At 56.4% G+C, this 181193-nt stretch carries 180 protein-coding genes, 1 tRNA gene and 12 pseudogenes (1 of these 193 cut by a window edge); 85 read left to right on the forward strand and 108 right to left on the reverse strand.

Features of this window, described 5'->3' with window-relative positions; all coding sequences use genetic code 11:
- From malZ to phoB, 5 genes are all read right to left on the reverse strand, one after another.
- Positions 1–898, reverse strand: partial view of a maltodextrin glucosidase gene (gene malZ / locus CSK29544_RS20520; RefSeq protein ID WP_029039070.1) — the beginning only. The gene continues 920 nt to the left of window position 1, outside the view; the window shows 898 of its 1818 coding nt (coding positions 1–898); the start codon lies at positions 896–898; its stop codon lies beyond the left edge, outside the window.
- Positions 899–1066: 168 nt separating this feature from the next.
- Entirely contained in the window at positions 1067–2434 is a 1368-nt protein-coding gene (gene proY, locus CSK29544_RS20525) for a proline-specific permease ProY (protein ID WP_007791389.1), read from the reverse strand.
- A gap of 70 nt (positions 2435–2504) precedes the next feature.
- Positions 2505–3824 carry a branched-chain amino acid transporter carrier protein BrnQ gene (gene brnQ, locus CSK29544_RS20530; RefSeq protein ID WP_007902236.1) on the reverse strand — a complete coding sequence of 440 codons (1320 nt, stop codon included), beginning with the start codon at positions 3822–3824 and terminating at the stop codon, positions 2505–2507.
- Between the two features lie 398 nt (positions 3825–4222).
- Complete coding sequence (gene phoR, locus CSK29544_RS20535) at positions 4223–5536, reverse strand: phosphate regulon sensor histidine kinase PhoR (RefSeq protein ID WP_007902237.1); 1314 nt, start codon at positions 5534–5536, stop codon at positions 4223–4225.
- 22 nt (positions 5537–5558) lie between these two features.
- Entirely contained in the window at positions 5559–6248 is a 690-nt protein-coding gene (phoB, locus tag CSK29544_RS20540; protein WP_004387771.1) for a phosphate response regulator transcription factor PhoB, read from the reverse strand.
- Positions 6249–6446: 198 nt separating this feature from the next.
- Between phoB and sbcD the strand changes: the two genes are divergently transcribed.
- Together sbcD and sbcC are read left to right on the forward strand one after the other, a co-directional pair.
- Positions 6447–7661, forward strand: coding sequence for an exonuclease subunit SbcD (gene sbcD, locus CSK29544_RS20545; RefSeq protein ID WP_007902239.1), 1215 nt, complete (start codon positions 6447–6449; stop codon positions 7659–7661).
- Positions 7658–10807: an exonuclease subunit SbcC gene (gene sbcC, locus CSK29544_RS20550; protein ID WP_007902241.1), complete on the forward strand. Its 3150-nt coding sequence runs from the start codon at positions 7658–7660 to the stop codon at positions 10805–10807. The genes sbcD and sbcC overlap by 4 nt, the downstream gene beginning before the upstream one ends.
- A gap of 38 nt (positions 10808–10845) precedes the next feature.
- Here the strand turns inward: sbcC and mak are convergent, their stop codons facing one another.
- Positions 10846–11757 (reverse strand): fructokinase, encoded by a 912-nt coding sequence (mak, locus tag CSK29544_RS20555; protein WP_007902243.1) that lies wholly within the window; start codon positions 11755–11757, stop codon positions 10846–10848.
- A gap of 126 nt (positions 11758–11883) precedes the next feature.
- Here mak and rdgC point away from each other — a divergent pair, with 126 nt between their 5' ends.
- A complete protein-coding gene (rdgC, locus tag CSK29544_RS20560) occupies positions 11884–12795 on the forward strand; it encodes a recombination-associated protein RdgC (RefSeq protein WP_032976422.1) in 912 nt (303 codons plus the stop codon).
- Positions 12796–12828: 33 nt separating this feature from the next.
- Here the strand turns inward: rdgC and ppnP are convergent, their stop codons facing one another.
- The 4 genes from ppnP to aroL form a co-directional block, all read right to left on the reverse strand.
- Positions 12829–13113, reverse strand: coding sequence for a pyrimidine/purine nucleoside phosphorylase (gene ppnP, locus CSK29544_RS20565; RefSeq protein ID WP_007902259.1), 285 nt, complete (start codon positions 13111–13113; stop codon positions 12829–12831).
- Positions 13114–13196: 83 nt separating this feature from the next.
- Complete coding sequence (locus tag CSK29544_RS20570) at positions 13197–13874, reverse strand: AroM family protein (RefSeq protein WP_007865143.1); 678 nt, start codon at positions 13872–13874, stop codon at positions 13197–13199.
- A 259-nt stretch (positions 13875–14133) separates the two neighbouring features.
- Positions 14134–14325 (reverse strand): protein YaiA, encoded by a 192-nt coding sequence (yaiA, locus tag CSK29544_RS20575; RefSeq protein ID WP_004386841.1) that lies wholly within the window; start codon positions 14323–14325, stop codon positions 14134–14136.
- 52 nt (positions 14326–14377) lie between these two features.
- Positions 14378–14902 carry a shikimate kinase AroL gene (gene aroL, locus CSK29544_RS20580; protein ID WP_007902263.1) on the reverse strand — a complete coding sequence of 175 codons (525 nt, stop codon included), beginning with the start codon at positions 14900–14902 and terminating at the stop codon, positions 14378–14380.
- A gap of 361 nt (positions 14903–15263) precedes the next feature.
- Here aroL and CSK29544_RS20585 point away from each other — a divergent pair, with 361 nt between their 5' ends.
- Complete coding sequence (locus CSK29544_RS20585; protein WP_029039069.1) at positions 15264–16040, forward strand: DUF2076 domain-containing protein; 777 nt, start codon at positions 15264–15266, stop codon at positions 16038–16040.
- Here CSK29544_RS20585 and CSK29544_RS20590 read toward each other — a convergent pair.
- From CSK29544_RS20590 to CSK29544_RS20600, 3 genes are read right to left on the reverse strand one after another with little or no spacing between them, the layout of a single operon-like run.
- Positions 16037–16492 carry a YaiI/YqxD family protein gene (locus tag CSK29544_RS20590; RefSeq protein ID WP_007865124.1) on the reverse strand — a complete coding sequence of 152 codons (456 nt, stop codon included), beginning with the start codon at positions 16490–16492 and terminating at the stop codon, positions 16037–16039. The two genes, CSK29544_RS20585 and CSK29544_RS20590, sit on opposite strands and share 4 nt — an antisense overlap.
- Positions 16492–16947 (reverse strand): DUF421 domain-containing protein, encoded by a 456-nt coding sequence (locus CSK29544_RS20595; protein WP_004386845.1) that lies wholly within the window; start codon positions 16945–16947, stop codon positions 16492–16494. The genes CSK29544_RS20590 and CSK29544_RS20595 overlap by 1 nt, the downstream gene beginning before the upstream one ends.
- Before the next feature lie 9 nt (positions 16948–16956).
- Positions 16957–17472 (reverse strand): hypothetical protein, encoded by a 516-nt coding sequence (locus CSK29544_RS20600; protein ID WP_007865122.1) that lies wholly within the window; start codon positions 17470–17472, stop codon positions 16957–16959.
- A 111-nt stretch (positions 17473–17583) separates the two neighbouring features.
- On the opposite strand from CSK29544_RS20600, the gene proC reads away from it, so the two are divergent.
- On the forward strand, positions 17584–18393 hold the full coding sequence (proC, locus tag CSK29544_RS20605) for a pyrroline-5-carboxylate reductase (RefSeq protein ID WP_004386847.1): 810 nt from the start codon (positions 17584–17586) through the stop codon (positions 18391–18393).
- Between the two features lie 37 nt (positions 18394–18430).
- Here the strand turns inward: proC and CSK29544_RS20610 are convergent, their stop codons facing one another.
- From CSK29544_RS20610 to CSK29544_RS20625, 4 genes are all read right to left on the reverse strand, one after another.
- The gene (locus tag CSK29544_RS20610) at positions 18431–19849 is read right to left on the reverse strand and encodes a sugar porter family MFS transporter (RefSeq protein WP_004386848.1); all 1419 of its coding nucleotides are present in this window, start codon (positions 19847–19849) and stop codon (positions 18431–18433) included.
- A 653-nt stretch (positions 19850–20502) separates the two neighbouring features.
- The gene (iraP, locus tag CSK29544_RS20615; protein WP_004386850.1) at positions 20503–20763 is read right to left on the reverse strand and encodes an anti-adapter protein IraP; all 261 of its coding nucleotides are present in this window, start codon (positions 20761–20763) and stop codon (positions 20503–20505) included.
- 223 nt (positions 20764–20986) lie between these two features.
- Positions 20987–22180: a multidrug efflux MFS transporter gene (locus CSK29544_RS20620; protein WP_004386851.1), complete on the reverse strand. Its 1194-nt coding sequence runs from the start codon at positions 22178–22180 to the stop codon at positions 20987–20989.
- Between the two features lie 161 nt (positions 22181–22341).
- Complete coding sequence (locus CSK29544_RS20625; protein ID WP_004386852.1) at positions 22342–23043, reverse strand: extensin-like domain-containing protein; 702 nt, start codon at positions 23041–23043, stop codon at positions 22342–22344.
- A gap of 144 nt (positions 23044–23187) precedes the next feature.
- Here CSK29544_RS20625 and ddlA point away from each other — a divergent pair, with 144 nt between their 5' ends.
- Positions 23188–24288, forward strand: a complete 1101-nt coding sequence (ddlA, locus tag CSK29544_RS20630; protein WP_007902287.1) for a D-alanine--D-alanine ligase — start codon at positions 23188–23190, stop codon at positions 24286–24288.
- 10 nt (positions 24289–24298) lie between these two features.
- Here ddlA and CSK29544_RS20635 read toward each other — a convergent pair whose 3' ends face one another.
- Positions 24299–24514 carry a DUF2754 family protein gene (locus CSK29544_RS20635; protein ID WP_029039068.1) on the reverse strand — a complete coding sequence of 72 codons (216 nt, stop codon included), beginning with the start codon at positions 24512–24514 and terminating at the stop codon, positions 24299–24301.
- Positions 24515–24869: 355 nt separating this feature from the next.
- On the opposite strand from CSK29544_RS20635, the gene CSK29544_RS20640 reads away from it, so the two are divergent.
- On the forward strand, positions 24870–25175 hold the full coding sequence (locus CSK29544_RS20640; RefSeq protein WP_007902302.1) for a DUF2755 family protein: 306 nt from the start codon (positions 24870–24872) through the stop codon (positions 25173–25175).
- On the opposite strand, the gene CSK29544_RS20645 is transcribed toward CSK29544_RS20640, so the two are convergent.
- The 3 genes from CSK29544_RS20645 to CSK29544_RS20655 all read right to left on the reverse strand — a co-directional run bounded on the left by CSK29544_RS20645 (position 25172) and on the right by CSK29544_RS20655 (position 28304).
- Positions 25172–26278, reverse strand: a complete 1107-nt coding sequence (locus tag CSK29544_RS20645) for a DUF1615 domain-containing protein (RefSeq protein ID WP_029039067.1) — start codon at positions 26276–26278, stop codon at positions 25172–25174. The two genes, CSK29544_RS20640 and CSK29544_RS20645, sit on opposite strands and share 4 nt — an antisense overlap.
- Positions 26279–26374: 96 nt before the next feature.
- Positions 26375–27595, reverse strand: coding sequence for a peptide antibiotic transporter SbmA (gene sbmA, locus CSK29544_RS20650; RefSeq protein WP_014729460.1), 1221 nt, complete (start codon positions 27593–27595; stop codon positions 26375–26377).
- A 175-nt stretch (positions 27596–27770) separates the two neighbouring features.
- Positions 27771–28304 carry an isochorismatase family protein gene (locus CSK29544_RS20655; RefSeq protein WP_007902319.1) on the reverse strand — a complete coding sequence of 178 codons (534 nt, stop codon included), beginning with the start codon at positions 28302–28304 and terminating at the stop codon, positions 27771–27773.
- Between the two features lie 198 nt (positions 28305–28502).
- On the opposite strand from CSK29544_RS20655, the gene ampH reads away from it, so the two are divergent.
- On the forward strand, positions 28503–29660 hold the full coding sequence (gene ampH, locus CSK29544_RS20660; protein WP_007902326.1) for a D-alanyl-D-alanine-carboxypeptidase/endopeptidase AmpH: 1158 nt from the start codon (positions 28503–28505) through the stop codon (positions 29658–29660).
- A 34-nt stretch (positions 29661–29694) separates the two neighbouring features.
- On the opposite strand, the gene CSK29544_RS20665 is transcribed toward ampH, so the two are convergent.
- The 4 genes and pseudogenes from CSK29544_RS20665 to CSK29544_RS25270 all read right to left on the reverse strand — a co-directional run.
- A complete protein-coding gene (locus CSK29544_RS20665; RefSeq protein WP_004386860.1) occupies positions 29695–30321 on the reverse strand; it encodes a helix-turn-helix domain-containing protein in 627 nt (208 codons plus the stop codon).
- 81 nt (positions 30322–30402) lie between these two features.
- A pseudogene (locus CSK29544_RS20670) lies at positions 30403–33072 on the reverse strand (autotransporter YaiT-related protein); the annotation flags it as partial.
- A 16-nt stretch (positions 33073–33088) separates the two neighbouring features.
- Positions 33089–33786 (reverse strand): IS1-like element IS1B family transposase gene (locus CSK29544_RS20675; RefSeq protein WP_095033700.1). Its coding sequence is split into 2 segments (ribosomal slippage): positions 33089–33537 and positions 33537–33786, totalling 699 coding nucleotides; the frame shifts between segments, so codons are not numbered across the junction.
- Between the two features lie 57 nt (positions 33787–33843).
- Positions 33844–33957, reverse strand: a pseudogene (locus CSK29544_RS25270) (autotransporter YaiT-related protein); the annotation flags it as partial.
- 398 nt (positions 33958–34355) lie between these two features.
- On the opposite strand from CSK29544_RS25270, the gene CSK29544_RS20680 reads away from it, so the two are divergent.
- The 3 genes from CSK29544_RS20680 to olsF all read left to right on the forward strand — a co-directional run bounded on the left by CSK29544_RS20680 (position 34356) and on the right by olsF (position 37833).
- The gene (locus CSK29544_RS20680) at positions 34356–34853 is read left to right on the forward strand and encodes a CinA family protein (RefSeq protein WP_004386862.1); all 498 of its coding nucleotides are present in this window, start codon (positions 34356–34358) and stop codon (positions 34851–34853) included.
- 146 nt (positions 34854–34999) lie between these two features.
- Entirely contained in the window at positions 35000–35977 is a 978-nt protein-coding gene (gene hemB, locus CSK29544_RS20685) for a porphobilinogen synthase (protein ID WP_004386863.1), read from the forward strand.
- Between the two features lie 137 nt (positions 35978–36114).
- Entirely contained in the window at positions 36115–37833 is a 1719-nt protein-coding gene (gene olsF / locus CSK29544_RS20690; protein WP_029039066.1) for a bifunctional ornithine lipid synthase OlsF, read from the forward strand.
- A gap of 499 nt (positions 37834–38332) precedes the next feature.
- Here olsF and asr read toward each other — a convergent pair whose 3' ends face one another.
- The 7 genes from asr to mmuP form a co-directional block, all read right to left on the reverse strand.
- Positions 38333–38725, reverse strand: a complete 393-nt coding sequence (asr, locus tag CSK29544_RS23470) for an acid resistance repetitive basic protein Asr (RefSeq protein WP_007865075.1) — start codon at positions 38723–38725, stop codon at positions 38333–38335.
- 156 nt (positions 38726–38881) lie between these two features.
- On the reverse strand, positions 38882–39733 hold the full coding sequence (gene tauD / locus CSK29544_RS20700) for a taurine dioxygenase (RefSeq protein ID WP_007891715.1): 852 nt from the start codon (positions 39731–39733) through the stop codon (positions 38882–38884).
- Positions 39730–40557 carry a taurine ABC transporter permease TauC gene (gene tauC / locus CSK29544_RS20705; protein WP_004386805.1) on the reverse strand — a complete coding sequence of 276 codons (828 nt, stop codon included), beginning with the start codon at positions 40555–40557 and terminating at the stop codon, positions 39730–39732. Before tauC ends, tauD begins: the two co-directional genes overlap by 4 nt.
- A complete protein-coding gene (gene tauB / locus CSK29544_RS20710; RefSeq protein ID WP_007891718.1) occupies positions 40541–41320 on the reverse strand; it encodes a taurine ABC transporter ATP-binding subunit in 780 nt (259 codons plus the stop codon). Before tauB ends, tauC begins: the two co-directional genes overlap by 17 nt.
- 9 nt (positions 41321–41329) lie before the next feature.
- Positions 41330–42307: a taurine ABC transporter substrate-binding protein gene (gene tauA / locus CSK29544_RS20715; RefSeq protein WP_007891720.1), complete on the reverse strand. Its 978-nt coding sequence runs from the start codon at positions 42305–42307 to the stop codon at positions 41330–41332.
- Between the two features lie 985 nt (positions 42308–43292).
- A complete protein-coding gene (gene mmuM, locus CSK29544_RS20720) occupies positions 43293–44225 on the reverse strand; it encodes a homocysteine S-methyltransferase (RefSeq protein WP_007898760.1) in 933 nt (310 codons plus the stop codon).
- Positions 44212–45612 carry an S-methylmethionine permease gene (gene mmuP, locus CSK29544_RS20725; RefSeq protein ID WP_007865064.1) on the reverse strand — a complete coding sequence of 467 codons (1401 nt, stop codon included), beginning with the start codon at positions 45610–45612 and terminating at the stop codon, positions 44212–44214. The genes mmuM and mmuP overlap by 14 nt, the downstream gene beginning before the upstream one ends.
- 269 nt (positions 45613–45881) lie before the next feature.
- On the opposite strand from mmuP, the gene fdhF reads away from it, so the two are divergent.
- The 5 genes from fdhF to CSK29544_RS20750 all read left to right on the forward strand — a co-directional run bounded on the left by fdhF (position 45882) and on the right by CSK29544_RS20750 (position 52244).
- On the forward strand, positions 45882–48866 hold the full coding sequence (gene fdhF, locus CSK29544_RS20730) for a formate dehydrogenase subunit alpha (RefSeq protein ID WP_007898764.1): 2985 nt from the start codon (positions 45882–45884) through the stop codon (positions 48864–48866).
- Complete coding sequence (locus CSK29544_RS20735; RefSeq protein ID WP_004386808.1) at positions 48866–49354, forward strand: helical membrane plugin domain-containing protein; 489 nt, start codon at positions 48866–48868, stop codon at positions 49352–49354. The genes fdhF and CSK29544_RS20735 overlap by 1 nt, the downstream gene beginning before the upstream one ends.
- Positions 49355–49356: 2 nt before the next feature.
- Positions 49357–50769 (forward strand): cytochrome ubiquinol oxidase subunit I, encoded by a 1413-nt coding sequence (locus CSK29544_RS20740; RefSeq protein WP_007898767.1) that lies wholly within the window; start codon positions 49357–49359, stop codon positions 50767–50769.
- Complete coding sequence (locus CSK29544_RS20745) at positions 50762–51769, forward strand: cytochrome d ubiquinol oxidase subunit II (RefSeq protein ID WP_007898769.1); 1008 nt, start codon at positions 50762–50764, stop codon at positions 51767–51769. The genes CSK29544_RS20740 and CSK29544_RS20745 overlap by 8 nt, the downstream gene beginning before the upstream one ends.
- A 322-nt stretch (positions 51770–52091) precedes the next feature.
- The gene (locus CSK29544_RS20750; protein WP_029039065.1) at positions 52092–52244 is read left to right on the forward strand and encodes a Hok/Gef family protein; all 153 of its coding nucleotides are present in this window, start codon (positions 52092–52094) and stop codon (positions 52242–52244) included.
- Between the two features lie 94 nt (positions 52245–52338).
- Here the strand turns inward: CSK29544_RS20750 and zapE are convergent, their stop codons facing one another.
- From zapE to CSK29544_RS20765, 4 genes are all read right to left on the reverse strand, one after another.
- Positions 52339–53367 (reverse strand): cell division protein ZapE, encoded by a 1029-nt coding sequence (gene zapE, locus CSK29544_RS20755; RefSeq protein ID WP_029039064.1) that lies wholly within the window; start codon positions 53365–53367, stop codon positions 52339–52341.
- Positions 53368–53500: 133 nt separating this feature from the next.
- Positions 53501–54424, reverse strand: a complete 924-nt coding sequence (lpxP, locus tag CSK29544_RS20760) for a kdo(2)-lipid IV(A) palmitoleoyltransferase (RefSeq protein WP_007898772.1) — start codon at positions 54422–54424, stop codon at positions 53501–53503.
- A gap of 604 nt (positions 54425–55028) precedes the next feature.
- Positions 55029–55196: a hypothetical protein gene (locus tag CSK29544_RS24660; protein WP_004385700.1), complete on the reverse strand. Its 168-nt coding sequence runs from the start codon at positions 55194–55196 to the stop codon at positions 55029–55031.
- A 117-nt stretch (positions 55197–55313) separates the two neighbouring features.
- The gene (locus tag CSK29544_RS20765) at positions 55314–56069 is read right to left on the reverse strand and encodes a DeoR/GlpR family DNA-binding transcription regulator (RefSeq protein ID WP_007898785.1); all 756 of its coding nucleotides are present in this window, start codon (positions 56067–56069) and stop codon (positions 55314–55316) included.
- 83 nt (positions 56070–56152) lie between these two features.
- On the opposite strand from CSK29544_RS20765, the gene CSK29544_RS20770 reads away from it, so the two are divergent.
- Together CSK29544_RS20770 and CSK29544_RS20775 are read left to right on the forward strand one after the other, a co-directional pair.
- On the forward strand, positions 56153–56737 hold the full coding sequence (locus tag CSK29544_RS20770) for an NUDIX hydrolase (protein WP_007865055.1): 585 nt from the start codon (positions 56153–56155) through the stop codon (positions 56735–56737).
- 10 nt (positions 56738–56747) lie between these two features.
- The gene (locus CSK29544_RS20775) at positions 56748–57107 is read left to right on the forward strand and encodes an NUDIX hydrolase (RefSeq protein ID WP_029039063.1); all 360 of its coding nucleotides are present in this window, start codon (positions 56748–56750) and stop codon (positions 57105–57107) included.
- Positions 57108–57165: 58 nt separating this feature from the next.
- On the opposite strand, the gene CSK29544_RS20780 is transcribed toward CSK29544_RS20775, so the two are convergent.
- Positions 57166–58383 (reverse strand): EAL and HDOD domain-containing protein, encoded by a 1218-nt coding sequence (locus CSK29544_RS20780; RefSeq protein ID WP_007865048.1) that lies wholly within the window; start codon positions 58381–58383, stop codon positions 57166–57168.
- A 303-nt stretch (positions 58384–58686) separates the two neighbouring features.
- The gene (locus CSK29544_RS20785) at positions 58687–59136 is read right to left on the reverse strand and encodes a hypothetical protein (protein WP_029039062.1); all 450 of its coding nucleotides are present in this window, start codon (positions 59134–59136) and stop codon (positions 58687–58689) included.
- Positions 59137–59665: 529 nt separating this feature from the next.
- Between CSK29544_RS20785 and CSK29544_RS20790 the strand changes: the two genes are divergently transcribed.
- The 3 genes from CSK29544_RS20790 (at position 59666) to CSK29544_RS20800 (ending at position 63006) form a co-directional block, all read left to right on the forward strand.
- On the forward strand, positions 59666–60289 hold the full coding sequence (locus tag CSK29544_RS20790; protein ID WP_007898790.1) for a carbonic anhydrase: 624 nt from the start codon (positions 59666–59668) through the stop codon (positions 60287–60289).
- 2 nt (positions 60290–60291) lie between these two features.
- The gene (locus tag CSK29544_RS20795) at positions 60292–61755 is read left to right on the forward strand and encodes a SulP family inorganic anion transporter (RefSeq protein ID WP_029039061.1); all 1464 of its coding nucleotides are present in this window, start codon (positions 60292–60294) and stop codon (positions 61753–61755) included.
- Between the two features lie 147 nt (positions 61756–61902).
- On the forward strand, positions 61903–63006 hold the full coding sequence (locus tag CSK29544_RS20800) for an AI-2E family transporter (protein WP_007898795.1): 1104 nt from the start codon (positions 61903–61905) through the stop codon (positions 63004–63006).
- Positions 63007–63059: 53 nt separating this feature from the next.
- Here the strand turns inward: CSK29544_RS20800 and CSK29544_RS20805 are convergent, their stop codons facing one another.
- Complete coding sequence (locus CSK29544_RS20805; RefSeq protein WP_007898797.1) at positions 63060–63995, reverse strand: LysR family transcriptional regulator; 936 nt, start codon at positions 63993–63995, stop codon at positions 63060–63062.
- 98 nt (positions 63996–64093) lie between these two features.
- On the opposite strand from CSK29544_RS20805, the gene CSK29544_RS20810 reads away from it, so the two are divergent.
- Together CSK29544_RS20810 and CSK29544_RS20815 are read left to right on the forward strand one after the other, a co-directional pair.
- Complete coding sequence (locus CSK29544_RS20810; RefSeq protein ID WP_004387051.1) at positions 64094–64528, forward strand: DMT family transporter; 435 nt, start codon at positions 64094–64096, stop codon at positions 64526–64528.
- Positions 64529–64537: 9 nt separating this feature from the next.
- Positions 64538–65005: a DMT family transporter gene (locus tag CSK29544_RS20815; RefSeq protein WP_007898799.1), complete on the forward strand. Its 468-nt coding sequence runs from the start codon at positions 64538–64540 to the stop codon at positions 65003–65005.
- Here CSK29544_RS20815 and CSK29544_RS20820 read toward each other — a convergent pair.
- Complete coding sequence (locus CSK29544_RS20820) at positions 64983–65855, reverse strand: LysR family transcriptional regulator (protein ID WP_007898801.1); 873 nt, start codon at positions 65853–65855, stop codon at positions 64983–64985. The two genes, CSK29544_RS20815 and CSK29544_RS20820, sit on opposite strands and share 23 nt — an antisense overlap.
- A 99-nt stretch (positions 65856–65954) precedes the next feature.
- Here CSK29544_RS20820 and CSK29544_RS20825 point away from each other — a divergent pair, with 99 nt between their 5' ends.
- Entirely contained in the window at positions 65955–66461 is a 507-nt protein-coding gene (locus CSK29544_RS20825) for a phenolic acid decarboxylase (RefSeq protein ID WP_004387054.1), read from the forward strand.
- 150 nt (positions 66462–66611) lie between these two features.
- Positions 66612–68438, forward strand: a pseudogene (locus CSK29544_RS20830) (glycoside hydrolase family 15 protein).
- 47 nt (positions 68439–68485) lie between these two features.
- Here CSK29544_RS20830 and CSK29544_RS20835 read toward each other — a convergent pair.
- Positions 68486–68791 carry a putative T6SS immunity periplasmic lipoprotein gene (locus CSK29544_RS20835; RefSeq protein WP_372584595.1) on the reverse strand — a complete coding sequence of 102 codons (306 nt, stop codon included), beginning with the start codon at positions 68789–68791 and terminating at the stop codon, positions 68486–68488.
- Between the two features lie 57 nt (positions 68792–68848).
- Here CSK29544_RS20835 and CSK29544_RS20840 point away from each other — a divergent pair.
- A protein-coding gene (locus tag CSK29544_RS20840) for an IS1-like element IS1B family transposase (protein ID WP_095033700.1) occupies positions 68849–69546 on the forward strand; the annotation gives its coding sequence in 2 pieces (ribosomal slippage) (positions 68849–69098 and positions 69098–69546; 699 coding nt in all).
- A 23-nt stretch (positions 69547–69569) separates the two neighbouring features.
- Here the strand turns inward: CSK29544_RS20840 and CSK29544_RS24425 are convergent.
- From CSK29544_RS24425 to iolD, 11 genes are all read right to left on the reverse strand, one after another.
- Positions 69570–70157, reverse strand: coding sequence for a vgr related protein (locus CSK29544_RS24425; protein ID WP_234006419.1), 588 nt, complete (start codon positions 70155–70157; stop codon positions 69570–69572).
- 122 nt (positions 70158–70279) lie between these two features.
- Positions 70280–71083, reverse strand: a complete 804-nt coding sequence (locus CSK29544_RS20850) for a MetQ/NlpA family ABC transporter substrate-binding protein (RefSeq protein WP_004387056.1) — start codon at positions 71081–71083, stop codon at positions 70280–70282.
- A 21-nt stretch (positions 71084–71104) separates the two neighbouring features.
- On the reverse strand, positions 71105–71773 hold the full coding sequence (locus CSK29544_RS20855; protein ID WP_004387057.1) for a methionine ABC transporter permease: 669 nt from the start codon (positions 71771–71773) through the stop codon (positions 71105–71107).
- Positions 71766–72788 carry a methionine ABC transporter ATP-binding protein gene (locus CSK29544_RS20860; RefSeq protein ID WP_007887807.1) on the reverse strand — a complete coding sequence of 341 codons (1023 nt, stop codon included), beginning with the start codon at positions 72786–72788 and terminating at the stop codon, positions 71766–71768. Before CSK29544_RS20860 ends, CSK29544_RS20855 begins: the two co-directional genes overlap by 8 nt.
- Before the next feature lie 290 nt (positions 72789–73078).
- Entirely contained in the window at positions 73079–74101 is a 1023-nt protein-coding gene (locus CSK29544_RS20865) for a hypothetical protein (protein ID WP_007887809.1), read from the reverse strand.
- Between the two features lie 338 nt (positions 74102–74439).
- Positions 74440–76419, reverse strand: a complete 1980-nt coding sequence (locus CSK29544_RS20870; RefSeq protein WP_007887812.1) for a PhoX family protein — start codon at positions 76417–76419, stop codon at positions 74440–74442.
- Positions 76420–76561: 142 nt separating this feature from the next.
- Complete coding sequence (locus tag CSK29544_RS20875) at positions 76562–78067, reverse strand: sugar porter family MFS transporter (protein ID WP_029039059.1); 1506 nt, start codon at positions 78065–78067, stop codon at positions 76562–76564.
- A 430-nt stretch (positions 78068–78497) separates the two neighbouring features.
- Positions 78498–79397 carry a myo-inosose-2 dehydratase gene (gene iolE, locus CSK29544_RS20880; protein ID WP_007887815.1) on the reverse strand — a complete coding sequence of 300 codons (900 nt, stop codon included), beginning with the start codon at positions 79395–79397 and terminating at the stop codon, positions 78498–78500.
- A gap of 29 nt (positions 79398–79426) precedes the next feature.
- Positions 79427–80311, reverse strand: a complete 885-nt coding sequence (locus CSK29544_RS20885) for a sugar phosphate isomerase/epimerase family protein (RefSeq protein WP_015386967.1) — start codon at positions 80309–80311, stop codon at positions 79427–79429.
- A gap of 35 nt (positions 80312–80346) precedes the next feature.
- On the reverse strand, positions 80347–81360 hold the full coding sequence (iolG, locus tag CSK29544_RS20890) for a bifunctional inositol 2-dehydrogenase/D-chiro-inositol 1-dehydrogenase (RefSeq protein WP_007865014.1): 1014 nt from the start codon (positions 81358–81360) through the stop codon (positions 80347–80349).
- A gap of 56 nt (positions 81361–81416) precedes the next feature.
- Entirely contained in the window at positions 81417–83357 is a 1941-nt protein-coding gene (gene iolD / locus CSK29544_RS20895; protein ID WP_029039058.1) for a 3D-(3,5/4)-trihydroxycyclohexane-1,2-dione acylhydrolase (decyclizing), read from the reverse strand.
- 492 nt (positions 83358–83849) lie between these two features.
- Here iolD and CSK29544_RS20900 point away from each other — a divergent pair, with 492 nt between their 5' ends.
- Positions 83850–85763, forward strand: coding sequence for a bifunctional 5-dehydro-2-deoxygluconokinase/5-dehydro-2-deoxyphosphogluconate aldolase (locus tag CSK29544_RS20900; protein ID WP_029039057.1), 1914 nt, complete (start codon positions 83850–83852; stop codon positions 85761–85763).
- 146 nt (positions 85764–85909) lie between these two features.
- Complete coding sequence (locus CSK29544_RS20905) at positions 85910–86764, forward strand: MurR/RpiR family transcriptional regulator (RefSeq protein WP_007901730.1); 855 nt, start codon at positions 85910–85912, stop codon at positions 86762–86764.
- A 59-nt stretch (positions 86765–86823) separates the two neighbouring features.
- Here CSK29544_RS20905 and iolB read toward each other — a convergent pair whose 3' ends face one another.
- Both iolB and CSK29544_RS20915 read right to left on the reverse strand, forming a co-directional pair.
- On the reverse strand, positions 86824–87633 hold the full coding sequence (gene iolB / locus CSK29544_RS20910) for a 5-deoxy-glucuronate isomerase (RefSeq protein WP_007901727.1): 810 nt from the start codon (positions 87631–87633) through the stop codon (positions 86824–86826).
- 18 nt (positions 87634–87651) lie between these two features.
- Positions 87652–89157, reverse strand: coding sequence for a CoA-acylating methylmalonate-semialdehyde dehydrogenase (locus CSK29544_RS20915; RefSeq protein WP_007847743.1), 1506 nt, complete (start codon positions 89155–89157; stop codon positions 87652–87654).
- 356 nt (positions 89158–89513) lie between these two features.
- Between CSK29544_RS20915 and CSK29544_RS20920 the strand changes: the two genes are divergently transcribed.
- Both CSK29544_RS20920 and CSK29544_RS20925 read left to right on the forward strand, forming a co-directional pair.
- Positions 89514–90335 carry a TIM barrel protein gene (locus CSK29544_RS20920; protein WP_007901722.1) on the forward strand — a complete coding sequence of 274 codons (822 nt, stop codon included), beginning with the start codon at positions 89514–89516 and terminating at the stop codon, positions 90333–90335.
- Between the two features lie 132 nt (positions 90336–90467).
- Positions 90468–90725, forward strand: a complete 258-nt coding sequence (locus CSK29544_RS20925) for a hypothetical protein (protein WP_007901720.1) — start codon at positions 90468–90470, stop codon at positions 90723–90725.
- A gap of 51 nt (positions 90726–90776) precedes the next feature.
- Here the strand turns inward: CSK29544_RS20925 and CSK29544_RS20930 are convergent, their stop codons facing one another.
- From CSK29544_RS20930 to CSK29544_RS20940, 3 genes are all read right to left on the reverse strand, one after another.
- On the reverse strand, positions 90777–92477 hold the full coding sequence (locus CSK29544_RS20930; RefSeq protein ID WP_015386970.1) for an NAD-dependent malic enzyme: 1701 nt from the start codon (positions 92475–92477) through the stop codon (positions 90777–90779).
- A gap of 211 nt (positions 92478–92688) precedes the next feature.
- On the reverse strand, positions 92689–93954 hold the full coding sequence (locus CSK29544_RS20935; RefSeq protein WP_012125560.1) for an oligosaccharide MFS transporter: 1266 nt from the start codon (positions 93952–93954) through the stop codon (positions 92689–92691).
- 68 nt (positions 93955–94022) lie between these two features.
- On the reverse strand, positions 94023–97154 hold the full coding sequence (locus tag CSK29544_RS20940; protein ID WP_029039056.1) for a beta-galactosidase: 3132 nt from the start codon (positions 97152–97154) through the stop codon (positions 94023–94025).
- A gap of 246 nt (positions 97155–97400) precedes the next feature.
- Between CSK29544_RS20940 and CSK29544_RS20945 the strand changes: the two genes are divergently transcribed.
- Entirely contained in the window at positions 97401–98477 is a 1077-nt protein-coding gene (locus CSK29544_RS20945; RefSeq protein WP_029039055.1) for a LacI family DNA-binding transcriptional regulator, read from the forward strand.
- 3 nt (positions 98478–98480) lie between these two features.
- Here CSK29544_RS20945 and CSK29544_RS20950 read toward each other — a convergent pair whose 3' ends face one another.
- Positions 98481–99398: an SDR family NAD(P)-dependent oxidoreductase gene (locus CSK29544_RS20950; protein WP_007895807.1), complete on the reverse strand. Its 918-nt coding sequence runs from the start codon at positions 99396–99398 to the stop codon at positions 98481–98483.
- 317 nt (positions 99399–99715) lie between these two features.
- Between CSK29544_RS20950 and CSK29544_RS20955 the strand changes: the two genes are divergently transcribed.
- Positions 99716–100063, forward strand: coding sequence for a DUF6404 family protein (locus tag CSK29544_RS20955; RefSeq protein WP_029039054.1), 348 nt, complete (start codon positions 99716–99718; stop codon positions 100061–100063).
- A gap of 248 nt (positions 100064–100311) precedes the next feature.
- Here CSK29544_RS20955 and CSK29544_RS20960 read toward each other — a convergent pair whose 3' ends face one another.
- On the reverse strand, positions 100312–100899 hold the full coding sequence (locus CSK29544_RS20960; protein ID WP_007895805.1) for a TetR/AcrR family transcriptional regulator: 588 nt from the start codon (positions 100897–100899) through the stop codon (positions 100312–100314).
- A gap of 142 nt (positions 100900–101041) precedes the next feature.
- Between CSK29544_RS20960 and CSK29544_RS20965 the strand changes: the two genes are divergently transcribed.
- Positions 101042–101446: a RidA family protein gene (locus CSK29544_RS20965; RefSeq protein ID WP_007864971.1), complete on the forward strand. Its 405-nt coding sequence runs from the start codon at positions 101042–101044 to the stop codon at positions 101444–101446.
- A gap of 46 nt (positions 101447–101492) precedes the next feature.
- Here the strand turns inward: CSK29544_RS20965 and gap are convergent, their stop codons facing one another.
- The 3 genes from gap to CSK29544_RS20980 form a co-directional block, all read right to left on the reverse strand.
- Positions 101493–102503, reverse strand: a complete 1011-nt coding sequence (gene gap, locus CSK29544_RS20970; protein WP_007887986.1) for a type I glyceraldehyde-3-phosphate dehydrogenase — start codon at positions 102501–102503, stop codon at positions 101493–101495.
- 78 nt (positions 102504–102581) lie between these two features.
- Complete coding sequence (locus tag CSK29544_RS20975; protein ID WP_029039053.1) at positions 102582–103562, reverse strand: GlxA family transcriptional regulator; 981 nt, start codon at positions 103560–103562, stop codon at positions 102582–102584.
- 246 nt (positions 103563–103808) lie between these two features.
- Complete coding sequence (locus CSK29544_RS20980; RefSeq protein WP_004386323.1) at positions 103809–104105, reverse strand: hypothetical protein; 297 nt, start codon at positions 104103–104105, stop codon at positions 103809–103811.
- 343 nt (positions 104106–104448) lie between these two features.
- Between CSK29544_RS20980 and CSK29544_RS23495 the strand changes: the two genes are divergently transcribed.
- The 3 genes from CSK29544_RS23495 (at position 104449) to CSK29544_RS20990 (ending at position 105700) form a co-directional block, all read left to right on the forward strand.
- Positions 104449–104970 (forward strand): DUF2778 domain-containing protein, encoded by a 522-nt coding sequence (locus CSK29544_RS23495; protein ID WP_071601459.1) that lies wholly within the window; start codon positions 104449–104451, stop codon positions 104968–104970.
- Positions 104945–105202, forward strand: coding sequence for a hypothetical protein (locus tag CSK29544_RS20985; RefSeq protein ID WP_029039052.1), 258 nt, complete (start codon positions 104945–104947; stop codon positions 105200–105202). Before CSK29544_RS23495 ends, CSK29544_RS20985 begins: the two co-directional genes overlap by 26 nt.
- Before the next feature lie 69 nt (positions 105203–105271).
- Positions 105272–105700, forward strand: a complete 429-nt coding sequence (locus tag CSK29544_RS20990) for a DUF943 family protein (protein ID WP_007887967.1) — start codon at positions 105272–105274, stop codon at positions 105698–105700.
- Positions 105701–105771: 71 nt separating this feature from the next.
- On the opposite strand, the gene CSK29544_RS20995 is transcribed toward CSK29544_RS20990, so the two are convergent.
- On the reverse strand, positions 105772–106242 hold the full coding sequence (locus CSK29544_RS20995) for a DUF943 family protein (protein ID WP_080602510.1): 471 nt from the start codon (positions 106240–106242) through the stop codon (positions 105772–105774).
- Between the two features lie 143 nt (positions 106243–106385).
- Here CSK29544_RS20995 and CSK29544_RS21000 point away from each other — a divergent pair, with 143 nt between their 5' ends.
- The 8 genes and pseudogenes from CSK29544_RS21000 to CSK29544_RS25240 form a co-directional block, all read left to right on the forward strand.
- Positions 106386–107411, forward strand: a complete 1026-nt coding sequence (locus CSK29544_RS21000) for a dipeptidase (RefSeq protein WP_032975192.1) — start codon at positions 106386–106388, stop codon at positions 107409–107411.
- Between the two features lie 111 nt (positions 107412–107522).
- Positions 107523–107600 (forward strand): pyrroloquinoline quinone precursor peptide PqqA, encoded by a 78-nt coding sequence (gene pqqA, locus CSK29544_RS23500; protein ID WP_004387125.1) that lies wholly within the window; start codon positions 107523–107525, stop codon positions 107598–107600.
- Positions 107601–107657: 57 nt separating this feature from the next.
- On the forward strand, positions 107658–108566 hold the full coding sequence (gene pqqB, locus CSK29544_RS21005) for a pyrroloquinoline quinone biosynthesis protein PqqB (RefSeq protein WP_007887958.1): 909 nt from the start codon (positions 107658–107660) through the stop codon (positions 108564–108566).
- A gap of 8 nt (positions 108567–108574) precedes the next feature.
- Positions 108575–109330, forward strand: coding sequence for a pyrroloquinoline-quinone synthase PqqC (gene pqqC, locus CSK29544_RS21010; protein ID WP_007791176.1), 756 nt, complete (start codon positions 108575–108577; stop codon positions 109328–109330).
- Entirely contained in the window at positions 109330–109608 is a 279-nt protein-coding gene (gene pqqD / locus CSK29544_RS21015) for a pyrroloquinoline quinone biosynthesis peptide chaperone PqqD (protein WP_007887948.1), read from the forward strand. The genes pqqC and pqqD overlap by 1 nt, the downstream gene beginning before the upstream one ends.
- On the forward strand, positions 109601–110737 hold the full coding sequence (pqqE, locus tag CSK29544_RS21020) for a pyrroloquinoline quinone biosynthesis protein PqqE (protein ID WP_007887935.1): 1137 nt from the start codon (positions 109601–109603) through the stop codon (positions 110735–110737). Before pqqD ends, pqqE begins: the two co-directional genes overlap by 8 nt.
- On the forward strand, positions 110734–112902 hold the full coding sequence (gene pqqF, locus CSK29544_RS21025) for a pyrroloquinoline quinone biosynthesis protein PqqF (protein WP_007887932.1): 2169 nt from the start codon (positions 110734–110736) through the stop codon (positions 112900–112902). The genes pqqE and pqqF overlap by 4 nt, the downstream gene beginning before the upstream one ends.
- 3 nt (positions 112903–112905) lie before the next feature.
- Positions 112906–113079 (forward strand): annotated as a pseudogene (locus tag CSK29544_RS25240) (DUF3828 domain-containing protein); the annotation flags it as partial.
- A 33-nt stretch (positions 113080–113112) separates the two neighbouring features.
- Here CSK29544_RS25240 and CSK29544_RS21030 read toward each other — a convergent pair.
- Positions 113113–114708, reverse strand: coding sequence for an ABC transporter substrate-binding protein (locus tag CSK29544_RS21030; RefSeq protein ID WP_007887924.1), 1596 nt, complete (start codon positions 114706–114708; stop codon positions 113113–113115).
- Positions 114709–114825: 117 nt separating this feature from the next.
- Between CSK29544_RS21030 and pepT the strand changes: the two genes are divergently transcribed.
- A complete protein-coding gene (gene pepT / locus CSK29544_RS21035; protein WP_007887923.1) occupies positions 114826–116055 on the forward strand; it encodes a peptidase T in 1230 nt (409 codons plus the stop codon).
- A 9-nt stretch (positions 116056–116064) separates the two neighbouring features.
- On the opposite strand, the gene CSK29544_RS21040 is transcribed toward pepT, so the two are convergent.
- From CSK29544_RS21040 to CSK29544_RS25105, 3 genes are read right to left on the reverse strand one after another with little or no spacing between them, the layout of a single operon-like run.
- Entirely contained in the window at positions 116065–116442 is a 378-nt protein-coding gene (locus tag CSK29544_RS21040; protein ID WP_007887922.1) for a hypothetical protein, read from the reverse strand.
- A 6-nt stretch (positions 116443–116448) separates the two neighbouring features.
- A complete protein-coding gene (locus CSK29544_RS24995; protein WP_234004287.1) occupies positions 116449–116919 on the reverse strand; it encodes a putative T6SS immunity periplasmic lipoprotein in 471 nt (156 codons plus the stop codon).
- Entirely contained in the window at positions 116912–117106 is a 195-nt protein-coding gene (locus tag CSK29544_RS25105) for a DUF1493 family protein (protein ID WP_007887920.1), read from the reverse strand. The genes CSK29544_RS24995 and CSK29544_RS25105 overlap by 8 nt, the downstream gene beginning before the upstream one ends.
- Positions 117107–117240: 134 nt before the next feature.
- Between CSK29544_RS25105 and CSK29544_RS21055 the strand changes: the two genes are divergently transcribed.
- The 4 genes from CSK29544_RS21055 (at position 117241) to CSK29544_RS21070 (ending at position 119632) form a co-directional block, all read left to right on the forward strand.
- Positions 117241–118179 (forward strand): DUF8812 domain-containing protein, encoded by a 939-nt coding sequence (locus tag CSK29544_RS21055; protein WP_007887919.1) that lies wholly within the window; start codon positions 117241–117243, stop codon positions 118177–118179.
- Positions 118176–118619, forward strand: a complete 444-nt coding sequence (locus CSK29544_RS21060; protein WP_007887918.1) for a lysozyme inhibitor LprI family protein — start codon at positions 118176–118178, stop codon at positions 118617–118619. The genes CSK29544_RS21055 and CSK29544_RS21060 overlap by 4 nt, the downstream gene beginning before the upstream one ends.
- Positions 118620–118660: 41 nt before the next feature.
- Positions 118661–119122 carry a lysozyme inhibitor LprI family protein gene (locus CSK29544_RS21065; protein WP_029039051.1) on the forward strand — a complete coding sequence of 154 codons (462 nt, stop codon included), beginning with the start codon at positions 118661–118663 and terminating at the stop codon, positions 119120–119122.
- A 66-nt stretch (positions 119123–119188) separates the two neighbouring features.
- Positions 119189–119632, forward strand: a complete 444-nt coding sequence (locus tag CSK29544_RS21070; RefSeq protein WP_007887914.1) for a lysozyme inhibitor LprI family protein — start codon at positions 119189–119191, stop codon at positions 119630–119632.
- Between the two features lie 81 nt (positions 119633–119713).
- Here the strand turns inward: CSK29544_RS21070 and CSK29544_RS21075 are convergent, their stop codons facing one another.
- Positions 119714–120283 (reverse strand): hypothetical protein, encoded by a 570-nt coding sequence (locus CSK29544_RS21075; protein ID WP_029039050.1) that lies wholly within the window; start codon positions 120281–120283, stop codon positions 119714–119716.
- Positions 120284–120414: 131 nt separating this feature from the next.
- Here CSK29544_RS21075 and CSK29544_RS23505 point away from each other — a divergent pair, with 131 nt between their 5' ends.
- Positions 120415–120606, forward strand: a complete 192-nt coding sequence (locus tag CSK29544_RS23505) for a toxin-antitoxin system HicB family antitoxin (protein ID WP_071601460.1) — start codon at positions 120415–120417, stop codon at positions 120604–120606.
- 359 nt (positions 120607–120965) lie between these two features.
- Here the strand turns inward: CSK29544_RS23505 and CSK29544_RS21080 are convergent, their stop codons facing one another.
- On the reverse strand, positions 120966–122324 hold the full coding sequence (locus CSK29544_RS21080) for a hypothetical protein (RefSeq protein WP_007887909.1): 1359 nt from the start codon (positions 122322–122324) through the stop codon (positions 120966–120968).
- Between the two features lie 602 nt (positions 122325–122926).
- Here CSK29544_RS21080 and CSK29544_RS21090 point away from each other — a divergent pair.
- The 3 genes and pseudogenes from CSK29544_RS21090 (at position 122927) to CSK29544_RS23520 (ending at position 127048) form a co-directional block, all read left to right on the forward strand.
- Positions 122927–124321 (forward strand): annotated as a pseudogene (locus tag CSK29544_RS21090) (tyrosine-type recombinase/integrase).
- 880 nt (positions 124322–125201) lie between these two features.
- A complete protein-coding gene (locus CSK29544_RS21095) occupies positions 125202–125966 on the forward strand; it encodes a YagM family protein (RefSeq protein WP_016246899.1) in 765 nt (254 codons plus the stop codon).
- Positions 125967–126427: 461 nt separating this feature from the next.
- Entirely contained in the window at positions 126428–127048 is a 621-nt protein-coding gene (locus CSK29544_RS23520; protein ID WP_071601457.1) for an inovirus Gp2 family protein, read from the forward strand.
- Between the two features lie 141 nt (positions 127049–127189).
- Here the strand turns inward: CSK29544_RS23520 and CSK29544_RS24015 are convergent.
- The 4 genes and pseudogenes from CSK29544_RS24015 to CSK29544_RS24440 form a co-directional block, all read right to left on the reverse strand.
- Positions 127190–128067: pseudogene (locus tag CSK29544_RS24015) on the reverse strand (transposase).
- A gap of 73 nt (positions 128068–128140) precedes the next feature.
- Positions 128141–129157, reverse strand: a pseudogene (locus CSK29544_RS21110) (IS256 family transposase); the annotation flags it as partial.
- 217 nt (positions 129158–129374) lie between these two features.
- Positions 129375–129539: pseudogene (locus CSK29544_RS24435) on the reverse strand (transposase domain-containing protein); the annotation flags it as partial.
- The gene (locus tag CSK29544_RS24440) at positions 129484–129747 is read right to left on the reverse strand and encodes a transposase (RefSeq protein WP_071605984.1); all 264 of its coding nucleotides are present in this window, start codon (positions 129745–129747) and stop codon (positions 129484–129486) included. The gene CSK29544_RS24440 and the pseudogene CSK29544_RS24435, both read right to left, overlap by 56 nt.
- Positions 129748–129761: 14 nt before the next feature.
- On the opposite strand from CSK29544_RS24440, the gene CSK29544_RS24445 reads away from it, so the two are divergent.
- Positions 129762–130025: a hypothetical protein gene (locus CSK29544_RS24445; RefSeq protein WP_001295708.1), complete on the forward strand. Its 264-nt coding sequence runs from the start codon at positions 129762–129764 to the stop codon at positions 130023–130025.
- A 228-nt stretch (positions 130026–130253) separates the two neighbouring features.
- Positions 130254–130430, forward strand: coding sequence for a helix-turn-helix domain-containing protein (locus CSK29544_RS24775; RefSeq protein ID WP_080601204.1), 177 nt, complete (start codon positions 130254–130256; stop codon positions 130428–130430).
- Here CSK29544_RS24775 and CSK29544_RS25005 read toward each other — a convergent pair.
- Entirely contained in the window at positions 130414–130551 is a 138-nt protein-coding gene (locus CSK29544_RS25005) for an ABC transporter substrate-binding protein (protein WP_074577435.1), read from the reverse strand. The genes CSK29544_RS24775 and CSK29544_RS25005 overlap by 17 nt on opposite strands.
- Before the next feature lie 18 nt (positions 130552–130569).
- Between CSK29544_RS25005 and hsp20 the strand changes: the two genes are divergently transcribed.
- The 15 genes and pseudogenes from hsp20 to CSK29544_RS21200 all read left to right on the forward strand — a co-directional run bounded on the left by hsp20 (position 130570) and on the right by CSK29544_RS21200 (position 144328).
- Entirely contained in the window at positions 130570–131139 is a 570-nt protein-coding gene (hsp20, locus tag CSK29544_RS21130; protein ID WP_000350436.1) for a small heat shock protein sHSP20, read from the forward strand.
- A 105-nt stretch (positions 131140–131244) separates the two neighbouring features.
- Positions 131245–134094, forward strand: coding sequence for a heat shock survival AAA family ATPase ClpK (clpK, locus tag CSK29544_RS21135; RefSeq protein ID WP_029039047.1), 2850 nt, complete (start codon positions 131245–131247; stop codon positions 134092–134094).
- Positions 134094–134285 carry a hypothetical protein gene (locus CSK29544_RS21140; RefSeq protein WP_017146640.1) on the forward strand — a complete coding sequence of 64 codons (192 nt, stop codon included), beginning with the start codon at positions 134094–134096 and terminating at the stop codon, positions 134283–134285. The genes clpK and CSK29544_RS21140 overlap by 1 nt, the downstream gene beginning before the upstream one ends.
- Before the next feature lie 60 nt (positions 134286–134345).
- Positions 134346–134985, forward strand: a pseudogene (locus CSK29544_RS21145) (ATP-dependent metallopeptidase FtsH/Yme1/Tma family protein); the annotation flags it as partial.
- Positions 134985–135176, forward strand: coding sequence for a hypothetical protein (locus CSK29544_RS24450; RefSeq protein ID WP_004118789.1), 192 nt, complete (start codon positions 134985–134987; stop codon positions 135174–135176). The pseudogene CSK29544_RS21145 and the gene CSK29544_RS24450, both read left to right, overlap by 1 nt.
- 87 nt (positions 135177–135263) lie before the next feature.
- Entirely contained in the window at positions 135264–135722 is a 459-nt protein-coding gene (gene hsp20-GI / locus CSK29544_RS21155) for a small heat shock protein sHSP20-GI (RefSeq protein ID WP_015065596.1), read from the forward strand.
- A 22-nt stretch (positions 135723–135744) separates the two neighbouring features.
- Positions 135745–136659 carry a heat resistance protein YfdX1 gene (gene yfdX1, locus CSK29544_RS21160; RefSeq protein ID WP_015065597.1) on the forward strand — a complete coding sequence of 305 codons (915 nt, stop codon included), beginning with the start codon at positions 135745–135747 and terminating at the stop codon, positions 136657–136659.
- 102 nt (positions 136660–136761) lie between these two features.
- Positions 136762–137649: a heat resistance protein YfdX2 gene (gene yfdX2 / locus CSK29544_RS21165; RefSeq protein ID WP_015065598.1), complete on the forward strand. Its 888-nt coding sequence runs from the start codon at positions 136762–136764 to the stop codon at positions 137647–137649.
- 89 nt (positions 137650–137738) lie between these two features.
- Positions 137739–138350 carry a heat resistance membrane protein HdeD-GI gene (gene hdeD-GI / locus CSK29544_RS21170; RefSeq protein WP_001090779.1) on the forward strand — a complete coding sequence of 204 codons (612 nt, stop codon included), beginning with the start codon at positions 137739–137741 and terminating at the stop codon, positions 138348–138350.
- 79 nt (positions 138351–138429) lie between these two features.
- Positions 138430–139575 (forward strand): hypothetical protein, encoded by a 1146-nt coding sequence (locus CSK29544_RS21175; protein ID WP_007780005.1) that lies wholly within the window; start codon positions 138430–138432, stop codon positions 139573–139575.
- Entirely contained in the window at positions 139565–140005 is a 441-nt protein-coding gene (trx-GI, locus tag CSK29544_RS21180; RefSeq protein ID WP_029039045.1) for a heat resistance system thioredoxin Trx-GI, read from the forward strand. Before CSK29544_RS21175 ends, trx-GI begins: the two co-directional genes overlap by 11 nt.
- A 3-nt stretch (positions 140006–140008) precedes the next feature.
- A complete protein-coding gene (gene kefB-GI, locus CSK29544_RS21185) occupies positions 140009–141718 on the forward strand; it encodes a heat resistance system K+/H+ antiporter KefB-GI (protein WP_023899359.1) in 1710 nt (569 codons plus the stop codon).
- Positions 141719–141720: 2 nt separating this feature from the next.
- Positions 141721–142218 (forward strand): heat resistance protein PsiE-GI, encoded by a 498-nt coding sequence (gene psiE-GI / locus CSK29544_RS21190; RefSeq protein WP_029039044.1) that lies wholly within the window; start codon positions 141721–141723, stop codon positions 142216–142218.
- A complete protein-coding gene (locus CSK29544_RS21195) occupies positions 142196–143152 on the forward strand; it encodes a zinc metalloprotease HtpX (RefSeq protein ID WP_029039043.1) in 957 nt (318 codons plus the stop codon). Before psiE-GI ends, CSK29544_RS21195 begins: the two co-directional genes overlap by 23 nt.
- A gap of 24 nt (positions 143153–143176) precedes the next feature.
- On the forward strand, positions 143177–144328 hold the full coding sequence (locus CSK29544_RS21200; RefSeq protein ID WP_029039042.1) for a S1C family serine protease: 1152 nt from the start codon (positions 143177–143179) through the stop codon (positions 144326–144328).
- A 224-nt stretch (positions 144329–144552) separates the two neighbouring features.
- On the opposite strand, the gene CSK29544_RS21205 is transcribed toward CSK29544_RS21200, so the two are convergent.
- Together CSK29544_RS21205 and CSK29544_RS21210 are read right to left on the reverse strand one after the other, a co-directional pair.
- Positions 144553–145533, reverse strand: coding sequence for an IS5 family transposase (locus tag CSK29544_RS21205; RefSeq protein WP_007777755.1), 981 nt, complete (start codon positions 145531–145533; stop codon positions 144553–144555).
- Positions 145534–145583: 50 nt separating this feature from the next.
- Positions 145584–146732 (reverse strand): annotated as a pseudogene (locus CSK29544_RS21210) (IS3 family transposase).
- A gap of 180 nt (positions 146733–146912) precedes the next feature.
- On the opposite strand from CSK29544_RS21210, the gene CSK29544_RS21220 reads away from it, so the two are divergent.
- The 12 genes from CSK29544_RS21220 to CSK29544_RS21270 all read left to right on the forward strand — a co-directional run bounded on the left by CSK29544_RS21220 (position 146913) and on the right by CSK29544_RS21270 (position 153112).
- On the forward strand, positions 146913–147776 hold the full coding sequence (locus tag CSK29544_RS21220) for a GTPase family protein (RefSeq protein WP_029039041.1): 864 nt from the start codon (positions 146913–146915) through the stop codon (positions 147774–147776).
- A 91-nt stretch (positions 147777–147867) separates the two neighbouring features.
- Complete coding sequence (locus tag CSK29544_RS21225; protein ID WP_029039040.1) at positions 147868–148689, forward strand: DUF932 domain-containing protein; 822 nt, start codon at positions 147868–147870, stop codon at positions 148687–148689.
- A gap of 216 nt (positions 148690–148905) precedes the next feature.
- The gene (locus CSK29544_RS21230; protein WP_029039039.1) at positions 148906–149607 is read left to right on the forward strand and encodes a DeoR family transcriptional regulator; all 702 of its coding nucleotides are present in this window, start codon (positions 148906–148908) and stop codon (positions 149605–149607) included.
- A gap of 36 nt (positions 149608–149643) precedes the next feature.
- Positions 149644–149880 carry a protein YpjK gene (ypjK, locus tag CSK29544_RS21235; protein ID WP_001115854.1) on the forward strand — a complete coding sequence of 79 codons (237 nt, stop codon included), beginning with the start codon at positions 149644–149646 and terminating at the stop codon, positions 149878–149880.
- On the forward strand, positions 149880–150323 hold the full coding sequence (locus CSK29544_RS21240) for a YfjS/YafY family lipoprotein (protein ID WP_029039038.1): 444 nt from the start codon (positions 149880–149882) through the stop codon (positions 150321–150323). Before ypjK ends, CSK29544_RS21240 begins: the two co-directional genes overlap by 1 nt.
- A 23-nt stretch (positions 150324–150346) precedes the next feature.
- On the forward strand, positions 150347–150814 hold the full coding sequence (locus CSK29544_RS21245) for a YfjT/YkfB family phage-associated protein (RefSeq protein WP_029039037.1): 468 nt from the start codon (positions 150347–150349) through the stop codon (positions 150812–150814).
- Between the two features lie 76 nt (positions 150815–150890).
- Positions 150891–151130: a DUF905 domain-containing protein gene (locus tag CSK29544_RS21250; RefSeq protein ID WP_029039036.1), complete on the forward strand. Its 240-nt coding sequence runs from the start codon at positions 150891–150893 to the stop codon at positions 151128–151130.
- A gap of 101 nt (positions 151131–151231) precedes the next feature.
- Complete coding sequence (locus CSK29544_RS21255) at positions 151232–151690, forward strand: antirestriction protein (protein WP_029039035.1); 459 nt, start codon at positions 151232–151234, stop codon at positions 151688–151690.
- A 15-nt stretch (positions 151691–151705) separates the two neighbouring features.
- Positions 151706–152182: a JAB domain-containing protein gene (locus CSK29544_RS21260; protein ID WP_029039034.1), complete on the forward strand. Its 477-nt coding sequence runs from the start codon at positions 151706–151708 to the stop codon at positions 152180–152182.
- 8 nt (positions 152183–152190) lie between these two features.
- A complete protein-coding gene (locus CSK29544_RS23550; RefSeq protein WP_007777714.1) occupies positions 152191–152412 on the forward strand; it encodes a DUF987 domain-containing protein in 222 nt (73 codons plus the stop codon).
- 20 nt (positions 152413–152432) lie between these two features.
- Positions 152433–152750 carry a type IV toxin-antitoxin system YeeU family antitoxin gene (locus tag CSK29544_RS21265; protein WP_007777712.1) on the forward strand — a complete coding sequence of 106 codons (318 nt, stop codon included), beginning with the start codon at positions 152433–152435 and terminating at the stop codon, positions 152748–152750.
- A 20-nt stretch (positions 152751–152770) separates the two neighbouring features.
- The gene (locus CSK29544_RS21270; protein ID WP_007777710.1) at positions 152771–153112 is read left to right on the forward strand and encodes a TA system toxin CbtA family protein; all 342 of its coding nucleotides are present in this window, start codon (positions 152771–152773) and stop codon (positions 153110–153112) included.
- A 650-nt stretch (positions 153113–153762) separates the two neighbouring features.
- Here the strand turns inward: CSK29544_RS21270 and CSK29544_RS21275 are convergent.
- The 15 genes from CSK29544_RS21275 to CSK29544_RS21335 all read right to left on the reverse strand — a co-directional run bounded on the left by CSK29544_RS21275 (position 153763) and on the right by CSK29544_RS21335 (position 167405).
- The gene (locus CSK29544_RS21275) at positions 153763–154344 is read right to left on the reverse strand and encodes a tail fiber assembly protein (protein WP_029039033.1); all 582 of its coding nucleotides are present in this window, start codon (positions 154342–154344) and stop codon (positions 153763–153765) included.
- A complete protein-coding gene (locus CSK29544_RS25185) occupies positions 154344–155234 on the reverse strand; it encodes a tail fiber protein (RefSeq protein WP_151451642.1) in 891 nt (296 codons plus the stop codon). Before CSK29544_RS25185 ends, CSK29544_RS21275 begins: the two co-directional genes overlap by 1 nt.
- A gap of 36 nt (positions 155235–155270) precedes the next feature.
- Positions 155271–156227, reverse strand: coding sequence for a DUF6453 family protein (locus CSK29544_RS21280; RefSeq protein WP_046623089.1), 957 nt, complete (start codon positions 156225–156227; stop codon positions 155271–155273).
- A gap of 2 nt (positions 156228–156229) precedes the next feature.
- On the reverse strand, positions 156230–159409 hold the full coding sequence (locus tag CSK29544_RS21285) for a TipJ family phage tail tip protein (protein ID WP_029039705.1): 3180 nt from the start codon (positions 159407–159409) through the stop codon (positions 156230–156232).
- 43 nt (positions 159410–159452) lie between these two features.
- A complete protein-coding gene (locus tag CSK29544_RS23560; protein WP_071844256.1) occupies positions 159453–160010 on the reverse strand; it encodes an HNH endonuclease in 558 nt (185 codons plus the stop codon).
- An 81-nt stretch (positions 160011–160091) separates the two neighbouring features.
- Complete coding sequence (locus tag CSK29544_RS21295) at positions 160092–160625, reverse strand: tail assembly protein (RefSeq protein WP_029039704.1); 534 nt, start codon at positions 160623–160625, stop codon at positions 160092–160094.
- Positions 160568–161287, reverse strand: a complete 720-nt coding sequence (locus CSK29544_RS21300; protein WP_029039706.1) for a C40 family peptidase — start codon at positions 161285–161287, stop codon at positions 160568–160570. Before CSK29544_RS21300 ends, CSK29544_RS21295 begins: the two co-directional genes overlap by 58 nt.
- Positions 161287–161991 (reverse strand): phage minor tail protein L, encoded by a 705-nt coding sequence (locus CSK29544_RS23565; RefSeq protein ID WP_029039703.1) that lies wholly within the window; start codon positions 161989–161991, stop codon positions 161287–161289. Before CSK29544_RS23565 ends, CSK29544_RS21300 begins: the two co-directional genes overlap by 1 nt.
- A gap of 36 nt (positions 161992–162027) precedes the next feature.
- On the reverse strand, positions 162028–162375 hold the full coding sequence (locus tag CSK29544_RS21310; RefSeq protein WP_029039702.1) for a phage tail protein: 348 nt from the start codon (positions 162373–162375) through the stop codon (positions 162028–162030).
- Between the two features lie 56 nt (positions 162376–162431).
- A complete protein-coding gene (locus CSK29544_RS24460) occupies positions 162432–162644 on the reverse strand; it encodes a hypothetical protein (RefSeq protein WP_105516630.1) in 213 nt (70 codons plus the stop codon).
- 40 nt (positions 162645–162684) lie between these two features.
- Positions 162685–165129 carry a tape measure protein gene (locus CSK29544_RS21315; protein ID WP_029039701.1) on the reverse strand — a complete coding sequence of 815 codons (2445 nt, stop codon included), beginning with the start codon at positions 165127–165129 and terminating at the stop codon, positions 162685–162687.
- A 56-nt stretch (positions 165130–165185) separates the two neighbouring features.
- On the reverse strand, positions 165186–165704 hold the full coding sequence (locus CSK29544_RS21320) for a hypothetical protein (RefSeq protein WP_029039700.1): 519 nt from the start codon (positions 165702–165704) through the stop codon (positions 165186–165188).
- Positions 165705–165790: 86 nt separating this feature from the next.
- Complete coding sequence (locus CSK29544_RS21325) at positions 165791–166204, reverse strand: hypothetical protein (protein WP_105607031.1); 414 nt, start codon at positions 166202–166204, stop codon at positions 165791–165793.
- 124 nt (positions 166205–166328) lie between these two features.
- Positions 166329–167174, reverse strand: a complete 846-nt coding sequence (locus CSK29544_RS21330; RefSeq protein WP_046623090.1) for a phage antirepressor N-terminal domain-containing protein — start codon at positions 167172–167174, stop codon at positions 166329–166331.
- Between the two features lie 75 nt (positions 167175–167249).
- Positions 167250–167405: an Arc family DNA-binding protein gene (locus tag CSK29544_RS21335; protein WP_029039665.1), complete on the reverse strand. Its 156-nt coding sequence runs from the start codon at positions 167403–167405 to the stop codon at positions 167250–167252.
- Between the two features lie 89 nt (positions 167406–167494).
- Between CSK29544_RS21335 and CSK29544_RS21340 the strand changes: the two genes are divergently transcribed.
- Both CSK29544_RS21340 and CSK29544_RS23570 read left to right on the forward strand, forming a co-directional pair.
- Positions 167495–167728 carry an Arc family DNA-binding protein gene (locus CSK29544_RS21340; protein WP_029039664.1) on the forward strand — a complete coding sequence of 78 codons (234 nt, stop codon included), beginning with the start codon at positions 167495–167497 and terminating at the stop codon, positions 167726–167728.
- 2 nt (positions 167729–167730) lie between these two features.
- Positions 167731–168144, forward strand: coding sequence for a hypothetical protein (locus tag CSK29544_RS23570; protein ID WP_071844246.1), 414 nt, complete (start codon positions 167731–167733; stop codon positions 168142–168144).
- A 21-nt stretch (positions 168145–168165) separates the two neighbouring features.
- Here CSK29544_RS23570 and CSK29544_RS21350 read toward each other — a convergent pair whose 3' ends face one another.
- From CSK29544_RS21350 to CSK29544_RS21420, 17 genes and pseudogenes are all read right to left on the reverse strand, one after another.
- Complete coding sequence (locus tag CSK29544_RS21350) at positions 168166–168840, reverse strand: DUF6246 family protein (protein ID WP_029039662.1); 675 nt, start codon at positions 168838–168840, stop codon at positions 168166–168168.
- A gap of 51 nt (positions 168841–168891) precedes the next feature.
- Entirely contained in the window at positions 168892–169635 is a 744-nt protein-coding gene (locus CSK29544_RS21355; protein ID WP_029039661.1) for an Ig-like domain-containing protein, read from the reverse strand.
- Positions 169636–169701: 66 nt separating this feature from the next.
- Entirely contained in the window at positions 169702–170244 is a 543-nt protein-coding gene (locus CSK29544_RS23575) for an HNH endonuclease signature motif containing protein (RefSeq protein WP_029039660.1), read from the reverse strand.
- A gap of 101 nt (positions 170245–170345) precedes the next feature.
- Positions 170346–170729 carry a phage tail termination protein gene (locus tag CSK29544_RS21360; protein ID WP_029039659.1) on the reverse strand — a complete coding sequence of 128 codons (384 nt, stop codon included), beginning with the start codon at positions 170727–170729 and terminating at the stop codon, positions 170346–170348.
- Positions 170726–171097, reverse strand: a complete 372-nt coding sequence (locus CSK29544_RS21365) for a hypothetical protein (RefSeq protein ID WP_029039658.1) — start codon at positions 171095–171097, stop codon at positions 170726–170728. Before CSK29544_RS21365 ends, CSK29544_RS21360 begins: the two co-directional genes overlap by 4 nt.
- A gap of 2 nt (positions 171098–171099) precedes the next feature.
- Positions 171100–171450, reverse strand: coding sequence for a hypothetical protein (locus CSK29544_RS21370; protein WP_029039657.1), 351 nt, complete (start codon positions 171448–171450; stop codon positions 171100–171102).
- A gap of 172 nt (positions 171451–171622) precedes the next feature.
- Complete coding sequence (locus CSK29544_RS21375; RefSeq protein WP_029039656.1) at positions 171623–172024, reverse strand: DUF7370 family protein; 402 nt, start codon at positions 172022–172024, stop codon at positions 171623–171625.
- Positions 172025–172083: 59 nt separating this feature from the next.
- The gene (locus CSK29544_RS21380) at positions 172084–172380 is read right to left on the reverse strand and encodes a hypothetical protein (RefSeq protein ID WP_029039655.1); all 297 of its coding nucleotides are present in this window, start codon (positions 172378–172380) and stop codon (positions 172084–172086) included.
- A 10-nt stretch (positions 172381–172390) separates the two neighbouring features.
- A complete protein-coding gene (locus CSK29544_RS21385; protein ID WP_029039654.1) occupies positions 172391–173488 on the reverse strand; it encodes a major capsid protein in 1098 nt (365 codons plus the stop codon).
- A 14-nt stretch (positions 173489–173502) separates the two neighbouring features.
- The gene (locus CSK29544_RS21390; protein ID WP_029039653.1) at positions 173503–173955 is read right to left on the reverse strand and encodes a gp53 minor capsid family protein; all 453 of its coding nucleotides are present in this window, start codon (positions 173953–173955) and stop codon (positions 173503–173505) included.
- Positions 173955–175236: pseudogene (locus CSK29544_RS21395) on the reverse strand (hypothetical protein). The gene CSK29544_RS21390 and the pseudogene CSK29544_RS21395 overlap by 1 nt, the downstream one beginning before the upstream one ends.
- Before the next feature lie 16 nt (positions 175237–175252).
- On the reverse strand, positions 175253–177025 hold the full coding sequence (locus CSK29544_RS25190) for a phage minor head protein (protein WP_372584596.1): 1773 nt from the start codon (positions 177023–177025) through the stop codon (positions 175253–175255).
- The gene (locus CSK29544_RS21405) at positions 176970–178310 is read right to left on the reverse strand and encodes an anti-CBASS protein Acb1 family protein (RefSeq protein ID WP_029039651.1); all 1341 of its coding nucleotides are present in this window, start codon (positions 178308–178310) and stop codon (positions 176970–176972) included. Before CSK29544_RS21405 ends, CSK29544_RS25190 begins: the two co-directional genes overlap by 56 nt.
- Positions 178311–178320: 10 nt before the next feature.
- The gene (locus CSK29544_RS21410) at positions 178321–178503 is read right to left on the reverse strand and encodes a hypothetical protein (RefSeq protein WP_029039650.1); all 183 of its coding nucleotides are present in this window, start codon (positions 178501–178503) and stop codon (positions 178321–178323) included.
- Between the two features lie 61 nt (positions 178504–178564).
- A tRNA-OTHER gene (locus tag CSK29544_RS24470) sits at positions 178565–178690 on the reverse strand.
- Between the two features lie 8 nt (positions 178691–178698).
- Positions 178699–180183 carry a phage terminase large subunit family protein gene (locus tag CSK29544_RS21415; RefSeq protein WP_029039649.1) on the reverse strand — a complete coding sequence of 495 codons (1485 nt, stop codon included), beginning with the start codon at positions 180181–180183 and terminating at the stop codon, positions 178699–178701.
- Positions 180170–180701, reverse strand: a pseudogene (locus CSK29544_RS21420) (terminase small subunit). Before CSK29544_RS21420 ends, CSK29544_RS21415 begins: the two are co-directional and overlap by 14 nt.
- 45 nt (positions 180702–180746) lie before the next feature.
- Between CSK29544_RS21420 and CSK29544_RS21425 the strand changes: the two are divergent.
- Positions 180747–181145, forward strand: coding sequence for a hypothetical protein (locus CSK29544_RS21425; protein ID WP_046623091.1), 399 nt, complete (start codon positions 180747–180749; stop codon positions 181143–181145).
- Positions 181146–181193 lie beyond the last annotated feature (48 nt).

Here is a 181193-nt window from a genome sequence, read left to right on the forward strand (position 1 = left end):
TCGGCAGGCTGTCGTAGCCGAGCCAGCAGAAGGCGTGACCGTCCTCGGCGAAGGTGTACCAGTTGCGCGTCGGCGAATCCGGGTGATGGCACGCCCCGTCGGTGCCGTGATTCTGGCGATCGAACCACGGGTGCGTATCACCGGTGTGGTTAAAGACGCCGTCCAGAATCAGGCGCATATCCGCTTCACGCGTTTTTTCACGCAGGCGCAGCAGCGCTTCATCGCCGCCGAACTGCGGATCGACGTGGCGATAATCGGCGGTGTCATATTTATGCACGCTCGGCGCGCTGAAGATAGGGTTGAGATAAAGCGCCGTGACGCCGAGTTTTTTCAGGTACGGCAGTTTTTCGCAGATACCGTCGAGATCGCCGCCGTAAAACGTCGAGCCGCCCGCCTCTGCGCTGACCGGCTCGTGCCAGTCGCGCAGAATGATGTCGTGGCCCTGGGCGTGGTGGAAATAGATGTTGTCCTGCTGCGCGCCGCGCGGCGTGCTGCGGGCGAAGCGGTCCGGGAAAATCTGGTAGAACACCTGATCCTGCACCCATTGCGGGCCGTCGTCCGGCGCGTCGATGGCAAACAGCGCCAGCCGGGCGGGCGGAAACTCACTCAGCCCCAGCGGGCTGAACCACTGCTGGCGATCGCCCCATAACAGCTTAAAGCAGTAGCGGCGGCGCGGCTGGCCGTCGCCGAGCGGAATGCTCGCCTGCCACGCGCTGACCTGCGGATGCGGCGCGGCGGTCAGACGCTTCATTTCAAAGGGCGTTTCTTCGTTATCGCGCTCGTAACGCAGCATGACCTTTTCCGGCAGCGCGTCGCCCGCAAGCCAGAGGGTAATGAGTAATTTCTCCCCCTGCCGGTGAATAAAGGGCGCAACGGGGAGATGCCAGGCATTCAACATACACTTTGATCCTTAATCGACAGAAAACAGGCGCATCTTTCCACAGGGGCAACCGCCCGCCTTCCTCATTCTGGATTTTATTGGGGGAGGAGACGGGAGGCGGAGAAACAGAAGTGAGCGTAGAGCGAAAACGACATCCCCGCCAGGCGGCGGGGATGAGAGGGCGCGTTATGCGGAAAGTCGGGCGTCGCGGCGGCGTTTAAACACCCAGCCCACCAGCAGCAGCGCAATCCACGCGAAACCGACGTAGAGCGAAATGCGGGTATCGGGGTGATAGCCAATCAGCGCGATGATAAACGCCAGGAAAATCAGGCCGACGATAGTCGTCGCCACGCCGCCCGGCACTTTGAATTTCAGCGCCTTGACTTCATCCGCGCTCAGGCGACGGCGGAACGCCACCTGCGAGAGCAGGATCATTATCCAGACCCAGACGGTCGCAAAGGTCGCGAGTGACGCAATCACCAGGAAGACATTTTCCGGCATGATGTAGTTGAGGTACACCGCCAGCAGCATCGCAAAGCACATCACCACCACCGTCACCCACGGAATGCCGCGGCGCGAGGTTTTGGCGAACACTTTCGGCGCGCTGCCCTGCTCAGCCATGCCGTGCAGCATACGGCCCACGCCAAACACATCGCTGTTAATCGCCGACAGCGAGGCCGTCAGCACCACGAAATTCAGAATGCCCGCCGCAACGGTGATCCCCATATGCTGGAAAGTGAGCACAAACGGGCTGCCGTTGGTGCCGACTTCATTCCACGGGTAAATAGACATAATCACGAACAGCGTGCCGACGTAAAACACCAGAATACGCAGCGGCACAGAGTTAATGGCGCGCGGAATGGATTTGGCCGGATCTTTCGCTTCACCGGCGGTGATGCCGATAATCTCGATGCCGCCGTAGGCGAACATCACCATTTGCAGCGCCATGACGGTGCCAATCCAGCCGTTCGCGAAGAAGCCGCCGTTACTCCAGAGATTATGGATGCCGGTCGGCTGACCGCCGTTGCCGATACCCCAGACAATGATGCCGATACCGGCCGCGATCATGATGATAATGGTGGCGACTTTAAAGAACGAGAACCAGAACTCCAGCTCACCGAAGACTTTCACGCTCATCAGGTTAATGGCGCAGATGATAAGCACCACGCTCAGTACCCAGACCCAGTGCGGCACCGTCGGGAACCAGACACCCATATAGATGCCGAACGCGGTGACGTCGGCAATGGCGACAATCAGAATTTCAAAGCAGTAGGTCCAGCCGGTGATATAGCCTGCGAGCGGGCCAAGGTTATCCTGCGCGTAGCGAGAAAATGAGCTCGCCGCCGGGTTATGCACCGACATTTCGCCAAGCGCGCGCATGATGATATACGCCGCCACGCCGCCGATAATGTAAGCCAGCAGTACGCTCGGGCCCGCCATTTTGATGGCGTCCGCCGAGCCGTAAAACAGGCCGGTGCCAATCGCTGAACCCAGCGCCATAAAGCGGATGTGTCTTGTACTCAATCCGCGCTTGAGCTTGTTCTCGTTTTCCATCTTTCCAGTACCACGTCATACAATAAAAAACCACGGAGCCAGGCCCCGTGGTTCAACAATCAACCGACGATCAGTGAGCGGTGGTTGTCACGCTCCGTCCGGCCGCACGATCCCAGAGCGCCGCCGCCAGCGTAATCGCGACGGCCGGCAGCAGCCAGGCCAGCCCCTGATCCGCCATCGGCAGTTTCTGAGTCCAGGCCGGAAGGATACCGCTTATCGCCGAGGCTTTCACCCCATCAATCAAACCAAACAGCAGACTGACCGCCATCGCCGGGGCGATAACACGGCCCGAATTATGCCACCAGCCGCGGGTAAAGCTCAGCACAACGAGTGCGATACACGGCGGATAGATGGCCGTCAGCACCGGAATGGAGAACTGAATCAGCTGGCTTAAGCCAAGGTTCGACACCACCATCGAGAAGAGACCCAGGATAAACACCAGCGCGCGGTAAGAGAGCGGCAGATACTGCGCGAAAAACTCAGCGCAGGCGCAGGTCAGGCCGACCGCCGTCACCATACACGCGAGGAAGATCAGCGCCGCCAGCAGGAAGCTGCCCGCACCACCGAAGGTGTGCTGAACATACGCATGCAGAATCGCCGCGCCGTTGGCGGACTGATCCACCAGCGTCGCGCTGTCAGAACCGAGACGGAACAGCGCCAGGTAGAGCAGCGTCAGGCCGACGCCCGCCATCAGGCCCGCGAAAATGGTGTAGCGCGTCAGCAGACGAGAATCAGACACGCCGCGCGAACGCGCCGCGTTGACGATAACAATCCCGAACACCATTGCGCCGAGCGTATCCATCGTCAGATACCCGTTCACGAAGCCGTTAGAAAACGCCGCTTTCTGATAGGCGTCTGTCGCCACGCTGATATCACCCGCCGGCCAGACAATCGCCGCCACCGACAGCACCACCAGCGCGATGATTTTCAGCGGGGCCAGGAAGTTGCCCACGGTATCCAGCAGTTTGCCCGGATAGAGCGACACCAGAATCACCAGCGCGAAATAGACCAGGCTGTAGATGAGCAGCGGCAGCGCGCCGTCGCCGGTGAGCGGCGCAATACCCACTTCAAACGACACGGTCGCGGTGCGCGGCGTCGCGAACAGCGGCCCGACGGCCAGATAGCACACCGTCGCCAGCAGAATGCCCGCGACGCGGCCAATCGGATGGCTCAGGCTGTCAACGCCACCGCCAACTTTCGCCAGCGCCACCACGGTCAGCACAGGCAGACCCACGGCGGTAATAAGAAAGCCGATCGCCGCCGTCCAGACATGCGGACCGGCCTGCAAACCAACCATGGGAGGGAAAATAATATTGCCCGCGCCGACAAACAACGCAAAGGTCATAAACCCCAGTGCGATAATGTCGCGCGATTTTAAACGATGGGTCATAAGATTTACTGCCTGTGGATGTGGTGTTGAAATTGACTAATTTTTTATCGCCAGTCACCTGACGAAAACGCGGCTATTTGCAGAGCTGACAGCGGGATATGCTTCCCGATTACGCTGGCGAAGAATTGTTTTTCGATTTACCAGGTAAAAACAGTCGGTCTGGCAATAGCAGGGGCGCAATTTAAACGCTTATAACGTTTAAAGGCAAGACAGGATCGTAAAACCAGACCTTTATGCCAGATCTAAGTTTCAGAGCAGTGATAAAATCTAAAATCGTAAAAAACCTCCGGCGATTCGCGCGAGCAAAAAAGCGACAAACGCTGTAAAAAGCGTTCAGAGTCGGCGAAAAAATGAATAAGGCCAGCTTATGGCTGGCCCTGGAAAGAAAGGTTGACGAATTAAGCGTCAGAAAGCGCTTTGGCGGGCGCGGAGACGATTAACCGCTCCGGCAGGAGGAAGGAAAACGTCGTGCCTTTGCCAGGCGTACTTTCAATCTCCAGACGCGCGTCGTGGTGCGTCAGCGCATGTTTCACAATCGCAAGCCCTAACCCGCTGCCGCCCGTCTGGCGCGAGCGCGCTTTATCAACTCGATAGAACCGCTCAGTGAGGCGCGGAATATGCTCCGCAGCAATCCCCGGCCCGGTGTCCGCCACGCTAAAGCGCGCGCCGTTCGCCACGTGCTCCCAGCGCACCGTGATGTGCGTCCCGGCAGGCGTATGGTTGACCGCGTTATACACCAGGTTTGAAATCGCGCTACGCAACTGCTCGTCGTTGCCAAGCACTTTAAGCTGCGGATCGACCTCAAACGTGAAGGTATGCTTCTGCTGGCTCAGCGTCTGCGCCTCGCGCTCCACCACCCGCAGCATCATCGGCACGTCGATGGTTTCGTTAAGCTGCATCGCGGGTGCCGCCTCGATTTTCGAGAGCGTGAGTAGCTGTTTCACCAGCCCTTCCATGCGGAAGGTCTGCTCGCGCATGGTGTGCAGCGCTTTTTCACGCAGCGGCCCTTCGAGCGTCTGCTCGTGCATCATCTCCAGATACCCCTGCAACACGGTGAGCGGCGTGCGCAACTCATGGCTGACGTTTGCGAAGAAGTTGCGCCGCGCGCCTTCGAGCTGATGCATCTGCGTGACGTCGCGCGCCACCATCAGCAGTTGATCTTCGCTGTACGGCATCACGCGAAACTCAAGATGACGCCCGTTATTGAGCACCAGGTGCAATGGCCGGTTGAACTCCTTGCCGCGCAGATAGCTGGTGAATTCCGGGTAGCGCAGCAGGTTTAAGATGTTCTGGCCGTTATCGTCGGGCCAGCGCAGGCCGAGAAGCTGTTGCGCAAGGCCGTTACACCAGAAGATGACGCCCTCTTCCGTGGTCAGCACCACGGCGTCCGGCAGGGATTCCGCGCCGCTGCGAAAGCGTTTGATAAGATTGCCCAGTTCGCGGCGGCGTTTTTTATTGCGCAACTGCATCTGGTGCAGGCCGTAGAGCAGCGGCTCCCAGCTCCCGCTGCCGGGCGGCGGCGTCATGCTGCGATCCACCCACAGCCACCAGGAGAGCCGCAGCAGATTCCAGAAATGCCAGATAAGCAATCCGGTCACTGCCGCCAGTAAAAACCATGCCAGATAGCCGAATATCGCCCCGAGCACCAGCGCCGGAATACAGCAGAGCAACAGCTCCAGCACCAGTCTTTTCCATGACAGCCGTTCCAGCACGCGTCACACTCCTGTTTTGGGTTTAAAAACGGGTTGAGAACCGATAACCCGTGCCGCGCACCGTCTGAACCATTCTGTCATGACCACTCTGCTCCAGCGCCTTACGCAGGCGGCGGATATGCACATCCACGGTGCGATCTTCGACATACACATTGGTGCCCCAGACGTTATTCAGCAGCTGTTCGCGGCTGTAAACGCGCTCCGGGTGCGTCATAAAGAAGTGTAACAGCTTGAATTCGGTCGGCCCCATATCGAGGGGATTTTCGCCGGTCATCACGCGGTGGGATGACGGATCGAGGCTTAAGCCCTGCATTTCGATAACTTCATCAACGGCCATCGGCGAGATACGGCGCATAACCGCTTTAATACGCGCCACCAGCTCTTTCGGGGAGAACGGTTTGGTAATGTAATCGTCAGCCCCGGTTTCCAGGCCACGCACGCGATCTTCTTCTTCGCCGCGCGCGGTCAGCATCACCACAGGAATTTCGCGGGTCAGCGCTTCGCGTTTGATATGTTTAATAAACTGGATCCCCGATCCGCCGGGCAGCATCCAGTCCAGCAAAATCAGATCGGGCCAGGGCTCATTGAGTTGATTCACCGCACTGTCATAATCTTCCGCTTCCACCGGCTGGAAGCCGTTTTGTTCCAGTACGAAACACACCATCTCGCGGATAGGTGCTTCATCTTCAACGACCAGAATACGTCTCGCCATGATTCGCCCTGTTAAATAAAGTAAACAGTATGTTATGCGGCGCCATTATGCGTCAGATTTATGACAGATTTATGAAAAAGATGACCGTTAGATGACCTGTCAGCACGCCGGGAAAAACCCGGCGGCGCGACGAAACAGGACACCCGCCGTACTGGATGTTTATAATCCCCTTCTCGCTTTTTCGCCACAGGGCATTCCATGCGTATTCTGCATACCTCAGACTGGCATCTTGGACAAAATTTTTACGCCAAAAGCCGTGCCGCCGAACATGAAACTTTTCTCGACTGGCTGCTGGAGGCGGCGATAGCGCATCAGGTGGATGCGATTATCGTCGCGGGCGACATCTTCGATACCGGCGCGCCGCCAAGCTATGCGCGTGAGCTCTACAACCGCTTTGTAGTCAAACTCCAGGCGGCGAACTGCCCGCTTATCGTGCTTGGCGGCAACCACGATTCGGTCGCGACGCTCAATGAATCCCGCGAACTGCTGGCCTGCCTGAACACGCAGGTTATCGCGAGCGCGCAGCTCACGCCAGAAACGCAGGCCACGCTTTTGTACCGCCGCGACGGCGAGCCGGGTGCCGTGCTCTGCCCGGTGCCGTTTTTACGCCCGCGCGACGTACTGCGAAGCCTCAGCGGGCAGTCAGGCCGTGAAAAGCAGCAGCAACTGCTGGAAGCCATCAGCCTGCACTACCAGCAGAGCTATGAGGCCGCGTGCGCGCTTCGCGGCGAGCGTAACCTGCCGATTATCGCGACCGGCCATCTGACCACCGTCGGCGTGACCAAAAGTGACGCGGTGCGCGACATCTATATAGGCACGCTCGACGCCTTCCCGGCGGACCGCTTTCCGCCCGCCGATTATATCGCGCTCGGACATATTCACCGCGCCCAGAAAGTGGCGGGCTGCGAGCATATCCGCTACAGCGGCTCGCCGATTGCGCTGAGCTTTGATGAAACCGGCAAAGAGAAAAGCGTTTATCTGGTGGAGTTTGCAGACGGCAAACTGCGCGATGTCACAGCCCTGCCGGTACCGGTCAGCCAGCCGTTGGCGGTGCTGAAAGGCAGTCTGGAATCCATTACCGCGCAGCTCGAACAGTGGCGCGACGCGCCGGATGAGCCGAAAGTCTGGCTCGATATCGAAATCGACACCGGCGAGTTTCTGCATGATATGCACCGTCAGATAAGCCAGCTTACCGAAAGCCTGCCGGTGGAAGTCGTCCTTCTGCGTCGCAGCCGAGAAATGCGCGAGCGCGCGCTCGGCACGCTCAGCACCGAAACGCTCAGCGAGCTGGGGCCGGAAGAGGTGTTTGAACGCCGCCTGGAGCTGGAATCGCTTGAGGAGCCGGAGAAAGCGCGCCTGCGCACGCTCTTCGCCCGCACGCTGGAGAGCCTGCACGAGGAGGACGAGGCATGAAAATCTTAACCCTGCGCCTAAAAAACCTGAACTCGCTGAAAGGCGAATGGAAAATCGACTTTACCGCCGAACCGTTCGCGAGCAACGGGCTCTTCGCCATTACCGGCCCGACCGGCGCGGGCAAAACCACGCTGCTCGACGCCATCTGCCTTGCGCTCTACCACCGCACGCCGCGCCTGAACGCGCTGTCGCAAAGCCAGAATGACCTGATGACGCGCGACACCGCCGAGTGTCTGGCGGAAGTGGAGTTTGAAGTCAAAGGCGTCGCCTGGCGCGCCTTCTGGAGCCAGAGCCGCGCGCGCGGCCAGCCGGACGGCAATTTACAGGCCCCGCGCGTGGAGCTGGCGCGCTGCGAAGACGGCAAAATCGTCGCCGATAAAATCAAAGACAAACTCGACAGAATTGCCGCGCTGACGGGCCTGGATTACGACCGCTTCACCCGTTCGATGATGCTCTCGCAGGGGCAGTTTGCCGCGTTTCTCAATGCCGAAGCCAAAGCGCGCGCCGAACTGCTGGAAGAGCTGACCGGCACCGAAATCTACGGTCAGGTCTCGGCGCGTATTTTCGAACAGCATAAAGAAGCCCGCAGCCAGCTTGAGAAGCTTGAATCGCAGGCGCAGGGCGTGCGGCTGCTGGACGAAGCGCAACGGGAAAGCTTAACCACAGGTTTGCAGGCGCTTACTGACGAGGAAAAAACGCTGCTTGCCCGCCAGCGCCAGTTACAGCAAGAACACCTGTGGCTGACGCAGCGTACCGCGCTTGCCAGCGCGCTCGACGCGGCGCGCCATGCGGCGGCGGCGGCAGATCAAGCACTACAGGCCGCCGCGCCGGATCTCGCGCGGCTTGAAGCGGCGCTACCGGCGGAAAAACTGCGTCCGGCGTGGCTGCGCTGTCAGGAGCTGGAAACCGCCCTTACCGCCACCGGTCGTCAGCATGAAGAAGTAAGCGTTCGCTTACAGGAAAGCCAGCAGCGCCGCCGGGAGATCCGCCAGGCCGCCGCACAACAGGCGCAGGCGCAGACGGCAGAACTCACACAACTTGGCCAGTGGCTGACGGAGCATGACCGCTTTCGCCTCTGGAGCAGCGAGCTCGCGGGCTGGCGCGCGGTGCTGGCGCAGCAGAAACGCGACCGCGACCAGCTACGCGCGCTGAACGAGACGCTCGACGCCACCCGCCGCAAGCGCGACGCGCTGCCGGACGCCGGGCTTACGCTCTCGCCGGAGGACGCCGCGCAGGCGCTGGCGCAGCTTAACGAACAGCGTCCGCTGCGCCAGCAACTTGCAACGCTCCAGTCATCCTTTACGCCCCTGACGCGCCGTAAAGCGCGCCTGCAGGAGACGAACAGCGCGCTGCAAACGCAAATTCAGCACGCCGAACAGCTGCTGGCGCAAAAGCGTCAGGATTACAAAACTAAACAACAGGAGGTGGAGCGCGCAAAAGCAGTCTGCGATCTGGAACAGCGTATCGCAAGCCTCGTTGAGGAGCGCGCGCGCCTGCAACCCGGCAGCCCCTGCCCGCTGTGCGGCGCGACCGAGCACCCGGCCGTGGAGGCGTATCAGGCGCTGAAGCCCGACGCGAGCCGCCTGCGTCTTGCGCAACTGGAGCAGGAGAAAGAGCAGCTCGGCACCGAGGGCGCGGCGCTGCGCGGCCAGCTCGATGCGCTGATGAAACAGCGCCAGCAGCAGGAAAGCGAAGCGGCAAGCCTGCTGGAAGAAGAGCAAGCGCTCACCTCACAATGGCAGACGCTCTGCGCGGCGGCAGGGCTCACTCAGGCACCGGGCGACGATCTTACCTCCTGGCTTGACGAGCAGACCCGCCGCGAACAGCAGTTGCACCTGCTGCGCGAGCGTCAGATGCTGGAGGCCACGCTTGAAGGCACACAGCGCCAGGTCACGTCGCTGGAAGCCGCCTGGCAGACGCAGCAGGCGGCGTTGCGCGATCAGTTAGCCGGCTTCGCCCTGCCTACCCCGGATGACGACAACCCCGCGCCGTGGTTCGCCGAACGTGAAGAAGAGGCGCGCCGCTGGCAGCAAAATCACGAGCGTCAGCAGCGCCTGCGCGAACAGCTTGCCGCCTGTGAAGCGCTGCTGACCCTGCTGCCGCAGGAGGGTGATGCGCAGGCGGCGTCGCTCGCTGCAGACGACCTGCCGCGCGCGGGCCAGGAGATCCATACGCGCTGTTTATCGCTGGAGGCGCAGTGGCAGACGCTCGGCGCGCAGCTTCTGCAGGAGCGCGCGCGCTACCAGAGCGCCGTGCAGGCGTTCGAGGCGGCGCTCGCCGCAAGCCCGTTTGCGGATAAAGCGGCGTTTCTCGCCGCCCTGCTGGATGACGCCGCCCGCAGCCACCTTGAAGCCCAAAAACAGCGGCTGGAGCGCGAGCGCGAAACGCAGCACACGCTGCTTGCGCAGGCGCAGCAGGCGCTGGAGCGCCACCTGGGCGCGCGCCCGGCATCGTTGGAAGAACAGGCTGACGCTCAGCAGAGCGAAGCCGCGCTCGCGGCGGTCACGGAGCAACTGCGCGATAACACCACGCGCCAGGGGGAACTGCGCCAGCAGTTACGCCAGGATGAAGAGAGCCGTACGCAACTGGCAGTGCTTCTTGGCCAGATTGACGAGGCCAGGCGCGAGGCCGACGAATGGGGCCAGCTCAACCATCTGGTCGGCTCGCAGAAAGGCGATAAATTCCGTAAGTTCGCACAAGGGCTGACGCTGGATAATCTGGTCTGGCTCGCCAATAACCAGCTGACGCGCCTGCATGGCCGCTACCTGCTTAAACGCAAGCTGAGTGAGGATCTGGAGCTGGAAGTGGTGGACACCTGGCAGGCGGACGCGGTGCGCGACACCCGCACGCTTTCCGGCGGCGAAAGCTTCCTGGTGAGTCTTGCGCTGGCGCTGGCGCTCTCGGATCTGGTGAGCCACAAAACCCGCATCGATTCGCTATTTCTGGATGAGGGCTTCGGCACGCTGGACGCCCAGACGCTTGATACGGCGCTGGATGCCCTTGACGCGCTGAACGCCAGCGGCAAAACCATCGGCGTCATCAGCCACGTGGAGGCGATGAAAGAGCGTATCCCGGTGCAGATCAAGGTCAGAAAGATTAACGGCCTTGGCGTGAGCCGCCTGGCGCGCGAGTATCAGGTCGATTAAGGCCGATAAAAAGGGGCGTTGCGCCCCTTTCTTTTATATTAACGCACCACCGGCCAGAGCCACGCCGCACCGCGCACGCCGCTCGAATCGCCATGCACCGCTTTGCGCACCGGCGTTTCGCACTCGCCGCCAAACACCCAGTGTTTCATCAGCGGCGGCACGGTTTTATAAAGCCGGTCGACATTGCTCATGCCCCCACCGAGCACAATCACATCCGGGTCGAGAATATTGACGATATGCGCCAGCGATTTCGCCAGCCGCATCTCATAGCGGCTGAGCGCAAGCTCCGCCAGCGCGTCCTGCGCCTCCACCAGCCGGATGATTTCGCTGCCCTTAAGCGGCTGGCCGCTTAAGCGATGATAGTCGGTCGCAAAGCCCGTGCCGGAAATAAAGGTTTCGATACAGCCCTGCTTGCCGCAGTAGCACGGTACTTCTTCACGGTAGCGCAGTTCGTCTTCATCCATCCACGGCAGCGGATTATGGCCCCACTCGCCCGCGTTGCCGTTGGCCCCGATATGGCTCATGCCGCCAAGCGCGATGCCGGAGCCGCAGCCGGTGCCGATGATAACCGCAAAGACCGTCTGCGCGCCCTTCGCCGCGCCGTCGACCGCCTCCGACACGGCAAAGCAGTTAGCATCGTTGGCAAGCCGCACCTCACGAGAAAGCCGCGCGCTGAGGTCTTTATCCAGCGCCTGACCGTTCAGCCACGTGGAGTTGGCGTTTTTAACGACGCCCGTATACGGCGAGAGCGTACCCGGAATGCCGACGCCGACAGTGCCGCTCTCGCCGGTCTCTTTTTCGGCAAGCTCCACGAGACCGGCTATCGTCTCGATGGTTTGCGGGTAGTCGTCACGCGGCGTCGGCACGCGGTGGCGAAAGCGCTGCTCGCCGTCATCGCCAAGCGCAATCACTTCGGTTTTGGTGCCGCCTAAATCGATCCCAATACGCACGTCTGCTTCCTCATATTCAATGACTTACCAGGAGAGTAGATAACCTGCCCGTGAAAGGCAATGAAACGCCGCGGCTGATTCGTTATCATGCCCGCTGCGTTTAACTACCAGGCCGTGGAAATTAACATGCTGTGGTTCAAAAATTTAATGGTTTACCGTTTAAACCGCGACGCCGCGCTGCGTACGGATGAGATGGAAAAACAGTTAGCTGCGTTTACCTTCACCCCGTGCGGCAGCCAGGATATGGCGAAAACCGGCTGGGTGCCGCCCATGGGCGGCGGCAGCGACGCGCTTACCCACGCCGCCAACGGCCAGATTGTGATTTGCGCGCGCAAAGAAGAGAAAATTCTGCCAGCGCCGGTAATCAAACAGGCGCTGGAGGCGAAAATCGCCCGTCTGGAGGCCGATCAGGGCCGCAAGCTTAAAAAGACGGAAAAAGATTCGCTGAAAGATGAAGTGCTGCATTCGCTGCTGCCGCGCGCCTTCAGCCGCTTCAGCCAGACCATGATGTGGATCGATACCACCAGCGGGCTTATCGTGGTGGACTGCGCCAGCGCCAAAAAAGCGGAAGATACGCTGGCGCTGCTGCGTAAAAGCCTCGGCTCGCTGCCGGTGGTGCCGCTGACGCTGGAAAACCCGATTGAGCTGACGCTCACCGAATGGGTGCGCGCTAATAATGTGCCGCAGGGTTTTCAGCTGCTGGACGAAGCGGAGCTTAAGGCCATTCTGGAAGATGGCGGCGTGATCCGCTGTAAAAAGCAGGAGCTGGTGAGCGACGAGATCGCGGTGCATATCGAAGCTGGAAAAGTGGTCACCAAACTGGCGCTCGACTGGCAACAGCGCGTGCAGTTTATGTTGTGCGACGACGGCTCGCTGAAACGCCTGAAATTTGCCGATGAGCTTCGCGATCAGAACGACGACATCGCCCGTGAAGATGTGGCGCAACGCTTTGACGCCGATTTCACGCTGATGACGGGCGAACTGGCGGCGCTGATCCAGAACTTAGTGGAAGCGCTGGGCGGCGAAGCCCAGCGTTAAGACGCTCGCGTCGCCCCGCCCGGGGCGGCGCGCTTACAGGTAGCGGCAGAGATAGGATGTCGGTTCGGCCACCTGCAGATGAAACTCGCTGTGCCCAGTCACATGAAACACCTGCCCCGCTTCATACGTTTTCCATTCGGTTTCGCCCGGCAGCAGCACATGCAGCGCGCCGCTGACCACCGTCATCTCTTCCGGCTGGGCCGTGCTAAAGGTGTACTCCCCTTCCGCCATCACGCCGACGCTTGCGCGGCCCGTGCTGCTGCTGGTGAAGCCGATAGATTTCACTTTACCGGAAAAGTATTCGTTACTCTGAAGCATAAGCAGGCCCTTACTGAAAAAATGGTTGGAAAAACAATATAGAGGGCCAGCCGGAGCGCTGTCACGCAAATTGTGACAACGGCTCAGATAAGCAGTTCGGAAGCGAGACGCGCCACCAGGACATTACTGAGTAATACCGGCACATCCAGCGCTTTTTGCAGCAGATCGCGGTGTTTTTGATGAAAGCCGAGGCAGTCGAGCAGCAATACATCCGCGCCACGCGCGAGCAGATCGCGCCCGGCACCAACCAGCTCATCTTCTGTACCGTAAAACGGGTTCGCCAGCGCGTACAGCGGCGGGTTTTCCAGCACCTGCCATTTCTGCGCCTGGATATCCATAAGCTCCGGGATCGGCACAATCACGCCTACCTGGTGCCCGTCGACAATGGAAGCGACCAGCGGCGGAATAATGCGTTCGGGCTCCAGCAGTATCGCGTTGCGCGCGCGAAGCCCCGAAAAACGCTGCGTACTCATCAGTAAAATGACGTCATAACCCTGGTTATCGAGCACTTCAATCACGCTTTGCAGCGCCCTTTCGGTTTTGGCTTTCGATACCGTCGCTTTTTCACCGTCGGCGAGCATGGTGATTATCGTCTCTTCATGGCCCGACGCGCCATAATCATCCATCGCCTCGGCGCGCGACAGTTTCCCCATCAGGCTGATATGGGTGATGTGCTGTTCATCGATATGTTCGGTTAACAGCGGGAGGATCTCACTGACGGGCACTACGCCGATGGTAAGTATGGCCAGAGTCGCACGCATTTTTATCGCCTTGGTTTACAGCTTCTCAAACAGTTAACGACACCTTTCACCCGGAACTTGAGCGCAAGCGAAAGATGGATCACAAAGCGTAGCAGCTTCCGGGCCTTATCCGGAGAAAAAAGCCCTCTGCCGCTTAACAATAATCATAACGTATCGTTAACATTAGGTTTGGATGAAAGGTGTGATGCAAAGCGGTAACGACTCATTTTCGGAGTGGCGGAAAGCGCAGCGTAACGCGCGCGCTTTCCGCTGGTCGGGGTCAGGATTTGTCCGGGTCTTCGTAACGGCGCTTGGCGTCCAGCGCTTCCTGCTCGGTAGGGTGTTCACTAATGAGCGAATCCGGCTCGGGGTGATCGGCACGGAGCTGATAACTGGTGACGGTTTTGCCCGGCACGCCTTTTTCAACGGGAACCACGCGCGCTTCGCGCGGATAAGGGGGTCTGGTCGGCATAGCGCTTCCTTGTTTATCGGTCAGAAGCGTTAAGTATAGACAATCCCGTCAGTTAGCTGGCGTGGGCAACCTGCAGTGCGTCAATAATGCGAGAGACGATAACCGCGGGCGCGTCGGCGGCGTCAATCACATGGTGAGCGCACTCGCGATAGAGCGCATCGCGCACCGCCAGCACATCAGCGATTTCTTCCGTCACCGGCTTGCCGGTAAGCGTCGGGCGCTGCCCCGCCTCTGGGAAGGCTTCAAGCCGCTGCGCCAGTACCTCAACCGGTACGTTGAGATAAATCACCACGCCATGCGCGCGCATAAACTCGCGGTTCTCATCACGCAGCACCATGCCGCCGCCGGTCGCCACGACCGTTGCGGGCGCGGTGACCGCCTGTAACGCTTCGCTTTCACGGGCGCGAAAACCCGGCCAGCCCTCTTTCTCCACCACTTCAGCGACCGTCATCTGCGTATGTTCCCGCAGCCAGCGATCGGTATCGGCAAAGCCGTACGCCAGCGCGCGTGCCAGCGCCTCGCCGGTGGTGGTTTTTCCGCAGCCGCGCGCGCCGATTAAATAAATGGGTTGATTCATGGATGGATTACCTCGCCTTCCGCCTGCGGCGAAAGGGTTAGACAGCAGGCCGTAAGCCGTGAGTTTAACAACAAACTAGTACATAAGACAGGCGTAAATTTAAACTTACAAAAGAGTCCGGACACAGCGACATTCCGCGCAGGACAACCCTTCTTTCGTTTTAAGGGTGTAAAGCCACGATACCACTGACGGGCAGTCGTCAGGCGCGCCCACCATACTTGAAAGAGCCCACTGAACACAACCCCGCTGTCCGCCGCACCCGGTTACATATTTCTTATTTCCTTTACGCGCCGGATATTTACAAGCGCCGATTTTTCTCCAGACTTAACTATTGACGCGTTCAATGACAGAGGGATGAATCATGCAATCTGAAGAGCAACGTCTGATTGACGGGCTTTTTGACCGACTCAAAGCCGCCGGTGAAAACAGCGCGCCGCGCGACGCGGACGCTGAGCGCTGGATTGAGCAGCATATGCGCAACCAGCCGGGTGCCGCCTATTACATGGCGCAAACCATTCTTATCCAGGAAGCGGCCATGAAACAGCTCAATGGCCGTATTCAGGCGCTCGAAGCGGAAGTGGCGCAGCTTAAGCAGTCGGCGAGCCGCCAGCAGAGCAGCGGCGGTTTCCTGGCTGGCCTCTTTGGCGGCAACAAGAGCGAGCCGGAAGCCCCGCGCCCGCAGGCCACGCCGCGCGGCTCCGATCCCATCCCCGGCGCGCAGCAGTACCAGAGCGCACCGCAGGCAGGCTACGCCCCGCAGCAGGCAGCCCCCCAGTATTACAATAACGCCCCACGCGGCGGCGGCTTTATGGCGGGTGCCTTGCAGACCGCCGCTGGCGTGGCGGGCGGCGTGGTGCTCGGCAATATGCTGACCAGCATGTTCAGCCACCATCAGCCGGAGGAGATCGTCAATATCATTAACGAACCCGCGCAACCGGCGGATAACAGCCCGGTCAACGCCGTTGAAGATTACAACCAGGCGGATGACAGCCAGTTCCTGAACCAGGACGCCGGGCTGCAGCAGGACAACGGCAACGACTACGTGCCTGCCAGCAGCGATGAAGACTGGAATAACGATTTCGCGGGCGATGACTTTGGCGGCGACGATTTCGGTGGTGATGACGATAACTGGGTTTAAGACTGACGCTTTTTGCCGCTGAGCCACTTATCGAGTTCAGCGGCGAATTGCTGACGGTCGCGCTGGCTTAAGGCATCCGGGCCGCCGGTCTGGATGCCGCTGGCGCGCAGCGTATCCATAAAATCGCGCATCGTCAGGCGCTCACGAATGGTGGCCTCGCTGTAGCGCTCGCCGCGCGGGTTCAGCGCCACCGCGCCTTTGGCTATCACTTCCGCCGCCAGCGGAATATCCGCCGTCACCACCAGATCGCCTGGCTCGCAGCAGCGCACAATTTCGTTATCCGCCACGTCAAAACCGGCAGGCACCTGGCGGGCGCGGATGAACTTTGACGGCGGCACGCGCAGCGGCTGGTTCGCCACCAGAATCACCGGCGTCTCGGTACGCTCGGCGGCGCGGAACAGCACTTCTTTAATCACTTTCGGACACGCATCGGCATCCACCCAGACTGGCATTACGACTCCTGATTGTCGGCGGGAATAATGGAGATTTTGCCATTTTTCTCAAGGATGGCGAATTTTATCTCTTCCAGCCGCTCGATCCCCTGGCTGGTGCGGGCCGAGCTTAAAATATCCTCCCGCGAGATCCCCGCTTTTTTCATGCGCGCCGTCAGCAGGCGGCCATTTTCCACCAGGATGAGCGGCGAGCCGTCGAGCAGCAGATCGAGTCGCGGAAACGCGTTTTTCACATAGCTCAGCAGAATATCGAGCACAATCAGCGTAATGATGGTGATCGCCGCACCGGTAAACGAGAAGTCGTTACCGAGCAGCGCCTGCTGGGTGGCTTCACTGATGATTAACAGCAGCACGAAATCAAACGAGTTCATCTCCAGCAACGTGCGGCGACCGGCGATTTTCAGCACCACCAGCAACAAAAAATACATGCCTGCGGCGCGCAATACGCTATCCATGATGTTCTCCTACGGATAAACCCACTGATTCAGATGGACCGGCGATGCGCCTTCAAGCGTCACGGTAGAGGTAACGCGCCCTGCCGACTGCGGCTGCGTCACTATCCAGACGGCGTGAGCGCCATCCGGCGTCGGCGCAAAAGTGAGCGTCAGTGAATGCTGCCCGGTATGGGTCACTACCGGCTGTGGCTGGAGCGTTTGCAGCACGAAGCGATCGGGGAAATCGCCACCGAACGCGACTGTCACCGGCTGATTTTTCGGCCCCTGAATGCGCAGCGCGAAAGGCTCATCGCTCTCGGCGCGCAGAAAACGCTGATACTCCACCGTCAGGCTTTTTTCCGGATTGGTCGCTGAGGTTTCGCTCAGCCAGCCATCGGAAAAACCGCCCAGTAGCGCAATCAACACGATTGCAAACAGCAGCCAGTTGCCGCCCTGCTGAATACGCCACTCAATGCGCTGGGCATGCATATGCTCACGCACCGGCACGTCGCGGCTGGCGCTTTCGTCAGAAACGATTTTGTCCATTCCCCACCTCCCGGTTTCAGGATAAGCGTAGCCGAAGCCTTAACGGATTGCCGGAAAGCGCGTTAAGCTATAGCCCATGTGAATCTGGACGCGATAAAACGGAGAGATGCTGTGGAAAAGAAAACAGGCTTTATCGGTTGCGGCAATATGGGCAAGGCCATTCTCAGCGGCCTGCTGACCAGCGGCCAGGCGCGGGCGGAAAACGTCTGGGTCTATACGCCATCAGAAGAGAGCCAACAGGCGCTGAAGCAGGAGTTTGGCGTGAATACCGCCTCCAGCGCGCAGGAAGTGGCCCAGGCGACGGATATCGTCTTTGGCGCGGTGAAGCCTAACATCATGCTGAAAGTCATGAGCGATATCGCCTCCAGCCTGAATAAAGACTCGCTGGTGGTTTCCATCGCCGCCGGGATCACGCTGGATCAGCTGGCAACCGTGCTGGGGCACGATCGTAAAATTATCCGCACCATGCCGAACACACCGTCGCTGGTGCAGGCCGGGATGACCTCCATCACGCCGAACGCGCTGGTCAGCGAGGAAGATATCCGGGATGTGCTCGCGATGTTCCGAAGCTTCGGCGAGGCGGAAGTGGTGGCGGAATATCTGATTCACCCGGTGGTGGGCGTCAGCGGCTCGGCCCCTGCGTATGTCTTTATGTTTATCGAAGCGATGGCCGATGCCGCCGTGCTCGGCGGTATGCCGCGCGCGCAGGCGTATAAATTCGCCGCCCAGGCGGTGATGGGCTCGGCCAAAATGGTGCTGGAAACCGGCAAACACCCGGGCGAGCTGAAAGATATGGTCTGCTCGCCGGGCGGCACCACCATCGAAGCGGTGCGGGTGCTGGAGGAGCGCGGCATGCGCGCGGCGGTGATTGAAGCGATGGCCCAGTGTATGGCCAAATCGGAAAAGCTCAGCAAGGGCTAAAAAGAAAGGGCTACGTCGGTAGCCCTTTTTATTTGTTTCACTGCCCGATATCGCGCAGCTTTTTGCCCGCCATCAGGTTCTTTTCGATATGCTCCAGCGTCACGTTTTTGGTCTCCGGGATAAGCCAGAACGTCACGCCGACAAACACCAGATTCAGCGCGGTATAGAGCCAGAAGGTGCCCGCCGCGCCGATATGGTCGATAAGCGTCAGGAATGTCGCGCCGATAATCATATTCGACACCCAGTTGGTGGTGGTCGAACAGGTGACGCCGAAATCGCGGCATTTCAGCGGCTGGATTTCCGAGCACAGGATCCAGACCACCGGCGCGGCGCTCATGGCGTAACCCGCGATACACATCATGGTCATACCAACGGAAAGCCAGGAGATGCCGGTGGAGATCTGGCCGTGATCGACTTTCATCAGGCAGTAGCCGAGCACCAGCGTGCCAAGCGCCATGACGCTAAAGCCGATTTTCAGCGCCGGTTTGCGGCCCGCTTTATCCACCGTAAACACCGCGATAAAGGTGGCGAGCATAAAGGTCAGCCCCACCACGACCGTTGCGATCATCTGCTCTTCGGTGCTGGCGAACCCCGCCATCTGGAAGATTTTCGGCGCGTAATACATGATGATGTTCATGCCGGTGAACTGCTGCATCGCCTGGAGTAGCATGCCGAGAAACACGGCGCGGCGCACGTTGCGGTTGGCGGTAAAAAGCGCCCAGCCGCCCTGCTTCACCTTCAGGCTTTCACGGATTTCATTGAGCTCCTCACGCGCTTTTTCCGAGGTATCACGCAGCATGCGCAGCACGCGTTCTGCCTCGATGTTCATGCCTTTGGCCGCAAGCCAGCGCGGGCTGTTGGGTAAAAACACCACCATCACCAGCAGAATGACGGCGGGCAGCGCCAGTACGCCGAGCATGGCGCGCCAGTTGCCGCTGTAGCTCAGCGCGGTATCGGAAAGAAACGCCAGCAGAATGCCGAGCGTCACCATCAATTGATAAAGGCTTATCATTTTGCCGCGCACTTTCTCAGAAGCCATCTCTGAGAGATAGAGCGGCGCGGTGTAGGAGGCGATCCCGACCGCCACGCCTAAGATCACGCGGGCGGCCAGCAATATTTCCAGCGAATGGGCGAACGCCGATCCGAGTGACCCGATAATAAACAGCGCCGCGCCCGCCAGAAGGCTGTATTTACGCCCAAGCCGCGACGAGAGCCAGCCGTTAAACAGCGCACCCAGCGCGGCACCGAGCATCATGCTGCTCACCACCCACTCCTGGGCGCGGCTGCTTAAGCTGAAGTGATCGGTGATAAAGGGCAGCGCCCCGGCGATGACGCCGATATCGAGGCCAAAGAGTAAACCCGCGACGGCGGCGGAAACCGAAACAAACAGATTCATGCGACGCGCTTTGCGTTCCTGAGCGCTGACAGCAGGCGTGACTTCACTTACCGAGGACATCTTTTCTCTCCCGTTAAAGGCAATCGGCCATTGCCATAACGGTAGTGGTAACGCCGGTAAACCGTCAGGCGGGAAACGGCGAAGATATGGATAAATTTGCTGTGGCAGTCCGTTTTGTGATGCAGGTTATAAAACCGAAAAATCGCTTCACCTCGCGCGATAACCCCGCATGACGGGAATAAATGTGACATAACACGATAAAATTTGAACAGCAGGCGTTTTGTCCACCGTTTATCTCATGGACAATCAGAGAGCTTTCTGTCTGTATCACCGGTGTCAGGCAGGTAAATCGTGCAGGCTCAGGGCGCGGGAGAGGAAAAAGCGTAGCGCGTTATTTCAGGCAGCGCGGAACTGACTCAAAAATACGCTTAGCATACTCAGGAGAATATATTCGTACTCTGCGTTAAAAAAGGCGGGAATAACGTAACGATGAAATAATAAAAAAGTATTACGCTCGAATGAGGCCAGGCAAAACGTATTATCTGCGGGCTGGTGTAGCGACGGAAGAATAAAAACAGGAATATCCGCAGGCATTGCGTTTATTCCGGCACTAAAACGTCAACGGTGCCGAAAAAAGTGCCTGCGGATAAGACAGAGCGTCAGTATTACACTATCAGATAACAGAATAATAACGCGGCGCGCCCGTTATACGCTCAGGTTCTGGGGTGCCGCAGCAGCTTCTTTACGTATTGCTGAAGCAATTCGGTGTCACGTTGCGGCACGTTGCTTTCAGGCTGAACGCCTTCGAGCGCCCCTTCCACACTGGCAATCAGCGTCTGCTGGGTATTGGGATCCAGATGACGCAGTAACGCGGTCACGACGATTTCCAGCGCCTCGACCTGGGCCACTAACTCTTTGGATTCTTCTTCCTTTTCAGCAAGCTTGACCAGTAGTTCAGCTATAAGATTTTTCATAACTGTCTTCCCGTGAAGTTGTTGCCACGACGTTATCATTCCCTTTTGAGGTTGCCTAGTGCTCGCCCGCGCTTTTTTTTCTGTCATCGCGGATTTGTGCGGCGCGACAAAAAATCGCCGTCAGCGAAACGTTTTACCAGCAAAATAAAGCGGCGGCCCAGAGAATAATCTCTGGCCGCCGCGATAACAGGAGTTAATGACGCTGATAACAGCCACGTTATTATTAACGGCGTGCGTTTTTCCTTAATGCCGTACCGAATTGCCAGACGTTAATTAACAGTACCAGCGCCGTGGCGATAAATACCCAGCGATAGCCCGCCGCGGCGGAGATCCCGGCCCCCATCAGCGGCCCCAGCACGTTACCGAGATACATAAACGACTGGTTATAGCCAAAGATACGCCCGGTGACGTTATCCGAGGAGTATTTCACCAGCAGCGTCTGCACCGCCGGGAACATCGCGCCATCGGCGAAACCGAGCAAAAAGCGCAGCACCGCGAGCTGCATCGGCGAGGTGACAAACGACATCGCGAAAAACAGCACCACCGCCAGAATGAGCGTCGCCATCAACACCCGCGCGGTGCCAATGCGATCGCCCAGGCGCCCAAGGCGTGGCGCGCTCAGCAACGCCGACACGCCCGGCACCGCCGCGATCATGCCGCTTAAAAACGCGATATTGCTGCTGTCGGGCGTCAGTTCCTTAATAAACAGCGCCAGAATCGGGCTGATGGAACCGTTGGAGAGCTGGATAACCATCGTCGTGATAAACAGGCTCAGCACCAGCCACGGCGCTGGCAGGCTTGCGAACACCGCTTTGCCGCTCAGCTGTTCGCCTCTGGCAAGCGCGGGCCGCACGCCCTCTTTGATCAGAAACAGCGTAACCGCGAAACTTATCATCAGCAGCAGCGCGGTGATCAGAAACACCGGGCGTAGCCCGACGCTGTCGGCGAGAAAACCGCCCATCAGCGGCCCCAGGATCACGCCGCTTATCTGCGCGGTAGATAGCGTACTGAGCGCCCAGCCGCTGCGATCGCGCGGCACCTGCGAGGCGACCAGCGCCATCGCGTTAGGAATATAGCCGGAGGTCAGCCCCATCAGCGCGCGCAGCGCGAAAAGCTGCCAGACGCTGGTGGCAAACGCCTGCAATAAAATCGCCACCGCCATACCGAGTGAGGCGCGTAGCAGCATCAGCTTGCGGCCTTTGCGGTCGGCAAGGCTGCCCCAGAGCGGCGAGACGATAGCGGAAACCAGGAAAGTGACGCTGAAGGTAAGCCCCGACCAGAGCGACAGCGCCTCGTGCGACTGCACGCCGAGTTCAGCGACATAAAGCGGCAGAAACGGAAGGATTTGGCTGATAGCCAGGCCCGTGAAAAAGCAGCCAAACCAGACGGAGATAAGATTAACCTTCCAGGATTCCATACGCGCGCTATGTCTAAGTCAATGATGTCTCAGGGTATCAGGATATGCCGCGGTGTTAGTGCATAAGCGTGCGGCCTGTAATATTTTGGACGCTTATTATTAATATAAAATCATTTGTGGCATTTATCACACCAAAGCGCGCCCTGCGCCGACGATTCTCCTTAGCGGCAAATGCCAAAACCGCGCATCCCTAAGTGAAAATGGTTGGCGTGAGCGGCGTTGTAGTCCGGCCCGAGCGCATTGCCAAAGTAAAGACAGCTCTGACCAAACAGCGCGCGCAGCGTCTCGCCGCGCGTGCCGCTCTCCTTCCAGCCTTTCAGCACGCTTATCTGCTGGCCGTTGGCGAAGCGAAACGCGCTGACGTCCAGCGCGTCCGCCGTCGCGTGCTCGCTTAAGCGCGCATTGGCGCGGTGATAAATATTGCGGCAGGCGTAACTGCCATAGTGATCGATGCGCACCAGCGGGCTGCCCATCATCGACGCGCTAATCGGTTTCGCCTGCTGCTGCACATACATGGCGCTGCTGAGCGCCAGCGGGCAGCTGGCGAGAAACGAACTGCTGAGTTTAACCTCGCCGAAGCGTAGCACCCGCACGGGGGCCGCCAGCGGGCAGTCGCCCTGGGTGGGCGTCTGGACGCGGTACTGGATCATGTCCCGCTTACGGGCTTCATCGAGCAGCGCCAGGCACGCCTGCGGATTATTCGCCATCTGGCGCAGTTTGTAGCGCGTCACCATCGTCGGCGGGTCAAGCGGCGAGAGCGGCGCGAACGGGTTATACCAGGCCGGCAGAGAGTCATAAAGCCAGACGCCTGCGAGCGCCGTTAACGCCAGGGTTGTCACCATCGCTATCCCTTTTTTCGCCATGCCACCGCCAGCAAACCAGACACAAAATCAAAGTATAACCGCTGTGCGCCGCACGACGCCGTTGCCCGCCACGAACCACATGAATCCGCCTGCCGGGCGTGCTATGTTGTGGACTTTCGTCTGCTTTAAGGATGGGTTGTAAAAATGGCAAAACTGCGCGTGGGCATTGTGTTTGGCGGAAAATCAGCGGAGCACGAGGTGTCGCTTCAGTCGGCGAAGAATATCGTCGATGCGATTGATAAAGAAAAATTCGACGTCGTGCTGCTGGGCATTGATAAACAGGGCCAGTGGCATGTGAACGACGCGTCCCGTTATCTGCTGAACGCGGAAGATCCGGCGCGCATCGCCCTGCACCGCTCCGAGAAAAATGTCGCGCTGATCCCAGGGCTCAGCGAGCAGCAACTCATCGAATCAGACAACCGCCAGGCGCTGCCGCAGCTGGATGTGATTTTCCCGATTGTTCACGGCACGCTCGGCGAAGACGGCTCGCTGCAGGGCATGCTGCGCATGGCGAACATTCCGTTTGTCGGCTCCGGCGTGCTCGGCTCGGCGGTGAGCATGGATAAAGACGTCGCCAAACGTCTGCTGCGCGATGCCGGTCTTGCGGTCGCGCCGTTTATCACGCTGACCCGCGCCAACCGCCAGCGCATCTCTTTTGAAGACGTAAAAGCGCAGCTCGGCCTGCCGCTGTTCGTGAAGCCCGCGAACCAGGGCTCTTCCGTCGGCGTCAGTAAAGTGAATGACGAGGCGCAGTATCACGCCGCCGTCGCGCTGGCATTTGAATTCGACCATAAAGTGGTGGTGGAAACCGGCATCAAAGGCCGTGAGATCGAGTGCGCGGTGCTCGGCAACGATTCACCGCAAGCGAGCACCTGCGGCGAAATCGTGGTGAGCAGCGAGTTTTACTCTTACGACACCAAGTACATCGACGATCAGGCCGCCCGCGTGGTGGTGCCTGCGGATATCGCGCCTGACGTGAATGAGAAGATCCGTGCTATCGCGATCCGCGCGTTTCAGGCGCTGGAGTGCGCCGGGCTCGCGCGTGTTGACGTATTCCTGACGCCGGACAACGAAGTGATCATCAATGAGATCAACACCCTGCCAGGCTTTACCAATATCAGCATGTATCCGAAGCTGTGGCAGGCGAGCGGCATGGGTTACCAGGAATTGATTACCCGCCTGATTGAACTGGCGCTGGAGCGCCACCAGGCCGATGCGGCGCTGAAAAGCTCCATCACCGGCTAAGCCGTAAGCGTTACTCTTCCGCCGCGTTCGATTCTTCCGGGCGACGGCGGATGATAAAACCCGCAATCCAGAAGCAGATAATCCACGTCACCAGCCCCACCGCATAGGTTTGCCACCCTTTCGCCTCAAATCCCAGCAGACCAATCACGCCATTCATAATAAAAATCAGGCCCAGTGCGACCGCGTAATAGTGCCAGTCACGGCGAATTTTGGCAGAGAGTTGCATGGTTGCTCCGAAAGCGTCAAAAAAACCATCTTCGCACATCGCGTCATGGCTGTCTGTGGCCCGCGTCGCGCGGTGTGACGCGCATTACGGTTACGCGTAAAGACGTTTAAAAGCGCCAGTAAACTTCCGCAAGCGCAGCGGTGATTGCCCGTTATCAGGCAAGAAAAGTCTGAATGTTAACCAATTATTAACGCAGTTACAGAAATGTGAGAATCGACATAATTTTGACATTCAGGAGTAATCTGCCCGCCAAATTACCACGAATCCGATATTGACAAATAAAATCTCCTGCCAAACTTCCCCCTGTAGCACCCTGGCGTTACGTCAGTACGAAGGTAAAACCCCGGAGGTCTGTATGGCTGAGATATCGTTACCCAAACCCATAATCGCCGGGAAACCAGGAAGATCCACCGCGCTTGGCAACATTGCTTACGCGCTGTTTGTGCTGCTCTCTTTCTGGGTTGGCGCGCAACTCCTGAATGTCGTGGTACATGCACCGGGCGTTCTGGATAATCTCATGCAGATGCAGGAGAGCGGCCGTCCGCAAATCAAAATGGGGCTGGCTGTCGGCACCATCTTTGCGCTGGTGCCGTTTCTCGCAGGCTGCGTCTTTGCGATGGTCATGGCGTTTTTCTTCCGCCTGCGACGTCGTCGCTTTTAACCTTTACTCATACAGCGTGCCCGACGGTCGTCCACACGCTTCGCAAACCACGCCGTGGTGAGCTGACGCGTGATCTTCGGGCTTTCCAGTTGAATGCCAGGCAATAATTCGCGTGGCAGCGTTCGGCCCGCGCGTTTATCCGCGAGCGCAAAGACCTTCTTATAAATTTCGCTGTCGCTGAAATCCTCGCTATCCCCTTTCGCCAGCGCCCGATGGATCTCGCTGTCGCTCATATCAAGCTGGCCGGCCAGTTTGCGCACCGCGTTTTCGGTCGCACCCGGCTTGCTGCTGTCATAGCGAATAAGATCGCCATCCAGCGCCAGCTTCACGCCACTCGCCTTACTGACGGCATTCTGGAACGCCGCATTGCGGCTCGCATACCAGCCCGCGTTGAAATCCGCGAAGCGATAGAGCGGACGTGAATAGTCCACCGGATAGTTCAGCAGATGATAAATGCCAAACCACAGCCCGCCGCGACGGGTAAAGACTTCCTGGCGCAGCGTGCCGTCGATGTCATACGGATAGCCGCGCGCGTGCTGTTCGGCGAACGCAATGCTGACCTGCATCGGCCCGCCGGTGTGCACCGGGTTTAAGTTGCCGAACAGCGTCTGCCCGAGCGGCACCATACCGATGAAATCATCGAAAATCGCGCTCAGTTCGCGCTCGGATTTCACGTTGTCAAGCCGCTCGCTGTAGCTTTTACCGTTGGGGGATTTGATAAGCAGCGCGGTGTGCACCACAAAGGCGGGAATATGCAGCTTACCGGCGCGGCGCTCGATCTCCTTCCAGGCTATCTTGCCAAGCCCCGGCACCTGCGGGTCAGCCTGATAATTCGACTCCTGCTCCGCCACCGCCAGTACCGAACAGATGTTCTCTTCGGTTGCCGGGATCTTCTGCGTCTCAAACGCGCGGGCGATATCGCGCGCCCAGCCGTCGCGATCTTTCACGCTCGCCGGCATTTTTTGCTTCACCACGGCGCGCACGTCGAGCGGTTTCGCGCCCTTTTCGGTGGTCGTGGTCTGGCTGGTACACCCTGCAAGCGTGAGCAGCGCGGTAAGCGTCAGAAGACGAAAACGGGTGGGCAAGGCAAACGTGGCGGCCATGATAATCCTGTCTGGCTGGGTTCAGGGCGTTAACCCTGCCACGTTTTTGCCGCCGCGAAAAGCGGATCGCTCCGAAGACGCAGCGGCAAACCGTCTTTACAGCGCTTCCTGCGCTTCGGGTTCAAGGTCGGGTTTATCGTTCAGCGTACGCTCAAAGCTGCGCAGACGTTTGTAGATAGACATCAGCTCAACAAGCGTGGTCCAGGAGCTAATCAGATACTGGAACGCGCCGCGCACTTCGCCAAACACGTTGCTTATCTGCGTCATCAGCCCAAGCGTAATCGACCCTGCCGCAATGGACGGGAACATCAGGAACAGACCGAAAATCGCATCCACCTGGAGGTAGAGAATGCGGACGATGTTGAAATAGGTGTAGTGGAAATAGAGCCGGAAATAGTTAAAGCGCACGTTGCTGAACAGCGCCTGCACCGTTTGCGGATCGGCGCGCGTCGGATCGTCTTCGCCATAGACCAGCTCTTTACGATAGGCCGCCTCAACGCGCTGATTGCGAAACTCCAGGCCCGGCAGCTTAATGCCGACCAGCGCCAGCAAACCGGTGCCCATCAGCGCCCAGACGATCGCGGCGATAACCAGCCCATAAGGCACCTCGCCCACTACCGGCAGTTCTTTCACGTGCGGCGAGAGCGCCACCAGCACCGGCAGAAAGGCAATCAGCGTCATCACGGCTTTCAACAGCGACACGCCCATATCTTCAACCGTGGAGGCGAAACGCATGGTGTCTTCCTGCACACGCTGCGCGGCGCCTTCGATATGACGAAGCCGCGGCCAGTGTTCCATGTAATATTCGTTCATGGCGGTACGCCAGCGGAAGATGTAGTGGCTGATGAAAAAATAGTTCAACACGCCCACGGTGACGTAGATAAGCGCAATGCCAAGGAACACCATGAGCCCGCTGTAAAACTGGCCGATTTTGACTTTATTGGGCGCGCCCAGCGCGGTCTGGATCAGGTCAAAGAACGGCGCATACCAGGCGTTAATGGTGACCGTAAGTTCCACCATAAACCAGGTGACGAAAATCAGCAGCGCCGAACCCAGCACCGACCAGCGCTGCCAGCGGTGCGGGCAATAGACGCGCCAGAAGGCGGCGAACAGCCCCACGCAAAGCGCGTAGTAGGCATAGAAAAGAATAAAGTTGCCCGACCAGAAACGGGCCGCGCTGATGGGCAGCTCGCCCGCCACGCCGAACCGTTCGGCAAGCCAGCCGCCGCTCATTTGCCAGACGACGAAGGCCAGCATCGCCCAGATCAGCGCCGAAAGAAAAAAAGCGCCGGGACGAGGAAAAAAGGATTTAAACATCAATCGCTCCTGCAAATATTTTTGTTTTTGCTGTTGCTGTATAGCCTGTGCCCTGCGCGTGCGGCAGGGGTACTGAGTGTAACGCGACAGGCGACGGCTACGCCGCCCGGCGTGTTTCCAAAAGTGTAACGGCGCGCTGTCTGTTCGCGCCGTCATGAGACAAAAACCGCGCCGTTTAGTTCGCCTGCCAGGCGTCCAGAATCGCGTCTGTTTTCATGATGCGCAGCGGGTTGCCGGGTATGGTCAGGGTGCTCCACACGTCGTTGTAGTGATCGATAAGCACCGGGGCGGCAGCCGCGCGGCGATCGGCGGTGGTATGGGCGTCGCCTGCGACCGTCACCTGAAACCCGCGGCTCGCCGCCTGTTTAATCGTGGTGTCCACGCAGTAGTCGCTGGCGCAGCCGCATACCACGAACGCGCTGATATTGTGCTCGCGCAGCAGCGCCTCAAGCGGCGTGCGGTAAAAGGCGTCGCAGGCGGTTTTGGTCACGCGCAGGGCGTTTTGCGGCACGTTGAGCTCCGGCAGAAACGCAAACCCTGGTGAGTCTTCTTCCAGCCCGCCCGGCTCCGTGTGCTGAATAATGATGACCTGCTCTGCGCCCGCCATCAGTTGGTTAATGCGGGCGACGCGCCCGTCGCGGTCAAAACGCGGCGTGGCGAAAACGCCGTTCTGCATATCGATTACCATCACAACCCGTGGTACAGCCATCACGCACTCCTTCTCAGGGAAAGCAGGAGATTATCACAGGCAACGCACGCGGCACCGCCGGAAAAATTTTGCGCAAAAAAACGAGCTGTTACGCATCGTTACGTTTTTTCGGCGGCTGGCACGCTTTTCGGGCCTTTGCAGATCCGCGCGCAGTAGTATAAATACCCTCTATTCCCGCTCACTGAATGGATTGCTTCGTTGAAACGTTGTCTGCTCTCCTGCGCCCTGCTGATAAGCGCAGCTTTTTCTGCGGCTCAGGCCGCGCAAACCTCGCCTGACCCGGTCTTCGCCTCTGATATCGTTGACCGTTACGCCAACCATATTTTCTACGGCAGCGGCGCCACCGGCATGGCGATTGTCGTGATTGATGGCAATCAGCGCGTGTTCCGAAGCTTCGGCGAAACGCGCCCCGGCAATAACGTGCGCCCGCAGCTCGACTCGGTTATCCGCATCGCCTCGCTCACCAAACTGATGACCAGCGAAATGCTGGTGAAAATGCTCGATCAGGGCGTGGTGAAGCTTAACGATCCGCTGAGCCGCTACGCGCCGCCCGGTGCGCGCGTGCCGACCTATCAGGGCGAGCCAATTCGACTGGTGAATCTCGCCACGCATACGAGCGGCCTGCCTCGCGAGCAGCCCGGCGGCGCGGCGAAACGCCCGGTGTTTGTCTGGCCCACGCGCGAGCAGCGCTGGCAGTGGCTCTCCACCGCATCGTTAAAAGCGGCACCTGGCGCCACGGCGTCTTATTCCAACCTCGCGTTCGATCTGCTGGCCGATGCGCTGGCCAACGCCGCGGGCAAGCCTTATACCCAACTCTTTGAAGAGCAGATAACCCGCCCGCTTGGCATGAAAGACACCACCTTTACGCCATCGCCGGATCAGTGCAAGCGCCTGATGATCGCGGAAAAAGGCGCGAGCCCGTGCAACAACACGCTGGCGGCCATCGGCAGCGGCGGCGTTTACTCCACGCCGGACGACATGATGCGCTGGATGCAGCAGTTCCTGGCATCCGATTTCCATCGCCGCAGCCCGCAGGCGGACCGGATGCAGACGCTGATTTATCAACGTACGCAGTTAACCCGCGTCGTCGGCATGGACGTGCCGGGTAAAGCGGACGCGCTGGGGCTCGGCTGGGTGTACATGGCACCGAAAGAGGGGCGTCCTGGCATCATTCAGAAAACCGGGGGCGGCGGCGGCTTTATCACCTACATGGCGATGATCCCGCAGAGCAATATTGGCGCTTTCGTGGTAGTGACCCGCTCGCCGCTGACGCGCTTTACTAATATGAGCGACGGGATAAACGATCTGGTGACGGAACTGAGCGGCAACAAACCGCTCCAGACGCCTGCCCTGTAAAGCAATAACGGCGCCTGTGCGGCGCCGTTATGTTTCAGTAGTTGAGCGGCAGTTTGTTGACTGCCACCAGCTTGCCCTTCTGCATTTCAATGTATTTGCCTTTTCGCAACTCCGCGAGTATCTCAGCGATGACCGAACGGGAAATATGAGTATGGTTCTGAATATGGTGAATAACGCCCACCTGCGCGCGCACTTCGGGGCTCCAGGCCGCCATCGTTAACAGCGTGGAACGGATCTGCGAATAAGTCGTCGTGCCGATAAAGTGCGCGTCGCGCCACTCAAACCAGCGCATCAGCCAGGTCTGCCAGTGACAGAATGACTTCCACAGCTGGCGATGTTCGATAATTTCAATTGCCCGGCGAACCGGCATACGAAAGCCGCGACAGGGGGTTTCCGTTATCAGGGTATAGCGAAGCGGCTCCGGGATCACCGCATCAGAAAAGCTTAAATAGAGCGGCGAAGTCATTAAATCGACGTGAATATGGTTCTCTTCACGCCAGACATTGAGGCTCCCTTCCTTAAAAAACCAGCACTGTTGCTCGCCCTGCTCGTTGATAAACGAGAGTTCGCAATGGGCGTCAATATCAAACGGCGTTCCTGACGGGGCCAGATGACGCTGAAGAGCGTCGAGATGATGTAGGGGTTTTACCAGATCTAACACGCGAGATATCCATTTCAGGTGTGTTGGGGAGGAACTGCCTGTCCACATGGGACAGGCAGCTTTTGACGCTAACTGCAGAAATTACCAGGTGTATTTGACGCCAACGTTCGCGGCCCAATCCTGGTCCACATCGCCACCGCCGAGGTAGTTCGCATCGGCATAGGCGCTGAAGTTTTTGGTGAAGCTGAACTTACCGCCAAGCCCTGCGCGTACTGCGGAGCCTTCCATGCCGTTATCGATATTGTCGCCGTTGACATCGGCGTCGTTACCGCTGGCATCGTCATAGACATAGGCCAGTTTGGCATACGGCGTGAAGGACTGATCGTTGCCGTAGTTGAAGGTGTAACCCAGATCTGCGCCCAGTTCATAACGCAGGCTGTCGTAAGACTGGCTGTTGACGCGCATATCGTTGCTCAGCTGATAGCCGTCGCCATCCTGGAACAGGCCGGAGATGCTGGCGTACGGGGTCAGATAACCCTGCGTATTGAACTGCCAGTCATAGCCCAGTTTCAGGCCAAAGCCCCAGGCATCGGAGGACGCATCACCGGAGACCGCCTGGCCGTTGCTCATCACTGCGCTCAAATCGTTGCTGTAATGGCTGTAGCTCAGGGTGGTATCCAGGAAGACGTTGTTGGCGAACTGCGCGGAAGAATAGAGACGCGCGGACTGGCTGTCCTGATCAACGCTGCCGCTGTGATCGTCCATATCCCCTTTCGCAAAGCCCGCTGCCGCGCCGATCATCCATTTGGCGTAGTTGCCTTCCACCAGTTTATCGAGACCAACCATCAGGCCGTTGACATCCTGGTTGTAACTCAGCTCGCCGTTATCGCCGTTGAAGTTACCGCCGAAGTAGGTCACCCATGCGCCACCGTTATCCCCTGGCGTATGACGGCCCTGCGCGAGACGCGTGCTCAGCACATCCTGTTCCAGATTCCAGATGTTGGTATTGGCGGAAGGAATGCTCAGCGCCATGTTGGCGTAGTCGGTCAGCTCACGCTGTTTCAACACCACGGTATCGCCCTGCTGCTGCGCCTCGTAGGTGTACGCCCCCAGATCCGCTTTGTTGGCGGCGGTAAAGCGCGCGGATGTCGCGTCGTTATCGTCATACACCCGTATCACTTCGTTGCCTTTATAATCAGCAATCGAGCCCGCGCCAGTGGCGTTATCGATACGCACGCGATAGTTGCCCGCCACATCGCCGTTCACCGCCAGATGACCGTCTGAGTTGAGCGCAATCACGCCCTCGTCATAGTCTTTCTGATGCGGATCGTTGGTGACGTAACGCGCGTTATTCAGTGAGGCATCCAGCACATAGTCACGGCTTGCGACGTTAAGCACGCCGTCGTCGGTCAGCACGACGTTATCCGCATCTACCTGACCGAGGCCCAGGTTGAGCTGCGCGCCGTTAGCAACGGTGAGCGTGTTGGCGTACAGCGACGCGGTTTCTTCCGTGAGCGTCGCCTGACTGCCGCTGTCCAGCGTCAGGGAATCGGTCGCCACCGCGCCATCATCGCCGATGTTCAGCGTCGAAGCATTGGTCAGGGTGATGGAATCCGCCAGCAGCGATGAGCTTTCAACGTTAACCTGTGAATGATTATCCACCACCAGCGCGTCGATATTAGACACTTTACGGGTATCCCATTCGGAGCCGTTTGTCAGCGTCACGTTGAAAATACCGCTCTGATAGACTTCATTGCCCGTCACGTGGCCCGCTTCGTTAAACGCGGTATCGCTGTTTTCGATGCCATACGTGGAGCCAGGCCAGATGCTGTTTGGCTGATAGTCATACAGCTCGGCGGTCGCTTCGACATTAGAAATCGCCGCACCCACCCATTTGCTGCCGTTGGTGAGCGTCACGTCCAGGCGGTCGGTATTATCCCAGCCGTTAGAATCCAGCGTACCGTCGCCGTTCACATCATAGGCGTCAACGTGCGTGATGACCGGGTTGCCGTCTTGATCCAGCGTAACGCGGTCATACCCGCCAAAGTTTTCATCAAAGGAGCTTTCGAAATAGATGTCGCCGTTAATGGTTGATCTGTCGAAAGAGGCCGTCGTCTGCATTGAGTTATCAGAAGCCGGATTAGCAATCACCGCAAGCGCGATATCATCCGCAGTAATGGCGTTATCGTAATCGCTGGCTTTACCCGTGTGGCCATAAAAACCACTGGTGCCTTCATCCGTCCATGAGCCGGAGCTCAGCACAGAATCTTTTACCACAATGCTGTTATTAAAAATTTCACCGCTATTTGAGCCAGTCGGCGATGTCACATCCTGATTATCTTCCCATTCATATCCCTGCGTCAGCGTAATACCCGCAACATGAGAATTATTTTGAATAACCAGATCGGTTTCCTGGTCGAGCGTAATTGCCGTGCCGAGATCAAAAATATCCATAGACGCCGTCGTTTTATCATCGGCGTTATAATAGGTATAGTGCTCGAAGTCATCGTCGATAGTGGAATTATCGACGGTTAATGCGAGACGGTTATAGAGATAATCCCCGGTGCGGTTATCACAGTTTTCCGTCATGCATTGTGAGGTAATCATCCCGTGGATAGTGCTGTCTTTAATGGTCAGCGCGTTAGGGTTGGTATTATTACTGGTGCCCTCATCAAGATACCAGGTGGAAATAACGCCATCGACATGCGCGCCGGAAATTTGCGGATAAATATTGCCATTATAATAATCAGAGCCGTAATCGTAACCGACATAGCCCTGATACATAATACCGCCGTCATAATAAAACGTGTCGGGTAATGACTCCAACTTATTGATAGTGTTTTATGTTCAGATAATGCCCGATGACTTTGTCATGCAGCTCCACCGATTTTGAGAACGACAGCGACTTCCGTCCCAGCCGTGCCAGGTGCTGCCTCAGATTCAGGTTATGCCGCTCAATTCGCTGCGTATATCGCTTGCTGATTACGTGCAGCTTTCCCTTCAGGCGGGATTCATACAGCGGCCAGCCATCCGTCATCCATATCACCACGTCAAAGGGTGACAGCAGGCTCATAAGACGCCCCAGCGTCGCCATAGTGCGTTCACCGAATACGTGCGCAACAACCGTCTTCCGGAGCCTGTCATACGCGTAAAACAGCCAGCGCTGGCGCGATTTAGCCCCGACGTATCCCCACTGTTCGTCCATTTCCGCGCAGACGATGACGTCACTGCCCGGCTGTATGCGCGAGGTTACCGACTGCGGCCTGAGTTTTTTAAATGGCGGAAAATCGTGTTGAGGCCAACGCCCATAATGCGGGCGGTTGCCCGGCATCCAACGCCATTCATGGCCATATCAATGATTTTCTGGTGCGTACCGGGTTGAGAAGCGGTGTAAGTGAACTGCAGTTGCCATGTTTTACGGCAGTGAGAGCAGAGATAGCGCTGATGTCCGGCGGTGCTTTTGCCGTTACGCACCACCCCGTCAGTAGCTGAACAGGAGGGACAGCTGATAGAAACAGAAGCCACTGGAGCACCTCAAAAACACCATCATACACTAAATCAGTAAGTTGGCAGCATCACCAACGTGTCGTAACTTTTGCCTGAAATATCCGTGGCAGCGGAGGCCTGAGAAGCGATAGCCATCGTGCAGGCCACGGCTAATTGTGAGACTACAAGTTTCTTTTTCCAGGAGTGCATTTATCATCCCTCCTCAGGGACGTCACAAAGTTGGTCCATCAAATGGTTTGCCGTAATACAAGCGTGATGTATTAACGATAAAATTATGCACGCTGAAAAATTAAAGGTTCAATTCTTCTTTACCAATTGTACGAATCCGCACTCTTTTATTATTTAGGAATAAAACCGGTTCCTCTCTCGTTATCCCTTTATACCTTACCAGACGAAAAACCCTTCATTTTGATTACCGCCAAAATATTGCTTATTTAAATATCCACTCCTGGAATATTGGCTTTAAAAATAAAATAGCCCTCAGTTATAACACTCCCCTGCCGTTTCGTTGCCCGGGCTTTCACCCTTCCCCTGACGATACTCATCTATAATATGAATATCTTAATGGCATGGAGAAAGTGAATCTAATGAATGAAAAACTTCAGCACGCCGCAAAACAGGCCGGTATCTGGCTGAATCAACACGGGCTACGACTGGCGACGGCCGAATCCTGTACCGGTGGGCTTATTACGTACACCCTGTGCGCCACCGAAGACACCACCGCCTTTTATTCGAGCGGTTTTATCACTTACACCAATGACGCCAAGCAGCGCATGTTAGGCGTGAAAGAAGAGACGCTGCGCCTCTATACCGCCGTGAGCGAGCAGACGGTGCATGAGATGGCGGCGGGCGCCCGCGAGCGTTCGGGCGAGGATGTCAGCCTCGCGGTGAGTGGTTATGCCGGTCCATCCGGCGGTGAAGACGGCACGCCGCCGGGCACCGTGTGGTTTGGCTGGGGCATGCCGGGCGAGGAAACCGTAGCGGAAAAGCGTCATTTCAATGGCGATCCGAAAACCGTTATCGATCAGGCGGCGGTCTTCGCGCTGGAGCGCCTTATTGAACTGCTTAAAGAACGCGTTTCATAATGCCCACGTCAGGGTCTGCCGTGAAAACGCCCCGGCTGGCCTTGTCCGTTGCGGGCGCGCGTGATTTAGCGCCCACAATCGTCAAACATCCAGTCCTGTTTCGGGTTAAAATAAAGCCTGTCCCATTTCTCTGATAAGAAGCAATTATGGCCGATTTTTCATTGAGTTCCCGCCCGCGCCGCCTGCGTCAGAACGCCTCGCTGCGCGCCATGTTTGAAGAAACCTCGTTAAGCCGCAACGATCTGGTACTGCCGATTTTCGTTGAGGAAGAGCTGGACGACTACAAACCGATCGCCGCCATGCCGGGCGTGATGCGTATCCCGGAGAGATATCTCGCCCGTGAAATTGAGCGTATTGCGAAAGCGGGCATCCGCTCCGTGATGACCTTCGGGATTTCGCACCACACCGACGAGTGCGGCAGCGATACCTGGAATGAAAACGGTCTGGTGGCGCGTATGTCGCGTATCGCCAAAGACGCCGTGCCGGAAATGGTCGTGATGTCTGACACCTGCTTTTGCGAATATACCAGCCACGGCCACTGCGGCGTGCTGTGCGAGCATGGCGTGGACAACGACGCGACCCTGGTAAACCTGGGCCGTCAGGCAGTGGTTGCTGCCGCTGCAGGTGCCGATTTTATCGCGCCTTCCGCCGCGATGGACGGCCAGGTGAAAGCCATCCGTCAGGCGCTCGACGCCGCGGGCTTCACGGATACGGCTATCTTCTCCTACTCCACCAAATTCGCATCGTCCTTCTACGGCCCGTTCCGCGAAGCCGCGGGCACCGCGCTGAAAGGCGATCGTAAAACCTATCAGATGAGCCCGATGAACCGCCGCGAGGCGATCCGCGAATCGCTGCTGGATGAAGCCGAAGGCGCGGATGCGCTGATGGTCAAACCGGCGGGCGCTTATCTCGACATCCTGCGTGACGTGCGCGAGCGCACCAGCCTGCCGCTTGGCGCTTATCAGGTGAGCGGCGAATACGCGATGATCAAATTCGCCGCCCAGGCGGGCGCGATTGACGAAGAGAAAGTGATCCTGGAAAGCCTCGGCGCTATCAAGCGCGCGGGCGCGGATCTTATCTTCAGCTACTTCGCACTCGATCTGGCCGAGAAAAACATTCTCTGACCTGTCGCGGCGGGCGTTCTGTCCGCCGCGTTTTCTCCTCCCCCCTACGCTGTGACCGTTCCTTCACGCCCCTGACATGCGGCCGTCATCTTCCGGGTCTATCACTGTTCGCAGACGGTTCCCGAGGAGACACAACCGTGTTCAGCATCGACAACGTTCTTGACGATCTTTACCCCCAGAAAACCCCCGCCCCGTGGCTGAAAAAAACGCTCAAACGCCTGCTTTATGAACAAGAGTTTCAGGAGTTCGCCGCCCGCCATCGCCATCTCAAAGGGCTCGATATGGTCGAGCAGGTGCTGGAGCATCTGGACATTCGCTGCGATCTGCCGGCCCGCTCACTTGAGCAGATCCCGGATAACGGGCCGCTGGTTGTCGTCGCCAACCACCCGACCGGCACCGCCGACGGGCTGGCACTGCTCTACGCCATCTCCCGCGTGCGGCGCGACGTGCGCGTGGTGGCGAACCGGATGCTGAGCCATCTGGAGCCGCTGTCGTCGCTCTTTATCGCCGTGGATAACATCGGCAACCGCACCAGCAAAACCGCCATTAAAGAGATGGAGGCGCATCTTGAACGCGGCGGCGCGCTGATTTTCTTTCCCGCAGGCGAAGTGTCGCGCCCTGGCCCTGACGGTATCCAGGACGGCGTCTGGAACGCCGGTTTTGTGAAGCTCGCAAGCCGCTACCGCGCGCCGGTGCTGCCGGTGCATATCGCCGGGCGCAACAGTCTCGCGTTTTACGGCGCGGCGCTGGTCGCCCCGCCGCTCGCCATGCTGATGCTTATTCGCGAAATGTTTCGCAAGCGCGGCACGACGCTGCCAGTCAATATTGGCGAGCGTATCCCGTGGAGCGCCTGGCATGATGCAAACGCACATCCGCGTGACGCGGCAGCGCGTTTTCGCCAGCATGTTTTACGGCTGGGCAAAGGACAGCCGGGCTGCTTTAAAACCGAATGCGGCATCGCGCGCCCGGAAGACCGGGCCGTGCTGCGCCGGGCGCTGGCCCAGGCGGAGACGCTTGGCGAGACGCCGGACGGCAAAACCATTTATCTGTGGCGACGCAACGGGATGGAAGAAGCGCCGGTGCTGCGTGAGCTGGGGCGGCTTCGTGAAATCGCCTTTCGCGCCGTGGGCGAAGGCAGCGGCAAGCGGCGCGATACCGACGCCTACGACGACGACTACTGGCATCTGGTGTTATGGGACGACGCGGCGCTGGAGATTGTCGGCGCGTACCGGTTTATCCCGACAGCGCAACAGGTGGCGCAGCGTGGCCCGCAGGGGCTTTACAGCTACAGTCTGTTTCATTACGACGAGCGGATGGAAGATATTTTAAGCCAGGGGATTGAGCTTGGCCGCAGCTTTATCCAGCCGCAATACTGGGGACGTCGCGGGCTTGATTATTTATGGTCGGGCATCGGCGCGTATCTGGCGCGCTACCCGCAATACCGTTATCTCTTCGGGCCGGTGTCTATCTCCGGCGGCCTGCCGCCTGCCGCGCGGGATCTGCTGGTCGCGTTTTACCGGCTCTGGTTCCCGGCGCAGCACCCACTCGCCGCCTCGCGCCGACCTTATCCGGTGTCGTTGCCGGAGGCGCTGGCGCAGTTTGGCGGCGAAAATTATCAGGAAGATTTAACGCGGCTGAAGTCGCTGCTGGGGAATCTGGGCTGCGGTATTCCGCCGCTTTACAAGCAATATTCAGAGTTGTGCGAGCCGGGCGGCGTGCAGTTTATCGATTTTGGCAGCGATCCGGCGTTTAATGATTGTGTGGACGGACTGGTGTTAGTGGATTTAACGCGCCTTAAAGCGTCACGCCGGGAGCGGTATATCGGCACATCTGCGCCGGCGGTTGAATCACCCTAATCGGTGTTGTTGGCGGGTGCGCTTCGCTTACCCGCCCTACAAATCACGTTACGTTACGCTAATCGTAGGGTGGGTAAGCGAAGCGCACCCACCGTTTTTTCCGCCCGGGCGTTAATCGGTTGGTAAGGTGGATGGTTTTGCTCCGGCTAAAAAAAATCGGCCCCTCAGGGCCGATTTCCGCCGGGAGCCGGGATTGCAAAGGGGGCGGCGGCGAGCTCCCTTTGCACGTTCGCGTGAGCAAAGCGCCCATATGAAGGCGACTTTATGGCGAACGGAACCTATTCACCGCCCTGGTATATATTCCCTCATACCGACGCTCTTTCTGAACGAGATCGAGAAACCCCGAACGGCGGGTGCGGCTTCGCTTACCCGCCCTACAAACAACACCATTCTCATCGTAGGGTGGGTAAGCGAAGCGCACCCGCCATTCAGCCCGCACGCCACCCATAAAAAAACCCCCGGCAAGCCGGGGGTTTGATTTACTGGGGAATCGTAAAACTTATGCAGCAGGCTGGGCAGCCGGTTTAGCAGCATCGTGTTTCACTGCTTTTTTGTGGTGCTTTTTAGCAGCCTGAGCTTTCTGCTCTACAGCCGGTTTCTGAGCGGCGGCTTTTTTGTGGTGCTTTTTAGCAGCCTGGGCTTTCTGCTCAGCAGCCGGTTTCTGCGCGGCGGCTTTCTTGTGGTGCTTTTTCGCAGCCTGAGCTTTCTGCTCTACCGCTTTTTTATGCGATTTTTTGTGATGCGTTTTTGCAGCAGGCGCTTTAGCCGGTGCAGCAGTGGTGGTAGTGGTTGCTGCAGCAGCCGGAGCCGGTGCAGCAGTGTTATCAGCCGCGAACGCAGCAGCGGACAGACCCATAGTGGCGGCAACAACCAGCGCTAATACTTTTTTCATCTCTATACCCTCGAATTGGCTTTTAGTTACCCCGCGTCGGGGCTCTGGAAATCACTATAGAGAACCCGTGCCGCCGCTTCAGTGAGTGATTGGTATCGGCGTGTAACCGAATGTACAAGCGCTGCGCAAAAGAAAGGGCGCCGCAGCGCCCTCTGTTTAACCGGCCCGATAAAAGGGCTTATCGCCAAGGATCGTCGCGCGGTGCATCACGCGCCGGGCGGGGAGATAATCGGCGTTGGCGTAGTGCTGCGTCACGCGGTTATCCCACAGCGCCACGTCATTTTCTTGCCAGCGCCAGCGCACCTGGAACTCCGGTTTTGTAATATGCGCGAAAAGAAAATTCAGCAGCGCGTCGCTCTCTTTGGGCGACACATCGACAATGCGCGTCGTGAAGCCTTCATTGACGAACAGCGCCTGTTTACCGCTCACCGGATGCGTGCGCACCACCGGGTGCAGCAGCGGCGGGTTTTTCTCCACCGCCGTGAGCCAGCGCTGGTGATCTTCCTCCGTTTTCGTGTGCTTCCACTCCGGGAACGACTTCCGGAAATCGTGCTCGGCGCGCAGGCCGCTTAACAACTGCTGAAACGGGGCGGAGAGCGCCTCGAACGCCGCGATGCCGCTCGTCCAGAGCGTATCGCCGCCGGTGGGCGGCAGCGCTTTCGCCGCCAGGATCGCGCCCGCAGGCGGCGTGTCGATAAAGGTCACGTCGGTGTGCCAGTTATCGTTATCCGGCGGGTTATCGTTATGCGTATCCAGCACGATAATCTCCTCCACGCCTTCCGCATGCGGGTAGACCGGGTGAATGTGCAGATCGCCAAAACGCATCGCCAGCGCCCGCTGCTGCTGCGGCGTGATGGGCTGATCGCGCACGAACAGCACCTGATGGCGTATCAACGCGTGATACAGCTGCTCGAACTGGCTGTCGCTCAGCGGTCGCGCCAGGTTGATATCGGAGACCAGGGCACCGATATACGGCCCCAGCGGCGTGATGGTTATGCGCTCGCTCATTGTGTTTCTCCATGCCAGGGCGTCAGACGGCGCGTCAGCGCGCGCAGCCCCAGTTCTAAAATAAAAGCCACCAGGGCAATCACCGCGATGCCCGCCAGCACGACATCTGTCGCCAGAAACTCACCGGCGGACTGCACCATAAACCCAAGCCCGCGCGTGGCGGCGATAAGCTCGGCGGCGACCAGCGTTGACCAGCCGACCCCAAGCCCGATGCGCAGGCCGGTTAAAATCTCCGGTAGCGCGCCGGGCAGAATCACATGCCACAGCAGCTGCCAGCGGCTCGCGCCTAAGGATTGCGCCGCGCGGATACGCACCTGCTGCGCGCTTTTTACGCCCGCCAGCGCCGACATCGCCACCGGAGCGAAAATCGCCAGGTAGATCAGCAGCACTTTGGAGGTCTCGCCGATACCGAACCAGATAACCATCAGCGGCAGATAGGCGAGCGGCGGAATGGGCCGGTACAGCTCAATCAGCGGATCGAGAATGGCGCGCAGCGTCGGGTTCAGCCCCATGGCGATACCCACAGGAATGCCAATAAGCGCCGCAGCCAGCAGCGCGGTCAGCATGCGGCCCAGGCTCGCGCCAAGATGCGCCCAGAGCGTGGCGTCCATAAAGCCCTGCGGCCCGGCGATGGTGATGAGCTGGCGCAGCACCTGCTGCGGCGCGGGCAGAAACAGCGGGCTCACCAGTTGCAGCGCCGTCGCCGCCCACCAGAGCGCCAGCAGCGCGCCGAGCGTGGCGAGGCTTATCGTCACCGGGCGCACGGCCACACGGCGGCGGCGCACCGGCGTACGCGCCGCGTTATCGTTAATCAGTACGCTCATGGGCGCTCTCCCGTAATTCAAAGACCCGGCTCAGGACATATTCGCGACGGGCGATAAACGCCGGATCGGATTTAATGGCGCGCGCCGGTTCGCCCGCGACAAACCGCCTCGCAAAATCAAGGCTCAGCCGCTCCTGCACGCGCCCTGGCCCCGGCGACAGCAGCACGAGATCGGTCGCCATAAAGACGGCTTCTTCGATGTCATGGGTGATGAGCAGGACTTTTTTGCCGCTTGTCGCCCACAGGCGCAACAGCAGCGTCTGCATCTGCTCGCGGGTAAAGGCGTCCAGCGCGCCGAAGGGTTCATCCAGCAGCAGCAGTTGCGGGTCGGCCGCCAGCGCGCGGGCGATGCCAACACGCTGCCGCTGACCGCCGGAAAGCTGCCAGATAAAGCGGTTTTCCGCGCCCTCAAGCCCCACTTTGGCAAGCATCTGACGCGCCAGCGCGCGGCGTTCTTCACGCCCGACGCCCTGAAGCTGCAAGCCAAATGCGACGTTATCAAGCACGCTGCGCCACGGCAGCAGCCCCTCATGCTGAAATACCACGCCGCGGTCAGCGCCCGGCCCGGTGACGGCGCGGCCGTCAAGCGTAATGCTGCCCGTTTCCACCGGTAAAAACCCGGCGATGAGATTCAGCAGCGTGGTTTTGCCGCAGCCGGACGGGCCGAGCACCACCAGCAGCTCGCCGTCATTAAGCGTCAGGCTGATATCGGCAAGCGCAGGCTTGCCGTCGAAACGGGCGTGAAGGTGAGAGACCTGTAGCATCGCGCCCCCTTACGGCTGAGCCAGCGGCTTCACAAAGCGGTCAGTGACGAACGCGCGATAATCCTGCCCCGCCTGCGCCACTTTGCCCTGCGCTTTCAAAAACGCGGCGGTGTCGACAATCGCCTGATTCACCGGCCCGTTAAGCTGCTCCACCTGCTGGCTGGCGGGAAGATAGGTATTGCCCTTCACCAGCCCCGGCACATCGCCCTGCGGCACGCCGCTTAAGCGCGCGAGCTTCTCCAGATGCTCCGGCTGCGTAAGCCAGCCGTCAGGGTTGTCGAGATACCCGCGCTGGGCCGCCAGCGCGCTGCGGGCAAAGGCGGTGACCACTTCCGGGTGTTTTTCGGCGAAGTCTTTACGCACCACCCAGACATCCAGCGTCGGCGAACCCCATTTCCCCACTTCCGAGGAGTCGGTCAGCACCGTACCCTCTTTTTCCAGCGCGTTAACGGCTGGCGCCCAGACGTAAGCGCCGTCGATATCGCCCCGTTGCCACGCGGCGATGATCGCCGGCGGCTGAAGGTTAACAATGCTCAGTTGATCCGGGCGAATGCCCCAGTGTTTCAGGGCCGCCAGCAGGCTGTAGTGGGTGGTGGAGATAAACGGCACCGCGATGCGCTTGCCGATAAGATCCTGCGGCGTGCGAATCGATTTTTTCACCACCAGCGCCTCGGAGTTACCAAGCTGCGAGGCGAGCAGAAACACTTCGATGGGGACATTCTGGCTTGCCGCGACGGCGAGCGGGCTTGAGCCGATGTTGCCTATCTGTACGTCGCCCGAGGCGAGCGCGCGCACCACGCTGGCCCCGCTGTCGAATTTACGCCACTCGACCGTCGCGCCGCTCTCTTTGGCGAAGGTGTTATCCGCCTGCGCCACTTTGGCGGGTTCGGCGGAGGTCTGATACGCGACGGTGACATCTACCGCCTGCGCCTGAAATGCCCACAGCGCCAGCGCGCCGATGAGCGTAATACGCGATGTGATTGCCATACTGTCTGCCCCTGTAGTGTCTTGTTATACGGGCAGTATTTCCGCTGCGGGACATCAGTTGAAGGAATAAAAAAGCATCGTTAATGCCGAATCGTTTTTAGAAAAAAACCGGCAAAGGTTAGTTAATTTTTTGCGCTGGGAAGAGGTGCAGGAGTGAGGATTGGGATGCCGGGTATGCGGTGCTCTCCCATATCATCGTAGGGTGGGTAAGCGAAGCGCACCCACCGTTTTTCAGCCCGGCCACAACACGGACGGCAAGGTGGATGGTTTTACTCCGGCTAAAAAAATCGGCCCTCATGGGCCGATTTCCGCCGGGAGCCGGGATTGCAAAGGGGGCGGCGGCGAGCCCCCTTTGCACGTTCGCGTGAGAGAACGGCACAGAGGACAATGACGTGATGGCGAACGGAACGATTTCACCGGCCTTCCATATGCGCCCTGCTCCCTTCGCCTGCCCTCTCTTCCCAACTGGCGGGTGCGCTTCGCTTACCCGCCCTACATGTCAAAATAAATCAACGGTAATGGGCGTGGTTTTACTCCGGCTAAAAAAATCGGCCCCTCAGGGCCGATTTCCGCCGGGAGCCGGGATTGCAAAGGGGGCGGCGGCGAGCCCCCTTTGCACGTTCGCGTGAGAGAACGGCACAGAGGGAAATGACGTGATGGCGAACGGAACAATTTCACCGGCCTTCCATATGCGCCCCGCTCCCTTCGCCTGCCCCCTCTTCCCAACTGGCGGGTGCGCTTCGCTTACCCGCCCTACACGTCAGGTCACTCCCTGGTAAAAAAACGGCGGGTGCGCTTCGCTTACCCGCCCTACACGTCAGGTCATCCTCTGGTAAAAAAACGGCGGGTGCGCTTCGCTTACCCGCCCTACACTTCAGGCCATCCTCTGGTAAAAAAACGGCGGGTGTGGCTTCGCTTACCCGCCCTACAAAATAGATACCCAGGTTATGTAGGCCGGGTAAGCGAAGCGCACCCGGCATTTCCCTTAACGCTGCGCGCGCAGCGCCGCGATATCCGCAGGCGTGGTGCGGCAACAACCGCCAATCAGCGCCGCGCCCGCCGCGCGCCACTCCTCCAGATAATGCGCCAGCGTCTGGCAGGCGTGCCCGTCGTGACGCCAGGTTTTGCTCACCGCGTCATACTGCTCGCCGGAGTTCGGGTACACCACCAGCGGCAGCCGGGTGGCCTCATGCAGACGCGCCAGCGCGGCAGTGGTTTTCTCCAGCGCTACGCAGTTGATGCCGAGCGCCACAATCTGCGGATACGGCGCGAGCGCGGCCGCCACATCGCCAAGCGGCGTGCCGTCGCTGATGTGATCGCTGTCGCGAAGCGTAAAGGTAAACCACGCGCGTGCCTGCGGGTAGCTTTCCAGCAGCGCGGCGAGCGCCAGCGCCTCCGGGAGCGACGGCAGCGTTTCGCAGGCGAGCAGATCCACGCCCGCCTCAAGGAGCGCCTCCACGCGCGGACGATGGAAATCCGCAAACTCCGCCGCCGAAAGCGCATAGTCGCCGCGGTATTCCGAACCGTCCGCCAGGTACGCGCCATACGGCCCGACGGAGCCTGCCACCAGCAGCGGCCCGGCATCCGGCTGTTCGTCGTAATAATCGTCACGCGCCTGACGCGCCAGCTCAACGCTTCGCGCAATCAGCGCCCGCGACTGCGCCTCATCCAGCCCGCGCGCGGCAAAACCGGCTGGCGTCGCCTGGTAGCTGGCGGTAATGGCGCACTGCGCCCCGGCGCGGAAGTAATCAAGATGCACCGCGTAAATCAGCTCCGGCTGCTCCATCAGGACTTTCGCCGACCATAAGCTGTCGGCGAGATTACAGCCGCGCGCTTCCAGTTCGGTTGCGAGCGCGCCGTCCAACACCACAAACGGCTGCTGGCTTAAGAGCGGGGTTAACGGGTTATTCAGCGACATGGCGAGGCTCCTCGGTGCGGCGCGTGCGGAAAAATTGCGTCAGATAATACGCGCCGTAGCAGAACGCCACAAACGGCAGCCCGCACCAGAGCGCGATGCGCTGGCCCGGATCGAACGCCAGCCCGACGCAGGCGATAAAACAGAGCGCGAAGCCCAGCACCGGCGTCAGCGGGTACCAGGGCGCGCGGTAATGTAATTCGTTGAGCGCCCGGCCCTCGGCCAGATGACGGCGACGAAACATAAAATGCGCGGCGCAAATGCTGAGCCACACCGCCACCACCGCGAAACCGGAAATCGCCGAGAGCGCCACAAAGACGGTATCCGGCGCCACGATGCTGGAAAACAGCGCCAGCACGCCGCCCAGCATACTCACCGACAGCGCCGTCAGCGGCACGCCGCGACGCGTGAGGCGCGAAAAACCGCGCGGCAGCGTGCGCTCGTTGGCGAGCGACCAGAGCATCCGTCCGGAGGCGTAAAGCCCCGAATTCGCCGCGGACAAAATCGCGGTGAGGATCACGAAGTTAATGATATCGGCGGCGTACGGAATGCCGATTTTCTCAAACACCAGCACGAACGGGCTTTTCACCACACCCGCCTGATCCATCGGGATCAGCGCCGCCAGCACCAGCACGGTGCCGAGGAAGAAAATCACCAGCCGCACGATGGTCGTGCGAATCGCAACCGGCACCACCTGCTGCGGGTTTTCGGTTTCACCGGCCGCGATGCCGATAAGCTCAGTGCCGGAAAACGCGAAATTCACCGCCACCATCGTCATCAGGATCGGCAGCGTTCCGGCAGGGAACCAGCCCGCGGCGGTCAGGTTATGGAACAGCGGCGCGGGCGAGCCATCTTTCATCGGCAGAATGCCAAACATCGCCGCCCCGCCGAGCACGATAAACGCCACGATAGTGATAACTTTAATAAGCGAAAACCAGAATTCGCCCTCGGCGAACAGCCGCGTGGAGAAAACATTCAGCCCGAAAATCACCACGCAGAAGACCAGACACCAGACCCACACCGGCACCTGCGGAAACCAGTACTGCATACAGAACCCGGCGGCGGTAAAGCTTGAGCCGAGCGCCACGGTCCAGGTGAGCCAGTAGAGCCAGGCGACGGTATAGCCGGTCGCCGGGCCTAAATAGCGCGCCGCGTAAACGTGAAACGCGCCGGTTTCCGGCATGGCGACGGCCAGCTCGCCGAGGCATTGCATCACCAGCCAGACCACCAGCGCGCCGATAAGATACGCCAGCAGCGTGCCCGCCGCCCCGGTCGTGGAAATAATATAGCCGGTATTAAAGAACAGCCCGGTGCCGATAACGCCCCCCAGCGAGAGCATCACCAGATGACGGGCCTTCATGGTGCGTTGTAGCTGCTGCGATTCCTGCATAAACCCTTCTATACGTTCAGACGTCTAAACATCCATAACTGAACGTTATACCGGGAAGCGGTGCGAAATGCAAAAGCCGTCGTGCGCTCAGCCACTTATCCGCAACTGCTGCCGCCTGATTATTCACCGCATACATACTTCGCAACACCCTTCGCTGGCGAAGCCAGGGGTCGGTTACTACCTTTAAGTCACTATAACGAGAGCGCCTCCCCGCGGAGAAGCCGCTCTTCTTCGCTGCGGCGCACGTTCGCGGCACTGGCAAGGCACGTTTGAGGAAGCACTATGAAGAGTCGCTCTGTACCCTGTTTTATGACGGGAGGCCGCTGACTGGCCCGGCGAATATCCCGCTTATCGATTTTCTGACGGCCTGCGATGTCAAGCTCCCGCACGTCTGTTACCACCCCGCGCTTGAGCCGATGCAAACCTGCGATGTCTGCTGGGTGGAGTATCAGGGCGAGCTGGTGCGCGGCTGTACGCTGAAAAGCGCGCAGGGCATGGAAATTGCCAGCCGCACGCCTGAGGCGCAGGCGGCGCAGCATGAAGGTATGGACAGGCTGCTCGCCAAACATGAACTCTACTGTACCGTCTGCGAACACAACACCGGCGACTGCACCCTGCATAATGCCGTGGCGGATATGCACATCCCGATTCAGCGCTACGAATACCAGCGCAAACCCTACGTTAAAGACCACTCCAACCCGTTTTACACCTACGATCCAGATCAGTGCATTCTGTGCGGGCGCTGCGTGGAGGCGTGCCAGAACGTCGAGGTCAACGAGACGCTGAGCATCGATTACACCATGGCCCACCCGCGCGTACTCTGGGACGGCGGCGAGACTATCGCCGGCTCCAGCTGCGTGAGCTGCGGGCATTGCGTCACCGTCTGTCCCTGCAACGCCCTGCTTGAGAAAACCATGCAGCCGGACGCCGGGCCATTTACCAGCATGAAGCAGACGCTCAAGCGCCCGATGATAGATCTGGTGAAAGCCATCGAAAACACCACGGGCGCTGAGATCATTACCGGCATTTCGGTGATGGACATGCACTGGCGGCAGCCGGAAATCAAACGCACCAAAACGGTCTGTACCTATTGCGGCGTCGGGTGCAGCTTCGAGATCTGGACGCGCGACCGCCACGTGCTGAAAGTGCAGCCTGTCGCCGACGCGCCTGCCAACGGCATCTCCACCTGCGTGAAGGGCAAATTCGCCTGGGATTTTCTGAACGATAAAGCACGCCTCACCACACCGCTTATTCGCGAGAACGACCGCTTCCGCGAGGCGAGCTGGGACGAGGCGCTGGCGCTGGTGGCGCGCCGTCTGCTGGCGATCCGCGATCAGTACGGGCCGCAGGCCATCGGTTTTATCGGCTCCAGCAAGGGCAGCAACGAAGAGGCCTACCTGACGCAGAAAATCGCGCGCCTCATTATTGGCACCAACAGCGTCGATAACTCGTCGCGCTACTGCCAGAACCCGGCCACCAAAGGACTGTTCCGCACCGTCGGTTATGGCGGCGACGCGGGCACCATTGAGGATCTGCATAAGGCGTCGCTGATTGTGATTGTCGGCAGCAACACCGCGGAGAACCATCCGGTGATCGCCGCGCGCATGAAAGCCGCGAAAAAACATCACGGGCAGCAGCTTCTGGTAGTCGACCCGCGCCGTCACGAAATGGCCGAGCGCGCCGACCGTTACCTGCGCATTCGCCCCGGCACCGATATGATCTGGGCCTCGGCGATGGCGCGCTATATGTTTGACCACGGCTACGCCGACGAGGCGTTTCTCGCCGCGCACGTCAACCAGGTGGACGAATACCGCCAGTCGCTCGCGCCGTTCACGCTGGACTTCGCCGCCGACATGACCGGGCTTACGGTGGAGGAGCTGACCGCCGCCGCCGAGCTTATCGGCAACGCGCCGTCCGTCTGCATCGTCTGGGCGATGGGCGTGACCCAGCACAGCCACGGCGCGGACACCAGCACCGCGCTCTCCAACCTGCTACTGGTCACGGGCAACTACGGTCGCCCCGGCACAGGCGGCTACCCGATGCGCGGGCATAATAACGTGCAGGGCGCGAGCGATTTCGGCTGCCTGAAAAACTACTACCCGGGCTATGAATCGGTGAGCGATGAAACCGTGCGCGCCAAATGGGCGAAAGCCTGGAGCGTGGCGCCGGAAAAACTGTCGCTGGAGGCAGGCTCGGATAACTTCGAGATGGTGGAGCACGCGCGCACGAAACAGATTCGCGCCATGTATGTCATTGGCGAAGAGACGGCGTTTTCCGACGCTGACAGTACTAACGTGCACGAGGGCTTTACCGATCTCGATTTCCTGGTGGTGCAGGATCTCTTCTTAAGCCGCACCGCGCAATTCGCCGATGTGGTGCTGCCCGCCTGCCCGAGCATTGAAAAAGACGGCACCTTTGTGAATACCGAGCGACGCATTCAGCGCTTCTATGAAGCCATGCCGCCGCTCGGCGACAGCCGCCCGGACTGGCGCATTCTGACCGAGCTTGCCGCACGCATGGGCCACGACTGGGGCTACACGCACCCGTCGCAAATCATGGCGGAGGCGGCGAGTATCGCCACGCTGTTCGCGGGCGTCAGCTATGAGCGTCTTGAAGGCTGGAACTCCCAGCTCTGGCCGGTGAAACCTGACGGCGAAAGCACGCCGCTGCTCTACACCGACGGGTTTAACTTCCCGGATGGCCGCGCCGTGCTCTACCCGCTGAAGTGGCAACCGCCCGCCGAAGCGCCGGATGACGAATACGATCTGGCGCTCAATAACGGGCGCATGCTGGAGCATTTCCAGTCGACCAACCAGAGCGGACGCGGCGGGCGCACAATGTCGCTGTCGCCCGACTGGTTTGTGGAAATCAGCCCGCAGCTTGCCGCTGAGCGTGGGCTCTCCGAGGGCGACTGGGTGAAACTCACCTCGCGACGCAGCTCGCTGGAGGTGCCGGTGGTCATCACCGATCGCGTGGCGGGCCAGTCGCTCTTTATCTCTATTCATCAGGGCAAACCCGGCATTAACGCGCTCACCGGCGAGCACCACGACCCCGACGTCAACACGCCAGCGTATAAAGAGCTCGCGGTAAAACTGGAGAAACTCTCCCGCGCGCCGCACCCGTCCCCGCTGCCGCGGCACAACTTCCGCTATGGTGCCCGCACGCCGATGGCGGGCGTGCCGGTCGAAGAGAAATGGCAGCGTGACGATTACCGTCTGCCGCCCGAACAGGAACCTCACCCGGAGAAATTTTAATGGCCAAAGCGATTGACTATCAGCCCGAGCCGCCACGCATCGGCCCGACGGCGGACGAAGAGCTGCAACGCCTGCTCCAGACGCTGCATGAACATGGCGTGCTGCGCCTGACCAACGATCTGGTGGCGTCCAACAACGAGTGGATCAAGGTCATCATCGACGGCCTGAGCCGCAAAGGTTCGCTGAACGTTATCCAGAACATCTCTGTGCTGCTGATGGCGCTCTCCACCATTCCGCCGGAGCGGATGTATAAGCTCGCCTTCGGCGTGCGCGATTTCGCCGCGGAACTGAGCCGCGAAGAAGCGCGCCCGGAAAGCGAACAGGCCGACGCGCCAGGCGCGCGCGGAGCATGGAAAATGCTGCATGACGATGAGCTGTGGCGCTCGCTGACGCCGCTGCTCAATGGTCTGAAAGCCTTCTCCCGCCGCATGGAAGAGGAGGTGGACAAACCCATCTCCTCGTTTACCGGCAAGCCGAGCGACGCCTGACAATGATTAGCCCGGAAACCGCGCTGCTTTTGGCGCGCAGCCAGTTCGCCTTCACCATCGGGTTTCATATCGTACTGGCGGCGCTGACGATAGGCCTCGCGCAGTGGCTGATGCTGCTGGAGGGCTTGTGGCTGTGGCGCAGGCAGCGCATTTATCTCGATCTCTATAAATACTGGAGCAAGATCTTTGCCCTGAACGTCGCGGTCGGCGTCGTCACCGGCGTGCTGATGGAATTCCAGTTCGGCGCCAACTGGGGCGAGCTTTCCAGCCGCGCCGGTGCCGTGATGGGGCCGCTGATGTACATGGAAGTGCTGGTGGCGTTTTTCCTCGAAGCGGGCTTTATGGGCGTGGTGCTGTTCGGCATGGGCAAAGTGCGCCCGTGGGTGCATTTTCTCGCCACCTGCGTGGTGGCGGCAGGCTCGCTGTTCAGCGCCTTCTGGATATTGTCGGCGAACTCGTGGATGCAGACGCCCGCGGGTTTCATCATCGGGCCCGATGGCCGCTTTCAGCCCGTTGACTGGTGGGCGGTGATTTTCAACCCGTCCTTTCCGTACCGGCTGATACATATGTCCATCGCTGCGCTGCTCGCCACCGCATGCCTGGTGGCGGCGGTCGGCGCGTGGCACCTGCTCAAGCATCCGCAACAGCCGGGCGCGCGGCGAATGTTCTCCTGGGGGCTGTGGGTATTGCTCGCGCTTGCGCCCCTTCAGGCAGTGGTGGGCGATCTGCATGGCGAAAACACCCGCGATCACCAGCCGGTCAAACTGGCGGCGATGGAAGGCAGCTGGAACCCGCCGCCGCCCGGCGAAGGCGAGCCGCTACGGCTGTTCGCGATCCCGGATATGGAGGCGCGGCGCAACCACGTTGAAGTGGCGATCCCGTCCATCGGCTCGCTCTATCTGCGCCATAATCTCACCGGCACCATTCATAGCCTGAATCAGTATCCGCCGGACGAGCTGCCCTGGGTGCCCGGCGTCTTCTTCGCGTTTCGCGCTATGGTCGGGCTCGGCTTTCTGATGATTTTCGTTGGCGTCGCCGGGCTGGTGGTGCGGCTGCGTGGCCGGTTGTGGGAGGCACGCTGGCTGCAGCGCGGCATGGTGGCGATGGCACCGGCGGGCGTTATCGCGATGCTCGCGGGCTGGGTCGTCACCGAGACGGGCCGCCAGCCGTGGACCGTCTACGGGCAGTTGCTGACCCGCGAGAGCGCCTCACCCATCGCGCCCTCGCTGGTGCTCGGTTCATTTGTCGCGATTGTGGTGGTCTATCTGCTGATTTTCACACTCGGCATGGGCTTTATGCTGCGTCTGCTCGCGAAACCACCGGGCGACGACGCGCCGGATGCCAACCCGTCCGTGGCGGCGCAAACCGGCAGCGGCGTGACGCCGCACAGTCTGCGGGGGCATTCAGATGACTGAACTACTGCTTTCTCTGCCGCTGTTAACGCTACTCTGCGCCGGCGCGCTCGCCGCGGGCGTGCTGATTTACGTGTTGCTTGACGGCGCGGATCTCGGCGTGGGGCTGCTCGCGCCGTTTCAGTCGCCGCAGGCGCGCCAGCAGATGAACATTTCGCTGCTGCCGGTCTGGGACGGCAACGAAACCTGGCTGGTGCTGACCGCGGGCGCGCTGCTGGCGATGTTCCCGGTCGCCTTCAGCATTCTCTACAGCGCGCTCTACCTGCCGGTCTATATCATGCTGCTGGCGATGATTGTGCGCGGCGTGGCGATTGAGTACCGCCACCTGCGCCCGCGGCTGTTCGACGCGCTGTTTATCGCAGGCTCCTGGCTGACGTCGTTAAGCCAGGGCGCGACGATGGGCGCGTGGGTTGAAGGCATTACCCATAACGGCGCGACATTTACCGGCGGCCCGATGGACTGGCTGTCGCCCTTTTCGGTCTTCTGCGCGATGGCGCTCAGCGTCGGCTATGCGCTGCTCGGCGCATGCTGGCTTATCTGGCGCTGCGAAGGGGAACTCAACGCGTGGGCGCGGCGTCAGGCCATGTGGCTTGCCCTTCTCACCGCCGCGCTGCTGGCCGGCCTGCTGGTCTGGACGGTGCAGATCAATGAGACCTACCGGCTGCATCTGCAACTGTGGCGCTGGAGCGGGCCGCTGGCGGCGGTGGGTTTGCTGGCGTTTTTGGGCGTGATACTGACGCTGCGCCAGCGGCGCGATTTCCTGCCGCTCGCGATGACGCTTTTGCTGTTTATCGCGGCGTTCGGTGGGATGCTGCTGGCCGTTTTTCCGTTTATTCTGCCGCCGAATCTGTTGCTTATTCAGGCTGCCGCGCCGCCCGCCACGCAGAAGCTGATGCTTATCGCGTTCGGCATTTTTGTGCCCGTTACGCTTATCTATAACAGCTGGGGGTTCTGGGTGTTTCGCGGCAAGATCCACGCCGTGCGGGAAGACGAGCGCCCCTGACGCATGATGCGGGGGCCACTTCTGCACGGCCATAAATAAGAAAAAGAATAACAGGAAGCGGTAACGGGAATAGTCGCGGCGCACAAAAGAAGTGAATATTCACTCTGGCTGATTTTAATAAACAGCGAAAAAGAAAAGATTTTACGAATTTAAAAGAAGCGTATTATTCGCGGCGGGTGCCTGAGGCTTTCTGGTTTCAGGCATTATGCAGGTTCTGGAAAGATGAAGGCCCCGAGTTAATTACCTTAACCCGAGGCCGACACATGAACCCGAACAGTTCATATGTTAGCCTCTTACTCGCCTTTCGGCAAGGAGAATGGCTATGAAGGACAATACTTTTATCTGGTGCATTATTATTGTTTGTGTGACGGTAATAATGTTCACCACCCTTTCACGGGAAACGCTTTGCGAGCTGCGCTTGCGGGGCGCGGGTATGGAGATTGTCGCTTCACTGGCTTGTAAACCCAGAGAGTAAGCGTCTGACGCGGGGAGCCATCCCCGCGATTTGACTGGCGGATTTATGCCTTCAGGCACCCTTATTTATTATTTACTGACGCGTATTAATTCTATTAGCCGGTAACAGGATCTTGTATTACCCGTAATTGCGCCAGACGACTGGCGGTGCGTCCAATATCGTCAAGCGCAACGGCATCAGTAATTTCAGCGACCGAATTCGCGCTCGAAATAAATAACTGCCGCTGCTTATCATAAAGCACATCAATAAGATTAATAAACCGCTGCGCCGCCGCCGGGCTAACGCGCGAAAGCCGCGGCACATCATCAATAAACCAGCAGGAATACGTTTCACACAGCGTTAAATAATCCATGACCGCCGTCGGCGCTTCACATATTCCCGCAAAGGTGAAATGCAGCAGATGGCCCGGCGGTGATGCGGCATAAAAGGTGTGATAACCGGCCGTGACCGCAAATTCACCGTGCGCCACCGCAAGCCCGTGCGCCGCACGCTGGTCAGGCGTGCCTGGCTGCAGCCACGCGCCCTTGCTGAACAGCCCGGCGTCGCTGCCCGCCTCAAGGCGGTAATCGCGCTCGCCGTTAAGGGCGAAAATCGTCATCTCTCGCTCGATAAGCGCGATGGAAGGCACAAACAGCTCATGGTAGAGCGGGTGTGAAAGCAACTCTCGCGGCGAATAATTGGAGGTCAGGATCAGCGTAATTTTCATCGCCTGCGCCACTTCTAACAGCTTTTTCGCGAGCATCGCATCGCCCGGATCGTGCAGGTGGAATTCGTCAAAGCAGAGCAACCGCGCGTCGCCTAACTGCGCGCGCAGCGCCTGCTCCAGCGATTTATCCACCATGCGCTGATGGAGTTCGCGAAAGAAGTCATGGAAGTGCGCGCGTTTTTTCGCCGCGAGCGGCAGCGAGGCAAAGAAGTTATCAACAATAAAGCTTTTGCCGCGCCCCGGCCTGCCCCAGACATACAACCCGGCAAACCGCGCGTGGCCCGCCAGCAGCGGCGCGGCGAGGCTATCGAGTTCGCTGATAAGCCGCGTCTGGTCGCTATCAAGGCGCAGCGCTTTTTGCTGCGTCAGCATTTGCATGGTTTCGCGAAACGAAAAGGGGGCGGCAATCCGGGCCATCGCGGCAGCTCCATATGTAAACAAAATGTTATTAACCCACACTCCGCGTGTTTTTTCAAAAAGCGCCGCACGATCTCTCAAAGAGACGCAAAAAAAGCCCCGCACGGCGCGGGGCTTTCTGTGAAAACGCGTATCAGGTATAGAGCGACGCTTCGCCCGCCGGGCGGGTTTTGAATCGGCGGTGTATCCAGAGATACTGCTCCGGCGCGCGCAGGATTTCGCGCTCAATCACTTTGTTCATGTAGCACGCCGCGGCGGCTTCATCTTCACGCGGGTAGCCCTGAAGCTCCGGCTGAATAATCAGTTTATAGCCGCTGGCGTCGGGGTTGCGGATCATCACAATGGTCAGCATCGCCGCGTTGCTCAGGCGCGAGAGCACAAACGTTCCGCGCGTGGTGGCGGCGTCGTTTACCGCAAACAGCGGCGCAAAGGTGCTGCCGCGCGGGCCGTAATCCTGGTCCGGCGCAAACCAGACCGCTTCGCCCTGCTTCAGCGCGTTGACCATGCCTTTGAGATCTTTACGGTCGATCATCGCTTTGTTAGAGCGCATACGCCCTTTGGTCTGCGCCCACTGCATCGCTTTGTTGTTGTGTGGACGGTACATCGCCATCATCGGCTTGCACAGGCCCATCACGCGCCCGCCAAGCTCCAGCGACATAAAGTGCACGCCAATCACGATAACGCCGCGCCCCTGCGCGCTCGCCTGATGCAGGTGATGCAGCCCTTCGACGTTAAACCATTTTTTAATGCGCGCGTCCGACCAGAACCAGGCCATGCCGGTTTCCAGCAAAGCCATGCCGAGCGACAGGAAGTTTTCCTGAATCAGCTGCTCTTTTTGCGCCTCGCTGAAATTCGGGAAACAGAGTTCGAGATTGCGGCGCAGGATTTTCTCACGACGCTTCAGAAAGCGGCGCGAGTTGCGGCCAAGGAATGCGCCAAGGCGCATCAGCAGCGGGTGCGGCATTTGCACCAGCAGCCACAGCAGGCCAAGACCAAACCAGGTAAACCAGTAGCGCGGATGCAGCAGCGCACGGGAAAAAGGCGTGACGTGATTCATAAAGCCCCTTTATGCACAGAGATGTATCGCATAAAGAAGCCGTTCCGTAAGCGGTACAAACCAGACAGACAATCATTCAGCAGGGATACAGCCTTCCTGCTACCTAATAATATGGAGGAAAAAAATAAACCCGTGCCGGTGAGGCTTTCGGTTTTAATTACAGCCGTTTCAGGATGTGAATAAAAAGTGGTCTTTCCATAAACGCTGAAACATTCCGTCGTATTATTCGACATTTCCTGACAACAACAGCGCCATGACGCTGTCATTAAAAAGATTATCCCACTAATAATAACAACCTTCATTAACGAAAATTCGTTCCGGCCATCAGATGAGTCTGCAACCAGAATCCTGCATTACCTTGTGTTTAAAGCAATTATTCACACAACACGGCGTTAACCCGGGTAGTTTTAACCACAGTAATGAGGCTAAGCATCAGAGTGAGGCTTTTGCGCGCGGAAAGATAGCGTAATTTTGTAAAGAATGCGATGGAATTATGGAGGTAAGGTAAAAAGAAACTTTTTAGGATTATTACTGTCGCTATTTACTTTTTAAACGAAATATTCCTTACCGCCGGGTATTATTTCCCGGCGCGCGTTGAGAGTGATTAAAAGTAGTGCTTTAAACCATAAATCGCCCAGTAAATCGCAGAGGCGCCCAGATAAATCCAGCACCCCCAGTACGCGAGCGGCTCGCGGTCACTTTTTGCCCTTGGTAAAAAGGCAAACAGATAACTGGCCGCAGCGATAAGTGAAATAAAATAGAAAAACTTCATACTGCCCCTCCTGAAATTATCCGCATAACCGTTTTAATACGCGCATATTCTCAGGATAGACAGCTTTGGCCGATCATGCGCAATTTCCGTCGGGTTCGTTCTGGTGACGCCGGCGGGCTACGCCCTGACAACCGTCACGCCCAGGTTTTCAAAAGGCGCGAGCAGGCTGTCAGCGGTATCGCCCTCGACAACCAGCGTGTTTACCAGCGACATATCGCCAATGCAGAACGCCGAGGCGGCGTTCAGCTTTTCCCGCGAGGCCATCACGACCGTTTCCGCCGCGCGCGAGGCCAGCGCGCGCTTCACGCACGCCTCTTCGTAATCGCCAGTGCTGAGGCCCGCTTCGGCGTGTACGCCGGTGACACCCAAAAAGAACAGGTCGGCGCGCAGATGGCTCATGGCTTCAATGGCCGCCGCCCCCACCGAGACTATGGAATGTTTAAACAGCCGTCCGCCGATGAGGATCACTTCAATGCACGGATGTTCCACCAGTTGCAGCGCGATGCCGGGGCTGTGGGTGATCACCGTAATGGCGAGGTCCGGCGGCAGGCATTTCACCAGCTCGCCGGTCGTAGTGCCGCCGTCGAGCATCACGATCTGCCCCGGTTCAATCAGCGCGGCGGCGCGGCGCGCGACCGCCCGCTTGGAGTCTATCGAAAGCTGGCTGCGCCCGGCGTAATCCACCACCGCCGCCGAAGCGGGCAACGCCCCGCCGTGGACGCGTTGCAGGCGGCCTTCGGCAGAAAGCTCGCGCAGATCGCGGCGGATCGTATCTTCGGAGACGTTAAACCACTCGCTGAGCGCGCGGGACTGCACCTGCCCTTCCGCCGCCAGCTTTTCCAGAATGAGCTTCTTACGTTGTGACGTCAGCATACCGGTTTCCTGTTGCACGAATTTTCTTGACCATGCACGAACATGCACGTTATGTTGCCAATCCTACCTGTGGAGACGTCATCATGCCATCTGTTCGTGAAAAAGTACGCATTGTCGAAACGCAAACCCTGTCTGACGACTGGTATGTGCTGAAAAAATATACCTTTGATTACCAGCGCCGTGACGGCCAGTGGCAGCGCCAGAGCCGCGAAGCCTACGACCGCGGCAACGGCGCGACGATTCTGCTCTATAACCGCGCCGAGCGCTGCGTCATTCTCACCCGCCAGTTCCGCCTGCCGGTCTTTCTTAACGGCTACGACAACGTACTGACCGAAACGGCGGCGGGCCTGCTGGATGAAGCGGAACCGGAAGTGCGTATTCGGGCCGAAGCCGAAGAAGAGACCGGTTATCTGGTGGATAACGTCGAGAAAGTGTTTGAAGCCTATATGAGCCCCGGCTCCGTCACCGAAAAACTCTATTTCTTCATCGGCGAATACGATCCGGCGCGGCGGCGCGGCGCGGGCGGCGGCGTCGCGCAAGAAGGCGAAGATATCGAAGTGGTCAAAATGCCCATCGATGACGCCCTGCGCGCGGTGCGTGAGGGTGAGATTGTCGATGCCAAAACCATCATGCTGCTGCAGTACGCGGCGCTGAACGCGATAGTGTAAGGAGAAAACCATGAGCAAAATGATTCTGGTGGCGGGCCCGTGGCGCAGCGGCACCAACGGCGATGAAACCCTGATGCGCCAGAACCTGGCGCGGCTTGAGCAGGCGGCGCTCGTCCTGTTTGAGCGCGGCCACGTGCCGGTGATTGGCGAATGGCTTGCGCTGCCGCTCGCCCAGGCCGCGGGCAGCGAAAAGCCGGGCGATGCGATAAGCGAGCGTTTTTTATACCCGGTCGCGCACCGTCTGGTGGCGAAATGCGACGCGGTGCTGCGCCTGCCGGGCGCGTCCTCGGGGGCTGACCGTGATGTGGAAATCGCCCGCGAGCACGGGCTTGAGGTTTACTTTTCGCTGGCGGACGTGCCGCAGGGATAATGCACGATATTGCACATCTGGCACCACAACCGGGCAAAAACCGGCAGCGGTGCCAGCGTTAGATTATCCGATCGCCCCACTCCACCGCATCGAGGAAGAGTTTCGTCACCTGCGCTTCGCTCAAATTAAGCTGCTTCATGCCCTGCGAAACCCCCTGCCAGTGGTTCTGCTCATAGCCTTCATAAAGATTCAGCAGCGCGCCGAGCGTGCCACTGCGGTTTAAGAGCGCCTCGCGCACCACCGCAGGCACGGTGATTTGCTCAATCAGTACCGCCATCGGTACGCCGAGGATAATATCCAGCCGCGAAAACAGCCCGGCAATAAAGGCATCGTTTTCATTAATATCGGCCCCCGTGTGCGCCACGGCTTTTTCGCAGAAGCGCCCACAGGCGAGGCTGTAGTTAAACAGCTCCGTCACGGCCGGTTCGCTGCTGTGAGTGACCGCCAGTATCGCGATAAACCGGCGCAGCTCGCTTAAGCCTAAGAAATAGAGAATATTGCGAAACGGCAGCACATCCGCGTTGGCGTGGTGATTTATCTTATATTTGATGTTATTAACATAGCGCATCAACTTATACGTAATCGCCACATCGCGGCTGATCAACTCTTCTATTTTGCGCATATCCGGGTCAGCCGAGACCACTTCATTGAGCAGTTGCAGAATAAACATCTGCTGCTCCGGCAGTTTTCGGGTTTTAATCATTTCCGGCTCGCCATAAAAATAGCCCTGGAAACGCTGGAAACCCATCTCTTTGTAAAGGGTAAACTGCTCGCGAGTTTCGACTTTTTCCGCCAGTAATTTCCGCTGGCTGATATTATTCGCGCGGATAAAGGCGGCAATTTCCTGTGGTGTTGACGCCTGAATATCGAACTTAATGACCGTCACATAGGGCAGGAAATTGGCCCACGCGTCGCTAAGGCGAAAGTTATCCAGCGCGAAACGAAACCCTTTGTAGTACATCTCCCGCACCATTTTTAACAGCTCAGGTTCCGGGGCCGCATTCTGGTGAATTTCGATGACGACTTTTTCCGCCGGCAGCGTTTGCGCCAGGCCATTGACGATCATCTCATGAGGAAAATTAATATACGACGTATGTTGCCCCACCAGGCGCTGCAGCGGGGTGACAAGGAACTGCTCCGCCAGCAGATGGTTGGTGGCGTATTCTTCCGTCACCAGCGGAAACGTATTAGACAGTCCATTGCGATAAAGCAGCTCATACGCGACAGTATTTAGCGCGGCGTCAAAGATGGGCTGCCTGGCGATAAAGGAATACATATTCACCTCCAGTCTGGTATTTACGTAGCATCCCTGGCGAAAACGCAGTTTACGCTGAACCTCACGGCACGCAGACATTTTTAGCGCGGATTTTATGAAAAATTATGATGATGGTTAAGTTTTATCTTATTCAGAGATTCTGGTCAGCGCAGTGAGCGGCAGATATCGCCGCTTTTTCATTCAATTTGCCAAAATAATCGGTTACTTTCGCTACGATCTTTTTTAGTAGTAATAAACTTTTATTTTTATTTCTTAAAAAAATGCGCTGAGAACCCGCGAAATTTAAGCGGGTTCGCTCCTGGCTCACAGTCCCATCCGAAAGCACATCGCCCAGAGCATGTAGATACCGCCCGTGAGAAGGAGCACCCGGTAGCCCCAGACGACAGCGGACTGATGGCGCATAAACGCGCGCAGCGGCTGGCGGTGCAGATTCGCCGCATTATATTTTTCATGAAATCCGGCCATTTTCGCGACACCCCGCTCGACCAGCGCCGCGAAAAAATTAACCATTAACACCACAATGACCGCCATATAGCCTTTGATAAACCACAGCCCCGCGGTGCGATATTCAGCCGGCAAAAAATGGCCCGATTTTTTTAACTGAATGGCGGCGATACTGAGCGCCACATGGACGCCGAGCAGAATAAGAAAGTGCTTACTCACCGTTTTAAACGGTTTTCTGAGCGTCACAAACCAGAAATAGGCCAGCAGCATTGCGGATGATATCAGCCAGAGGAGGAGATTCCCTGCCATCGGTATTGTCCCTGTTTCACCGTAATTTATCTGTCTACCTTCGCATATTCACCGCGTGATGTCATGGAAGCCTAAGACCAGTCACTCCACGGCGACGCATGAGAAAAAATGTTTTCGGCCGTTTAAATATAAGCAAATGTGATTATTCGGAGTGCTCACTCTGCCGGGATAAAAAAGAGCGGGTCATCGTCAGCGTGCGCCATAACGTTTATGAGAAGATCATTACGCCTCTTTATTGCTATCCGATTTAAAACAATGTGTTACCAGTGACAATTATCATCTCGCTCATCATTTCTCGCTTTATTACCTTTCTGTTTCTGTTATAGCCACTCGCATTTTCTTACCCATTATTTTTAAAACTTTACAAAGCTGATAAACCTTTAAACTTTAATTCCTCTTATAGGATTTTCCTGAGACATAAATATCACTGAACAGTGCTACTTATTAATTTCGTCGTAACGAGTCCACGGAAAACGCCTTTACCGGCAGTCAATATTTGGCTCGTTGGATCCCTCATGGAGACCGCATTTTGACCACCTTAAAACCTCTTCTGGCCAAAAACCGTAGCTGGGCGCAACAGCGTCTTCAACGGGACCCGGATTACTTTGGCAAACACCTTGACCAGCAGCAGCCGCACTCGCTCTGGATTGGCTGCTCCGACAGCCGCGTTCCGGCGGAAGTGCTGACCGGCTCCCACCCCGGCGAACTGTTCGTGCATCGCAATATCGCCAATATGATTAACCCCGACGACGACAATTTTATGAGCGTGCTGCAATACGCGCTCCATTACCTGAAGGTGAAACGCATCGTGGTGTGCGGCCATTACGGCTGCGGCGGCGTGCAGGCGGCGCTGACGCTGCCGCAGATGTCGCTCGCGCAGGAATCCTCATCGCTTGCGCGGCGCATCAGCCACCTGCGCGAGGCGCTCTCAGAGCACATCGCCGGGCGCGACGCGTCGCCGCCGGATGCGCAAACCCTTAATCAACTGGTGGAAGCCAACGTCATCGCTCAGTTTAACCGCCTGGTGCAGACCCGCACGGTGCGCAATATCTGGCGCAGCGGCCAGGAGCTGAACGTTTACGGCTGCGTCTATGACCTGGCGTCCGGCCATCTTGAAATGCTGACGGAACAAACCGGGGAGGAAGCCGTATGAATATGAATACGCTGCGCCAGGATAGCCTGGCGGGGGTGGTTGTCTTTCTCGTGGCGCTGCCGCTCTGCCTCGGCATCGCCCAGGCGAGCGGCCTGCCACCGTTTGTCGGCCTGCTGACGGGTATTATCGGCGGGCTTCTGGTCACGGCCTTAAGTCCGTCGCGCTTCGCGGTCAGCGGCCCCGCCGCGGGTCTCGTGACCATTGTGGTGGCCTCGATTGAAACGCTCGGCTCGTTTTCCGCGTTTCTGCTGGCGCTGGTGCTGGCGGGCGTTCTGCAAATCGTGCTCGGGCTTATCCGCGCCGGACGGTTTATTTCGCTGGTGCCGGGCAGCGTCATTAAAGGGATGCTGGCGGCGATCGGCCTGTTGCTGATTATGCAGCAGATCCCCGTGGCGCTGGGCTCGGCGGATGAAAACAGCCTGCTGGCGGTCTTTCGCGAGGGTTTCACGTTCTCGCCGGTCTCCATCGCGGTGGCCGCCGCCGGGCTGCTGCTGATGGCGCTCTGGGGCTCGCCCGCCATCCGGCGCGTGAAAAGCCTCGCGTGGATGCCCGGCCCGCTGGTGGCGGTGCTGGTGGGTTGCGTCACGACGCTTGTGCTAAGCCGCACGTCGCCCGCGCTGCTTGAGCGCCTGCCGCTTATCACGCTGCCGGAGTTCGCAAGCCTGGGCGCGCTGGTCTCAGAGCTGGAATCGCCCGCCTGGCAGGCGTTTACCAATCCCTCGGTCTATATCGTTGCCGTCACGCTGGCGCTGGTGGCGAGCCTGGAAACGCTGCTGAGCCAGGAGGCGCTGAAAAAACTGCGCCCGCAAAACCCGCCACCGTCGCCGAACCGTGAAATGCTGACGCAGGGCGCGGGCAATCTGCTGGCCGGTCTCGTGGGTGCGATGCCGATCACCGCAGTCATTGTGCGCAGTTCCGTGAACGTCAGCACCGGCGCGCAGACTAAACTGTCGATTTTCATTCACGGCGCGCTGCTGCTTATCTGCGTGCTGTGGTTTCGCGAGGTGTTGATGACCATTCCGCTGGCGAGCCTCGCGGCGGTATTGCTCTACACCGGCTATAAACTCGCCACGCCGCGCCTGTTCGTCGAGCAGTTCCGCGCAGGCGCGCAGCAATACGTGCCGTTTCTCGCCACCATTATCGGCATTATCGCGTTTGGTATGCTCGCCGGGATCGGCATCGGGCTGGTGGCCCAGATAGCGCTGAGCCTGTGGCACAGCCATCGCAACGCGCTGCAACTGGCGCGCTATGACGATCACTATGTGCTGCGCATCCACCAGAATCTGACGTTTATGCATAACCCGCGCCTGCAGGCGCTGCTGGATAAAATCCCGGAGAAGAGCGTGGTGATTGCCGAGCATGATAACGCCGACTATTTCGACCCGGATGTGAAAGCCGTCCTGAGCGACTTTGCGCAGAATGCGCCGCAGCGCGGCATCCGCCTCACGCAGTGGCCGGTGACCTGACCCTGCCGGGGGCCTTTTTACTGGCCCCCGCCCTTCCTCTTCGCCACTTTTTGCGCCCTTCAGCTACGTTTATAAGACTCTCCGGGATGAAGCCGATGCCGCGACGCTGTAGTATCCGGCTGCTTTTAATGACAATAAGGACGCATCATGAACTCGAAAGAGATGTCCAGGGCCTTTTTTATCCTGATCCTGTTTATCGTTTCGATCCTCTTTTTTAACCTGGTAAAACCGTATCTCTCCGCCGTGCTGTGGGCGGTGATCCTGGCCGTCATCTTCTATCCGATAAAGCGCAGGCTTTGCCACATGATGAACGGGCGCAACAACATCGCCTCGCTTTTGACCGTGGTGCTTATCTGCCTGCTGGTCTTCGTGCCGCTGGCCGTGGTGGCGTCGTCGCTGGTGAGCGAGTTCAACGCCGTTTACAGCGATTTGCAGGCCAATAACACCACGCTTCCCACGCTGCTGGCCGATGTGGTGCGTATCCTGCCGAACTGGGCGCAACGGATGCTGGCGGAAAACCAGCTCGACAACGCGACCGCCATTCAGGAGAAGATCTCCGGCGTGGCGCTCAAGGGCAGCCAGTATGTGGCGGGCAGTATTTTCCTTATCAGCCGCAACACGTTCAGCGTGGTGATTGGCTTCGGCATCATGCTTTACCTGCTGTTTTTCCTGCTGAAGGATGGCTCGCGGCTGGTGTCGGTGGTGCTGAGCGCGGTGCCGCTCTCAGACAAAGTTAAACAGCGGCTGTTCCGCCGCTTTGCCGCCGTGGCGCGCGCCACCGTGAAAGGCACCGTCGTGGTGGCGGTGGTCCAGGGCATTCTGGGCGGCGTGGCGTTTTACTTCGCGGGGATAGGCGCGAGCATTCTCTGGGGCTCGCTGATGGCGTTTCTGTCGCTGGTGCCTGCGGTCGGCGCCGCGCTTATCTGGGTGCCCGCGGTGATTTATCTTTTCACCACCGGGGCGATTATTAAAGCCGTTCTGCTGACCGCCTTTTTCGTGGTGGTGGTAGGCCTTGCCGACAACCTGCTACGCCCGCTGCTGGTGGGTAAAGATATCCGTATGCCCGACTGGCTGATTCTGCTCTCGACACTCGGCGGGCTGGAAGTCTATGGCATTAACGGCTTTGTGGTCGGCCCGCTTATCGCCGCGCTCTTTGTCACCTGCTGGAACACGTTCTCCGCAGGGCCAGGACGCACGCGCGCGTTGCCCGAGAACAAAGAGAACGGCGCTTCAGAGCCAGACGCTCGATAAACCGCCGTAACGCTAAAAAGGCCGCCCCGCGCGGCCTTTTTTATGGGCGCGAGTCAGTCGCGCTGCCAGTAGACCGGCGTGCCGAACACCTCCACAAAGTAGTCGATCGCCGCGCGGACGTTGAGCGGCGGGTGACGCGCGTTCGGGTAGATGGCCGCGATGTGCTGCGCCTCGGTGTTGATCGCCGCCTCATACTCCGGCAGCACTTTCACCAGTTTCCCCTGCGCCAGCCACTCGCCTGTCATCCAGTCCGGGAACAGCACCAGCCCCATGCCGTCGAGCGCGGCCGTCAGCAGCGAATGGGCGTTGTTTGACACCAGCCGCGCGTTCACCGGGTAATGCACCCACGGCTCGCCGGGTTTGCGCGCCAGCCAGCGGTTCGGCCCCGAGGAGCCGCTGTACACCAGGCACTGGTGCGCGTGAAACGCCTCCGGCGAGGCGGGCGCGCCGTAACGCGCCAGATAGCGCGGCGCGGCGGCGAAGTAGTAGCGCTGCTCGCAGAACACGCGGGCGTGAAAGCTCGAATCGGTGAGCGTGCCGATACGCACGATAAGATCGGTGGCGTCGCGGTGCGGGTCGACGTAATCGTCCGTCTGGGTTAAGGCCAGTTGCAGGCGCGGGTAACGCTCCGCAAGCCCGGTCAGCCAGGGCGCGATATGCCGCTGCCCGAAGAACACCGGCGCGTTGATGCGCAGCAGCCCGGACGGCTCAAGCGAGCGGTCCTGAAGCTCGCGCCGCGCCTCGCTGAACTGCTCGGTAATGCCGCGCGCGTACTGCGCGAATAGCCGCCCTGCTTCGGTTGGGATCACCGCGCGGGTGTTGCGGTAGAAAAGCTGCTGGCCAAGCGCCTCTTCAAGCTGGCGGACGGTGCGCGAAATCATCGACGCCGACACGCCCTCCCGGCGCGCCACCGCCGAAAAACTCTGCCCGTCAAAGACGCTGATAAAAAGCTGAAGTGCGCGGATATTCACCGCCCCGCTCTCGTTCATCTGTGCGATTCCTGCAAAGGTGTTTCATCGATCGTAGCGTTTTTTAACGCACCGCGCTCCACTACACTGCGCCGCCTGGCATTTTTTTAAGGATTATCATGCAGCTTTTATTAATAGCGCTCGTGATTGCGGGCGGGATGGGGCTTTCGGTTGAGGCGGGCCTGCTGGGGCCGCTTGGCGGTGAAGTCGGCGATTTCTGGGCGGCGTTCAGCATTTTCGGCGTCGGCGCGGCGCTTACCTTTCTGCTGATGCTGTTTTACAGCCCGCGCAACAGCCCGTCGTTTTTCGCCCAGCCCGGCTGGCAGCTTACCGGCGGCCTGCTTGGCGCGGGGTATGTGGTCATTCTTACCGTCGCCACGCCGGTTATCGGCATCGCCATGACCATGATTGGCATTCTGGCGGGGCAGGTCTTCAAGAGTCTGATTATCGACCATTTCGGGCTGTTCGGCGTTGAGCGCCGCCCGATAGATAAACTGCGCCTGCTGGCGCTGGTGTTTATTCTCGCCGCCCTGGCGCTGGTCGCGCAAAGCTAAGGAACCATAATGACGACAATCATGATTATTCTCGCGATTCTTGGTGGCGCGCTGCTGAGTATTCAGGCGGCGATTAACGGCCAGCTCGGCGGCAAAGTCGGCGTGTTCCGCTGCGCCTTTCTGACATTCTCGGTGGGGGCGCTGGTCTGCGCGCTGCTGATTTTCTTCTTTGAGCCGCCGCATACGACATCGCTGCTCGACGTGCCGAAGTGGCAGCTCACCGGCGCGCTGTGCGGCGTGCCGTATATCGTAATTATGGTGCTGGCGGTGCAGCGCATCGGCACGGCAGTTGCGACGGTAGCGGTGATTTTCGGCCAGCTCGCCATGAGTATGCTTATCGATAATTTCGGCTGGCTCGGCAACGCGGCTATCCCGTTCTCGCTAAGCCGTCTTGGCGCGGTGCTCTGTCTCGCCGTCGCGCTGGCGCTGATTTATCTTGGCAACCGGCGCACCGCTACGCCTCGCACAGACGGCTGAACAGGGCTATCAGCGTGCTGACGGCGGCATCCGGCACCTGTAAATCTTTCTTCACCATCAGATGCAGAGGGGTTGCGCGCCGCGCGCCGTGAGCGAGCGGCAGCGCGCGCAGCAGCCCCTGCGAGAGCGGCCCGGCGATCCGCGCCTCCGGCAGCCAGCCGTACCCCACCTGATGCATCACCGCTTCGATAGCCGCATCCACCGTTGAGAAAACCCACTGCTCCGGCGCGCCGCCGGGGCTTTGGGTTTGCCCGCCCGCAAGCCGGATGCGGGCGAAGCGCCCGAGCGCCTCTTCACCAATCGGCCCCGGCATCTGCGCCAGCGGATGATCGCGGTGCGCCACCGCCACAAAGTTCACGTTCATCAGCCATTCGCCGCGCCCGAGGCTGTCTTCACGGCGCGAGAGCACCAGCAGATCGGCGCTGGAATGCGCGGCGATAACGTCGCTCTGGCTCTCCAGCACTTCAGTCAGTTGCACCTGCGTGGACGGATGCTGGCGCTGAAACTCGCGCAGGATAGCAAACAGCGTCTCGCGCGGAAAAATGTTGTCCACCACCAGATCGATGCGGGTGCGCACGCCGTCGCAAAGCGTCGCGGCATGCGCCTCCACCCAGCTAAAGGCGCTGAGCAGCGGGCGCACCTGCGCCAGCAGCAGTTCGCCTGCGGGCGTCAGCACCGCGCGACGGCCCTGGGTTTCGAGCAGCGCCACGCCGAGCCGCTCCTGTAGCAGCGCCAGGTTGTAACTTACCGACGACTGGCTGCGGTGCGTGCTTTCCGCCGCCCGGGCGAAGCTGCCTTCTTCGACCACTTTGTCCAGTAAAGCCCATTGTTCCAGCGTTGTTTTATGCATAACTCATCGAAATTTTGAATCAATTTTATGCAAAATTAGCGTTATTCATTAAAAAAATAAAGGTCTATGCTTAATTCAACAAAACAAAGGAGGCCAACAATGAGTCACTTCGACAAACACGATTTAAGCGGTTTTGTGGGTAAACATCTGGTCTACACCTACGACAACGGCTGGAACTACGAGCTGTACATTAAAAACGACAACACCATCGACTACCGCATCCACAGCGGCATCGTCGGCAACCGCTGGGTGAAAGATCAGCGCGTTTATATCGTCCGCGTGGGTGAAAACATCTATAAAGTCTCCTGGACCGAACCGACCGGCACCGACGTGAGCCTGATTGCTAACCTCGGCGACCGTCTGTTCCACGGCACGATTTTCTTCCCGCGCTGGGTGATGAACGATCCGAAGAAAACCGTCTGCTTCCAGAACGAGCATATCGAACAGATGGAAGCCTACCGCGAAGCTGGCCCGGCTTACCCGACCGAAGTGATCGACGAATTCGCCACCATCACATTTGTGCGCGACTGCGGCGCCAATGACGAAAGCGTCATCGCCTGCCCGGCAAGCGAACTGCCCGCGGATTTCCCGAACAACCTGCGTTAATCCTGCCCCTTGCGGCCTGCCACCCGGCGGGCCGTTTTTTCACCGCCCTTCTCTGGTCAAACTGTGACCGCGCTCTCATGGTCTACGCTTAAGGCACTACCGTTTCGTCGCAGGTGCCCGCGCCTGTTCAGAGAAAGGATTATCCCGCCTGTGAAAAATAAGACCTACCGCTCCCCCGCGCGCGAGAACGGCTACGCGGGCCTCGGCGATTACGCCGTCATCGGCGAAGGCCGCTCGGTGGCGCTTATCGCGCCGGACGGCGCAATCGACTGGTGGTGCGTGCCGAATCTCGATTCGCCGCCGCTGTTTGACCGCATTCTCGACGCGCCCCTGGGCGGCTACTTCGCGCTGACGCCGGAGGAAGCGTGGGAGATGTCGCGCAGCTATCGCGAGAACAGCAACGTGCTGGAGACGCGCTATAAAACCGCCTCCGGCGAAGTGCTGATTACCGAATCCATCAACAGTACGTTCGCAGGCCGCCTGCCCTGGAGCGAGATGGCGCGCCGCGTTGAAGGCATTAAGGGCCATGTGCGTCTGAACGTGGTTTTTAAGCCCGGCACGCGCGCCCGCACCTGTTCGCCGTGGCTGGATCACGTGCAGGAGAAAACGATTTTCCACCTGGACGATTTAATGGTCGCCGTGCGCTGTACGGATGATGTGCAAACCGACTACTGCGACGATACGGGCATGCGCGGCACGCTCACCACCTCGCCCGGCTCGCGCTCGCTGATAGCGCTGGTGGCGACCGAAAAGGAGCCGCTGGCGGTGCCGCCGCTTGAGAAAATCGACCAGCGCATTGAAACCAGCGACCACGCCTGGCGCGACTGGGCGGAGAATCTCTGCTGGAACGGCCCGTTTGAGCATCACGTGAAGCGCTCGGCGCTGGCGCTCAAATTCCTCTGGTACGCGCCGACCGGGGCGCTGGCGGCATCCGCCACCACGTCACTGCCGGAGGGCATCGGCAAAGAGAAAAATTATGACTACCGCTACGCGTGGGTGCGCGACGCCTGCCTGATTATCAAATCGTTTGTCTATCTGGGATCGCTTGAAGATTGTAAGGCGGCGTTTTCCTAGCTTACCTCGACGATTATCCGCCACGACGGCCATCTGCGCGCCTGCTATACGCTGGAAGGCGGGCTGGTGCCGGAGGAGCGCTACCCGCAGCTCGAAGGCTACCAGGGCACGCAGCCGGTGCGGGTTGGCAATAACGCGCGCGATCAGTTTCAGCCGAGCATGTATGGCGATCTGCTCGGCACCGCGCGGCTGTTCGTTGAGATGGGGCACGTGCTCGATCTCGCCACCTCGCGCCTGCTCGGCCATCTGGCGAACCGCTGCGCCGATCGCTGGCGGCTGCCCGATTCCGGCATCTGGGAGTTGCCCGAAGAGCGTCACTATACGCACTCGAAAATGGCCTGCTGGCTGGCGCTCGATCAGGCCGTGGCGCTGGCGGAGATTGGCCATATCGAGCCGACATGGAAAGGCCGCTGGGCGCGCGAACGCGACCGCATCAGCGAGTGGATTGAAACGCACTGCTGGAGCGAGAGCCGCCAGGCGTACACCTTCTACGCGGGCAGCGAGACGCTCGACGCCGCCATCAGCCTAACCCACTATTATGGCAGCAAAATTAACCGCAAGCGGATGCTATCCACCCTTGAGGCGATTTATCAGGAGCTTGGCCACAACAGCCCGATGCTCTACCGCTATTCGGGCGTCGAGGTGGAAGAGAGCACCTTTGTGGCCTGCGCCTTCTGGCGCGTCGAGGCGCTGGCGGAGCTGAAAAAGCGCGACCAGGCGCAGGAGGAGATGAAAGAGATTCTCGACACCCTGTGTCAGAGCGGCAACGTGCAGATCTTTAACGAGATGTACGACACCCGCACCGGCGGCTGGCGCGGCAACATGCCACTCGGCTTAAGCCATCTGTCGCTTATCTGCGCCGCCAACGCGCTGTCCTGCGACAATCCGGGGCACAGGATGTAAAAAAGCAGGCGGGTGGATTGCTGCCCGCCTGCTGACGCGCTGTGGTTTTATGGCGCAGTAAACTCCGCCGCGTATTTCCGTAATTCCCCCGACGCCGTCATGAGCGTTATCCAGACTTCATAGCGCTCGCCGCGCCTGTATGTGATATTGGGCAGGCAAGTTTTCCAGGCAGGGAAAATTTTATGCGTTTCAGTAAACAGGCCATTGCCGTCTGAAAATGCGGAATAAGTGACGACATCATTTTTTGCCGCGTCGGGAAGCGAGATGCAAATGGCGTTGTCCTGGATCGCCACGTTAGCCGTTTCAGAAAATACCGGCCGATCGGCGCCTGACCACACGCACCCCGCCAGCAGGCGGTGATGCTGCCAACTTACTGATTTAGTGTATGATGGTGTTTTTGAGGTGCTCCAGTGGCTTCTGTTTCTATCAGCTGTCCCTCCTGTTCAGCTACTGACGGGGTGGTGCGTAACGGCAAAAGCACCGCCGGACATCAGCGCTATCTCTGCTCTCACTGCCGTAAAACATGGCAACTGCAGTTCACTTACACCGCTTCTCAACCCGGTACGCACCAGAAAATCATTGATATGGCCATGAATGGCGTTGGATGCCGGGCAACCGCCCGCATTATGGGCGTTGGCCTCAACACGATTTTCCGCCATTTAAAAAACTCAGGCCGCAGTCGGTAACCTCGCGCATACAGCCGGGCAGTGACGTCATCGTCTGCGCGGAAATGGACGAACAGTGGGGATACGTCGGGGCTAAATCGCGCCAGCGCTGGCTGTTTTACGCGTATGACAGGCTCCGGAAGACGGTTGTTGCGCACGTATTCGGTGAACGCACTATGGCGACGCTGGGGCGTCTTATGAGCCTGCTGTCACCCTTTGACGTGGTGATATGGATGACGGATGGCTGGCCGCTGTATGAATCCCGCCTGAAGGGAAAGCTGCACGTAATCAGCAAGCGATATACGCAGCGAATTGAGCGGCATAACCTGAATCTGAGGCAGCACCTGGCACGGCTGGGACGGAAGTCGCTGTCGTTCTCAAAATCGGTGGAGCTGCATGACAAAGTCATCGGGCATTATCTGAACATAAAACACTATCAATAAGTTGGAGTCATTACCCCAGCAGGCTACTCAGCGAAACGATCAATAACGGTTTCATATAAGCTCAGCAATCCGGCGACATCATTAAATGAAAAAGGGTTCAGACATTTTTTTAGCTGCGCCCACTGCCTGACAGAATAGTATTTCAGGACCCAGTAATCTGCGACGATACAGGCCTGCTGTTCCAGCGCGTATGTCTTCAGGCTGCGGCCTCTTTCAAGCGTATAAAAATAGCTCACCGCCCAGGAAAACATACCCCGTAATTTGACGTGATAACCGTGCTGATATTGCCAGACATGCATCATTTCATGCATGAACAGATGCTGTAAACGGAGCGTGCTGCTGGCGAAATTTTCACGATATTCAGAGGGCAGAAAATAGATATCGCCATCAGGCGAAACCGCGGTATGCGCGGTCTGCAGTCCAAAAGGAAACCAGGCTTCGTTATGAATAAAAACGTTCTGGTAATTTATTGAGTTTTTAAAAAGAAGCTTCGCTTCTTTGATTTCGCCTGGCGTTAAATGGCGGGCATTTTCAATTTCCATATCCACTCTCCCTGATGGCGCTTTGGTATGATTTCCGTGCAAATCATAACACCCGCCTTCCTGCGGCACGGCCCGAAGCCTGTGTCAAAATGGACACCCAATACGCTATACCGCCGTCAATTTCCGTCTTTACCCGCGCTCAAAATAAAAAGGGCTGCGCAATGGCAGCCCCTGAGAATAGTTACCGCTAATCAGTTATTCACCGGAATAACCGCGCCTTTATATTTGGTGCGGATCCAGTCCTGAATCTGTTTGGAATGCAGCACGTTGACCAGCGCCACGATATCTTTTTTCTTCTCGTCGCCTTTATGCACCGTGATGATGTTGGCGTACGGGTTGTTCTCGCCGCTTTCCACCGCGATCGGATCTTTCACCGGGTCGAGGCCCGCGTCGATGGCGTAGTTGGCGTTAATCACCACCGCGTCGCCTTCGTCGTTGTTATACATCTGCGGCAGCAGGGAGCCTTCCACGTTCGGCAGGAAGTTGAGCTTTTTCGGGTTCTCGACGATATCGCTGATGCGCGCGTCCACTTTGTTCACGCCCGGCTTCAGCTTGATGACGCCTTCACGCTCGAAAATAGAGAGGATGCGGCCCTCTTCCGCCACGGCGTCACGCATGATGACTTTGCCGCCTTCCGGCAGATCTTTCAGGGATTTGTATTTTTTGGAGTAGATGCCGATAGGCTCGATGTGAATCGCGCCCGCGCTCACGAAATCATAGGTTTTATCGTCAGCGTGATCTTTCAGCACGCTGTTCAGATACGGGATGTGCTGGAAATAGTTCGCGTCGATGTCGCGGCTCGCCAGCGCCGTGTTCGGCAGGATGTAATCCTGGAACGGGCGGATTTCCAGATCGATGCCCTGCTTAGCCAGAATCGGCTTCGCCTGCTCCAGAATTTCCGCGTGCGGCACGTTGGACGCGCCCACGGTCAGGGTGTCGGCCCAGGCGGAAACGCTCAGGGTGGCGGCGGCAATCAGCGTCAGTACTCTTTTCATGATGTGTGTTCTCTGTTGTTGTTAGCGTTTATCTAAATAAGAGGTTAAGGCGTCACCGATGAACTGAATGATGAAGACGATCACCAGTATCGCGACCGTCGCCACCAGCGTGACGTCGTTATGGTTACGCTGGAATCCTTCCAGATAAGCGAGATTTCCAAGCCCGCCTGCGCCAATCACCCCGGCCATCGCGCTGTAGCTCACCAGCGCAATCAGGGTGACGGTAATTCCCGACACCAGCGCCGGGGACGATTCCGGCAGCAGTACGCGGAAAATCAGCGTGCTCATGCGCGCGCCCATCGAGCGGGTGGCTTCAATCACGCCTTTATCGACTTCGCGCAGGCCAATCTCCACCAGACGCGCGTAGAACGGCGCGGCCCCGACAATCAGCGCCGGCAGCGCGGCGTTCGCGCCGAGAATGGTGCCGATAATCGTTTTGGTAAACGGGATCAGCAGCACTATCAAGATAATGAACGGGATGGAACGGAACACGTTCACCACGATGGAGATAACGCCATAGACCAGACGGTTTTCAAACAGCCCGCCGCGCGCCGTTAAGAACAGCGCCAGCCCCAGCACAATACCGAGCACAAAGGTGGCGACGCCCGAGAGCGCGGTCATGTAGAGCGTCTCCTGGGTGGCGGCCAGGAGTTGGTCAATCTTCAGATGGGGAAACAGGGATTCAAGCATGTTTGATAACCTCGCAGTGGATCTCATGCAGGCGTAAATCGGCGAGGATATTCTCAAGCTGTTCCGGCGTCGCCACCACATGCAGCCAGAGCTGACCAAACACGCCGTGGGCGGTCTGGGTCATTTTGCCGTGCAGAATATTAAAAGGCAGGCCGTAGCGCAGCGTCAGCTCGCCTACGACCGGCTGGTGCGTGCTGTGCCCGACAAACGTCAGTTTGATCACCGCGCCGTTAAGCTCGCCCGCAAGCGTCGGATCGAACGCGTCGTCGGCCCCTTCCTGGCTAATCTGGCGCACAAACTGGCGTGTAATGGGCTGCTGCGGATGGGTGAAGACCTGCAACACGTCGCCCTCTTCCACCACGCGGCCGTTTTCCATCACCGCCACGCGATCGCAAATCTTGCGCACCACGTGCATCTCATGGGTGATCAGCACAATGGTGAGCCCGAAGCGGCGGTTGATGTCCTGGAGCAGATCGAGGATTTGATCGGTGGTTTGCGGGTCGAGCGCCGAGGTGGCTTCGTCGCACAGCAACACATCCGGGCGGTTGGCGAGCGCGCGGGCGATGCCGACGCGCTGTTTCTGCCCGCCGGACAGGCGCGACGGATAAGCGTTTTCGCGGCCCTTCAGCCCGACCAGATCGATAAGCTCCGCCACGCGGGTTTTGATTTCCGCTTTCGGCACGCCCGCGATTTGCATCGAAAAGGCGATGTTTTCGCTGACGGTACGCGACCAGAGCAGATTAAAGTGCTGGAACACCATGCTGATTTTCAGGCGTGCCTGACGAAGCGATTCGCCGCGCGCGGCGGAAATCTCTTTACCCGCCACGGTCACGCTGCCGGACGTCGGTTTTTCGAGGCCGTTTAACAGGCGAATCAGGGTGCTTTTCCCCGCGCCGCTATAGCCGATGATGCCGTAGATTTGTCCCCGCTCGACTTCCAGGTTGACGTCATCTACCGCCGTAATGGTGTCCTTACCCTGATGAAACAGCTTCGAGATGTTCCTTAAAACTATCATAAGGTTTTACTTTCCTTCAGCGGCGCGCGAGGCGCAGGCTTTCTGACTTTCAGGCTTATCCTGGAGGAATATACCGAAAGGCCTGAATGTAAACATGAATAAAAGAGAATGTTATATAACAGATGATTCTAAACCGCACGACAAAGCGTTGAGCCACACAAGTAAAGCCCGTAACCCTCTGTAAGACTGTACTGAAGCAGCGATTTGTGTGGACAGAGTTAAAGCGAGACAGCGCGGGCGAAGCATTCGTTAGCGTCCCCCGCGGTGCAAATACTCTCTTAAGATTTACATTAATTAATCAGGGTCAACCTGACTCTTTTTGAGTGCGCAAGATAAGGTAAGGCCAGAGCAGACAGCGCGACAGGGTACGCAAACAAGACTGCCAGCATAGCTGTTGGCATCGGTGAAGCGACTTGTAACTGATACCAAAAGCAGATTGCAGCCAGTGTGACAGGAAATAAAAAGGACGAGCCGATAAAACTGTAATACCACGTCTTAAACGCGCTCTTTTTCATACATAGAGCCATCAGCGTGATGGCCGCAGCCAGCGCAGTTAACAAATACGTCAGTCTGACCATGTATGAGAAAAACGTCATCACGTTTTGGCTGAATAATAGGGTTGGGGTAACCGGCTTTCTTTCCGCCAGGTCAAAGCAAGCACTAAAGAAGGCATAGGTGTTATAGACAAACATAGTGGTCAGATGGATAGCCATCACCAGCAACCAGCCTCTTAGCCCTGTAAGCTTATCCTGCGACAGTGTGTCAATCCGGGTAGATTTAATAGAAATCCTACCTGCAAATTTGCGAACCCAAAAACGTGTTACTGCCGCTTTTACCTTCCGGTGATATTTACAGTAAATAGCAAATAAAAGACTCATTAAAACAGGGCATCCCATTCCTTCAAACGTCCATACTACTGTAAAATCATGCTCATAGAAATAATGCGGCACATTTAAGGTCAGATTATCAAACATAGTCACTAAAAGCCATGTCACTAACATTAACAGGCAACATTTAAGGAACTTATAATAACTGGTGAAAATCAGGAAAAATGCGTAACTTGCAAGCAACAACGTAAAGCCATCGAACGTCAGCAATATCGTCAAACGTATCATTCGCAGCTTATTTTCTAAAAAGAAAGGGGATAATCCATTTATAAAAAAAAGTGCAAACCCTGTTAGTTTGTAAACAATAGTCAAAACCAAATACAGAGCAAAAAGAACCCAGACACTGCTCACCTTAAAAAAGGGTTTCTTCTGCATGGGCGAATTAAATAAACCTAAAAAGTGATAAACTTTTTGCAATCCTTTCATTCATTCTCTCCTTGATATGAAATCAGACACTCATGCTTTTCTCTGTAGCGTTATCCACATTCAAAGCAAATCGTAATGTTATAAAATGGCCTCTTTTATCATGCTTCGCCTGCAGTTGCGCCGCGTAATCCATAACCTCTTATTGAATGACGGAAAAATATCAGAAGAATAGTTACACATGAATTTTTTAGTGTAAATCACAGCAGAATCTGAATATTTCCTGAGGTTTAGCGAAAGATATCGGCATGTTTGAAATAGAAAACTCTCTATACGTTATGCGCCCATAAAAAAACGCAGGCTAACCGCGCCTGCGTTTTTAATGACGGATGAAGCAGAAATCAGGTGCCGATCATGCCGCCATCGGCTTTAACGATAACGACGGTTGAGGAGCGCGGACGGCCGGCTTTATCGCCGTCGGGCCAGCTTGACACCGCCGTCGGATGCTGCGGATCGCTCAGCCCTTCGCCCGGCTCGCCAGGGTGCTGGATGTTAATAAACAGCGTCCGGTTATCCGGCGTGAACGCGATGCCGGTGATTTCGCAGCCGCGCGGGCCGGTCAGGAAGCGGCGGAACTCGTTGGTGCCGGGGATCGTCGCCACCATCTGGTTGTTGCCCATGCCTTCGTAATCTTTACGGTTGATGGTCGATGACGACACATCGGTCTGGATCCACAGCACGCCGCGATGATCGAAGCTCAGGCCGTCGGCGCTGCCGAATTCCGCGCCTTTCATGCTGCCTTTGGCTTCCGGTTTGTCGGTATCGGTGCGACCGCCCATCACCAGAATATCCCAGGCGAACTGCAGCGCGGTCGGATCGCCGTTCTGCTCCAGCCAGTGCATGATGTGGCCGTAAACGTTTTTGGCGCGCGGGTTGGCCGCATCCACCGGCGCTTTGCCTTCCTTGCCGCGATCGCTGTTGTTGGTGAGCGTGCAGTAAACGCTGCCGGTGTGGTACGGATCGACCGCAATCCACTCCGGGCGGTCCATTTTGGTGGCGCCCACGGCATCTGCCGCCAGACGGGTTTTGATCAGCAGGTCGCCCTGGTTTTCAAAGCCTTTGCTGGCGTCCAGCCCGTTCTGGCCAAACACCAGCGGCAGCCACTCGCCTTTGCCGTCGTCGTTAAATTTCGCCACATACAGCGTGCCTTTCTCCAGCAGGTGCATGTTAGCTTTGCGATCCTGCGGGTTGAATTTGCCTTCCGAAACAAATTTATAGATGTATTCGAATTTCTGGTCATCGCCCATATAGACGACAACGCGGTTATCCGGCGCGAGCGTCACCGCCGCCCCTTCGTGCTTGATCCGGCCAAGCGCGGTGTGTTTGCGCGGCACCGAATGCGGATCGTACGGGTCGATTTCCACCACCCAGCCGAAGCGGTTCGGCTCGTTCGGCGTGGCGTCGACGCTGAAGCGCTTATCCACTTCGTTCCAGCGGTAGGAGTCGTCGCTGTCGCTGATGCCGTAACGTTTTTCCAGCGGGTTCATCTCCGCTTTCTTCACGAAAATATCGGACCAGTTCTCTTCGCACGTCAGGTAGGTGCCCCACGGCGTAAAGCCGTTGGCGCAGTTCTGCATGGTGCCGAGAATGGTTTCGCCTTTCGGATCGTCAGCCGTCTGCATCAGCGGGTTGTGCAGCGCCGGGCCGGTGATTTTCATCGGCGTGTTCACGGTGATGCGGCGCGCGAAAGACGACGGGCGCACCACTTCCCAGCCCTGGGCCGCTTTTTTCACTTCAATGACCGACACGCCCATCGCGTTCTGGCCTTTCAGCGCTTTTTCGGCGCTCCAGTTAGCGTCGCCATCCTTAAACAGCAGACCGTTGTCGATGTATTCATGGTTCATGGCGAGCAGGCCGTGATCGGCGCTGTGCCCGCCCTGCGGCAGGCTAAACCACGCCATGCCGTCGTGATGCATCCCGGCCTGCGCCGCCTGCTCTTCCGTGGTGTTGCTGCCGTCGGTTTTAAAAACCGGCAGATTCCCGGCAAGCCCGGTGGCGTCGCCCCATTTGTAGAAGGGCTTCGCGATGTAGCCTTCCGGCACGATAACGGTATCTTCCGTGGAAACCGGCAGACTGGTGAAACCGAGCGCCGTCGCTTTGCCGAGGTTGCCGCTTGCGCTGGAGACCGCTTTCGCCAGCGCGTTTTCCGGTTTCAGCAGAAACGGGAACGCTGCCGCGGCACCGGCGACCGCGCCTGCCTGTAACAGGCGGCGGCGCGACAAATAGACTTCCGCGACCTGCGAAAACGCGCGGTTATCGCTCGGGTTGCTGATCTCTTCACTATGCTCACGTTTGAATAAGGTTTTTAACGGTCTGCCCATTGCGGTTTCCTTTCGAAATATCGATTTCAAGGGGAATCATTTTTATGCACGTGAGGCTACGGAAAGTGTGTTACAGAAATATAACAATTGAGCACAAAAAAAAGGGAAGCCGCCCGGCTTCCCCTGATATGACGCAATGACCTTATAAGCGCGCTTTGTCCATCTGCCCCCGGTAGGCCTTGCGTTCACGGGCGCGGCGCTGACCCACCGGGCTGTTGTCCAGCCAGTCATGCAGGTAGTGTTCGATCTGCTCCAGGCTGCGGTTGCGGGTTTCCGGCACGCATTTGATAACGAACGTCGCCCCGAGGATCCCGAACGCCGCGAAAATAAAGAAGGTGCCGGAGAGGCCCACCCAGGCGAGCAGGATCGGGAAGAAAAGTGAGATCAGGAAGTTGGCTATCCACATCGAGAATACCGCGCCGCCCATAAAAATACCGCGCAGGCGGGTCGGGAAAATCTCAGACAGCAGCAGCCAGGTGACGGGCGAGAGCGCGCCCTGCTGGAAGCACAGGAACATCAGCATCCCCGCCAGCACCATATAGCCGCGCAGCGCGTCCGGCTGGCCGTTCACGGTTTCCGGCAGGAGATAACTGACGGCGCCGATAAATACCAGACACGCGGTACAGCCGAACTGGCCTATCATGGTCATGGTGCGACGGCCGATTTTGCCCAGCATCCAGATGCCCACAAACGTCATCAGCACCGAAACCACGCCGTTGGCGACGGTCGCCACCAGCGCGGCGTTATCGGACATTCCCACCGCCGTCAGGACCGTCGGCGCGTAATACATAATGGTGTTCACGCCGGTCATCTGCTGGATGACCGCAATCCCGATGCCAATCATAAACAGCTTAAACAGCCACGGCGTCAGCAGTTCGCGCAGGCGCGGTTTGCCCTGGGCGCGCTGGGCTTCCAGCGTTTCTTCGATCTCCATCAGCTCCCATTCCACATCCTCCGGGCGACGGGTGCGATCCAGCACGCGGCGCGCTTCGGCAAGACGCCCTTTCATGGCGTACCAGCGCGGCGTGTCAGGCATAAACATCATGCCGAACCACAGCAGCACCGCGGGCAACGTCGCGACCGCCAGCATCCAGCGCCAGGTGGATTCGCCGCCCCACAGCTCGTGAAACGACGCGTTGGAGATATACGCCAGCAACTGCCCGGAGACGATCATCAGCTCCTGCAACGTCACCAGCTGGCCGCGCTTGTTGGCGGGCGCAATTTCCGCGATATACACCGGTACGGTCGCCGCCGCGCCGCCGACCGCCACGCCGAGCACCAGGCGAAAGAAAATCATCCACGACACGTCCGGGGCCATCGCGGTGCCAACTGCGCCAATCGCGAAGATGACCGCCAGATAAATGATGATTTTCTTTCGTCCCGCGGCGTTTGCCATATGGCCCGCGAGCAGCGCGCCGAACGCGGCGCCGAAAAGCAGAGAGCTGGTGACAAGGCCAGTGGTGAGCGGGGTGAGATGCAGTTCGCTGCCCATAAACAGCAGCGCGCCCGAGATAACGCCGGTGTCGTAACCAAAAAGCAGACCGCCGAGCGTGGCGATAATCGCAATCACTTTGACAAACGGCGCCGTCGGCGCGTCGCTGTTAGGCCCTGATGCTCTGTTAAGGGTGAGATATTGTTCTTTAGTCATAAAAGACTCCAGTAACCTGCCGTTCAGGGAAAACGGGGCGGCCATTGCCTGTGACCGGCCCGGTTGATGATATATTCACCACCCTCAATTTAGATCGAATATCTCATTTATATAAACATTGGAATTTTAATTTTGAGTGATGGGTCATGTTTTGTTATGCATTTGTGATAATCCGCACGCCACCCGGCGAAAAACGCCCTGGTCATCTGTGCGAGAAAACGCACAAATAAATTTCTATCAATTGATATTAAAGGGAAAATAACGAAGCAGAACGGTTAACATCGAAGTGAAGCGATCGCGAGGCGTGACGGCGCCGTCAGGCAGACAGCGCCGACCATAATGAAACATAGTTTTCACAAAAAGAAATAGCGAATGGTTACGACCAGCCGGGCGAGACGACGCGCTCACGCCGCCTCGCCACGCGCATGCGTCAGATCCCGGCGGTCTCCCGCAGATAGCGACGCGCTTTCACGGCGTATTCAAACGGGTTCGCCAGCGCCGGGTCCTGCTCGGCTTCCACCACCATCCAGCCCTGGTAGCCGTGCTCATCCAGCAGCCGGAATACCGGGCGGAAATCGATAGCGCCATCGCCGGGCACCGTAAAGGTGCCTTTTCTGACGCCATCCAGGAAGGAAAGCCCGTCGCGTTTCACCTCATCAATCACTGCCGGGCGCACATCTTTCAGGTGTACGTGGTTGATACGCGGCAGATGTTTTTCGAGGATCGCGAGCATCGCCGCTTCACTGCCTTCAGAGTACCAGGCGTGCCCGGTGTCATAGAGCAGATACACCGACGCATCCACCCGCGACATAAACGTGTCTATCTCCTGCGCGGTCTGAATGCCGGTGCCCATGTGGTGATGCAGACAGACCTGCATCCCCTTTTCGGCGGCGAGTCGCCCGAGCGTGTTGTAGCCTTCCGCCACGCGCGCCCACTCCTCCTCGCTAAAGCAGGGTTTATCAGGCCCCATCACCGGCAGCGTGGTGCACTGGATGCTGCCGCTCTGCTCCGAGCAGCCAATCACTTTCGCCCCCATCGCGTGGAGAAAATTCATGTGATTCACAAACTCGTCGAGCGTTTTCTCCCGCTCGCCGGCGGCAAAAAAGGTGCTGAACCAGGCGTTGCAAATTTCGATACCGCGGATAGCCAGCATCGGTTTCAGAATGGCCGGATCGCGCGGGTATTTGCTGCCCACTTCGCTGCCGGTAAAGCCCGCCAGCGCCATTTCGCTGACGGTCTGCTGGAAGGTGTTTTCGCTGCCGAGCTCCGGCATATCGTCATTCGTCCAGCCGATCGGAGCGATGGCGAGCCTTACGTGTTGCTTATTCATAATGCGCCTCTCTGGCAAACCACGGCGGCTCAACGGCCGAGCAGTTCGCGCTCAATCAGTTCACGGGTTTCCACGGCCTGGTATTTCATCTTCTCCGGGTAGCCGAAGAGCGACGCGGCGACAATCGGCTCGCCGCCCACCTTGAAGGTCTGGCGGGCGAAGCCCATATCGCGCAGCGTGCGAAACAGCGCCTGGAAATCCACTTCGCCTTCGCCCACGCCAACATGCTGATGCACCGCGGCATCGACGCCCGGCGGGTTGACGATATAGCGGCAGTGGCGGGTGTGGTTCATGGTGTCGGCAATCAGCACATGCGAAAGATCGTCTCCGGCGTAGCGCAGCATCTTTTCCACCTCCCCTTTGCCTTTGTCATAAAAGAAGGTGTGCGGCACGCTGTAGACATATTTCACGTTATCGCTGCGAAACGACTTCACGATATCCACGGTTTCGTTGTTCTCTTCGCAGAAATCCCACGGATGCGCCTGGATCTCCACGCGCAGCCCCTCGCGCTCGAAAATCGGCAGCAGCTCTTCCATAGAGCGGTAAAACATCTCTTCGCAGATTTCTGGCTGGTTCGGGTCGCCGGAGAGTTCGGTGTTGATCACCTGCACATCCATCTCTATGGCGATTTCAATAAGGCGCTTCCAGTTTTTCACCGCCGCCTGACGGCGCAGTTCGTCCGGACCGGACCAGCGGTAGACGCAGATAAAAGAAGAGAGCGCGACGCCGGTGTCGCGCAGCGCTTTTTTATACTCGGCAATCACCTCACGGCCCGCTTTCGGGTGCTTATAGAACGGGTTAATTTGCGGGTGCGGCGACTGCTCAATGTACTGATAGCCCCACTCCGCCACCTGCTGCACCATGCGGGTGATCCCGAGGTCTTTGATGACGTCGACGTCAAATGCGATTTTCATGTAAACCCCCGTCAGATTCGTATTGGGCTGCGGGCTTAGCGCAGGTAAAAAGCCGGGCGCTCCGGCAGGCTGATGGTCTCCAGCGCGCCGCTCTCCTGCGCTTTCAGGCAGGCGTCCGCCGCCACCGACGCCGCAAAGCCGTCCCAGGCCGAAGGCCCGCGCAGTTCGCCGGCTTTCACATCGTTGATGAACGCCTGCAGTTCGACGTCATAGGCTTTAATAAAGCGGTCTTTCCAGTCGGTCAGAATGGTGGTGGCAAGCTTCGCCGCTTTACGCATCTGCACCGACGACGGCTCCGGCAGACGGGCAATACCGGTCTCGCCGACCACTTCGCACTGGATGTCATAGCCATAGCGGCAGTTCACGAAAATCTCGACGTCGATAAGGGTTCCTTTGCGGGTTTCCAGCATCACGATTTGGGGATCTTTCAGCCGGGCATGGGTGTTCGACGTGGCGCGCGGGAAGCGCACCTGCACCGAGGCGTAATCGTCGTTTAGCAGCCAGCGCAATACATCCAGCTCATGAATAAGCGTGCTGGTGATAGCCATATCGGTGGTGTAGTTCTCGCCGACTTCCGGGTTGCGGTGCGCGCAGTGGAGCATCAGCGGCGCGCCGATCTCGCCGCTGTCGATAACGCCTTTCAGGGCCTGATAGCCTTCATCGTAAGGACGCATAAAGCCGACCTGCACCAGCCGACGGCCCGCTTTCATCTCAGCATCGACAATGCGACGGCAGCCTTCGGCGGTCATGGCGAGCGGCTTTTCACAGAACACCGGTTTGCCCGCTTCAATCGCGCCGAGCGTAAACGCTTCATGCGTCGGGTCCCAGGAGGTGACAATCAGCGCGTCCACATCCTGCGCCTTAATGACATCCTGCCCGTCGGCATACACTTCCGCTTTCAGGCCGAGCGCGTTCACCGCGGCGCGCGCGTTATCCAGATTGATGTCCGATACGGCAACGACGGTCGCGCCCTGCAGAACCTGGGTGCAGCGACGGATATGTTCTTTACCAATGGCGCCTGCGCCAATTACGCCTAATCTGAGCGACATAAGGGTTATCTCCGGAATAATCAGGGTTAAGGTAAGTGTCTTGTTGAATAAAAAGGTCAGTAATCCCGCGCCTGCGCGCGTTTTTCGTTGATCTGTTGTGCCACCCGCTGAATACGTTCGCTGAGCGCCTGTTGCGCCACGCCGACGTTCCACCAGCTGCCATATTTGTGCACCATGGTTTTTGGCAGCACTTTGATATCGATAAGGGTGCTTACCGTCTCGCGCTGCGCCGCCTCCAGCGCGATTTTCAGCTCATCGAGCGTGGTGACGCGCCAGGTTTTGCAGCCGTAGCCCGCCGCGATGGCGGCGAAATCCACCGGCACCAGCCCGCCGTTCAGCTGGCCGTTTTCGGCCGAGCGGAAGCGGAACTCAGTGCCGAAGCTGTCCATGCCGTGCTCCATTTGCAGGTTGTTGATGCAGCCGTTCGCCATATTGTCGAACAGCAGCACGTTGACCTTCGCGCCCTCCTGAATCGATGTGACCAGCTCCGAATGCAGCATCATGAATGCGCCGTCGCCAACCATCGCGTAGACCTCGCGCTGCGGCTCGGCGAGTTTGACGCCAAGCGCCGCGCTCACCTCATACCCCATGCAGGAGTAGCCATATTCGACGTGATAAGCGTTGGGCGCGCGGGTGCGCCAGACGCGCTGCAAATCGCCCGGCAGGCTGCCCGCCGCCGCGACGATCACCGCCTCCTGCGGCAGCGTTTCGTTAAGGATGCCGAGCACGTTGCTCTGGGTCAGTGTGGAGTCAGTCAGCGCGCGGAACTCCCGGTAGACCGACTCGCGATCGAGATGGTCGTCTATTTCCGGGATAAACCCTTTTTCCTGAAACGAGGCCTGATAAACGCGGTGCGTCTCTTTCATCTGGCGACTCTGCACGGCGGCGATCTGCTCGCCCCAGCCCGCCTGCCACGCGGTATCGCCAAGCGCACCGTCCAGCGCCGTCAGCGCCTCGCGGGCGTCGGCCAGCAGCGGAATGCCGTCGAGTTTCCAGGCGTCGAAGTTACTGACGTTAATATTGAGAAAGCGCACGTCGGGATGCTGGAAGATCCATTTCGAGGAGGTGGTGAAATCGGTAAAGCGGGTGCCGACGCCAATCACCAGATCCGCCTCTTTCGCCAGCAGATTAGCCGCGAGACAGCCCGTTTCGCCGACGCCGCCGACGTTATACGGATGCGACGAGATAAGCGTGCCTTTCCCCGCCTGCGTCTCCGCAAACGGAATACGATAGCGTTCGGCGAAGTGCGCCAGCGCCTCGCCAGCGCCTGAGTATTTCACCCCGCCGCCGCAGATAATCAGCGGCTTGCGGCTGGCGCGGATGGCCGCGACGGCATCATTAAGCTGCGCCTGGCTTGCCGGGCGGCGGTCAAGGCGATGCACGCGGCGGGCGAAGAACGACTGCGGGTAATCCCACGCTTCGCCCTGCACATCCTGCGGCAGCGCCAGCGTCACCGCGCCGGTTTCCGCCGGATCGGTCAGTACGCGCATGGCGTTGATACAGGCGCTCATCAGCTGTTCCGGGCGCGTAATGCGATCCCAGTATTTGCTGACGGCGCGAAAAGCGTCATTGGTGCTGATGCTGAGATCGTAGCTCTGCTCTATCTGCTGCAATACCGGATCGGGCTGGCGGGTGGCGAAGACATCGCCCGGCAGCAGCAGAAGCGGAATGCGGTTGGCCGTCGCCGTCGCGGCGGCGGTGATCATATTGGCGGCCCCTGGTCCTACCGACGAGGTGCAGGCGAGGATCTGGCGGCGCAGCGACTGTCTGGCGAAACCGGTCGCCGCATGGGCCATGCCCTGTTCGTTACGCCCCTGGTACAGACGCAACTCGCCGCTGTCCTGCTCCAGCGCCTGGCCCAGCCCCAGCACATTGCCATGGCCAAAGATGGCGAAAATGCCTTTTACGAATTTGACGGTTTCGCCATCCACTTCCAGGTACTGGTTATCAAGAAACTTCACCAGCGCCTGCGCCATTGTCAGTCTCAGCTTGCCCATTTTCGCCTTCCTTTTTCAGCCAGTGTCATGCAGGCTCGCTCTGATACTCTCTTTTAACGCGACCAGCCTGCCGGAATCTGTCTGGATTATAGGCAAACATTTTTTTCATAAAACCCAAATACAGATGAAATGTTTCATTTTGCGAGAGGGATCAAACTCTGTTTCATCAGGCCACGTTTTCTGTGGCGAAGATCGCGAAACGCGGCAACCTGCAACAGCGGGTGACAAACGATAAACCCGCACAGGCTATGCGTTTTCTCGGCTTGTCCGGCAGTGTGCCAGCGCTCCCGATCCAGACCCGGCTGACCGCGCCTGGCCATACGCAGAGTGGAATAGCGTTCACATTTCTGGTTTTTTAGTTTCAAAGTAATTTGTAAATGAAATATTTATTTCTCATACTACGTTCAACCGTTAACCCTCAGGCTGCTTGCGGGCGCGCCGCCGGCTCTCCGGCCCTCTCGTGAAGCAGGCATGCAAAAGGAAACCGTAGCTATGAATGCAGCAGTTAAGCGGCTCGATGTCATTTGTATTGGCCGTGTTGCCGTGGATCTCTACGCGCAGCAGATCGGCGCCAGGCTTGAAGATGTGGCGACCTTCGCCAAATATCTCGGCGGCTCGTCAGGCAACGTCGCGTTCGGCACCGCAATCCAGGGGCTGAAATCGGCGATGCTGGCCCGCGTGGGGGATGAACATAATGGCCGTTTCCTGCGTGAAACGCTGTCGCGCGCAGGCGTCGACACCGAATACCTGATCACCGATAAACAGCGGCTGACGGCGCTGGTGATGCTCGGCATTAAAGATCAGGAGACGTTCCCGCTTATCTTCTACCGCGACAACTGCGCCGATATGGCGCTCACGCCGCAGGATATTAACGAAGATTACATCGCCTCCGCCCGCGCGCTGGCGGTGACCGGCACGCACCTCTCGCACCCGGACACCCGCGCCGCCGTGCTGAAAGCCCTGGAATACGCGCGCCGCCACGGGCTGCGTACCGCGCTGGATATCGACTACCGCCCGGTTCTGTGGGGGCTGACGTCGCCCGGCGACGGCGAAACGCGCTATGTGGAATCGGAGCAGGTCACGCGCCAGCTTCAGGAAGTGCTGCATCTGTTCGATCTGGTGGTCGGCACCGAAGAGGAGTTTCACATCGCGGGCGGCAGTACCGACACGCTGACCGCGCTGAAAAACGTCCGCCACGCCACCGGCGCCACGCTGGTCTGCAAGCGCGGGCCGATGGGGTGCGTGGTGCTGGAAGGCGCGGTGCCGGACAGCTGGGACGCCATCCCGCTTTATCAGGGTGTGCGGGTGGAGGTGCTGAACGTGCTTGGCGCGGGCGATGCGTTTATGTCCGGGCTGCTGCGCGGCTGGCTGAACGACGAAGGCTGGGAGCAGGCCTGCCGCTACGCCAACGCCTGCGGCGCGCTGGTGGTCTCCCGCCACGGCTGCGCCCCGGCGATGCCGACGCGCGCCGAACTTGATGACTACCTGGCCCGCGCCGAATTGGTGCCGCGCCCGGATCTCGACGCGCGCTTAAACCATCTGCATCGCGTCACCTCCCGCCGCCAGGCGTGGCCGGAGCTCTGTATTTTCGCCTTCGATCACCGCAAACAGCTCGCCGATCTGGCCCTGGACACCGGCTGCGATGAATCACGTATTCCGGCGCTGAAACAGTTGCTGCTACAGGCGGCGAAAGACGCGGCGCAGGAGGCGGGCCTCGCGGGCCGCAGCGGTATTCTGGCGGACAGCACTTACGGCCAGCGCACGCTCAATGCCATCACCGGCCAGGGCTGGTGGATTGGCCGCCCGATTGAGCTGCCCGGCTCGCGCCCGCTGCGCCTTGAGCATGGCGATATCGGCTCGCAGCTTGCAAGCTGGCCGCTGGAGCATGTGGTGAAATGTCTGGTGTTTTATCATCCGCACGATCCGGCCGCGCTTCGCGAACAGCAGGACGCGCTGCTGCTGGAGGTGTGGCGCGCCTGCCAGCAGTCGGGCCATGAACTGCTGCTGGAAGTGATCCTGCCGGAAAACGGGCCGGATAAAGACCAACAGCATTACCACACGATGCTGGCGCATTTTTATCAGCTCGACATTAAGCCGGACTGGTGGAAACTGCCGCCGCTGGCGAGCCACCACTGGCAGGCCATCAGCGCGCTGATTGAAAAGGAAGATCCGTACTGCCGCGGCATTTTGCTGCTCGGGCTCGACGCGCCGCAGGAGCAGTTGCGCGAAGGCTTCACTGAGGCGGCGACGCATCCCATCATCAAAGGCTTCGCGGTCGGGCGCACCATTTTCGGCCAGCCGTCGCGCCGCTGGATGCAGGGCGAGCTTAGCGACGAGGCGCTGGTCCGTGAAGTGAAAAACAACTACCTGACGCTTATCAACTTCTGGCGCGAAGCGCGCCGTTAACCTTCCCGCGGGGCGGCCCCGTCGCTCCGCGCCTTCCTGCTTCGTGAAATGAATCGCGTATTTCATCCGGGAAAATGAAAAATTCGCTTCATTTGATACACTGACACGAGCTTTCCTTCTTTTCCCCCTTTTATCAGGCACGATACATGGCAAATAATCCGACCCAGCTCTCCATCCTTCAGGATGAAATTCGTCGCCGGTATGACGACCTCAGCAAACGGCTTAAACAGGTGGCGCGCTACATTCTCGATAACAGCAACAGCGTCGCGTTCGATACCGTCGCCTCTATCGCCCGGCAGGCGGATGTGCCGCCTTCGACGCTTATCCGTTTCGCCAATGCGTTTGGCTTCAGCGGCTTTAATGAAATGAAGCAGATGTTCAGACAGCATCTGATGGAAGAGACCGCCAACTATACCGAACGCGCGCGCCTGTTCCGCCAGACCGCCAGCGAAGAGACCAGCGCGCCGGAAACGCCGGGCGAAATTCTCAGCATGTTTACGATGGTTAATACCCAGGCGCTGCAACAACTGGCGATGCAGATGGCGCCGGAAGAGCTGGAAAAAGCGGTGAAGCTGCTGGCTGAGGCCGAGAATATCTACGTGATTGGCCTGCGCCGGTCGTTCAGCGTCGCGTCCTACCTCACCTACGCGCTGCGCCATCTCGACCGTAAAGCGTTTCTGATTGACGGGCTGGGCGGCATGTTTACCGAACAGCTAAGCCTGGTGGGGCCGAAAGATGTGGTGGTGGCGGTGAGTTTCTCGCCCTACTCCCGTGAAGTGGTTGAACTGGTAGAGCTGGGCGCGCAGCGCAAAGCGGGCCAGATTGCAATTACTGACAGCCAGGTAAGCCCGCTTGCCGCCTTCAGCGACGTCTGCTTTGTGGTGCGCGAAGCGCAGGTGGACGGCTTTCGCTCGCAGGTGGCGTCGCTCTGTCTCGCCCAGACGCTCGCCGTCTCGCTGGCGCTCGACAACAGCAAAACCACGCAGCAACAGACCGCGTAACGCCCCACGCGTCGCGACCATAAAAAAACGGCCCTTCCGGGCCGTTTTTTTATTCAGGCTTAACGCCGCGGATAGTCATCGCTGTTGATCCAGGCGTGGTCCTCTTCCCAGGTAAACAGCCATTGGCGTTCCGGCCCGGCCATCACATTCAGGTAGTAACTGTCATAACCCGCGATCGCCGCCACGGGATGATAGCCGCGCGGCACCATGACCACATCGTGATTGTAAGGCGCCATGCAGGCGTCCAGGCTACGGTCATCGGTATAGACCCGCTGAAAAGCGAAGCCCTGCGGCGGATCGAAACGGTGGTAGTAGGTCTCTTCAAGCTGCGTCTCTTTCCCCGGCACCGGGGTGTCGTGCTTGTGCGCGGGCCAGGAGCTGGTGGCGCCCTCTTCGGTATAGACCTCCACCACCAGCAGACAGTCCGCCTCGCCGCTGTCCGGCAGGATGTTATGCACCAGCCGCTGGTTACGCCCTTTACCGCGATGCTCAACGCCCACCTCTTCAGGCGAAATCACCCTCGCAGGCCGCGTGCCCTTGCCCGGTGCGCTGCACACGGCAAGCTCCAGATCGGAATCGGCGGTCACTTCAATGCGCTCCTGCGGCGGCACGTAGACCGCCCACGGCGGCGTGCGCTCAAACGGCGACATCCGCCCGCCGAGGCCCGGAAACTCCGCGTTACGGGTTTTCACCGAGGCGAGCCCCGCCACCAGCACCAGGCACTGCTCCCGGTCGCCGCTCTCAAGCGTGAGCGTTTCGCCCTGTTTCAGCATCCAGACATCAAAGCCGATATAGCGCCAGCCGGCGCTTTCCGGGGTGATGTGCTGTATCTGGCGCGCGTCGCGCTGCGCCTTTGCAAGTAACGACATGGCTCCTCCTGGAAAAACTTAACCGAGCGTCGGCATACTGAATTCAGAGACGGTCTGCTGTCCCTGCGGCCAGCGCACCGTGGCGGTTTTCATGCGGGTATAGAACCGCACGCCGTCCGGCCCGTGGACATTCAGCGCGCCGAAAACCGAACGTTTCCAGCCGCCAAAGCTGTGGAACGCCATCGGCACCGGCACAGGGACGTTGACGCCCACCATCCCCGCCTGAACGTCATGCACGAATTCGCGCGCCGTATGGCCGTTGCTGGTGAAAATCGCGCTGCCGTTGCCAAACTCATGGCTGTTAATCAGCGCCAGCGCGCGCTCGTAATCCGGCGCGCGGACGATGCCGAGCACAGGCCCGAAGATCTCTTCGCGCCAGATGACCATCTCCGGCGTTACGTTATCAAACAGCGTGCCGCCGACGTAGTAGCCCGCTTCATAGCCTGGCAGACGGAATTTACGGCCATCGACCACCAGTTTCGCGCCTTCGCTGACGCCTTTTTCAATATAGCCCAGCACTTTTTTCTGGTGGACGTCGGAAACCACCGGCCCCATTTCGTTCTCTTCCGGCCCGCGCATACAGCCCGGCCCGACTTTCAGCGCTTCCACCAGCGGCGTGAGGCGCGCAATCAGTTTATCCGCCGTTTCGTCGCCCACCGCGACCACAATCGGCAGCGCCATGCAGCGCTCGCCTGCAGAACCAAACGCGCCGCCCATAATGGCGTTTACCGTGGCGTCGAGATCGGCATCCGGCATCACAATGGCGTGGTTTTTCGCCGCGCCGAACGCCTGCACGCGTTTACCGTAAGCGCTGGCGGTTTTGTAGATATGCTCCGCCACGCCGGACGAGCCGACAAAGCTGACCGCCGCGATGTGCGGATCGGTGTAGAGCTGTTCGGCGTCTTCATTACTGCAATGCACCACGTTGAACACGCCATCCGGCAGCCCGGCTTCTGACAGCAGCTCAGCGAGGCGCACCGCGGCGGTCGGCGCCAGCGCGGGCGGTTTCAGCACAAAGCTGTTGCCGCAGGCGAGCGCTATCGGGAACATCCACATCGGCACCATCGCCGGGAAGTTAAACGGTGTGATCCCCGCCACCACGCCGAGCGGCTGCATCAGCGAGTAGCTGTCGACGCGGGTGCCGACATCAGAGGAGTATTCCCCTTTAATCAGGTGCGGAATGCCGCAGGCGAACTCCACCACTTCCATGCCGCGCGTCAGCTCGCCCATAGCGTCCGACCAGACCTTGCCATGCTCGCTGACGATAATCGCCGCCAGCTCGTCGGCATGTTTCTCAAGCAGCATTTTGAAATGAAACAGCACCCTGGCGCGGCGCAGCGGCGTCGTGTTGGCCCAGCCGTGGAACGCCTCATGGGCGACCTGGATTGCCGCCGAGACCTCTTGCGCCGTGGATTGCGTGACCTCGCGCACCGGTTTGCCCGTGGCCGGATCGAAGACCGGCACCGTCTGGCCGCTGCTGCTGTTGCAAATTTTCCCGCCGATAAAGTTTCCTGTGATATTCATGCTTAGCCTCGTCGTCTGGAGGGGGTCAATGCGGGAGCCGTGGCGGCTCGCGTAAAAACATCTGTCTTCATCCTGGCTAAATGAAATGAATATTTCAATAAAACCAATAAATGAAATTTAATTTTGGTGAGCATTGTCGCATTTTCGACGCAACCGCTTCTCTGCTTCTGCCACATTCACCCTTATCCTGAGAAAAAACGCGGAATATTACGCTTCTGGCAAGGAAACGCTGCCTCCACGATGGCTTTTTTGCGAAGCCGATCAAAGAAGCGAAATTTCAAATATTGCCAATTATGAAATAAATGTTTTGATTACAGGCAGGCCAGCTTTCATTCTGTGACTTCCAGGAGAGTACGATGACCATTGCACTGCACCGCTTCTGCGTTAACCGCAAAATCGCCCCGGCGCTGGATATCCCGGCGTTTTTTAAACTGGTCAACCGGCTTGGGCTGAATAAGGTCGAGCTGCGTAACGATATGCCCGGCGGTAACGTCACCGACGATTTGAGCGCAGCGCAGGTGCGCGAGCTGGCGGCGCGTTACGACATCGACATTGTGACCATTAACGCCGTCTACCCGTTTAACCAGCGCACACCCGCGGTGCGCGAGCTGACCGAATCGCTGCTGAAAGACGCGCAGGCGGTGGGCGCGGCGGGGCTGGTGCTCTGTCCGTTAAACAACGGCACGCCCGTCGGGCCGGCGGAAACCCTGGCGGCATTGCAGGATCTTGCTCCGTTGTTTGACCATTACGGGATTCAGGGGCTGGTGGAGCCGCTTGGTTTTCCACAAAGCTCGCTGCGCTCGGCGGCCGAAGCGCAGACGCTTATTCGCGACGCGAAAGTGCCGTTTAAACTGCTGATCGACACCTTCCACCATGCGCTCTACCCGCAGGCGGCGCAGGCGTTTTCCCAGGTGGATGTGTCGATGATAGGACTGGTGCACCTCTCCGGCGTTAACGATCCGCGCCCGCTTGAGACGCTGACCGACGATCAGCGCCTGATGCTGATGCCGGACGACAGGCTGGAGACGATCGCGCAGATCAAGGCGCTTGAGGCGCGCGGCTATCAGGGCATTTACGCGTTCGAGCCGTTCTCTTCATCCATAGCGTCATGGCGCGAAGCGGATATTGAGCGGGAGATAGTCAACAGCATCGCGCTGGTGCAAGAAAACGTGGCCTGAGGGCTAAGCGCGCCCGAAAACCGGCGATAAAATCACCTGTGGTCGGGGCGCGGTTTCAGGTATGATGCGAGGCCAGACCCCGCGGCGACAGGCGTCGTCGGGGTTGTCCTTTATTCAGAACCGAGCGCGTCAATGAGAGTCACCCCGGCCAACACCCTTGAATCCATTATCTTTTGCCTGCTGTTTATTTTTTTCTTTCTGAATATCCCGCCGGTGCTTTTCGCACTGCTGCATACCGCCGAGCTACGCGACGTCGCCGCCGTGGTGAACGTGGTGCCTTTCCTTGATGACTTTAACGCCTATTTTATTGAACTGGCGGTGGTGTCGGTTATCTGTTCGCTGATAACGACCGTGGCGGGCAGAACGCTGTGGGCGCGCTGGGGCAGATGAAACAAACAACGGGAAGAGACGCTGGCGCAGGCGCGCCAGCGTGAAGCCGCATCAGATAGAGGTGCGGCGGTAGCTGCGGTATTCCGGCAGCCAGAAGTTTTCCTCAATGGCCTGTAACAGCGCCTCGGCGGAAGTTTTCACCGCCACACCCTGCTGCTGCGCCATTTTGCCTACCGCGAATGCAATATCCTTCGACACCTGCTGAATATCCGTCAGCGGCGGCAGCACCAGGCCGCTGCCGGTATTGACCAGCGGCGAATGCGAGGCCAGCGCTTCACTCGCCGCCATCATCATTTCATCGGTCACGCGCAGCGCGCCGGACGAAATAATCCCAAGCCCGATGCCGGGGAAGATATAGGCGTTGTTGCACTGCGCAATCGGGTAGGTTTTCTCTTTCACCGTCACCGGCTGGAACGGGCTGCCCGTCGCCACCAGCGCCGCGCCGTCGGTCCAGTTCAGGATGTCGTGCGGCGTCGCCTCGACGCGTGAGGTCGGGTTAGAGAGCGGCATAACAATCGGGCGGGCGCAGTGCTTGTGCATCTCGCGGATGATCTCTTCGGTGAAGAGCCCGGTCTGGCCAGAGACGCCGATGAGAATGTCCGGTTTGGCGTTGCGCACCACATCCAGCAGCGAGATCGAATCGCTCTGCGTATCCCAGCCCTGCAGGCTGTCGCGTTTTTGCACCAGCTTCGACTGGAACGACAGCAGGTTTGGCATGTTGTCGGTCAGCAGGCCGAAACGGTCGACCATAAAGACACGGGCGCGCGCCTGTTCGTCGCTTAAGCCGCCTTCGGTGCGCATCCACGCGATGATCTGCTCGGCGATGCCGCACCCGGCGGAGCCTGCGCCGAGGAAGACGATTTTCTGCTCGCTGAGCTGGCTGCCCGCCGCGCGGCTCGCGGCAATCAGCGTGCCGAGCGTCACCGCCGCGGTGCCCTGAATATCATCGTTAAAGCAGCAGATCTCGTCGCGATAGCGCTCAAGCAGCGGCATCGCGTTTTTCTGCGCGAAATCTTCAAACTGCAACAGCACGTTCGGCCAGCGCTGTTTCACCGCCTGGATAAAGTCATCAACGAACGCGTAATACTCGTCGTCGGTGATACGCGGGTGACGCCAGCCCATATAGAGCGGATCGTTCAGCAACTGCTGGTTGTTGGTGCCGACATCCAGCACGATAGGCAGCGTATACGCCGGGCTGATGCCGCCGCAGGCGGTGTAGAGCGAGAGCTTGCCGATAGGAATGCCCATGCCGCCGATGCCCTGGTCGCCGAGGCCGAGAATACGCTCGCCGTCCGTCACCACGATCACTTTGATGTTATGGATAGGCACGTTCTGCAGGATGTCATCCATGTTGTGGCGGTTCGGCCAGGAGATGAACACCCCGCGGGCGCGGCGGTAGATCTCAGAAAAACGTTCGCAGGCCGAGCCCACCGTCGGGGTGTAGATGATGGGCATCATCACCTCAAGATGGTTTTCCAGCAGGCGATAAAACAGGGTTTCGTTGGTGTCCTGGATGTTGCGCAGGTAAATGTGTTTATCAATATCCGTTTTGAAATCTTCAAACTGTCGCCACGCGCGCTCCGCCTGCTCTTCAATGGTTTCCACCACTTCCGGCAACAGCCCCAGCAGGTTGAAGTTGCTGCGCTCCTCCATGCTGAAGGCGCTGCCCTTGTTCAGCAGCGGGAACTCCAGCAGAACGGGGCCGGCGTAGGGAATGTAAAGCGAACGGTTTTTTTTGTGTTTGATTTCCATCTGTCTCACTCTTTTTTGCGCGGCAGAAGCCTCACCATTGGCTTTCTGGGAGCCGCGTCGGAACGGGCGGATTACCATAGCGGCACATAGTGTATAAGAAAGCGGCCCGGCACTCTTCCCTTAATGGACAGATTTGTCGCATCAATACCATGCAATTTATTCATCATGAAGAATTTAGGGGAGACGCACTCCCCCATGAACGGTGTGGCCGTCAGGCCAGCGAAGAATCGGGCGATTTCTCAAGCGCCGGGCGCGGGCGGCCCTGGAGCGTGAAGAACGAGATAACGGTAAAGCCAAGCGTAATCAGCCCGAGCACCAGATAGGTCTGCTGGAAGCCCACGGTGTCATACATCCGGCCCGCCCAGGTGGAGAGCACGACGCCGGAGAGCTGTTTGGAGAGGTTAAAGCCCACCAGAAACAGCGTGGCGGAAAGGCGCGGATCAAAAACGGCGGAAATGTATTTAAACGTACCCACCAGCAGGAACGGCAGCTCAAACATATGCAGCGTTTTGAGGATGATCACCTGCCAGTCGGCGGTGGCGAATGACGAGCCGATAATGCGCATCGACATAATCGCGCCCGCGATAAGCAGCGCGTTTTTGCTGCCAATGCGGTTGATGATAAACGGCGTGAAGAACATCACGGTGGCGTTAAGCAGCTCGCCGCCGGTGGTAACGAAGCCGAAAATCTGGGTGCCGCGCTCGGGGCTTGAGAAAAAGCCTTTAAAGAAGTTGGCGAACTGCTGGTCAAAGACGTCATACACGCTCGCCACGCCTACCACGTAGATGATAAACGCCCAGAAGCTGCGCATTCTGAACAGCTCGCTAACGAGCTTCATCGAGAACGCCTGGCTGGTCTCCTTCGTGCCGGAGATCAGGTTGCCGCTCTCCCCCGCCGGACGCGAGAACCACAGCACGCCCGCCAGGATCAGCGCGCACGCCGACGCCACCCAGAAGATAATATTGGGGTTCACGCCAAACAGCATGCCGGTCATCGAGGCGCACAGCGCCCAGCCCACGCAGCCGGAGACGCGCACTTTGCCATATTCAAAATTATTGGCGCGGCTGACGCGCTCAATGTACGCCTCCACCGCGCCGGAGCCGCTTGAGAAGACAATCCCGAGATAGCAGCCGCCGACAAACGCCCCAACCCAGATGTTAAACGCCAGCAGCGGTTTGAGCACAAAGATAAAAAACGGCGCGAACAGTACCAGCAGGCCGGTTATCGTCCACAGCAGGTGTTTGCGCAGCCCGAGCTTGTCGGAGATGAGACCAAACACCGGCTGAAAGATAATCGCGAACAGCGAAATACACGAGAAGACAATGCCGGTATCCGTTTTACTGAGATGCGCGACATCCGCCAGCCACACCGGGAAAAACGGAAAGTAGGCCGACATAATGAAGTAGTAGAAAAAGAAGAACAGCAAAAAGAATATGAAGTTCTGTTTTTCAACCGGGGTCAGGGCAGGCTTATTCATCTTTCACCTTCTGTGTGGAGGTTGTTTTTGTTGTTAACGCCGGGGCGCGCCCCGGCGGTCGCGCCCTGTCAGCCTTGCCGTCTGCGCAGGGTAAAGCGGTAGCGGTATTCCCGCGCGGTCAGCAGATATTCCGGGTGCACGCTCGGTGTCCAGGAGTCATCGCCGCCGACGCCCATATGGAAGCCGTCAATCGTCAGCCAGATACCCACCTCCGGCTGCAATTTATGCCAGTGGCTGGTTTCCATCAGCTGACGCGTGCCGTAAGGGCTTAGCGAGAAATGAAACTCGCCCTCGGCCTGCCAGCCGTTCCAGTTAAGCTCGCGGGTGTTGCAACGCAGGCCGTTTTCGCCGGGGAAAATATACGGCGTGGTGAGCTCTGAAAGCGGCAGCGTCCAGCGCGAGAAGCACGCGCTGCTCAGGCGGTCCGGGTAATTTTCATGCGGGCCGAGGCCGAGCCAGCTTGCCGTCTCTTCGCCGCCGCGTAACTGGCAGACGACACCCACGCGCGGCAGCGGCGGCAGTGCGGCGCTGCGCGCGATGTCGATATCGCAGTGCAGCGCGCCCTGGTTATCCACCACCATGCGCCAGCGGCTGAGAATAGCCGGGCCGTCCGCCACGCCTTTTACGAAGTACGCGTGCTGCGCGACGATCTCCACGCCGTCGCGGGTGGTCTGCGCGTCGCAGGCCAGGTAGCGGTGTTCGGTGTTATACAGCCCGGCGGCTTTCCAGCGCTCCACCCAGGCGTTCGGATCGATGCGTTCCACTTCGCTGACGCCGATATCGTTATCGATCGGCGCGCGGATGAACTGATCGGCAAGCGGCGTCAGCATCTGATCCACGCCGTCGTCGCTCCACTGTATCAGTTGACCGCTGGCGCGGCTCACGCGCCAGGTCTGACACCCGTGGCGAATGACAAATTCCGCGTCGGTGATCTCAAGCTGCGGCGCGTCGCCTGCCACAACCGGCTCCGGCAGCGCGAGCGGTGCGGCGAGCGGCCATTGCGCCCAGGCGCTGAGATGCCCTTCGGGCGACCACGGCGTCGCCTGCGGCTGTTCGACGCGCACGTGCAGCCAGATTTCCTCGTCGCCCGCGCGGGCGCTAAAGCCCGTGTCGCTGAGCGTCAGCACGCGGGATGCCTGCGGGCCTAGCTCCAGCGCCACTTCCCCGCTCAGGCGCGTCTCGCCGCGCACCTCGATGCTCCACAGCAGGCGCTCGTTGTCGCTCTCGCGGAACAGGTATTCGCTGGTCACCTCGATTTGCAGCGGGTTTTCACTCACCAGACGGAACTGGAAGAACTGCTGCTGATGCTTCGCCTCAAAGAGCGCCGGGTGCGGCGTGCGGTCCGGAAAGACCAGCCCGTTCATGCAGAACTGACGGTCGTTCGGCGTGTCGCCGAAATCGCCGCCGTAGGCCCACCAGCGGCTGCCGTCAGGCTCGACGCGCGTAATGGCCTGGTCGGCCCAGTCCCAGATAAAGCCGCCCTGCAGGCGCGGATACTGGCGGAACGCGGCCCAGTAATCAGCGAAATTCCCCAGGCTGTTGCCCATCGCGTGGGCGTATTCACAAAGGATCAGCGGGCGGGTTTCGCCAGGCATTGAAATCCACTTTTTGATCGACCATTTCGGCACCGCAGGAATCAGCTGGTCGGTCTCCACGCGCGCGTACATCGGGCAGATGATGTCGGTCGCGCGGGTATCCGCCCCGCCACCTTCATACTGCACCGGGCGCGTCGGGTCCTGATGCTTGATCCAGTTATAGAGCGCGGTGTGGTTCGCGCCGTTGCCCGACTCATTGCCGAGCGACCAGATAATAATGCTTGGGTGGTTACGGTTGCATTTCACCATCCGGGTGACGCGCTCGCTGTACGCGCCAAGCCACACCGGATCGTCCGAGAGACGGCTCATCGGCTCCATGCCGTGGGTTTCGATATTGGCTTCGTCCACCACGTACAGCCCGTAGCGGCTGCACAGCTCATACCAGCGCGGCTGGTTGGGGTAGTGCGAACAGCGCACGGCGTTGAAGTTGTTCTGCTTCATCAGCAGGATGTCCTGCACCATCGCCGCCTCGTCCACCGCCTGGCCTTTTTCCGGGTGATGCTCGTGACGGTTAACGCCGCGGATCAGCAGCGGCTGGCCGTTAAGCGTCAGCAGGCCGTTGTTGATTTCCACGCGACGAAAGCCGACGTCGTGCGCCTCAGAGACCAGCGGCATGCCGTCGGCGTCCAGCAGCGTCACCACCGCGCGGTACAGGTGCGGCGCTTCGGCGCTCCACAGCAGCGGGTTGTCAACGTCAAGCGAGAGCGTGACGCGTTCGGCGTAGTTGCCACGCTCATCAATCGGGGCGGAGCCGAGCGGTTGCGTCTGGCTCGCGATTTCGTTTTCGCCGTGCCACAGCGCGAGTGTCACGCTAAGCCCGCACGCAGCGGGCGTCACTTCCACCTCGCTGAACAGCGTGGCGTGACGCAGCGACGGCGCAAGCTCTGTATGCACGCGCACATCGGCCAGCGCCTGCTCCGGGAGATGCAGCAGGCTGACCGGGCGGAAAATGCCGCTCATGCGCCACATATCCTGATCTTCCAGATAAGTGCCGTCCGACCAGCGCAGCACCAGCACGCACAGGCGGTTGCGGCCCGCGTGCAGCACGCCGGTGAGATCGAACTCCGCAGGCAGGCGGCTGTCCTGCGAGTACCCCACCCACTGCCCGTTACACCAGAGATAAAACGCCGAATTCACGCCGCCGAAGACAATGCGCGTGCGGCCCGTCTCCAGCCACGCCTGCGGCACCTCGATATCGCGCGAATAGCAGCCTGTCGGGTTGTCGTCCGGCACAAACGGCGGATTCACCGGGATCGGGTAGCGCACGTTGGTGTAGATCGGCGTGTCGTAGCCTTCCATCTGCCAGTTTGACGGCACCGGCGTGGCGCGGGCGTCGCTGAGATCGGCCGCCAGCCAGACTTCCGGCACCTGGTGAGGGCTGGTGAAAAAGCTGAACTGCCATTCGCCGTCGAGCGACAGCACGGCGTCGGACGACTCTCCCCGGCGCGCCCGATCGGCGTCGCGCCAGCCGTGCAGCGGCGTATGGGACGGCAGACGGTTAACGCTGGTGATCGCCGGGTTCTGCCAGTCGTTGCGGGCAAGGATCGTCGCCAGCGGGCGCGTCTGAAGTTCGTTAAAAGCGGTCGTGGTGGGGTTTTCTGTCATGATGGTTCCCTGGAAACAATAAAAATGTCGTGCGCTAACATAAAGAATCAGCATGGCGGGAAACCGGACAGATCGCGAATGGCGGCGTTGCAGAATGCTGTCCTGGATCACATCACAGCGCATGCGGGATCGTGAATTGCGATCTGCGTCACAGCGATGATGTTAGCGCACGACATTACGCGCCAGAAATTGACTTTATCGCGCGCCATCGCCGATGATTCAGGCTACACAGGCAGAGGAATGGCGATGAAAAAACGACTCAGCACGCTGGATGACGTGGCGCAGAAAGCCGGGGTGTCGCACCAGACGGTGTCGCGCGTGCTTAATAAGCCAGAGATGGTTTCGCCCGCGACGCGCCAGCGGGTGCTGGAGGCGATGGACGCCTTACAGTTTGTGCCAAACCGCAGCGCGCAGCTGCTGGCCGGGAAAACCACCCGCACGCTCGGGTTTATCACCGTTTCTCTGGCGCTGCATGCGCCGTCGCAGATTGCCGCCGCCATTAAAAGCCACGCCGCGCGGGCGAACTACAGCGTGGTGATCGCCACGCTGGAAACCGGCACGCTGGAGGAGTTGCAGCGCTCGCTCAATGAAATGCGCGCGCAGAAAGTGGATGGCGTCATTATCAACCTGCCGCTCGGGGCGGAGGCGGCCGCAAGCCTCGTTAACGACAACAGCGATCTGCTGTGCCTGTTTCTCGACGTGCCCGCCGACAGCGACGTCTTTCACGTAAGCTTTGACCCGCGCGACGGCTCGCGCCAGAGCGTGGAGTTTCTGCTGAACGGCGGGCATCAGCGCATCGCGCTGCTCGCGGGGCCCGAACATTCGGTGGCGTCCGGCATGCGTCTCGCCTGCTGGCAGGAGGTGCTGGACGCGCACGGGCTGGCCCCCTGCGCGGTTTTACACGGCGACTGGAGTTCGAAAGACGCCTGGCAGCAGACGCTGAGCCTGTTCCGCACCCGGCGCGATATCACGGCGCTGGTGGTGGCGAACGATCAGATGGCGTTCGGCGCCATGAGCGCGCTGGATGAGCTGGGCCTGCGCGTGCCGCAGGATGTCTCGGTGATTGGCTATGACGACACGCCGGACAGCGCCTATTTCATTCCGCCGCTTACCACCGTTGAGCAGGATTTCAACCAGCTGGGCGCGCAGGCGGTGAGCCGCATGGTGGCGCGCCTCACGGGACACGGCGAGAGCGGATCTGCCCTGCTGCCGACCCGCTTTATCGAGCGCCGCTCCACCGCGCCGCTGGGCGACCGCAACGCCTCTCGCGAACGGCTGCTCGATGAGATGGCGCGCCTGGTGAAAGCCCTGCGCGAGTGCTGAGCCTCAGCGCGCTTTATCCTCCTGCTTCATTCGCGCGCGAATGCCGCCGTCAATGGTCGTAGTGTCCGCCATCGGCGTATAGATAGCGCCGGTCGTCGGGGCCAGCGGCTGCGCTTTTTCCACCGAGCGGTTAATCACTTTCGCGGAGAGTTTTTCCGTCATATCCGGGAAAAGATGGTGCGATAAATTCGACGAGCGCGCCTTCCAGCCCACCGGGATCTCCTCTTGCGGTTTGAAGCAGGCTTTGACCATCGCGTCGATGACTTTCTCCGGCGAATCCATCGCGGCCATGCGCGGCGCGTGGCCGGTATAGTTGGCGGCGTGGGTCCACCACGGCGTATCCACCGCCCACGGCATGATGGTCGCTACTTTGATGTCGTGGTAATCGTTAAGCCGCAGCTCTTCGTTAATGGTGCGACCGAGGCTCAGCACGGCGGCTTTGGTGGCGGCGTAGCTCGACTGAAACGCCAGCGGCACTTCGCTGTCCACCGAGCCGGTGTTAATCAGCACGCCGAAGCCCTGGGCGATAAAATGTTTCATCGCCACGTGCGCGCCGTAAATCACGCCTTTCAGGTTCACATCCACCAGCCGCTCATGATCGGCTATCGGGATCTCCCAGAACCAGCCGAGCGCCCCGATACCGACGTTATTTATCCAGACGTTAATCGGCCCGAAGCGCGCGATCGCCGCCTGCGCCAGCCGCTCCACCTGATCCGGCTGGCTGACGTCTGTTTCCACCGCCAGCGCGTGGCCGTTGTCAGCGTTAATCTCCTGCGCCAGCGCCTCCAGCGCCTCGCCCCGACGCGCCGCCAGCACGACGTTCGCACCCCGTTTAGCGAGCGCCAGCGCAGCCCCGCGGCCAAAACCGCTCGACGCCCCGGTGATAACGATAGTGGTATTGATCATTCGTTCTTCAGACATAGCGGCCCCTCTTTTTATCAGCAGATTGCCGCGCCGCTTCAGGCCTGAAGGGCGGCGCGGCCCAGCTTTCAGTCTGGACCGGGATGCGCAGAACGCAAAAAGATGGCTTTTATTCGCCAGCTGATCCTGAACTTAAAACCGGTTCGTTTGAGGGGAGACGGGTATTAAGGATTTGGTATGGGCGTGGGGCGGAATTAAACAGTATCTTTTGAGTTATGATACCAGGTGAAGTCAGCGCGGTTCAGCCCAGATGTGAATGCAAGCAATCACAATACAAATTGTACAAACAGATAAAGCGTCATTCAGGGAGAACAAAGATGAGTTTTGAGCGAAAGAAGGAACGTGCACTTACCATGATGGAAAGTAAAAACATGTGGCGCAGCAACTATGCCCCTCCTCTGTTGCGTCTGTTATGGAAGTCAGGATTAAAAATCCCTCCCTTACCTTTCGCGTCGTTCTGGGAAGTAACATTAATTATGGGATTCGGGTTTAGCCTTGTATGGGGGCTCGTTATGTGGTTTTTCACATGGCAAGCAATGGGCGTCCAACCTTCCTCGGCGATATTAAGGAGTCTCGCAGGTGGGCTTCTGTTTGGCATAATCATGGCAGCGTTTCATAGCTGGCGTAAAAAGGCCAATAATTTGCCTGACTGGAAAGACCTGTAAATGGCCTGCGAACGGCTCAGTATCGCTTACAGCCCGGTCATGCTAAAAGCGCCTCATACCAAAAGGGCGTTATCACATTCGCACCTGTCTTAGTGAGACTGTTTCACGCGGTTAATCAATGATGGCTGGCTTAGCCGTGACGTGTGGCCTGAAAGAAACCTCTTGCGATACATCCATTCTTTCGGTTTCGCTGACAAAAAAGGATGGCACCAGGCCATCCTTTTTCTTTCAGGGAAAACGCCGACCACTCAGGCGCGCAGACCGCCCGCCAGCAGCGTAAACACCTCGATCATTTTCGGCAGCGCTTCTGCGGGCTGTGGGCTTGCGGCCACCCACAGCGCGGCATTGAGCGCCGCGCCGTTCAGCAGCCGCGCGGCGGCGTCGGCGTCCACCGGTTTGATTATCCCGCGCGCCATCATGCTGATAACCGTCTCGCGCGTGACGTCGAGGCAGCTATTCTGGCTCGGCCACTGCGCCGGATCGCCGAGAAACGCCGGCCCATCCAGCAGCACGATGCGCCGCACCTCTTCATCCAGCGCCATCTGAATATAGGCGACGCCTTCGGCGATCAGCGTTTCCCAGGGGTCTTCGACGCCTGCCGCGGCCGCTTTCGCGCGCTGCGCCATCTCGCCGTCCACCTGGGCGACCACGACGGCGAGCAGCCCTTTTTTATCGCCGAAATTATGATACAGCGCGCCGCGCGTCAGCCCGACGCTGGCGGTGAGCTCATCCATTGAAGCCGCCGCAAACCCTTTCTCAGCGAACGCCTTTCGCGCCGCCGCGATGAGTTTCGCGCGGTTTTCTTCCATGGTGTCGATGCGCCGTTTTGCGGCCATAGGATCTCCTTTTCACATACGCGACGTATTTCAATTGACATACGCGGCGTATGTGTAATGATTATTCACATACGCCGCGTATATTAAATCAATTCCCGGCAAGGCGCATCCGGCTTCTTGCCCAACGCTAACAGGACACCCTATGACTTCTCGCGAACCTATCTTCCCCGCTAACCGTCATGCGCTGTATGAAGAACACGGTTATTCCGCCGCCATTCGCAGCGGCGATCTGCTGTTTGTTTCAGGCCAGGTGGGCAGCCGCGCCGACGGCACGCCGGAGCCGGATTTCGAAGCACAGGTACGCCTCGCGTTTGAGAACCTGCGCGCAACGCTCGCCGCCGCCGGTTGTACCTTTGACGATCTGGTGGATGTCACCACGTTTCATACCGATCCCGAGCGCCAGTTCCCGGCCATTATGGCGGTTAAACAGGCCATTTTCCCGGCGCCGCCGTACCCGAACTGGACCGCAGTCGGCGTGAACTGGCTGGCGGGTTTTGACTTTGAAATCAAGGTGATTGCCCGTATCCCGGACGGGCGGCGCGCATAATAAAAAAGGATGGCTCAGGGCCATCCTTTTTATCAGCCACTACACGTTACAGGCCGCGGCGCGCCATTAACAGCGCCAGATCCACCAGCCGGTTTGAGAAGCCCCATTCGTTATCATACCAGGCGAGGATTTTGACCATGTTGCCGCCAATCACCAGCGTCGAGAGGCCGTCGATAATGGACGAGCGCGGGTCGCCGCGGTAATCGCTGGAGACCAGCGGTTCATCGCTGTAACCAAGAATGCCTTGCAGCGGCCCTTCCTGGGAGGCCTTCAGGAACGCGGCGTTGACCTCTTCCACGGTAACATCGCGGGCGAGCGTGACGGTGAGATCGACAATCGACACCACCGGCACCGGTACGCGCAGCGAGTAGCCGGTCATGCGGCCATCGAGTTCAGGGATCACTTTACCAATCGCCTTCGCCGCCCCGCTGGAGTACGGCACGATGGAGAGCGCCGCCGCGCGCGCGCCGCGCAGATCTTTCTCCGGCTGGTCGTGGAGCGCCTGGCTGTTGGTGTAGGCATGGGTAGTGTTCATCAGGCCGTGCTGAATGCCGAACTGCTGATGCAGCACCTGGGCTGCGGGCGCAAGACCGTTGGTGGTGCAGCTACCGTTGCTGACCACGCGGTGCAGCGCCGGATCGTACTGCTCATGGTTAACGCCCATCACGATGGTCAGGTCGTCGTTTTTCGCCGGGGCCGAAATAATGACGCGTTTCGCGCCGCCTTTGGTGATATGCGCTTCGGCCTGGGCTTTATCGGTAAAGAAGCCGGTGGCTTCGATAACAATTTCCACGCCCACGCTGCTCCACGGAATATTGCCGGGGTCGCGCTCGGAGAAGACTCGGATGGCGCGCCCGTCGAGCTTCAGCTCGCCCTCGCCCGCTTCCACGGTCGCCGGCAGCGTGCCGAGCAGGGAGTCATGTTTCAGCAGATGCGCCAGGGTTTTGCTGTCGGTGAGATCGTTAATCGCCACTACCTGAAACGCCTCATTGCCCAGCGCGGCGCGTAGTACGTTGCGGCCGATACGGCCAAATCCGTTAATGCCTACTTTAACCATGATGAAGCTCCTCTGTTAACGTTCTGTAGAGAGTGTGTAACAGAGAGCCAATGGCGTAAATGACGAGATTAGATCACTTTACGCCATCATGCGTGCGCAGAAGCGTTCGCGGTAATCCGACGGCGTGAGATGCAGGTTGCGCTCAAAGACGCGGCGCAGGTTGATAGCGTTGCCGAAACCGCACTGCGTCGCGACCTGCTCAATACTTTCGCTCCCCTGCTCCAGGCGCTGGCGGGCGGCGTCAAGGCGCGCCTCCTCCACATAGCGGGCGGGCGACACGCCGGTTTCACGCGTAAAAACACGGGTGAAATTGCGCGGGCTCATCGCCACATGCTCTGCCAGCCGCTCAACGCTGAGATCCTGCGCCAGGTTCTCAAGGATCCAGCCCTGGAGATCGCGGATCGGGCCAGGCGTTTTCGCCTGAGTCAGCAGATAGCGGCTGAACTGCGACTGGCCGCCGGGGCGGCGCAGGTACATCACCAGCTCCTGCGCGACGTTACGCGCCAGCTCAAAACCGCCGTCTTCTTCCAGCAGCGCCAGCGTCAGATCAAACCCCGAGGTTACGCCTGCCGACGTCCAGATATCGCCGTCCTGCACGTAAATCGGCCCGCGCTCTACCGTCACCGCCGGGAAACGCGCGGCGAGCGTATCAAGCAGCCGCCAGTGGGTGGTGGCGCGCCGCCCGTCCAGCAGACCGGCCTGCGCCAGCAGCAGCGCCCCGCCGCACACCGAGACCACGCGCCGGGCATACGGTGCCGCCTGTGCCAGCCACTGCGCCACCTGGTCGCCCTCTTCTTCCGTCAGCCCGCGGCCCGTCACCATGATGGTGTCAAACGGCGTGTGCGGCGCGAGATCGCACAGGCGGTGCTCCGCCAGCAATTTAAAACCGGAGGCGCCGTGGATCACATGATGCGGCTGGGTGGTGGCAAGCGTCACCTGATAGTGTGGCTCAGGGGCATCCGCAGACCGCAACTGGTTGGCCCGGGTGAAGATATCGGCGATGCCGGTCGCTTCCAGCAACATGCCCCCTTCCGGGGCGATAATAAGAATAGTTTTCATGTCCTGAAAAATACGCTTTATACAAATTAAGTCAACACAGGCGCTTAACAGTATGGCGGTTTCAGAGCGTGTGATGGCGTGCTCAGCCCGGCATTGAGCACAGATAACGCTTTGTGGAATAAGTAAAATCGCAATAAATAAAAGGGAGGCGGGTTTTAGTGAGAGAGGAAACAGAGCGCGCTGATGTTATCGCGAGGCCGCGTTTTATTTCAGGAAATTCCCGCCGCTGGCGCAGCGGGGCTGACGTTACTGCCGCGATTGCCAGTCGCGCTCGCAGTGTTCTTTCGCTTCGGCCAGGAGATCACGCAGCTCCGGCGCGCCGTCGCTGTAACCGTAATCCATCGTGCTGCTGGCGGCCTGCTGCTCCTGCTGCGCGGCAAAACGGATCTCATCCTGCTGCGGCTGCCATTCACCGTTATCGTCACGCACCAACCGCGTGGCGTATTGCGGCTGCTTGTCATCCTCGCCGTAGATTTCATATTTACACTCAGGCGCGTTTTCCGGCCCAAATTCCAGGGTATCGATCAGATGCGGCTGTGCCATCGTGCCTCCTTCAACAGGTTAAAAATAAAGGGTAGTACAGGGAAGCGGAATGTGCCGGGGCCGTGTAGAATAACCGAAGCGCTAAAAAGCGCAATAAATCAAGGTCAGCAAAATAGTAAAAATAACAACTTCAGCGAACACTCAATTTAATTACCCGATGACGCAATAATATTAATTCACCAACTAACAACAACCCCTTATTATTATTCCTAAAAGAGCGGAGCACTCGCATTCCACGCCGCCATATTCTCAGGATTAAAGTAATATATCGCCGTTAGCCCTTGTTATGTCTTACCAGAGAACGATTTAAGTTAATGGATGATTTAAAAAAAGGAATACTGCTGTGGCGCTTTTCGGTAAATTCACAATAAATAATGCTGATTTTTCGCCGTTACTGATGTATGGCGTTGGAACATTTATGGCTTTTTCAGGAGACGCGAAATACAGAAATCAAGGCGGATGTATCGCTCTGCCTGATAAAGGCCCTTTACCGCCAGGCCGTTATCTGATTGTAGACAGACCTACAGGTGGCGCAGGCGCAAGAATGAGAACAAGCGTCATAGACTCATGGAACAGCATATCAGGCGTTCCTTCTGATCATTCTCAATGGTTTGCTCTCTACCGCACTGATAGTCAGCTTGATGACTATACCTGGATAAACTACGTGAAAAGAGGTAATTTTCGTCTTCACCCTGTGGGTGGGCAAGGTTTATCACTGGGATGTATCACGTTGCAGCACTCTTCCGATTTTGCGGTGTTGCGCAATGCATTACTGGCAACAAATAAAGTTGTACTTGGGAAAGGCATCGTGACTTATGGAGAAATTGAAGTGGTGGCGTATGAAAGCGATTGTCCTGTTGGTTAATATTCTCCTTTTCGTTGTGCTTTATTTGATCACTATCCCCCTTGTACATTTCTGGCGCCCGCTTACCCGACGGGAAACTGACTGGCTGGTGGATAGCGCAGAATGTCTTGGTTTCCTGAATGCACAGCAATTATGGTGGCTTCTGATGGCAACGACTGATTTCATCGTCGCGCTGGTGTTGTTTATTGTGGTTAAATTATTATGGAAAAAATGGTTGTCGCGACATGGATGATAACGCTTCTCCCATAGCACTTTCACTACGTTAACTACCGTGCGGTATGGCTTAACCACAGGCAACCTAATGAAAAAGAAGCTCATTGCCCTTATCCCTGTTTTTCTGGCCGCTGTGGCTACAATCATTTACTGGGTCAATAAGCCAATAAAAGTTATTGATGTGCACCAAAATTATTTTACGGCACAAATCCTGGTTAACGATTTACCGCTCTCCTCTTCAGCCAAAATCGACTGGTGGATAAAGAATAGCAAACCTCTTTTAGATAAATATCACCTGAATGATAAAGATATCTATATCTTCGCCTGGGGTAATGGGTATCAGGAAGAAGGCAAAGCAGACAGGTTATGCTTCGCGGATGTCGCTCCGCCTCGTAACTGCATCGATAAAAATATTCTGATGTCTGTCAGTAAAACCCGCAGCGGCAAAACTGAATACCGCATAGATGACGAGATCTGGTTACAAGAACCGGGTCAGCAACCTTTACAGATCAAGTGATTATTATTTTCTAAGTAAGACATTGAACAATATCCAAGCTCAATGTCTTACTTTTACCTATGGAAAAATTATTAACGGTACCGTTCCAGGAGCGTCAGTTGACCATCAGGAGTTTGTCTGTAGAATTTTCCATCCACACCAAAAAATAATTTATTATTATAATCTCCACCAGCCCTCATCACGACATCGTTATAAATACAATTTTTATCGCTTTTTATATCATCAAAGCAATTATAGTCGTCTATAGAACCGTCATTACTGCCTGTCGGTGCAGCAACATAGCCACCAAAATACATGACGTTTACTGCAATGTTTTCAGGATCATCGATTAAATGATATTTCTCTTGCAGGACATCTTTATTTTTGTTCCACCAGGCGATTTTGGCGCGTGTTGTTAAGGGCGGGTGTTGAATATATACGGTATGGTTATCCGCGCGGATAATTGTTGTCGGTGCAAGGGCGTCCCACAATTGCCAGCCCGCCGTCAGCACTACGCCTACTGCCGTGATGTTTATAAGTACACGTCTTACCTGACTGCGCATCTCATACATTCCTTTGTCTACAAATATGGTCAGCCGACGATTATAAACCTGGCCCGATAAAGCCTCAAACCGCACCCACGTTTAAGCAGTCGCCCCTCGCCCATGCCACAATAAGTTAACCGTTTTTTTACTTCGGAGCGCCGATGCACGCCCTTCACTCTTCTTTCCCACCCGTGTTTGACGGCCATAACGATCTGCTGCTGCGCCTGTGGCTGCGCGCGGAGGCCGAGCCTGTCGGGGCGGTGTTCAGCGGCCTGGAAGGCGGCCATCTGGATTATCCGCGCATGCGTCAGGGCGGCTTTGCCGGCGGGTTGTTCGCAGTGTTTGTGCCGCCGCCGGAGTATGTCGCGCAGATGCGCAATCTGCCGCTGGCGGATGCCGAAACGATGCACGATCCGCTCGCCATCACGCAGGCGCAGATTGAGCTGTTTCACGCGATGGCGCAGGCCTCCAGCGGGAAAATGCGCGTCTGCCAGACGGTGGCGGATATCGAGCAGTGCATGGCGGATGACGTGGTGGCGCTGGTGCTGCATCTCGAAGGCGCGCAGGCGATCGACGCCCAACTGGAGCCGCTCGACGCCCTGCTCGCCCAGGGCGTGCGCAGCATCGGGCCGTTCTGGAACACGCCGAACGTTTTTGGCGAAGGGGTCAGCGGGCCGTTTCCTGGCTCGCCCGATACCGGCGCCGGGTTAACGCCTGCCGGTAAAGCGCTCATCCGCGCCTGTCGCGAACGCCATGTGCTGGTGGATGTTTCGCATATGAATCAGAAGGCGTTTTTCGATACCGCGGCCATCGGCGGCGGACCGCTGGTGGCGACCCACTCCAACGCGCACGCGCTCTGCGCGCAGCCGCGCAACCTTACCGATGAGCAACTCGCGGCCATTAACGCAAGCGACGGTCTGGTCGGCGTGAACTTCGGCACCGCCTTTCTGCGCGCCGACGGACAGCGCAACGGTGATACGCCCTTATCCGAAATTGTTACGCACGTTGAGTATCTGATTACTAAACTGGGTGAAGACCGCGTGGCGTTCGGATCGGATTTCGACGGCATCAGCCTGCCGGATGCGATGGGCGATGTCGCCGGTTTACCGCGTCTGATGCAGGCGCTGGCAGCGGCAGGGTTCGACGCGCCGCTGCTGGAAAAGCTCGCCTGGGGAGAATCGCAATAAATGGATAAGCATTTAAGTTGCGATCTCGATCACATTTACGCAACATAAGCGCGCCGGTAATCGGTTTCACCAGGGTGGTAAAAAATCACCCGTTAGATGAGGAGTAAGACTATGACCAAGTGGACTAAACCTGCGTTTGTTGACCTGCGCCTGGGTCTGGAAGTGACCCTGTACATTTCCAACCGTTAATCGCCTGTGCCCGCGGCTTCGCGGGCACCTTTTCTCTTTTCCTTTCCGGTTCTGCACATGCAAATCAAAGTTCTCGGCTCGGCGGCGGGCGGCGGTTTCCCTCAGTGGAATTGCAACTGCGCCAATTGCCAGGGCGTGCGTAACGGCACGATGAAAACGTCCGCGCGTACCCAGTCTTCCATCGCCGTCAGCGATGACGGGAAAAACTGGGTGCTGTGCAACGTCTCGCCCGACATTTGCCACCAGCTTCTCGCCTCACCCGAATTGCATAATCCCGGGGTGCTGCGCGGCACCGGCATCGGCGCGATTATTCTCACCGACAGCCAGATAGATCACAGCGCGGGATTACTCAATTTACGTGAAGGCTGCCCGCACCATGTCTGGTGCACGCCGGAAGTGCATGACGATCTCTGCACCGGCTTTCCGGTCTTCCCGATGCTCTCCCACTGGAACGGCGGGCTGGTTCATCACCCGATTGCGCCGCTGTCGCGCTTTCAGGTGCGGGTCTGCCCTGGCGTGCATTTCACCGCCATTCCGCTGCTGAGCAACGCGCCGCCCTACTCGCCGTACCGCGATCGCCCGCTACCGGGCCATAACGTCGCGCTGTTTATCGAAGAAGAAGGCGGCAAAAGCCTGCTCTACGCGCCGGGCCTCGGCGAGCCGGACGACGCCATTCTGCCGTGGCTTGAGCGCGCCGACGTGCTGCTGATTGACGGCACGCTGTGGCGCGACAACGAGCTTGCCGCCACCGGCGTTGGCCATAACACCGGCAAAGCGATGGGCCATCTGGCGCTGTCGGAAGAACAGGGTCTGGCGGCCTTACTGGCGCGCCTGCCCGCGGAGCGCAAGATTCTCATTCATATTAATAATACCAACCCGATCCTCAACGAGGAGTCCCCGGAGCGCCAGTCCCTGCACCAGCTGGGCATTGAGGTGAGCCACGACGGGATGGTAATCGCGCTATAAGAGGCTTTATGACCGAGCAACGACTGCTGACGCCCGACGAATTCGAAGCGGCGCTGCGCGCGAAAGGCGCGTTCTATCACATTCACCACCCTTATCACATCGCCATGCATAACGGCGAGGCGACCCGCGAGCAGATCCAGGGCTGGGTGGCGAACCGGTTTTATTACCAGACCAGCATTCCCATCAAGGACGCCGCCATTATGGCGAACTGTCCGCACCCGGAAGTGCGCCGCCAGTGGGTGCAGCGCATTCTCGACCACGACGGCTATGACGGCAGCGAAGGCGGTATTGAAGCCTGGCTGCGTCTTGGCGAGGCGGTCGGGCTGTCGCGCGAGTCGCTGCTCTCTGAAGAGCGCGTGCTACCGGGCGTGCGCTTCGCGGTGGACGCCTATGTCAACTTCGCCCGCCGCGCGGGCTGGGAAGAGGCCGCGTGCAGTTCGCTGACCGAGCTGTTCGCCCCGCAGATCCACCAGGCGCGCCTCGACAGCTGGCCGCAGCACTACACCTGGATTGAAGCGGAAGGCTATGACTACTTCCGCAGCCGCTTAAGCCAGGCGCGCCGCGACGTCGAGCACGGGCTTTCGCTCGCACTCGAATACTGCAACACGATGGAGCGCCAGCAGCGAATGCTGGAGATTTTGCAGTTTAAGCTCGACATTCTCTGGAGCATGCTCGACGCCATGACCATGGCCTATACGCTGGACAGAGCGCCTTATCACACCGTCACCCGCGAGGCGGTGTGGCACAAACGGAGACTGGTCTGATGCAGCCTGAACGCCATCATATTCCGCAATTTCGCCGCGGCTACCGCCTGCAGTGGGAAGAGGCGCAGAACACGCATGTGATCCTCTACCCGGAAGGCATGGCGAAGCTGAACGAGAGCGCCGCCGCCATTCTGCAACTGGTGGACGGCCAGCAGACCGCGGGCGCGATAATCGACACGCTGGAAGCGCGCTTCCCGGAAGCGGGCCCGCTGACTGACGACGTGCTGGGCTTTCTGGGCCTCGCGTATCAACAAAAATGGGTGATTTTCCGTGAGTGACGCGAAACCCGTAAACCCGCCACTGTGGCTACTGGCGGAGCTGACCTACCGCTGCCCGCTGCAATGCCCGTATTGCTCAAACCCGCTCGATTTCGCCGCGCAGGAGAATGAGCTGACGACAGAGCAGTGGATTGATGTGTTTCGCCAGGCGCGCGCCATGGGCGCGGTGCAGCTCGGGTTTTCCGGCGGCGAGCCGCTGGTGCGTAAAGATCTGCCGGAGCTTATCGCCGCCGCGCGCGGCATGGGCTTTTACACCAATCTGATCACGTCCGGCATCGGGCTTACTGAGAAAAAGCTCCAGACCTTCGCCGACGCCGGGCTGGATCATATCCAGATAAGCTTCCAGGCGAGCGACGAGACGCTGAACGCGGCGCTGGCGGGCAATGAGAAAGCGTTCCACCAGAAGCTCGCGATGGCGAAAGCCGTAAAAGCGCTCGGCTACCCGATGGTGCTGAACTTCGTGCTGCACCGCCACAACATCGACCAGATCGACCGCATTATCGAGCTCGCCATTCAGCTTGACGCGGACGACGTGGAGCTCGCCACCTGCCAGTTTTACGGCTGGGCGCACCTGAACCGCGAAGGGCTGCTGCCGACCCGCGAGCAGATCGCGCGCGCCGAGGAGGTGGTGAAACACTACCGCGAGAAGATGGCCGACACCGGCAATCTCGCTAACCTGCTGTTTGTGACGCCGGATTATTACGAAGAACGCCCGAAAGGCTGCATGGGCGGCTGGGGCGCGATTTTCCTCTCCGTCACGCCGGAGGGTACCGCGCTGCCGTGTCACAGCGCGCGCCAGTTGCCGGTGAAATTCCCGTCGGTGCTGGAGCAGACGCTGTCGCATATCTGGTATGAATCGTTCGGCTTTAACCGTTACCGCGGCAACGACTGGATGCCAGAGCCGTGCCGCTCCTGCCCGGAAAAAGAGCAGGATTTCGGCGGCTGCCGCTGCCAGGCGTTTATGCTGACCGGCGACGCGGCCAACGCCGACCCGGTATGCAGTAAATCGCCGCACCACGGCACGATCCTCGCCGCGCGCGAGGCGGCCAACCGCACGCAGATGGGCATCGACGACCTGCGGTTTCGCAACCGCGCCAACTCACAGCTGATTTTCAAAACGCCGCAATGATCCGCACGCGCAAGCTGGCTGGCGGCATCACGTTCACGCTTATCCACCAGCCGCAGGCCATACAGGCCGCGGCGCTGTGGCGCGTGAACGCGGGCAGCCTGCACGAACCGGATGACTGGCCGGGGCTGGCGCATCTGCTGGAGCATATGCTGTTTCGCGAAAGCGAGGGCTACCGCGATGACGAGCGCCTGATGCGCTGGGTGCCGGACCAGGGCGGGCGGCTTAACGCCTCCACCCGGCTGTGCCAGACCGCGTTTTTCTTTGAAGTGCCTGCGCAGGCGCTTGCGCCCGGGCTTTCGCGCCTGACCGACATGCTCGCCGCGCCCCGCTTCACGCCAGCGGCGCTGATGCAGGAGGCGCAGGTAATTGACGCCGAATACCGGCTGCTGGCGCAGGACGCCGCCACCCGGCGCGAGGCGGCGCTGCTGGCGTTAATGGCGGGCGATGCGCGTCTCACGCGGTTGCGCATCGGCAATAAGAGAGCCTTCGGCGAAGATCCGGCGCGGCTGCGCGCGGCACTGACAGCCTTTCATCATCAGCACTATCACGCCGGGAACCTGCACCTGTGGCTCTGCGGCCCGCAACCGCTGGAGACGCTGGAGAAACTTGCCTGCGAGGCCGCCGCGCGCATCCAGCCGGGGGTGGCCGCACCGCTCGCCATCAATGCCCGCACGGGTGAATCGGGCGCGCTGGCGCAGCCGGGCTTTGCGCAACTGGAACTGAGCTTTTTGCTGCCTGCTGACGTGCGTCCGGCCCTGCGCCTGCTGGAGCAGTGCCTGCACAGCGAAGCGCCCGGCGGGCTGATGGCCGCGCTGCGCGCGCAGACGCTCACCGATGACGCCACGCTTGAGGCCGATGCGCTGGATGACGACACGCTCTGGCTGCGGTTTTCTTTCGCGCTCGCCAGTGACGCCGTGAACCCGGCGCACGTGGAGGCGCAGTTACGCCAGTGGATAGCGGCGCTTGCCGCGCTGCCGGAGGACGCGCTTTCGCCGCTGCTGCGCCTCGCCGACGAAGACGTTAATGCACTCGCGCCGATGGACCATCTGCGCGCCCGCGCGTTCGGCCTGCCGCCGGTGGAAGGCAATGCGCTGCGCCCGCTGCTGGCGGCACTCCTGGCCCAGCGCCCGACGCGCCTGTGGCTCTCTCCTGAAGTACACGGCGCGACGGTGACGACACAGGGGCTAACGCTCACCACAGGCGATTTCCCGGATACACCGGACGTCGCGCCACCTGTGACACTATTTGCGCCCGCGCCGTACTTTCCGCCGCCGCTTTCCGTGGCGCTGCCGGGCGACAGCGCGCCGCTGGCATGGCGGCCGGAAGCGGAGCGCATCACGCTGACGCTTGAGCCCGCGCCGGGCACGCGGGTCAGCGATCGTCGCGGCATGGAGCTGCTCGCACGCCTGCGTCCGTTGTGCGACCGGGCGCGTCTGAACGGCGGCGCGCTGCGCACAGGTCTTATTGAAGGACGCTGGCGCATCACGCTTTGCGGCGATGAGGCGCTGCTGATGATGCTGACGACCGAGATGATGACGTATCTGTGGGAGCCGGATGACCGCTACGGCGCGGAAGCCGAACGGCTGGCGGCGCGCGCGCAGACGCAGGAAGATCAGGCCATTGCGGTACGCCGGTTGCTGGCGCAGCTTCCCCGCGAGCTGCTGAAGGCGGCAGGCGACACCAGCGCACAGGCGTGGCAGGCCACGCTTGAGGGCGGCGGCCCGCTGCTGCGCGACGCGCTCGCGCGCCGCTTAACCGATTTCCCCTTCCCGATCGTCGCCCCGACGCCGCCGCGCCCGCTGCCCGCGCCGCACCGTTTTACCCTGCCCGCGCCGCACCGTTTTACCCTGCCCGCGAACGGCACCGACAGCGCCCTGCTCCTTTTCATGCCGCTTGCGGCGTCACAGCGCGAGGCCGTCACTGCGCTCCAGGCGCCGTTTTTCCAGCATATGCGGGTGGAGAATAATATCGGTTACGTGGCGCAGTGCCAGTGGCACACCTGCGCAGGCTACGAAGGGCTGCTGGCGCTGTTGCAGTCGCCGCATCTTTCCCCAGATGCGCTGTTAAATGAAACCACCGCGTTTTTTGAACGCCAGGGTGAGGCGTGGCGCGCCCTTACGCAAAAAGCATGGGTCGGAAGTGTGGCGGGGGAAGGCGGGGAGTGATAAATCGCCGCCGTCGCCAGCGATGTCGATGCGGCCTGCGAGCAGGTCTATATCGCGTTTGGCGAAAAACAGGATCACATGGTGATTGATTGCATGGTCAAAGAAGGGAATGCCTGGAAAGTGCAGTCGGTGGCGAATGTGGCGTTTTCGCGTAATCTCCTCCGCCCGTCGCCGTGATAAAACCGCCTCCGCAGAGGCGGTTGCGCAGGCTTATTTCTTAAGATCCACCTGATAAAAAATATGTTTGCCGAACGGATCGACTTCATAACCGGTGACGTTTTTGCGTACCGGTTCGAAGATCGTTGAGTGGGCGATCATCACGGCGGGCATTTGATCGTGCATCATCTGCTGCGCCTCACGGTAGAGCGCTTCACGCTTCGGCCGATCGCTGGTGGCTTTCGCCTCGCTGATGAGCTTATCGAACGGCGCATAGCACCACTTCGCGGAGTTCGAGCCGCCATTGGCGGACTGGCAGGTAAAGAGCGGGCCGAAGAAGTTATCCGGATCGCCGGTCGCGGTCGTCCAGCCCATCAGCGCCGCCTGATGCTCGCCGCCTTTCACGCGTTTTAAATATTCGCCCCACTCATAGGTGACGATGTGCGCCTTCACGCCAATTTTCGCCCAGTCGGCCTGGATCATCTCCGCCATGCGTTTGGCGTTCGGGTTATAGGGCCGCTGCACCGGCATCGCCCAGAGATCGATGCTGAAGCCATCCGGCATCCCCGCCGCTTTCAGCAGCGCTTTGGCCTGCTCCGGCGCGTAGTCGTAATCTTTAAGCCCCTGATCCGCGCTCCAGACGTCCGGCGGCAGGAGGTTTTTCGCGGCCGTGCCGGTCCCCTGGAAAACGGCGTCGATAATCGCGGGCTTGTTGATGGCCATTGCCAGCGCCTGGCGCACTTTGACGTTATCAAGCGGCGGTTTCTGGGTATTGAACGCGAGGAAGCCGGTATTCAGCCCCGATTTGCTCATCAGCGTGAGATCCGGGTTTTGCTTCATGCGCGGCAGATCCGCCGGGTTGGGGAACGGCATCACCTGGCACTCGTTTTTCTCAAGTTTGGCGTAGCGCACCGAGGCGTCCGGGGTGATGCTGAACACCAGCCGGTCGAGCTTCGCTTTGCCCTGCCAGTACTGGTCAAACGCCGTAAACAGGATGCGTGAATCTTTCTGGTACTGCGCGAGCTTAAACGGCCCGGTGCCGATCGGATCCATGTCCACGCGCTCCGGCGTGCCGGCTTTCAGCATCGCGTCGGCATATTCCGCCGACAGGATAGACGCGAAATACCAGCCGAGATCCGCCACGAACGGCGCCTCCGGGTGGGCCAGCGTAAAGCGCACGGTGTGGTCATCCACTTTATCGATAGCCGTGATGAGCTTGCCGAACTCCAGGCTTTCAAAGTTAGAATAGTTGCCGTTCGAGACGTTGTGATACGGGTGTTTCGGATCCTTCTGGCGCATAAACGAAAAGATGACGTCGTCGGCGTTGAAATCGCGCGTCGGTTTGAAATATTTGTTGCTCTGGAATTTCACGCCCTTGCGCAGATGGAAGGTGTACGTTTTACCGTCGTCGCTGACCTCCCAGCGCTCCGCCAGGCTCGGCACGAGTTCGGTGGTGCCGGTTTTAAAATCCACCAAACGGTTGTAGACCGGCACGGCGCTGGCATCGACGCTGGTGCCGGAGGTATACAACTGCGGGTTGAAGTTCTCCGGCGAGCCCTCAGAGCAATACACCAGCGTGCTCGCGCCTGCCGCGGCGCTGGTGGTGAGGGCGGCGAGCGCCAGCGCGTGAATCGTGTGCTTGCTAATCATTGTAATTCCTTTATGTTTTTTATTTCGTGCCAAAGGAGTCTGACTCTTCGTCACTTCATCAATAACATTAAAATCACAACGCAAACACCTGATAACACAAATAAAGAAGGATCCACCATGCCATCACCGCTCGGCAGTCAATTAACCCGCCGCTTTTTTCGCTACCTGGCAATCACCAGCCAGAGTGATGCGTCCGCCACCACGCTGCCCAGCACGCCGGGCCAGCACGAGATGGCCCGCGCCCTCGCCGATGAGCTGCAAACACTGGGTCTCACGCAGATTGTTATTGATGAACACGCGACCGTCACCGCCGTGAAAAAGGGCACGGTGCCGGGCGCGCCGCGCATCGGTTTTATCACGCATATCGACACTGTGGACGTCGGATTGTCACCGGAGATTCATCCACAGATCCTGACGTTTACCGGTGAAGATCTCTGCCTGAACGCCAGAGAAGATATCTGGCTGCGCGTGGCGGAGCACCCGGAGATAACCGCTTACCCGAACGAAGAGATTATTTTCAGCGACGGCACCAGCGTGCTCGGCGCGGATAACAAAGCGGCAGTGACGGTGGTGATGACGCTGCTGGAGAACCTGACGCCCGAGATGCGCCACGGCGATATCGTGGTGGCGTTTGTGCCGGATGAAGAGATTGGCCTGCGCGGCGCGAAGGCGCTGGATCTCGCGCGCTTTGATGTGGATTTCGCTTATACCATCGACTGCTGCGAGCTGGGCGAAGTGGTGTATGAGAACTTTAACGCGGCGCAGGCGGAGATCCGCTTTACCGGCGTGACGGCGCACCCGATGGCCTCGAAAGGCGTGCTGGTGAACCCGCTGCTGATGGCGACCGATTTTATCAGCCACTTCGACCGCCAGGAGACGCCGGAGCACACCGCCGGGCGCGAAGGCTATGTGTGGTTTAACGGAATGCAGGCGAGCCAGAACAGCGCGACGCTGAACGCCAGCATTCGCGATTTCGACCTTAAGGCCTTTGAGCGCCGTAAACAGCAGCTGCATGACGTAGCGGAAAAAATCGCCGCCGCGTACCCGACCGCGAAAGTGGAAATCACCATCAGCGACGTTTACAGCAATATCAGCAACGCGATTGGCGACGACCGCCGCCCGATTGATCTGATTTACCAGGCGCTGGAGGCGCTCGACATTACGCCGAAAACCATTCCGATGCGCGGCGGCACCGACGGCGCGGCGCTCTCCGCGAAAGGCCTGTTAACGCCGAACTTCTTTACCGGCGCGCATAACTTCCATTCGCGCTTTGAGTTTCTGCCGGTGAAATCGTTTGAGGCGTCGTATAACGTGGCGCTGAAGATCTGTTTGCTCGCGGCGGGGTAATCTCGGGACTTAAGATGACGCAGGCCTGACCCGGTTCACGCCGCGGTTGCCTGCTTCATACCCCAAAAACGTGCCGTTTAACGCATCGATATAAAAACGCACCGGCGTCGAAAAGATAAAATCCATCCACGAGCCGGTTTCTGCCATACCGTCGTCGAGCGTCGAAACAATAAAACAGGGCGTTTCATCAAGCCGGCCTTTCGTTACCGTCAGGTTTTTCTCATTCCAGCTTAAGCGATACTGTTTCGCACAGGCTTTTGCGATGCGCAGGGCTTCGTATTTACTGATCACTGTTGCAGGCCATCCAAAACTTATCGGGTTATATACTATGCCAGGCCGCTGCGGTTTGCCGTCACGTTGTTTCAACGTGTTATACAGCGCCTGCATGTTCAATTATTCCTGAATGACAGTTAGCCCTTGCCCCGTTGTAAATGTTGATTCGTACTGACGCGCCTCTTTCGCGTTGATAACGGTCGCAATCAGCACTGTATAAGATTTTCCTGCAACAAAGTGAAACCCTTTAACGGGTAAACACTCCCCGGCGGCAATCCAAACCGGGTGAGCAACGTCATAATGAATAATAGTGCTGGAGGGCTTAGCGCTTTCCATGATTTCCATCCAGTCGAGCCTTTCGCCCTGTTGTGCCGGCAAGCGGATGCAGATATTTCCCCTGACCGCTGTCACGCTGGCCGTATGCCTCGGCGGCAACGTGACACAGCCTGCCAGCATAAAGAACAATACCGATATACACAGGCCTCTTCGGGTCATGAGCGCTTTCTTCCGTAAATGATTTCTTCTGACCTGCGCCACATACAAAGGCCGGAAGACTCCGGCCTTATCAGTTGCAGCCCGTTGATTACTCATAAAGCCAGTGGCCCGCCTTTGCGGATTCAGCAAGCATACGCAGCGTTAATGGCGCTGGCGCAACGCGCTTTACGCGCATTGAGGCAGGAAGCAGAGGCTTCATAATATTTATTAAATCACTATGCCCCAGCCAACTGAAAATATAAAAAGCATTCATAAAATATATGAACGATTCCACTAACAGCATTGATTAATAGCATTAGCATTGAATGCTGAACGGTATAATACCCTTTTAAAGAATGACAGGAATCATATTTCTGTTCACTCCCGCTGCCTACCATCCCGGGAATAACGGATTGTCAGGCAGGCAGGGAGAAAAATATGCCAAAACGTCATTATCCTAATCCGAGGGTATTCAGACTCACAGGTTCGGTTGGCTTCTGCGGAACGAATAATCCGGATGAAGTTAAAACACTGCAAAAACTCATCGCCGATGCGGGTTACAGTCAAACGACGGGGCGATACATTACCGTAAATGGACGCTGTGATTTGCAAACGCAGGAGGCCATTTACTGGTATCAGCGCTTACTGAATATGAAACCATCCGGGCTGATTCATCCGGTTGATTACTGGTTTATGCACGCCCTGCATGAAGCCACAACGCCCCGCTGGCGGCCACGGCATGTCGCAGGGCCCCTTATTGTCCGGCAAGGCCAGACGACGTTTGACAGTGAAGGCGTGGATTACATCACCGCCGTTGCGCCTTTCAGACAACCGAAACATCTGCTGCAATTTTCGAGGATACTCCACCATCCCACCGTTGAGTCTGGTGTAACGCTTGGCCGTGGATTTGATATGAAGAAGCGTAGCGCCGGCGAAATACTCGCTACGCTGCGACACGCAGATATTGAGGAATATAAGGCTGTCATTTGCTCTAAAGCCGCTTATCTGACCGGACGAGAAGCGGAGACGTTTGTTCAATTTTATGGGCCTCTGGTAGGCGAGATTACGCATCAGCAACAAATCCGATTATTTGAAATCGCGTATCAGGAAAATGTCATATATGCTAAGGGGGTTTATGACCGACATGCCCGTCATTTAAATATACCGAATGCGTTACCCTGGGGCCGCATTGATACCGTGATTAGAGATACATTTATCGATACCATTTTTCAGGGTAATAGCACTGCAGAAGAGATGGTGAGTATTATAGCCTCGGGGGGCGGAAGAGATAAAATCATAGATTATCTGCGTAGCAGCCCCAGCGCACGTTTTAGCCCAAGAAGGACAGAGATCAGAATAAGGAATCTGCAAAAATGAAGAGGATCCTGGCAATAATCCCGGCGTTAATGATAGCTACCGCTTCGCTGGCGGCAGATGAAAAAGACATTACTTCTGATAACGCCGTCGACCAGTGCTTAGATAAGTATTACGAATTCAGTAGCGAATGTCTGGAAGATCTCAACGATAAAACCGAAGCCGAACTCAAAAAGGCGTATGAGACGAAGCTTAAAGCGCTGGAGCGTGTTGATTACACCAAATGGTGGATGGGCGATGAAGATCGTAAAAAAAGGATGATCAAGGCCTTTCGCAAAAGCCAGCGTGACTGGCTGACCTATCGGGACAGTTACTGCGAGGTAGCGACTATCGGCGAGCAGGAAACGCATTATATTGGCGCAGCGTGGACAGGCTGTACCATCAATATGAACAAGCGGCGCATCAAAGAAATACAGTTGACTGTGGTTGAGACGACACGGTGAAAGACGATGCCTGAACGCTATCCCAACGGAGCCTGATAGAGATGAAATTAACAACGGTACTTCTCATCGCGGTGCCTTTTATTCCCGCTGCCGCACAGGCCGTTTCTTTCCAGTTTGGTAAAGAACTCGCTCCCTGCTTTTCTCTGCCGGAATATGCAGAAAACGGAAAAAGCCAGTCAGAGTGCAAAGCGCAGGCGAGAGAACGTTCAGATCTGGCGCTCAGTAAAGCCATTGAACGGCTCTATAAAACAATCGATAACAATTATGACGATCCCTTCAAATTAAACGATTTGGGAGGCGTGACAATGAGCGCCGTCTTCCGGGAAAGATTTGCGCGCTCACATGCGCTCTGGCTGCTATCCAGAGAGGCATTCTGTGCGGCGCGCGCTTCCCTTGTCGGGGAATGGGCACCCACGCAGTACGACCTTGAAACTCAGTGTGTTATCGACATGAATCATGCACGGCAGCATGAAATTGAAAGTCTTTACGGGCTAACTCCCTGATAGTTACGCTCTCTACAGACTGCGTGTAACGCCGGGATAAAGGATAAAAGTAAAGGAATTACCGCAATGAGAAAAATCGTCTTTCTCGTTTCCACGCTTTTGATCAGCCATAACTTAATGGCTGCCGATCAGAAAGATATTACCGCGGATAACGCCGTCGACCAGTGCTTAGATAAGTATTACGAATTCAGCAGCGAGTGTCTGGAAGATCTCAACGATAAAACCGAAGCCGAACTCACAAAGGCGTATGAGACGAAGCTTAAAGCGCTGGAGCGTGTTGATTACACCAAATGGTGGATGGGCGATGAAGATCGTAAAAAAAGGATGATTGAGGCCTTTCGCAAAAGCCAGCATGACTGGCTGACCTATCGGGACGGTTACTGCGACGTAGCGACTACCGCAGCGCAGGGTACTCACTTTCTCGGTGCGGCATCAGTAGGTTGTAACATCAATATGAACAGACAGCGTATTAAAGAAATACAGATGCTTCACATAACGAGCCTGGAATAAAAGGTGTTTTAATCCCTTTCTGATTATTGCCTTGTACTGGCGCGCCAGATAAACAAAGGCCGGGAACCCCCGGCCTTTTTGTCAGTTCAGCGACATGATGTGCTGCCCGGCCCAGTCTTTATAGCCCTCCTCCGTGCGCACAAAACAGGGCGCTCTCACAAATTCCACCAGATGATTCACGAGATCAAACAGCAGCCCCGTGAGCGTTTCCGCCATTTCCGGCGGGAGCGCGCGGCTTATTAACGCCATATTCAGCGCTTTACAGTAGCGGCTCAGCATCTGCGCGTCGCTGCCGATGCAGAACGGCACCTCTGAAGGGAGCGTGTCGGCCGTCAGTGAAGCAAACAGATGCGCCGGCACAGGTCTGTCGAGCGCGGCGGCGAGGGATTCCAGCATCAGTGCCAGTCTCCCGGCCAGCGCCAGAAACAGCGTCGCGTCCTTACACTCAATCAGTTCGCTAACTGTTTCTTCACACAGCGTGGCGAGCGTGAAGAAATCCATTTCCGCCGTGATCGGCCCTTCGCACAGCGTATGCAGGCTCAACATTCTGGAATGCGCCGACGGCGGCATCGGAGTGGCGGGAGCGTTCAGATTGAGATTATGGCCCTCATTTTCAGGGTGTGCGGGTGTGTTACTATTGACGTTAGCCATAGCGTTAGCTCCAATAACGTTTGTGGTCAGACGCTCCGGTTGTGTTGCAGCACACCGGAGCGTTGTTTCGATAGGTCAACCCTGTTATGGTGTGTACCTATTGCAATTATACTCCTCCTATAGGTACACACATGTCAACTGTACAACGTGACAAACAACCCAAAGGAAACGGCAAAGCCCCCGCTTTTCAGATTAGGATTACCCCTGAACTTAAAGCGCAGTTTGAGGAAGCTGCAAAGGCGCAGGGAATGAGCCTTGGAAACTGGTTTAAAAACCTGGGGCGGGAAGAATTGAAACGATTAGGCTTAAAACCTAAAAATTAAAATAAAAAAATTTACAGGGAAATCACCACGAATAAATGATTATAACATTCAATCTTTTTATGCAACAGAAAGATATAACACTTCGATTGAAGCTTGTATAAAAATCAAATCACCCCGAATAAGCATGTTTTTTAACGCTTTATGCCATATTAATAGTAATTGTTTAACTTACCGCTATTTCCTTTGTATAAGCCGAATCAGAGATCTCACTATTTATGAACCATGATCAATACAATCTTTTTTTAATTTTTTAAAGATTCACTGACCTTCCCCCAATATTATTTAGTATTTTTTGCTAATCAATCATAATTTATCCTATCCGATCTCATCAAATCAAAAAAGTAATTATTTACAGGAGTCTACTTTTTCGTGAAATTAATATCTTTAAATTTACCTAGTAAATCAGACACAGAATTTATAGCACTTTTACCGTCCTCAACTTTTAGTTTAGAATGATATATTGGTGATTTATATATTGACGATACAGAAGATAGGATTAAAGCGTCCTTATTCTCTTCGCTTATTAGCTGTTCAGCATATGCTTTTAATGTCAATGCCACAGCCGATTTGAAAGCATATTCTTCTTGAAAGTTACGCTCCTTGCTATATTGCGCAATACCAAACAGAAGCAAGCCTATTGCAGGCAATGCTTTAATAGAGTTTATTATTATCAATTTATAATCCATGGCCTGTCCTTCGGATAAATGGAACAGGAAAAATATCCAGAGTACAGTTGAAATTGCAAGCACAGGCACTGCAAACTTCCAAAAATTGACAGAAGGTGCAAGTTCATTTTTTCGTTGTTTGAACGTTTCAAAAAGTGATGCACCAACCTCTCTTCCAATCAAGGCATCGAGATAATCATTTCGTTCTTTAAAGTACGATTCCTTGTCAGCGACAAAAGTTAACTTTTCATCGAATGAGCTATTTAGCACGTTTAGCTTTTTACTAATTTCGCCATATTCATCTTTGTACTGCGAAATATTTAATTTAATGGCATCCAAAGCTTTTTCTGAATCGTCAAAGATCTTATCAATGCTGCTATTTTTATTCTCAGCAAGAGCCAATTGTGAGTTAATCTTTTCAACAACGCCTGTTGCAGAGTTGAACATATTATTAATGGAATCGTTTTGCGATACTAAATTTTGTAGTAGAGCCTCATACGTTTTAATTTGAGACTGGCTTTCCTCAAGAAATGTATTCACACGAACTTCAGCATCCGCAACCTTACCAACAAAACCATCTAATTCTAAAATCCTTAATTCAATCAATGACTTCTTCATTTCGAGAAGCTCATATTCTTCTTGAAGCTTTCTTTCTGTCTTCTTAAAAGCCCTTCTAGTATTTAACTCCCAGAAGCCATTAACCCTCTGATAATTTGCCAGTCTATACACATATGAAAGTGAATTAGTATAATTAGCACTAGATATATATGCATTCATATTGGAGAGATCAGATTGCAGATTGCCTGAACCAATTTCACCACTAAAATTATAAGAAAACGGCAATGTTACATAATTCAAACCATCAAATTCCTGCCTAAAATGATTTCGAACCTTATTGACCAGAGTAACATAATCATTTAAATTAATATCACCAAGGTTAATTTGTGATATATCCTCACTATCTTTAAATGATTCAGCAACCTTGTCATTAAAGTTAATAGCATCGAATGCATCTAAAAGCTCTAATACTTGTTCTTTTTGCTGTCTGTTCATTTATTTCCTTCCAAACATTTTTTAGTAAATTAGATTATTATTTATAAGTGCTTAGACGTTTTGTGACGTGAGCATAAGTTCTTATACCTTACATCCGACACTCAATAAAATCATGTCCAAATTTTCTCTTTATGACAAAAGTCGCACTACACCGCCCCCGTCTGCGGGTTATGGATCACAAAATTTTTTCAGTTTTGAGTTTTTACGGACGGTATCGCCAGCCCGCGCCACTGCCGAGTTAGCGTGCTAAAAACCAGAATGAAAAAATTGAAAGGAATTTTACTGGTTGTCATTTCTTAGGCCTCCTGCCGGCTTTTTAAGCAGGAGCAGGAACAGGAACAGGAACAGACATATAGTTAATCAAAGCAATAAGAAAACTAATGTCCCAAATATGTCTCATGGTTGAAATGAAGAGGAAAGACCAGATGTTAAGTGCTTGATTTAGTGGTGCCGATAATAGGAGTCGAACCTACGACCTTCGCATTACGAATGCGAAGTTTTTATATTTTAACTGCTTGAACAACCATCAGAAATCACAAATTTATCATTTTAAATCATAATATTAAAACAAAAAACCTGTTGATGTAAATTGATGAGTGTTGATGTTTATCCTTTCAATTTACTTACACCAGCCGTTACATTACTGTAAACCGTAATCCCCAACAGGAACCCTAAAAATGGCGCTTTCAAGACAAAAACTAACCTTCGAACGAATTCGAAGATTTACTTTACCTGAAGGGAAAAACCAAGTTTTCCTTTGGGATACGGACGTAACAAGCTTGGCATGTCGAGCAACTCGTGGAGCAAAAGCCTTTGTATTCCAAAGCCTGTATGCGGGAAAAACCCTTCGCATGACCATTGGCAACATTAACGATTGGAAGATTGATGATGCGAGGGCCGAAGCCAGGCGACTGCAAACATTAATCGATACTGGGATAGATCCGCGTATAGCTAAGGCGGAAAAAATTGCTGAAGCGGAATCACAGCAGGCTGAATCTCGTAAAACGAAGGCAACCTTTTCAAGCGCTTGGGAAGATTATCTTGATGAATTGAGAACCGGAATCAGCGCAAAAACTAAACGCCCCTACTCTGCACGCTACATTGCCGATCACGTTAACTTGTCCAGTCGTGGAGGCGAAAGTAAAAAAAGAGGCCGGGGCCCAACCTCACCTGGGCCACTGGCTAGCCTGCTCGACCGACCATTATCAGAACTAACACCAGAGAACATTGCCGAATGGCTAAGTACAGAGAGACAAAATCGGCCTACCGTCACTGCTCATGCCTACCGTCTGTTGCGTGCATTCATCAAATGGGCTAATTACCAGAAAAAATATCAGGGAATAATCCATGGCGATCTTACACAAGATCATAACGTGAGAAAAATGGTTCCAATATCAGCGAGCAAAGCGGGAGATTGCTTACAAAAAGAACAGCTCAAAAGCTGGTTCAGTGCCGTGCGTAGCCTCAATAATCCCATTGCATCAGCCTATCTCCAAGTGCTTTTGCTCACCGGTGCACGGCGTGAAGAAATTTCCTCACTTCGCTGGTCTGACATAGATTTCAAATGGTCAAGCATGAGAATTAAAGACAAGATCGAAGGCGAGCGAATTATCCCCCTCACTCCCTATGTTTCTGACTTGTTACGCTCACTGATGGAGATCCCCAATCGTGGTACAAACGAGGAGAATTGGGTTTTCAGAAGTAACAGCAAAAGTGGCAAAATTATTGAACCGCGTTCAGCACATAATAGAGCATTAACTCGCGCGGAGTTACCACATATCAGCTTGCACGGATTGCGCCGTAGTTTTGGGACCCTCGCTGAATGGGTCGAAGTACCAACAGGTATTGTTGCGCAGATTATGGGCCATAAGCCTAGCGCTCTTGCTGAAAAGCACTATCGCCGCCGTCCATTAGATTTGCTAAGAAAATGGCATGAAAAAGTTGAATTATGGATCTTAGAAGAAGCAAAAATAAAAAACAACGTTGATAAGCGTTGATTTTATCAAATATCAACAACTTACATAAAATCACATGTGTTGACAGAAATTTTTTTTCAGTTATCTTTTATTACTGCTAACTACATTCACTCACTAAGCAGGAGATTAACTACAGTGACTAACCCAATAACTGTATCAAGAGAAGACCGAAGTGCGGAAATCAGAGCGAGATGGGGTTTACATCCGACTAAAAACAAAAGTTCTAATTTTTGGGAAACAACAATTCAGCGTTTTAATAATAGTAGTACTGACCGAATACTACCTCTTTGGCACCGTGTTTCAAAACTTTTAGTTGCTATTAGGAATGTAGTCAATACTATAACATGCCCTTTTCCACCAAAGGGGAATACTTCCCGCTCACGCCGAAGTTCAACAACGTCATCAAAAAACTCATCATCATCTTCATCGGATGGTAGTAGTAGCGACCCCGATCCCGATAGAGACCCCATATTCACCCCTTTTCATTTCATTCTTTCATCTCTGTTAAAAACAATGATCGTCTTATTTGCCCACATATCAAATGTTGGGGTGATGAAATGAGCGATATCAAACATCAAAAACCCTCTCAGTCACAACTAATTTCTACCCGCGAGTTAGCTAATATTATTGGCTATGAAGTACAAACTATTCGAGCTTGGCTTTGCAAAGACAAACTGCCTAATGGTTTACCGCGACCGAAGAAAATTAAAAACCGACATTATTGGTCACGTAAAGACATTGATAGATACCTATTAACCTTCTCAGTATATAGTAACTAATAGAGGCCTCCCCCGGCTATTCTAAAGAATAGCCGGGTTAGTTAATACAAACCATCCATTAACAATGGGGGGAGATTAATACTATTTATCACATCTCACATTAACAAAATTCAAGGTCACATATGAAAAAACGCATCACTTTCAGCGTAAACAATAGTTCTACTATTGATGCAATTGACGACTATAGCAATGCAAAAGGATACTCCAGGTCAGAGGTGATATCATTTTTATTAAACGCCACAGTCCCAGCATTGAATAAAATAACATCGCAATATCATATAGCTCAAACTTTGGAGTCAACATTAGGCTGTATTTTTGAAGAGAAGGCCCCGTCAATAGCACGGGGGGAGCCAAAATTAACTTACGAAGAGTTTTTTCATTCCGTCTGGAACACTCACATTCGACACCGGAACGAGGTTATCGACCAGAATTTTTATGCACACAAAATATCTCATGATAAGATGGGGAAGAGTGAAAAAAAATTAATTCATGAAAAGCTCACATACATTATAAAAAGCTTCAATGTAAAAAAAGCAATTTTTATTTACACAGATCGGCGCGTGAACCACAAACATCTAATTGCAGGAGGGTTGTCAAATATCATACTGATAAAGGAAACAGTTTACGATGGTTGTTTTTTTGATTTGAGCAGCATTGTGATTATGCCAATCTTTGAACTTATTACATTTGGAATTGAAGAGGTATTGAAAAGAAATAAAATCCACCATAAACAATCATGCTATTGCTGGATACCAATTTATTACACAAATGATCTAGCGGTAATGGTCCCGGTGATTGCCGAAGGCGATACACCTCAAAAGGCGATGAAAGGAGGAGATGCCATCATTATTAACCCCTTTAACGGTGAAGTAAACCATACTTTCTGATACCAATGTTAAGCATAACCACTTAGTTGCATACATCTCGACAGTATGGAGTTAGTACCTAATAGCTTGATGAGGGTAAAAGATGCCTACTAACAAAGCAAAATCAAAGAAAATTCTAGGAAGGCCTGAAGGAAGTAAATATTACCATTTAATTCAGAGTGAGAAGGCTAAGAATTACTCTCAATCCAAGGTGGCAAAGATCTTAGGAATAAGTATTTCCACGGTAAAAAGACACTGGGATAACGGCATCTTTGGGTGATTATAATTGCAGAGTTGCTTTTTAAGTATTTTACTGCATGGGTAATGGGTTGATAACAAGTTTTATTGTTGGAAAGGTATTATATAACAGTCATTACTATTAATAGTTAATTAATATAACTAACCACAGACATTCAGCTATGTCTGATCATTTTACTGTATACGGCTATCATAAGCCGTAGGGCTAACTACAGGATCGAAGCATGGAATTATATCATGGTTCCCATGGTGAGCATGTGCTCGCCTATAAAAAACATATTGAACGAGTCGTCAATGATGCTATCAGTGAATTCCCTAGAACGATGGCGTTACGTGTTGATGTTCATTATCCACCCATTTTAGACAGAGGTGACACTGTTTGCTGTTTTCCTAATCTAGAGCCTGGTGCTATATCCCGTTTCCGTAATGCGTTAAATGCAATGCTGGAGGCCAATGAGAAAGCCAGAGCAGCTAACGGTAAACGAATTTATCCAAACCGTGTTCGTCACGTTTGGGTACGTGAGTTTTCCGAAGAAGGAAAATGCCACTTTCATCTTGGTCTTTTTTTTAATAAAGATGCTTATTACCATTTGGGTGATTATGAGACTGAAAGCAATTTACGAATGATGATTGTAAGAGCATGGTATAGCGCACTGGGATTGGAACTGGATGATTATCCGGGATTGGTTCACTACCCTGAAAATTGTCGTTATATATTAGACGTCAATGATTTTAACTTTGAAGGAGAATACAATAAATTACTGAATCGTCTCGACTACCTAGCTAAACTCGATACAAAAGCTTATGGAGATGGCGACCGTAGCTTCGGCTGCAGTCGCGGGTAATTTATTTTTTTCAGCAATGGCCTTTCTTATGGATGGAAAGGCCAGACCTTATATATCAAGACGATGGTGAGCGATAAAGTATTGTTTTCAAATAATCATCTGTTGCAGTAAACTCAGGGAGTTGGCCATTCATGGCCTGTGTTAGTGGAATAATCTTTGTCCTGACTCCCATCCCCTGAAATCAACGTAACCATAATCACGTAAGACTTCCATGATAATCGTATTACGTGGTGAACGCTGACCTGCAACCATCTTTTCAACCGACATCGAATTATTCAGCGCCCCTGGGCTAATAACTTCAAATCGATTGCTATACAAGCCAATCTCTATCTCAACAAAGCGTGTCCAGTCGCGATGAGCCAGTGCAGTCACTGCGAACTGTCGCTCAAGGCGATTCGGGATAACTATGTGTTCATGACCACCACGTTTATATCGGTGGGTAGGCTGCTGATAACTCACCAGACCCAGTTCTTTCATGAGCTTTCCGGCAAGCCAGCGTCCCATTTTAAAGCCTCTCAGGGTTGCCATAATCGCGATACTTCTTGCGCCAGCAGAACCATGACTGATGTTATGCAGCTCCAGAACCTGACTGCGTAACACAGCTCGCCTGCCATCTGGCTTTTCGAGGCTTTTTCCCCAGTATTTGTAGCTGCTGCGATGAACCCCGAACACGTGGCAAAGTGTGACCACAGGATACTGCGCTCTGAGTTTCCCGATTAACGAGAATTGTTCAGGGAGTCTGACATCAAGAGCGCGGTAGCCTTTTTTAATATGTCGTTTTCCATTTCAATGCGTTGTATTTTTTTCTTCAGCTCACGTATTTCAATCTGCTCCGGGGTTATAGGAAAGGCTTTAGGTATTTTGCCCTGTCGTTCATCCCGCAACTGCTTTACCCATCGCGTCATGGTAGAAAGGCCGACATCCATAGCACTGGCCGCAGCTGCAACGGTGTAGTTCTGATCAAGGACCAGTTGAGCGGATTCGCGTTTAAACTCTGCGCTGAAATTTCTTTTTTTCATTGAGGCACCTGTAATGTTCTGAGGTGAGCATATCACCTCTGTTCAGGTGGCCAAATTCAGTAAACCACTTCAATTCGATTGCGTTAGTGGTGTAGATAACCTTGCGGATCGCCTCCGAATACACGAAGAAGGTGGCAACATTCGGCCAGTTTGCCCGCCAGCTGCGACTTATCTGCGGGTACCGTGCATCCCATTCCTTCCCGAACGCATCCAGCGCCTGCAACGCGCCTTCTTCCGTGGCTGCGCGGTAAACCTGTTTCAGGTCACGGGTTACCGCTTTATAGTCTTTCCACGCCAAGAACCGCAGGCTGTTGCGTGCCATGTGTACTATGCACAACTGGATCTGCGTCTCCGGGTAGACGGCATTAATCGCTTCCGGGAAGCCTTTCAGGCCGTCCATACAGGCGATAAGGATATCGTTCAGCCCGCGATTTTTCAGTTCCGTCAGTACATTCAGCCAGAACTTTGCACCTTCATTTTCGGCCAGCCACATACCTGGCAGCTCTTTCTGACCATCAAGGTTAATACCCAGAGCCAGGAACACCGCTCTGTTGATAACCCGGCTGTCCTGCCGTACTTTCAGGACAATACAGTCAAGATAAACAATGGGATAAATCGCATCCAGAGGACGGTTTTGCCATTCTACAACCTGGTCGATTGCGGCATCGGTGACTTTCGATATCAGCGCCGGAGAGACGTCTGCATCGTACATTTCTTTGAAGACTGAGGTAATTTCGCGGGTAGTCATCCCTCTGGCATACAGCGCCAGGATCTGGTTGTCCATGCCGGTAATGCGGGTCTGATTTTTCTTCACCAGTTGTGGTTCGAAGGAACCATCACGATCACGTGGAGTACGTAATTCCATCGGCCCGTCGGTAGTGGTGACGGTTTTCGTGGAATAGCCATTACGGGAGTTGGTTCCCGATTTGGGCTGATTTTTTTCATGTCCCAGATGGTGAGTCAGTTCAGCGTTGAGAGCAGCCTCAACACTGATTTTCTTGAGCAGGCGATCGAACTGACTGAGATCTTCAGGGGTTTTGAGATTTTTGGCCAGTTCGTTAGCCAGAGCCTGCAATTGTTTGTCGTCCATAATTTAACCTTCATTTGATGTTGAATTGAACATATCAAAATCAGGCAATTACATAAATCTATGTACAGGCTCGCACCTGGGCTTGCCTGACTGACCGCAGGCCGGCGACGACAAGGTGGAAAAGTTCGGCGTGTGGCTCTGGCGGCAACGATCCCGCGAAGGGCGGACGGTGCTTGAGCTGTTGAACGTAAGCATGCGGGCAAACCGTCTTGCGCGACTATGCCGGATGCCACCTATGCGGCAGCAGCTCTGCAATCTCACTAGCTCGCTGCGTCGGCAACCGTCTCAGCACATCCTTGAGATAGGCATACGGATCGTGCCCATTATTACGGGCCGACTGGATCAAACTCATGATCGGAACAGCGCGCTTGAGCATGCGAACCCGCGCCGAGCATTTGAGAAGGCAACGGGATGAACGCTGTCTGGATAGCCGTGGTTTTCTGGGTAAGCAGGCGAATCCATTTGTGGACGAGGTTGGCATTGAGGCTGTAGCCCAAGGCGATGTTTGCGATGGAGGCACCGGGTTCAGAACACTCCTGAATGACCTGAGCCTTGAAAGATTTGCTGTAGGTACGGCGCTGAGGGCGCATGGAAAATCCGCTTGATGGGCCATGGCCTTCGGCGGCGGTGTCGGGAAGGTGTGTTGGCCGGACGGATACTGTTGAACTACGTTGTCTGGGGCAACGGAAGTGTTTCGGCCCGACTCTGGAACGCGATCCGCAGCGACGACTGGGCAATTCCGCACGTTGGCCTGAGCAGCCTCGGGGAAATCGTCGTCTGGGCGCGCCCAGACGAGTTTCCGCCAAGGAACATGCAGACAAGCAAGGGGCTGCGGGCACTCGGCTACAACGTGAGGATCGGTGTTTGATCGAGGCGCCTGTGGCACACGCAGGCTGACGAGCCAGGCGCTGTCCATTGCCTGATCAGGCCGCCCCCCTGTGCCTTGCCTGAGCAGTTGACCTGCATCAATGGGGCGGGAGAACGCTGTACATTCACTCTCGACTCTTGAAGTTTGTCATGGTAGGTCTAATATTACAAAGTATTGCAAGGATTTCCTTGGCCGGAACCGCAAAGCGACGCGATTGGAGAGGGTGAGATGAAAGCGCACCTACAGGTGATTTTCACGCTCGATGAATTGGCTGCGTACTTGAAAGTCGGCAAGCGGACGTTTTATCGGCTCGCCGCACACGGGGAAATTCCGGCTTTCAAGGTGGGCGGGACGTGGCGACTTCGTCAAAGTGAAATCGATCAGTGCATCAATGATCAGACCTGAGCCGGAGCAAAGAAGGAGGTGATGTGCAAGCGTGAACAGCAGAAGTCATCCGAGCAGCCCGTGTCGCCTGGGCGCACTGCCCGTCGCAGCAGGCAAAGGGCTTGAGTAACTCGTTTTCCAATTTTTCTGGAGGTATGACATGGACATCGATTTCAAGAAGTTGGCTCCCTGGAACTGGTTCAAGAACGAGCAGCAAGAGCAGCAGACCGCCTCTTCCCTGCCGGTGCAGCGCAATGACCTGCCAGCGGCGAGCGGGCCAGTCAGCCCGATCCTGCAACTGCATCGGGAAATCGACCGGCTGTTCGATGACGCATTCCGGGGCTTCGGTTTTCCGGCGTTGAACATGCCGCAGTGGCCATCCGATTGGTCGGGCATGCTGAAGCCGGCCCTGGACATCCAGGAAACCGACAAGCAGTACAAGATTACCCTGGAAGTGCCCGGTGTCGAGGAGAAGGACATCCAGATAACTCTCGACAACGACGTGCTGATGGTGCGTGGCGAGAAGCGCCAGGAACAGGAGAAGAAGGAAGGTGGCTTCCACCGTGTGGAGCGCTCCTACGGCAGCTTTCAGCGTGCCTTGAACCTGCCTGACGACGCCAACCAGGATTCGATCAAGGCATCGTTCAAGAACGGGGTGCTCACGGTCACGATCGACAAGCGCGAGGTCAGCGCGCCGAAGCAGGGACGCTCGATCCCGATCAACGGCTGACGTCGCCGGCTCGTTCGTCACAAGAAAAACCCGGCACGAGACGAGGAGTCGCGGCTCGCGATGCCTCGTCGCCTCAACCTTTTCAACCTTCTCAGGAGCATCAGCATGGCCAGAAAACAATGCCAGGTCTGCGGCCAACCCGCCACCGTGCGGGTGGAAGCCAATCTCAACGGTCGTAACAGCACCATGCTGTTGTGCGACGACCATTACCGGCAATTAGTGCGCCAGCAAAAGCGCACCGTTTCGCCGCTGGAAGCCTTGTTCGGCTCGCGCAGCGGCCTGTTCGAGGACTTCCTCGGCAGTGACTTCTTCCGCATCGGCGAAGACGCGACGCCAGTTGCCGCCGATACCGATGACGTGGTCGATGCCTCGTTTGGCGAGCCCGCCACCGCAGGTTCGGGTGCGCCGCGCCGTCGCGGCAGTGGGTTGGCCAGCCGCATCAGCGAACAGTCGGAAGCCTTGCTGCAGGAGGCCGCCAAACACGCTGCCGAATTTGGCCGCTCCGAGGTGGATACCGAACATCTGCTGCTGGCGCTGGCCGACAGCGACGTGGTCAAGACCATCCTGGGTCAGTTCAAGATCAAGGTCGATGACCTCAAGCGGCAGATCGAGTCTGAGGCCAAGCGCGGGGACAAGCCCTTCGAGGGCGAGATCGGCGTGTCGCCGCGCGTGAAGGATGCGCTCAGCCGCGCCTTCGTGGCCTCCAATGAACTCGGCCATTCTTATGTCGGTCCAGAGCATTTCCTGATCGGTCTGGCCGAGGAAGGCGAAGGGCTGGCCGCCAACCTGCTGCGCCGCTACGGCCTGACGCCGCAGGCGCTGCGCCAACAGGTCAGCAAGGTGGTCGGCAAGGGCGCCGAGGATGGCCGCGCTGAGACGCCGACCAACACGCCAGAACTCGACAAGTACTCGCGCGACCTGACCAAGATGGCGCGCGACGGCAAGCTCGACCCGGTGATCGGCCGCGCGCAGGAGATCGAAACCACCATCGAGGTGCTGGCCCGGCGCAAGAAGAACAACCCGGTGCTGATCGGCGAGCCGGGTGTGGGCAAGACCGCCATCGTCGAAGGGCTGGCGCAGCGCATGGTGGCGGGTGAAGTGCCCGAGACCTTGCGCGACAAGCGCCTGGTGGAACTCAACATCAACGCCATGGTGGCCGGCGCCAAATATCGCGGCGAGTTCGAGGAGCGCGTGCAGAAGGTGCTGAAGGAGGTGACCGAGCACCAGGGCGAGCTGATTTTGTTCATCGACGAGGTGCACACCATCGTCGGTGCCGGCCAGGGCGGTGGCGAAGGCGGGCTGGACGTGGCCAACGTGTTCAAACCGATGATGGCGCGCGGTGAACTCAACCTGATCGGCGCCACGACGCTGAACGAGTACCAGAAATACATCGAGAAGGATGCCGCACTGGAGCGGCGCTTCCAGCCGGTGACGGTGCCCGAGCCGACGGTGGCCCAGGCCATCATGATTCTGCGCGGCCTGCGCGACACCTTCGAGGCGCACCACAAGGTCAGCATCTCCGAGGACGCGATCATCGCGGCGGCCGAGTTGTCCGACCGCTACATCACGGCGCGCTTCCTGCCGGACAAGGCGATCGACCTGCTCGACCAGGCGGCCGCGCGCGTGAAGCTGTCGGCCACGGCCCGGCCGGTGGCCGTGCAGGAGCTGGAGTCCGAACTGCACCAGCTACGGCGTGAACAGGATTACGTGGCCGCGCGCAAGCAGTACGACCAGGCCGCCGAGCTCGGCAAGCGCATCGAAGCCAAGGAGGCCGAGCTCAAGAAGCTCGTCGAGGACTGGGAGCGGGAGCGGGCCTCCGGCAGTGCCGAGGTCAAGGCGGAACACGTGGCGCAGGTTGTCTCGCGCCTGACCGGCATCCCGGTCAACGAGTTGACGGTGGAAGAGCGCGAAAAGCTGCTGCACTTGGAACAACGGCTGCACGAGCGCCTGGTGGGACAAGACGAGGCGGTCCGTGCCGTGGCCGATGCCGTGCGGCTATCCCGCGCCGGCCTGCGCGAAGGCAGTAAACCGGTGGCTACCTTCCTGTTTCTGGGCCCGACCGGGGTGGGCAAGACCGAGCTCGCCAAGGCATTGGCCGAATCGATCTACGGCGATGAGCACGCCCTGTTGCGCATCGACATGTCGGAATATGGCGAACGCCATACCGTGGCGCGGCTGGTGGGCGCGCCTCCGGGCTATGTCGGTTACGACGAAGGCGGTCAGCTCACCGAGAAGGTGCGGCGCAAGCCCTACAGCGTGCTGCTGCTCGACGAGATCGAGAAGGCACACCCTGACGTCTACAACATCCTGCTGCAAGTGTTCGACGACGGTCGCCTCACCGACGGCAAGGGCCGGGTGGTGGATTTCACCAACACCATCATCATCGCCACGTCCAACCTGGGTTCGGACATCATCCAGCGACGGCTGAAGGCGCGTGAGGCGGCTGGCGAGGAGTACGAAAAGACCAAGGCCGAGGTCATGGACGTGCTGCGCGGCCACTTCCGGCCCGAGTTCCTCAACCGCATCGACGAGATCATCGTCTTCCATGCGCTGGGCAAGGAGGAGATCCGCCACATCGTCGGCCTGCAGCTCGATCGCGTGGCGCGCAGCGCCGCCAGCCAGGGCGTGACGCTCACTTTCGATCAGACGCTGATCGACCATTTCGCGGAAGAAGGCTACAAGCCCGAGTTCGGTGCGCGTGAACTCAAGCGCCTGATCCGCAGCGAGCTGGAAACTGCGCTGGCGCGCGAGATGCTCGGTGGCGGCATCGGCAAGGGCGATCACGCCAGCGCACGCTGGGACGACAAGGCCGAACGCGTGGTGTTCGAACGCAAAGAGCCACCGCAGACCCCGGCCGAGCCGGAGCAGCCGGATGTCGCGAAGGCGACCGAGACGCCGCACGGCGACGCTGGCAAAGGCTCGCGCAAGAAGAAGTCGGCGAGCGACGCATCTTGATGGCGGGCGAGGCTGCCGTGTCCGACTCCATCAGCCTGGCATGGGCAGCCTCCCTGGCATCGATCGCGGTGGCGGTCGTGGCCGCGGGTCACGCGGTCGTCTACAAGCGTGATCCGCGGTCGGCCACGCCGTGGGGGCTGCTCATCAGCGGCGGCACTGCCCTCCCGCTCGCTGGCCATCCGTTTGCGTGACGGTGCGGCCCGTCTGTTCACCTGATCCTCTGGCAACTCGACTTTCGAGGAACACGGTCCATGGAAAAAAAGAATCAATGGAATACCGGCTACTGGATCGTTGCCCTCCTGCTGTTGCTGAGTTTGCAGAGCTACTGGCAGACGGCGAAAACCGTCGAGCCGGTGCCCTACAGCGAGTTCGAGAAGGCGCTGGACGAGGGGCGCGTGGCCGAAGTGCTGGTGTCGGATCGTACGGTGACCGGGCGCCTGAAGTCGCCGGACAGCCGGGGCAAGACGACGATCGTGGCAACGAGGGTCGAACCCGATCTTGCCGATCGCCTGTCGAAGTACGACGTACCCTATGCCCGCGTGTTGGAGAGCACCTGGCTGAGCGATGTGCTGTCGTGGATCCTGCCAGCGGTATCCTTCTTTGGCGTCTGGTTCTTCCTGTTCCGCCGCTTCGCCGAGAAGCAGGGCATGGGCGGGTTTCTCAATATCGGTAAGAGCCGCGCCAAGGTGTTCGTGGAAAAGAACACCGGTGTGACGTTCGCCGATGTGGCGGGGGGGGGGGGATGAGGCCATGGCGGAGCTGGTCGCGATCGTCGATTTCCTGAAGAATCCGCAGGACTATGGCCGTCTCGGGGCGCGCATTCCCAAGGGCGTGTTGCTGGTCGGCCCACCGGGCACCGGCAAGACATTGCTGGCCAAGGCTGTTGCCGGGTGGCCGAATCGACCCAGGCGCGCATCGATCAGGCTATCCGCGACATCGTGATGGGCGTGTTCGAGCGCGCCTACCGGATTCTCGACATCAACCGCGCGGTGCTGGAGCGCTGTGCGCGCGAGCTGCTGGCGCGGGAAACGCTCGACGAAAGCGATATCCGTCAATTGACTCAAGGACTTGTTCGGAACTGAAAACAGTAGTAGCTGCCATTCAGAGTAAACCGACGGCTCTGTTCAGTGCGTCATCCAATTCGTCGGCATTGTTCAAGGAGAACCGATATGTCTGCATTGACTCCGTGGGACCCCTTCCGGGAACTGGATGAATTGCAAAACCGCCTGGCGACGATGTTCGGACGAATACCCCAGCGACAGGGCGCCCGTACCGGCAACGAAGCCAAGACCACGGCGGACTGGGCTCTAATGGCGGACATCAGCGAGGATGAGAACGCATTCCTCCTCAAGCTGGATCTGCCGGAGGTCCCCAGGGATGCCGTGCGCGTCAGCGCGGAAAACGGTGTGCTCACCATCAGCGGCGAGCGCAAACTGGAAAAAGAGGAGCAGGGCAAGAAGTTCCACCGCATCGAACGTGCCTATGGCCGCTTTGTGCGCAGCTTTGTCTTGCCTGACAACGTTGATCCGACCAAGGTGACGACTTCCATGAAAGACGGCGTGCTGGAAGTGCGGCTTGTCAAGGCCGAGCAAGACAAACCGAAACAGATTGAAATCTCAGTCAACTAACTTCAATCAGGAGCCCAAGATCATGAATATCAAACAGCCACAATACACCTTCTCCGCACTTGCCCTGGCGGTCGTCGTCGGACTGAGCGGACCGGCTCTGGCCCAATCGGCGGCAGGTTCTAGCCCAGGTGCTGCAGCACCCTCTGCCGCATCCAAGGCGGCACAGCCACAGGTAGATGACAAGGCCGCCCGGGAAGCCGATAAAAAGCGTGCCGAGCTCACTCAAGACGCCATCACGGCGCTCACCAAGACCCAGGAGGCTTTGACCCTCCTTGATGCAAACAAGACCAAGGAGGCGCTTGCTGCGCTGGAACTGGCCAGCGGAAAGCTGGAACTGGTATTGGCACGCGACGCCAAACTTGCTTTGGCGCCGGTCGATGTACGCGTCATCACCCACGATATCCACGCCAACGTGGAATCGGTAAAGAAAGCGGTCAAGTTGTCTCGGGAGTTGTTGAGTGATGGCGAGGTGCAAAAGGCCCGGCCCATCGTTGCCAATCTGGCCAGCGAAATCGTAATCGAAACCGACAACCTTCCGATGGCAACGTACCCGGCAGCGATCAAGTCGGCCGCACGGCTCATCGACAGCGGCAAGATCGACAACGCCAAAGCGGAACTCGCCCGAGCACTGAACACGCTGGTGGTGACCTCGGTCGCCTTTCCTCTGCCCGTGCTACGGGCCGAAGCCGCGATGGCAAAAGCTGAAAAGCTGGCCGAGACCGACAGGCGCGATGCCAGGCAGAACGAGGAGCTCAGCACCTTGCTGTCGTCCGTGCGCACGGAGATCGAGATGGCGCAGATCCTGGGTTATGGCAAGAAGGCGGACTTCAAACCCATCTTCGATCAGGTGAAGTCCATTGAGCAAAAGTCAGCTGGTGGCAAAAGCGGCAAGGGATGGTTCGACGAGTTGAAGACGCGCATCCAAAAGCTGTTTTGAGGTGATGAAGGGGCTGACTGCTCTGTCGGTCAGTCTCGCGATGTTCGCATTCAGCCCCAATAGATTCGCCTATTTTCACTATCTCATACGAGGCATATCACCATGAATGAGCAAACACCAAATCCCAATGCGACGAACGAAGGAAAAAACGAACAGGCCGCGGTAAGCAGCCTTCCTGTCAGTCCAGAGTCCAAGCCTGAAGTCGTCACGGAGGTACAGCCTGAGGTTCAGAAAGAAACGGACTCGCAGGCGGCAGACAAACGTAAACAAGTCCTCGATGAGGCAGTCTCGGCCTTGTCGCTGACCAAATCAGCGCTGGCCGCACTTGACGGCAAGGACACTGCACGCGCATTGGCAACGCTGGCCGAAGTGACGGGAAAGCTGGAGCTGATCGTCGCGCGCGAACCCACGCTCGCCCTGGCCGGCGTTGATGTGCGCACCATCGTGCACGACTTGTTCGCCAACACGGAAACCATTGAGGCGATGACCGACGAGGCGCTGGATGCCCTCAAACATGGCGAGGTGCAACAGGCTCGCCACATGCTGGCTTTGCTGGCCAGTGAAATCGTGATCACGGTCACCAGCATCCCTTTGGCGTCCTATCCCGCAGCCGTGAAGGCAGTCGTGCCGCTGATCGATCAGGGCAAGATCGAAGAAGCCAAAGCCGCGCTGCAGTCAGCGCTCAGCACGCTGGTCGAGGAGCGCAGCGTGCTTCCGCTGCCCGTCCTGCGTGCGAAGCTGCTCCTGAAGCGCGCCGAGCCCCTGGTAGAAGATGGTCAGCGCAGCGAAGCATCCAATGAGCGCCTGGAGACATTGTTGAACGAAGCCCGGCAGCAGTTGGAAATGGCAGAACTGCTGGGCTATGGAAAAAGGAAGGACTTTGAGCCCCTGTACGCTGAACTCAAGAAAATCAAGGAAAAGACGGGAGGGGGAGGCTGCGGAAAAGGCTGGCTCGATGAAGTCAAGGCAAAACTGTCCAGGTTGTTCTGAAACCGCTGGAGAGGGGGCGCATAGCGCCCCCTCTCTTGTCCCATGAGTGTTTGATTTTTTATTTTGTATAGATCTTTAGGAGATATTGCATGAACACAGACACCATCGCCAATTCCAATGCGGATGACCCCACCAAAGCACTGTGTTCGCTGAGCCAAAATTGGTGGCTTTTTGTGCTGCGCGGTGTCTTGGCATTGATTTTTGCAGCCCTCGCGTTCTGGATGCCACAATCGGCTCTGTTGGCCATGACCATCATGTTCGGCGCATTTTCCTTGGTCAATGGCGCGTTCAACTTGTTTGCAGCGGTGCGCCATATCCAGAAAAAAGAGCGCTGGGGCTGGCTGCTGTTCAGCGGCATTGTCGGCATACTTACGGGCGTCGTCGTCCTGGTTGCTCCTTGGGTCGCCACGATAGTCTTGGCTTCTTTTTTATGGGCTAGCGTGGGCTTCTGGGCGATTTTCACCGGTGTGCTGGAGATATCCGCCGCCGTTCGGCTGCGTCGGGAAATCAAGGGTGAAATCTGGCTTGCCCTCAGTGGACTGCTCTCGATTATCCTTGGTGCTATCGTCTTGTGGATATTTTTTACCCGTCCGGTCGAGTCATTCGTGGCCGCAGGCTGGCTGTTGGGTTTCCATGCGGCAGTCTATGGCGTCACGCTTTTGTTCTTGAGTTGGAGTCTTCGCAAAACGCGCCTGGGGTAAGAGCGTGCCAAACCAAAATCTATGGATATGAGCATCCTCGATTCATGCCTCCATAGAAATGACATCGAAGGAGTCATACATGCAGATACAATATAGCTATCGAGCTATCGACAAAGAGTTTCATGAACCTTGGCAGAGAGCTTTGGGAAATGTGATCGAGCACGCCCTCAAGCCATTGCTCGACAAACACACTAAAGATTCAGCGCGACTTCAAATCGTCCTTGATCGCGACAAGATCAAGCGGCAATTTCTGGCCAGTGGCTATATGCACCTGCCCGGCAAAAAGATTGTCAGCGTTACTGCATCACATGACGAGCTGACGCCCCTCGCGCAGATGCTCGCACAGTCGTTGTTCCGTCAGGCCAAGAAGCATTTTGACCGACTGCATGCTCAGGATCAAATCAAGCGCAAAGCACGACGCGAGCGCTTGCGCGAGCTCAAGGTGCGGATTGCCGCAAAACCCGCATCAGCCGCCCATGAGGCCGAGGTGACCCGAATGCCTCTACTGTCGAAACTTGAGGCTGTCGCAAGGCGTGAGCTGGCTTATCTGCGGGCCGTCGGCGATTTACCGCGCGATTATCCGACGCTGCGCGACGTGGTGGATGAAGCGATTGTCCGAGCTAAGGTGGAATGGCAATCCGTGCCGGGGGAAAAAGAGGCTTACACCGGTCTTTTGAAGCATCTGTTCGCCGTCCTGGATAACGAAGTGGCAAGCAGCCGGCAATTTGGCGAATTCGTTTCTCTGGACGCGCCGGTCGAACCGGATGCCCAAGACATGGCCGAGGCCATGGTGGAAGAGGAAATCTTCGAATTTTATCAGCACGATGACACACTCAAGCTGGCCGATATTTTCGCTGGCAGTCAGCATCCCGATGTCGCAACGATCGCGGAACAGGAGGAGCTGATTGATCGGTCGAGCGAGTTCGCTTTTGCATTTGACCTGCTGAAGGACATGCCGCGTTTGTGGCGGCGCATTTTTCTGCTTATCCGTGTGGACGGGCTGAATGCCAGCAGCGTCTCTGAAATCCTGCTGATTCCTAGTAAGGAAGATGCTGTCCGAAGGTGGCTCATGCAGGCCGAAGCATTCATCGCTGCTCATCTGGAAGAGGCCGGAGTAAGCAAAAACGGGAACGATTGGCTCCAAGGCGTTGATTGGTCGGCATTGTCTGTGACCCGAAGCGAGGCAGCCTCACTGTGGTCCAAGGAGGCGAACCATGAAGAATGAGCTTCACCTCGTCTGCCCGCATTGCCAGTCCATCAACCGCGTACCGACTGCGAAGCTATCGGAACATCCCAACTGTGGCCGCTGCCAGCAGCCCTTGTTCACGGGCGAGCCCATCGAGTTGACCACGGCGACGTTCTCGCGCCACGTGGAGCGCAGCGATCTGCCGCTGCTGGTCGATTTCTGGGCGCCATGGTGCGGGCCGTGCAAGATGATGGCGCCACAGTTCCAGCAAGCGGCACACCAGCTCGAACCGAGGATCCGGCTGGCGAAGGTGAATACCGAGGCTGAGCCCCACCTGGCCGCGCAGTTCGGTATCCGCAGCATCCCGACGCTCGCCCTGTTCCAGGGTGGGCGGGAGATCGCCCGTCAGGCCGGCGTGATGGGCGCGCAGGACATCGTGCGCTGGACGTCGACGCAAGTGGGACGCTGACCGATGCAGGGCTTGCTCGGCACTACGCTAATCCTGCTGGCGGCTTGCAGCCTGGCGGCGATGGCGACGGCGGCGTTCAGAGTGCCCGCCTTGCTGGGGTATCTCTCTGTCGGCGTTGTACTGGGCCCCTCAGTCATCGGCGTGATCGCGCCGGGGGAGACGCTGAGCTTTCTGTCCGAGCTGGGCGTGGCGCTGCTGTTGTTCATGATCGGACTGGAATTCTCCCTCGGAGACTTCTGGCTCGCCCGCAGGACGGTGCTGATGGCGGGCGCTCTGCAGATGATCGCCGTTGCCCCGCCGCTGATCCTGGTATTGATGTGGCTGGGGCAGCCCGGCCAGAGCGCCGCGCTGCTCGGCACTGCGGCGGCCATGTCGTCCACGGCGCTGGTCAGCCGACAACTGGCCGACCAAGGCGAGCTCACCACCCGCCACGGACGCAGTGCCATCGCCGTGCTGGTCTTTCAGGACCTGGCCAGCGTGCCCCTGCTGGCCTTGCTGGCGATCTGGGCGCGCGGCGAGTCGCCGAAGATCGAGCATGTGCTGCTCGAAGTATTCGGTGTGCTGCTGCTGTTCGCGGCAGCGGCCCTCGCCTCGCGCCGTCTGTTGCATGGCCTGCTGGGCTGGGTGGCGCGGCGGGGCCACGAGGAATCGTTCGTGCTCGTCTCCTTGTGCGTGGTGGTGGCTGCCGCCGCCGCTGCGCACGCGGTCGGCGTATCCGCCGCCCTGGGGGCCTTCCTCGCCGGGATGGTGCTGGGCGAGAGCGACTTCCGGCACCACATGGAAAGCCACCTCAGGCCGTTTCGCGATGTGTTGTCGGGCGTGTTCTTCGTGACCATCGGCCTGCAACTGGACGCAGCACAGATTCTTTCGGCACCGCTGGCGGTGCTGGCGTGGCTGGTGGTGCTGGTACCGGTCAAGATCCTGCTCAATACGCTGGCCTTGCGGGCGACGCGCCTGTCCGCCCTCGATGCCTGGCGCACGGGCATAGCGTTGGGGCACGGCGGCGAGTTCGCCCTGCTGTTGTTGGGCACGGTCTTGCAGCAGCATCTGATCCCCGCGACCGTCGTCCAACCCATGCTGGTCGCGCTGGTGCTCAGCATGGCCCTGGCACCGCTACTGATCCGCCATCACGATGTACTTGCCCGGTTCTTGAGCCGCACCGGCGGCGTCATTCAGCCACCCCAGGCTGAAGAAGTCGAGATCGCCGCGCAGACGACGCGATATCGAGACCATGTCATCGTTTGCGGCGCGGGCGAGCTTGGCCTGCCAGTCAGCGAGATTCTTCGCCACGCCGGCGTGGCGCATCTGCTGCTGGAGGCGGACGCGCAGAAGGTCGAGGCCGCGCGTGCCGCCGGCGCGCCGGTGTTCCATGGCGATGCCAGTCGGCCCGATACCTTGCTGGCTGCCGGCTTGACGCATGCGCACTTGGTGGTGCTGACGTTCGCCCATGCCCAGCAAGCGTTGCGCATCGCCCAGGCGATTGCCGAGCGCCGTCCGGCGCTAACCTTGTGGGTGTCATGCAGAAGTACGACCGCGGCCGATGCATTTCGCGCCATGCCTAACGTGCGCGTGTATCAGCAATCCTTTGCCGCAGCTATTGGGCTGGCGGAACAGGTGATGTCGACGCTTGGCATGTCGACCGAGTTGATTGAAGGACGCATCAGCGCAATGCGCCGCCGTCTCGACAGCAGCCGTTTTCCAGGGAGTTCATAGTCATGAAATCAAAACGCCTTAACCCATTTCAGGTCTTGCGTGACCAATTGGCCATCATGAGTTTTTACGAGCGCTTCGAGCAGGTCGTCGCGCTCGTGCTGTCGGCGGTGATCGCCGTCATCATCGTGGTGTCGCTGTTCCAGCTCATCTCCATCGTCTTCACGCTGCTGGTTCTCGATACCTTCAATCCCCTGGACCACAAGGTATTCCAGAGCGTGTTCGGCATGATCATGACGCTCTTGATCGCGATGGAGTTCAAGCATTCCATCGTGCGCGTGGCGCTGCGTCGGGACAGCATCATCCAGGTCAAGACGGTGGTCCTGATCGCGCTGATCGCACTCTCCCGCAAGTTCGTGATCCTCGACTCCGACGCGAGCCCCGCAAAGATAGCCGCGCTGGCAAGCGCCACGCTGGCTCTGGGTGCGACCTACTGGCTGCTGCGCAAGCGCGGCGACCGCGCCGCCGAGACCTCTGAGCATGACCCGTCATCATCCCAGTGATCCGCGCACGGCGCTCTTGCAACACCGCTGGCTCAACCGCCTGCAGACCGGGCTGTTGGTCCTGACCATGGTCGGGATCGCAGCCGCAGCAGGGAGACTGCCGTTTGGGGAAGGCTGCCTGTGGCTCGCGCTGTTTGCCGTTGCAGGTGCGTTGCTGCTGGAACCGGTAGCCGCGTCGGCGCTGAGCTTGCGCCTGTACCGCGTACGGGCCTTGCACCCGCAAGAAGCCCACGAGATGTGGGCCCTGTTGCGCGAGCTGCCCGCCCGTGCCGGTTTGCCCGCCACGCCGGTGCCGCACTATGTGCCCAGTGCCGTCGTCAACGCCTTCGCCACCGGATCGAAGCAGGAGGCATCGATCGCCCTCACCGATGGCCTGCTGCGCAGCCTGAGCCCACGCGAGCTGGCGGGTGTGCTCGTGCACGAGGTCGCGCACATCGCTAATGAGGATCTGCGTGTCATGGGGCTGGCGGATTCCAACAGTCGCCTCACGAGCCTACTGGCCCTTATGGGACAGATCGCGATCCTGCTCAGCCTGCCCGCGCAGCTGGTTGGCGCGGCGGAGGTCTATTGGCCTGGTCTATTGTTACTGGCCGCATCGCCCCAGCTGGCCCTGCTCGCACAGCTCGGCTTGTCTCGCGTGCGTGAGTTCGACGCTGACCGCCTTGCGGCGGAACTGACTGGCGACCCGCAGGGGCTGGCGTCCGCGCTGGCGAAAATCGAGCGGGTCAGGCGTGCCTGGCTATGGCCGGGATGGGGCAATCCCGAGCCCTCCTGCTTGCGCACGCGTCCGGCAACGCAAGAGCGCATCGCACGCCTGCTGACGTTGGCGCCTGGTCCAGCATCAGCGTTGCCACTCCGCGCGCCCCATTTTTTGCCGGAATCCGCTTTGGCGACGCGCCCACCGCGCTGGCGCCCGAGCGGGCTGTGGCGCTGATTGCCCATCAACAGGAGACGTCTCATGGCCTATCTCGACCCGTACCAACGCCCCGCGCCGGACCGCTTCATCCGGCGCGGGCTCTTCATCACCGCCTGCATTGCCGCGCTCATGCTGCTGTGGCAGTTTCTGCCCGCCATCGAGGCATGGTTCAGTCCGCGCGAGGCAGCAGAACGCACCGTGATGGCGCGTGGCGATCTGGCGGCGGACGAGAAAACCACCATCGAACTGTTCGAAAAATCGCGCGCCTCGGTGGTCTACATCACCACCGCGCAATTAGTACGCGATGTCTGGACGCGCAACGTGTTCTCCGTGCCGCGCGGCACTGGCTCGGGCTTCATCTGGGACGACGCCGGCCACGTCGTCACCAACTTCCACGTCATCCAGGGCGCGTCCGAAGCCACCGTCAAACTGGCCGACGGCCGCGACTACCAGGCCGCGCTGGTGGGGACGAGCCCCGCGCACGACATCGCCGTGCTCAAGATCGGCGTCGGTTTCAAGCGCCCGCCGGCCGTGCCGGTCGGCACCAGTGCCGACCTCAAGGTGGGTCAGAAGGTGTTCGCTATCGGCAACCCCTTCGGCCTGGACTGGACGCTCACCACTGGTATCGTCTCCGCGCTCGACCGCTCGTTGCCGGGAGAAGCGGGCGGCCCGGCCATCGATCACCTGATCCAGACCGACGCCGCCATCAACCCCGGCAATTCCGGTGGCCCGCTGCTCGATTCGGCTGGGCGGCTGATCGGAATCAATACCGCCATCTACAGTCCGTCTGGCGCCTCGGCCGGCGTAGGCTTTGCGGTGCCGGTCGATACCGTCATGCGCGTGGTGCCGCAACTCATAAAGACCGGCAAGTACATCCGTCCGGCGCTGGGCATCGAGGTGGATGAGCAGCTCAACGCGCGTCTGCAGGCGCTGACCGGCAGTAAGGGCGTATTCGTATTGCGCGTGACGCCGGGCTCGGCGGCGCACAGGGCCGGGCTCGTCGGCGTCGAGGTCACCGCAGGCGGCATCGTGCCCGGCGATCGCGTTATCAGCATCGACGGTATCGCCGTCGACGACGTCGCCACATTACAGGCCCGGCTAGACGACAAGAACGTTGGAGATGTTGTGGTCTTGTTAGTGGAGCGGGCCGGCAAGACTCGCGAGATGCTTGTGGAACTACAACCGGGAGTTTGATGGAAAGTGGGTCATGGATCTGCACAGCGAAGCAGCCAAGCGACTTCAGCCTTGCGCCGAACTACGAGCCCTAGCTAGGGATGGTCTGAAGTAGCCCTGTATTTCCGGCTGACTTCAGCCACTGCTGATTTTGAAAGCGGTGAACCGATCAAAAACGATCGGATCACCCGCTCATTTCGGTGCTTTCAGCCGTCGCGAGCACCTTGCGACGGCCATTTTCCGCATTACAGGCGCACCTCTCCTGCGCTTGCCAGCAAATGTCGGCGGGCCATCCATAGGTTCGACAGGGCAAACAGCGTCACCAGTTGTGCAGTGTTCCTCACCAGCCCTCGGAAACGTACCTTGGTGTAGCCGAACTGCCGCTTGATCACGCGAAACGGGGGCTCTACCTTCGCTCGCACTTGCGCCTTGGCCTTCTCGATCTTGCGCTTGGCTTTGTACAGGGCGCTGCGTTTATCGAGCATCTTGTAGGTGCTGCGGCGTGCTGCGACCTGCCAGATCACTTCTCGGTCGGCATGCTCGGAGCGCTTTTCGACGCCGGTGTAGCCGGCATCGGCACAGACGACGTTCTCGTCGCCGTGCAGCAGTTTGTCGACCTGGGTGACATCCGCCACGGTGGCTGCCGTGCCCACCACGCTGTGTACCAGCCCCGATTCATCATCAACGCCGATGTGCGCCTTCATGCCAAAGTAATACTGGTTCCCCTTCTTGGTCTGGTGCATTTCCGGGTCGCGCTTGCCGTCCTGGTTCTTGGTTGAACTGGGCGCGTGGATCAGCGTGGCATCGACGATAGTGCCCTGGCGCAGCGACAGACTGCGATCCCCCAGGTAGCCATTGATCACGCAGAGGATGCCGGCTGCCAGCTCATGTTTCTCCAGCAGACGACGGAAGTTGAGGATGGTGGTTTCGTCAGGAATACGCTCCATGCTCAGCCCGGCTAACTGACGTAGGATGGTCGTCTCGTACAGCGCTTCTTCCATGGCCGGATCGCTGTAGCCGAACCAGTTCTGCATCAGATGGATACGCAGCATCGCCATCAAGGGATACGCCGGGCGATCACCTTCGCCTTTCGGATAATGCGGTTCGATCAGGGCAATCCGCCCTTTCCACGGCACCACCTGATCCATCTCGATCAGGAACAGTTCCTTGCGGGTCTGCTTGCCCTTGCCGGCATACTCGGCGTCGGCGAAGGTCATCTGCTTCATGGAAGAACTCGGGTGGCGGGATCAGCGTATTTTGAATCGCCACGGATAATTTAGACACTTCCGAGCCGTTGATAATACTGGTTTTCATATTCTGTCGGTGACATCTGATCGCTGGAACCATGCCGACGCTTACTGTTATAAAACATTTCGATGTAATCAAAAATATCGCTGCGGGCTTCTTCCCGCGTTCCGTAGATCTTTTTCTTTATCCGTTCGCGTTTCAACAACTGGAAAAAGCTTTCTGCAACCGCATTATCATGGCAATTACCGCGACGGCTCATGCTGCCCTCCAGGCCGTGTGATTTCAGGAACGACTGCCATTCATGGCTTGTAGTACTGACTGCCCTGATCCGAATGAACCAGCACCTGTTTTTGGGGATTACGCCGCCATACAGCCATCAGCAGTGCGTTCAGGACAATGTCTTTTGTCATCCGGGATTGCATGGACCAGCCGATAATTTTGCGTGAGAACAGATCAACAACCACGGCAAGATACAGCCAGCCTTCGTGGGTCCTGATGTAGGTTATGTCCGTTACCCAACGCTCATCCGGAGCATCCGGATTGAACTGTCGCTGAAGCCTGTTGGGCGACACGATACTGGCCTCGCCTTTACGAGCCCGCGGGCTCCGGTATCCGACCTGAGCCTTTATCCCGACACGTTTCATCAGTCGCCAGACTCTGTTCACTCCGTACTGTTGCCCGCTGTCCCGCAGATCCAAATGGATTTTGCGATAACCATAGACGCATCCCGATTCCAGCCAGAACTGTTTAATCTGTCCTGTCAGTCTCAGGTCTGCCTGATGGCGTTGTGAATGCGGCTGCTGAAGCCAGGCGTAAAAACCACTGGGATGAACATCCAGCACCCGACAGAGCAGGCGAACAGGCCAGCAACAGGTGTTGTCACGGATAAAGGCGTACCTCAGCCGGACAGCTTTGCGAAGTACGCCGCGGCTTTTTTTAATATGTCCCGTTCGTCGGTAACCCGCTTCAGCTCTTTCTGGAGACGGCGGAGCTCGGCCTGAGCATCTGACTGTTCTTTATTAGTGGAAGAATCCGGACCGTACTTCTTTATCCAGGAGTAAAGGCTGTGGGTGGTGATATCGAGACGTGTTGCAACGCTGGCAACAGAATAACCGCGATCAACAACCTGTTTGACTGCTTCAATTTTAAACTCTTCGGGATAACGCTTACCGCTCATGGGCACCTCTCTTTAAGTCATCTTAAATGACTCTGAGGTGTCTGTTAAACCTGTGGCGATTCACGTCTCTTACCTTAATTCAAATTATTTTCAGATAGATATCATTCTTCTGAACATACCCGATTAACGGCAGAATCTCACGATTCTGCCGTTTTGTATAATTTTTCAGAGGAGTAGCTAATGAACAATTCTGAAGGTTTGAAGTCGTTTCAGCAATCGCTTGCTGGCCTGCCACAGTGGGTGTCTGAACGTATATTGCAGCAGATAAATCAGTTAACCCATTACGAGCCAGTAATCGGCATTATGGGTAAGAGCGGTGCCGGTAAATCCTCACTCTGCAATGCCCTGTTTGCCAGTGAGGTATCACCGGTCAGCGATGTCGCGGCCTGTACACGTGAGCCACTGCGCTTTCGACTGCAGGTTGGCGACCGCTATATGACGCTGATGGATCTACCCGGCGTGGGCGAAAGTGGCACTCGCGATACCGAGTATGCTGCGCTGTACCGAGAGCAGCTTTCTCGCCTCGACCTAGTGCTGTGGTTGATCAAGGCTGATGACCGGGCACTGGCAGTGGATGAGCACTTTTATCATCAGGTGATTGGGGAGGCATACCGGCATAAGGTGCTGTTTGTTATAAGCCAGTCGGACAAGGCCGAACCCACCAGCGGTGGGGGACCGTTGTCCACCGCGCAGAAGCAGAATATCAGCCGCAAAATCTGCCTGCTGCATGAGCTGTTCCAGCCCGTACATCCGGTGTGTGCTGTGTCGGTCCGTCTACAATGGGGGCTTAGGGTGATGGCCGAGCGGATGATTAAGTGCCTGCCACGTGAGGCCACCAGCCCGGTGGTGTCGCAACTCCAGCCTTCCTTTCGCACGACGGTAGTCCGGGAACAGGCTCGAAGCGATTTTGGTGAAACCGTCGGTGCTCTACTCGATAGCATCAGTGCCTTTCCTCTGATATCCACACCAGTGCGGGCCGTCATTCAGGCCGTGCGCACCACCGTGGTCTCTGTGGCCCGCGCCGTCTGGGATTTCTTCTTCTGAGTATTTAATCCATCCCTGTTATTTCCCTGACCTTGTCGCCGATGCGACGGGGATCCCCTTTATTTGTTTTCCCGTTATGAGGAGTCTGCTTATGACCCGTCTGGCTTCGCGCTTTGGCGCTGCAAACATTATTCGTCGTGACCGTCCGTTAACCCGCGAGGAGCTGTTTCGCGTGGTGCCCAGTGTGTTCAGCGAGGACAAACATGAATCCCGTAGTGAACGCTACACCTATATACCCACCATCTCCTTGCTGGACAGCCTGCAGCGAGAAGGCTTCCAGCCATTCTTTGCCTGTCAGACCCGTGTGCGTGATCCGGAGCGTCGCGAACACACCAAGCATATGCTGCGTCTACGGCGTGAGGGACAGATAACCGGTAAGCAGGTGCCGGAAATAATCCTGCTCAACTCTCACGATGGCAGCAGTTCGTACCAGATGCTGCCGGGACTATTTCGTGCGGTTTGTCAGAACGGCCTTGTCTGTGGTGAGTCGTTTGGCGAGGTGCGGGTGCCGCACAAGGGGGACGTGGTGAGTCAGGTGATTGAAGGCGCGTATGAGGTACTGGGGATTTTTGACCGGGTGGAGGAGAAACGGGATGCCATGCAGTCGTTGCTGTTGCCGCCTCCGGCACAGCAGGCACTGGCAAAAGCTGCGCTCATATACCGCTTTGGTGAAGACCACCAGCCGGTGACGGAGTCGCAAATACTCTCCCCACGCCGCTGGCAGGATGAGAGCAATGACCTGTGGACCACGTACCAGCGTATTCAGGAGAACCTGATTAAGGGCGGTCTCAGTGGGCGTAACGCCAAAGGAGGACGGTCGCATACTCGTGCCGTTCGCGGTATTGACGGGGACGTGAAACTTAACCGGGCACTGTGGGTGATGGCGGAAGCGATGTTCACGCAACTGCAGTGACCGTTTCATGTTGCCACGTTGTTAATATCGGACACCACCTGTCCGCATTGCAACGTGCTGGCGGTCCTCACTCGCCGAGGGATGGCCTGTAACCCCCGCTGCCTCTGGCTTTTGCAGAAATAAAAAATAGTTTCTGCTGTGTCCATACCCTGTCCGCCCCTCTATTTAAAATAATCACATCATTTTCAGTCAGTTAAATTCCACGGAGAACGTCTCATGACACAGGCAGAACGCCGCCATGACCGGCTGGCTGTCAGACTGTCACTGATAATCAGCCGTCTGGTGGTGGGGGAAACGCTGAGTGTGCGTAAGCTGGCCGCTGAGTTTGGTGTGTCGGTGCGCACGCTGCGGCGTGATTTTCGCGAGCGGCTGATGTATCTGGACCTGGAGTATCAGTCCGGATATTGCCGCTTACGCACTGCGGGCAGTGAGACGCAGATGGTACCCGACGTGCTTATCTTTGCCCACCGCAGCGGGATGGCCGGTCTTTTTCCAGGTTTTGACCGTCGTCTGGTGAACGCACTGCTGATGTGCGATGAGTCCCCCTGCGTAATAGCACCAGCCAGTCCGGTTTCTTCGCCGTCAGGCGCATTGTGTTTCTGGCGACTGATTCAGGCTATTACCGGGCGCAAGCGGGTGACGCTGATTGCCGAGGGGCAGCGCTGTGAGCGGCTGGCTCCCTGCCGGTTACTCATCCACCAGCAGGCCTGGTATCTGGTGGCGGAACACGACGGACATATCGCCGTATTCACCCTGGATGAAATCCATCTGGTTCAGCCCTTGCAAGAGACTTTTCGCCGCAACGACAGTCTGTGCAGTCTGGTTGAAGACCCGGTGTTTATTCAGGCCTTACCCCATTTTCGCTTTATCCAGCAGTCACTGCTTGCGTTTATTCCGGCCGACAGCCCACCGGAATAGTGCAGGTCTATCTCAACTCATCCGCAGGGAGAGCCTATGCCATTCATTGCCATTATCGCCATTGTTGTCATCGTCATCATTCTGAACAAAACCGGGGTGTCCGACAGCCTCACGGCCCTGACCCTTGCGACGGTTGCTGCACTCTTGACGGGCGGAGGTGCAGCAGGAGCCGCCAGTGTCGCGCTGACACCGTTCGTCGGCGTGCCGGTGGGTATTTTCGTGGGCATTTATGTCTTTGCCAAAGTGGTTCGACTGATTTCAGGAAAAAAATAATGAAACGTAAAACACTGCCTCTGCTGGCACTGGTTGCCACCACTCTGTTTCTGAGCGCCTGCGATGACAGAAGTGATGAACTGAAGGCCATCAGCAAATTCAAGGACCTCACTCCGCCGCGCTTCAGCGATGTGGTCAGCCGCCAGGATGATGTCAGCGAAGAATGGTCACAGGTTGGCTTCTCATCTGGTCTCACCCTGCAGGTCTTACGTACCCGTGAGTCGCCCGATGGCTGCGAGGGCGGTAGTTACTACTACCTCGCGGATATGCAGGAAAAAACCGTCCAGCCGCTGATGAATGCGCTTTGTATTGCCGATAACATCAAACTGGAATACCAGGAGGTGACGGACCCGTATACCAAAGAAAGATACTTTGAGTACGCCCATGACGGCAAACTGATGGGGCGACTGCTGATACCCTCAAACCCTGAGAACCACGAATAAAAACAACGATAAAGGAGACAGAAATGACAATAGATTCACTAAGCCGGTTTGTACTGGCATGTTCACTGTTTACCAGCTTTACAGCCTCTGCGGTTCCCGGATTCTGGCAGCAGGGCTATGGCCAGGGCAATACGGAATACAGCGTGACCGATACCAGTGGGAAGATGTTTACCATCAACTGTACTGGAAATCCTGACCAGAATGGTTTCTACCAGCATTCAGTTTTTCTGACCCTGACGGATAACAGAATGGTCAGTTCGCACGATGATGGCACCACAGTCACCGTGGTGATGGACCATAAGCAATATGCCATTCCCTCAACCCTTGGCTGGCGTAACGGCGATAACGCCTGGTATGACTTCATTATGGATATCCGTAAGACCGGGCAGTTTGACGTTTACGTCAATGACCGTAAAGCGGGGACTTTCACTGTGGACCTGAAGAACGCAGAGAAAGTTCTGCCCACTCCCGGAGACTGCGGTAACGACTGAAAGCCGTTCCTCCTTACGCAAACCAACCCCGACAGCCATCAGGCTGCCGGGGTTTTCTTTTATCAGGAGCCCGAAAATGTCCCAATCCGTGTTACTGCCACCGGGGCCTTTCACCCGGAGACAAGCGCAAGCGGTCACTACCACGTACAGCAATATCACCCTCGAAGACGACCAAGGCAGTCACTTCCGCCTTGTGGTTCGTGACACTGAAGGCCGGATGGTCTGGCGGGCATGGAACTTTGAACCCGATGCCGCTGAAAGTCTTAACCGCTACATCCGCACCTCTGGCATCCGTACAGGCACCTCCACCCGCTGACCGCGAAGCATTTACCCGCACATTTCACCTCCCCGAACACGCTTTATTCCCCCATTTGCCAGCCATCGCCGCTGGCGTTTTTTATTAACGGAGACATGCCCATGACAACACAGACGCAGTACGACCTCGCACCCGCTAACCAATCAGAATTTGAACTGACCGTCACGCAGGTACCCGACGAACAGCGTATCGATTTCTGGCCGCAACACTTTGGCACTATCCCGCAGTGGACAACCCTGGAACCGCGTATTTTTGCCTGGATGGACCGCTTCTGTTCGACCTACAGCGGTGGTATCTGGTCCTTTTACACCCTCAGCAATGGCGGGGCGTTTATGGCTCCCGAGTCTGACAATGATGAGACATGGCGTCTGTTTAATTGCCTGAACGGCAACGATGCCCAAATGAGTGCAGAAGCCGCAGGTATTGCTGTCTGCCTGATTGCGTACAGCCATCACGCCTGTCGCACCCAATGCGGTGCCATGACTGAACACTATTACCGCCTGCGGGACTACGCCCTGCAGCATCCAGAGGCCCACGCCATTCTGCGTATTATCGACTGACCGAAGGAGCAACAGATGAAACAGCTTTCCTTTTTACCCGGCGAGATGACGCCACAGGACCGGTGTCTCATTCAGCGGGCGCTCAGGGCTCTGGACCGCCACCTGCATGAGCCCGGCGTAGCCTTCACCTCTACCCACGCCGTACGTGAATGGCTGCGACTGCATATGGCCGCGCTTGAGCGGGAAGAGTTCCGGGTGTTGTATCTGGACAACCAGAATCAGTTGATTGCCCATGAAACGCTCTTCACCGGCACGATTAACCGCACCGAGGTGCATCCCCGGGAGGTGGTCAAACGTGCTCTGCACTTCAACGCGGCGGCGGTGATACTCGCGCACAACCATCCTTCTGGCGAGACAACACCCAGCCAGGCAGACAAAGCCCTCACGCAGCGACTGGTACAGGTGCTTCAGTTGGTGGATATCCGCGTCCCTGACCATCTGATTGTCGGCGGCAGGCAAATCTATTCGTTCGCAGAACACGGTTTGCTGTGAGGTATGATATGAAAATTATCAGTAAACGCCGGGCAATGACGATATACCGCCAGCATCCTGAGTCCCGGATCTTTCGCTACTGCAGTGGAAAATATCAGTGGCACGGTAGCGTCTGCCATTACACCGGCAGGGACGTTCCGGATATCGCAGGTGTCCTCGCGGTATACGCCGAACGCCGCCAGGACCGCAACGGGCCTTATGCCTGCCTGATGAGCATCACTCTGAACTGACAATACAAAGGAGAGTCGTTATGACTCACATCACATGGGGCCTGCAGCGGAATATCACGCCGCGCCTGGGAGCCCGTCTGGTGCAGGAGGGGAACCGGCTGCATTATCTGGCTGACCGGGCCAGCATCACCGGCAAGTTCAGTGACACCGAATGCCGGAAGCTGGATGAAACATTCCCGCACTTTATCCGCCAGATGGAATCGATGCTGACCACCGGTGAAGTCAGCCCCCAACATGCCCACTGCGTCATCATGTACCACAACGGTTTCACCTGTGAAGCCGACACCCTTGGCAGTTGCGGTTACGTGTACATCGCCATTTATCCCACCCAGCGCTAATAACTTTCACGAGAGCAAACATGAAAACTTTACCTGCAACAACTCAGCGGGCGGTGAAGCCCTGCCTGTCACCCGTGGCTGTCTGGCAAATGCTACTGACACGCCTGCTGGAACAGCACTATGGTCTCACCCTCAACGACACACCGTTCAGTGAGGAACGTGTTATACAGGAACATATCGATGCCGGGATCTCGCTGGCTGATGCCGTGAATTTTCTGGTGGAAAAATACGAACTGGTGCGTATCGACAGGAAGGGATTTAACTGGCAGGAACAATCGCCTTATCTTCAGGCTGTCGATATTCTGCGAGCGCGGCAGGCAACTGGCTTGTTGCAGCAAAGCCGTAGCAACGTAGTACGATGAACATTGCGTACAACCTTCCCGATTTACATTTCTGAACTTCCTCCCTTGTTTACCTATTGCGTAATGCGCCTGCTGCTACCCGGCTGGCGCGTTATCTTTTTACGGACAAACCATCATGCAACCAGAAGGTGAAGTATTAACCGATCATAATGAGCTAATTTGTTCAAGCTTTATTGAACACATTGCCAACACATTGAATTTAGGAGTGGTGTAGACATGGACAACTAAACCTGCAGCCACGGAGGTATAGCGAGTGAAGCCCTATCCGGCCTTTTTGGTCAGTAGATAAGATTGATCTTCGTTGATAGAATTTACTTACATCAGCAGTTACATGAAAATAATTTTTGGTGGGAAAAAGATAAGACACTACGTAACTATTTGATTTCTTGGTGCCGATAATAGGAGTCGAACCTACGACCTTCGCATTACGAATTATAAGAACCACCTTGTAACACAATAACTTACCGCGTCATACCTGCGCTCACACGTCCCATGACGCCAAAACATGCAAAGCTGTGCAAACCGGTGCAAAGCCTTGCGTGTCTCACTTCTGTCCCACCTCTACCAGGCGCAAGACGAATCGACACCTTCCGAGGTTTTGAGTTGTTTTGCGCTAATTTTTTGCCCCATCCATGCCACATAGATTGCTTTCAAGGAGCTATGGGCCATGAGATATCAGGAGCGGAATTCGTGTCTATACGACTTAATAACACTCTGAATTTTTTCAAGGCTAAAAGTCTTGCTGTCTCATCTTCTGTTGCCATGTCAAGATCAACAGCATCCTGAAGGAGTGATATCTCGTTGCTTGCTTCATTCATCAGCATCGTTTTCCTTTCTACTGCCTCTTTCTGCTGAATATCTTTGAGTGCTTTATCGTCGGGTAGCCACTTTTCTCCATCCCAAAACTCCCATGCCCGAGGAGGACCAGACAAAGTAAACCCATCAGGAATGTCTCCAGGCTCATTTATAATAATGGTCTTGCTTTTGTCAGTAGAGTAGGCTGTCTTGCCACGATAATCTGAGGTGATAATCCATTCAGATCCATTCGCATTTCTGATTATCGCCTTTCCCTCTTGCAGAGGCGGCGGCGCGTCGAGGTATGCGCCAGCTGGAAGTCCCGTTCCTCTACTTATCATGACTTCAGAGGTGCCTATGTATTCCCCATTGATGTCTGCAATATAAACTTTTTGGATGAAATCTTGTTCAGCAAAACCATCTGAATTGAATACCATTACGAAGCCCTCACTATCATATTCCAGACTATGTTTCTCATTCTGACTTCTGCTGAGTTTCCACGACCATAAGAAGGACTTGATTTTGATGCATCAATGGTTGCAGTCACGCTACGAAGGAAAGTTGTGTCACTCGTTATTGTGTACGCAGCTGCAACGCCTCCTGCGCACGTTATCGCGCCTGTGCCAAATCCTCTGGAATCAACCGATGGCGCAAAAGACCCTACAATATTAGGAGCTGCGTCCAGTTGTTCCGAAAGCATTGCCCTCCCCTGATCTACTCCCCTGCCATCATCAAATCCCCTGACTACGTTAGCACGCATATCGGGAAGAACGCCTGTCGTATAAATAGAAGCTAATTTTGGGTATAGCGTTTTATCGAATGATGCCCCATTCAACCTGAGGTATTTAATTCCAAGAGTTGAGTTGTCAGGAAGATTTAAAGAAGGCCACACTAACATCGACCCCACAGGTGAAAGAGCGTCAACCATATCTTTAATGCTATTCAATGATGGGCCAGTCCATGAGCTACCGTCTGATAGAGTGACAGTAATATTACCTGCGCCTGAAAACATTTGCTGCCAGTTTGTTTTGTCCAGGTTAAGTCCACGTAAGGCTTCGGCGGTCTGTGAGGCAAGTGACGCGGTAATTAAGCTCTGTGCTTCCTGAGGAACGGCAAACCAGGCGACTCCGCTTTGAGTTGGCCCCGTGTAATTACTGACAAGCGTCAGCTGAGTATTGCTTGTAATTGTTTTAACAGGCAGGGTGTAAGGAGTCCCACCAATTTTAACAACAATGAAGTCTCCCGCCTTCAGTTCCGTTGTGAATGACGTTCCATTACCAGTAACCGCTGCTGATTTATTTGTTAGCGTAAGAGTGCCTGCCGACATGGTATTCTCCTGAAAAAACCGCCATAGCGATGCTGCTTAATACATGCTTTCAAGCAGTAAGATATTTGTAGAGCTGACAATATCGAACATCACCGGATATTCACTTGTCCAGAAAGTAGCGACGTAGCCACGGCCGATCCGCACCGCGTTTCCGCTTCTGACGATCCCGCAATATTTCGCGTAACACCAGCCGCCCTGAATATCAGACTTCGCGCCATAGCGACCCAGCATAATGAAACGGTTGCCAATGTCCGTTGACGTTTTCGATGCACGGAAATACGCATTGCTGTATAAAAAAGGGCGGCGCGTTGTAGAGAATGTGCACTGACCCGCTGCATTAAAAAAGTTAAGGCCGGGTCCCGCAACGGGTGCCGCACCCGCCGCAAATATCACGATGTCCATGGTGACTGTAGCGTTCACATTTGCGCCGTTACGCTCCAGTGTGGCGATGACTCTGGTGCCATCATATTCAACCGTCACACCATCGGCGCTCCATTTACCAAACACCAGATATGTTCCACGAGTAAAGCCGGTATTCGGCGGTGTCCACGAGCCGGTAAAGGTGACTCGCCCGCGCCATGCGCATTGACCCACAATGCTGCCATTCGTGATAGTGGTAAAATCTGTACTGTCAGAAATAAATAACCCGGCACGACCGGACTGAGACGCTGGCATTATCTGCCACATCGTTCCGGGCCAGAGAATATCGTTATAGCCTTTTGCGCTGTACCACGACGAAATAGTCATGCTGCCACCATTCTGGGCGGCTCCGCTAAGGCAACCTACATCCGGAACGAGACTTGTTCCGGTTTGATAAATTCTGGCAGTTTCGTGCGGGGCATAGACCAGGGTGGCACCAGCCACATAACCCGGTGCGTTATATATGTTTCCTGATCCTCCTACTGTCCCGCACCAGGAGGGGCAACGAAGCCCGGCCGTGATTTCCATTACCGGACCGCCGTCATTTAAGTCAATCAGTAATCCACTGGGCATAATTACCAGCTCCCCAGAACAATACGGCCACCATTCGCCAGGTTTACGGTAACGCCAGCCCCGTCAATAACCACGTTGTTTCCGGGACCTGACATAGAGAAACGCCCTTCGGTTGCAATAATGGTTCCGCGCACTGTAACGGCATTGAACTCAGCATTACCTGCCTTATTGATGAGCCAACCTGATGCTCCTGCCACATAATTATTTGACTGAATGTAATTACCGATTTTAGCATTATCTATGCTCCCATCCTGGATAAAGGTGGAACGCATAAACACCTGTCCATTAACCACAAAGAATGCTGCCTGATAATTACCCGGATCACTTCCGGAATAAATACCAAACTGGTCAGCGGCAAAAACGGTAGTCGACTTATAACTTCCTGCACCGTCAGGCTCTATACCCATTGCAAAACCAGTGTTATACAATTGGTCACCACGTTTAATGCCGAGGTTGAGCGTATAGAATGCCTTGGCTGTTCCATTATCTGTTACAGTTGCGGTTAGCTTTTGGTTAAGCGCTGCCGTAGTTTGTGCATATTGAGCCTGAACCTGAGTTGTTAATTCAGCCAGAGACTTATCAACATCAGCGACAGTAGTTTTAACGATAAGAATATCCGCTCTGACTTCCCCGTACTGTGCCCATTGATGGTCAACAGTAGAGTTATTAGCGAGAGCGTTTTCTAAAATCCCCTCAATATTGGTATCAATACCATTCTGAAGGTTTTCAAATGCGCCAGAATTGCGAATTGCATCATCGATATAATCCAGCATTCCTGGGATATCAGCTGAAGCCTGTCCTGATGCTTCGACAAAGGGAGAAACACCAAATGCGTTTTTTGTTCTTACGTACATATAGTACGTTGTGTCTGCTTTGAGATTATGAAGCGTCCACTGACTGGAGCGACCAAGAAATTGGGTCTGCTCCTCAATGAGCGAGGGGTCAGTGATGCGATTCTCGCCTGAATACCAAAACTCAAATGTCGTATCAGTTGTTGCTGTTACACTCATCACCGGCACAATATCAGCCGAAAAAATGCCAGGCGTCCATATAACAGATGTTGGTGCCAGCGGAGCGCCTATCACCAGGCTAACCTGAGTTTCAGCGCCTTTCATTCCGTTCTCATTCCGGCCTCTGACGCCAAGCGTGTAGCTTCCGGCATTCAATCCGTAGAAGTCATAGCTAAACTTCTCGGTCTGATATTGCGCAACCACTTTCCCCGAATCGTTATAGACATAGAGTTCGAATACCAGTTTTTTGGTAGTCGTGGCCGTCTCCCAGGTAGCCGTAACCTGTACAGTTTCGCTGTTTACGTTAATAACGCGCAGGTTTTCAATATTTGGAACGCGATAGCCGTTCAGCGTGTCGTTCGGCACCTCAAATACTGCTCCGGCATCTACCACAGCTTGTTTGTTCGGATCGTGCTGCGAGGCGGTTATGCTATAAACGGAGTTGTTTTCTGTCTCGGCAATACTCAGGATACGGAAAAGACGAGTAGAAACCTCCGTAGTGGAGATAGCAAATACAGTCCCGTCCCTTACCCATGCTGGCGTGGTTTTCAGTGTAACGACAGAACCAGACACTGTTGTGATTTCATACTTCGAGAACTTACCGTTGCTTCCCATAATGGACATAACATCGCCGGGAGATACCAGGCTGGAGAGATTCGCATCTACGGTGATTTTATTCCCTGAGTGCGAAAGGATTCGACCGCCAAGCCTTGCGCCAGCGTAATCATTATCCATGACCTCAATGATGTCGCCGGGTGTAAATGCGATCGCGTCTCGCGCCATCTGGAACGTCAGTCTGTTGCTCTCTCGTTTAGCGGTCTCAAGAATCCACTTACCCGCTCGCCATGCCTGGCCGCGTGACGTACACCCGAAGGCCTCGATAGTGGTTTCGTTGTAATTGCCTCTGGCGATCATCTCATCATCAGAAACGTATTCCTTCACCTGTTCCCAGCCGTTATCCGGGTCGGTCCAGGACACCACGACAGCGTTGTACTTCTCAGATCGCTTAACCGAGCTGCGACTGAACTTCCCGTCAACAACGTTAGCATTGGTTACGGTGGCGATAGGGTCTTGCGGGGCATCCAGCATAACTGTCAGCCGCATGCCGTCCCAAAGTGCAACCCCTCTGAACATCCCGGCAATTTTGTCGAGAATGTCGCGGGCGCTGGCCTGCTCAGTAATGTAGGCGTTCAGAGTCATTCGGGGCTCTTTCCCACCGTAGCCATCATCTACAAGCTGATCGCAATACTGAGAAAGGACATACAGCGCGCCGTCATCGACATCAATTGAACCCGCCCTGCGTGCCAGTCCGAACCGAGTATTCTTTGCCAGTTCACGGAAAAGCCATGCTGGGTTATTGGTCCATGCCTTCTTAAATCCCCCGAGCCATAAACCGGTATAGGTTCTGGTTATTGGGTTGTAATTATCCGGCACATCAACAATTAGCCCGCGCAGATGATAGGTGCGGCTTGGGGTGTCGGTGTACTGGTCGCGGTCGATTACAGCGCCAGCGATCGCCGAGAATGGGTAGGACAGGTTATCGTCGGTTATCTCAGTAAAGCTGTTCCAGATAGTGCCGTTAGTCAGCAGGTCACTCGTACTGTCAGGCGTTACGCGGCGTACACGGATATCGAATGGTTTAATGTCAGGCGCATCGATGACATGAGCCTCAAGATATTCACCCGAAATCTTGCCGTTAATCGTGACCGTTTTCTGCTGCACCCATCCTGCCGATGCAGTGCGGGTTTCAAGAACAAGCGTTACTGACGTGTTTTTCTGGTTTCCCTTTGTGTCCTGCTGAACAAGGCCGGTAACGCCAACGTTGAAGCGCACACGCGTCACATCCTGGTCTGTTATGGTTCGCACCAGAGGCGTTGCATACTTAACCTCTGTATTGACGATAGTGGTCGCCTCTATGGCAGAAAACCCATTTATTGGTGCCTGTGTCTCTGAACCAGGACGCCAGGCAGCACTCACCCCGTTGATGCTTACATTGCCGTTGGCATCTGTAATAGGCGTTTTGTTCAGCATGAAAGAGGAAAGGTGTACCTGGTCTACCGGACCGTAAATTGGCCCCTCACTGATGAGGTCCAGCACACGGTAAAACTGTTTTGATTTGAGGTTATCGTCGAGAAGTTTGGGGGTGCTGGCCTTGCCGCCGCCTGAGCTCATGAATTTACTCCATAAAAAAAGCCATCCTGAGATGGCTTATTCTTTATTTGCCGTGGCGCTCGGTGTACCCGGCCCCATGTTCGTTTAGCTGATTTATCTGCTCTTCCCGCCACTTAACCGCACGGAACATTGCTTCTTCAAGCGAGCCGCCTTTTGGATAAAATTGGCGACGGACTTGCTTACCATCAATATGGACATACGCCTCATAGAAGGGGAATTTGCCCTTATCCATAGCCAGCCTGACTCCAGTTAGACCAGAGTTATTATTCTTTTGCCTTCGACAATTTCGGGCATTTTTTGATGGTGTAACCAAACGGAGATTAGAAATCTTATTGTTTAGTGTGTTCCCATCCACATGATCGATAACAAGACCTTCGGAAACCTCACCATGATGCAGGAACCATACAATGCGATGAACGCTTTTATATCCACCATTAACTCTGGCTCGGTAATAGCTTCGCGGATATTTACCGGATATCTTATTTATTGTCCCGGCTTGATGACCGCATTTTGTGCGCCGTGATGGAGATATTTTCCATGTCAGGCAAGTGGGTGATGTTTCGTCATAAACAAATAAATCATGTAGACTTAACTCAGCCATGATGACCTCCGATTCAGGTTATTTGGTTAGAGCCGGAGTGATGTTCCACCATCATTTCCGGCTTGTTTATTTTACCACCTGTCACCCTATTGAAATATCCCAATCGACATTATTTGATGTGTCGATACCGAGGGATATTACGTTTGAGCCAACCACCATCTCTCCAAGAAGAAGAGGCACTGGCCTGCCCTGACCGACGCGGTTTTCAGCGCTGGTAAATGAGTTGTTTGTGATGGTGTTAGTTTCTGCCGCTTCAGCCGCGTTCTTAGTTTTCATGTTGCGTGACATGTAGATTGAGTATGCAACCGAGACAGCTGAAACAACCAGAGAAGCGATAAGCACGATTGTGCTAGTTTCTAGTCCAGAGCCCTCGATGATTGGCACAAAAAGCACGGTTGAGCCATCAGGAAGCTTCCTGTCCATGTGCAGGCGGATTGATTCTTCTGTCACATCTTCGCCAGCCATACGGATGCGTATGCGGGTTTTCAGGAAGTCCTTTTTGAACTCGGGGCTCTGTGCCAACAGAAGACGCAACCCTTGGGCAGGAGTCTCAACATTCATCTCGACCTGGCGGAAATGTCTTCGTAAATGCCCTGCAAATTTAAAGATGAGCACCTTTCGTGTCTCCAGATGGAATGAGTTTGCTTAATGAACGCGGGCCTGTAAGGCTCCCTGCGGCTGAGGTGACCAGCGCAGTCATGATGGAGAACCATATTTTCGTGCAGGAGGATCATGGCGTGGCATGGGTCAGCACCAGGGAAAGGCTGGCGAATAATTACGTCGCCGGGCTCAGCTTCCGACAGCTCCACCCGATGGAAATCATTGGCCTCCATATTTTTTAGATATAGGTTCTCTTCCCGAAGCCACCACCCCTGCGTCCTCTCAAAATCAGGCAGGTCTATACCGCAGAGATGGTACGCATCACGAAAAAGGGTGTAGCAATCCATCACCCCATGCTCGAACCGGCGGCCAAGCAAATGCGGTACTGCCCTGAACTTGAGCAACCGGCCATTAGATGCCAGCCACCATGGCAGGTCAGTCAGCACCTGCGCATGACGATCTGCACCTGAGAGGACGGAGAAGCTTTCAGGGTGTGAATGGAATACCGCCGTGATGTCACCCCGCTCTTCTGCTGCAAGCCAGTCGTCGTCGCTTATACGGAAGTGTCGCGCTGGCTCAGGGTGTGAGTTACTGCATGGGAAGAACACTGAGTCATCAATGATTAGCCCGCACACCTCTTCACCTGATGTCGCGGCATAATCGAGGCACTGCTGAATCAGCTCACCTTCTGTGAGCCTGGGAAGCTGCTTATCGGCATTGGCTCCGGGCGCGGGAATCGAAACCTGCATCCTGTCCTCCTGTGTGAGCATTTATCTTTGGCAGGGTCAGATGTCGGGTTATCCCTTTCGTCTGCAACTGGCGGACCGTCATATCCACATCCTGTCCCGCGATACTGCCACTGGCATACATCAGCAAGAATGGTTCTGGCCGGGATGATGGCGTTATCGCAGTCAATTGGCGTTGCCAGGGTATAGGTGACCTGCTCGGCGGTTTCCTCTGTCATCTCTTCCACGACGTAACGAGAAACCGCCTCCATCGATGGATCTGCATCGGGGTTACCATTTGGAAAATTGACGGCATCGAGATGCTTAACCGGCACCTGGCGGCGGGTAATCACCACCCCGAGCATGTCGTCGAAGTCATGGTTAATGCCGGTTATCAGGCCAGTGATATTTGCAACCGTCATGGTTGGGCGCGCATATGCCCCTTCGTTATTGCTCTGAAAACCTTCAACGGCTATCGGGTATGCAGGGTAGGTGGCCCCCTTCCATACGACATCCCCGTAATATCCATTGGTGCCGGAGTGAAAGCGGATTACATCGCCGCCATAGGGCTGAAGGTTTGCCTCGAAAAGGTCAATGAATGCGCCAACGCCCGCGTCAACGCTTTCGATAATTAGTTCCGCTGGTATATCGCGCACGGAAAACTCCCATTAAAAAAGCCACCCAAAGGTGGCTTATCTTGGTACTTGTTCGAAAGTGGCTGTCAGTTCGTAATATCCGCCCGTTTTGACCGTGCTCCATGACCGACAGACGAATAACTTCTGTATCCCGGTATCTGACGGCGTCCAGTAGAAAGACTCGACGGCCATTCTTGCTTTAAGGAACGCGTCGATAGCTTTTACCGGGTTAGCCCGACAGTTGTCGTCTGCACCCCTGAACACAAGCGAGTACTTATCCATGAGCGGGTTTATACCTTTAACCTGACGCTGCTCATAACCGTCGCCAAGCTTTACCACCGCTACATTAGGTGTACGCTCAACGGTGAACGCCTTTTGCGGTGACCAGGTGAATGTTTGTGGCATGAATTTATTCCAACAAAAAACCCGCCGGAGCGGGTTGTGTTACGACAGAGGTGGAATCAAAAAGAAGATACCAGGGAAGCAAGTTGCTTTTTGGCTTCTTCAAGAACACGACTCTCAATAACCGAAAGAGATGCATCCTTATCCAGAGGAAGATGAACATTAACCGAGACACCCTTGAGGTGATCTTCATAGTTAAAAACTACTCTTGCGATAATTCCAGATCCGCTATCATTATCAAATGACGTAATATTTTCGATGTAGTAATCCATTCAATCCTCCTCATAAATTGGTTTGTCATCAATATGGGCATTAACGGCTTTTTTCAAGCATCCCATTTGGCCGCTGTTCATTTTTTATGGCTCGAAGTGATTGGTTGTAGGCAATTTTTCCTATCTGGTTCATGGTAGCCTGATCAATGCCGTTTGTTGTATTGATGGTGAAGTTATTAACGACAGATACAGACCCGATCCCCGCCCCCCCTGAGCCAAGCTCCCGATTGCTAATCACCCGACCATTGTCACCCGGTATCATGTACTGGCTGCCGTTATTGGCCTGGTAAATCTCGGGCTTACCGCCCTCGCCTACCCGGTACATGGAATTTGCGGATACAGGCCCACCATGCTCACGCGCGCCAGCAACAGCCATTCCCTTTGCTGCAAGCAGAGAGCCAGCATATGCCGTCTGACCGACAGCCGCGGCTGAGCCATATGTGGCAATAGATGCGCTAATGGCCGCCGGAGCCCATGCGGATGCAGCTGCCGTTGCTTGCGCCATCGTTGAAGCAAGTGATGCCGCCGCCGCAGCCTGGCCCATGATTTGGCTTTTTACCCATTGAATGCCCATCTCAACCAGTCCGCCAACTACACTTCCGAGGATGGTAGTGCCGATATTGGCGAAGGCTTCCTGAAGGTTTTGGGTGCCGTTAACAAGCCCGGTTATCGCATTGGTTGCTCCGCCCTGAAGCGAGTCGATGGCAGAAGCGGCGAGCTGGTTGATTTCGCTCTGCTGCTGCCATTCCTGCCACATTGCGGCCATTCTTTGTTGGCGATACTGTTCTTCTATAGCGGCGCGAGTTTGCTCGACCTCTGCTATTTTTTGAGGATAAAGTTGAGCATACGCATCTAATGAAGCCATCTGTTGCTGGAACTGATTGTCTGCTGACAAAACAGGTGAAGACTGATTGCGAACATTTTGATAAGCCTTTTCGGTATCTTGTCTCTGCTTCTCAGCCTTCTGCTGCTCCTTCAAAGCGCTTGCGGTGTCGTAGGCCTGCGCTGCGTATTCTCCAGCCAGTCTGATCTGTTCCTGGGTTGCGCTTTTACCAAGCGATTGTTGCGCCTGTAGAATGGCCTGCTCTCTGCTTAGCTCCTGAGTTGTCGCCCCAGCCAGCATTGCTTTCTGACGGAGATTTTCGAGCTTCTGCGCTATCGACTCCGCCTGGCTGGCTGACTGCTTGCCCTCTTTGTTGCTTTCCTTTCTTGCTTCAGTTACCCGGTATGTCTCGGCATACTCGTCCTGCAGCGCCTTCACGCGTTTCTGGTCAGTAATCCCAGCATCGGCAGCATCATATTGAGCTTGCAGTCTTGCTCTTGCCTCTCCTTCAAGCTTGGCTAGTGCTAATCTGCGTTCAGAGTTTTTGACAAGTTTGGCTGTAGCAGCATCATCACCGTTGGTAGATGCACTTTTAAAACCTTGGTTATTTTTGGCTTCGTTTGCAGCTTTGGCTCTAATGCTGGCTATTTCCTGCTCTACGCGCTTAAGTTCGAACGCTGCCTGACCGCGCCTTATCTCCCAATCTTTATCCGAAAAGTCATACCATTTCCTGCCTTCTTTAAGCTCATCGTTATATTTTTTCTGCAATTCAATGAGCTTTGGCATCCTGCCAGCGTCGCCTGCATTGTTATTGTAGTAATTAAGGTTGTCGGCGACATTTTGCATCAATCCAGCAAGTGTCGAAGTAAGCCCAATGGCCTGGTTGAGATCACTTATTGCGTTCTTAAAGGCAACATCGAGACTGTTTTTAGCTCTGTCGACGCTAACGGGCATTTTGTCGAATTCGGCATTAACACTTTCCGACTGTTTTTGGATGGCGTTTAGCGCGTCCTGAGCAGTTAGCTTGCCTTCAAGCATCCGTTGTCTTAACTGACCAATCGAAATACCTAAACCAGCCGCTATCTGCCTTGCTAGCTCCGGCATTTGCTCAAGAATGGAGTTGAACTCTTCAGCGCGAACAATTCCGCCTGCGATTGACTGCCCGAACTGTCGCAGGGCATTAGACATTTCCTCAGCAGACGACCCGCCGATAGTGCCTATCTTTTGGAGCGTGTCAGTCAGGGAAAGAATCTGCGAATTTGTTGCGCCCGTTTCTTTCAGCGCTGAAGTGAGAGTCTCCCAAAGTCGCTCAGTATCTGAGAGACTACTCCCGGTTTGAGAAGCAATTGCGGACAGTGCCTTCATTGACTCTTTGGCAGCATCAACGCTTGGACTAAGGCGCGCAACCCTGGCTTGCAGGGTATTCATCTGGTCGCCAATTTCGATTAGTCGCCTGGCCGTTTCAATCGTGAACGCGCCAGCAATAGCAAGCCCAACCTTGTTTAATGCCCCCTCAAAACGACCAGCGGATTGAGATGACTTATTAAAACTACCGTCCATCTGGTCAAGACGCTGATTAACCTTTTGCTGCGCTGCAATGAGTTGAGCAACATCCATTTCCACTTGGTAGACGATGTTACCTAACTGCTTATCTCCGGCCATTGGTGATCTCCAGAAAACAAAAAACCCGCACTTGGCGGGTTTTGGCTGTGTATAAATCAGATTTTTTGAAGAATCTTTAATTTAAGATATTTAAGCTTTGATGAAAATCCTGAATCAACCTTGTGTTCAGATGATGTGATAATTATATCAGCCCTGCTCACATCCCTATCACCCACAGTTGCCGATTCAAGGGATGCCCAAGAGTCAGCATAGATGTTGAAGTTACACTGCGTGGTGCCTTTTAATGGCACCCCAAAAGAGTTTTGCGCTTCAAAATCAACAAAAGCCTTTCCTTCACTGAGGCTTAAGTAGCCTTTGGCAACACCTTGGCTTATGGAGTCGTTATCTATCTGCTTTAATTTGGCAGAGATGTGTTCTTTATCAACTTTCTTTATTTCAAATAATGAGTCCAACATTTTATAAGTCGATGGTGACTTCATTTGGCTCTTGGTCAGTGCATCGCAAGCACTAACCATCGCCGCACCCTGCGCGTCCTCTTGGGGCACCAAAATCACCGAACCTACAAAACATGCCAACAGCAGTACAATGCCAATTGCCGCTCCTTTTTTGCTCATGATATTCCTCAATTCATCATCAAATTTATCTTTTATCGTAACAGCGAAAGAACATTATCTATAGATTGAGTATTTCTGAAGAATCCTCATGGAGCATTCAGCGGAACTATGACAGCTGACCCAACTTTCTTCCCTTCTGCCGCCCCTCTGTGATTGTGCCATGGTCGACTAAAAGCGAGTCTATTGGGGCTGTTTTCATTAATAACCACAAAAGGGATTTTGGCTCTTTTGAAGGTAGATGCGGCAGCCTTGATAGCAGCCGATGCTGTTGGGTATACCTTGTCTTTCTGCTGGATGTTACCGCTTTGCCTATAGATGATGACAAGATGGGGCTTTTCTTCTTCAAGCAAGGAGCTTTCAGCCAGTTTATCTAAAAAAAGCACACTCTTATCGTCATCATCATTTGCGGCCTTTTCTTTTGATGAAACGTTAGCAAATCCGACGATAGCTATTACTACCATCGCGACTAGGCCAAAAAGCATTCCGGCGTCCACACTCACCCCCTACCCATAGCTTTTCGCGATCTTATCAAAAAGCGATCACATATCAACCAACGAGAGGGAAACTTGCGGGGGATTGCATGCAAAAAACCCGCCGGGGCGGGTTTGATTAATCATTGCAGAACTAATGCTTAATAAGAGGATATTTAAGCCGTGACGGGATTTCATCGCCAGTCATGATGAGCGCTCTGCCAGAGAACTCCATCAACACATCCACCAACTGCATAACATCCCTGCGCATGTCTCGAATGTACTGGTCCTGTATGCAATTGTGCCCGCTGATATTCATCAACTGGGGCGAGCCATTTTGGAAGTAGACCAGCCAGCGACCTTCGTGAGGAAGGCTAACTTTGAAACCTTCTTCAACTCCAGTTTCTTTGCCCAAGAACTCGCCATCAAGAACAATACGATGAATGTACTCTACCGCCAGGGGAATTTGGTCAATCTCCAGCTCATCAATGCTGTCGATGTTAAACCGCTGATGAACCATATTGTATGCATCGTCATAACGCAGTCCTTTCTTGCCAACCAGCATGTTCACAGCGTCACGCAGTGGGGTGCGCTCTTCGGCGGTTGTTTTCTTGCGAGGATTCTTAGCTTCCCCTTTTGTCCAGTAGTCGTGCAAGACTGTAAAGCATTCTTCCTGGTATTGAATTAGCTTGTCACGAATGTCCGCACGCACTTTCTCAGGGTTGATACTGAACAGCCAGCCGTTGAGTTTCTTAAGGGGAAGGCACAAAACATTGCGCAACTTGCTGTCTGTCGCAACCATGTTCATATGAACACAGTTGAATTTACCTTTATCGGCAGTCAGTTTACGAACCTGAGTTGACCAGCTCATCCCAAGGTTTTCCACGATAGGCTTCATAGCCACATACGCAACACCTGCCGACATGGCGGTAACGATCTGCTGACCGTTAAACGGAACGTAAGAGGTGTTAACTGCTTCAAGAATCGCTATACTTGTCATGTTGGTTTTTCCTCAAGATTGACTAACATCCGAAGCCCTGACTATCGCAAGTAGTTGGGGCTTCAACATTTCGGGTTAAAGTAATCCATCACGTTTCAAGCTATCCATTAACCTCTTTGCAATTTCGCTATTTACCGACCTTCCCTCATCTTTAGCTGATTTCTCGATAATCTCTTTAATCTCTGCGGGAATCCGCAGGTTGTACTTAGGCGCATCTGACGGAACTATCATACTACCTCCATATCAATTTGATATAACCGTTATACCATTGTGAGGACTGTGATGCAAGGGTAGTATTACGGTTACACCACGGAGGCATCATGTCTAGAGAAGAGCCGCAGATAAACATCCGCGTTTCCAATGAGTTAAAAGAGAAGATAAGGTTGCGTGCAAAGAACAACAGGAGGTCTATGAATGCCGAAATTGTTCAAATTCTGCTTGATGCTGTTTCCGAAAATGTAAGTAGCAAGGAGGAATTCGCCACACGTGAAGCTGAAAAGTTTAAAGAGGCGCTTCTTGAAACATTAAATAAAATGCACAGCAAGGAAAAATAATTATGGATATTGGCTTACTTATTACATCTCTTAAAAGTGGCCTCGGAGCCCTTTCTGTGGTTCAAAGCAACGAGGTGTTGCGCGAGCGTATCGCTTTCATCGGCGAGCAGATTGACGTACTTCAGAAAGCCCATGCTGCCACCGAGCAAAAACTTGCCGAGGCGGAAGCCAAATGCGTAGAACTTGCGAAGCAGATAGAGGCTTACCGGGCAAAAGAGCAGTTTGTCGAGCATATGGGAGCGGCCTTTAGAAAAAACCCCTCTGGTGGATACGTCGACGCGGTTTATTGCCCCAACTGTCATAAACAAGTCGGTAGTGGATTTGATGATTTTCCGTACCATTGTGACTCCTGTGGCTGGACATCGAGATTCGAAGCTCGTGAAACAGAGCGTGTTATGAAATCGCTACCTGAGTAACAAAAAGCCCGCCTGAGTGGGCTACGCTGAATTAGCCAGGCGCTTTGCCTTCCTGGCAAGATAATCATCTGCTACTTGATCGTACTCTTCGCGAGTAAAGCCTTTCTGTTCAGGGTATTTGGTTGCCAGCAGCATCTGAAACTTGGTCATCGTCAGATTTCCAGCTTCCTGCTCAGTCATGCCGAAATGCGCCTGCGCGGCCACGATGTAATCAACAGCGCGGAACTCTGTGCTGGTCTCTCCGCTTTCATGCCGCTGGAGCTTTCGAACTTTCGCCTTGCCGATAACGCCATGGGTTATCAGCGACTGCGCAATCAGCAGCATGTCAGATTCAGGCAGCGCGCCTTTGCGAATCTTGAATGTGCGTCCGTTGCCTTTAGAGGGATGGAATACGCCGGTCAACGGGCCAGCGTCTTTGTCACAACAGGCATTCAGAACAACCACTGAAGCGAGAAACGCCTTGCGGCCGTAACTGGTGCTTTTGATGTGGCTTATCAGCCATTGCGGAACGTATCCGTAAGCCTCAACGGCTCGACTCACAAGGCTGGTTACTTCATCGTTGTGCAGGTCGTAAAACACCTGTACGATTTCATCTGGCTCACCAATGCGTGACATGTTCACAAATGAAGGCCGGAAGAAATAATCCTCACCATCAACGCTGATGAGGCACTCACCAATCTCTTTAAGCGGGGTCATGTTGTCTCCATAATCATTATCAAGGGCGACCGTAACCGCCCTTTGGAATGGTTACGAAGCGGTGACGGTCACTGCTGTTTGCGCCGTTTTAGCACCGTTATTGGTGGTAAATGTTGCCGTGCCGGTACCAGCCGCTACACCAGTAATCAGGCCGCTGCTGTTGATAGTGAACTTAGTCGGATCGGAAGATGTCCATACGCCGGTTTTGTCTGTCGCATCAGTCGGGGAAACAGTCGCGGTCAGTTGCCGGGTTGATCCCACCACTACAGATGTGGTCTGTGGCGATACGGTGACGCCGGTAACAGGTACTTCATCAGGCGTTTCCTGAACATCAATCGTATCCGAATCGGAAACCTTGAACTCGGTAGATAGCGTTACAATGTCATTACTGCCACCATCCGAGCTGAGCGCAGTAATAACCATGTAACCCTGGAATTGCACCGGACCATAATCCATGAACACCCAGATGGTAGGCTGGCGGCCAGCCTTCACTTCATCGTTGTAGTATTTGATAAACTTACCAACTCCGAATTGATCCAGCTTGTCGCGCTTGCGAACCTCACCTTCAAAGCTGATGGTGAAATCCGAGTTGGTTACGATGTTTTCAACGTAGCCCTTCGTATCATCAGCATCGCTGGTTACAGTGTTTGGGCTAAAGTCAAATCCCTTTGATGTTCCAGCCATGAGCGCTTTTCGCTCGCTTTCCGGAGGAACGGCATCAGGGCAGCCCAAAGCCACCTCTAACACAACGGCACGACCGAAAAGCTTGCTGTTATCAGTAGAGCAGCCTTGCATAGATAGTTACCTCTTTTGTAATAAAAAAGGCCGCCATTTGGCGACCTTAGTTGGTGATTTTGGCCTTTATCGACCGTGATTTTCATGATATCCGTACTTTTTTTCTGCTTCTTTTCTGGCTGAAATAGCTTCTTCAAGTGAATTAAAATCACCCAAATGCTTTCTGCCTGCTGGCGTATTTATTCTTGCTCTATATTTCCCAGTGTCAGGCCTTATGGTAACCCCCATACATCCGCTTTTATTAGTTATGCGGGTTTTCTGATTGTGGGTATTTCCTCGATGGGTAACCTCTCTAAGGTTGGATATACGATTATCAAATCCATCACCATTGATATGGTCGATTGACCCAACTGGATAGCTTCCATAGTACAAGGCCCAGCACAATCTGTGCGCATAGTGCTTGGCACCCATGATTTGGACCGCGAGGTGATCTCGCAATACAGATCCAGCTCTTCGATTCGAAAACCTTCTGTTGAATCCACCATCGTTACCATCAGGGAAATGGGACAGAGGCCTAGATTTCCATGTCAACACACCAGACTCTGGACAGTAAGACAAGCACTCTCGTAAATAATCGAGAGGTAAAATCTTCTCTTCCGAAATACTCATGCACAACCTCGTCAAAGTTGCTCGTCGTTTGGTGGGTGTGGCAACCCGGCGACGAAACCGGGCCTTCGGTGATCAGCCTAGCCACTGGTTAATTATACAGTTCACTCACCATATTTAATAGCGAATTGCAGCCGATAGATGAGGCGACCTTCAGCTGTTAGGACTGGAGCGGGGATACCGCCGAAATTTTCGATATAGCCAATACAGTTGCTTGGCAGAGGGTCTGATTGCACGTGCTGGATAATTTGCTGCACCGAAGTGTCTAAATATCCATTCCCTCCTTTTGCGCCGATAACATCTACTAACACGTAATATTCGGCCCCTAGTTCATTGCGTATGGAAGAGCCGCCGTTAGGGCGGAATACCATAAAACGCTCTGACATGTTTCCGGTGTCATTCCATATAAGGAGTTGGGTTGTAAAACCAGCGGTAAGCCCGGCACCTACAAAATAATCACGCAGCCGGGTATGCATCGGAGGGTTCATAGCGACAACTCCTGTTTCATAACCCGGTCGATTTGCTCTCGGGTATCCTCAAACCCTTTTGTAAGGAACTCCTTCCTTGCAGTTGCACGGCGGAATTTCTGTGGGATGTTGGGATCGTGAACATAGACCGCATAGTTGGCTGAATACCCAACGCGCCCAGTCAGGCGAGTGCCGTTTACATCCAGTTCCTGATATTGACTATTGATGAGCGTGGAGGTGTCACCGATAGGCGTATATACGGATGCCTGTGATGAACCAATAATGAGCGCGCTCTTTATCGCTCTTATTGCTTTTCTTCCCTGAACATCAGCAATGAGTTTTTCAAGATTGGCCTTAGCCTGGCTTATGCCTCTGATTTTTCCAGCCATGCTCAGCCTCCGGTAATTATCGCGTAGTCATCCATAAGGCGGTCGAACGTGTCTTCATCCCTTATAGATTGGAGTATTTCATCAGCCCCAGCCTGAACAGGGTCTGCTTCGGTAGACACGCCAATCAGGATGTAATCCCCCATATCCGCATCGGCGAATTCCGTCCAGAAGGTGTTTTTGATTACTCGCTCTGAACCAATATCGCCGAGCCGCTTGCTCAACCCACCTTCATAGCCGCAATCGATGACCACCGGAGCTGCGAAACCCAACGGATCACCATAGTCATTCTGGCCTTCCAGTCGCTTCCAAAACGTCGCTTTGCCGGTGTATGACCAGCGGGCCAACTCTGACATTCTTATTCCCTCCAGCGCAGCACCTTCGCACCACTCTCCCGGATGCGCGGGCAGTTAATAAACCACTCCCCATCCGATTTAACGTATCCGGTGGTCTGCCGACCTGTTTCAGTAAGTACCCATACGCGCTCGAATGACCGCGGGAGTCGATTTTTAACGGATATCCACGTCATTAGCGTTCACCGTTACACATGCATCCACCTTTCCCTATCCAGATGCCTGCAAAAGCCTTATTACTGGGGTCTGGGGGAATCAGCGAGGTTGCACAGCCATACTTATCAAGCCCTCGCAGTAAGGACAGAGATCCTGACCACCGATCCGCAAACGACTGATATCGAAACGACCTTGAGGCACCTGACGGGGCTGTCTGAGAGCTGATATAGCGATCGCCCTGCCCCAGCCCCATCAGTCCTAACAAATACATTTGAATTAGCAGCGCTGTCGCAGCTGGGTAATGAGCATCAAGACATTCCTGAATGCTGTTCACCTGCTCAATCAGCGCGTCAAGAATAAAGTCGGGCAGCGTGATGCCGACCGACGATAGGTATTCCTTCGCCTGTGCTGTGGTTATCATGCTGACCTCAGATATAGCCCTCCGCAGAGGGCATAAAAAAACCGCCATCGCGGCGGCTGTTACTCAGCAGGGAAAAGCTTATCCAGCTCGCCCTCTGGCAGAAGGCCTGCGAGCTTGTCGACGCCCATATTGCCTTTGTACTCAATGCCCAGATCATCAAGGCGCTTGGTGATAGCCTGCTTGCGGGCCTGCTTATCGGTAGATGCATCAGGGGTCGCCGGAGTCAGCTCTGCTGACGCCTTACCGGAAAGCTTACGGACATGAGATTTCAACGAAGGGTGCAGGTTTTCCAGTTCAACCACTTCGCCTAAAGAGACACCATGCCAAGGACGGGTTACTTCGTATTTATCAGCCATGATTTATCCTTTATGCCAGATTAGCGCCGTAAACCACACCAGACAGGCCTTCGCCGTCCTTCTTAATCTGCAAGCCTTCTGCAGACATGATCTGGAAGTTGTAATTGCTCTGCGGCATCAGACGCGGCAGCGGAACTACGCCTACAGCCATGCCTACCAGCGGTGAAATTACGTCCTGGCGACGCTGATATCCGAAGAACTCATTGCCGCTTAGCGCGAAGGTCGGGCGGATCTCCTTGGCAGGAATGAAGCGAGAGATCGCATCAGCCACAGTGCCGCTTACCAGAGCGTTGCTGCCCGAGTTTACGTTGATGAGGTAAGGCTTGGACATGTTTGCCCAAATCTCAGAACTCACCCACAGAACATCATAGGCAGCAACTTTGTTACGGCGAGCAGTCAGGCCAAAAGCACCAGTCGGGCCGAAGAATGCCAGCATGTCAGCCGGTGAGGCCGTAGTCAGGTCGATATTCGCGCCGCCAGCGCCGCTGCCGAGGTTAATCTTCGCAGTGTTTCGGTGGTTACGGATGCCCTGACCTTTGTAGCCATCGACAGAAATGCTGTCATCGCCATTCAGGTAGTACCCGACGCGCTTTTTGTGGAACTTGCGCATCTTGGCAGCCTGCGAGTCCAGCGCCAGGTCAATACCAACAGTGCTCAGGCCTGCAGCGTGACGCCAGTTAACGCCATAACCTGCAGTGAACACCGGAATAGGGTCGCCATCGCCGCCGTATTCGGTGTGGTCGAAGGAATATGGTGCCTGACCATCGATGCTGATTGATACGTCATCAGCAATATCACCGGAAACGGTGTAGAGCTTCGCGGTTTTGCCGATAGGCAGTACGGTCTGGACAGCCAGAAGGTCGTTGATAATTTCCATGCCATCTTCCTGATCGCGCATTTGGATGATCTGGCGATCAATCTCAGCCCAGAATTCGCGGGTAAAACCGCCAACAGCGTTAGCCGCCAGCATTTCTGCGGTCATGCTTGGTCGGTAGGCATTAACCATCATGTCATGCTGTTGATTGAAGATGTTGCGGTTAGCCCACAGCTCGTTCCAGTGTCCGCGCAGTCGGCTGTTAGCAGCCAGTGTTTCAGCGGTAAAATACATTCTTATTCTCCTGATTAAGCGCCAGCTGCTGCGGCAACGGTGCCTACGCGAGCGCGTACGCGGATTAAATCGGTAGTACTGGCGGCGATGGTTACGTCATCCTGGCTGTAGCCAATCACTGAGTCAGTGTCGGCGCTCGCTTTGGTGAACTGACCATTAGTGCCAAGCTTGATCGGGTCATCTTTTGCGTAGGTGCCAGCAGCACACCGTAGCGCCAGTTCGCGACCCTCCTCCAGATAGTTGCCGACGGCAGAATCACCGGCAGGGATTGGCTCATTAACGGTCAGGCCCTGGTGATAACCGGTTTCAACGATGTAGAGACGACCAGTCAGAGCAGTTGCTTGTGCAAACTCGTTGTCGCCATTAATGACTACTGCAGTTCCCGGCAGGGTATCAGCAGCGACCACTCGGGTTTCGGTCTTGTACAGCGACTGACCGTCAATATTGATTCGACGATAACGTGCCATTACGCAGCACCTCCAAAGTAGGTTTTGTAATCAGGCGCGCCGGTTTCTGCCTGGTTCTGTGCAGAGTTAGTACCCAGCGGAGCGGCTTCACCCAAGGATTTAAACATTGCATCTAGCGCTTCGCCTGACAGCGCGTTAGCTACGACTTCGCCATGCTTAGCAGCCACAGCGGCGCGCTTGGTCTGTTCTTCAGCGCGAGAGTTGGCGGTCAGGGTTTCTGTCAGCTTTTCCTGGTTGGCCTGTAGCGCTTCAACCTTCTCGAAAGCGGCTTAATTGCCTTCTCCGTATTGGTAGCCACAGCCTCACCAATCATGCTGCCGATTTGTTCCAGTTCTTCTTTGGTTAAAGGCATGTCGCCCTCCGTTTTGTGGTTTGTTGCAGGAGCGTCCTGCGGTGTGAAAAGAGATTTGAATTTGTTGGCTACAATTGCGACCCATGACTCCTGGCGCGCCACTTTGGTGGCCTGTTTCGTCAAAGGTGATCTGCCCGCCATCACTGGTATACCCGTACACCTGTGCATCACCGCCGTTACGGATGACAATCGCCTGTGAATCGGTAAAGTCAGCAATCCATGCGTAATCGTCAGGCCCGGTCGCAAATTTGTCGCGGGCAGCTTTCTCAAGGCGGCGTTCACGTTCGCGGGTAGGACTCGCCTACCAGTGCGCCAGAGTTGGTTTTGATGGACTTTGCCTGGTCAGCGTTAACCATCAGGACCAACGCCCTGCTCTGGCTGTGCCGCACCGACTTCCATGAAGGAGGATGGCGTCATGGTCCATTGCGTTGATTTTGGCAACCCATTCAATGCCCTGAGCCTTCTGTTGCTCGCTTGCCTCAAGCTGGTCGAGAAATACTGCAACGGCTGGTATGAATGGGTGGTACATCATCGCCGCGCTCAATCGCTGCAACGCGCTCCAGAAGTTCACGCCCACCCTCACTCTGATTGCAACCTGAACATCAACCCATTTCTCCGCATAAACCCGATTGCCGGATTTCTTTCACGTTGGCGGTTCCATGCGGCGATGTGGCCTACGTTGATTCCTCAGGAGAGAAAGCTGATACAAACTGACCATTGACCGTTGGGTGACCCAATGGTGCCAGAGTGCCTTCCAGCCCTGATAGTGCGCGGTCGATTTCTGATGCGGGGTAAAGACCACCGTTCATTACTACGTTCGCGCCGGCAGCGTATAGCTGGGGAGAACCAGATGTTCGCGCCCCGTTATACGTTTCACGGCGAATAGACTGACTGTTCACCTTTGTGGTGACGTTAACCTGCATTGTCATGGGTGATTACTCTTGTCTATGCCGCGTGTTTGCAGCAGTGATGTGATTTATTTGTGGCCATGCGCTTGCCCCATGTCTGAGCAAACTCTTTTTTGGCAATATCGATAACGCTGGAGTTGAGCGGAACGCCCTTCTCATCAACCAGAACGGTGACCTGAGTGCATTTACAGTTGCTTGCGATTATTCCATTGGCTATCATAAGGCCTGACACTTCTTCGAGATCGTAAACATGACCTTCAAAGAAATACCTCTCGACACTGACAACATCGTCAATCTCTATAAGTCCGGCCTCTCTGAGCAGGCTATCTCCAGAAAGATTGGTGCTTCCCGCAGCGCTGTTAAGCGACGGCTCGAAGCTGCTGGAATTGTTCGCAGAGGAAAAAGTACTGCTGCAATAAACCGATTCTCGCTTGCCACGCCTGAAGAAAGGCGACTTGTTACCGCTGCAGCCCTCGGCGTCAGGAGGGGCCAAATCGATAGCGATGAGGTCAGAGAAAGGCGATCCCTGAATCAACGCGCTGACAGAGTTGGTATGTTTGAGAGCGAAATAATCGAGCATCTTGCTCGTATGGGTGTCGCATGCAATGGTCAGTTGCCGGTCGGACCTTACAATGTGGACCTCTCCATTGCAGGAACTACCGTCGCCGTGGAAATCTACAGCACTCACCCATCTAAGGATCGAATGACCAGACTCCACCAGAGAGCTAAAGACATCCTGAACTGCGGATACTCTATGCTGGTCGTTCAGGTCACCTATCCCAACAGAATTTTCGACATTGCTGCTGTATGCGAAAAGATTGTCTCTTTCCGTGACTTCGTTAGCAGCAATCAATCCTCTGTCGGTCATTACGGGGTGATTAGGGGTAACGGTAAGGTTGCGACCACTACGAGTCACAAGCTTGACGACCATCCCCTTGTAGTAAGTTTTTGAGCCAGCCACAAACCTGCCTTGCACTTCTGTGTCAGGCAGGTAGCAGTTAATCGCGTTGCCATTGATGCTGTACCACTCCCTGACCTCATCCGAGGTATAGAGGTGTCCGTGCCTGAGAGCGTGTGTACGTCGCGTTGTGGGGCTTAAGGCGGACATATGAAGCAACATGACGTTAAGGCCTAAATCATCTTTTGCCTGGTCATGTTCGTCCCATCGCGCACGCCGGAGTGCGGTAGTGATTTCCGTGCGTGCAATGCGGTTGGCTCTGCTGCGCTCGATATCTGTTTGAGCGGTTATATTTCTGGCAACTTCGCGAGGGTTAAGCCCGCGCCCAATACCGTCCGTCAGTACGCGGGAAAGGTCAGCCTTTATCTGATTGCTAAGGCCTTTCATCTCTTCAAACTCGCGCGCCCTGACCAGTATCAGACGGGACTGATAGGCGTCACTTAACAGGATCTTCTCAATGCTTTCCCTGTCGGCGGCGTATGCCGGGGATTGCTGCGAAAGGTTGCTAAACTCCTGCGCCGTTCCTCGCTGATAAGCCGTAGAAACGTAGTCCTGCCAGAACCACAAATTCAACTCCCCGCCCTGCAACAAAATGTCATCGACGAGCGATTCACCGTTTTGAAGCAGCATGGAAAGAAGTGTCTGGTCAAGGCGGAAGGTGTAGCGCTGGTTTACTGCTGGCTCTGAAGGTATGCGGTTAAGTAACTCTATGTACCCCTTTCCGATTTTCCGTAGCCGTCTGCTGAACTCGCGCATTGCGCCGCGCTCCAGCCTGTCTACACCAGTCGGGTCCTGCTTATTGGCTGGTAATATCGCTGGTTTCGCTGGCTTGTTCGCTTTCTTCATCGTCATCCTCGGTCAGCGGTTCGCCAAGCGGCTCGTATCCTGCAGCAACGCGGATTTCGTTAGCGGTAAATACCTGCTCGCCGGTTGCCAGCGTCTTCTGGTTGATGTCGCTCATCTTGCTGGCGCTATCCAGCTTGTCTGAAGATGACTGTTCGTTAAGGTCATCCCAGACAATGCTGAACTTGGCTACCGGCTTCAGGATTTGCAGATCTATCAGCTTGTCCACCATATCCTCGATATCGAATGACAGGTCACCACGTCGCGACTGACAGCGAGCGTTGAAGTAAATCTGGTCTTCCGTGCTGGCGCGCTCGCCTGACTGGTTGCCAACGAGAATGCGAGAGGGAATATCAACCGATGCCGCAAAGGTCTTCAGGTTTACATCGTAAGTAGGTGAAGGGTCGGCAACCGAAGTTACCAGAGGCGTAACAGACGCGCCTTGAGTGGTCAGAAGCACATCATTGCCGCTGTTAACTTCAACGGCAGCCTCATTGAACTTCTCCTGCAGATCTGTGACGCTAACGCCATAAAGTGACGCGAGGTTGCTGAAGTTAATCTCTTTATCGAAATTGACGTTCAGTTGGCGCGCGGCGTTCTTCAGAAAAGATTCACCGCTGCCTCCTTCTACCTTTTCGAGGCTTACAGCTGCGTTGTAGCCAGGCTCCAGAAATCCGATCTCGTCATCGGACATATCACCGATAATCAGGATTCGGTCAGGGTGGATGTCACGTTGAACTCTACCCCCGTCAGGCTGCACTTCTGTGTAATGCCATTTCGTGACATTGCCGTTGTAATCACGACTGGCGACCTTCAGTGCACTAGCCCAAGCTGGCGTAATCTTCTGTAGCGAACGGCCTTTGACTACCGGCTCATCCCAGCGCTTATTGTCTTTGACGTGCAGAAGGATGCCAGCCCAGCGACCAACCAGTCGGCGCGTATCGGCTTTGGCGAATGAGCGCCAGAACCGATGGGTGAACACCTGTTCTTTGCTCGACTTCTCCCACGTCGATTCCTGGCGTGATTCATCATCCGGATCACCCTCAATAACTTCAGGGTTCGTTTTCCAGCAGTTGGATACCAGCTTATTTACCGCACCGTTAGCGATGCCTCCACGGCGATAAAGCTTATAGAGGTCATGGAAGTCTAAATCTTCCTTGAAGCCATATTCGCACCACGCCGTGCTACGTTTTGCATCCAGACCCATAGACGGGTTAGCCATCATCATGCGGGCGCGCGCAAGCCTGGCATCGTTCAACGCATGGTTGACGGCCAGTGTTAATTTGTCAGTCATGGTTTATCCGTCATTGAATGGCTTTGTGAAATGATCTGGCGATATCTTTCACCTGCCTGACATTTCCGCGCCCCTGAGATTTAATGACTTTGCGATCTCCGACTTGTTTCACAATCACCTCAACGCAGCCAGATTTAACCTGCGTGCAGGAGATATCGCCGATTTTTTTCGATTCGAAATAAACGCCGCTCATATGGTCCTCGTCTGTATGGTTGAGATAATAAAAAAGGCCGCCGTAGCGACCTGTTGAATATGTGAGGCGGCTGGACTCGAACCAGCACTCAGGTTCAGCATTAGCACCATGCCTGCCCTGCCGGATAATCCGGTTGATGCATTACTCTACCCATCTAACCCGCAAGCGGGAATTGAGTTACGCCTCATTTTCAGTTTACCGCCCTTGCAGGCGCTTAGGAATCATCATCCCTATAGGCTCCGAACCGCTTAATTCGGTCATCGCCCATACCAGCGCATCGAGGCGGTCAGGTGATTTTTTTGAGGTGGTTGGCACGTACTCCATCTGCTGGTTTTCCAGTTGATAGAGATTGCCGCGATGGGCTACGCGACCCTGTGCATACAGAGCGGATATTGGCTCGGCTCGCGCGAACTTACCCTTGCTCGCATGGACGCGGATAATGCGGTCTTTGAACCCGGCATTGCGGAGTGTGTCCTCTGCCATGTCACCGCCCTGGTTGGTTTCAATCACAATCGCGTCGGCGTCATGCTGCTTGTAAGCGTCCATTGCACGCGTTGCCCAACCGTTAGGGGAATATTTGCCGCTGTAGTCGCCGTCGGCTGAATACTGTCGCTTATCTCCTGCACCGTATGAGCTGGCTGCTACAATCCCCGTTTCATCGCTCTCTTCGCTGTTTGTTGCTTGCGGGTCGATAGCGATAACCGTTCTGGATAGCTGTTCGGTGATGTTCAGGGCGCGTGCTGCTGCAATCATCTGCTCTGTCCACAGCGCGCCCTCTGCGTTGAACCTGCGAGGGTTCTGCATGTACTGCGCTTCGGCTGTTCGGCGATGAGAGAAAAGCGCTGTGCGATGGCTCTCGTTGTGTTTGAACGGCCAGAGCCAACCATCAGGCAGGCCGTGCTCAATTGGTATGGCGTGACTATTTTCAGGGTACTGCTCCTGATAAGACCGGCTGTTGTCGATGATTACCGGCAGATTCAGGTGGTGCCACATCTCACCACTACCACCTCGCAGCAGATAGCCGCTCAGGTCGTGATAGTGGATGCGCTGCATGATGACTATCATCGGCGTGGTTTCGATAGCCAGGCGTGATTTAATCGTCTCGTTGAAGCGGCTGTTTACGCCGTCACGAACCGTTTCGGAATAGGCGTCATCAGGTTTAACCGGATCATCGATAATCAGAGCGCCCTGCCAGCCAGGTTCCATATGCCCGGCACGGAAGCCGGTTACCTGTCCTGCTGACGATGAGGCATAAACACCGCCGCCATACTCCGTCCACCACATCGCCTTACTGTCAGCATCGTCGCGCAGCTCCATCGGCCACATCGCTTGGTAGGCTTGCGACTTAATCATGCTGCGGGCAGTGGATGAGTTCAGAAGTGCGAGGTTGTGCGAGTAGGACAGGTGCATGAATCTGGCGCGTTTATTCAGTGCCAGGCCACGACCCATCATGTTGATGGTTGCCAGTTCTGTTTTCGTGTAGCCAGGCGGAACGTTGATGATCAGCCGGTTAATCTCGCCGTCTATCACTCTGTCCAGCGTTTGCTGTATCACCTTGTGATGCGGCGCCACTATCATCTTGCCGCCGGTACGTTGCTTGAAGAAGTAGCGGGCAAAGTAAAGCCCGTCCTCTTCGCACTCTATCCGGCGCGCATAGTTCTTTTGCTCAGCAGTCGTCATCCTCCAACATCTCCCGCCGGGCAGCTTTGTATTCATCTTTCGTTAGCGCGGCCACTTCAATCGGGCCGCCGTTCTTGCCCGTATGTTCGTGAGCAGCCTGCTCTTTGAATGCCATAACACTAATGTGTTTGCCGAGAAGCTCAAGATTCTTAACCTTGTCAGGCCACTTAATTTTCTTCAGCAAGGCGGAACTATCGGCGGCGGCCATCTCTATGACGTCAATTCCAGAAAGTGTTGTGCGCCATACCTTCGGCCAGTCCTTAATCGGCTTAATTTCCCCGTTAGCCAGGATGATGTCAGCGACGTCCATCTGGTCGATATCAAACAAGCGTTTCAGCACATAATCAGCATCAACCTCGACCCGATCATTGCGCTCTGCTTTAAGTTCGGAGATTCTGGACTGGATGTTAAGTTTCGCTAAGTTTGCGAGCCTTGTTCATTGGCGGTCTTTTCGCTGTACCCCGCCGAATAGCCGCTTGCGTAGCGTTCAAATCGATGAGGTACTCGCGACAGAACATTTCTTGCTTGTCGCGTGAGTGCCATTTTAGTCCTTAAGGATAAATATGAATATCGTAACTCTTGCAGACATCTCTACACCGCTGAAAAATTACGGCCATCATCTTGATAATGTCACAACCGCATTTCATGAGAGCCTTTTCAGCTACTTGGAAGTACGTGATTTCTTCCATATCGCAATAACCGGCAAAATTGAACAGGGCCGCTTTTGCGCGACTATGCCTAAACTTCAATTTTCCTTTGCAAGTAGGAATAAATTCATTATTGATGATAAAAATTTAATATCGGTAGTTGAATTTTTCACGCTGGTTAACAAAGAGGAGATTTCTATCCTTAAGTGCTACCTGCGTTTTGATGGCGCCCTTACGTTTGAATCGCCAACATCAGATGTGGTTTTCAATACTGCCGACAGCAATCTTCAGAGTGAGTTTTCACCAGAATATTGAGTTCGGCATATGAAAAGGGGTTGATCTCTGCTTAATCCATCATCAGGC

The sequence above is a fragment of the Cronobacter sakazakii genome (genome assembly GCF_000982825.1).
In the GTDB taxonomy this organism is placed as follows: domain Bacteria; phylum Pseudomonadota; class Gammaproteobacteria; order Enterobacterales; family Enterobacteriaceae; genus Cronobacter; species Cronobacter sakazakii.

Coding starts and splice junctions, on each gene's coding strand:
- CSK29544_RS20645 (WP_029039067.1), bottom strand. CDS start 26,278: ATGGCCGCCACGTTTGCCTTGCCCACCCGTTTTCGTCTTCTGACGCTT.
- CSK29544_RS20825 (WP_004387054.1), top strand. CDS start 65,955: ATGAGTCACTTCGACAAACACGATTTAAGCGGTTTTGTGGGTAAACAT.
- hemB (WP_004386863.1), top strand. CDS start 35,000: ATGGCCGATTTTTCATTGAGTTCCCGCCCGCGCCGCCTGCGTCAGAAC.
- CSK29544_RS20775 (WP_029039063.1), top strand. CDS start 56,748: ATGAGCAAAATGATTCTGGTGGCGGGCCCGTGGCGCAGCGGCACCAAC.
- mmuP (WP_007865064.1), bottom strand. CDS start 45,612: ATGCAGGAATCGCAGCAGCTACAACGCACCATGAAGGCCCGTCATCTG.
- CSK29544_RS21365 (WP_029039658.1), bottom strand. CDS start 171,097: ATGGCTGGAAAAATCAGAGGCATAAGCCAGGCTAAGGCCAATCTTGAA.
- CSK29544_RS21360 (WP_029039659.1), bottom strand. CDS start 170,729: ATGAACCCTCCGATGCATACCCGGCTGCGTGATTATTTTGTAGGTGCC.
- CSK29544_RS23575 (WP_029039660.1), bottom strand. CDS start 170,244: ATGAGTATTTCGGAAGAGAAGATTTTACCTCTCGATTATTTACGAGAG.
- CSK29544_RS21230 (WP_029039039.1), top strand. CDS start 148,906: ATGACACAGGCAGAACGCCGCCATGACCGGCTGGCTGTCAGACTGTCA.
- CSK29544_RS21380 (WP_029039655.1), bottom strand. CDS start 172,380: ATGGCTGATAAATACGAAGTAACCCGTCCTTGGCATGGTGTCTCTTTA.
- CSK29544_RS25105 (WP_007887920.1), bottom strand. CDS start 117,106: ATGCTGTTAGTGGAATCGTTCATATATTTTATGAATGCTTTTTATATT.
- psiE-GI (WP_029039044.1), top strand. CDS start 141,721: ATGAAATCAAAACGCCTTAACCCATTTCAGGTCTTGCGTGACCAATTG.
- CSK29544_RS20570 (WP_007865143.1), bottom strand. CDS start 13,874: ATGCGTGCGACTCTGGCCATACTTACCATCGGCGTAGTGCCCGTCAGT.
- CSK29544_RS20740 (WP_007898767.1), top strand. CDS start 49,357: ATGATTAGCCCGGAAACCGCGCTGCTTTTGGCGCGCAGCCAGTTCGCC.
- CSK29544_RS21070 (WP_007887914.1), top strand. CDS start 119,189: ATGAGAAAAATCGTCTTTCTCGTTTCCACGCTTTTGATCAGCCATAAC.
- CSK29544_RS20985 (WP_029039052.1), top strand. CDS start 104,945: ATGAAAGCGATTGTCCTGTTGGTTAATATTCTCCTTTTCGTTGTGCTT.
- iolD (WP_029039058.1), bottom strand. CDS start 83,357: ATGGGCAAGCTGAGACTGACAATGGCGCAGGCGCTGGTGAAGTTTCTT.
- CSK29544_RS20810 (WP_004387051.1), top strand. CDS start 64,094: ATGCAGCTTTTATTAATAGCGCTCGTGATTGCGGGCGGGATGGGGCTT.
- CSK29544_RS20990 (WP_007887967.1), top strand. CDS start 105,272: ATGAAAAAGAAGCTCATTGCCCTTATCCCTGTTTTTCTGGCCGCTGTG.
- ppnP (WP_007902259.1), bottom strand. CDS start 13,113: ATGCTTCAGAGTAACGAATACTTTTCCGGTAAAGTGAAATCTATCGGC.
- yfdX2 (WP_015065598.1), top strand. CDS start 136,762: ATGAATGAGCAAACACCAAATCCCAATGCGACGAACGAAGGAAAAAAC.
- CSK29544_RS21425 (WP_046623091.1), top strand. CDS start 180,747: ATGAATATCGTAACTCTTGCAGACATCTCTACACCGCTGAAAAATTAC.
- CSK29544_RS20600 (WP_007865122.1), bottom strand. CDS start 17,472: ATGGACAAAATCGTTTCTGACGAAAGCGCCAGCCGCGACGTGCCGGTG.
- CSK29544_RS20930 (WP_015386970.1), bottom strand. CDS start 92,477: ATGGAAATCAAACACAAAAAAAACCGTTCGCTTTACATTCCCTACGCC.
- CSK29544_RS21175 (WP_007780005.1), top strand. CDS start 138,430: ATGCAGATACAATATAGCTATCGAGCTATCGACAAAGAGTTTCATGAA.
- CSK29544_RS20590 (WP_007865124.1), bottom strand. CDS start 16,492: ATGCCAGTCTGGGTGGATGCCGATGCGTGTCCGAAAGTGATTAAAGAA.
- tauD (WP_007891715.1), bottom strand. CDS start 39,733: ATGAGCGAGCGCATAACCATCACGCCGCTGGGGCCGTATATCGGTGCC.
- CSK29544_RS20915 (WP_007847743.1), bottom strand. CDS start 89,157: ATGAATATCACAGGAAACTTTATCGGCGGGAAAATTTGCAACAGCAGC.
- CSK29544_RS21250 (WP_029039036.1), top strand. CDS start 150,891: ATGTCCCAATCCGTGTTACTGCCACCGGGGCCTTTCACCCGGAGACAA.
- CSK29544_RS21225 (WP_029039040.1), top strand. CDS start 147,868: ATGACCCGTCTGGCTTCGCGCTTTGGCGCTGCAAACATTATTCGTCGT.
- tauA (WP_007891720.1), bottom strand. CDS start 42,307: ATGGCAATCACATCGCGTATTACGCTCATCGGCGCGCTGGCGCTGTGG.
- CSK29544_RS21315 (WP_029039701.1), bottom strand. CDS start 165,129: ATGGCCGGAGATAAGCAGTTAGGTAACATCGTCTACCAAGTGGAAATG.
- ypjK (WP_001115854.1), top strand. CDS start 149,644: ATGCCATTCATTGCCATTATCGCCATTGTTGTCATCGTCATCATTCTG.
- brnQ (WP_007902236.1), bottom strand. CDS start 3,824: ATGACCCATCGTTTAAAATCGCGCGACATTATCGCACTGGGGTTTATG.
- CSK29544_RS21375 (WP_029039656.1), bottom strand. CDS start 172,024: ATGATAACCACAGCACAGGCGAAGGAATACCTATCGTCGGTCGGCATC.
- CSK29544_RS21350 (WP_029039662.1), bottom strand. CDS start 168,840: ATGACCCCGCTTAAAGAGATTGGTGAGTGCCTCATCAGCGTTGATGGT.
- iolG (WP_007865014.1), bottom strand. CDS start 81,360: ATGTCGCTCAGATTAGGCGTAATTGGCGCAGGCGCCATTGGTAAAGAA.
- CSK29544_RS21285 (WP_029039705.1), bottom strand. CDS start 159,409: ATGAGCTCAGGCGGCGGCAAGGCCAGCACCCCCAAACTTCTCGACGAT.
- hdeD-GI (WP_001090779.1), top strand. CDS start 137,739: ATGAACACAGACACCATCGCCAATTCCAATGCGGATGACCCCACCAAA.
- CSK29544_RS20785 (WP_029039062.1), bottom strand. CDS start 59,136: ATGGCAGGGAATCTCCTCCTCTGGCTGATATCATCCGCAATGCTGCTG.
- CSK29544_RS21200 (WP_029039042.1), top strand. CDS start 143,177: ATGGCCTATCTCGACCCGTACCAACGCCCCGCGCCGGACCGCTTCATC.
- CSK29544_RS21140 (WP_017146640.1), top strand. CDS start 134,094: ATGGCGGGCGAGGCTGCCGTGTCCGACTCCATCAGCCTGGCATGGGCA.
- CSK29544_RS20905 (WP_007901730.1), top strand. CDS start 85,910: ATGGCAAATAATCCGACCCAGCTCTCCATCCTTCAGGATGAAATTCGT.
- pqqB (WP_007887958.1), top strand. CDS start 107,658: ATGCAAATCAAAGTTCTCGGCTCGGCGGCGGGCGGCGGTTTCCCTCAG.
- CSK29544_RS23520 (WP_071601457.1), top strand. CDS start 126,428: ATGGAATTATATCATGGTTCCCATGGTGAGCATGTGCTCGCCTATAAA.
- CSK29544_RS21040 (WP_007887922.1), bottom strand. CDS start 116,442: ATGCAGGCGCTGTATAACACGTTGAAACAACGTGACGGCAAACCGCAG.
- CSK29544_RS25185 (WP_151451642.1), bottom strand. CDS start 155,234: ATGTCGGCAGGCACTCTTACGCTAACAAATAAATCAGCAGCGGTTACT.
- aroL (WP_007902263.1), bottom strand. CDS start 14,902: ATGAATCAACCCATTTATTTAATCGGCGCGCGCGGCTGCGGAAAAACC.
- lpxP (WP_007898772.1), bottom strand. CDS start 54,424: ATGAATCACGTCACGCCTTTTTCCCGTGCGCTGCTGCATCCGCGCTAC.
- CSK29544_RS20860 (WP_007887807.1), bottom strand. CDS start 72,788: ATGATAGTTTTAAGGAACATCTCGAAGCTGTTTCATCAGGGTAAGGAC.
- mmuM (WP_007898760.1), bottom strand. CDS start 44,225: ATGTCGCTGAATAACCCGTTAACCCCGCTCTTAAGCCAGCAGCCGTTT.
- CSK29544_RS20870 (WP_007887812.1), bottom strand. CDS start 76,419: ATGGGCAGACCGTTAAAAACCTTATTCAAACGTGAGCATAGTGAAGAG.
- sbcC (WP_007902241.1), top strand. CDS start 7,658: ATGAAAATCTTAACCCTGCGCCTAAAAAACCTGAACTCGCTGAAAGGC.
- CSK29544_RS20800 (WP_007898795.1), top strand. CDS start 61,903: ATGAACTCGAAAGAGATGTCCAGGGCCTTTTTTATCCTGATCCTGTTT.
- CSK29544_RS21095 (WP_016246899.1), top strand. CDS start 125,202: ATGAAAAAACGCATCACTTTCAGCGTAAACAATAGTTCTACTATTGAT.
- pqqC (WP_007791176.1), top strand. CDS start 108,575: ATGACCGAGCAACGACTGCTGACGCCCGACGAATTCGAAGCGGCGCTG.
- CSK29544_RS21075 (WP_029039050.1), bottom strand. CDS start 120,283: ATGGCTAACGTCAATAGTAACACACCCGCACACCCTGAAAATGAGGGC.
- sbmA (WP_014729460.1), bottom strand. CDS start 27,595: ATGTTTAAATCCTTTTTTCCTCGTCCCGGCGCTTTTTTTCTTTCGGCG.
- proY (WP_007791389.1), bottom strand. CDS start 2,434: ATGGAAAACGAGAACAAGCTCAAGCGCGGATTGAGTACAAGACACATC.
- CSK29544_RS24445 (WP_001295708.1), top strand. CDS start 129,762: ATGGGCCATGGCCTTCGGCGGCGGTGTCGGGAAGGTGTGTTGGCCGGA.
- rdgC (WP_032976422.1), top strand. CDS start 11,884: ATGCTGTGGTTCAAAAATTTAATGGTTTACCGTTTAAACCGCGACGCC.
- CSK29544_RS21060 (WP_007887918.1), top strand. CDS start 118,176: ATGAAGAGGATCCTGGCAATAATCCCGGCGTTAATGATAGCTACCGCT.
- CSK29544_RS20995 (WP_080602510.1), bottom strand. CDS start 106,242: ATGCGCAGTCAGGTAAGACGTGTACTTATAAACATCACGGCAGTAGGC.
- pqqA (WP_004387125.1), top strand. CDS start 107,523: ATGACCAAGTGGACTAAACCTGCGTTTGTTGACCTGCGCCTGGGTCTG.
- iraP (WP_004386850.1), bottom strand. CDS start 20,763: ATGAAAAATCTTATAGCTGAACTACTGGTCAAGCTTGCTGAAAAGGAA.
- CSK29544_RS20850 (WP_004387056.1), bottom strand. CDS start 71,083: ATGAAAAGAGTACTGACGCTGATTGCCGCCGCCACCCTGAGCGTTTCC.
- ddlA (WP_007902287.1), top strand. CDS start 23,188: ATGGCAAAACTGCGCGTGGGCATTGTGTTTGGCGGAAAATCAGCGGAG.
- CSK29544_RS21310 (WP_029039702.1), bottom strand. CDS start 162,375: ATGCCACAAACATTCACCTGGTCACCGCAAAAGGCGTTCACCGTTGAG.
- CSK29544_RS21415 (WP_029039649.1), bottom strand. CDS start 180,183: ATGACGACTGCTGAGCAAAAGAACTATGCGCGCCGGATAGAGTGCGAA.
- CSK29544_RS20855 (WP_004387057.1), bottom strand. CDS start 71,773: ATGCTTGAATCCCTGTTTCCCCATCTGAAGATTGACCAACTCCTGGCC.
- CSK29544_RS21195 (WP_029039043.1), top strand. CDS start 142,196: ATGACCCGTCATCATCCCAGTGATCCGCGCACGGCGCTCTTGCAACAC.
- CSK29544_RS20750 (WP_029039065.1), top strand. CDS start 52,092: ATGAAGGACAATACTTTTATCTGGTGCATTATTATTGTTTGTGTGACG.
- CSK29544_RS20900 (WP_029039057.1), top strand. CDS start 83,850: ATGAATGCAGCAGTTAAGCGGCTCGATGTCATTTGTATTGGCCGTGTT.
- CSK29544_RS20640 (WP_007902302.1), top strand. CDS start 24,870: ATGGCTGAGATATCGTTACCCAAACCCATAATCGCCGGGAAACCAGGA.
- CSK29544_RS20735 (WP_004386808.1), top strand. CDS start 48,866: ATGGCCAAAGCGATTGACTATCAGCCCGAGCCGCCACGCATCGGCCCG.
- zapE (WP_029039064.1), bottom strand. CDS start 53,367: ATGGCCCGGATTGCCGCCCCCTTTTCGTTTCGCGAAACCATGCAAATG.
- CSK29544_RS21340 (WP_029039664.1), top strand. CDS start 167,495: ATGTCTAGAGAAGAGCCGCAGATAAACATCCGCGTTTCCAATGAGTTA.
- CSK29544_RS20770 (WP_007865055.1), top strand. CDS start 56,153: ATGCCATCTGTTCGTGAAAAAGTACGCATTGTCGAAACGCAAACCCTG.
- CSK29544_RS21260 (WP_029039034.1), top strand. CDS start 151,706: ATGAAACAGCTTTCCTTTTTACCCGGCGAGATGACGCCACAGGACCGG.
- CSK29544_RS20940 (WP_029039056.1), bottom strand. CDS start 97,154: ATGACAGAAAACCCCACCACGACCGCTTTTAACGAACTTCAGACGCGC.
- CSK29544_RS20865 (WP_007887809.1), bottom strand. CDS start 74,101: ATGAAAGGATTGCAAAAAGTTTATCACTTTTTAGGTTTATTTAATTCG.
- CSK29544_RS21030 (WP_007887924.1), bottom strand. CDS start 114,708: ATGATTAGCAAGCACACGATTCACGCGCTGGCGCTCGCCGCCCTCACC.
- CSK29544_RS23570 (WP_071844246.1), top strand. CDS start 167,731: ATGGATATTGGCTTACTTATTACATCTCTTAAAAGTGGCCTCGGAGCC.
- clpK (WP_029039047.1), top strand. CDS start 131,245: ATGGCCAGAAAACAATGCCAGGTCTGCGGCCAACCCGCCACCGTGCGG.
- CSK29544_RS20950 (WP_007895807.1), bottom strand. CDS start 99,398: ATGTCTGAAGAACGAATGATCAATACCACTATCGTTATCACCGGGGCG.
- pepT (WP_007887923.1), top strand. CDS start 114,826: ATGCCATCACCGCTCGGCAGTCAATTAACCCGCCGCTTTTTTCGCTAC.
- CSK29544_RS20920 (WP_007901722.1), top strand. CDS start 89,514: ATGACCATTGCACTGCACCGCTTCTGCGTTAACCGCAAAATCGCCCCG.
- CSK29544_RS23560 (WP_071844256.1), bottom strand. CDS start 160,010: ATGGCTGAGTTAAGTCTACATGATTTATTTGTTTATGACGAAACATCA.
- CSK29544_RS24440 (WP_071605984.1), bottom strand. CDS start 129,747: ATGCGCCCTCAGCGCCGTACCTACAGCAAATCTTTCAAGGCTCAGGTC.
- iolE (WP_007887815.1), bottom strand. CDS start 79,397: ATGAATAAGCAACACGTAAGGCTCGCCATCGCTCCGATCGGCTGGACG.
- gap (WP_007887986.1), bottom strand. CDS start 102,503: ATGGTTAAAGTAGGCATTAACGGATTTGGCCGTATCGGCCGCAACGTA.
- CSK29544_RS21055 (WP_007887919.1), top strand. CDS start 117,241: ATGCCAAAACGTCATTATCCTAATCCGAGGGTATTCAGACTCACAGGT.
- CSK29544_RS20680 (WP_004386862.1), top strand. CDS start 34,356: ATGAATGAAAAACTTCAGCACGCCGCAAAACAGGCCGGTATCTGGCTG.
- CSK29544_RS20885 (WP_015386967.1), bottom strand. CDS start 80,311: ATGAAAATCGCATTTGACGTCGACGTCATCAAAGACCTCGGGATCACC.
- CSK29544_RS21205 (WP_007777755.1), bottom strand. CDS start 145,533: ATGAAGCAGATGACCTTCGCCGACGCCGAGTATGCCGGCAAGGGCAAG.
- pqqF (WP_007887932.1), top strand. CDS start 110,734: ATGATCCGCACGCGCAAGCTGGCTGGCGGCATCACGTTCACGCTTATC.
- phoB (WP_004387771.1), bottom strand. CDS start 6,248: ATGGCGAGACGTATTCTGGTCGTTGAAGATGAAGCACCTATCCGCGAG.
- CSK29544_RS20780 (WP_007865048.1), bottom strand. CDS start 58,383: ATGTATTCCTTTATCGCCAGGCAGCCCATCTTTGACGCCGCGCTAAAT.
- kefB-GI (WP_023899359.1), top strand. CDS start 140,009: ATGCAGGGCTTGCTCGGCACTACGCTAATCCTGCTGGCGGCTTGCAGC.
- CSK29544_RS20955 (WP_029039054.1), top strand. CDS start 99,716: ATGAGTTTTGAGCGAAAGAAGGAACGTGCACTTACCATGATGGAAAGT.
- CSK29544_RS21265 (WP_007777712.1), top strand. CDS start 152,433: ATGACTCACATCACATGGGGCCTGCAGCGGAATATCACGCCGCGCCTG.
- CSK29544_RS21000 (WP_032975192.1), top strand. CDS start 106,386: ATGCACGCCCTTCACTCTTCTTTCCCACCCGTGTTTGACGGCCATAAC.
- CSK29544_RS21220 (WP_029039041.1), top strand. CDS start 146,913: ATGAACAATTCTGAAGGTTTGAAGTCGTTTCAGCAATCGCTTGCTGGC.
- CSK29544_RS20945 (WP_029039055.1), top strand. CDS start 97,401: ATGAAAAAACGACTCAGCACGCTGGATGACGTGGCGCAGAAAGCCGGG.
- CSK29544_RS25190 (WP_372584596.1), bottom strand. CDS start 177,025: ATGACGATGAAGAAAGCGAACAAGCCAGCGAAACCAGCGATATTACCA.
- CSK29544_RS20975 (WP_029039053.1), bottom strand. CDS start 103,562: ATGAAAACTATTCTTATTATCGCCCCGGAAGGGGGCATGTTGCTGGAA.
- pqqD (WP_007887948.1), top strand. CDS start 109,330: ATGCAGCCTGAACGCCATCATATTCCGCAATTTCGCCGCGGCTACCGC.
- CSK29544_RS21280 (WP_046623089.1), bottom strand. CDS start 156,227: ATGCCCAGTGGATTACTGATTGACTTAAATGACGGCGGTCCGGTAATG.
- CSK29544_RS21080 (WP_007887909.1), bottom strand. CDS start 122,324: ATGAACAGACAGCAAAAAGAACAAGTATTAGAGCTTTTAGATGCATTC.
- CSK29544_RS20820 (WP_007898801.1), bottom strand. CDS start 65,855: ATGCATAAAACAACGCTGGAACAATGGGCTTTACTGGACAAAGTGGTC.
- CSK29544_RS21245 (WP_029039037.1), top strand. CDS start 150,347: ATGACAATAGATTCACTAAGCCGGTTTGTACTGGCATGTTCACTGTTT.
- sbcD (WP_007902239.1), top strand. CDS start 6,447: ATGCGTATTCTGCATACCTCAGACTGGCATCTTGGACAAAATTTTTAC.
- CSK29544_RS20815 (WP_007898799.1), top strand. CDS start 64,538: ATGACGACAATCATGATTATTCTCGCGATTCTTGGTGGCGCGCTGCTG.
- CSK29544_RS20795 (WP_029039061.1), top strand. CDS start 60,292: ATGAATACGCTGCGCCAGGATAGCCTGGCGGGGGTGGTTGTCTTTCTC.
- CSK29544_RS21335 (WP_029039665.1), bottom strand. CDS start 167,405: ATGATAGTTCCGTCAGATGCGCCTAAGTACAACCTGCGGATTCCCGCA.
- CSK29544_RS20935 (WP_012125560.1), bottom strand. CDS start 93,954: ATGAATAAGCCTGCCCTGACCCCGGTTGAAAAACAGAACTTCATATTC.
- CSK29544_RS21240 (WP_029039038.1), top strand. CDS start 149,880: ATGAAACGTAAAACACTGCCTCTGCTGGCACTGGTTGCCACCACTCTG.
- CSK29544_RS20595 (WP_004386845.1), bottom strand. CDS start 16,947: ATGGATAGCGTATTGCGCGCCGCAGGCATGTATTTTTTGTTGCTGGTG.
- CSK29544_RS20635 (WP_029039068.1), bottom strand. CDS start 24,514: ATGCAACTCTCTGCCAAAATTCGCCGTGACTGGCACTATTACGCGGTC.
- CSK29544_RS21385 (WP_029039654.1), bottom strand. CDS start 173,488: ATGTATTTTACCGCTGAAACACTGGCTGCTAACAGCCGACTGCGCGGA.
- CSK29544_RS20585 (WP_029039069.1), top strand. CDS start 15,264: ATGCAATCTGAAGAGCAACGTCTGATTGACGGGCTTTTTGACCGACTC.
- hsp20 (WP_000350436.1), top strand. CDS start 130,570: ATGGACATCGATTTCAAGAAGTTGGCTCCCTGGAACTGGTTCAAGAAC.
- CSK29544_RS20805 (WP_007898797.1), bottom strand. CDS start 63,995: ATGAACGAGAGCGGGGCGGTGAATATCCGCGCACTTCAGCTTTTTATC.
- CSK29544_RS20875 (WP_029039059.1), bottom strand. CDS start 78,067: ATGACTAAAGAACAATATCTCACCCTTAACAGAGCATCAGGGCCTAAC.
- CSK29544_RS21275 (WP_029039033.1), bottom strand. CDS start 154,344: ATGGTATTCAATTCAGATGGTTTTGCTGAACAAGATTTCATCCAAAAA.
- CSK29544_RS21390 (WP_029039653.1), bottom strand. CDS start 173,955: ATGGCACGTTATCGTCGAATCAATATTGACGGTCAGTCGCTGTACAAG.
- CSK29544_RS23550 (WP_007777714.1), top strand. CDS start 152,191: ATGAAAATTATCAGTAAACGCCGGGCAATGACGATATACCGCCAGCAT.
- CSK29544_RS21355 (WP_029039661.1), bottom strand. CDS start 169,635: ATGCAAGGCTGCTCTACTGATAACAGCAAGCTTTTCGGTCGTGCCGTT.
- CSK29544_RS24775 (WP_080601204.1), top strand. CDS start 130,254: ATGAAAGCGCACCTACAGGTGATTTTCACGCTCGATGAATTGGCTGCG.
- CSK29544_RS23505 (WP_071601460.1), top strand. CDS start 120,415: ATGTCAACTGTACAACGTGACAAACAACCCAAAGGAAACGGCAAAGCC.
- hsp20-GI (WP_015065596.1), top strand. CDS start 135,264: ATGTCTGCATTGACTCCGTGGGACCCCTTCCGGGAACTGGATGAATTG.
- asr (WP_007865075.1), bottom strand. CDS start 38,725: ATGAAAAAAGTATTAGCGCTGGTTGTTGCCGCCACTATGGGTCTGTCC.
- CSK29544_RS20620 (WP_004386851.1), bottom strand. CDS start 22,180: ATGGAATCCTGGAAGGTTAATCTTATCTCCGTCTGGTTTGGCTGCTTT.
- CSK29544_RS20765 (WP_007898785.1), bottom strand. CDS start 56,069: ATGCTGACGTCACAACGTAAGAAGCTCATTCTGGAAAAGCTGGCGGCG.
- CSK29544_RS24660 (WP_004385700.1), bottom strand. CDS start 55,196: ATGAAGTTTTTCTATTTTATTTCACTTATCGCTGCGGCCAGTTATCTG.
- CSK29544_RS20960 (WP_007895805.1), bottom strand. CDS start 100,899: ATGGCCGCAAAACGGCGCATCGACACCATGGAAGAAAACCGCGCGAAA.
- yaiA (WP_004386841.1), bottom strand. CDS start 14,325: ATGCCGACCAGACCCCCTTATCCGCGCGAAGCGCGCGTGGTTCCCGTT.
- CSK29544_RS20655 (WP_007902319.1), bottom strand. CDS start 28,304: ATGGCTGTACCACGGGTTGTGATGGTAATCGATATGCAGAACGGCGTT.
- CSK29544_RS20980 (WP_004386323.1), bottom strand. CDS start 104,105: ATGGCACAGCCGCATCTGATCGATACCCTGGAATTTGGGCCGGAAAAC.
- CSK29544_RS20965 (WP_007864971.1), top strand. CDS start 101,042: ATGACTTCTCGCGAACCTATCTTCCCCGCTAACCGTCATGCGCTGTAT.
- CSK29544_RS21320 (WP_029039700.1), bottom strand. CDS start 165,704: ATGAGCAAAAAAGGAGCGGCAATTGGCATTGTACTGCTGTTGGCATGT.
- tauB (WP_007891718.1), bottom strand. CDS start 41,320: ATGCTACAGGTCTCTCACCTTCACGCCCGTTTCGACGGCAAGCCTGCG.
- tauC (WP_004386805.1), bottom strand. CDS start 40,557: ATGAGCGTACTGATTAACGATAACGCGGCGCGTACGCCGGTGCGCCGC.
- CSK29544_RS21255 (WP_029039035.1), top strand. CDS start 151,232: ATGACAACACAGACGCAGTACGACCTCGCACCCGCTAACCAATCAGAA.
- iolB (WP_007901727.1), bottom strand. CDS start 87,633: ATGTCGTTACTTGCAAAGGCGCAGCGCGACGCGCGCCAGATACAGCAC.
- CSK29544_RS20745 (WP_007898769.1), top strand. CDS start 50,762: ATGACTGAACTACTGCTTTCTCTGCCGCTGTTAACGCTACTCTGCGCC.
- CSK29544_RS20610 (WP_004386848.1), bottom strand. CDS start 19,849: ATGTCCTCGGTAAGTGAAGTCACGCCTGCTGTCAGCGCTCAGGAACGC.
- CSK29544_RS21270 (WP_007777710.1), top strand. CDS start 152,771: ATGAAAACTTTACCTGCAACAACTCAGCGGGCGGTGAAGCCCTGCCTG.
- CSK29544_RS24460 (WP_105516630.1), bottom strand. CDS start 162,644: ATGGATTACTACATCGAAAATATTACGTCATTTGATAATGATAGCGGA.
- CSK29544_RS21370 (WP_029039657.1), bottom strand. CDS start 171,450: ATGTCAGAGTTGGCCCGCTGGTCATACACCGGCAAAGCGACGTTTTGG.
- CSK29544_RS20625 (WP_004386852.1), bottom strand. CDS start 23,043: ATGGCGAAAAAAGGGATAGCGATGGTGACAACCCTGGCGTTAACGGCG.
- CSK29544_RS21330 (WP_046623090.1), bottom strand. CDS start 167,174: ATGACAAGTATAGCGATTCTTGAAGCAGTTAACACCTCTTACGTTCCG.
- CSK29544_RS24995 (WP_234004287.1), bottom strand. CDS start 116,919: ATGAGTAATCAACGGGCTGCAACTGATAAGGCCGGAGTCTTCCGGCCT.
- CSK29544_RS21065 (WP_029039051.1), top strand. CDS start 118,661: ATGAAATTAACAACGGTACTTCTCATCGCGGTGCCTTTTATTCCCGCT.
- CSK29544_RS20925 (WP_007901720.1), top strand. CDS start 90,468: ATGAGAGTCACCCCGGCCAACACCCTTGAATCCATTATCTTTTGCCTG.
- CSK29544_RS21405 (WP_029039651.1), bottom strand. CDS start 178,310: ATGACTGACAAATTAACACTGGCCGTCAACCATGCGTTGAACGATGCC.
- CSK29544_RS21410 (WP_029039650.1), bottom strand. CDS start 178,503: ATGAGCGGCGTTTATTTCGAATCGAAAAAAATCGGCGATATCTCCTGC.
- yfdX1 (WP_015065597.1), top strand. CDS start 135,745: ATGAATATCAAACAGCCACAATACACCTTCTCCGCACTTGCCCTGGCG.
- trx-GI (WP_029039045.1), top strand. CDS start 139,565: ATGAAGAATGAGCTTCACCTCGTCTGCCCGCATTGCCAGTCCATCAAC.